This window comes from Kribbella sp. VKM Ac-2568 (genome assembly GCF_004345365.1).
GTDB lineage: Bacteria > Actinomycetota > Actinomycetes > Propionibacteriales > Kribbellaceae > Kribbella > Kribbella orskensis.
Genome location: NZ_SLVF01000008.1, coordinates 229,353 through 460,038, shown reverse-complemented (window position 1 = coordinate 460,038; position 230,686 = coordinate 229,353). Strand labels below are relative to the sequence as shown.

Annotated in this window: 203 protein-coding genes and 1 pseudogene (1 of these 204 running past the window's edge); 66 read left to right on the top strand and 138 right to left on the bottom strand. The window is 69.1% G+C overall.

Annotated features, from left to right (window positions below):
- Positions 1–875 carry the 5' portion of an aldolase gene (locus EV648_RS25365; RefSeq protein WP_132296614.1) on the bottom strand. Its footprint begins 382 nt before the window's first position, so only the first 875 of its 1,257 coding nucleotides appear in the window; it begins with the start codon at positions 873–875; its stop codon lies beyond the left edge, outside the window.
- 134 nt (positions 876–1,009) lie between these two features.
- Here EV648_RS25365 and EV648_RS25360 point away from each other — a divergent pair, with 134 nt between their 5' ends.
- Positions 1,010–1,774 (top strand): IclR family transcriptional regulator, encoded by a 765-nt coding sequence (locus tag EV648_RS25360; RefSeq protein WP_132296611.1) that lies wholly within the window; start codon positions 1,010–1,012, stop codon positions 1,772–1,774.
- Positions 1,775–1,825: 51 nt separating this feature from the next.
- Here EV648_RS25360 and EV648_RS25355 read toward each other — a convergent pair whose 3' ends face one another.
- A complete protein-coding gene (locus EV648_RS25355) occupies positions 1,826–2,971 on the bottom strand; it encodes an acyl-CoA desaturase (protein WP_132296609.1) in 1,146 nt (381 codons plus the stop codon).
- Between the two features lie 34 nt (positions 2,972–3,005).
- Entirely contained in the window at positions 3,006–4,103 is a 1,098-nt protein-coding gene (locus tag EV648_RS25350) for a ferredoxin reductase (protein ID WP_132296606.1), read from the bottom strand.
- Between the two features lie 85 nt (positions 4,104–4,188).
- On the opposite strand from EV648_RS25350, the gene EV648_RS25345 reads away from it, so the two are divergent.
- Positions 4,189–5,430 carry a CdaR family transcriptional regulator gene (locus EV648_RS25345; protein WP_199234802.1) on the top strand — a complete coding sequence of 414 codons (1,242 nt, stop codon included), beginning with the start codon at positions 4,189–4,191 and terminating at the stop codon, positions 5,428–5,430.
- Between the two features lie 49 nt (positions 5,431–5,479).
- Here the strand turns inward: EV648_RS25345 and EV648_RS25340 are convergent, their stop codons facing one another.
- The 5 genes from EV648_RS25340 to EV648_RS25320 form a co-directional block, all read right to left on the bottom strand.
- Entirely contained in the window at positions 5,480–10,969 is a 5,490-nt protein-coding gene (locus EV648_RS25340) for a carboxyl transferase domain-containing protein (protein WP_132296600.1), read from the bottom strand.
- Between the two features lie 120 nt (positions 10,970–11,089).
- Positions 11,090–13,321, bottom strand: a complete 2,232-nt coding sequence (locus EV648_RS25335) for a penicillin-binding protein (RefSeq protein WP_241995583.1) — start codon at positions 13,319–13,321, stop codon at positions 11,090–11,092.
- A 131-nt stretch (positions 13,322–13,452) separates the two neighbouring features.
- Positions 13,453–14,169: a class I SAM-dependent methyltransferase gene (locus EV648_RS25330; RefSeq protein ID WP_132296594.1), complete on the bottom strand. Its 717-nt coding sequence runs from the start codon at positions 14,167–14,169 to the stop codon at positions 13,453–13,455.
- Between the two features lie 165 nt (positions 14,170–14,334).
- Positions 14,335–16,527 (bottom strand): catalase/peroxidase HPI, encoded by a 2,193-nt coding sequence (katG, locus tag EV648_RS25325; RefSeq protein ID WP_199234816.1) that lies wholly within the window; start codon positions 16,525–16,527, stop codon positions 14,335–14,337.
- A gap of 62 nt (positions 16,528–16,589) precedes the next feature.
- Positions 16,590–16,994, bottom strand: coding sequence for a Fur family transcriptional regulator (locus EV648_RS25320; RefSeq protein WP_305000062.1), 405 nt, complete (start codon positions 16,992–16,994; stop codon positions 16,590–16,592).
- Positions 16,995–17,144: 150 nt separating this feature from the next.
- On the opposite strand from EV648_RS25320, the gene EV648_RS25315 reads away from it, so the two are divergent.
- The gene (locus tag EV648_RS25315) at positions 17,145–19,904 is read left to right on the top strand and encodes a LuxR family transcriptional regulator (RefSeq protein ID WP_132296588.1); all 2,760 of its coding nucleotides are present in this window, start codon (positions 17,145–17,147) and stop codon (positions 19,902–19,904) included.
- A 6-nt stretch (positions 19,905–19,910) separates the two neighbouring features.
- Here the strand turns inward: EV648_RS25315 and EV648_RS25310 are convergent, their stop codons facing one another.
- The gene (locus tag EV648_RS25310) at positions 19,911–20,828 is read right to left on the bottom strand and encodes an AraC family transcriptional regulator (RefSeq protein ID WP_241995581.1); all 918 of its coding nucleotides are present in this window, start codon (positions 20,826–20,828) and stop codon (positions 19,911–19,913) included.
- A gap of 154 nt (positions 20,829–20,982) precedes the next feature.
- Between EV648_RS25310 and EV648_RS25305 the strand changes: the two genes are divergently transcribed.
- Positions 20,983–22,065 carry an aldo/keto reductase gene (locus EV648_RS25305; RefSeq protein WP_132296585.1) on the top strand — a complete coding sequence of 361 codons (1,083 nt, stop codon included), beginning with the start codon at positions 20,983–20,985 and terminating at the stop codon, positions 22,063–22,065.
- 168 nt (positions 22,066–22,233) lie between these two features.
- Here the strand turns inward: EV648_RS25305 and EV648_RS25300 are convergent, their stop codons facing one another.
- Positions 22,234–22,644: a hypothetical protein gene (locus EV648_RS25300; protein WP_132296582.1), complete on the bottom strand. Its 411-nt coding sequence runs from the start codon at positions 22,642–22,644 to the stop codon at positions 22,234–22,236.
- Between the two features lie 154 nt (positions 22,645–22,798).
- A complete protein-coding gene (locus tag EV648_RS25295) occupies positions 22,799–23,533 on the bottom strand; it encodes a LysR family transcriptional regulator substrate-binding protein (protein ID WP_132296579.1) in 735 nt (244 codons plus the stop codon).
- A gap of 58 nt (positions 23,534–23,591) precedes the next feature.
- On the opposite strand from EV648_RS25295, the gene EV648_RS25290 reads away from it, so the two are divergent.
- The 5 genes from EV648_RS25290 (at position 23,592) to EV648_RS25270 (ending at position 29,735) form a co-directional block, all read left to right on the top strand.
- On the top strand, positions 23,592–23,963 hold the full coding sequence (locus tag EV648_RS25290) for a DUF5997 family protein (RefSeq protein WP_132296576.1): 372 nt from the start codon (positions 23,592–23,594) through the stop codon (positions 23,961–23,963).
- A gap of 70 nt (positions 23,964–24,033) precedes the next feature.
- Positions 24,034–24,861: a polyphosphate kinase 2 gene (ppk2, locus tag EV648_RS25285; RefSeq protein ID WP_132296573.1), complete on the top strand. Its 828-nt coding sequence runs from the start codon at positions 24,034–24,036 to the stop codon at positions 24,859–24,861.
- 114 nt (positions 24,862–24,975) lie between these two features.
- Complete coding sequence (ctaD, locus tag EV648_RS25280; protein WP_132296570.1) at positions 24,976–26,733, top strand: cytochrome c oxidase subunit I; 1,758 nt, start codon at positions 24,976–24,978, stop codon at positions 26,731–26,733.
- Positions 26,734–26,925: 192 nt separating this feature from the next.
- Complete coding sequence (locus EV648_RS25275) at positions 26,926–28,464, top strand: alkaline phosphatase (protein WP_132296567.1); 1,539 nt, start codon at positions 26,926–26,928, stop codon at positions 28,462–28,464.
- 11 nt (positions 28,465–28,475) lie between these two features.
- The gene (locus tag EV648_RS25270; protein ID WP_132296564.1) at positions 28,476–29,735 is read left to right on the top strand and encodes a hypothetical protein; all 1,260 of its coding nucleotides are present in this window, start codon (positions 28,476–28,478) and stop codon (positions 29,733–29,735) included.
- An 80-nt stretch (positions 29,736–29,815) separates the two neighbouring features.
- Here the strand turns inward: EV648_RS25270 and EV648_RS25265 are convergent, their stop codons facing one another.
- The gene (locus EV648_RS25265) at positions 29,816–31,870 is read right to left on the bottom strand and encodes a GMC oxidoreductase (RefSeq protein ID WP_132296561.1); all 2,055 of its coding nucleotides are present in this window, start codon (positions 31,868–31,870) and stop codon (positions 29,816–29,818) included.
- A gap of 121 nt (positions 31,871–31,991) precedes the next feature.
- Here EV648_RS25265 and EV648_RS25260 point away from each other — a divergent pair, with 121 nt between their 5' ends.
- From EV648_RS25260 to lexA, 5 genes are all read left to right on the top strand, one after another.
- Positions 31,992–32,510 (top strand): VOC family protein, encoded by a 519-nt coding sequence (locus EV648_RS25260; RefSeq protein ID WP_132296558.1) that lies wholly within the window; start codon positions 31,992–31,994, stop codon positions 32,508–32,510.
- Between the two features lie 254 nt (positions 32,511–32,764).
- On the top strand, positions 32,765–33,013 hold the full coding sequence (locus tag EV648_RS25255) for a hypothetical protein (protein WP_132296555.1): 249 nt from the start codon (positions 32,765–32,767) through the stop codon (positions 33,011–33,013).
- Positions 33,014–33,208: 195 nt separating this feature from the next.
- Complete coding sequence (locus tag EV648_RS25250) at positions 33,209–33,424, top strand: hypothetical protein (RefSeq protein ID WP_132296552.1); 216 nt, start codon at positions 33,209–33,211, stop codon at positions 33,422–33,424.
- 689 nt (positions 33,425–34,113) lie between these two features.
- Positions 34,114–35,832: an HNH endonuclease signature motif containing protein gene (locus EV648_RS25245; RefSeq protein WP_132296549.1), complete on the top strand. Its 1,719-nt coding sequence runs from the start codon at positions 34,114–34,116 to the stop codon at positions 35,830–35,832.
- Between the two features lie 133 nt (positions 35,833–35,965).
- Positions 35,966–36,625, top strand: coding sequence for a transcriptional repressor LexA (gene lexA / locus EV648_RS25240; protein ID WP_132296546.1), 660 nt, complete (start codon positions 35,966–35,968; stop codon positions 36,623–36,625).
- Between the two features lie 36 nt (positions 36,626–36,661).
- Here lexA and EV648_RS25235 read toward each other — a convergent pair whose 3' ends face one another.
- The 5 genes from EV648_RS25235 to EV648_RS25215 all read right to left on the bottom strand — a co-directional run bounded on the left by EV648_RS25235 (position 36,662) and on the right by EV648_RS25215 (position 42,695).
- Positions 36,662–37,363: a hypothetical protein gene (locus tag EV648_RS25235; RefSeq protein WP_132296543.1), complete on the bottom strand. Its 702-nt coding sequence runs from the start codon at positions 37,361–37,363 to the stop codon at positions 36,662–36,664.
- A 3-nt stretch (positions 37,364–37,366) separates the two neighbouring features.
- Positions 37,367–38,824 (bottom strand): PASTA domain-containing protein, encoded by a 1,458-nt coding sequence (locus tag EV648_RS25230; protein WP_206751951.1) that lies wholly within the window; start codon positions 38,822–38,824, stop codon positions 37,367–37,369.
- A 93-nt stretch (positions 38,825–38,917) separates the two neighbouring features.
- Positions 38,918–39,379 (bottom strand): hypothetical protein, encoded by a 462-nt coding sequence (locus EV648_RS25225; protein ID WP_132296538.1) that lies wholly within the window; start codon positions 39,377–39,379, stop codon positions 38,918–38,920.
- Positions 39,354–39,983 (bottom strand): RNA polymerase sigma factor, encoded by a 630-nt coding sequence (locus EV648_RS25220; RefSeq protein ID WP_132296535.1) that lies wholly within the window; start codon positions 39,981–39,983, stop codon positions 39,354–39,356. The genes EV648_RS25225 and EV648_RS25220 overlap by 26 nt, the downstream gene beginning before the upstream one ends.
- 87 nt (positions 39,984–40,070) lie before the next feature.
- Positions 40,071–42,695, bottom strand: coding sequence for a CHAT domain-containing protein (locus EV648_RS25215; protein WP_132296532.1), 2,625 nt, complete (start codon positions 42,693–42,695; stop codon positions 40,071–40,073).
- A gap of 58 nt (positions 42,696–42,753) precedes the next feature.
- Here EV648_RS25215 and EV648_RS25210 point away from each other — a divergent pair, with 58 nt between their 5' ends.
- Entirely contained in the window at positions 42,754–44,073 is a 1,320-nt protein-coding gene (locus EV648_RS25210) for a S8 family serine peptidase (RefSeq protein WP_132296529.1), read from the top strand.
- Between the two features lie 227 nt (positions 44,074–44,300).
- Positions 44,301–44,897 (top strand): hypothetical protein, encoded by a 597-nt coding sequence (locus tag EV648_RS25205; RefSeq protein WP_132296526.1) that lies wholly within the window; start codon positions 44,301–44,303, stop codon positions 44,895–44,897.
- Between the two features lie 114 nt (positions 44,898–45,011).
- Here EV648_RS25205 and EV648_RS25200 read toward each other — a convergent pair whose 3' ends face one another.
- The gene (locus EV648_RS25200; protein WP_132296523.1) at positions 45,012–46,742 is read right to left on the bottom strand and encodes an L-aspartate oxidase; all 1,731 of its coding nucleotides are present in this window, start codon (positions 46,740–46,742) and stop codon (positions 45,012–45,014) included.
- Between the two features lie 180 nt (positions 46,743–46,922).
- Here EV648_RS25200 and EV648_RS25195 point away from each other — a divergent pair, with 180 nt between their 5' ends.
- Positions 46,923–47,645 carry an alpha/beta fold hydrolase gene (locus tag EV648_RS25195; RefSeq protein WP_132296520.1) on the top strand — a complete coding sequence of 241 codons (723 nt, stop codon included), beginning with the start codon at positions 46,923–46,925 and terminating at the stop codon, positions 47,643–47,645.
- 101 nt (positions 47,646–47,746) lie between these two features.
- Here the strand turns inward: EV648_RS25195 and EV648_RS25190 are convergent, their stop codons facing one another.
- Positions 47,747–48,277, bottom strand: coding sequence for a GNAT family N-acetyltransferase (locus EV648_RS25190; protein ID WP_132296517.1), 531 nt, complete (start codon positions 48,275–48,277; stop codon positions 47,747–47,749).
- 256 nt (positions 48,278–48,533) lie between these two features.
- Here EV648_RS25190 and EV648_RS25185 point away from each other — a divergent pair, with 256 nt between their 5' ends.
- On the top strand, positions 48,534–49,181 hold the full coding sequence (locus tag EV648_RS25185) for a sigma-70 family RNA polymerase sigma factor (protein ID WP_241995578.1): 648 nt from the start codon (positions 48,534–48,536) through the stop codon (positions 49,179–49,181).
- Positions 49,182–49,211: 30 nt separating this feature from the next.
- Here EV648_RS25185 and EV648_RS25180 read toward each other — a convergent pair whose 3' ends face one another.
- A complete protein-coding gene (locus EV648_RS25180) occupies positions 49,212–51,971 on the bottom strand; it encodes a LuxR family transcriptional regulator (protein ID WP_132296514.1) in 2,760 nt (919 codons plus the stop codon).
- Positions 51,972–52,137: 166 nt separating this feature from the next.
- Here EV648_RS25180 and EV648_RS25175 point away from each other — a divergent pair, with 166 nt between their 5' ends.
- Complete coding sequence (locus EV648_RS25175; protein ID WP_132296511.1) at positions 52,138–53,535, top strand: NAD(P)/FAD-dependent oxidoreductase; 1,398 nt, start codon at positions 52,138–52,140, stop codon at positions 53,533–53,535.
- Between the two features lie 12 nt (positions 53,536–53,547).
- Here EV648_RS25175 and EV648_RS25170 read toward each other — a convergent pair whose 3' ends face one another.
- A complete protein-coding gene (locus EV648_RS25170) occupies positions 53,548–54,456 on the bottom strand; it encodes a helix-turn-helix transcriptional regulator (RefSeq protein WP_132296508.1) in 909 nt (302 codons plus the stop codon).
- Positions 54,457–54,558: 102 nt separating this feature from the next.
- Here EV648_RS25170 and EV648_RS25165 point away from each other — a divergent pair, with 102 nt between their 5' ends.
- The 4 genes from EV648_RS25165 to EV648_RS25150 are packed head-to-tail and all read left to right on the top strand — an operon-like array spanning position 54,559 to position 57,297.
- Positions 54,559–55,593 carry an alcohol dehydrogenase catalytic domain-containing protein gene (locus EV648_RS25165; RefSeq protein ID WP_132296505.1) on the top strand — a complete coding sequence of 345 codons (1,035 nt, stop codon included), beginning with the start codon at positions 54,559–54,561 and terminating at the stop codon, positions 55,591–55,593.
- Entirely contained in the window at positions 55,590–55,913 is a 324-nt protein-coding gene (locus EV648_RS25160; protein WP_132296503.1) for a carboxymuconolactone decarboxylase family protein, read from the top strand. Before EV648_RS25165 ends, EV648_RS25160 begins: the two co-directional genes overlap by 4 nt.
- Positions 55,910–56,290 (top strand): DUF2255 family protein, encoded by a 381-nt coding sequence (locus EV648_RS25155; RefSeq protein ID WP_132296500.1) that lies wholly within the window; start codon positions 55,910–55,912, stop codon positions 56,288–56,290. Before EV648_RS25160 ends, EV648_RS25155 begins: the two co-directional genes overlap by 4 nt.
- A 38-nt stretch (positions 56,291–56,328) precedes the next feature.
- Entirely contained in the window at positions 56,329–57,297 is a 969-nt protein-coding gene (locus EV648_RS25150) for an aldo/keto reductase (RefSeq protein ID WP_132296497.1), read from the top strand.
- Positions 57,298–57,386: 89 nt separating this feature from the next.
- On the opposite strand, the gene EV648_RS25145 is transcribed toward EV648_RS25150, so the two are convergent.
- Together EV648_RS25145 and EV648_RS25140 are read right to left on the bottom strand one after the other, a co-directional pair.
- Positions 57,387–58,178 (bottom strand): maleylpyruvate isomerase family mycothiol-dependent enzyme, encoded by a 792-nt coding sequence (locus EV648_RS25145; RefSeq protein ID WP_132296494.1) that lies wholly within the window; start codon positions 58,176–58,178, stop codon positions 57,387–57,389.
- Positions 58,179–58,322: 144 nt separating this feature from the next.
- A complete protein-coding gene (locus tag EV648_RS25140) occupies positions 58,323–59,681 on the bottom strand; it encodes an NAD-dependent succinate-semialdehyde dehydrogenase (RefSeq protein WP_132296491.1) in 1,359 nt (452 codons plus the stop codon).
- Between the two features lie 127 nt (positions 59,682–59,808).
- Between EV648_RS25140 and EV648_RS25135 the strand changes: the two genes are divergently transcribed.
- Entirely contained in the window at positions 59,809–60,840 is a 1,032-nt protein-coding gene (locus EV648_RS25135) for a hypothetical protein (protein WP_132296488.1), read from the top strand.
- 34 nt (positions 60,841–60,874) lie between these two features.
- Here the strand turns inward: EV648_RS25135 and EV648_RS25130 are convergent, their stop codons facing one another.
- Genes EV648_RS25130 through EV648_RS25120 form a run of 3 tightly spaced genes read right to left on the bottom strand, consistent with a single transcriptional unit; the run spans position 60,875 to position 62,760 of the window.
- Positions 60,875–61,711 carry a MauE/DoxX family redox-associated membrane protein gene (locus EV648_RS25130; RefSeq protein WP_199234800.1) on the bottom strand — a complete coding sequence of 279 codons (837 nt, stop codon included), beginning with the start codon at positions 61,709–61,711 and terminating at the stop codon, positions 60,875–60,877.
- A gap of 15 nt (positions 61,712–61,726) precedes the next feature.
- Positions 61,727–62,332 (bottom strand): cell wall protein, encoded by a 606-nt coding sequence (locus EV648_RS25125; RefSeq protein WP_132296485.1) that lies wholly within the window; start codon positions 62,330–62,332, stop codon positions 61,727–61,729.
- A gap of 14 nt (positions 62,333–62,346) precedes the next feature.
- Entirely contained in the window at positions 62,347–62,760 is a 414-nt protein-coding gene (locus EV648_RS25120; RefSeq protein ID WP_132296482.1) for a hypothetical protein, read from the bottom strand.
- A gap of 244 nt (positions 62,761–63,004) precedes the next feature.
- Here EV648_RS25120 and EV648_RS25115 point away from each other — a divergent pair, with 244 nt between their 5' ends.
- A complete protein-coding gene (locus tag EV648_RS25115; protein ID WP_132296479.1) occupies positions 63,005–65,137 on the top strand; it encodes a M6 family metalloprotease domain-containing protein in 2,133 nt (710 codons plus the stop codon).
- Between the two features lie 70 nt (positions 65,138–65,207).
- Entirely contained in the window at positions 65,208–65,849 is a 642-nt protein-coding gene (locus tag EV648_RS25110) for a cyclopropane-fatty-acyl-phospholipid synthase family protein (RefSeq protein ID WP_132296476.1), read from the top strand.
- On the opposite strand, the gene EV648_RS25105 is transcribed toward EV648_RS25110, so the two are convergent.
- The 5 genes from EV648_RS25105 to EV648_RS25085 all read right to left on the bottom strand — a co-directional run bounded on the left by EV648_RS25105 (position 65,821) and on the right by EV648_RS25085 (position 71,810).
- The gene (locus EV648_RS25105; RefSeq protein ID WP_199234799.1) at positions 65,821–66,360 is read right to left on the bottom strand and encodes a histone deacetylase; all 540 of its coding nucleotides are present in this window, start codon (positions 66,358–66,360) and stop codon (positions 65,821–65,823) included. The two genes, EV648_RS25110 and EV648_RS25105, sit on opposite strands and share 29 nt — an antisense overlap.
- A gap of 98 nt (positions 66,361–66,458) precedes the next feature.
- Positions 66,459–68,051, bottom strand: coding sequence for a peptide ligase PGM1-related protein (locus EV648_RS25100; protein WP_132296470.1), 1,593 nt, complete (start codon positions 68,049–68,051; stop codon positions 66,459–66,461).
- Positions 68,048–69,178: an adenylate/guanylate cyclase domain-containing protein gene (locus EV648_RS25095; RefSeq protein WP_132296467.1), complete on the bottom strand. Its 1,131-nt coding sequence runs from the start codon at positions 69,176–69,178 to the stop codon at positions 68,048–68,050. The genes EV648_RS25100 and EV648_RS25095 overlap by 4 nt, the downstream gene beginning before the upstream one ends.
- A complete protein-coding gene (locus EV648_RS25090; protein WP_132188652.1) occupies positions 69,175–69,558 on the bottom strand; it encodes a response regulator in 384 nt (127 codons plus the stop codon). The genes EV648_RS25095 and EV648_RS25090 overlap by 4 nt, the downstream gene beginning before the upstream one ends.
- On the bottom strand, positions 69,555–71,810 hold the full coding sequence (locus tag EV648_RS25085) for a GAF domain-containing protein (protein WP_158294061.1): 2,256 nt from the start codon (positions 71,808–71,810) through the stop codon (positions 69,555–69,557). Before EV648_RS25085 ends, EV648_RS25090 begins: the two co-directional genes overlap by 4 nt.
- Positions 71,811–72,058: 248 nt before the next feature.
- On the opposite strand from EV648_RS25085, the gene EV648_RS25080 reads away from it, so the two are divergent.
- On the top strand, positions 72,059–74,101 hold the full coding sequence (locus EV648_RS25080; RefSeq protein WP_132296461.1) for a phosphocholine-specific phospholipase C: 2,043 nt from the start codon (positions 72,059–72,061) through the stop codon (positions 74,099–74,101).
- 112 nt (positions 74,102–74,213) lie between these two features.
- Here EV648_RS25080 and EV648_RS25075 read toward each other — a convergent pair whose 3' ends face one another.
- Genes EV648_RS25075 through EV648_RS25055 form a run of 5 tightly spaced genes read right to left on the bottom strand, consistent with a single transcriptional unit; the run spans position 74,214 to position 79,719 of the window.
- Complete coding sequence (locus EV648_RS25075) at positions 74,214–75,098, bottom strand: ABC transporter ATP-binding protein (RefSeq protein ID WP_132296458.1); 885 nt, start codon at positions 75,096–75,098, stop codon at positions 74,214–74,216.
- Entirely contained in the window at positions 75,095–75,910 is an 816-nt protein-coding gene (locus tag EV648_RS25070) for an ABC transporter ATP-binding protein (protein WP_132296455.1), read from the bottom strand. Before EV648_RS25070 ends, EV648_RS25075 begins: the two co-directional genes overlap by 4 nt.
- Positions 75,903–76,778, bottom strand: a complete 876-nt coding sequence (locus EV648_RS25065; protein WP_132296452.1) for an ABC transporter permease — start codon at positions 76,776–76,778, stop codon at positions 75,903–75,905. The genes EV648_RS25070 and EV648_RS25065 overlap by 8 nt, the downstream gene beginning before the upstream one ends.
- Before the next feature lie 5 nt (positions 76,779–76,783).
- Positions 76,784–77,878 (bottom strand): ABC transporter permease, encoded by a 1,095-nt coding sequence (locus EV648_RS25060; RefSeq protein WP_132296449.1) that lies wholly within the window; start codon positions 77,876–77,878, stop codon positions 76,784–76,786.
- Entirely contained in the window at positions 77,875–79,719 is a 1,845-nt protein-coding gene (locus EV648_RS25055; protein ID WP_132296446.1) for an ABC transporter substrate-binding protein, read from the bottom strand. The genes EV648_RS25060 and EV648_RS25055 overlap by 4 nt, the downstream gene beginning before the upstream one ends.
- A gap of 397 nt (positions 79,720–80,116) precedes the next feature.
- Between EV648_RS25055 and EV648_RS25050 the strand changes: the two genes are divergently transcribed.
- Genes EV648_RS25050 through EV648_RS25035 form a run of 4 tightly spaced genes read left to right on the top strand, consistent with a single transcriptional unit; the run spans position 80,117 to position 84,160 of the window.
- Entirely contained in the window at positions 80,117–80,932 is an 816-nt protein-coding gene (locus EV648_RS25050) for a class I SAM-dependent methyltransferase (RefSeq protein ID WP_132296443.1), read from the top strand.
- A gap of 35 nt (positions 80,933–80,967) precedes the next feature.
- Positions 80,968–82,761 carry a BTAD domain-containing putative transcriptional regulator gene (locus EV648_RS25045; protein ID WP_132296440.1) on the top strand — a complete coding sequence of 598 codons (1,794 nt, stop codon included), beginning with the start codon at positions 80,968–80,970 and terminating at the stop codon, positions 82,759–82,761.
- A 14-nt stretch (positions 82,762–82,775) separates the two neighbouring features.
- Positions 82,776–83,579, top strand: coding sequence for a class I SAM-dependent methyltransferase (locus EV648_RS25040; RefSeq protein ID WP_132296437.1), 804 nt, complete (start codon positions 82,776–82,778; stop codon positions 83,577–83,579).
- Complete coding sequence (locus tag EV648_RS25035) at positions 83,579–84,160, top strand: carboxymuconolactone decarboxylase family protein (RefSeq protein ID WP_132296434.1); 582 nt, start codon at positions 83,579–83,581, stop codon at positions 84,158–84,160. The genes EV648_RS25040 and EV648_RS25035 overlap by 1 nt, the downstream gene beginning before the upstream one ends.
- Before the next feature lie 70 nt (positions 84,161–84,230).
- Here the strand turns inward: EV648_RS25035 and EV648_RS25030 are convergent, their stop codons facing one another.
- Positions 84,231–87,230: a sacsin N-terminal ATP-binding-like domain-containing protein gene (locus tag EV648_RS25030; RefSeq protein ID WP_132296431.1), complete on the bottom strand. Its 3,000-nt coding sequence runs from the start codon at positions 87,228–87,230 to the stop codon at positions 84,231–84,233.
- 107 nt (positions 87,231–87,337) lie between these two features.
- Positions 87,338–87,832 (bottom strand): DUF2231 domain-containing protein, encoded by a 495-nt coding sequence (locus tag EV648_RS25025; RefSeq protein ID WP_132296428.1) that lies wholly within the window; start codon positions 87,830–87,832, stop codon positions 87,338–87,340.
- Between the two features lie 174 nt (positions 87,833–88,006).
- Between EV648_RS25025 and EV648_RS25020 the strand changes: the two genes are divergently transcribed.
- Positions 88,007–88,792 (top strand): SGNH/GDSL hydrolase family protein, encoded by a 786-nt coding sequence (locus tag EV648_RS25020; RefSeq protein ID WP_199234798.1) that lies wholly within the window; start codon positions 88,007–88,009, stop codon positions 88,790–88,792.
- A gap of 154 nt (positions 88,793–88,946) precedes the next feature.
- On the opposite strand, the gene EV648_RS25015 is transcribed toward EV648_RS25020, so the two are convergent.
- From EV648_RS25015 to EV648_RS25000, 4 genes are all read right to left on the bottom strand, one after another.
- Positions 88,947–89,336 carry a YciI family protein gene (locus EV648_RS25015; protein WP_132296422.1) on the bottom strand — a complete coding sequence of 130 codons (390 nt, stop codon included), beginning with the start codon at positions 89,334–89,336 and terminating at the stop codon, positions 88,947–88,949.
- 113 nt (positions 89,337–89,449) lie between these two features.
- On the bottom strand, positions 89,450–90,403 hold the full coding sequence (locus tag EV648_RS25010) for a LuxR C-terminal-related transcriptional regulator (protein ID WP_132296419.1): 954 nt from the start codon (positions 90,401–90,403) through the stop codon (positions 89,450–89,452).
- Between the two features lie 12 nt (positions 90,404–90,415).
- A complete protein-coding gene (locus EV648_RS25005) occupies positions 90,416–91,219 on the bottom strand; it encodes a GNAT family N-acetyltransferase (protein ID WP_132296416.1) in 804 nt (267 codons plus the stop codon).
- A 309-nt stretch (positions 91,220–91,528) separates the two neighbouring features.
- Positions 91,529–92,026, bottom strand: a complete 498-nt coding sequence (locus EV648_RS25000; protein ID WP_132296413.1) for a MarR family winged helix-turn-helix transcriptional regulator — start codon at positions 92,024–92,026, stop codon at positions 91,529–91,531.
- A 112-nt stretch (positions 92,027–92,138) separates the two neighbouring features.
- Here EV648_RS25000 and EV648_RS24995 point away from each other — a divergent pair, with 112 nt between their 5' ends.
- Positions 92,139–92,921: a hypothetical protein gene (locus EV648_RS24995; protein WP_132296410.1), complete on the top strand. Its 783-nt coding sequence runs from the start codon at positions 92,139–92,141 to the stop codon at positions 92,919–92,921.
- Between the two features lie 18 nt (positions 92,922–92,939).
- Entirely contained in the window at positions 92,940–93,785 is an 846-nt protein-coding gene (locus EV648_RS24990; protein ID WP_132296407.1) for an alpha/beta fold hydrolase, read from the top strand.
- 1,669 nt (positions 93,786–95,454) lie between these two features.
- Here the strand turns inward: EV648_RS24990 and EV648_RS24975 are convergent.
- The 8 genes from EV648_RS24975 to EV648_RS24940 all read right to left on the bottom strand — a co-directional run bounded on the left by EV648_RS24975 (position 95,455) and on the right by EV648_RS24940 (position 109,693).
- Complete coding sequence (locus EV648_RS24975) at positions 95,455–96,456, bottom strand: sugar phosphate isomerase/epimerase (RefSeq protein WP_132296404.1); 1,002 nt, start codon at positions 96,454–96,456, stop codon at positions 95,455–95,457.
- Positions 96,457–96,763: 307 nt separating this feature from the next.
- Positions 96,764–102,154 carry a ThuA domain-containing protein gene (locus EV648_RS24970; protein ID WP_132296401.1) on the bottom strand — a complete coding sequence of 1,797 codons (5,391 nt, stop codon included), beginning with the start codon at positions 102,152–102,154 and terminating at the stop codon, positions 96,764–96,766.
- Positions 102,155–102,309: 155 nt separating this feature from the next.
- Positions 102,310–103,470, bottom strand: a complete 1,161-nt coding sequence (gene xylA, locus EV648_RS24965; RefSeq protein ID WP_132296398.1) for a xylose isomerase — start codon at positions 103,468–103,470, stop codon at positions 102,310–102,312.
- Complete coding sequence (locus tag EV648_RS24960) at positions 103,467–104,630, bottom strand: Gfo/Idh/MocA family protein (RefSeq protein ID WP_132296395.1); 1,164 nt, start codon at positions 104,628–104,630, stop codon at positions 103,467–103,469. Before EV648_RS24960 ends, xylA begins: the two co-directional genes overlap by 4 nt.
- 20 nt (positions 104,631–104,650) lie before the next feature.
- Positions 104,651–105,703 (bottom strand): substrate-binding domain-containing protein, encoded by a 1,053-nt coding sequence (locus EV648_RS24955; protein WP_132296392.1) that lies wholly within the window; start codon positions 105,701–105,703, stop codon positions 104,651–104,653.
- A 101-nt stretch (positions 105,704–105,804) separates the two neighbouring features.
- Positions 105,805–106,914 carry an ABC transporter permease gene (locus EV648_RS24950; RefSeq protein ID WP_132296389.1) on the bottom strand — a complete coding sequence of 370 codons (1,110 nt, stop codon included), beginning with the start codon at positions 106,912–106,914 and terminating at the stop codon, positions 105,805–105,807.
- The gene (locus tag EV648_RS24945) at positions 106,914–108,419 is read right to left on the bottom strand and encodes a sugar ABC transporter ATP-binding protein (protein WP_132296386.1); all 1,506 of its coding nucleotides are present in this window, start codon (positions 108,417–108,419) and stop codon (positions 106,914–106,916) included. Before EV648_RS24945 ends, EV648_RS24950 begins: the two co-directional genes overlap by 1 nt.
- Positions 108,416–109,693, bottom strand: coding sequence for an ROK family transcriptional regulator (locus EV648_RS24940; RefSeq protein ID WP_132296383.1), 1,278 nt, complete (start codon positions 109,691–109,693; stop codon positions 108,416–108,418). The genes EV648_RS24945 and EV648_RS24940 overlap by 4 nt, the downstream gene beginning before the upstream one ends.
- Positions 109,694–109,992: 299 nt before the next feature.
- On the opposite strand from EV648_RS24940, the gene EV648_RS44250 reads away from it, so the two are divergent.
- Positions 109,993–110,523 (top strand): hypothetical protein, encoded by a 531-nt coding sequence (locus tag EV648_RS44250; RefSeq protein ID WP_241995576.1) that lies wholly within the window; start codon positions 109,993–109,995, stop codon positions 110,521–110,523.
- Positions 110,524–110,651: 128 nt separating this feature from the next.
- Here the strand turns inward: EV648_RS44250 and EV648_RS24930 are convergent, their stop codons facing one another.
- The 3 genes from EV648_RS24930 to EV648_RS24920 all read right to left on the bottom strand — a co-directional run bounded on the left by EV648_RS24930 (position 110,652) and on the right by EV648_RS24920 (position 113,429).
- A complete protein-coding gene (locus tag EV648_RS24930; RefSeq protein ID WP_132296380.1) occupies positions 110,652–111,536 on the bottom strand; it encodes a hypothetical protein in 885 nt (294 codons plus the stop codon).
- Between the two features lie 578 nt (positions 111,537–112,114).
- Positions 112,115–112,954: a dienelactone hydrolase family protein gene (locus EV648_RS24925; protein WP_132296377.1), complete on the bottom strand. Its 840-nt coding sequence runs from the start codon at positions 112,952–112,954 to the stop codon at positions 112,115–112,117.
- A gap of 130 nt (positions 112,955–113,084) precedes the next feature.
- On the bottom strand, positions 113,085–113,429 hold the full coding sequence (locus EV648_RS24920) for a YciI family protein (protein ID WP_132296374.1): 345 nt from the start codon (positions 113,427–113,429) through the stop codon (positions 113,085–113,087).
- 166 nt (positions 113,430–113,595) lie between these two features.
- Here EV648_RS24920 and EV648_RS24915 point away from each other — a divergent pair, with 166 nt between their 5' ends.
- Entirely contained in the window at positions 113,596–116,457 is a 2,862-nt protein-coding gene (locus EV648_RS24915; RefSeq protein ID WP_132296371.1) for a S8 family serine peptidase, read from the top strand.
- 88 nt (positions 116,458–116,545) lie between these two features.
- Here EV648_RS24915 and EV648_RS24910 read toward each other — a convergent pair whose 3' ends face one another.
- The gene (locus EV648_RS24910) at positions 116,546–117,892 is read right to left on the bottom strand and encodes an amidohydrolase (protein WP_132296368.1); all 1,347 of its coding nucleotides are present in this window, start codon (positions 117,890–117,892) and stop codon (positions 116,546–116,548) included.
- Between the two features lie 128 nt (positions 117,893–118,020).
- On the opposite strand from EV648_RS24910, the gene EV648_RS24905 reads away from it, so the two are divergent.
- The 4 genes from EV648_RS24905 to EV648_RS24890 all read left to right on the top strand — a co-directional run bounded on the left by EV648_RS24905 (position 118,021) and on the right by EV648_RS24890 (position 122,604).
- Positions 118,021–118,665, top strand: coding sequence for an alpha-ketoglutarate-dependent dioxygenase AlkB (locus EV648_RS24905; RefSeq protein ID WP_132296365.1), 645 nt, complete (start codon positions 118,021–118,023; stop codon positions 118,663–118,665).
- 818 nt (positions 118,666–119,483) lie between these two features.
- A complete protein-coding gene (locus tag EV648_RS24900; RefSeq protein WP_132296362.1) occupies positions 119,484–120,752 on the top strand; it encodes an MFS transporter in 1,269 nt (422 codons plus the stop codon).
- Positions 120,752–121,390 carry a pyridoxamine 5'-phosphate oxidase family protein gene (locus EV648_RS24895; protein ID WP_132296359.1) on the top strand — a complete coding sequence of 213 codons (639 nt, stop codon included), beginning with the start codon at positions 120,752–120,754 and terminating at the stop codon, positions 121,388–121,390. The genes EV648_RS24900 and EV648_RS24895 overlap by 1 nt, the downstream gene beginning before the upstream one ends.
- Positions 121,391–121,467: 77 nt before the next feature.
- On the top strand, positions 121,468–122,604 hold the full coding sequence (locus EV648_RS24890) for a sensor histidine kinase (RefSeq protein ID WP_241995574.1): 1,137 nt from the start codon (positions 121,468–121,470) through the stop codon (positions 122,602–122,604).
- 31 nt (positions 122,605–122,635) lie between these two features.
- On the opposite strand, the gene EV648_RS24885 is transcribed toward EV648_RS24890, so the two are convergent.
- Genes EV648_RS24885 through EV648_RS45270 form a run of 3 tightly spaced genes read right to left on the bottom strand, consistent with a single transcriptional unit; the run spans position 122,636 to position 124,017 of the window.
- Entirely contained in the window at positions 122,636–123,220 is a 585-nt protein-coding gene (locus EV648_RS24885) for a dihydrofolate reductase family protein (protein ID WP_132296356.1), read from the bottom strand.
- Between the two features lie 3 nt (positions 123,221–123,223).
- Positions 123,224–123,820, bottom strand: a complete 597-nt coding sequence (locus tag EV648_RS24880; protein WP_132296353.1) for a dihydrofolate reductase family protein — start codon at positions 123,818–123,820, stop codon at positions 123,224–123,226.
- The gene (locus EV648_RS45270) at positions 123,817–124,017 is read right to left on the bottom strand and encodes a YceI family protein (protein ID WP_370452741.1); all 201 of its coding nucleotides are present in this window, start codon (positions 124,015–124,017) and stop codon (positions 123,817–123,819) included. The genes EV648_RS24880 and EV648_RS45270 overlap by 4 nt, the downstream gene beginning before the upstream one ends.
- Positions 124,018–124,130: 113 nt before the next feature.
- Between EV648_RS45270 and EV648_RS24870 the strand changes: the two genes are divergently transcribed.
- Positions 124,131–124,769, top strand: coding sequence for a DUF402 domain-containing protein (locus EV648_RS24870; protein ID WP_132296350.1), 639 nt, complete (start codon positions 124,131–124,133; stop codon positions 124,767–124,769).
- Between the two features lie 194 nt (positions 124,770–124,963).
- Here EV648_RS24870 and EV648_RS24860 read toward each other — a convergent pair.
- Positions 124,964–125,722: pseudogene (locus EV648_RS24860) on the bottom strand (IS5 family transposase); the annotation flags it as partial.
- A gap of 336 nt (positions 125,723–126,058) precedes the next feature.
- A complete protein-coding gene (locus EV648_RS24855; protein ID WP_132296347.1) occupies positions 126,059–127,276 on the bottom strand; it encodes an alpha-hydroxy acid oxidase in 1,218 nt (405 codons plus the stop codon).
- Between the two features lie 80 nt (positions 127,277–127,356).
- On the opposite strand from EV648_RS24855, the gene EV648_RS24850 reads away from it, so the two are divergent.
- On the top strand, positions 127,357–128,073 hold the full coding sequence (locus EV648_RS24850; RefSeq protein ID WP_132296344.1) for a FadR/GntR family transcriptional regulator: 717 nt from the start codon (positions 127,357–127,359) through the stop codon (positions 128,071–128,073).
- 4 nt (positions 128,074–128,077) lie between these two features.
- Here EV648_RS24850 and EV648_RS24845 read toward each other — a convergent pair whose 3' ends face one another.
- Both EV648_RS24845 and EV648_RS24840 read right to left on the bottom strand, forming a co-directional pair.
- Positions 128,078–128,686, bottom strand: coding sequence for a class I SAM-dependent methyltransferase (locus tag EV648_RS24845; RefSeq protein ID WP_158294060.1), 609 nt, complete (start codon positions 128,684–128,686; stop codon positions 128,078–128,080).
- An 18-nt stretch (positions 128,687–128,704) separates the two neighbouring features.
- Entirely contained in the window at positions 128,705–129,178 is a 474-nt protein-coding gene (locus tag EV648_RS24840) for a DUF6069 family protein (protein ID WP_132296338.1), read from the bottom strand.
- Positions 129,179–129,342: 164 nt separating this feature from the next.
- Between EV648_RS24840 and EV648_RS24835 the strand changes: the two genes are divergently transcribed.
- From EV648_RS24835 to EV648_RS24815, 5 genes are all read left to right on the top strand, one after another.
- Positions 129,343–130,494, top strand: a complete 1,152-nt coding sequence (locus tag EV648_RS24835) for a sensor histidine kinase (RefSeq protein ID WP_132296335.1) — start codon at positions 129,343–129,345, stop codon at positions 130,492–130,494.
- Complete coding sequence (locus EV648_RS24830) at positions 130,491–131,150, top strand: response regulator transcription factor (protein WP_132296332.1); 660 nt, start codon at positions 130,491–130,493, stop codon at positions 131,148–131,150. The genes EV648_RS24835 and EV648_RS24830 overlap by 4 nt, the downstream gene beginning before the upstream one ends.
- A 25-nt stretch (positions 131,151–131,175) precedes the next feature.
- The gene (locus EV648_RS24825; RefSeq protein WP_132296329.1) at positions 131,176–131,841 is read left to right on the top strand and encodes a response regulator transcription factor; all 666 of its coding nucleotides are present in this window, start codon (positions 131,176–131,178) and stop codon (positions 131,839–131,841) included.
- A gap of 96 nt (positions 131,842–131,937) precedes the next feature.
- Entirely contained in the window at positions 131,938–132,864 is a 927-nt protein-coding gene (locus EV648_RS24820; protein ID WP_132296326.1) for an ABC transporter ATP-binding protein, read from the top strand.
- Positions 132,854–133,699, top strand: coding sequence for an ABC transporter permease (locus tag EV648_RS24815; RefSeq protein ID WP_132296323.1), 846 nt, complete (start codon positions 132,854–132,856; stop codon positions 133,697–133,699). The genes EV648_RS24820 and EV648_RS24815 overlap by 11 nt, the downstream gene beginning before the upstream one ends.
- A gap of 30 nt (positions 133,700–133,729) precedes the next feature.
- Here EV648_RS24815 and EV648_RS24810 read toward each other — a convergent pair whose 3' ends face one another.
- The 4 genes from EV648_RS24810 to EV648_RS24795 form a co-directional block, all read right to left on the bottom strand.
- On the bottom strand, positions 133,730–135,007 hold the full coding sequence (locus EV648_RS24810; protein ID WP_132296320.1) for a glycoside hydrolase family 125 protein: 1,278 nt from the start codon (positions 135,005–135,007) through the stop codon (positions 133,730–133,732).
- A gap of 7 nt (positions 135,008–135,014) precedes the next feature.
- The gene (locus tag EV648_RS24805; protein WP_132296317.1) at positions 135,015–136,319 is read right to left on the bottom strand and encodes an ROK family transcriptional regulator; all 1,305 of its coding nucleotides are present in this window, start codon (positions 136,317–136,319) and stop codon (positions 135,015–135,017) included.
- A gap of 31 nt (positions 136,320–136,350) precedes the next feature.
- The gene (locus tag EV648_RS24800) at positions 136,351–137,928 is read right to left on the bottom strand and encodes a hypothetical protein (RefSeq protein WP_132296314.1); all 1,578 of its coding nucleotides are present in this window, start codon (positions 137,926–137,928) and stop codon (positions 136,351–136,353) included.
- Positions 137,929–138,094: 166 nt separating this feature from the next.
- Entirely contained in the window at positions 138,095–139,285 is a 1,191-nt protein-coding gene (locus tag EV648_RS24795; RefSeq protein ID WP_132296311.1) for a cysteine desulfurase-like protein, read from the bottom strand.
- 106 nt (positions 139,286–139,391) lie between these two features.
- On the opposite strand from EV648_RS24795, the gene EV648_RS24790 reads away from it, so the two are divergent.
- Positions 139,392–140,366 carry a DMT family transporter gene (locus tag EV648_RS24790; RefSeq protein WP_199234796.1) on the top strand — a complete coding sequence of 325 codons (975 nt, stop codon included), beginning with the start codon at positions 139,392–139,394 and terminating at the stop codon, positions 140,364–140,366.
- Positions 140,367–140,498: 132 nt separating this feature from the next.
- Positions 140,499–141,158, top strand: coding sequence for a hemerythrin domain-containing protein (locus EV648_RS24785; protein WP_132296305.1), 660 nt, complete (start codon positions 140,499–140,501; stop codon positions 141,156–141,158).
- A 10-nt stretch (positions 141,159–141,168) separates the two neighbouring features.
- Here EV648_RS24785 and EV648_RS24780 read toward each other — a convergent pair whose 3' ends face one another.
- From EV648_RS24780 to EV648_RS24755, 6 genes are all read right to left on the bottom strand, one after another.
- Positions 141,169–142,179, bottom strand: a complete 1,011-nt coding sequence (locus EV648_RS24780) for a DMT family transporter (RefSeq protein ID WP_132296302.1) — start codon at positions 142,177–142,179, stop codon at positions 141,169–141,171.
- Between the two features lie 56 nt (positions 142,180–142,235).
- Positions 142,236–143,621, bottom strand: a complete 1,386-nt coding sequence (locus EV648_RS24775) for an RsmB/NOP family class I SAM-dependent RNA methyltransferase (protein WP_132296299.1) — start codon at positions 143,619–143,621, stop codon at positions 142,236–142,238.
- On the bottom strand, positions 143,618–144,604 hold the full coding sequence (gene fmt, locus EV648_RS24770; protein ID WP_132296296.1) for a methionyl-tRNA formyltransferase: 987 nt from the start codon (positions 144,602–144,604) through the stop codon (positions 143,618–143,620). The genes EV648_RS24775 and fmt overlap by 4 nt, the downstream gene beginning before the upstream one ends.
- Positions 144,601–145,149: a peptide deformylase gene (gene def, locus EV648_RS24765; RefSeq protein WP_132296293.1), complete on the bottom strand. Its 549-nt coding sequence runs from the start codon at positions 145,147–145,149 to the stop codon at positions 144,601–144,603. The genes fmt and def overlap by 4 nt, the downstream gene beginning before the upstream one ends.
- A gap of 169 nt (positions 145,150–145,318) precedes the next feature.
- Positions 145,319–145,942, bottom strand: a complete 624-nt coding sequence (locus EV648_RS24760; protein WP_132296290.1) for an HAD family hydrolase — start codon at positions 145,940–145,942, stop codon at positions 145,319–145,321.
- A gap of 32 nt (positions 145,943–145,974) precedes the next feature.
- Entirely contained in the window at positions 145,975–147,189 is a 1,215-nt protein-coding gene (locus EV648_RS24755) for an MFS transporter (RefSeq protein WP_132296287.1), read from the bottom strand.
- Between the two features lie 93 nt (positions 147,190–147,282).
- On the opposite strand from EV648_RS24755, the gene EV648_RS24750 reads away from it, so the two are divergent.
- A complete protein-coding gene (locus EV648_RS24750; protein ID WP_132296284.1) occupies positions 147,283–148,287 on the top strand; it encodes a helix-turn-helix transcriptional regulator in 1,005 nt (334 codons plus the stop codon).
- A gap of 3 nt (positions 148,288–148,290) precedes the next feature.
- Here EV648_RS24750 and EV648_RS24745 read toward each other — a convergent pair whose 3' ends face one another.
- The 12 genes from EV648_RS24745 to EV648_RS24690 form a co-directional block, all read right to left on the bottom strand.
- Complete coding sequence (locus EV648_RS24745) at positions 148,291–150,330, bottom strand: primosomal protein N' (RefSeq protein WP_132296281.1); 2,040 nt, start codon at positions 150,328–150,330, stop codon at positions 148,291–148,293.
- Positions 150,331–150,447: 117 nt separating this feature from the next.
- The gene (metK, locus tag EV648_RS24740) at positions 150,448–151,641 is read right to left on the bottom strand and encodes a methionine adenosyltransferase (RefSeq protein WP_132296278.1); all 1,194 of its coding nucleotides are present in this window, start codon (positions 151,639–151,641) and stop codon (positions 150,448–150,450) included.
- Between the two features lie 223 nt (positions 151,642–151,864).
- On the bottom strand, positions 151,865–152,998 hold the full coding sequence (locus tag EV648_RS24735; protein WP_132296275.1) for a winged helix DNA-binding domain-containing protein: 1,134 nt from the start codon (positions 152,996–152,998) through the stop codon (positions 151,865–151,867).
- 63 nt (positions 152,999–153,061) lie between these two features.
- Positions 153,062–154,069 carry a 1-aminocyclopropane-1-carboxylate deaminase gene (locus tag EV648_RS24730; protein WP_132296272.1) on the bottom strand — a complete coding sequence of 336 codons (1,008 nt, stop codon included), beginning with the start codon at positions 154,067–154,069 and terminating at the stop codon, positions 153,062–153,064.
- A complete protein-coding gene (locus tag EV648_RS24725) occupies positions 154,070–154,738 on the bottom strand; it encodes a GntR family transcriptional regulator (protein WP_132296269.1) in 669 nt (222 codons plus the stop codon). It lies immediately after the preceding gene.
- A gap of 54 nt (positions 154,739–154,792) precedes the next feature.
- The gene (gene coaBC, locus EV648_RS24720) at positions 154,793–156,040 is read right to left on the bottom strand and encodes a bifunctional phosphopantothenoylcysteine decarboxylase/phosphopantothenate--cysteine ligase CoaBC (protein ID WP_132296266.1); all 1,248 of its coding nucleotides are present in this window, start codon (positions 156,038–156,040) and stop codon (positions 154,793–154,795) included.
- Between the two features lie 27 nt (positions 156,041–156,067).
- On the bottom strand, positions 156,068–156,376 hold the full coding sequence (gene rpoZ, locus EV648_RS24715) for a DNA-directed RNA polymerase subunit omega (protein ID WP_132296263.1): 309 nt from the start codon (positions 156,374–156,376) through the stop codon (positions 156,068–156,070).
- A gap of 2 nt (positions 156,377–156,378) precedes the next feature.
- Complete coding sequence (gene gmk / locus EV648_RS24710) at positions 156,379–156,990, bottom strand: guanylate kinase (RefSeq protein WP_132296757.1); 612 nt, start codon at positions 156,988–156,990, stop codon at positions 156,379–156,381.
- 50 nt (positions 156,991–157,040) lie between these two features.
- On the bottom strand, positions 157,041–157,355 hold the full coding sequence (gene mihF / locus EV648_RS24705) for an integration host factor, actinobacterial type (RefSeq protein ID WP_132188723.1): 315 nt from the start codon (positions 157,353–157,355) through the stop codon (positions 157,041–157,043).
- Positions 157,356–157,414: 59 nt separating this feature from the next.
- Complete coding sequence (locus tag EV648_RS24700) at positions 157,415–157,786, bottom strand: hypothetical protein (protein WP_132188724.1); 372 nt, start codon at positions 157,784–157,786, stop codon at positions 157,415–157,417.
- 214 nt (positions 157,787–158,000) lie between these two features.
- On the bottom strand, positions 158,001–158,369 hold the full coding sequence (locus EV648_RS24695) for a hypothetical protein (protein WP_132296260.1): 369 nt from the start codon (positions 158,367–158,369) through the stop codon (positions 158,001–158,003).
- Between the two features lie 139 nt (positions 158,370–158,508).
- On the bottom strand, positions 158,509–159,423 hold the full coding sequence (locus tag EV648_RS24690) for a DMT family transporter (RefSeq protein WP_199234795.1): 915 nt from the start codon (positions 159,421–159,423) through the stop codon (positions 158,509–158,511).
- Between the two features lie 68 nt (positions 159,424–159,491).
- Here EV648_RS24690 and EV648_RS24685 point away from each other — a divergent pair, with 68 nt between their 5' ends.
- The gene (locus EV648_RS24685; protein WP_132296257.1) at positions 159,492–160,346 is read left to right on the top strand and encodes a LysR family transcriptional regulator; all 855 of its coding nucleotides are present in this window, start codon (positions 159,492–159,494) and stop codon (positions 160,344–160,346) included.
- On the opposite strand, the gene pyrF is transcribed toward EV648_RS24685, so the two are convergent.
- The 8 genes from pyrF to pyrR all read right to left on the bottom strand — a co-directional run bounded on the left by pyrF (position 160,340) and on the right by pyrR (position 170,292).
- The gene (gene pyrF, locus EV648_RS24680; RefSeq protein WP_132296254.1) at positions 160,340–161,176 is read right to left on the bottom strand and encodes an orotidine-5'-phosphate decarboxylase; all 837 of its coding nucleotides are present in this window, start codon (positions 161,174–161,176) and stop codon (positions 160,340–160,342) included. The two genes, EV648_RS24685 and pyrF, sit on opposite strands and share 7 nt — an antisense overlap.
- Before the next feature lie 44 nt (positions 161,177–161,220).
- The gene (locus tag EV648_RS24675) at positions 161,221–162,279 is read right to left on the bottom strand and encodes a quinone-dependent dihydroorotate dehydrogenase (protein WP_132296251.1); all 1,059 of its coding nucleotides are present in this window, start codon (positions 162,277–162,279) and stop codon (positions 161,221–161,223) included.
- Positions 162,280–162,284: 5 nt separating this feature from the next.
- Positions 162,285–165,662, bottom strand: a complete 3,378-nt coding sequence (gene carB / locus EV648_RS24670) for a carbamoyl-phosphate synthase large subunit (protein WP_132296248.1) — start codon at positions 165,660–165,662, stop codon at positions 162,285–162,287.
- Entirely contained in the window at positions 165,662–166,807 is a 1,146-nt protein-coding gene (gene carA / locus EV648_RS24665; protein ID WP_132296245.1) for a glutamine-hydrolyzing carbamoyl-phosphate synthase small subunit, read from the bottom strand. Before carA ends, carB begins: the two co-directional genes overlap by 1 nt.
- Positions 166,808–167,296 (bottom strand): hypothetical protein, encoded by a 489-nt coding sequence (locus tag EV648_RS24660; protein WP_132296242.1) that lies wholly within the window; start codon positions 167,294–167,296, stop codon positions 166,808–166,810.
- Positions 167,293–168,588 carry a dihydroorotase gene (locus EV648_RS24655; RefSeq protein ID WP_132296239.1) on the bottom strand — a complete coding sequence of 432 codons (1,296 nt, stop codon included), beginning with the start codon at positions 168,586–168,588 and terminating at the stop codon, positions 167,293–167,295. The genes EV648_RS24660 and EV648_RS24655 overlap by 4 nt, the downstream gene beginning before the upstream one ends.
- Before the next feature lie 76 nt (positions 168,589–168,664).
- Positions 168,665–169,612, bottom strand: coding sequence for an aspartate carbamoyltransferase catalytic subunit (locus tag EV648_RS24650; protein ID WP_199234794.1), 948 nt, complete (start codon positions 169,610–169,612; stop codon positions 168,665–168,667).
- Entirely contained in the window at positions 169,612–170,292 is a 681-nt protein-coding gene (pyrR, locus tag EV648_RS24645; protein WP_241995570.1) for a bifunctional pyr operon transcriptional regulator/uracil phosphoribosyltransferase PyrR, read from the bottom strand. Before pyrR ends, EV648_RS24650 begins: the two co-directional genes overlap by 1 nt.
- 209 nt (positions 170,293–170,501) lie before the next feature.
- On the opposite strand from pyrR, the gene EV648_RS24640 reads away from it, so the two are divergent.
- A complete protein-coding gene (locus tag EV648_RS24640; RefSeq protein ID WP_132188734.1) occupies positions 170,502–171,011 on the top strand; it encodes a transcriptional regulator in 510 nt (169 codons plus the stop codon).
- A 252-nt stretch (positions 171,012–171,263) separates the two neighbouring features.
- On the opposite strand, the gene nusB is transcribed toward EV648_RS24640, so the two are convergent.
- Both nusB and efp read right to left on the bottom strand, forming a co-directional pair.
- Positions 171,264–171,674 carry a transcription antitermination factor NusB gene (nusB, locus tag EV648_RS24635; protein ID WP_132296233.1) on the bottom strand — a complete coding sequence of 137 codons (411 nt, stop codon included), beginning with the start codon at positions 171,672–171,674 and terminating at the stop codon, positions 171,264–171,266.
- A 23-nt stretch (positions 171,675–171,697) separates the two neighbouring features.
- A complete protein-coding gene (gene efp, locus EV648_RS24630; RefSeq protein WP_241995598.1) occupies positions 171,698–172,231 on the bottom strand; it encodes an elongation factor P in 534 nt (177 codons plus the stop codon).
- 210 nt (positions 172,232–172,441) lie between these two features.
- On the opposite strand from efp, the gene EV648_RS24625 reads away from it, so the two are divergent.
- Positions 172,442–173,338, top strand: a complete 897-nt coding sequence (locus EV648_RS24625; protein WP_132296230.1) for a hypothetical protein — start codon at positions 172,442–172,444, stop codon at positions 173,336–173,338.
- Positions 173,339–173,388: 50 nt separating this feature from the next.
- Here the strand turns inward: EV648_RS24625 and fxlM are convergent, their stop codons facing one another.
- Both fxlM and EV648_RS24615 read right to left on the bottom strand, forming a co-directional pair.
- On the bottom strand, positions 173,389–174,603 hold the full coding sequence (gene fxlM, locus EV648_RS24620; protein WP_132296227.1) for a methyltransferase, FxLD system: 1,215 nt from the start codon (positions 174,601–174,603) through the stop codon (positions 173,389–173,391).
- A 4-nt stretch (positions 174,604–174,607) separates the two neighbouring features.
- Complete coding sequence (locus tag EV648_RS24615) at positions 174,608–175,105, bottom strand: MarR family winged helix-turn-helix transcriptional regulator (protein WP_132296225.1); 498 nt, start codon at positions 175,103–175,105, stop codon at positions 174,608–174,610.
- Positions 175,106–175,181: 76 nt separating this feature from the next.
- Between EV648_RS24615 and EV648_RS24610 the strand changes: the two genes are divergently transcribed.
- Positions 175,182–176,078 (top strand): EamA family transporter, encoded by an 897-nt coding sequence (locus EV648_RS24610; RefSeq protein ID WP_132296222.1) that lies wholly within the window; start codon positions 175,182–175,184, stop codon positions 176,076–176,078.
- A 16-nt stretch (positions 176,079–176,094) separates the two neighbouring features.
- Here EV648_RS24610 and EV648_RS24605 read toward each other — a convergent pair whose 3' ends face one another.
- From EV648_RS24605 to EV648_RS24595, 3 genes are all read right to left on the bottom strand, one after another.
- A complete protein-coding gene (locus EV648_RS24605; protein WP_132296219.1) occupies positions 176,095–176,760 on the bottom strand; it encodes a response regulator transcription factor in 666 nt (221 codons plus the stop codon).
- 158 nt (positions 176,761–176,918) lie between these two features.
- Positions 176,919–177,359 (bottom strand): type II 3-dehydroquinate dehydratase, encoded by a 441-nt coding sequence (aroQ, locus tag EV648_RS24600; RefSeq protein ID WP_132296749.1) that lies wholly within the window; start codon positions 177,357–177,359, stop codon positions 176,919–176,921.
- 1 nt (position 177,360) lies between these two features.
- Positions 177,361–177,606, bottom strand: a complete 246-nt coding sequence (locus EV648_RS24595) for a hypothetical protein (protein WP_199234793.1) — start codon at positions 177,604–177,606, stop codon at positions 177,361–177,363.
- A 19-nt stretch (positions 177,607–177,625) separates the two neighbouring features.
- Here EV648_RS24595 and EV648_RS44785 point away from each other — a divergent pair, with 19 nt between their 5' ends.
- The 3 genes from EV648_RS44785 to EV648_RS24585 are packed head-to-tail and all read left to right on the top strand — an operon-like array spanning position 177,626 to position 179,403.
- A complete protein-coding gene (locus EV648_RS44785; RefSeq protein WP_255512867.1) occupies positions 177,626–177,760 on the top strand; it encodes a hypothetical protein in 135 nt (44 codons plus the stop codon).
- A gap of 48 nt (positions 177,761–177,808) precedes the next feature.
- Entirely contained in the window at positions 177,809–178,450 is a 642-nt protein-coding gene (locus EV648_RS24590) for an RNA polymerase sigma factor (RefSeq protein ID WP_241995568.1), read from the top strand.
- The gene (locus tag EV648_RS24585) at positions 178,447–179,403 is read left to right on the top strand and encodes a hypothetical protein (protein WP_132296216.1); all 957 of its coding nucleotides are present in this window, start codon (positions 178,447–178,449) and stop codon (positions 179,401–179,403) included. Before EV648_RS24590 ends, EV648_RS24585 begins: the two co-directional genes overlap by 4 nt.
- Before the next feature lie 3 nt (positions 179,404–179,406).
- On the opposite strand, the gene aroB is transcribed toward EV648_RS24585, so the two are convergent.
- The 4 genes from aroB to EV648_RS42690 all read right to left on the bottom strand — a co-directional run bounded on the left by aroB (position 179,407) and on the right by EV648_RS42690 (position 182,603).
- Positions 179,407–180,534 (bottom strand): 3-dehydroquinate synthase, encoded by a 1,128-nt coding sequence (aroB, locus tag EV648_RS24580; protein ID WP_199234792.1) that lies wholly within the window; start codon positions 180,532–180,534, stop codon positions 179,407–179,409.
- The gene (locus EV648_RS24575; protein ID WP_132296213.1) at positions 180,531–181,031 is read right to left on the bottom strand and encodes a shikimate kinase; all 501 of its coding nucleotides are present in this window, start codon (positions 181,029–181,031) and stop codon (positions 180,531–180,533) included. The genes aroB and EV648_RS24575 overlap by 4 nt, the downstream gene beginning before the upstream one ends.
- Positions 181,028–182,230 (bottom strand): chorismate synthase, encoded by a 1,203-nt coding sequence (gene aroC / locus EV648_RS24570; RefSeq protein ID WP_132296210.1) that lies wholly within the window; start codon positions 182,228–182,230, stop codon positions 181,028–181,030. Before aroC ends, EV648_RS24575 begins: the two co-directional genes overlap by 4 nt.
- A gap of 157 nt (positions 182,231–182,387) precedes the next feature.
- Positions 182,388–182,603: a hypothetical protein gene (locus EV648_RS42690; protein WP_158294058.1), complete on the bottom strand. Its 216-nt coding sequence runs from the start codon at positions 182,601–182,603 to the stop codon at positions 182,388–182,390.
- A 353-nt stretch (positions 182,604–182,956) separates the two neighbouring features.
- Between EV648_RS42690 and EV648_RS24560 the strand changes: the two genes are divergently transcribed.
- On the top strand, positions 182,957–184,075 hold the full coding sequence (locus EV648_RS24560; protein ID WP_132296204.1) for an ADP-ribosylglycohydrolase family protein: 1,119 nt from the start codon (positions 182,957–182,959) through the stop codon (positions 184,073–184,075).
- Positions 184,076–184,291: 216 nt separating this feature from the next.
- Here EV648_RS24560 and EV648_RS24555 read toward each other — a convergent pair whose 3' ends face one another.
- The 13 genes from EV648_RS24555 to EV648_RS24495 all read right to left on the bottom strand — a co-directional run bounded on the left by EV648_RS24555 (position 184,292) and on the right by EV648_RS24495 (position 199,450).
- Positions 184,292–184,999 carry an A24 family peptidase gene (locus EV648_RS24555; RefSeq protein WP_132296201.1) on the bottom strand — a complete coding sequence of 236 codons (708 nt, stop codon included), beginning with the start codon at positions 184,997–184,999 and terminating at the stop codon, positions 184,292–184,294.
- Between the two features lie 64 nt (positions 185,000–185,063).
- Positions 185,064–186,107 carry a DUF2330 domain-containing protein gene (locus EV648_RS24550; protein WP_132296198.1) on the bottom strand — a complete coding sequence of 348 codons (1,044 nt, stop codon included), beginning with the start codon at positions 186,105–186,107 and terminating at the stop codon, positions 185,064–185,066.
- 13 nt (positions 186,108–186,120) lie between these two features.
- A complete protein-coding gene (locus EV648_RS24545) occupies positions 186,121–187,596 on the bottom strand; it encodes an FAD-binding oxidoreductase (RefSeq protein WP_132296195.1) in 1,476 nt (491 codons plus the stop codon).
- A complete protein-coding gene (locus EV648_RS24540; protein WP_241995566.1) occupies positions 187,577–188,428 on the bottom strand; it encodes a shikimate dehydrogenase in 852 nt (283 codons plus the stop codon). The genes EV648_RS24545 and EV648_RS24540 overlap by 20 nt, the downstream gene beginning before the upstream one ends.
- Positions 188,401–189,573, bottom strand: a complete 1,173-nt coding sequence (gene mltG, locus EV648_RS24535; protein ID WP_241995565.1) for an endolytic transglycosylase MltG — start codon at positions 189,571–189,573, stop codon at positions 188,401–188,403. Before mltG ends, EV648_RS24540 begins: the two co-directional genes overlap by 28 nt.
- Before the next feature lie 11 nt (positions 189,574–189,584).
- Complete coding sequence (gene ruvX, locus EV648_RS24530) at positions 189,585–190,043, bottom strand: Holliday junction resolvase RuvX (RefSeq protein WP_132296189.1); 459 nt, start codon at positions 190,041–190,043, stop codon at positions 189,585–189,587.
- Between the two features lie 91 nt (positions 190,044–190,134).
- Entirely contained in the window at positions 190,135–192,804 is a 2,670-nt protein-coding gene (alaS, locus tag EV648_RS24525) for an alanine--tRNA ligase (protein ID WP_132296186.1), read from the bottom strand.
- A 4-nt stretch (positions 192,805–192,808) separates the two neighbouring features.
- On the bottom strand, positions 192,809–193,048 hold the full coding sequence (locus EV648_RS24520; protein WP_132188752.1) for a DUF6167 family protein: 240 nt from the start codon (positions 193,046–193,048) through the stop codon (positions 192,809–192,811).
- Complete coding sequence (locus EV648_RS24515; protein WP_132296183.1) at positions 193,045–193,467, bottom strand: DUF948 domain-containing protein; 423 nt, start codon at positions 193,465–193,467, stop codon at positions 193,045–193,047. The genes EV648_RS24520 and EV648_RS24515 overlap by 4 nt, the downstream gene beginning before the upstream one ends.
- 124 nt (positions 193,468–193,591) lie before the next feature.
- Positions 193,592–193,909, bottom strand: coding sequence for a nuclear transport factor 2 family protein (locus EV648_RS24510; protein ID WP_132296180.1), 318 nt, complete (start codon positions 193,907–193,909; stop codon positions 193,592–193,594).
- Positions 193,910–193,913: 4 nt separating this feature from the next.
- A complete protein-coding gene (locus tag EV648_RS24505) occupies positions 193,914–195,278 on the bottom strand; it encodes a replication-associated recombination protein A (RefSeq protein WP_132296177.1) in 1,365 nt (454 codons plus the stop codon).
- Positions 195,279–196,068: 790 nt separating this feature from the next.
- Entirely contained in the window at positions 196,069–198,588 is a 2,520-nt protein-coding gene (secA2, locus tag EV648_RS24500; protein WP_241995564.1) for an accessory Sec system translocase SecA2, read from the bottom strand.
- Positions 198,589–198,649: 61 nt separating this feature from the next.
- Positions 198,650–199,450, bottom strand: a complete 801-nt coding sequence (locus EV648_RS24495; protein WP_132296174.1) for a GNAT family N-acetyltransferase — start codon at positions 199,448–199,450, stop codon at positions 198,650–198,652.
- A gap of 90 nt (positions 199,451–199,540) precedes the next feature.
- Here EV648_RS24495 and EV648_RS24490 point away from each other — a divergent pair, with 90 nt between their 5' ends.
- The 3 genes from EV648_RS24490 (at position 199,541) to EV648_RS24480 (ending at position 202,189) form a co-directional block, all read left to right on the top strand.
- Positions 199,541–200,299: a DeoR/GlpR family DNA-binding transcription regulator gene (locus EV648_RS24490; protein ID WP_132296171.1), complete on the top strand. Its 759-nt coding sequence runs from the start codon at positions 199,541–199,543 to the stop codon at positions 200,297–200,299.
- Positions 200,299–201,465, top strand: a complete 1,167-nt coding sequence (locus EV648_RS24485; protein WP_241995563.1) for an MFS transporter — start codon at positions 200,299–200,301, stop codon at positions 201,463–201,465. Before EV648_RS24490 ends, EV648_RS24485 begins: the two co-directional genes overlap by 1 nt.
- 100 nt (positions 201,466–201,565) lie before the next feature.
- Positions 201,566–202,189 carry a hypothetical protein gene (locus tag EV648_RS24480; RefSeq protein ID WP_199234791.1) on the top strand — a complete coding sequence of 208 codons (624 nt, stop codon included), beginning with the start codon at positions 201,566–201,568 and terminating at the stop codon, positions 202,187–202,189.
- A 54-nt stretch (positions 202,190–202,243) separates the two neighbouring features.
- On the opposite strand, the gene EV648_RS24475 is transcribed toward EV648_RS24480, so the two are convergent.
- The 5 genes from EV648_RS24475 to EV648_RS24455 form a co-directional block, all read right to left on the bottom strand.
- Positions 202,244–204,259: a GxGYxYP domain-containing protein gene (locus EV648_RS24475; protein WP_132296168.1), complete on the bottom strand. Its 2,016-nt coding sequence runs from the start codon at positions 204,257–204,259 to the stop codon at positions 202,244–202,246.
- Between the two features lie 165 nt (positions 204,260–204,424).
- Entirely contained in the window at positions 204,425–204,778 is a 354-nt protein-coding gene (locus tag EV648_RS24470) for a GntR family transcriptional regulator (RefSeq protein WP_132296165.1), read from the bottom strand.
- A gap of 132 nt (positions 204,779–204,910) precedes the next feature.
- The gene (locus EV648_RS24465) at positions 204,911–205,336 is read right to left on the bottom strand and encodes a VOC family protein (RefSeq protein WP_132296162.1); all 426 of its coding nucleotides are present in this window, start codon (positions 205,334–205,336) and stop codon (positions 204,911–204,913) included.
- Positions 205,333–205,800 (bottom strand): helix-turn-helix transcriptional regulator, encoded by a 468-nt coding sequence (locus EV648_RS24460; RefSeq protein WP_241995562.1) that lies wholly within the window; start codon positions 205,798–205,800, stop codon positions 205,333–205,335. Before EV648_RS24460 ends, EV648_RS24465 begins: the two co-directional genes overlap by 4 nt.
- A gap of 97 nt (positions 205,801–205,897) precedes the next feature.
- Positions 205,898–206,569, bottom strand: coding sequence for a GntR family transcriptional regulator (locus tag EV648_RS24455; protein WP_132296159.1), 672 nt, complete (start codon positions 206,567–206,569; stop codon positions 205,898–205,900).
- A gap of 339 nt (positions 206,570–206,908) precedes the next feature.
- Here EV648_RS24455 and EV648_RS24450 point away from each other — a divergent pair, with 339 nt between their 5' ends.
- Genes EV648_RS24450 through EV648_RS24440 form a run of 3 tightly spaced genes read left to right on the top strand, consistent with a single transcriptional unit; the run spans position 206,909 to position 208,933 of the window.
- Positions 206,909–207,373, top strand: coding sequence for a methyltransferase domain-containing protein (locus tag EV648_RS24450; protein ID WP_132296156.1), 465 nt, complete (start codon positions 206,909–206,911; stop codon positions 207,371–207,373).
- Positions 207,374–207,398: 25 nt separating this feature from the next.
- Positions 207,399–208,031 carry an RNA polymerase sigma factor gene (locus EV648_RS24445; RefSeq protein ID WP_241995561.1) on the top strand — a complete coding sequence of 211 codons (633 nt, stop codon included), beginning with the start codon at positions 207,399–207,401 and terminating at the stop codon, positions 208,029–208,031.
- The gene (locus EV648_RS24440; protein WP_132296153.1) at positions 208,028–208,933 is read left to right on the top strand and encodes a hypothetical protein; all 906 of its coding nucleotides are present in this window, start codon (positions 208,028–208,030) and stop codon (positions 208,931–208,933) included. Before EV648_RS24445 ends, EV648_RS24440 begins: the two co-directional genes overlap by 4 nt.
- Positions 208,934–209,045: 112 nt before the next feature.
- On the opposite strand, the gene aspS is transcribed toward EV648_RS24440, so the two are convergent.
- Genes aspS through EV648_RS24425 form a run of 3 tightly spaced genes read right to left on the bottom strand, consistent with a single transcriptional unit; the run spans position 209,046 to position 212,890 of the window.
- A complete protein-coding gene (gene aspS / locus EV648_RS24435; protein ID WP_132296150.1) occupies positions 209,046–210,839 on the bottom strand; it encodes an aspartate--tRNA ligase in 1,794 nt (597 codons plus the stop codon).
- Positions 210,836–212,179, bottom strand: coding sequence for a histidine--tRNA ligase (hisS, locus tag EV648_RS24430; RefSeq protein ID WP_132296147.1), 1,344 nt, complete (start codon positions 212,177–212,179; stop codon positions 210,836–210,838). Before hisS ends, aspS begins: the two co-directional genes overlap by 4 nt.
- A gap of 21 nt (positions 212,180–212,200) precedes the next feature.
- Positions 212,201–212,890 (bottom strand): MBL fold metallo-hydrolase, encoded by a 690-nt coding sequence (locus EV648_RS24425; protein WP_132296144.1) that lies wholly within the window; start codon positions 212,888–212,890, stop codon positions 212,201–212,203.
- A gap of 255 nt (positions 212,891–213,145) precedes the next feature.
- On the opposite strand from EV648_RS24425, the gene EV648_RS24420 reads away from it, so the two are divergent.
- Positions 213,146–214,372 (top strand): DUF349 domain-containing protein, encoded by a 1,227-nt coding sequence (locus EV648_RS24420; protein WP_132296141.1) that lies wholly within the window; start codon positions 213,146–213,148, stop codon positions 214,370–214,372.
- A 204-nt stretch (positions 214,373–214,576) separates the two neighbouring features.
- Positions 214,577–215,086 (top strand): hypothetical protein, encoded by a 510-nt coding sequence (locus tag EV648_RS24415; RefSeq protein WP_132296138.1) that lies wholly within the window; start codon positions 214,577–214,579, stop codon positions 215,084–215,086.
- Between the two features lie 22 nt (positions 215,087–215,108).
- Here EV648_RS24415 and EV648_RS24410 read toward each other — a convergent pair whose 3' ends face one another.
- The 15 genes from EV648_RS24410 to EV648_RS24340 form a co-directional block, all read right to left on the bottom strand.
- The gene (locus EV648_RS24410; protein WP_370452737.1) at positions 215,109–217,499 is read right to left on the bottom strand and encodes a bifunctional (p)ppGpp synthetase/guanosine-3',5'-bis(diphosphate) 3'-pyrophosphohydrolase; all 2,391 of its coding nucleotides are present in this window, start codon (positions 217,497–217,499) and stop codon (positions 215,109–215,111) included.
- A 118-nt stretch (positions 217,500–217,617) separates the two neighbouring features.
- Positions 217,618–218,157 (bottom strand): adenine phosphoribosyltransferase, encoded by a 540-nt coding sequence (locus EV648_RS24405; protein WP_132188777.1) that lies wholly within the window; start codon positions 218,155–218,157, stop codon positions 217,618–217,620.
- Entirely contained in the window at positions 218,157–219,368 is a 1,212-nt protein-coding gene (gene secF, locus EV648_RS24400) for a protein translocase subunit SecF (protein ID WP_132296132.1), read from the bottom strand. Before secF ends, EV648_RS24405 begins: the two co-directional genes overlap by 1 nt.
- A complete protein-coding gene (secD, locus tag EV648_RS24395) occupies positions 219,368–221,104 on the bottom strand; it encodes a protein translocase subunit SecD (protein ID WP_199234790.1) in 1,737 nt (578 codons plus the stop codon). Before secD ends, secF begins: the two co-directional genes overlap by 1 nt.
- A gap of 83 nt (positions 221,105–221,187) precedes the next feature.
- The gene (yajC, locus tag EV648_RS24390; RefSeq protein ID WP_132296129.1) at positions 221,188–221,655 is read right to left on the bottom strand and encodes a preprotein translocase subunit YajC; all 468 of its coding nucleotides are present in this window, start codon (positions 221,653–221,655) and stop codon (positions 221,188–221,190) included.
- 355 nt (positions 221,656–222,010) lie between these two features.
- Positions 222,011–223,063, bottom strand: coding sequence for a Holliday junction branch migration DNA helicase RuvB (ruvB, locus tag EV648_RS24385; RefSeq protein WP_132296126.1), 1,053 nt, complete (start codon positions 223,061–223,063; stop codon positions 222,011–222,013).
- A gap of 3 nt (positions 223,064–223,066) precedes the next feature.
- Positions 223,067–223,669, bottom strand: a complete 603-nt coding sequence (gene ruvA, locus EV648_RS24380) for a Holliday junction branch migration protein RuvA (protein ID WP_132296123.1) — start codon at positions 223,667–223,669, stop codon at positions 223,067–223,069.
- Between the two features lie 67 nt (positions 223,670–223,736).
- Positions 223,737–224,330, bottom strand: coding sequence for a crossover junction endodeoxyribonuclease RuvC (ruvC, locus tag EV648_RS24375; RefSeq protein WP_132296120.1), 594 nt, complete (start codon positions 224,328–224,330; stop codon positions 223,737–223,739).
- Between the two features lie 151 nt (positions 224,331–224,481).
- Positions 224,482–225,651, bottom strand: coding sequence for an enhanced intracellular survival protein Eis (gene eis, locus EV648_RS24370; protein WP_132296117.1), 1,170 nt, complete (start codon positions 225,649–225,651; stop codon positions 224,482–224,484).
- Positions 225,652–225,712: 61 nt separating this feature from the next.
- Positions 225,713–226,174 (bottom strand): hotdog fold domain-containing protein, encoded by a 462-nt coding sequence (locus EV648_RS24365; RefSeq protein ID WP_132296114.1) that lies wholly within the window; start codon positions 226,172–226,174, stop codon positions 225,713–225,715.
- Between the two features lie 110 nt (positions 226,175–226,284).
- A complete protein-coding gene (locus EV648_RS24360; protein WP_132296111.1) occupies positions 226,285–227,046 on the bottom strand; it encodes a YebC/PmpR family DNA-binding transcriptional regulator in 762 nt (253 codons plus the stop codon).
- Between the two features lie 32 nt (positions 227,047–227,078).
- Positions 227,079–227,705 carry a pyridoxal 5'-phosphate synthase glutaminase subunit PdxT gene (pdxT, locus tag EV648_RS24355; protein WP_132296108.1) on the bottom strand — a complete coding sequence of 209 codons (627 nt, stop codon included), beginning with the start codon at positions 227,703–227,705 and terminating at the stop codon, positions 227,079–227,081.
- Positions 227,702–228,259 carry a hypothetical protein gene (locus tag EV648_RS24350; RefSeq protein WP_132296105.1) on the bottom strand — a complete coding sequence of 186 codons (558 nt, stop codon included), beginning with the start codon at positions 228,257–228,259 and terminating at the stop codon, positions 227,702–227,704. The genes pdxT and EV648_RS24350 overlap by 4 nt, the downstream gene beginning before the upstream one ends.
- Positions 228,256–229,158, bottom strand: coding sequence for a pyridoxal 5'-phosphate synthase lyase subunit PdxS (gene pdxS, locus EV648_RS24345; protein WP_132296102.1), 903 nt, complete (start codon positions 229,156–229,158; stop codon positions 228,256–228,258). Before pdxS ends, EV648_RS24350 begins: the two co-directional genes overlap by 4 nt.
- A 91-nt stretch (positions 229,159–229,249) precedes the next feature.
- A complete protein-coding gene (locus tag EV648_RS24340) occupies positions 229,250–230,605 on the bottom strand; it encodes a PLP-dependent aminotransferase family protein (RefSeq protein WP_132296099.1) in 1,356 nt (451 codons plus the stop codon).
- Positions 230,606–230,686: the final 81 nt, after the last annotated feature.

Here is a 230,686-nt window from a genome sequence, read left to right as displayed (position 1 = left end):
TCGGAGACGAACACTCCCGTGCCTGCGGCAGCCAGCTGCATCACGTCCTTGGCGTGATCGGCGACGGGGTGATCCATGCTCTGGTACGCCGCGGCGACGCCCAGCGAGGCCGAGTAGTCGTAGGTCCCGTAGTGCAGACCGGTGACGCGCCCCGCTCCGGCCCTGATCATCCGGGCCACGAGCGCGGTGCCATCGGCGCCGAGGATCGCCTGAGGCGTCTCGATCTGGATCTCGAACTTCAGCGACCCCGCGGGCAGCGCATGAGCCTGCTCGGTCGCGGACAGCACGAGCATCATCGCCTCGACCTGCTCGACCGAGGTCACCTTCGCGAGCGTGATCACGAATCCATCCGTGAGCGCCCCGGCGCCGGCCAATTCGCGGACGAAGAGGTCGAGCGTGCGGACGCCGCGACGGCGGGTCGGCGCCTCCAGGGACTTGATCCGAAGGCCGTGGTATGGCGGGGCCGCGCCGGCCTTGACGGTCTCCGCCAGCGAACGGGCGGCGTCGACCGCAGCCGCGTCCTCCTGCTCGTCAGGCCTGGTTCCGTAGCCGTCCTCGAAGTCGATGCGCAGGTCCTCGATCGGCTCGCGATCAAGCTTGGCGCGAACCCGCTCATACACCTCGACCGCCAGGCCGGCCGGCAACTCCAGCGCATCAGCCAGTTCCGCCGCCGACCCACCGTGCCGACCGAGCGCGGCCTTGGCCTCCTCGGCCCACCCGCGCACCGTCCCGGCGTCGTACTGGTCGGCTGGAACGTAGACAGTGTGGACGGGTTGCCGGACGCCGCGATCGCCCGGGTAGTACGCGGCCAGCGCCGCGTCGGCATCGGCCAACCGCCGATCCAACTCATCGACGAGAGCGTCGAGCTCACTCATGACCGAACCTACCTTCTTCAGATTTCGTATTGCGGATACTAATATCTACTCTGCGGAAGTGGCAACGGCGTCCTATTCCGGGATCTGGCGCTAAACTTCCGTCATCCGGAAGTACTGAGCAGAGTGAGGCCCCAGTGGCGGAAGAGAACAGCGGCAAGGGCCGCTCCGGCAGCGTCCAGTCCATCGGGCGGGCCTTCGGGCTGCTCGAGACGATGGCCGACGCGGGCGGCATGATGGGCCTGTCCCAGCTGGCCGCCGCCTCAGGTCTACCGCTGCCGACGATCCATCGACTCGTCCGCACGCTCGTCGACCTCGGCTACCTGCGCCAGGAACCGTCCCGGCAGTATGTCCTCGGCCCCAAGCTGATCCGGCTCGGCGAGAGCTCCTCCGACATGCTGAGCGTGTGGGCTCGCCCCCACCTGGCCCGGCTGGTCGACGAGCTCGGCGAATCGGCCAACATGGCGATGCTCGACGGCGACCAGATCGTGTACCTCGCGCAGGTCCCCTCCCGTCACTCGATGCGGATGTTCACCGAGGTCGGGCGTCGGGTGCTCCCCCACTGCACAGCCGTGGGCAAGGCGATCTTCTCCCAACTGCGGGAAGCCGAGGTGCGCGAACTGCTGCAGCGCACGGGCATGCCGAAGCACACCGAGAACACCATCACCGACCCGGACGCCTTCATGGCCCAGGTGCGCGCCACCCAGGAACAGGGTTACGCCACCGACGAGGGCGAGCAGGAGGTCGGCGTCCGCTGCGTCGCGGTGGCGGTGCCCGACGTACCGTCCCGGCTGGCGATGTCGATCTCGGGTCCCGCCGGCCGCATGACCGAGGAACTGGTGGAGCGCGCGGTCCCCTTGCTCACCCAGGCCGGCAAGGCACTGTCCGAAGATCTGCGATAACCGGCGTTCGTCCTTCACCGACCAGGACCTGCGGTGAGCGGTTCAAGCGGTTCAGGACGTGAGCGGCCGAGGCGATCCGCCACTCAACCTGGCCGTCAGCTTCTCGGCGAAGTCGTTGGGCAGCGACAGGCGGAAGACCTTCGCCCACGCGGACCCGACCTGCTTCGGGAGCGGGCCGGTGGTGTAGGTGAGGCCGTACTCCTCGAAGATCGCCTGTACCTGCGGCGCGATCTCCTGGTACCGGTTGCTCGGCAGATCGGGGAAGAGGTGGTGCTCGATCTGGTACGACAGGTTGCCGGTCATGAGGTGCATGGCCCGGCCGCCGCTGATGTTGGCGGAGCCCAGCATCTGGCGCAGGTACCACTCCCCGCGCGTCTCGCCCTCGATCGAGCGCCGCTCGAAGGTCTGCACGCCTTCGGGGAAGTGACCGCACATGATGACGGAGTGGGCCCACAGGTTGCGGACCACGTTGGCGGTCGCGTTCGCCGCGAGGGTGTGCAGGAATGACGGACCGGACAGCAGCGGGTGGACGACGTAGTCCTTTGTCATCTGGCCGCGGATCTTCTTCAGCACCTGCCGGGCGCGGGCCTTGAACTCGGGGTCCTTGCGCCGCTTCTTCGTCGCCAGGTTCTTGCCCAGCTCGAGGTCGTACGCCGCGATGCCGTACTCGAAGAAGCAGGCGTTGATGAAGTTCCACAGCGGCTGCGCGAGATAGAGCGGGTACCAGCGCTGGTCCTCGTCGACGCGCATGATGCCGTAGCCGAGGTCGTTGTCCTTGCCGACCACGTTGGTGTAGGTGTGGTGCAGCTCGTTGTGCGAGTGCTTCCACTGGTCCGACGGCGAGGCGTGGTCCCACTCCCAGGTGGTCGAGTGGATCTTGGGGTCACGCATCCAGTCCCACTGGCCGTGCATCACGTTGTGGCCGATCTCCATGTTCTCGAGGATCTTGGCCACCGAGAGACCCGCCGTACCGACCAGCCAGGCCGGCGGGAACAGCGACAAAAGCAGCACGGCACGGCTGGAGAGCTCCAGCTTCCGTTGCACGTTGATGACCTTGCGGATGTACGCCGCGTCCGTCGCTCCGCGCGAGGCGACGATGTCGGCGCGGATCGCGTCCAGCCGACGGCCGATCTCCTCGATGTCGTCGGGAGTCAGGTGACCGATGGGGTTGTCGGTCTTCTTCTGCAGCACAGTCACAGGGATCCTTGTCTTACCAGTCGATGTCGCAGGCTCACAGGTCGATGTCGCAGGCGCCGGCCGCGGCCGAGATGCAGGTCTGGATGAGTACGCCGTCACCGGGAGCGGCGGTGGTGACGTCACCGGAGCGCAGGTCGCGCACCGAGCCCGAACGCAGCGGCAGCACGCACGAGAAGCAGATACCCATCCGGCAACCGGAAGGCATCAGTACTCCGTTCTGCTCACCCGCGTCGAGGATCGGCGTAACGCCGTCGAGCTCGAGAGTGACTCCCGCACCGGTGAACCGAACGGTGCCACCCTCGCCAGGCTCGGCGAGTGCGGTTCGGAACCGCTCGGTGTGCAGCCGGTCGGGAAGGTCGAGGTCAGCCCATTGCTCCTCGAGAGCGTCAAGGAGACCGGCCGGTCCGCAGGCCCAGGTCTCCCGCTCAGCCAGGTCGGGCACGAGAGCCGCTAGCTCCGCAACGTCGAGCCGGCCGTGACTGTCGGTGTGCTGCTCGACCAGTCGGAGCCGGCCTTCGCGCGCGAACTCGCGCAGCTCGGCACCGAAGATCACGTCGTCGGCGGAGGCCTCGGAGTGCACGAGGACGACATCGCCGAGCCGGTCGAGGCCGGACCTCAGCATGCCCATCACGGGCGTGATGCCGCTGCCGCCGGTGACGAAGAGGACCTTGCGGGGTGCCTGGTCCGGAAGGACGAAGTCGCCGACCGCCTGATCGAGGTGCACCAACTGACCGGGGCACAACTCCTGCGCGAGGTGGGCGCTGACCAGGCCGTCCGGGACCGCCTTCGCCGTGATGGTGAGGAGCTCGCTCCCCGGAGCGGAGGTCAACGAGTAGGAGCGCCACAGTCGTACGCCGTCGACGTCGAGGCCGATCCGGACGTACTGGCCCGGCTGGTGGCCGCGCCAGGCGGCGCCGGGTCGCAGTACGACGGTGACCGCGTCGGAGGTCTCGGGGCGTACCTCGACAACCCGGGCCCGGAGGTCGGCACCGGCCCGCAGCGGGCGGAACATGTCGAGATAGTCGGCGGGATCGAGCGGATGGGTGGCGGCGGCCGCGACCCGCCAGACCCGGTCGCGCAGACGGCCGCGGAGAGTCGCCGGAGCGTCAGGGTCTGACGCGAAGGTGGTCATGCTGTCCAGCATCCTCGACGCGAGGTGTAGTTTCATGACCGACAGCGGTGAATCTGTCGCGCGTATTTGTTCGGAGGGAACAACCTTGTCCGACGCTGACCCCACCCGCCACGCCAGCCGGACGGCTCGAGGGGCCGCCGAGCTGGAGCTCGGCCAGGCCGCGATCGAGCTGTTGCGATCCCGCCTGCCGGACATCGCCGGAAAGACTGTCACCGCGATCATCGCCGAGGTCCCCGGCTACACCAACGCGCTGGCCGGGCCGATGGGGGCCAAGATCGAAGGGGCCGTCCAGCTCGCCCTCGGCGGATTCCTCCGCTTGACCGGCAGCGGCGACCCCGGAACTCCGCTCGCCCCCGCACTCGAGGGTGCTTATGTCCTGGGCCGCGGCGAAGCGCGCAGCGGCCGGAGTATGGACGCGCTGCTCGCTGCCTACCGGGTCGGCGCCCGGGTCGCGTGGCGCGAACTGTCCCGCACCGTCGTGGAGGCTGGTCTGCAGGCCGAGACATTGGCAAAGTTCGCCGAACTGGTCTTCGCCTACATCGACGAGCTGTCCGCGGCCAGCGTCTCCGGTCACACCGACGAGCTCGCGACCACGGGCCGGGTCCGGGAGCGCTACCTCCAGGAGCTGGGCCGGGGCCTCTTGCAGGGTGACCCCGCGGACCAGTTGGCAGGCCGGGCGGAACTCGCCGACTGGGAGCCGCCACGCTCGTTGACGGCGGTGATTCTGCCGAGCGCCCACGTGCGGGGGATTCTCGGCGCCCTGGATCCACGGACGCTACGGCCCGAGGACGACCTCACCGAACTCGGCGAAGTCGACGAGGACCCGGCCGAGGTGGCGGTGTTGCTGGTCCCCGACGCCGACGGCTCAGCGCGATCCGCTCTGCTGCGGAACCTGCGCGGGTACCAGGCTTGGGTGGGCCCGACCCAGCCGTGGACGACTGCGCGTACGTCGTACCTGCGGGCCCTCCGGGCGCGGCAGCTCCGGCTGACCGCCGAACCCGACGCGCCGGTCGACACCGAGCGCCACCTGACCACCTTCGTGGTGACGTCCGACTCCGCGGCACTCGACGATCTCCGCCGGCAGGTGCTCGCGCCGTTCGACGCACTCCGTCCTGCCACCGCCGAGCGGCTGGCCGAGACCCTGCGCGAATGGTTGCTCCACCTCGGCCGGCGCGACGAGGTCGCCGCGGCCCTGCACGTCCACCCACAGACCGTGCGCTACCGGATGGGCCAGCTCCGCGACCTCTACGGCGCCCGCCTCGACGACCCACAGACCGTTCTGGACCTCACGATCGCCCTGGCGGTCAAGCCGTCGCCACCCGGCTGAACGTGGCCAGCCCACGTCCAGGCCGGGCGGGCCGCGGCGCGGCTGCTCCTCACTTGGACAGCCCGGCCTCCAGGGCGGCGATGAGCTGCGGACGCAGTTCCTCGGGGCGGATGACGGCGTCCACCGAGCCGACCGTGACGGCTCGGTGGATGTTGTGCACCCGGTCGAACTCGGAGGCCACCTCGCCGAGCTTCTCGGCCCGGACCGCCGACCGTACCTCGGCCAGCTCGTTGGCCAGGGCGGCCCGCTCGGCGCCCTCGGCCTTGGCCAGCCGGGCCGACACCTCGGTCACCCGCGGATCGGCCGACGTCCGGTTGTTCACCTCGCCGGAGAACACCACCGCGGCCGCCGGTGCGCCACCGATCACCGAGGCGAACGAGCCCTCCACGGCGAGCACCGTCATGCCCGGGTTCAGCGCCTTGGAGAACACCACGAAGGCTCCGCCGTGGTACCGCGAGACGACGCAGAACACGATCGGGCCCTCGAAGTTCACCATCGCGCGGCCGATCTCGGCGCCGTACTCGAGCTGCAGGTTGCGCATCGACTCCGGCGACCCGTCGAAACCGGACAGGTTCGCCAGCACCACCAGCGGACGGTTGCCGCTGGCGCCGTTGATCGCGCGGGCCGCCTTCTTCGACGACCGCGGGAACAGCGTGCCGCCGTTGTAGGTGTCCGGCCCGTCGGTGGGCGGGAAGCCCCGCCGCGGTACCGGCTTGGACTCGATCCCGAGCAGGCAGACCGACAGGCCGCCGAGCCGGGTGTCCGCGACGACCGCGGTCTCCGCGTCGGCCATCCCGGCCCAGCGCTCCAGCATCGGGTGGTCCTGGTCGGCCACTGCCCGCATCAGGGTGCGGATGTCGAACGCCTTCTTGCGATCCGGGTTGGTCGCCGCGGAGAAGATCTCCCCGACCGTGCTGAACCCGCCGTCCACCGGATCGTGCGGGTACGACGTGACGTCCCGGTCGTGCGGGTCGGTGGACGGCGCCCGGCGCGGCCCGGACTCCCCCGGTACGACGTACGTGTGGTCGTAGTGCGCCATCAGGATGTCCCGCGCGCCGGCCAGGTCGGGTGCCCAGTACTGCGCCTGCCCGTTCGGCCCCATCACCCGGTCGTAGCCGCCGATGCCGAAGTTGTCCTCCGCGGAGACACCGCCGGCGAAGTCCAGCGTCTGCTTGCCGGTCAGCACCATCGCACTGTCCGGCGTCATCACCAGGATGCCCTTGGTGTGCATCAGCATCGTCGCCTCGGCGTTCCAGTACGGCTGGGCGCCGACGTTGATGCCCGCGACGACGATGTTGATCTCGCCGCCGGCCTGGGTGAACTCGACGATCCGCTTCAGCGCCTTCGCGACCCAGTCCATGTTCTCGGTGCCGGAGTCCATCGAGATCCGGGCACCGGCCGAGACCGCGAACCACTCGACCGGGACGCCCAGCTTGTCGGCCAGGTCGAGGGCGGCGATGATCCGCGCACACTCCGCCTCGGCCACCGCGCCGAGCGCCTTGGTCGGGTCGCCGCTCAGCGCCACCCGGGAGACGCCTTCGGGGTACCGGCGGGTCGGCGTACTGATCACGCCCGCGATCAGGCCGGCCTTGTTCAGCCCGCGCGGCCGCTCGACCGGGACCAGCGTGCCGGTGTCGTCCAGGTCGTACTCGACCCAGCTGCCGCCCGCGCCCGCGACCATCCCCGCCACCTCATAGGGATAGACGGTGTTGCGCCGACGGGCGCGAAGGACCTTCTGCGCATAGTCGTCGAGCGGCTTGAGCCGTTCGGTAGCGGGCCGCTCCACGGCAGCGATGACACCCGCGCCGGGCTGGTAGTAGAACCGGCCGACGGCCGGGAACGGGTTGCCGTTCGAGCCGGTCACCCGGCCGGTGACGACGACCTCCTCGATCCCCGCTCCGGCCGTCAGCGGCGCGATGTTGCGCTGCAGCGCGGTGAGCTCGGCGACCTGCGCGTCGACGACCGGCCAGATCGTCACCCAGACGTGGTTCATCTCCAGCCGGGCTCCGGCGGCGCCGCGCGCGGTCCGTGCCCGGCGGATGCCTTCCAGACAGTTCGCGATCGCCCGCTCGACGTGCGGCAGCGAGGTGACCTTGCCGTCGTCGTCGCGCACCACGGCGAACTGCCGGACCTGGGCCAGGGCGACCAGCCGCTCGTCGGCCTCGTTGTCACGGGCAACACAGTGGTAGAGCAGCACGTCCTCCGGCGCGTCGAGCCGGGTGATCCGGAAGTCGTGCAGCCGCCACAGGTTGAGCCGGCGCCCGACCATCGGGTGGACGCCGCGCACGTTGCCGTCCTCGACCACGCCTTCGGCCGACGGGCGGTAGGTGAAGTACCAGACTTCGCGGCCACCACCCGGGGCCACGGCGACCGCGACCCGGCGTACGTGCTGCATGAAGGGCAGTGCCGCGACGATCTCGCGCAGCCGGTCGGACGCTTCCTGCTGGGTCCCGGGTGTCTGCGGCCACGACAAGTACAGGTCGGTGACCGCCTCGTGCCCGGCCGGGCGGGCGTCGATCTCGGCCGACAGATCGCGGACCAGCGCGCTCTCGGGATCGGCCAGCTCGTCGACTGTGCCGATCGTGCTGACCAGGTGGGTCGGGCGGTTGTCCAGCGTGTAGTCGGCCGTGGTGAACGCGCGGCCGTTCACGGTCGCATTGCGCAGGTCGTGCAGCTCGTACTCGAGGTAGTGGCGGCGGACCAGCACTTCCAGCATCGGCTCGGTGCCGTTGACGCCACGCTCGAGCCGCTCCGCGAGGAAGCGCACGATCTGCTCAGGGATCGTCGCCAGCGCCTCCACCCGCGTGACGTGGTCAGTCGCGTCCGGATCCAGCGCGAGCGCGGCCAGCTCGTCGCCGACGCCGGACAGTACTTCGGCCCGCGCCTGGTCCACCAGCGGCTGGTCGAACCAGCGGAACCGCACACTGCGGGCCAGGTCGCCGATCACCGGGAAGCGCAGCTGGGTGGCGAGCACCAGGTGATCGAGCACGGCGTGCGCTTCGGCGTCCAGCGGCGGCTCGGGCATCGGCTCGACCAGCCACTGCTGCAGCAGCGACGTCATCAGCAGTACGTCAGGCGACGTGCGCTGCTGGGCGAGGAAGATCCGGAACACCGCGTCGGTCAGCTCGTCGCTGCGCTCCAGCTCGGTGACGCCGTAGTGGACGAGCACCCGCGCCAGCCGGTCGCGGAACTCCGCCGACAGCCCGGCGCGCTCGGCGTCCAGGGTCTGCAGGTAGGTGTGGAAGTGCTCCTTGGGGCTGTGCACCCGCAGCTCGGTGTTCAGGTCCTCGCCGGCCGGCCGGTTGCGGCTCAGCTCGGCGAAATCGGCGAACAGCCGCAGTACGTCGATCTCCTCCGCGACCGGGGGCTCGGCCAGCTCCGCGCGGGCGGCGAGGTAGCCGGTCAGCGTCCGGCCCTCGTCGCGCGGATCGATGTCGAACCCGAGCAGCATGCTGCGCAGGTCGTCGAGCCCACGGGCCGCGCGCTCCGCCGCGGTCGGCGGGGCCGCCGGCTCGGGCAGCTCCAGCTCGATGCCCTCGGTCGCCTCGACCTTGACGTCGGCATCGCCGACCGGCTCCAGCCGGACCAGCGGCGCGCCGGTCTCGACCTGGCTCCCGGTCGACACCGGCAGCTCGCGCACGATCGCCTTGAACGGCGCGTAGAGCACCGTCTCCATCTTCATGCTCTCGAGGACGAGCACCGGCGCCCCGGCCTCCACCTCGGCGCCGGCCGCGACCGGAGTCGCGACCACCAGCGCCGGGCTGGGCGCACGCAGTACGCCGCCCTCGTCGCGGCTGACCCGGTGCGTGACACCGTCCACCTCGACCATGTGCACCGGGCCGTGTGTCGCGGTGACCAGCCGGAACCGGCGGCCCGCGACCTCCAGCCGCGCGTCGTACGCGTCCAGCCGATCGAGCTCGGCGTCGAGGTATTGCAGCTCGTCGCCGACCCCCACACCCACCCGGTACCGCTGCCGCCCGATCCTCGCGACAGTCACCTTGTACGCCGCGCCGCGCAGCTTCAACGCGATGGCCCGGCCGACCTCGTGCTGGACCTGCGGGCGGCCGCCGCGGGCTGTCTCCAGCAACCGCTGGCGCTCGACCTGCTCGGCCTCCTCGTAGGCCTCGATCGCCGCCGCCACCAGGGCGATACCGGAGTGCCGGCGCGAGACCAGGCGCCCCTCACCGCGGACCCGGTCGATCCAGCCGGTGTCGGCGCTCCCGTCGATCACCTCCGGCTGGTCCAGCAGGTCGAGCACGAAGCTCTTGTTGGTCGCGCCGCCCTCCAGGACGACGGTCGTGTCGGCCACCGCGCGGCGCAACCGCCCGAGCGCCTCGTCGCGGGTCCGGCCGTACGCGATGATCTTGGCGATCATCGAGTCGAAGTCCGCCGGGATCGTGTCGCCCTCGCTGACCCCGGTGTCCACCCGTACGCCGGGGCCGGACGGCAACCGCAGCCGCGCGATCCGGCCGGGCGACGGCGCGAACTCGCGGTCCGGGTCCTCCGCGTTCAGCCGGGCCTCGACGGCGTGGCCGTGCTCGATCGGCTGCGGACCCTCGAGCCGGCCGCCGGCGGCCACGTGCAACTGCGCCTTGACCAGGTCGACCTCGGTGGTCAGCTCGGTGATCGGGTGCTCGACCTGGAGGCGGGTGTTCACCTCGAGGAAGGCGAACAGCTTGTCCCCGGGGTGGTACAGGAACTCGACCGTGCCCGCTCCGCGGTAGCCGACGGCCAGCGCCAGCCGCTCGGCGGACGCCTTCAGCTCGGCGGCCTGGTCCGGCGCGAGCACCGGCGAGGCAGACTCCTCGATCACCTTCTGGTTGCGCCGCTGCACCGAGCAGTCCCGCACGCCCAGCGCCCACGCCGTCCCCTGGCCGTCCGCGATCACCTGTACTTCGACATGCCGGGCGCCGGTGACGAGGCGCTCGAGGAAGACCACGCCACTGCCGAACGCGCGGGCCGCCTCGTCGCTGGTGCGCTGGTATACCTCGCGCAACTCGTCGTCGTCGCGGACCACCCGGATACCGCGGCCGCCGCCGCCCGCGGTTGCCTTGAGCATCACCGGGTAGCCGATCTGGCCGGCTGACGCGAGCGCCGCGTCGAGCGACTCGACCGCCCCGCGGCTCCACGGCGCGACCGGTACGCCGACCTCCTCGGCGATCAGCTTCGAGCCGATCTTGTCGCCGAGCTTGCGCATCGCCTCCGCGCTCGGCCCGATGAACGTTACGCCGATCCGCTCGCACAGCTCCGCGAACGCCGGGTCCTCGGCGACGAATCCCCAGCCGACCCAGGCGGCGTCCGCCTTCGTCTCGGTCAGGGCCTGCTCGAGCTTCCCGTGGTCGAGGTACGGGCGGTCGGCGGCCGGGCCGAGCGGGTAGGCCAGGTCGGCCTCGCGCACGAAGGTCGCCGTGCGCTCCGCCTCGGTGTACAAGGCGACCGTCTCGACCTGGCTCCCCGTCTCGGCGTTGAGCTCGCGGACCGCGTTGATCAGCCGCATCGCGGCCTCTCCCCGGTTGACGATGGCGATGCGGTTGAACACCGGGCGGCACTCCTGTCGTTGACGAGTCTGTTACCGCACACATTCCCAGGCAGCCGGGCCTACCGTCGAGTCGGGCCCCCGGATCGGGCCCAGCACGGTCCCCCGACCCTGCTGCGGGCGCTAGTTCTGGCCGTTGGAGACGTAGATCGTCACCAGGGAGCCCTCGGGGGCGCCGTCGCGGCTGCGCGGGTCGGTGTAGGCCACGGTGTCCTCGGCCTCCGGGGAGTCCACCCGCTCGTCGGAGATGACGACGTCGAAACCGGCCTGCCGGAGTATGTTGGCGGCCTCGTCCGGGCTCTTGCCACTGACCGGCGGGAGGTCGGCCGTGTCGCCACTGACCACGCGGCTGCTGGGAGCGACGAAGCGGCGCAGCGGCATACCGTCCAGCGCCTTCTCCATCGCGGTCTGCCACAGCGGACCCGCAGTACCGGAGCCGGTGGGGTCGGAGATGTCCTCGCCGTCCAGGGTGTGGCCGTACATCAGGTTGGTGTACGGCAGGTTCGCGTCGGCGACCACGGCGGCCGCTGCCAGGTTCGGCGCGTACCCGGCGAACCAGACGGCACGGTTGTCCTGGATGGTTCCGGTCTTGCCTGCCAGGTCCCAGTTGCCGAAATTGAGTCGTCCACCGGTGCCGCCGGGCTCCATCACCGCGCTGAGCACCCGGTTGACCCCGTCGGCCACCTCCGGTGCGATGGCCTGCCGGCAGTCGATGCTGGGCGTCCTGATGGGTTTGCGGGTCTTGTCCAGCAGCGTGGTGACGACGACGGGCGAGCAGTACTTGCCCCGCGCCGCGAACGTCGCATAGGCGTTCGACAGCATCAACGGCGTCACGTAGCCGACACCCAGGGTGAAGGACACCACCTGGTCGAGCGGCTGGAGGGTCTGCGCGTTGTACATGCCAAGGTCGGCGGCGATGGTGGCCGGCGCGCACAGCCCGGTCCGCTGGGAGAGCTGCAGGAAATAGGTGTTCGTCGAGTACCTGGCCGCCTCGACCATGGTCAGGTTGCCGCTGCGCGTCGAGTTCTGCGGACGATAGTCCGGGTCCCGCGTGAAGCCTGTGCAGGTCCGGAACTTCTTCCCGCTGAGGTTGATCTGCGCCGGCGAGTTGATCCGGTAGGTCAGCGGCAGGCCTTTCTGGATCGCGGCGGCGAGCACGAACGCCTTCATCGTCGACCCGTTCTGGAACCCGCCGTAGCCACCCGCGTAGGACTTCTCGACGTTGTAGTTGTACGCGGTCTCGTTCTTGCCGTTGCCGTGCGGCTTGCTCTGCACCATCGCCTTCACCAGACCGGTGCCGGGCTCGACCACGGTGATGGCCGCGATGGCGGTGTCGGTTTTCTTGCTGTGCTCCTTGATCGACGCCTGCGCGGCCGACTGGATCCTCGGGTCCAGCGACGTCTTCACGGTGAGGCCGCCGGTCTTCAGGAAGTGGTCCCGGTCCTTGGGCGTCCGGCCCAGGGCCCGGTTGTCCAGCAGCTTGGAGACGACGTAGTCGCAGTAGAAGGGGTAGCGGGAGCTGGCGCAGCCGTTGCGGACCTTCAGGATCTTCTTCTTGTCGATCACCGGCGCCTTGATCGCGTCGTTGGCCTGCTTCGCGGTGATCACGCCCAGCTCCCGCATCCTGCGGAGCACCACGTCGCGACGATCCTTGGCCCGCTTGAGGTCGTTCGTCGGGTCGTAGCCGGTCGGGTTCTTCACCAGCCCGGCCAGCAGCGCGGCCTGCGGGAGCGTGAGTTTCTTGGCGGTGGTCCTGAAGTAGTGCTGGGCAGCGGCCTGTACGCCGTACGAGCCGTCGCCGAAGTTCGCCAGGTTCAGGTACCGCTCGAGGATCTGATCCTTCGAGAACTCCTTCTCCATGGCGACCGCGTAGCGCAGCTCGGTCAGCTTGCGCTGGTAGGTCACCTCGGTGGCGGCCTGGCGCTGCTCGGCGGTCTGCGCCTTCTCGATCAGGCTCATCTTCACGTACTGCTGGGTGATACTCGAACCACCCTGCTGCACCGAGCCCCCGCTCTGGTTCCGGATCAGCGCCCGCAGCGTGCCCTTCGCGTCCAGAGCGCCATGGTCGTAGAAGCGCGAGTCCTCGATCGCCACGATCGCCTTACGCATGATCGGGCTGATCAGGCTGAGCGGCACCGGGACGCGGTTCTGCTCGTACAGGGTGGCGATCAGGGATCCGTCGGCCGCGAGGATCCTGCTCCGCACCGCCGGCGGCTCCGTCTCCAGCTCCTGTGGCAGGCTCTCGACCGACTCCGCGGCCTTCTTGGAGCCGAACCCGGCCAGCCCGGCGAAGGGAACCATCAGTCCCGCGGCCAGGGCGCCCGCCAGTACGCTCACGCCGAGGAACTTGTTCAACGACCGAACGCTGGCGCGAAAGCCCTGCCCGCCCCCACCCATACCTTCAGGCTACGCCGCCGAACCCGATCAGGCCGGGGCTCGACGGAATGGACTTGTGAGTCCATTTTCGTTCTCGGAGATCGGAGCGCTCAGGCTGGATCCCTGAGTTCGCAGCGGAAGTAGAGAATGCCGGCGGCCTCCTTCCAGACCGGGCGGTCGCCGACGGGCTCGGCCATCCGGGTGATGGGCAGGCCGGCCGCCACCAAAGTGTTCACGTACGTCGACAGCGTCCGGTGGTAGGAGACGCGTGGCAGGATCGCCCAGCGGGTCACGCTGTTGTACGGGCCCTCCTCGAAGTAGCGGCCGGTGATCCGCCTGGTGAAGCCATCGACGTGGTCGACCAGCTCCCCGTGAGCGGGCGGTTTGTAGCACGGGTGCACGATCGACGCCACGAACCACCCACCAGGCACCAGGATCCGAGCGATCGAGCGCAAAGCCGGCTCCAGCTCCGGGATGTCCATCAATGCCATGTGGCACACGACTCCGTCGAACGACGCGTCGGGAAGCCGGCGGAGATCGTGAGCATCCCCGTGGACGTATTCGATCCCGCGAGGAGTCTCCTGCTCGAGCCTGCGCGCGTGGGTGAGAAGCGACCCCGAGGCATCGATCCCCACCACCTCGGCCCCGAGATCCGCCAGGCGCCGCGCATCCCGCCCCTGCCCACACGCCACCGCGGCCACCCGCTGCCCCCGCACGTCCCCCACCAGCCCGTCGAACGTCGGATCCTCCAGCCCAGCTCCCTCGGGATCCACCGTGCCGTGGTACTCGTCCGCCAGCTGCTCATACTCGCTCGTGAGGTTGCTCATATTCCTACCAACGGCCCCGATCCCGCCGAAGTTTCCTGACGAAACCGGTTGCCAATGGCACGTATGCGCTCGGGAAGGCTCAGTACCAGCCAAATCGGCGACAGCCAGGTCCACTGGGAGTGGACCTGGCTGTCGTGTGCAGGCCGGCCGGCCTGGACGGGTGGGTCAGGCGATGTCGTAGCGGTCGAGCTCCATCACCTTGGTCCAGGCGGCGATGAAGTCCCGGACGAACTTCTCCCGGGCATCGTCGCTGGCGTAGACCTCGGCGAGGGCGCGCAGCTCGGAGTTGGAGCCGAAGACCAGGTCGACGCGGCTGCCGGTCCACTTGACCGCGCCGCTGGCGTCGCGGCCCTCGAAGGTCTCCGCGTCCTCGGACGTCGGCTTCCACGTCGTGCCCAGGTCGAGCAGGTTCGCGAAGAAGTCGTTCGTCAGCGACCCGGGCGTCGAGGTGAGGACGCCCAGCGACGACTGCTGGAAGTTCGCGCCCAGGACCCGCAGGCCGCCCACCAGCACGGTCAGCTCGGGCGCGCTCAGGGTCAGCAGGTTCGCGCGATCGATCAGCAGGTACTCAGCCGGCAGCCGGGTGCCCTTGCCGAGGTAGTTGCGGAACCCGTCGGCCACCGGCTCGAGCGCGGCGAAGGAGTCGGCGTCCGTCTGCTCCTGCGAGGCGTCCGTGCGACCCGGGGTGAAGGGCACCTGTACGTCGAAGCCGGCGGTCTTGGCGGCCTGCTCCACGGCAGCCCCACCAGCGAGCACGATGAGGTCGGCCAGCGAGATCTTCTTGCTCCCGGAGCTGTTGAAGGACTCCTGGATCCCCTCCAGCGTGCGCAGCACCTGCGCCAGGGCGTCAGGCTCGTTGACCTCCCAGCCCGACTGGGGCTCGAGGCGGAGGCGGGCACCGTTCGCCCCACCGCGCTTGTCACTGCCCCGGAACGTCGAGGCCGACGCCCAGGCGGTGGCGACGAGCTGCGAGACCGACAGCCCGGAGTCGAGGATCTGGCCCTTGAGCGCGGCGACGTCCTCGGCCCCGACCAGCTCGTGGTCGACCGCGGGCACCGGGTCCTGCCAGATCAGCGTCTCCTGCGGGACCAGCGGGCCGAGGTAGCGCTGGATCGGGCCCATGTCGCGGTGCGTCAGCTTGTACCAGGCCCGCGCGAACGCGTCCGCGAACTGGTCCGGGTTCTCGAGGAAGCGCCGCGAGATCTGCTCGTAGATCGGGTCGACCCGCAGCGCCAGGTCGGCCGTCAGCATCGACGGCGCCCGGTTCAGCGTGCCGTCCTCGGGGTCCGGGATGGTGTTCGCGCCGGCGTTGTCCTTCGGCTTCCACTGGTGCGCGCCGGCCGGGCTCTTGGTCAGCTCCCACTCGTGGCCGAAGAGGTTCTCGAAGAAGCTGTTGCTCCACCGCGTCGGCGTGGCAGTCCAGGTGACCTCGAGGCCGCTGGTGATCGCGTCCCGGCCCTTGCCGGTGCCGAAGCTGTTCTTCCAGCCGAGGCCCATCTCCTCGAGCGGCGCGCCCTCGGGCTCGGGTCCGACGTACTGCTCCGGGTCGGCCGCACCGTGGGTCTTGCCGAACGTGTGGCCACCGGCGATCAGCGCGACGGTCTCCTCGTCGTTCATCGCCATCCGGCCGAAGGTCTCGCGGATGTCGCGCGCCGAGGCCAGCGGGTCAGGGTTGCCGTTCGGGCCTTCCGGGTTCACGTAGATGAGACCCATCTGTACCGCGGCCAGCGGGTTCTCGAGCTCCCGGTCACCGGTGTAGCGCTCGTCGCCGAGCCAGGTGGTCTCCGGGCCCCAGTACACGTCCTCGTCGGGCTCCCAGACGTCCGGCCGGCCACCGGCGAAGCCGAACGTCTTGAAGCCCATCGTCTCCAGGGCGCGGTTGCCCGTGAAGATCATCAGGTCGGCCCACGAGATCGAGGCGCCGTACTTCTTCTTCACCGGCCACAGCAGCCGGCGCGCCTTGTCGAGGTTGCCGTTGTCCGGCCAGCTGTTCAGCGGGGCGAAGCGCTGCATGCCGGCGCCCGCGCCGCCGCGGCCGTCATGTATGCGGTAGGTACCCGCGCTGTGCCAGGCCATCCGGATCATGAACGGTCCGTAGTGGCCGAAGTCCGCGGGCCACCAGTCCTGCGACGTGGTCAGCACGTCGTCGACGTCGCGAGCCAGGGCGTCGAGGTCGACGGTGCCGAAGGCCGCCGCGTAGTCGAAGTCCTCGCCCATCGGGTTCGCCACCGCGGGGTGCTTGCGGAGGATCTTCAGGTTGAGCTGGTTCGGCCACCACTCACGATTGCTCCCACCCTCGGTCGGGTGCTTGAAATGCCCACCCGCGACCGGGCACTGGGCCTCGCTCTCCTCATTCATCTCTCCAACAACGGCGTCAGGCTTGTCAGACACGGGAAGACCTTCCGGAGACTAGGGGGTACTCAAGTACTGGATGCGGTGGAGCAGTCGGGGCAGCGGCCCCAGTAGACGACCTCGGCCTCGTCGATGGCGAAGCCGTGGTCGTCGGAGGCGGTCAGGCAGGGCGCGGAGCCGTGGGCACAGTCCACGTCGGCGATGGCACCGCAGGACCGGCACACGACGTGGTGGTGGTTGTCGCCGACCCGTGACTCGTACCGCGCCACGGACCCCGTCGGCTGGATGCGCCGCACCAGGCTCGCCGCGGTCAGCGCGCGGAGTACGTCGTAGACAGCCTGGTGGGAGACCTCGCCGAGATCCTCGCGCACGGCGCCGATGATCGAGTCCGTGTCGGCGTGCGGACGGTCGTGCACCGCGGCGAGCACGGCCACCCGGGGCCGCGTCACCCGCAGAGCGGCCCGCCGCAACATGCGCTCGTACTCCGACGGTGTTGGCACGCCCCGGAGTCTGTCGCATTTTCTGGAATCATTCAAGAACAAGCGTCGCGAGTCCTGTTGCCCGACGGGTGGAAGCACGTTGCCAGCGGCGGTTCGCAGTACTTAGCCTGCGACTGGAGCACGATGCCGAATCGCGATGCCGGAACGAGGTTGCTGGGTCGACGCAGCGAATGCGATTCGCTCGATCGGCTGCTCGTTGCCGCGCGCATCGGTCAGAGCCGGGTGCTGGTACTGCGCGGCGAGGCCGGCGTCGGTAAGACGGCCTTGCTGGAGTACTTGTCCGCTCGATCCCAGGGATTCCGGATCGTGCGCGTCGCGGGCGTCCAGTCCGAGATGGAGTTCGCCTTCGCCGGACTGCATCAGCTCTGCGCACCCCTCCTCGACCGGCTCGACCGCCTGCCCGCACCCCAGCAGGAGGCGCTCGCGGCCGCCTTCGGCCTGACCGCCGGCAAGCCGCCGGACCGGTCCCTCGTCGCGCTCGCGGTGCTCGGCCTGCTCGCCGAGGCGAGCGCCGATCAACCGCTGCTCTGTCTCGTCGATGATGCCCAGTGGATGGACGGGACCTCCTCGCAGGCCATCGGCTTCCTGGCGCGCCGTCTGGTGGCCGAGCCGATCGCCCTGGTGATCGTCGTTCGCGAGCCGAGCAGCGGTCCCGAGCTGGCGGAGCTGCCGGAGCTCAGGATGAGCGGCCTGGGCGACGCGGACGCGCGGACGTTGCTGGCGTCTGTGGTCAAGGGCCCCCTCGACGACCGCGTGCGCGACCGGATCGTCGCGGAGACCCGTGGCAACCCGCTCGCACTGGTCGAACTGCCCCGGGCATGGACCACCGCGGAGCTCGCGGACGGGTTCGGAGTACACGACAGGGCCGCGCTCTCCGGCCGGGTCGAGGAAGGGTTCCTCCGCCGGTTTCAACCTTTACCGTCCGACACCCGCCGGCTGCTGCTCACGGCAGCGGCCGAACCACTCGGCGACGCCACGCTGCTGTGGCGTGCGGCGGACCGGCTCGGGCTCGGGACCGACGCCGCCGCGTCGGCCGCGGCTGAGGCGTCAGGCTTGATCGAGCTCGGCCGGCGCGTCCGGTTCCGCCATCCACTCGTGCGCTCGGCCGTCTACGAGGCCGCGTCGCCGGAGGAGCGCCAGACCGTGCACCTGGCGCTCGCGGAGGTCACCGATCCGGACGCCGATCCCGACCGCCGCGCCTGGCATCTCGCGGCGGCCGCCCCGGGACCGGACGAGACGGTGGCCGCAGACCTCGAACGGTCGGCCGGTCGGGCGCAGGCGCGCGGCGGGTTCAGTGCCGCGGCCGCGTTCCTGCAGCGCGCGGTCACACTGACCCAGGAGCCCGTACTCCGCGCCGAGCGCGCCCTCGCCGCCGCGCAAGCGAGTCTTCAGGCCGGCGCGTTCCTCGAGGCTCTCCAGCTCCTGGAGGTGGCGGAGACAGGGGTCCTCGACGAGTTGGAGGGCGCCCGGGTCGACATGCTGCGCGGGGAGATCGCCTTCGCCTCCCGCGTCGGAGGCGACGCCACCCCGCTGCTGCTCAAAGCCGCCAAGCGACTGGAACCGCTCGACCTCGACCTGGCACGGGAGGTGTACCTGAACTCGTGGGGCGCCGCCGTGCTCGCGGGCTCTGCGAGCCAGCTGCGGGAAGTCTCCGCGGCCGCGCGGGCACTTCCACCGAGACCCGGGGATCAGCAGCCGACCGACCTGCTCCTGGACGGTCTTGCGAGTCTGACCATCGAAGGGCAGAGCGCCGCGGCACCGGTGCTGCTGCGGGCATCGAGCGCCTTCGCCGACGGAGAGGTGTCTCTCGAAGAAGGGCTGCGGTGGGGATGGCTGGCCGCACCGGCCGGTATGGCCATCTGGGACGTCCGCGCCTGGCAGGCGATCTACGAACGGCAGATCCAGGTCGCCAGAGACACCGGCGCACTCGAACAGTTGCCGATCTACCTGGCCTCGCTGGGCACGGCGACCGCCTGGAGCGGCGACTTCCGGGCAGCCGAGGACCTGATCGCCGAAGCCGACCAGTTCGCCGCAGCCACCGGCACGCCCGCCGCGCCCTTCGCCGCGCTCCTGCTGCTGGCCCTCCGAGGCTGGGAGCCCGACGCCTCCGCCCTGATCCAGGCCACCATCGACCAAGCCACGGACGGCGGGCCGGGAGTCGTGCTCACCCGCGCGAACTGGGTCGCTGCCGTCCTGTACAACGGCCTCGGCCGGTACGACGACGCGCTGGCGGCTGCCGAGCGAGCCGCGTCGGACGAGGTCGAGCTGTTCTCCTCGATGTGGGCGCTGCCCGAACTGGTCGAAGCGGCGGTGCACAGCCGCAGGTTCGGGGTCGCCCGGGCCGCGCTGGACCGGCTGACTTCGACGACGCGGCCGGCGGGCACCGACTTCGGCCTCGGGTTGGAGGCGCGGTCGCGGGCCTTGCTCAGCGACGGCGACACAGCCGAAGACCTGTACATCGAGGCGATCGACCGGCTGAGCCGCACCCACCCCCGCCCGGAGGTCGCCCGTGCGCACCTGCTCTACGGCGAGTGGCTCCGCCGCGAGGGCCGTCGCGTCGATGCCCGCGAGCGGCTGCGGATCGCGTACGACCTGCTCACCACGATCGGCATGGAGGCGTTCGCCGAGCGGGCGCGCCGCGAACTGCTGGCCACTGGCGAGACGGTCCGCAAACGGACCCGCGAGACGAAGAACCAGCTGACCGCGCAGGAGTCGCAGATCGCCCGGCTGGCCCGCGACGGTTTCTCGAACCCGGAGATCGCGACCCGGCTGTTCATCAGCCCCCGCACTGTCGAGTGGCACCTGCGCAAGGTCTTCACCAAACTCGGTATCCGCTCCCGCCGGGACCTGACCGACGCCACCTTGGACAACGGACCGGGATGACTGGCGCTACGGGAGGTGTGGGGTGGCGGACGGGGTGATGGTCGTGCGCAGGCGTACGGCGTCCTGGCCGGGCGGGGCGCCGAAGAGGCGGCGGTATTCGCGGTTGAACTGGGAGGGGCTGTCGTAGCCGACGAGATGCCCGACGCCGGCGATGTCTCCCGCGCGGGAGACCAGCAACGAGCGCGCCTCCTGGAGCCGGATGCGCTTCTGGAACTGCAGGGGGCTCATCGCGGTGACGGCGCGAAAGTGGCGGTGGAACGCGGAGGTGCTCATCCCGGTCAGCCGGGCGAGGTCCTCGACCCGCATCGGTTCGGCGTAGTTGTCGCGGATCCAACGGAACGCCCGGCTGAGGTAGGACAGGCTGCTGTCCGCCAGGCCGATCTGCCGGACTATCCCGCCGTGCGGGCCGGTGAGCAGCCTCCAGAGGATCTCCTGCTCCACCAGCGGAGCCAGGACGGCCGCGTCCGCCGGGTGATCGAGCAGCCGCAGCATGCGGGTCACCGCGTCGAGCAGGTCGGGGTCGGCGTCGCCGGTCGCCATCGCGGGCAGATCCGCCGTACTGCGGGACCAGCGGCCTGCCGGTGCCTCCAGCAACAACCTTGCGATGACGGCCGGACGCAGTACCAGGCCGATACCCAAAGCGGGGACCTGCGGGCTGGCGTCGAGGAAGTGACCCGTGACGGGCAGGTCGGCGGTGACCACGAGGCATTGGCCGGCTCGGTACTCGTACACCTGGTCGCCGAGCAGCAGGCGTTTGCCGCCCTGGGCCATGACGACCAGCAGCGGCTCGGTGAGCGAGTAGTCCGGCTCAACGGTCTCCACCTTGGACAGCAGCAGTCCGTCGATCGACGTCCCCAGATCCGATCGGGCGTGGGTCGCGATGATGCCCCTGAGCTCGGCCAGCAGGTCGATGGTGGTGTTCACATCCTCAGCGAAGCAGCCGCGGTCATCGCACGCAACTCGATCGACGCGAGGTCGGCAGGATTGTGCAAGAGGTGAGCTCGATCGGTCTACCTCGGATCCGGTGCCTCGCGATTCGATGGTGGTGACCGTTTCCAGCACTGATCGGAGCCATCTCATGTCACTCGACCACTACGTCACGCTCGGCCGGTCCGGCCTGCGGGTCAGCCCGTTCGCGCTCGGCGCGATGACCTTCGGCGAGGATCCCGGCGCCGCCGGGACCAGCGTCGAGGAGTCGGAGAAGATCCTGGCCACCTACCTGGATCTCGGCGGGAACTTCGTCGACACCGCGAACTTCTACACCAACGGGCACTCGGAGAAGATCCTCGGCGACTGGTTCGCCGCCCACCCCGGCCGGCGCGAGCACGTGGTCCTGGCATCGAAGTTCTTCGGCAATCTCTTCCCCGGCGATCCCAACGGCGGCGGTGCCGGCCGCTCCGCGATCATCGCCCAGCTCGACGAGAGCCTCCGCCGCCTGCAGACCGACTATCTCGACCTGTACTGGTTGCACAATTGGGACAGGCACACCCCGATCGAGGAGACTGTGCGCACCCTCGACGATCTGGTCCGGGCGGGCAAGATCCGCTACATCGGCTTCTCCAACACCCCAGCCTGGTTCACCGCCCAGGCTCAGACCACGGCGCTGTTGAAGAGCTGGACCCCGTTGAGCGCGCTGCAGGTCGAGTACTCGCTCCTCGCCCGCACAGTGGAGGGTGAACTCGCGCCGCTGGCACTGGACCAAGGCATGGCGCTGGTCCCGTGGAGTCCGCTCAAGAACGGCTTCCTATCCGGCAAGTACCGGCGGGACACCCAGGTCACCGACTCAGCCCGTACTGCGTTCGTCGGCGGGCCGAGCGACGACGAGTTCACCGTCATCGACGCCGTCGCCGCGGTGGCCGGGGAACTCGGGACCACCGCCGCGGCCGTGTCCCTGGCCTGGTTGCGCGCCCGCCGCGGCACCGTCGTACCGATCATCGGCGCGCGACGCCTCGAGCACCTGCAGACCAATGTCGCCGCGCTGGACGTGGAGCTCAGCACTGAACAGCTTCAGCGGCTGGACGAGGTCTCCGCCCCGACGTTGAACTACCCGGCACCGATGCACGGCGCGCAGAACTCGATGCTGCAGTTCGCGGGTGCCACGGTCGACGGCGAGCCTTCGGAGGTGTACCCGCCGTTGCTGCAAAGCGATGTCCGCTACTGAGACCGCTCTGCGGTGGTCTGCTTCGCGGCGGCTCGGCGGTACTCGTAGACCGGGCGGTAACGGTCGTAGAGCATCGTCAGGATGCTGAACAGGAAGACGAAGAACAAGGTGTCGACCAGCCGGAGGTCGCCACCTCCCGGTTACCTGAGCGTAGACCGGACGTGACCGCTACTGCTGGAGCACGTTCGGGCGAGTCAGCGCCCAGATGATCCACACGTCGAGCGCGATCACCAGCAACGACCAGAACGGCGCGTACGGGATGAAGAAGAAGTTGTCGATCGCGCTCAGCACCGTGACGATCAGCGCGACCACGCGTGCCCAGCTCGCCCTGACGAGCAGGCCGATGCCGGCGCCCACGACGACGAGGCCCAGGATCAGGTGGATCCAGCCCCAGGCGGTGATGTCGAGGTCGAACGCATAGCCTCGGACGACGACGAAGTACTCGTCGTTGATCAGCGCGGCGAGTCCGGCGATCACCTGGAACAGGCCGTTCATCAGCAGCATGGCGGCGGCGAACACGACGCCGCCCACCGCCCAGTCCGAGACGGGCTGCCGCCCGGTGGTTTGGTTCTGAGTCATTGTCCGGCCTCCCGGTCCAGCGCCTCGACTCGATGTCGAGCGCGCACCCGAACCTAGGACCCGCTCAGCGGACACACATCACCCTATTCGGACGACCCTCGGCGCTCAGGCGACCAGGCGTCCCTCCACCAGGACGATGCGCGGCCTCGTGGGTTCAGCGGGGGCGGCGGGGCTTACCCCGTTTGGCGGACTTGGGGGCGCCGGACAGTCTGCGCTTGCCGGGAGCGGGCTTTCGCCCCTCCGACTCGGGGCGCTTGCGCTTGGGCTGGGGTGGAGTCGGCTGGTCCCGCGAACTGTTGACGGTGCGGCCGCGAACGATCCCGATGAACTGCTCCATCAGGTCGGTGGTCTGGTCCTCCAGCCAGGTCAGCGCGACGCGCGACTGCGGCGCGTCCGTGATCGGCCGATAGGTGAGGTCCTTACGGTGATGCAGCCGGGCGAGTGACTGCGGGACGACGAGCACCCCGGCTCCCGCCGCCACCAGTTCGATGGCGGCCGCGGTCGTGGCGGGACGGTCGAACGCCGGTTGCCCGGGCAACTGGTCCCACTCCAGGGAGTCGTCGAGCGGGTGCAGCACGAACTCGTCCGCGAGGTCGTCCGCGGTGACCTCCTCGGCCGCGGTCACGAGGTGGTCCTTCGGCACCACGACCACCGTCGTCTCGGTGTAGAGCGGGATCGCGCTCAGCCCCGTCCGGTCGATCGGCAACCGCACCAGCCCGGCATCGGCGCCACCCGCCCGTACGACGTCGGCCGCCTCGGGCGCGGTCACCCCGATCAGGGTCAGCGGCACCTTGGGCAGCCGCTCGTTCCAGGTCCGCACCCACTTGGCCGGCGTGACGCCCGGGACGTACGCGAGCCGGAAGGAGGGCCGTTCGTCCGGGGCTGTCACCGGGCCAGGCTATCCGGCGTGGTCGGGAGCCCGGCTCTCAGTCGATACCCTGGGCGGTATGACGTCGCACAAGACCACCCAGACGATGAAGCCCGCGACCGCGGCGAAGAAGCTGGGTGTGTACCTCGAGGCCACCCCAGCGGAGTTCCAGGAGGGTGTCGTCTCGCGCGACGAGCTGAACGCCCTGCAGGCCGACCCGCCCGAGTGGCTGCGGGAGCTCCGCCGTACCGGCCCGCACCCTCGCCCGGTGGTCGCCGCAAGGCTGGGAATCTCCATCTCCGGCCTGGCCCGCGGCGGTATCACCGAGCCCCTCACCACGGAGCAGATCCAGGCTTTGCGGGCGGAAGACCCCGAGTGGCTGCAGCGCGAGCGGGCCACCCAGGCCGAGGTCCAGAAGGAAGCCGAGCGCCTGAAGTCCACCGACCGCTGACCGCGACCCTCGACACCACCCGCCGGCCTCTCGGCCGTCGTACCGACCGGTTGACGATTACCGTCGGAGGATGAATCGCGACAAGGAGAAGAGCCGGCAGCCCGTCAAGCGGGTGCCGAAGAAGCTGTACGAGCGGGAGCTGATCCGCCTGCAGGCAGAGCTGGTCAAGCTGCAGGAGTGGGTCCGGGTCGAGGGCGCGCGGGTCGTGGTGGTCTTCGAAGGTCGCGACGCGGCCGGTAAGGGCAGCACGATCAAGCGGGTCACGGAGTTCCTCAACCCCCGCGTCGCCCGGATCGTGGCCCTGCCGGCGCCCACCGAGCGGCAGCGCACCCAGTGGTACTTCCAGCGCTACATCGAGCACCTTCCGGCGGCCGGCGAGATCGTGCTGTTCGACCGCAGCTGGTACAACCGCGCCGGGGTCGAACGGGTGATGAACTTCTGCACGAACCAGGAGTACAGCCGGTTCCTGCACCAGTCCCCGATCTTCGAGCGGCTACTGGTCGAGGACGGCGTGCTGCTGCGCAAGTACTGGTTCTCCGTCAGCGACAACGAGCAGGAGAACCGCTTCCGCAAACGCCTCGAGGACCCGATGCGCCGCTGGAAACTCTCGCCGATGGACCTGGAGTCGATCGCCCGCTGGGAGGACTACTCCCGCGCCAAGGACGAGATGTTCGTGCACACCGACATCCCCGAGGCCCCGTGGTACGTCGTCGAGAGCGAGGACAAGCGCGCCGCGCGGATCAACATGATCGCCCACCTGCTCGCGACCGTCCCGTACTTCGAGGTCCAGCGCCCGCCGCTCGCGCTCCCGCCCCGGCCCCCGTCGAAAGGCTACGAACGCACCCCGCGTGACATGCAGACCCAGGTCCCCGACCACGCCGCCCAGCTGTCCGGCTGACCCTTCACAACTGGGCGGTAAGCGCGCAGTCTGGGGAGGGGGCAAGGACCCTGGCAGCCGCCGTCCTCCCCTGCCGGACCGTTGCCCGGCCACCGATTTGACGGGAGGGCCACAGTGACCAGCCTCGACGAACGCCGCTCGGCGACGATCGGTCCGTCCCTGACGGTCCCCCGGCGTCGCCTCGGTGTGGTGGCCGTGCGGCTGCTCACCACGACCGATCACAAGGTGATCGGTCAGCTGTACCTGATCACCTCGTTCGCGTTCTTCCTGGCCGCCGGCGTGATGGCGCTGCTGATCCGCGCCGAGCTCGCCAAGCCGGGTCTGCAGATCGTGAACGAAGAGGTCTACAACCAGCTCTTCACCATGCACGGCACGATCATGCTGCTGCTGTTCGCGACGCCGCTGTTCGTCGGGTTCGCCAACGTGATCATGCCGGTGCAGATCGGCGCCCCCGATGTGGCGTTCCCGCGGCTCAACATGTTCAGCTTCTGGCTGTTCCTGTTCGGTGGACTCATGGCGCTGGCCGGCTTCCTGACGCCCGGTGGCGCCGCCGACTTCGGCTGGACGGCGTACTCGCCTCTGTCGAACGGGGTTCGCTCGCCGGGCGTCGGCGGTGACCTTTGGATCATGGGTCTGTGGATGGCCGGTCTGGGCACCATCCTGGGTGCGGTCAACTTCGTCACCACGATCATCACCATGCGGGCTCCCGGCATGACGATGTTCCGGCTGCCCATCTTCGTGTGGAACACCCTGATCACGTCGCTGCTCGTACTGATCGCGTTCCCGATCTTGGCCGGCGCCCTGCTGATGCTGGAGGCCGATCGCGCCCTGGGCGCGCACGTGTACGACGCGGCCAACGGCGGCGCACTGCTGTGGCAACACCTGTTCTGGTTCTTCGGCCATCCCGAGGTCTACATCATCGCGCTGCCATTCTTCGGCATCATCACCGAGGTCCTGCCGGTCTTCAGCCGCAAACCGATCTTCGGCTACATCGGCCTGGTCGCCGCGACGCTGGCCATCGGCGCGCTCTCCATCGCCGTGTGGGCGCACCACATGTTCGCCACCGGCGGAGTGAACCTGCCGTTCTTCTCCTTCATGTCATTCCTGATCGCGGTGCCGACCGGGGTGAAGTTCTTCAACTGGATCGGCACGATGTGGGGCGGTTCCCTCTCCTTCGAAACGCCCATGTTGTGGGCCGTGGGGTTCCTCACGACGTTCCTGTTCGGCGGACTCACCGGCGTGATCCTCGCGTCACCCCCGCTGGACTACCAGGTCACCGACACGTACTTCGTGGTCGCGCACTTCCACTACGTCGTCTTCGGGACCGTGGTGTTCGCAATGTTCGCGGGCTTCTACTTCTGGTGGCCGAAGATGACCGGCCGGATGCTCGACGAGCGACTCGGCAAACTCCACTTCTGGTTGCTGTTCATCGGCTTCCACACCACCTTCCTCGTCCAGCACTGGCTCGGTGTGGAAGGCATGCCGCGCCGCTACGCGACGTACGGGGCCAACGAGGGCTTCACCACGCTCAACCAGGTGTCCAGCGTCGGGGCGTTCATCCTCGGGCTGTCGATGTTGCCGTTCTTCTACAACGTCTACAAGTCCCGTAGATCGCCGCTGGTCGGGGTCGACGACCCGTGGGGTTGGGGCCGGTCGCTGGAGTGGGCCACTTCGTCCCCGCCGCCGCGGCACAACTTCGTCACCCTGCCGCGGATCCGGTCCGAGAGCCCGGCGTTCGACCTGCACCACCCGGAGATCGCGCTGTCGGAGTACCCCGACAGCGGTGCGTCGAAGGACAACCTGCTCGACGCCGGCGAGGACCAGGGCCGGGTCGACAACCTGCGCCAGAACGAGGACCCGGACAACACCTGACCGCGTCACACCCTGACCGGCCCGGCGTTTCGGCGCCGGAGAGGTACTGCCCGGTCACGCGCCGTAGAAAAGTTACGCAATTGCGGTGACTATGGGAACGAACTACCACCGCCCTGGAGGTTCCCGGATGTTTCCGCCCGTTTCATCTGTCCGAGGGGCCTGCCGCCATGCGCATTTCTGAAGGTGAGGCCCATGAGACCGATCAGTCGTCGAACCCTTGTCCTCGGTGGACTAGCGGCGGCCGGTGCCACCGCACTGCCCGCCCACTCCAGCATCATCACCGCTACCGCAGCAGTTCCGTACCCGTTCCAGCTCGGCGTCGCCTCGGGTGAACCCGATGCGAGCAGTGTCGTGCTGTGGACCCGGCTGGCCCCTTCGCCACTCAACGCCGACGGCCAAGGTGGCATGGCCAACACCAACGTCACCGTCGACTGGCAGGTGTCGACGAACGACCGCTTCACCACGCTTGTCACGCAGGGACAGGTGACGGCGACCTATGGGGCCGCCCACTCCGTGCACGTGGTCGCGAACGGCCTCAACCCCGACTCGGACTACTACTACCGCTTCCGCGCCCAGGGTCACCTCTCCTCCGTCGGCCGGACCCGCACCGCTCCGGCCAACGGCACCAACGGCCGAGATCTCGTAATGGCCTTCACCTCGTGCGCGCACTACGAGGAGGGCTACTACACCGCGTACCGCCGGATGGCCGAGGACAACCCTGGCCTGATCCTCTTCCTGGGCGACTACATCTACGAGTACCCGGCCACGGCGGGCCGCACGCGACTCCACCTGGGTGCCACGGAGATCGTGTCGCTCGCGGACTACCGCCGCCGCTACGCGCAGTACAAGTCGGACCCGGATCTGCAGGCCGCGCACGCGGTCGCGCCGTGGATCGTCGTACCGGACGACCACGAGGTGGAGAACAACTACGCCAACATGGTGCGGGCGGACAGCACCCCGTCGCTGACCACGGCCCAGTGGACCGCCCGGCGGACCGCCGCCTACCAGGCGTACTACGAGAACATGCCGCTGCGGCCGGCGCAGGCCAACAACGGCAACAGCATCCCGCTGTACCGCAGGCTCGGGTGGGGAAACCTCGCCACCTTCCACATGCTCGACACCCGGCAGTACCGCAACGACCAGGCGTGTGGCGACGGCTGGAAGATCTGCTCGGACGCGGATCTGGCGTCCCGCAGCCTGCCCGGCAACGCCCAGGAGACCTGGCTGCTCGACGGACTCGCCCAGCACTCCGGCACCTGGGACATCATCGGCCAGCAGGTGTTCTTCGCGCGGCGGTTCAACTCGACCGGCGCGAGCATGGACTCGTGGGACGGCTACCGCGCCTCTCGGGCCCGGATCCAGCAGGGCTGGGTCGACCGCGCCACTCGGAACCCCGTGGTCCTCACCGGTGATGTCCACCGCGCCTGGGCGAGCAACCTGGTTGCCGACTACAACAATCCTGCCTCGGCCGTCATCGGCAGCGAGCTGGTGACCAGCTCGGTCACCTCCAGCGGTGACGGCGACGGTGCCACCGCGATCCCCGACGTCGGCACCAACCCTTGGCTGAAGTTCTACAACAACCGGCGCGGCTACGTCCGGACGACGATCAGCCCGACGCAGCTGCGGGCCGACTTCCGGGCCGTGGCGAAGGTCTCGGAGCACGACGCCGCGGCGTCCACGGTGAAGTCGTTCGTGATCGAAGAGGGCCGACCCGGCCTTCAGGCCGTGTGAGGGGACCGAACATGAAGAAGCTCTTCGCCATTGGCGCTGCCGCGTCGTCCTTGTTGTTCAGCGCAACCATCGCCACCCCGGCCCAGGCCGCCGTGGCGACGCCGACCTGGCTGACCGCGAACAGTGTGGCCACCGGGGACCAGGACGTTCCCTCGATCGCGACCAACCGCAACGGCTATGTCGCCGTGGTGTGGGAGGACGACCGGGACACCACCGCCGCGACCGACAACGCCCACAGCGACATCTTCCTCCGGTTGTTCCGCAACGGCACGGCGGTCTACGAGAAGAAGCTGTCCACCGGCGGCAGCAGCGGCGTCACCAACTGGCGCCACCTCCACCCGGACGTCGGTCTCGACGACAGGGGCAACGCCGTCGTGGTCTGGGCCGACGACCCGGACGGCAACGGCTACCACAACGTCCCGTACCGGGTGGTGAACACCGCGGGCACCGTCACCGCCTCGGGCAACGCGAACAACAGCTCGACCGGTCAGCAGATCAACCCGCGGGTGGCCGTCGATCCGGACGGCGCGCCGGCCGGTGGAGCGGTCGCCTTCTCCGTGGTGTGGGAGGACATCCAGACCGGAGCCCAGCCGCTGATCAAGGCGGCCGGGTTCACGGGCCCGACGACCCGGGCATGGCAGGTGACCGCTTCGCAAACCACCGGTCAGCACCACAACCCGGATGTCGCGGTGTCCGCCTCCGGCGACGCGATCGTCGTCTGGGACGAGGACGGCGACGCCAACGCGTCGTACAACATCGGTCTGGTCGGCTTGGCCCGGACCAACGGCGCGGTCACCCTGGCCCGCCGTACGGCGAACTCCAACGGTGGCGGGCAGCAGACGCACGCCTCCGTGGCGGCGAACTTCAACGGCGACTTCGCCGTCGCCTGGGAGTCCGACCACACTGGTACTGCGGGGGCATGGACCCGCACCTTCGACGGGGCGGGCAATCCGCGCTTCGCGGACGTGCAGGTCGCTGCCGGGGGCAAGGACCCGGATGTCGGTATCGATGACCAGAGCAACAGCGTCGTGGGGTGGACGGTCCAGGCCACCGACCTCGACGTCTGGGTCCGCGGGTTCGGCACCGACGGGACGGACACCGGCCGGTTGTCGGCGCAGCAACTCAGCCAGGTCGCCGTCGGCCGGCAGGAGCAGCTGGCGGTCGCGGTGTCTCCGTGGTCCGAGGTGGCCGTCGCCTACACCGACGACAACGACGGCAACACGTTCGACCAGGTGATCCTCGGCCTGGACATCTCCAACAACAGCTGGTGACGCGGGCGCCCGGGGTCGGACCAGCCGATCCCGGGCTCCTTCACGTCAGCGCCGCTCTTCCAAGCCAGCGGCCACTCGGGTCAGCGCGTGACACCCGCGAGGTGCTCGGCGATGCGCAGGGAGCCGGCCAGGATGGTCAGCACCGGGTTCACCCCGCCGTTCGTCACGTGCACCGAGCCGTCGACGATCCGGACGTTCTCGTGCCCCCAGACCCGGCCGTACGGATCCGTGACCGAGCGCGCCGGATCGGCCCCCATCCGGCACGTTCCGGCTTGATGCTGGCCGACATTGGCCCGCCGCAGGGTACCGGCGCCGCCGACCGCAGTACGGGCTGCCCCGGCCTCGACCAGCCACTGCCTGGCCTTCTCGCTCATGAAAGCCTGCGTGCGGACGTCCTCGGGGTGGATCGAGCCGCTGATTCTCACCACCGGGTTGCCGAACCGGTCGATGACATCCGGATCGACCCGCACCCTGGACTCCGCCGACGTGACCTCCTGGATCGGACCGACCACCCGCAACGTCCGGAGCGCTTCACGCCGCATCGCCTGCTTCCCGGCCGCTCCGGCTGGTGGGATCAGGCCTGCCCCGGTCAGATAGTCGTACGTCGATGCCGGGGTGGCGACGAACTCGTTGGCCAGCATCCCGCCACCCACGATCCCGTCGTTGCCGTGCCGGAAGTCGCAGGTCGCGATCGACACCCCCGGGCCGAGCAGGTCGACCACCTCATCGTCGAACACTCCGGCCGCACCGGCGTACACGTGCGCTTGGAGGTACCTGCCGACCTGGTCGCGATTGTTGCCGAGTCCCCGTGGTTCGTGGTCGTGCGCGCTGTTGAGCAACAGTCGCGGGGTCTCGGTGGCACCGGCAGCGACGACGACCTCAGCGCAGTCGACCGTACGACGCCAGATCCGGCCGTCGGCGTCGGCGGCGACCAGGGCCACGCCAGTGACTCGACCCCGGGCATCGGTGACGAGTCGTTCGGCTGTTGTCTCGGTGACCAGCGTGCAGCGACCGGTCGCCAGTGCCGCCGGCAACGCCGTGTTGTGGGTGCCGGCCTTGGCGTCCACCGGGCAGGCGAAACCAACGCACTGTCCGCAACGCACGCACCCGGACCGCCCCTGGTAGTCGACCGAGTTGATGAGCAGCGGTACGTCGAGGGTGCCCCAACCCAGTCGATCGGCCGCATCCGCCAGCCGCTGCGCGGGACCGGATCTCGGCAATGGCGGCATCGGCAGCGGGATCGAGCGCGACTCGTGCCACGGGTCAACCCCACCACCGCTCACCCCGAACCGCTGCTCGGCCAGGCTGTAGTACGGCTCCAGGTCGGCGTACGTGATCGGCCAGTCCGCGAGCGCGCTGCCCTCGGGGACGCCGTAGGTGCTCGCCATGGTGAAGTCCCGCGGCGCGAACCGCCAGGCCTGCGCGCCGTACACCCGGGTGCCGCCGCCGACAGTGAACGCGTTGTTGCCCCAGCCGCCATCGGGTGGCAGGACAACCTGCGCCTCGCCGTCGACGACGGAGACCCTCGGGCGTCCCTGCGGATCCGGGTCGGTGAAGGCCGGCAGGCCAACCGTGGACCGAGGGTTGCGCAGGTGATCACGGGTCAGCGATTCCGTGGATGGGTAGCGGCCGGTCTCCACCACCAGCACCGACCGGCCCGATTCGGCGATCACCTGGGCTGCCGCTCCCCCGCCGGCGCCCGATCCGATGATCACGCAGTCGTAGCGGCCCTCCAGCGCATACCGTGGGGTGACGGTCAGTTCGGTCTGGGTCGTCTCCCAGGTCCCGGCCGCGTCCGGCCGCCAGCCCACCATCGCCCACGCCGGCGGCTGCTCGCCGTACGGGCTGTGGCCGTCGCCGGAGTAGAAGCCCTGCGCCACCAGGCGGACGAGCCAGGCCCCGTCGGAGTCGGCGAGCACGGCGTCGAGGTCGGGTTCGGCACCGGCCACCTCCAACGCCCGAAGAACCCGGGGCCGCCAGTCAGGCCGGTCCTCGGCGACAACCCGCTCGACGAACGCCACCGCACCGACGTCGGCCGCCGACGGGAACTCGTCACGTGGCACCGCCAAGTCCGCCAGCCGTCCAAGGATCAACCGTTCCTGTGCACTGAGCGAGTAGGCGCCCTGCTCTTCCATGCATCCGTCCCTTCGCCGGGCCTCGCGGCCCTCGCCGACAACCGCGGGCAAGCCTGCCACTACCCCTCGGTTGAGTCCTCAACTAGTGTTGAAACTGAAACGACGAGGGAAAGTTGAGGACATGGCGATCTTCCGGTTGAACCATGCGGTGCTGTACGTACGCGACCTGGCCGAGAGCGTCGCCTTCTACCGCGACGTGCTCGGGTTCGGGTACACCGACGGCGGGGACTCCTTCCAGGGAGCCGCGTTCCTGCGCGCGCCGGGATCAACCAACGACCACGACCTCGGGCTGTTCGAGCTCGGCGCCCAGGCCGGGCCGTCCGGGGCCGGCCGGACCACCGTCGGGCTCTACCACCTGGCCTGGGAGGTGGACACCCTCGGCGACCTCGAGGACCTGGCGAAGACGCTGAGCGACGCGGGCGCCCTGGTCGGGGCGTCGGACCACGGCACCACCAAGTCCCTCTACGGCAAGGATCCGAGCGGCCTGGAGTTCGAGATCGTCTGGATCATCCCTGCCGACCTGCTCACCGACGAGGATCGCCAGAAGGCGGGCGTCGCGCCGTTGGACCTCGCCGCCGAGCTCGCGAAGTACGGCCGCGACGCCCGCAGCGGCGTCGGCATCTCCCGCATCCTGAGCTGACCGACCGACGCCTCCTGCCCCACCCCGCCGCCTCGCCTGACCTCACGTGACCTGCCACCTGCAACCGTCTCGGCCTCTCCGTGCCTACAGTCCCGGTCCCCAGCATTCTCGTTGGGTCCACAGGGTGGCGTCGGCTGTGGACAACTTGGCCGTATCCAGAGGTCGCGTCTAGTTTCGGTCAATGTTCGGAGTCCCTTGTAAATAAGGGCCTTCCGGACCGGAAACTGTCGGAGGGGGCATCTAGGGTCTCGGGTATGGAGATTCTGGGCGAGCGGCTGGTGTGGTCGATGAGCGACAGCGAACAGCTGTCCACTCTCGACGCGGTCCACGCCGATTGGCTGGCTGCGCAGATGGGCCGTATCCATTCGCTCGACTGGCACGGCTCGGCTCACGAGGCTACCGACGTCGTGCCCTTCTACCACCGGGTCGACGTCGGCTGGCCGGCGCTGGTGGACGTGGCCGAGCGTGGCGAAGTCAGCTGGGCGTCGACTCTGCGCGGCTAGTGCCGAGGCTGTGCGAGCTGACGGAGTTGGTGAACGGCGCCGATCGGCGAGCAGGTCTGCTGTCACCGGGATCTGAAGACCACGAACGTACTGCGGGCGCTCGACGGCAAGGTTGACGCCTCCGGCCGTTCAGCGCACTGGCTCGTCGACTGGGACAACGTCGGTCGGCTGACACCGTGGCGGGAGCTCGGATCTGTGCTGCTGCCGCATGCCAACGAGAACAACGTGCGCCAGATCGTCGACGCCTACCGCTCGACCGGCGGCACCGCCCGGATCGACGGCCCGGAGAGCTTCGGTACCGGCCTGGCGATCGCCCTCAACTTCCTCCACGGCCAGGCGAACTCGTCCATGAACGAGGACCGGACGACTCCCACCGCCGGTTCGCAGCAGCCCAGGTGCCCCCACTGCTGAAGTCTCTTCCCGACCTGGCGTCCCTCGAGCAAGCATTCAGCCAACACGCTGGTAGTGGGCCAGGGGTGTCTGGAGCCGTGCAGTCACGGCGCCCCCAGCGCGCGCTGCCCGGAGTGCTCAGCAGCCCGCCAGCTCCGTCACAGCGGCGGCAGGCAGTTGCGTCCTGCGCCTGGCTGCGCAGGTGGTTGCCGCTAGCATCGAACCCGCCGGGAACGCGACCGCCGGACGCGCCCCGCCTGGGCAGTTGCGGCCAGCACACCTTCCCAGCTCAGCCGGCTGGCCCGCACCGCCGGGCCGACCGCAGATGTCGAGCCCGCCGCCTCCCCTGCCTCGCCCCCATCTCGCCCCGACCCGTCTCGCCCGATCCCGCCCCGCCCCGCCTCGCCCCCGTCTCGCCCGATCCCGCCTCGCCCCCATCGGCTCCATCTCGCCTCGGCTGATCCCGCTCCACACTGCCAGCCCACCTCACCTCACGGCCTGACTCGCCGTGACCTGCCACCGCCTCGCGTTCTCCGGGCCTAGGGTCCCGTTCCGCCCAGCCTTCGCGCGGGTTCACAGTTGGCGTCGGGTTGTGGACAACTCGTCTGTATCCGGAGTGTCGGCACAATTTCGGTCAATCTTCGGAATCCCTTACAAATAAGGGCCTTCCGGACCAGAAACTGTCGGCGGCGGCATCTAGAGTCTCTGGTATGGAGATTCTGGGCGAGCGGCCGGTGTGGTCGATGAGTGACAGCGAACAGCTGTCGACTCTCGACGCGGTCCACGCCGAGATCTCCCGGCTGCAGACCTACCGCCTGCAGGTCCTGGCCGCCTACGACGCGACCGGCCACGCCGCCACCCTCGGCGCCGGCGACACCGCCCGCCTCCTCGCGTTCCGGCACCGTCTCGACCCCGGCGTGATCAAGCGCGACCTGGCCCTGGCCAAGGCGCTGCGCAAGTACCCCGCCATCACCAACGCCCTCCCACCCACCGGCGTCGGGGATCCGGCAGACGCCAACGACGACGAGCCGGCCAGCGACCCAGGTGGTGAGCCGGGCGTGGAGGCCGGAGCCGATGCGGTGGTGTTGTCTCCGGCGCAGGCCGCGGCGATCGTGGCCGAACTGGAGAACGTGCCCAAGACCGTCGCGGTCGAGGACCTGGCCGTGGCCGAACAACAACTCGTCGCCCTGGGCCGCCACTTCAACCCGTCGGAACTGCGCAAAGCGGCCCGCCGGGTCCGCGACCTCCTCGACGCCGACGGGCCGGCACCCGAAGAGGACAAGGCCTACGCCCGCGAAGAGTTGCGGCTGCGGCCCGCCGACCGGGGCGTCAAGTTCAGCGGCTACCTGGCCAACGAGAACGCCGAACTGTTCCAAGCCCTGATCCTGTCCGGTTCGAAGCCGCGTAAGACCGTCACCGGTGAACTGGACCCGCGCTCACCGGACAAACGCCGCGCCGACGCCCTCACCGACGTCCTCAACGTCGCCTCCAACGCCATCACCGTGGCCACCCCAACCGACCAGACCGGCAACGCAGCCAGTGGTGCCGCCGCGACTGGTGCCGCGGTGGCCGGGCACGGCCCGAAAGCACACATCACGATCACCATCGACCTCAAAGACCTCACCGACGCCGGCGCCCACGCGGTCGGCACCCTGGTCCACGGCGAAGGACTGTCCGCGGGCGCGATCCGGCGGCTGGCGTGCGAGGCGCAGATCATCCCGATCGTGCTCGGCGCCAACTCCGAACCCCTCGACGTCGCCATGGCCCAACGCTTCGTCAACCGCGCCATCCGCCGCGCCCTCAACGCCCGCGACAAAGGCTGCGTCGTGTGCAAGGCCCCACCGATCTTCTGCGACGCCCACCACCTGATCTCCTGGATCGACAACGGCCCCACCGCCCTGACCAACCTGGTCCTGCTCTGCCGCCGCCACCACATCGACACCCACCACGGCCACTGGACCATCACCCTCCACCACGGCACCGTCACCGTCGCCCGCCCCGCCTGGGCCGAACCAAACCCCACCCGAACCCGCTACCGCACCCCCACCAGCAGTCACCGCGACCGCGGACTGGCGGACAGCCCTGCCCGGAGCCGCACCCACGACCCGGCATGCACCACGACCGGGAACACCGCGGTGGCACAGTTCGACCCCTGGGCAGACACCGACCCACCCGACCCAGCCTCCGGCGACCACACCCGTCCACCCGGCGATCCGACCCGAGGTCAGACGGCGCTGCACCATGCGAACAACCCGGCACCGGCCACCACGGACGTGGACCGGCGCCACACCGACAACCCGCCACGAATCACCGCAGCTGGCCAGGATCGGGATCGTACCGATTGCCCGACACGAGCGGTCGCCGCCGACGCTGACGCCCAGTTCGATCCGTGGGCCGACCACCGAATCCCGATCGGCAAGCCTGGATAGACCGCCGCTGAGAACGTCGAGCCGCGGTTCAACCCGTGCCCCTGGCGCGATAGTCCGCGGTCACACTACGGTCCGTAATCCTGCCAGGCTCCCCGGTCGCGGGAATGGGGGTGGTGGGCTCTAGCATTCGCGGGTGACCTATGACGATCTCGATCCCTTCGAACACCTCAACGCCTCAGGTCTGCCGGAGCGGCAGCAGCGGATTCTGGTGGCGATCAGGGACTGGGTGGTCAAGCACGGCTATTCGCCGAGCACGCGGCAGATCGGCGACGCGGTCGGGCTGCGGTCGGCGTCCTCGGTGTCGAAGCACCTGGCGAGCCTGGAGGAGAAGGGATTCCTCCGGCGCGGTACCTCGATGTCGCGGCCGATCGACGTGCGGTTGTTCCTGCAGGACGCGCCGGGCCGGTCGGTGTCCGACGATTCGGTCTCCGTCCCTGTGGTCGGTGACATCGCCGCCGGTACGCCGATCTCGGCCGTGGAGCACGTCGACGACGTGCTCTCGCTCCCCCGCGGCCTGACCGGCCGGGGCAACGTCTTCGGCCTGCGGGTGCGGGGCGAGTCGATGATCGACGCCGCGATCTGCGACGGCGACATCGTCGTGGTCCGACAGCAGACCGAGGCCCACAGCGGCCAGATCGTCGCCGCGATGCTCGACGACGAGGCGACCGTCAAGGTCTACCGCCGCCGCAACGGCCACGTGTACCTCGAGCCCCGCAACCCGGAGTACGACGTGATCGACGGCGACAACGCCGTCATTCTGGGCATCGTGGTGTCGGTACTGCGCAGCGTCTGACGCAGGGGCTAGGGCAAGGTCCGAGACCGCGGCTCGTCAGCCGCGGCCTCTGCTGCGGAGAGGCACCGCCTCGGGCCAGCGGCTCGGCCGGGCGTCGATCGGCGTGGCGGCGGAGTCGGCGGTCGGCGTACGGACCGGGTCGGACTCGGAGATCAGCGGACGCGGCGGATCCAGCCGCACCATCAGGTCGAGGTTGACCAGGTGGCGCTTCTTCGCCAGCCGGGCGCCGTCGAGCGTCAGCGTCGCCGTGACCACGCACTCGCCGGCGCGCACCATCGCCAGGGCGCCGTCGCGGACGACCGCCTCGAGTCCGATCACGTCGAAGACGAGCTCCAGCTCGAACTCGAAGGAGTGGACCAGCGTGCGCTCGACCGCCAGGTCGACATGCGGGGCGTAGGTCGAGCTGACCCGGTGCGTGACGAGCTCGACGATCTCCTCACTGCCGGGAGCGGCCAGCGTCCGCTCCGCCGACTCGATCAGCTTCGAGTACTTCTGCCAGCTCGACACCAGGATCTCGCCGAGATCCAGATCGAGCAGCCGGCCGGTGACCGAGCCGATCTCGCGGTCGACGGTCTCCACCGATGAGGCCGACAGCCGACGGACGGACCGCAACGCGGAGCGGGCGGCGCCCTGCTGGCTGATCGCCTGCGCGACCGCGTCCGCGGTGTGGGCACCCGGGCTGTCACCGAACAGGAAAGCCCCGGCTGTCAGCGGTGCGTAGAGAGTGGAACTGCTCATCTGTCAGACCTCCTCGAAAATGCTGCTACCGGCGTCGGCGTGCGGTTCGATCCGCACCACCGGCATCGGCGTCGTCGTCCGTGACTCCGTGATCGTCGGGGTGGCTGCGGGAGTCTGCCGCGCCGTCACCCGGACCTTGCCGCGGACCCATCGATGCTCCAGCCGCTTCCGCAGGATGCGGAAGCCGACTGCCCCAATCCCCAGCAGGAGAACCAAAGCGGCCGCAGCTGCCCGCCAGGGAAGCGGTTGTACGACGGTCAGAGTGACCGTTGTTCCCGCCGGTACCAGAGTTCCGGCGACCGGCTGCTGACTGGCGATATCCCGGTCACCGTCTTGGCTACCGCCCGGCACCAGGCCGACTGCGGTCAACGCCGAGCGGGCCGCGGCCAGCCTCCCGCCGACCAGGTCCGGGACCTGAACCAGCCGAGGTGGATCGACCCCGACTGCCGTACTGATGGTGACAGCACTTCCGATCCGGACCCTCGATCCGGCCTTCGGGCTCTGCTGACGGACCACGTCGCCATCGCCGGACACCTGGCCGAGCACCAGCCAGCGGCCGCGCAGGATGGTGGGCACCTCAGCGGCACTCGCGCCGACCAGGTCGGGCACGGTGACTGTCTGCGGCGGTAGCGAGACGACCGAGATGTCGACGGCGGTACCGCGTCTCACCTCGCGGCCGGCGACCGGATTCTGCACTCGTACGACGTCTCCGCGGCCCTCGACACTCCCGAGCTTCAGACCCACCGATTCCAAGGCTGCCTCGGCACTCTCCTGCGAGCCGTCGACCAGGTTCGGCACGGCCACCAGCGGCGGCAGTTTGCCCAGGTCCACATCGACCTTGCTGCCGGACGCCACTTCCTTGCCGGCGGCCGGGTTCTGGCTCTGGATCTTGTCCCCGTCACCCGACGTCCTGCCGAGCAGCAATCCCTTGTCCGCCAGGGCTTTCCGGGCCTGATCGGCGTTCAGGCCGACGACTCCGGGAACGACGACCGACGGCTTGTCGGTGCCCGTCACCCTGAACGGAACGGTCTGTGTCATCGACTCGACACCATCACAGCGCGACTCGACCCAGTACCGCCGCGCGGTCGCGGACTCGGGCACAGTGAAGGTGATCGTCGCCGATCCACCCGTGGAGACCGGGACTCGCTTCAGCTCAACGCTGGTGTCCCAGACGAACACCACAACTCCCGCCGCACCCTGATCGGCCGGAGTGTCGGCAAGAGCCGGCTCCCCGTCCGGAGACGCTTCTGCTGAAGGCTTTTCAACAGCAGGCTCCTGGGCGGGGCGACACTCCTGGTACCCGCGGGCGACCGCGGTCACCTTGCTACCGGGCGCACCGCTGCTCGGCTCGATCGACAACGTCGGCGCTGTCATCGCTGCTTGCCCGGTACTCGTTGCGTGGGCGGCACCAGCCGTCGCGAGCCCGAGCAGCACCAGCGCGCCCAGCAGGACACCAGCCATAACTCGAGCCGGCGTTCCCGCGTCCTGCTGTCCGACGAGCCGGTGGATCCCGGCCGGCCGGCGTGAACTTCCCCCCATGATGATCAACTTTCGTCAGGGCGACACCCAGCCGGTGAGCACGGTGGCACCCGAGTCCGTCTGGCACAGCACCCGGAACGGCCGGCCCGGAACCGGCCGGACGATGAAGAAGCCGAGGTCGTCGATGGCAGCCCGCCCGAGCTCCTCGGTGTCCGTTCGCAGGCTCACCGTTCCCCCCTCGGGCGGGCTGATCTGGCCGAGCACCTCGTCCGAGGTGAGCTCGAGTTCGATGGTCAGCGCGTCCGAGCCGAAGGTGAGCGTCCGCAGCATCGCGCTGTCCGCCCGGGTGAGGGCGAGCTCCCCGCCGTCCCAGACCGAGTCGTAGGTGAGTGCGGCGAGCTCCGCATCGATCGTCCGCCACACGTAGGCGGCCTTGCCGACGTCGATGAAGTCAGGAGACATCTCCCGCGTGATCGTCAACGCGTCCTGCAGCACTTCGAGCAGCTGGTCGTCATCTGTCCACCACTGGCCTGCCATGCTGCTCACCTCCTCCGGTTCGATGGGCGGTCTCGTTCCCGGTGTCGATCAGCGCAACAAGTGCCGGGGCCTGCCGGAGCCGGTCCAGACAGCGGGCCCGGTTGGGTCCGATGCTGCCGACGGGCATGTGCAGTTTCCGGCTGATCTCGCTGTAGGGCACGGGCGGGTCTTGCGTGAGCATGGACAACAGCAACTGGCAACGCGGCGCCAACTGACCGAAGGCGTCCCGGAGCGCATCGCGGCGTTCGTGCAGAAGCAGTTCCTCGTCGACCGCGACCGCGGCGTCGGGCACGTCCGGGTCGGCATCCGCCGGATCGATCGGCTCGACCCGCCGACCGACCCGCAGTACCCGCAGGCACTCTCGCTGGGTGGTCGTCGCGATCCAGCCTGGCAACGCCGCCGGTTCCCGCAGCCCGGGCAGATGCTCGATCAGCAGCAGCCACACGCTCTGGCCGACGTCGTCGATGTCCTCGGCCGACAGCCGGTAGCGCCGGCTGACCGCCCAGACCAGTGGCGCATACCGCTCCACCAGTTCGTCCCAGGCACTCTTGTCCCCGTCCCTGGCGCCTGTGACCAGCCGGATCACCGCTGGATCGTCGCGCATGCCCCGCCTCCCTCACCGCCAAGGACGTCTCTCACTGGTACGGAGAGCGTCGCGTGCTCTTTGATACCTCCGGATTCAGGGCCAGATTCAGGCCCCGAGTGCGACGAACGAGCAACCTGTCGCATGCGCGACCGGATCGTCACCGCCTGTGGTCCGGGCGTCCGAGAACGCCTCCGCGAGCGACCGGCCGGCATGCAGGTTGCCGTGCAGCGCTGTCATCAGCGGTACTGCGGCCGGATCGTTCACCGGTACCACGCTGGCCAGGATCCCGGCCGCGCCGAGTGGCACCAGGCTGCTGGTGAGACCGAGCAACTCGTCCGCGCCGACCGGGTTCGCCAGCCCGGACTCGCAACTCGACAGCACCAGCCGGTACGGCGCGTGCCGCAGCCGCTCGAAGTCGTACACAGTCAGGGGTCCGTCGTCGAGCCGGAGTGACGAGAACAACGGGTTGTCCGAACGGAAGGTGCCGTGCGCCGCGATGTGCCCGAGCCAGGCGCCATCCAGCGCACGCAGTACCTGCTCGGCAGTCGCCGCGCCCTCGGCGAGCACCGTCGCGGCCGGGTAGCGCTCGGCCAGTTGCGAGATCTCCGCGCGGCCGGCGGTCAGGCCGGGGCCGAGCACCAACACCACGCGACGGCCGTTGGGCGGGCGTAACCGTCGAGCCCACAACCAGGTCGCGCTCGACGGTGCAACGCTCACCGCGCGGCCCGCCAGCGCAGGAACCAAGGCCCAGGGCAGCGCCTGCAACCGGCTCGGCGGAACGACCACAAGAGGTCCGTCGCCCAGGTCGGCCGCGGCAGCTCCGAGCAGCGCCGTGGAAAGCCGCGCCCCGATGACCTCCAGCGACGGCCCGGTCGGCGGCCGACCGCGAGCCAACCATCGCAGGCGGAACCGGGCTCGCTCCACTTCGTGCGCCGCGGCGGACAAGGGGCCAACGGTATGGAGCCGGACCTGGCGATCCCGGACGACCACCGCGTACAGGACATCGTCGACCTCGATCAGCTCGACCAGCACCGTTTCGCCCAGTTCGTCGATCAACTCCTCGACGTCGAAGGGCGGAGCACTCGCGGCTGCATCGTGGCCGCGAGCCTTCAAGGTCTGCGAGCGCACGGCGTCCTCGAGCCGCCGCTGCTCCCGCCCCAACGCCGCGCCGGCCGGAGTGCTGAGGTCTTCGCCGGATGTCTCCAGCCGCCGGGCCACATCGCGAAGCGCGGCGAGGTCCGCGATCAGTTGCCCATCCCCCGGTGGCCGCACAGCTGGCACAGCCAGCGCGGTCGCACGCCAGCGTTCGCTTCGGAGCAGCAACTGGCGAGCGTCCTTGCGCTGCAGGGCCTCCCGCAGCGCCAGCCGGGCCAGCTCGGCGCCATGTGCGGTTGCCCTGGCTCGAAGTTCGGTCGCGCCCATCGTCAGTCGATGCTCGTCCAGGGCATCCAACCCGCGGTCGCAGGCAGCCAGCATCCCGCGGACGTCTGCGCCGGCCTCCGACCGCAAAGCCTTGCCGAGCAAGGAAGCTGCGCGCGCCAGCGGTGGTGCGCCTCGCCGCAACTTCGCAGCATGTTCGAGATGCCGGTCGGCGGCCACTCGCCGCCCTTCGACCAGAGCCAGCCGTCCCGCGAGCAGGTGCGCGGCGGGTGCCTCAGCTGCGCCCAGCCGATCCAATCGCGTCGCCGTCTCAGTCACCCGGCGCAGCAGCTGCGGCCCTCGCTCGCCTCCTTGATGGCGAGCCTCGAGCTGGATCAACGTCGCCCGCGCCGACCACCAGGCGCGGCCCTGCGCGGAGAAGAGCCGACGCGCCTGCTCGGCACGTTCGCGGGCGGTCGCCGGATCCGTCGCACCGAGCGCTGCGGTCGCGGCCGTGAACAACAACTCGGCCTTCTTCGTTGCCTGACCGCCTTCGGTTTCCATCCGTACGACGGCCCGATCCGCCTCGTCCAGCGCCTCGGTGGTCAGACCGGCCGCGAGCAGCACCCGGCACCGGTCGATGGCGAGGTCGGGCCAGACGACACCGACCGCCTCGAACCGCTGCCCGGCCTCGCCGAGGTACCCGAGGGCCAGGGGAAGATCTCCGCGCGCGAATGCCACCAGGCCGCGGTTCTGTCTGGCTTCGGCGTACTCGAACTCCTGCCCGCTCGCGGCGTACAGGCGCTCCGCGACGGCGAAGTCCGCGTCGGCCTGCCTGGTGCTGCCGAGCGCGAGATGGGCGAAGCCGCGATAGTTGCGCGATCGCGCCTCCCACACCTGATCTCCCGCTCGACGGAGTCGGGTCACGGCACCCCGCAGGTCGTCGAGCGCCTCCTGATGTCGCCCGAGTACCAGAAGGACGTCGGCGCGCCGGATGAGTACCCGCCCGGCCAGCGCACCACGGCTTCCAGCCACCGCACGGTCGAGACAAGCCAACCCTTGTTTGCCATGACCGGCCCGCCCCAGTGTCGCGCCGAGCGTCGCCAGGACGTCGGCCTCGCGCCGGCGTTGACCCGACTTCGTCGCGAGCCGCAGCGCGATCCGCATCTCCCGGATCGCGGCGTCGACGTCTCCCAACTGACGCAGGCTGATCCCGCTCGCCTGATGGGCGATGGACGCGGCGAGCGGCGCCGGACCGGATTCGAGCAACGCCTTCGCGCCCGCGATCGCGTCGTGCGGACGCGACAGAGCCAGCGGCAGCAGATCTTCCGGGGCCGCTATCACCTCGACACCACCCCCGGTTGTCGGCACAGTGAAAGGCTAGCTGGCCGAGCACTCGTGCCGGCGATTCTCAGGGGAGGAATAATTAATGGCGGAGAAGCCGAAACCAGACGGGGATTCCAACCAGCCGAAAGGCGATCCGAAAGGCGATCCGAAGAGAAAAGACATCTCCCAGATCGAGCTGATTCTCAGTGAGTTCGAGGACGGTGTCGTGGAGGTCTGGCCGGAGGACTGGCGCAGGGAGGGCGCGGGTTACTTGTGCCACGCCGGCAGCGTGCTGGTCCGGGATGCCGACCTGGACCGCGTGATGACGGCCTTCGGCCGCGGCCGTCCGCAAGAAGGCGGAACCCCGCACGAGGGGGGCATCGGCGGCGTCACCCGCCTCGACCTGCCGTCCGTAGTACCCGATGAGGCGCCACAGGCGTTCAGCCTCACCCAACGCTTCCTGGAGTACGGGGACCAGCTGTTCGGCCGTGGCGTCGTCACACCCCGGCACCTCTTCTATGTGTGCAGCGTGAGCCCTTGTCCGGCGACCGAACCGGAGGAAGTACCGCCAGGGATTCCGCCGGACCCGCTGCTGCCGACCGGGGCGACCGACGGGCGGGGGGTCAAGGTGGTAGTCCTGGATGTCGGCTGGACCGACGCGCCGGCAGCCTACTGGCTGGACGGCGTGACCGGCGACCCCGAGCCGGGGTACAACCCGGTGACCAAGGTGATCGGCCCGTACGCCGGTCACGGGACCTTCATCGCCGGCGTCGTGCGCTCGATCGCGCGCAACACCGAGGTTGTGGTCAAGAGCTACTTCGACAAGGCGGGCGCGGCGTTCGAGGACGACCTGGCCGTGCGGCTGGACGAAGTACTGGCCGAGTCGCCCGACATCATCAGTCTGTCCGCCGGGACCTCGACCCGGAACAACCTTCCGTCGCTGAGCCTCGACGTTTTCATCGAGACGCGTTTGAACCGCGTCAACGGCCTGGTCCTGGTTGCTGCCGCAGGCAACGAGAACAGCCGCCAGTACTTCTGGCCCGCAGCGTTTCCCGAGGTGGTCTCGGTCGGCGCGCTGGCGGAGAACGGGCGGGACAAGGCCTCTTTCAGCAACTTCGGCACCTGGGTCGACGTCTACTCGCCGGGCGAGAATCTCGTCAACGCGTTCCTGACCGGGACCTACACCTGCACGGAGCCGCCGAACACGGGAACCACGCGCACCTTCGCCGAGATGGCGCGCTGGAGCGGTACGTCGTTCTCGACGCCGCTGGTGGCGGGCCTGATCGCCGGGCGGATGTCGGCCACCGGCGAGAGTGCCAGGCAGGCCGCGGACGCACTGCTGGCCTACGCGCTGACGCAACCCGCGCCGGGCGTCGGACCGGTCCTGCTGCCGGGTGACGCGGGGGCATCGATCGGGCCGTAACAGCTGGTCGATGACGAACGTCGTCGCTGCCGGCTGGCTGACGCGGTGCCGAGTTGCCTCCCCCTGACAAGGTTCTCGCGCACCGCGTCAGCCTCTCCCCCCGGCTGTGCCCCACATAGAGCGGAGTCGGTGGCGGCGGCCGTGATACAAGGATTTTCTCGTGTATTCGCGAGCGTCCCGGGATCTCCGCCCAAGAGAAAGGTGGATACACCCGGGGGAGGCTCGAGATGACCAGGATTGTGAGTCCAGCGAAGCCACGACGCCGAAGGGATACCGCGCTGCGGCGGTCGACCAAACGATTGATCGTCGCGCTCAACGTCACCGAGGCTGTAGTCGGCCTGGTCTGTCTGCTGGCCGCCTACGGTCTGGCCGAACGCCTGGTGGCCGACCAGGAAGCAGCCGGCGAGGGCAAGGTGGCGACCCGGGTAGTGCAATGGTGGGGACCGGACTTCTCGGCCACGTTGAACATGAGCCTGCTGATCGTCGGCGCCGCGGCGGGTGCGGTCGGCAGCATCATTCACCAGAGCATGGCCTTCGCCCGCAGTACGGGGACCGAGGAGCGCCGGTACGCCTGGTGGTATCTGATGCGTCCGCTGTGGTCGGCACTGCTGGGCGCAGTGGCCGTCATCGCCGTCAACACCGGCCTGATCAGCATCGGTGACGAGACCACCTCGAGTGCGGGGGTGGCCGTCCTGGTCCTGACCGGCTGCCTGGCCGGCCTCTTCACCGACCAGGTACTGCGTCGCCTGCGCCGCATGCTGGGCGCGGAGTCCGCACCAACCGCTCGACGCCGCCCACGCTCTACAAAGGCACCCCGGCCATGATCGTCAGGGCCAGGCCGCGCTGCTCCTGCGAGGCGGCACCGCCTATCCGAACGACACGCGCATCAACCCGTCGGCGGTGCACATCGTGGCCGAGTCTCCACACCGCGAGGCCTGTTACTCGACGAGCTTGCCAATGGTGGAAACGTGGCGCATCAGGCGGCTGAGCTCTTCGGGGATCGGTGGAATCTCCTCCCGTTCGAGCTCGCCGGGACCTGACCACACCAGGTTGACCTGGAGCGACTTGTCGAGGTCCGGGTAGTCGGAGCGGTTGTGGCAGCCGCGGGTCTCCCGCCGTTCGAGTGCAGCCTCCACTGTTGCCCGGGCCGACAGCAGCGAGGACTTCAGGTCGAACGCGTGGGCCAGGTCCTGGAAGCCGGCCAGATCGGGGTGGACGCCGACCTGCTGGGCCCGGGCCTCGATGGACTCGAGCTCCGACAGGCCGGCGAGCAACCCCGCCTCGTCGCGGACAACGCCGGCGTGGTTGGTCATGGTGTCGCGTACCGCCCGTTGCAGCGCGCGGACATTCTCAGGTCCGTCGGCGTCGAGCAGACCGTCGACCTCGGCCCGGGCCTCACCCAGCGCTTCGGCGGACCGTCGCTGGACCTGCCGGCCGGTCGAGTACTTCGCCGCCTCCTCCCCCACGATCCGGCCGAACACCAGGAGCTCGATCAGGGAGTTCCCACCGAGGCGGTTGGCGCCGTGCAGGCCACTCGCCGCCTCGCCGATCGCGTACAACCCCTCGACGCCGGTGCCGTGGTCCTCGGGCCGCACCCAGACTCCGCCCATCGAGTAATGCGCTGTCGGCGCGATCTCGATCGGCTGCTGGGTGATGTCGAGCATCTGCAGCTCGAGCAGTGTCTGGTAGACCCGCGGCAGCCGGCGCATGATCGTCTCGCGCGGCAGCTGGGACACGTCCAGCCAGACGCCCCCGTTCGTCGTACCGCGTCCCTCCTTGATCTCCGTGTACGCCGCGAGCGCGACCCGGTCCCGGGTGGACAGCTCCATCCGCTCCGGGTCGTACCGGGCCATGAACCGTTCGCCGAGGGCGTTGCGCAACTGGCCGCCTTCGCCGCGGGCCGCCTCGGAGACGAGCGTGCCGGCCGCGTTCTCCGGCTCGATCAGGCCGGACGGGTGGAACTGGACCAGCTCTGGGTCGCGGATCTTCCCGCCGGCGAGCAGGGCCAGCCGGAAGGAGTCGCCGGTGTTCTCGTCGCGTCGCGAGGAGGTGCGCCGCCAGATCCTGGTGTGCCCGCCGGCGGCGAGGATCACGGCGTCCGCGTGGATGACGTAGCGGTGACCGGTCTCCACGTCGAAGCCGAAGGCGCCGAAGACGGTGTTGTCGTGCACCAGGATCCGCGTCACGTACACGGTGTCGAGGATCGGCACCTTCAGCTGGACTGCCCGGTTGATCAACGTCCGCTGGATCTCCAGGCCGGTGTAGTCGCCCGCGAACGCCGTCCGCCGGTAGGTGTGAGCGCCGAAGAAGCGCTGCGAGATCCGGCCGTCGGCCTCGCGCGCGAACGGCATCCCGTAGCGCTCCAGGTCGTCGATGCCACGGGCCGCGTTCTCGGTCACGATCCGCACCGTGACCGGGTTGGCGAGCAGATAGCTCTCGGCCAGCGTGTCGGCGGCGTGCTGCTGCCAGGTGTCCTCGGGATCCATCGTCGCCAGCGCCGCGTTGATGCCGCCGGCGGCCAGCGACGTGTGCGCGTCGGACCGCGGGCGCTTGCCCAGGGCAAGTACGTCGACACCTCGCTCGGCCAGCTCGATCGCGGCCCGCAGGCCGGCGCCGCCCGTACCGATCACCAGCACCGAGGTCGAGATCTGTTGGTCCGCTGTGTTCATCGCTTCGCTCTCTCGTTTCTGTGCCGGCCGGGGACTGGTTGTACAGCTCTGGTTGTACAGCTAAGGACAAGACCGCGCCCGGCGGTGTGACATGTTCCGGGGCCATCGAGACCAGCGTCACAACGGGCATCGCTGTCCGGTCCTTGTGGGTGAAGCAGCAGTCCACGAGAAGGAGAAGCCATGAGTGAGCAGAACCCGACCGTCGTCCTGGTCCACGGCGCGTTCGCCGAGTCGGCCAGCTGGAACGGCGTGGTCGAGCAGTTGCAGGCGAGGTCGATCGACGTCGTCGCGGCCGCCAACCCGTTGCGCAGCGTCGCGGGTGATGCCGCTTACGTGCGCGACGTGATCGCGGGGATCGGCGGAACCGTAGTACTGGTCGGCCACTCGTACGGCGGCATGGTGATCACGGAGGCGGCGGCGGGCAACGAGTCCGTGACCGGACTGGTCTACGTCTGCGCCTTCGCGCCGGACCATGGCGAGAGCGCGCTGGAACTGTCGGGCAAGTTCCCGGGCAGCACGCTCGGCGAGGCGCTCGCCGCGTATCCGGTGTCCAGCGGCGGCAACGAGTTCGCCATCCGGCCGGACGCGTTCCACCACCAGTTCGCCGCCGATGTGCCTGCTGACCAGGCGGCCGTGATGGCAGCGACCCAGCGACCGGTCACCGAGGCCGCTCTCACCGAAGGACTGCCGACCGCGGCGCCGGCCTGGACGACCTTGCCGTCCTGGTTCGTGTTCAGCGACCAGGACCTCAACATCCCGGTCACCCTGCACCGCTTCATGGCCAATCGCGCCGACGCGAAGGGCACCCGCGAGGTGGCCGGCGCCTCCCACGCCCTCAGCGTCTCGAACCCGGACGTCGTGACGGCCTCGATCCTCGACGCGCTGGGGATCTCCACCCGGTAGAGCACCCACTGGACGGTCTCCGGTCACCCCCACCGGAGACCTTCAGCATGCCCTCCCCGTTCCCGCTCGTGCCCGTTTCCGGGCCTGCGGTAGGACTGGTCCTAGCGGTAGGACAGGTCGTAGTGGCGGATGCGGTAGAGGTGAAGGTTCATGTCGTGGTACTTGTCGGTCTCGCCGATCCACTCCATCCCGATCCGCTGAGCCGTCGCCGCACCGCGGGTGTTGTCCGGGCGGACGACCGCGAAAACCTCATCGACGCCACCTTGATGCATCGCCCACCGCACGAGTGCCGAGCCGGCCTCCGCGGCGTAGCCGTGTCCCCAAGCGGAGGGCGCCAACTGCCAGGCGAGCTCCAGATCCCCCTGCCAGGGCGGCAGATGAAGCAGCCCGACTCCACCGATGAGCTGACTGGTGTCGCGACGAACCACCGCCCAGTGGCCCGCCGGCGCCGGATCGCCGTTCTCCTGCCACTTCTGCAGCAACGAGCGCATCGCGGTCACGTCGGGGACCCGGCTCATCACCGGACTGAGCCAGTGGGTCACCTTCTCGTCCCCGTAGATCGCCAGTGCGTCCGCCGCGTCCGCGTCCTCCCAGGGCCTGATCACCAGGCGCTCGCTGTCGATGGTCGTCATGTCGCTCCTCGGCTCCGGATCACCGGCTGGTTCGGGCCGGTACTGGCTATGACCAGGCAGACCGGGTGGCTGTGACAAAGCGGCGCGGGAGCAGACCACGTAGTACCGGTTGAACCACTCGTCTGGTCCGTGGTGTGCGCGGACCACGGGGTCCACTACGGACTTCCAGGGCGCGGACCACGGACCCCGCGGGAGACGGTGATGGCAGTCGCCCTTCGCGGACCCCCTGGCGACCGACGAGCGGAGGAGCCGGAAAGTGACTACCACAACGTTGGAGAAGCCGGTCGCGGCCGTCACGGCCGACGATCTCGAGTACGCCACGGCGGTCTTCGTGGCGGCGCGGCCCCGGTTGTTCAAGGTGGCCTACCGGGTGCTCGGCAGCGTCTGCGAGGCCGAGGACGTCATGCAGGAAGTCTGGCTCCGGTGGCAAGGCACCGACCGGACGGTGGTGGTCAATCCCCCGGCCTTCCTGGCGACCATGACCGCCCGGCTGGCGATCAACGTCGCGAAATCGGCCCGCCGGCGGCACGAGACCTGTGTCGGCCCGTGGCTTCCCGACCGGGCGGGCGCCTGCGTCGATCCACAGACCGAGGCCGAACGAGGCGAGGCGGTCGAGCAGGCCGTGCACCTGCTGCTGGAGCGGTTGTCGCCGTCGGAGCGGGCCGCCTACGTTCTGCGCGAGGGGTTCGAGTACCCGTACCGGCAGATCGCGGAGACCCTGCAGCTCGGCGCGGCCAACGCGAGACAGCTGGTGAGCCGAGCCCGTCAGCGCCTCGCCGCCGACCGGCGTCAGCCGGTGACCAGGACCACCCACCGGCGTCTTCTGCAGGCACTCGTCGCCGCGGCCGGCGGTGGCGACCTGGGCGAGCTCGAGGAACTCCTCGCCGCCGACATCCCGCGCTGACCCGCCCGGCAGCGACCCACTGCCTGCTGATCAGGTCGTCTGCACCCGGAGCTGCCGGCGGGAGGTGATGCCGAGCTTGGCGAAGACCTTGCGCAGGTGCCACTCGACCGTGTGCGGGCTGATGAAGAGCTGCGCCGCGATCTCGGGATTGGTCAGACCGTCCCCGGCCAGCGCCGCGATGTGAGCCTCCTGGGCGGTGAGGAGATCACGGGGCTTCGCGGTGCGTTCGTGGACGGAAGCACCGGTGGCTTCGAGCTCGCGGCGGGCTCGTTCGGCGAAGCCGTTCGCGCCGATCCCGGCGAGCAGCTCGTAGGCGATGCGGAGTTGCTCGCGGGCGTCCTGGCGGCGGTTCACCCGTCGCAGCCATTCGCCGTACAGCAGGTGCGCGCGGGCGAGGTGGACCACGATGCGGCTTCGCTCGAGGCGTTCGATCGCCTCCTGGTAAAGGGATTCGGCCTCGCCGCCGTCAGCCAGGAGTGCGCGGGATCGGGCCAGCATGCCCAGCGCCCAGTCGGTACCGCTCGCCCGCGTCGTCGCCGCCAGCCGGTCGAGCGCGTCGGCGGCCGCATCCCTGGCATCGCTGCGAGCCGCCGCTTCGACGAGCTCGACGAGCGACCAGCCGAAGAACCCCAGATCCTCGTCCTCGCAGGCCCACCGAGCGCCGGCCAGCGCCGCGTCGTACCGGCTGAATCCGTTGTGCAGCACGGCCGTCACGTAGCCGGCCAGGCCGATCGCCCGTCCCTCGCCGCGGGCCCTCGCGTCCTGGACACCGGTCTCGACCAGGTGCAGCGTTTGCTTCTCGTCGCCGCGCCAGGCGGCGAGCATCATCGAGGTGTACCTCATCGGGGCGTTGCCGGTCGCCTCCGTGATCGCGTCGGCTTCCTCGATCAGCGCCGCGGCCTCGACGAACTCACCGGCGTGGACGTGCACGCCGGCGCGATAGCTGAGCGCGACCGGAAGGACCGCGAGCGCACCGCCGTCCCTAGCCAACCGGACCGCACGGGTGGCCAGCTGGTGCCAGGACTCGTCGTCCCAGAGTTCCGGGGCGATGGGTTCGGGCGCGACCGGGCAGGCGATCCAGAGCCAGCGCATCACGTCCCCGTCGTCGCGGTCCGCCTCGAGCCGGAACTCGTGCAGCGCCCGCCGCAGCGGCGCCTGGCTCGCGGCGTTCCCGTCCGTGAAGCGCTTCGCGACGCCGTCCAGCAGCAGGTCGGTCGTTCGCGGCGGTTCGCCTCCGGGCGGCGCGTCCCTGGCCGCCTCGGCCACCTCCAGCACACCACGGCCCTTGCCGAGGCGGCCGACGAAGATCGCCGCCCCGAGCGCCTCGAGGTACGACTCCCGGGCGAGGCCGCCGTCGATGGCCCTGAGCCGTCTCGCCGCGCTGAGCAGCAGAGGCGGTGCGTCGCTGCCGCGTCGCCGGGCGAACACGATCTGCGCCCGCAAGCGCTCCAGCTGGGCCCGCCGCAACTCGTCCAGCGGACTCATCTCCGCCACCGCCAGCAGCTCGTACGCCGTGTCCGGCGCGGCCGCCTCGAACTTCGCCTGCGCGGCGGCGAGTGCTCGCAAGCCGCGCCGGGTGCCGTCGGGGGTGAGCTCGGTGGCTCGCTGGAGGAATTCGGCGGCCGCGGCCACACCGCCCCGGGCCTCGGCCCGATCGGCGGACCGGACGAGTTCGGCGGCAACGGCCTCATCAGGTCCGGCCGCGGCCTGCGCGCGATGCCAAGCCCGCCTGTCCGGGTCCAGGACGGGATCCGTCGCCTCGGCCAGCACCCCGTGGATCTCACGGCGATCACCCGCGCCGGCCGTCCGGTACGCCGCCGATCGCACCAGCGGATGCCTGAACCGCACCCGGGATCCGAACTCGATCAGGCCTTCTGCTTCCGCCGGTCCAGCCGCCTCCAGGCCGATCCCCAGACGACCCACCGCGCGCAACAGCAACTGCAACTCACCGAGCGGCTCAGCCGCTGCCGTCAGCAACAATCGCTGAGTGTCTTCGGGAAGAGACTGCACCCGCCGTACGAAGCTCTGCTCGATCTGACTCGCCAGCGGCCGCGCGTCGGGGCGCCCGAACCCACCGGCCAGCTCTGCCGCCGTCAGCCCGCGGGGCAACTCGAGCAACGCCAGCGGATTCCCGCGCGTCTCGGCGACGATGCGATCGCGGACCCGCTCGTCCAGGCGTCCGGGGACAGCCGAGTCCAGCAGGGTCCGAGCGTCCGCTTCGGCCAAGCCCTCGACCACCAGGTCCGGCAGCCCCTGCCACTGCGAGTCCACCGGATCGCGGACCCCGAACACCAGTGCGATCCGCTCGGCCAGCAATCGCCTGGCCACGAACCTCAAGGTCTGAGCAGACGCCCGGTCCAGCCACTGTGCGTCGTCGATCACGCACACCAGCGGCTCGCTCTCGGACGCCTCGGCCAGCAGGCTGAGCACGGCCAGGCCGATCAGGAACTGGTCCGGCCGACTGCCTCCGGTCAGACCGAACGCGACATCCAGCGCATTCCGCTGCGGGGGCGGTAACCGATCACGGCGATCCAGCATCGGCGTACACAGCTGATGCAGTCCCGCGAACGCGAGCTCCATCTCGGACTCGACGCCCGCGGCCCGGGCCACGCGACACCCGTCGGAGCGGGAGACCAGCCGATCCAGCAACGCCGACTTGCCGACACCGGCCTCACCGCGAACGACCAGCACCTGCCCCTGCCCCGCCCGGACAGTCGCGAGCATCCGGTCCAGCACGGCACACTCCGCGCGTCGGCCGTGCAACCACGACCCCACCTCACCGCCGGACATAGCGACCCATGGTGTCGAGGCTAGATCGCCCGGCGTTCCCCGCGAAAGGCTCATCTCAGTGGCGGACCCGAGGTGTCGCGAGGTGTCCCCGAGGTGCCCCCGAGATGTCACAGAATCGGGGTCTGTCTTGTCTTAGCTGGTGAACGGCAAGAGATGGAGGACGCGAGTGCGCAAGATCTTGGTGGTGGGTGGCGGTTACGCCGGCTTCTACACGGCCTGGCGGCTGGAGAAGAAACTCCGCCGCGGCGAGGCCGAGGTGACGGTGGTCGATCCCCGCCCCTACATGACCTACCAGCCGTTCCTGCCCGAGGTACTGGCGGGATCGATCGAGGCGCGGCACGCAGCCGTGTCCCTGCGGCGGCACCTGCGCAGGACGAAGCTGCTCGCCGGGACGGTCACCTCGATCGACCACGCGCACCGGACTGTCACGGTCCACCCCGCGCAGGGACCCGACTTCGCCGTCGGCTACGACATCATCGTCGTCACCGCCGGAGCGATGACCCGCAAGTTCGCCATCCCCGGGGTCGCCGAGCAGGCGATCGGCATGAAGCACGTCGAGGAGGCGGTCGCGATCCGGGACCGCCTGCTCACCGCCTTCGACCAGGCGGCCGTGCTCGAACCCGGACCGCAGCGGCAACGCCTGCTGACGGTCACCTTCGTGGGCGGCGGATTCTCCGGCGTCGAGGGCTTCGGCGAACTGCTGTCGCTCGCGACCGGCCTGCTCAAGTCGTACCCCGAACTGTCCCCGGCGGACCTCGCCTTCCACCTGGTGGAGGCGAAGGACAGGATCCTGCCCGAGGTCACCGACGGCCCGGGCAAGTGGGTCGTGCGCTCGCTGGAGAAGCGCGGCGCGCAGGTGCACCTGAACTCCCAGGTCGTGTCGGCGAAGGACGGCCATGTGGTGCTGTCGGACGGTACGGAGTTCGACTCCGAGCTGATCGTCTGGACGGCCGGCAACGCCGCGACCCCGCTGGTCCACAAGCACACCGACCTGCCCGTCGACCACCGCGGCCTGCTCCAGGTCCGGGCCGATCTCCGGGTCGGCACCGAGACCGAGCCCGTGCCGGATGCCTGGGGCGCGGGCGACGACGCGGCGGTACCGGACCTGGCCTCGCCGACGCACGACGTGCTGACGGTGCCCAACGCCCAGCACGCCGTACGGCAGGGCAAGCATCTGGCCCGCAACCTGCTGGCGACGCTGCGCGGCCGCCCGACGAAGAACTACGTCCACCACAGCCTCGGCTCCGTGGCGACCCTAGGCCTCGGGCGCGGCATCTTCCAGTACCGGCGGATCGTGATCAAGGGGTTCCCGGCCTGGCTGATGCACCGTGGGTACCACGTCCTGGCCGTGCCGACCTGGGAGCGGAAGATCCGCGTGCTGGCCATCTGGCTGACCGCCCTCTTCTACGGCCGCGACATCGTCTCCCTGGCCTCCGTGCAACACCCCCGGGAAGCCTTCGTGAACGATGGCGAAACCCGGGCGATCGCAGCGGAGGCGGAGCCGTCGAAGGTCGAGGCGGAGCCGCCTAAGGTCGAGTCGCAGAAGGTGGCTACGACAGCCTGATCCAGGTGTGCGTCAGCCTTGGTCTGATGCCGTCCGGGAGGCCGCCTCACCGTCGCTGAGTTGGTCGGCGTGGTCCTGTGTGGCGGCCCAGCTGGCCAGGAGCTTCAGGGCGTCGGCGGTGGGAGTATCGGGGGCTGCGGTGTAGACGAGCAGGACCAGGCCCGGGTCGGACGGGAACTCCATCGCCTCGAAGTCGAGGTCGAGGGTGCCGACCACCGGGTGGTGCAGCTTCTTCTTGCCGGTCCGGTGGAAGCGGACGTTGTGAGCGGCCCAGCGGGTGCGGAAGATCTCGCTCCGGGTGGAGAGCTCGCCGATGAGCTCGGTCAGCGCCTTGTCGTGCGGGTTGCGGCCGGCCTCGGAGCGGAGGATCGCCGCGATGTCGGATGCGGCCCGCTCCCAGTCGACGAAGAACTCCTGCGACGCCGGGTCGAGGTACACGAAGCGCGCCGTGTTCGCCGGACGACGCGGGTCGGCGAGCATCGGCGCGTACAGGGCTCGGGCCAGCCGGTTCGCGGCGAGCAGGTCGTGCCGCCCGTTGCGAACCCAGGCGGGAGCGTCCGTGATCGAGTCGAGGATCTGCTGGATGACCGGGCGCACCTGCTTGGCCGGGGAGCTCCGCCGCCCGGAGGCCGGAGCAGGAGTGGCCTCGCGGGCGAGCGCGAACAGGTGCGAGCGCTCGGCCTCATCCAGTTGCAGCGCCCGGGCCAGCGAGTCGAGCACGGTCTCGGAGGCGCCGGACAGGTTCCCGCGCTCCAGCCGCACGTAGTAGTCCACCGAGACGCCCGCCAGCATCGCGACCTCTTCGCGCCGCAGCCCGGTCACCCGGCGATTACCCCCGTACGCCGGGAGCCCGGCCTGCTCCGGGGTGATGCGGGCACGCCGGGAGCTGAGGAACTCGCGGATCTCGCCTCGTTGGTCCATGCCTACCACCGTACGGCGGGTCCCGGTGGCGAAGGAGGCACTGGCATTACCTGGAACAACAGGCACTCCCACACCCGCTCGCGACGCAGTTCACTGGACATCATGCGAGCCACTTACATGTACGGCGCCGGCGACGTACGGGTGATCGACGTACCCGATCCGGTGATCCAGCAACCGACCGATGCCCTGGTCCGGGTGGTCAGCTCCTGCGTCTGCGGCAGCGACCTGCACCCGTACCACAACCTGCCGGTGCTGCCCGAGGGCAAGCCGATGGGCCACGAGTTCCTCGGCGTCGTCGAGGAACTCGGTGCCGAGGTCTCGACGCTGAAGAAGGGCGACTTCGTCATCTCGCCGTTCGCCTGGTCCGACGGGACCTGCGACCTGTGCCTCGAAGGGCTGCAGACTTCCTGCCGTCACGGTGGGTTCTGGGCGGGCAACGGCATCGGGGGCGGTCAGGCCGAGGCGATCCGCGTGCCGTTGGCGGACGGCACTCTCGTCAAGGCACCCGTGGGCGAGGACTCCGAACTGCTGCCGTCGCTGCTGACCCTGTCGGACGTCTACGGCACCGGCTACCACGCCGCACTCAAGGGTGGAGTCACCGCGCGGACGACGGTCACCGTGATCGGCGACGGCGCGGTCGGACTCCTGGCAGTCCTGTCTGCGAGCCAACTCGGGGCCGAGCAGATCATCCTGATGGGCCGGCACAAGGACCGCACCGACCTGGGCATCGAGTTCGGCGCGACCCACGTCGTGGCCGAGCGTGGTGAGGAAGGGATCACCAAGGTCCGCGAACTCACCCGCGGCGACGGGACCCACGTAGTACTCGAGGCTGTCGGGCACATGCCTGCTTACGAACAGGCTCTCGGCGTGATCCGCCCGGGCGGCGTGATCAGCCGCGTCGGCGTACCGCAGTACGAAGAGGCGCCGGTCGGCTTCGGCAGCCTGTTCGGCCAGAACATCACGCTCACCGGTGGTCCGGCTCCAGCCCGTGCCTACATCGAGCGCCTGCTGCCCGACGTCCTCGACGGCAAGGTCAACCCCGGCAAGGTCTTCGACCGAACCGTCTCCCTCGAGGACTCCCCGGCCGCGTACGAGGCCATGGACACCCGCCAAGCCCTGAAGGTGATGATCAAATGACCCCGGCCCAGAAGCTCATCGGCGACTTCGCTCCGAAGCTCGTCTCCCTCACCGACGAGACGCTCTTCGGCGACGTCTGGGCCCGGTCCGAGCTGTCTCCGCGGGACCGGAGCCTCATCACTGTCGCCAGCCTCATCACCGGCGGCAACACCGAGCAACTCCGCGGCCATCTCACCCGGGCCAAGGACAACGGCCTCACCGAGACGGAACTCAAAGAGGTCATCATCCACCTGGCCTTCTACGCCGGCTGGCCGAAGGCCATGTCCGCGATCGTCCTCGCCAAGGAACTCTTCGCACCCGAAGAAGATCCCGACCGATGACCAGAGCTTGGAGCAGTGAGGAGCTTCAACGCATCGGCGGTACGACGGAGGTACAGGTCAGCTCCGAGCGAGGGGACGGCACGGTTCGCCCCTACGTCACCATCTGGATCGTCCGGGTCGGCGACGAGCTTTACGTGCGATCCGCCTACGGGACCGACAATCCCTGGTACCGCCGGGCCAAGGCGAGCGGAGCGGGCCGGATCCGCGCGGGTCGCTTCGAACGCGGGGTGACGTTCGCCGAGGCTGGGAGCCAGGTTCATCCAGCGATCGATGCGGCTTACCACGCGAAGTACGACCGTTACGGTCCTCAGATCGTCGGTACCGTCGTGGGAGACGGGGCTGCCGCCGGCACGCTGCGGCTCGTGCCCCGCGACTGAAATGTTGTTCTTTCGACCACGCGACACAGGAGCGACTGATGGAGTACGTACGTCTTGGCAACTCGGGGCTGAAGGTCAGCCGGATCGCGCTGGGTTGTATGAGTTTCGGGGACACGTCGCGGGGGTTCAGTGAATGGGCGCTCGACGACGCGGGGGCCGAACCGATCTTCCGGCAGGCGGTCGAGCTCGGGATCAACTTCTGGGACACGGCCAACGTGTACGGGTTCGGGAGTTCCGAGGAGATCGTCGGGCGGGCGATCGGCAAGTACACGAAGCGCGACGACGTCGTGCTGGCGACCAAGGTGCACTTCAAGATGCACGACGGGCCGGGCGGTTCGGGACTGTCGCGCAAGGCCATCATGGAGAACATCGACGCCTCGCTCTCGCGGCTCGGCACCGACTACGTCGACCTCTACCAGATCCACCGCTTCGACCGCGAGACACCGGTCGAGGAGACGATGGAGGCCCTGCACGACGTCGTCAAGGCCGGCAAGGCCCGATACCTCGGCGCCTCGTCGATGTGGGCCTGGCAGTTCTCCAAGCTCCAGTACACCGCCGATCTGCACGGCTGGACCCGCTTCGTCTCGATGCAGAACCAGTACAGCCTGATGCAGCGCGAGGAGGAGCGCGAGATGTTCGGGCTGCTCGCCGACCAGGGCGTCGGCAGCATCCCGTGGAGCCCGCTCGCCAAGGGCCGGCTCGCCCGCCCGTGGGGCACCCAGACCCACCGCGCCGACACCGACCCCGTCGGTCAGCGTTTCTTCGCCGCCAACGACCAGCCGATCGCCAACGCCGTGCAGCGCATCGCCGAGACCCGCGGCGTCCCGATGGCGCATGTGGCCCTCGCCTGGGTGCTGAAGAACCCCGTCGTGACCGCGCCGATCGTCGGCCCGACCAAGTCCCAGCACCTCCCGGACGCGGTCGCCGCACTCGACCTCGAGCTCACCCCCGAGGAGGTCACCGCCCTCGAGGACTCCTACAGCCCGCGCCCACCCACCGGCTACTGACAGTCCCGAGTACTGCGCGCCGGCATCATCGGCATCACCTGGGAATGGGCTGACCCGGTACGCCGTAGCGGCGTACCGGGTCGTCGGCGTCAGAAGCCGGGGAAGACCTTGCGCAGGTCGTCCAGCGTCAGTCGCTCGCTGGTGAACTCCACCGCGGCCGGCGTGTACTGCGCGGCGTGCCGGCCAGTGACCAGGCGGACGAAGTACTCGGCCGGTGCCGTGAGTACGGCGTCAGCGGGCTGCGGTACCTCGGCCAGGCGGACGGTGTCCTCGATGAGCAGTCCGAAAGCCCGGTCCGGTTCGACGGTGTTCACGGCGATCCGGGCGGCGCCGTCGAGCTGGTCAGCCTTGCCGACCCAGGCGAGCGTCTGACCGATGCCGTCGAGCAGTGCTTCCGTCGCCTCCGGGGCGAGCACCGCGGCCGGATCGAAAGCGACCCGTACGTCCCAACTGTGCAAGGTGAACTCGCTGAGCCGCATCCGGGCGGCGGTGTCGACGTCGACCGGCTCGGGCAGGAAGCCGAAATCGATCCGAAGGTCCTCGTGCTGACGCTCGTCCAGGCCCTCGTAGAACTGCAGCAGCTTCTCGTTGGCGGCGAGGAAGCCGGCCGCCTGCTCCCCCGGCGACATCGCGTCCCAGCGAGCCCACGTCGCCTTGTTGAAGTCGCCGCCCGGTGCGCCGGTGCCGGCGACCGCGCCCTCGAGGGTGGCGAGGTTGATCTCGGCGCCGCTGCCCAGGTGACTAAGGACCTGCGCCACCGTCCACTCCGACGCGGCAGACCCGCGAGTGAGGTCCTCCGCCCGGAACTTCGCCACCAGTCTGTCGAGGTCGTCGTGCCCGGCACGCAGGACCTGGATGGTCTGGTCGGCTTGCTTGCTCATCAGGAGACTCCCGCAGGTCGTTGAATGGTCCACCAACCATCAGCAACGCTACCGCCGGATTCCTTCCCGCCGGTACGGAGCCTGCTGTGTGGAGCCCCGCCGTACGGAGCCCGGCGCGCGGCGGGGCTCCGTGCAGGGGGCTGGTCAGAGCCGGATGGACTTCTTGTTCATGAACTCCTCGATGCCGGCCGGACCGAGCTCGCGGCCCATGCCGGAGCGCTTGATGCCGCCGAAGGGGAGGTCGGCCTGGGACCCGCCGGCGCTGTTGAGGTAGACCATGCCGGCCTCGATCTGGCGGGCGACCCGGCTGGAGCGTTCCCGGTCGGTGCCGAAGACGCTGGCGCCGAGGCCGAAGGGGCTGTCGTTCGCGATGGCGATCGCCTGCTCCTCGGTCTCCGCCCGGAAGACGATCACGACCGGGCCGAAGATCTCCTCGTAGTACGCGTCCATCTCCGGCGTCACGTCCGTCAGCACGGTGGCTTCGAAGAAGGCGCCGGGACCGATCCGGCGGCCGCCGGTGCGCAGGGTGGCGCCTTGTTCGAGGGCCTTCTCGACCTGCGCGGCCACCTCGTCGGCCGCCGCGATCGAGGCGAGCGGCGGCAGTTTCGTCTCGGGGTCCGCCGGGTCGCCGGGCAGGTAGAAGTCGGCCACGCGTTTGGTCAGCCGATCGACGAACTCGTCGTAGAGGTCGGCCAGCACGATCATCCGCTTCGGCGCGTTGCAGGACTGGCCGCAGTTGCGCATCCGCGCGGTCGCCGTCGCCTTGACGGTCTCGTCCAGGTCGTCGGTGTCGAGCACGATCAGCGGGTCGGACCCGCCGAGCTCGAGCACGGTCTTCTTGAGGTTCCGGCCGGCCTCGGCGGCGACTGAGATCCCCGCCTGCTCGCTGCCGGTCAGGGAGACACCCTGGATCCGCGGGTCGGCCAGGATCGCCGGGATCTGCGACGAGGACGCGAACGTGTTCACGTACACGTCCTCCGGTACGCCGGCGTCGCGGAGTACGGACTCGATCGCGACGGCCGAGCGGGGGCAGATCGAGGCGTGCTTCAGCAGGATCGTGTTGCCCAGCACCAGGTTCGGCGCGACGAAGCGGGCCACCTGGTAGATCGGGAAGTTCCAGGGCATGACGCCGAGCAGCGGGCCGATCGGGCCCTTGGTGATGACCGCCTCGCCGCCTTTGATCGTCATCGGCTCGTCGGTCAGCAGGTCCGGCCCGTTGTCCGCGTAGTAGTTGAAGATGTCGACCACGATGGCGATCTCGCCGCGGCCCTCGTTGATCCGTTTGCCCATCTCCAGGGTCATGATCGCGGCCAGTTCGTCGGCCCGTTCGGCGAACAGCTCGGCCGCCCGGGAGACGATCTTCGCGCGGTCGGCGACCGTACGGCGCCGCCACGAGTCATAACCGCGGTGCACGCGATCGATCGCAGCGCGGACCTCCTCGTCGGTCGCGTTCTCGATCTGCTCGATGAGTTCACCCGTCGCCGGGTTGGTGACTGCGTACATGGGGGACGAGTCCTCCGTTCTCTACGACAGTGCGCAAGCGGACAGGCTAACTGCTCTAGTACATACTGTATACACTCATCTCACTCCCCAGCCACCTCACGACCCCGGAGATCGCTACAGTGCCCCGATGATCTTCCGGCGCAGCACGTTCACCAGCACGATCGCGGACCTCGAGACGGGCGTACGCGCCCGCGACACCGAGGCCGCCGACCGGGCCTTCGACCAGCTGCAGAAGAGCTTTGCGAAGGCCGGCCCGGACGAGATCGCGGCCGGCGCCCCCAGGCTGGCGGCGCTGCTGCCCGAAGTACCGCTCGGTCCGCGGTCGATGCTCGCGGTGATCATCGGCGCCTGCGTCGAGCGCGGGGCCGATCCGGCCGGCTGCGCTCCCGCCGTACTCCGGGAGGTGGGCGCGGTGCTGACCGAGGTGCGGGCGTTCGTCGACCAGTGGGCGTCCACGGGCGGCGGCGAACTGCCGGTGGTCGACCAGCAAGGGCCGAGCGACGAGGTGGTGGCCCGGGTCGGGGCGTCGGCTGCGTTGGCCTGGTGGACCCTGCAGCAGTGGGAGATGGCGGCGCTCGCGATGCTCAACGACCAGAACGTCCGGACGGCATTGTCCGACCGCGACGAACTGTTGACTGCCGCGCTGTCGCTCTACGAGGCAACCCAAGGTGACCTGAAGTGTCTGACCTACGCACTCCTCGTGCTGGACGACGAGCCACTGGTCGCGCTGCACCGCGAGACGCGGACCGGCTATCTGTTGCGGATGTCCGGGCTCGGCGACAACTTCCAGTTGCACACTCTGCTGGCCGGTGAACTGGTGAGCGGAGGTCACGTGCCCGGCGATGCGCCCAGCGCGCAGGCGGTTGCCGCCTGCCGGGACGCGCCCGGCTTCATCCAGACCACCGGCGCCTTCAACCTGGTCACCGCCGACGGCACCTGGATCTGGAACGAGGGCACGCCGAGCGACATCACTCCCGTCCGAGGCACCCGGCTCGTAGTACTGGACAAGCCTCCATACAGCCGCGGCTGGGATGCGGGGCGGTTCTTCCCTGGCATGCGCGGGTCCCTGACGCTCGAGCGGGTGCTGTCCCCGGAGGAGACCGAGTCCTGGTTCGCCGACGTCTCCCCTGCCAAGGACTTCCACGGAACCACCGCCTAGGGCCGACCGCCGCGAGGACGGCCGACCCCCGGCGTCAGTCGACCAGAGCGAGCGGAGTCGCCGGGCGGTAGAGGGTCTCCCCCGACGACTCGTCGACGATCGCCACCCGCACCTCGTCGGGTTCGTACCGCAGCCTCGGTACTGCGAAGACCGCGGTGGCCGGGCGTTCGCCGTACGCCGCGGTGTAGCTGACGAAGCGCCAGTCGCCTTCGTCCCAGTGATCGCGGATGTCCGATCGCAGGAACGGGTTGACGGACTGGTAGGCGGTACTCCGCAGCAACTGCTGCTGCGTCGCCGCCAGCGGTACCTCGTACGACGCTGTACCGGCCAGCGGATGCGTGAGCCGGACGCGAAGGCGTCGCAGCGGCATCAACCAGTACCGGTCCAGCTCGGCCGACAAGCCGACGAACACCATCGCCTCCACAACCACCAGCGCGATCGACATCGGCTGCACGGACCACCAGCCGATGTCGGCAGTCAACGCCGCCAGAGCCGCGGCAAGGAGCACCCCGGCTCGGGCGATCCCGCGCCACCTCACCGGCGTCGCGGCCGAGCCCATGCAACCGCACGACGACTCGGGCACGACCACCCGCGCATAGATGACATACCCGACGAAGCCCGCCGCGAGTGCCACCGCAGCCAGCGCTTCCACCAGCCACAGGGGCGGTAGCAGCAAGGCGATGGCGATTGCCAGTTCGATCCCGCCGACCGCGCGATACGCCGGAGCGGCGTACCGGTCACCGACCAGGTCCGACAGAGCCGTACGCCGTGCCTTGGCGGCCACGTGCGGCCCATGGAGTTTCCCGTACGACGACCACGCCAGCAGCAGGCCGATCACCAGCGGCTGCACGGCCGCGAGTTGTCCCAGCATCTGCGACCTCCCCGGTCAGGCGGCCGCGTAGATGGTGGCGAGATCGACCTCGTTGGTGTCCGGGCGCCAGGCACCGATCACCTGGGCGTGCTTGCCGACCTTCAGCATCGACAGGTCCGAGATCGCCGCGGTCCCGTTGTAGACCGCCGCGCTGGTCCCGGGCACCACGTGGCCGACCACCTTCTGGCCGTTGTGGTCCAGGTACAGCACGTTCTTGCCGATCGCGGTGATGTGCACCTTGAGGTTGACGATGTTCACCCAGACCGACTCGGCGGCGAGCAGACCGCCGGGCATCAGCACCCCGCGGGCGTACAGGCCGTCGCCGACGAGCACCTGGTCGACCGTGGTGGGCCGCAACTTCCAGACGCTGGTCCCGCCGGTGAGCTGGATCCGGTGCAGGCGGCCGTCCGAGCCGGACGCCATCACCACGCTTCCGTCGCGGCTGACGACGCGACCTTCGGCGAAGTTCGGATCCGGCTGGCCGGGCTCGGGCAGTTGCGCCCTTGCGGCGAAGGCCGTTTCGGGTGCGAGCGAGCCCATCGCGGTCGCGCCGACGAGCGTTGCGCTGGTGCCGAGCACCGCGCTGGTGAGCAGGGTGCGACGTCCGATCGTTCCAGTCATCTCAGTCACTCCCCTCAACCCACGTTGACCGAGCACGGGATCAGACCGGCGTTCAGGCTCGCGATCGCACTGAAGGCCGCGGGCGTCAGATCGATGATCCGGTTCGACGCGCAGGTGCCGCCGCAGCAGGCCCGCTCGCCGCAGAACAGATCCGTCTGCGGACCGCAGTCCGCGATCGAGGTGACCACCCGGGCGCCGTTGCACAGGTTGGTGGTCGAGTGCCGGAACCCGCAGGTCCGCCGCGACATCGCGGTGACCCCACAGCGGTCCGGCCGGGTGATCGAGTAGCACGCGTCCGACGTGTTCGGCCACGCGTGCTGGAACTTGCCTGAATGACAGGTGCCACAGGCACCGGTTCCCGCGCTGCCGCACGGGCCCCACGAATTACCGCAACAGAACCACGAAACCTCGCCGTTCACTCCAGCCATGACAATTCCTCCTAGGTCTCAGGGCGGATCGACCCATGTCTTTTCAGTTGTACTCTCGCTCCGTGATATATGCACCACCCTGCGTCATCTTCAGGAAATTTCTTACTGCCCCAACCGGCGCCGGGTGGCGGCAGTTTGCCGGTAGCGGCCAGAAGTGGACAGGGGAAAACCGTCGCTTCGCGGCTGACCGGAGGGGCATGCTTGGGGGCACGAAAGTCCGCCCATCGTCGATCGGATACCGCCCGTGCCCGTTCAACGGAAGTCCCGCCTTGCCCTGAGGCTGGCCGCAGTACTGGGGTCAGCCGCCGTCGCGGGAGTCGCACTCGCCGCTCCCGCCCCCATCACGGCCGCCGCCGATCCGGCGCCGGCCTCCGCCCAGCCGGACCCGGCCAACCCGTGGCAGTACGACCACTGGCCGCAGACCCAGCCGTGGCAGCAGTCGTCCCCCCTGATCGCGAACCGGCTCGCCCAGCCCGGCTTCGGCGCGCCCATCGACCCGCAGAACTGGGTCAACCCGGACCACATGACGTGGGCCGACTACAAGTTGCCGCCCGGCACCAACTGGGCCGATCCCTCGAAGAAGGGCTCGGTCCGGACCTTCAAGGGCGCGCTCGTGCTGGTCGACTACCCGAACCAGCCGTTCGTGATCACCCAGCCGAAGGGCTCCACGCCGTTCGGCAACCCGAGCGCCGAGGCCAACGGAGTACCGCGGGCCGAGGTCGCCGACTTCTACCGCGACTTCCTGAACAAGCCCGGCGCGCTGAACCGCGGCCACACCATCCACGAGTACTGGATGGAGGACTCCGGCGGCCGGTACGGCGTCGACCTCACCTCGTTCGGCGCTTACCAGATGCCCGGCAAGTCGTACGAGTACGCGATGGAGTTCCAGGGCGGCACCGGCTGCCCGGCCGGTGACTCCTGCAACAAGAACCTGCGCACCGACGCGCGAGCCGCCTGGGTCGCCGACGTCGGAGCAGAGGTGCCTGCCGGGTTCGACTTCGTCTTCTACCTGAGCGCCGGGCAGGACGAGTCGTCCACCTGGCAGGAGTTCGGGCCGATGAAGTTCCCGACCAAGGAGGACGTCTCCGACACCTTCGGCCCGCCGGACCCGGCCCTGCCGAACTGGACCCGCACCCGGTACGTCGAGTGGACCTCCTGGGCCTCGGGTTCGACCCTCTGGCCGAACGCCGGCGGTGGATCCACCACGCAGGCCGAGAGTTCCGGCATGTCGGTCTTCGCGCACGAACTGAGCCACGTGCTCGGCATCGGCGACAATTACAACAACCCGTACGGCGTACCACCCCGGCGTGCGTACAGCGGGATCTGGGAGATGCTCAGCCGCGGTACGTTCAACGGCCCGGGTGGTCCACACAGCCGCTGGATGATCCCGGCCACGGGTGGCGCCTCGATGGGCGCGCAACACATGCTGCGCAACAAGATCAAGCTGCAGATGGTCGACGAGCAGAACGTACTCCGGCTGTCGCGCGAGGGGCTCGCCGAGTCCGGCGTGGTGATCGCCGACGTGACCGCCCGGGTGAACCAGCCCGGGCCGAAGGGCTTGTCGGGTATCAACCTCGTGCTCGGCACCGGCGATCTCTCCCCGGCGTGCAACGTCACCACCGATCCGCTGTGCGACGGCGGCGGCTACAACAACTACACGCTCGAGGTCGTCGATCGGGTCGGCACGGACTCGTTCACGCCCGACTCCGGCGTCCTGCTGGCCAAGACCAAGAACCAGGACCAGGCGCCCTTCGAGTGGGTCGTCGACGCGAACCCGCAGGACATCGGGATGACCGACTACGTGCTGCCCGACGGCACCGAGGTCCCGATCACGATCGGCGACTACCGCCAACTGTCGGACGCGCTGTTCCACGCCGGCACCAACTCCGGCAGCGAGTTCGAGTACGTCGACGCGGCGAACAAGCTGCACTTCTACGTGACGAACGTGCGCCGCGACAAGGTCGGCGTCCTCTCGTACACGGTGGCGGTCAAGTCCCTCGACGGAGCAGGCCCGCAGAAGCGCGGCGTCCGGTTGCTGCCGACCGTCGGGCTCCCCGGCCGTGACGGCGTCTCCACCTGCGCCTTCCCGCTAACCAACACCGGCAAGACCGCTCCGGCCGGCGGCCACCCGGAGGACGTCACGCAGTACCTGAACGGTGACGTCTACCGCGTCGCGGCCAAGATCGACGGCCGCGGCTGGTCGGTCGCCCTCCCGAACGCCCTGGCCACCGCCAAGGCCGGCTCCACCATCAAGATCCCGGTCCAGGCCAAAGCCACCCCCGAGGCCGCCAAGGTAGCCCGAGTAACCCTCACCGCCACCTCCGAAAGCGACCCCACCAAGAAGTCCACCACCACCTGCGTCGCCATCGCGGAGTAGTCGAAATTCGTTTGCCGCTGATGGGGTCGAGTTCGAAGAATGAGCTGCATGCCTGCTCTTGAAGAACTGCATGCCGGCTCTTGAGGTACTGCGCCGACCGGCTTATCCCCGGTCGGCGCAGTACGACTTCCAGTGGCAGGTGGACCTCTGCATGGGTCCGAATCCCCTGTGGCTGTTGGAGGATCTGCTGCGCGACGTCGAGCTGCGGCCTGGGATGCGTGTGCTCGATCTCGGCTGTGGACTGGGGATGACCTCGGTCTTTCTCGCCCGCGAGTACGACGTCCAGGTGGTTGCCGCGGACCACTGGATCCCGGCTGCCGCCAACCAGCGACGGTTCGACGAGGCCGGGCTCGGTGGTCGCGTGCAGGCGGTCGATGCCGAGGCGCGTGCGCTGCCGTTCCAGCAGGGCGAGTTCGACGCGATCGTCTCCATCGGCACTTATCACTACTTCGGCACGGACGATCTCTACCTCGGGTATGTCACCCGTTTCCTCAAGCCACACGGCATCCTGGCGATCGCCTCCCTTGCAAGCACCGTCGAGGCGCGCGAACTTGGCGGCCTCCCGGAGCACGTCAGAGCGATCGCCGGACCGGAGGCTCTCTCCTTCCACACCGCCGAATGGTGGCGCTTCCACTGGGAAGAATCGCGCCACGTCGCCGTCACAGCTGTTCGGTCGCAGCCCGTCAGTCCCCACCGGTCGCCAGGATCGTGAGTTCGTCTCTTGTCCAGGTCTTGCTCACTCCTGGCGCTGCCAGCAGGTAGTCGGCGATCTGGTCCGCCGACCATCCGTGCGCCTCACGCAGCCCTGCCGCAATCCAGCCCACGTACGTCGCGCTCGGGGCGGCCGGCTCCAACTCGGACACGTCGCCGTGGGTCACGGTGAACATCGGTACGCCGTCCCGACTCCCCAGCCGCGCAACCGTCTCGTACCGGCCCGGGCCCATCGTGTGCACGACCTCGACGTCTCCGAGCAGCCCGGCGAGATCCCGCGCGAACTCCCCACCCGGCTCGCGCCGCATCTCCTGCGCGGCAACGTCTCCCAGTTGCTCGGCCGTCAGCAGATACGCCCTGCACGCGACCAGTACGGCGCCCTTCACGTCGTAGAAGGCCATTCCACCGCCCCACGCCCGCGACTCGCCTGCGAACATCAACCCACCCGGTACGTTGAGACTCACCACCTGCTCGGGGTCCCGCCTGTCCCGGCAGCCGGGATACTCCCGCATCCCACCCGCGGGACGGCCTCCCGACAGGTAACAACGAAACCGCTCGAATGCGAGGTTCGACCCATAAGCGACGTACCAGACTCGCTGCATCGAGCCTCTCAGACCGGTAGGGGACGTTCGTCGAAGGCCAGGCGCGCCTCCTCCAGAAGAATGCGTGAGGCATCACGGTAGCGACGGTCCGCGTCGGCCGGCGTGTCGCCCACGGCCGTCAGCCCGACCCGGCCGAGTTCGGTCAGGCAGCTGATCATGTGGAAGACGATGCCCACCTGGCGCGACTGGTCGAAATGCAGTCGATGCCGCGCGACGATGTCGAACAGATCGGCCGGCGCGAGTCCCCGCAACAGGTCGGACTCGAGATGGTCGGTTGCCACCAGGTGCTTCTCGTGTCCCGCTGGTGTCATGAAGAGCGCGGTGACGGGGTCGTAGCGGCCATCGGTCAGGAACTGAAGGGTGAGGAACGGATGCGTTGTGCCGCCCTTGCGCAGATTGAGCTCGATCGCATAGGGCGTCCACTCCCCGCTGGAGCCACGTACCACGACGAAGTCCACTGCGAACCGCCCGAGCGCGCCTTCGCGAGCGACGCGTTGTCCGATCGCTTCGGCGTGCTCGGTGATCAGGCGCGCGTACTCGGCGGCCGCAGGAAACACACAGCCCAGGTAGCTCTGACCGCTCGCGCCCCCGAGCAATTGGTCATGGGTGGAGAGGAGCTCGACCTCGCCGGACGGGAGCACGCGCAGCTGAACGCTCGGGCTGCGAAGCTCCTCCCCGACGATCCGTTCCTCCACGATTCCGCCATTCTCGGCGTACTTGGCGATGTAGGCCTCGAAGGCGGTGGTCTGCGACTCCAGCTCCATCGCCTGCAACCGCTTCATCACCTCGGCCCGCTCATCCGTCGAGCTCGGCGCCGGCAGGCCGGTCAGCCGGACCACGGCGTTTCCTTCTCCCGAGACGCCTTCGTTGAGCTTCACGATCGCGCTGTCCATCGATGGTCGCTCGGCTCGCATCCGCACCAAGGCGTCCGCTATGTCATCGACCGTGCGCAGATTCTCCGCGCCCAGCGGATGAGGCACTCCGACCTCGGCGAACAACCGGCGACACCCGGATTTGGATCCGAGATCCGCCAGCCGTGGATCTGCGCCGTACATGGGAATGCCGAGGCTCAGCGCGACGTCACGCTCAAGCTCGGTGGTGTTGTACGGCACCAGATGGGAACGCGCGGGATTCGGGATGAGCGCTCTGATGCGCTGCATCAGCTGTGGCCGGTCCAGCAGCTTCTCGCTCAGCGGGACCGGCGAGGCGTCGTTGACCGCGATCAGCGACAGCCGCGCTCGCGCGTGGCTGGGGATCACTCCGGGCAGCAGGCTGAGGTAGTACTCGACGATCTCCGGCGCGACGGGCATCGAGGTCACGTAGACCAGCCGCAGCCGCGGTTCGCGCAGCAGCATCAAGAGGAAGAGGAACCTCTCCTCATAGGCCTCCATGATCGTCCCGGTCCCGACCGTCTCCGCCTTGTCCAGTGAGATCGACGGGATGATGACGACCGACTCGTCCTCGTAGTTGAGCTTCATCACGTCCCACACCGCGGCCATTCGCGCCTGCAGGCGGTCGAAGTACCGGTAACGATCCTGCTCGCTGAGTGCGGAAAGTCTGACCGCGGTGGCCCGCTCGGCGGTCCACAAGTCGCCGGTCATGACACGGTCCTGGCGTTGTCGATGCCCCTGACGCTGAAGGCATGAACGGACCGGCTGAAGCCACGCACCTCGCGGTTGCCGCTGTCCTCACCGACGACCAGGTCGCCCGCCGCCGAGTAGACCCGCTCGGTCACCAGGATCTGCCACGGGTCCGCATCTGCGCACAGCCGGGCCGCGAGGTTCGTCACGCTCCCGATCGCGGCGTAGTCGAGCCGGCTGTCGAAGCCGATCTTGCCGAGGGTGGCGTAGCCCTGGGCGATCCCGATCCCCAGCCCCAGGTCATGCCCGCGCCGGCGCCAGGCTTCCGCCAGCCCGCGTACCCGCGTTCGCATCGCCACGCTCATCCGGATTGCACGAAGCGGTCCGTCCTCGCAGCGCACCGGGTCGTTGAAGAACACCATCAGGCCATCGCCGGCGAACCGCTCCAGCGTGCCCTCGAACCGGAAGATCAGGTCGCCGAGCGCGTGGTGGTACTCCTCCAGCACGCCCATCACCTCTTCCGGCTCACTCGCCTCGGCGAACGTGGTGAAGCCACGCAGGTCGCAGAAGACGACCACGATCTCGCGCCGGTGGCTCTCGAGGAGGGACTCGTCGCCGGAGTCCACGATCAGCTCGGCCAATTGCGGTGAGAGGAACCGCCGCAGCCGGCTCATCCGCTGCAGCTGTGTCACCTGGGTCTCGACCCGCGATTCCAGCTCCTGGTTCCACGCCGCCAACTCCGCAGCCTGCCGCTTGATGGTGTCCTGGTACCGCTTGATCCGCCCCAGCGAGGCGACCCGTGCCAGCAACTCGCTCTGGTTGACCGGCTTTGTCAGGAAGTCGTCCGCTCCCGCTTCGAGTGCCTTCAACTTCTGCTCATCCCCGCTGGCGGTCACCATCACGACCGGCAGGTAGGCGGTGTCGACCTGTCCCCGGATCCGCCGGCAGACCTCGTATCCGTCCATCCCCGGCATCACGATGTCGAGCAGGACCAGGTCGATATCGTCCGCGGCGATCGTCCGCAGTGCCTCGTCCCCCGACGACGCCGTCCGTACGTCGTACCCGCGTGGCGCGAGGATCGCCTCGAGCAGCCGTACGTTGGCCGGTTGGTCGTCGACAACGAGCACGGTGGAGCTGGAAATGGTCATGTCACGCCTCCGAGCCTGAGAAAATCGCGGATCTGCTGAGGAAGGCGACGCACACTGATCGGCTTCTCGACGTAGCCGGAGAAGCCGGAGTCGAAGGCACGCTCGCGGTCGTGGTCCATCGCGAACGCCGTCACCGCGACCACTGGCACGCCGCGGGTCCGATCGCTCGCCCTGATCTGCCGGAGAGCCTCGACGCCGTCGATCCCAGGGAGTTGCAGATCCATCAGGATCAGGTCAGGCGACTCCTCCACGGCCAGTCGGACCCCGTCTTCGCCTGAGGTCGCCTCGAGCACCTCGTACCCGGAGTACTGCAGCACGTCTCTGACCAGCTTGAGGTTCTTCGGGTTGTCCTCGACCACCAGAATGCGGCCCGGACTCATGACGGCGGCCCCTCGATCCCTGGTTCGGCCGAGCCCAGGACGCCCGTCGCTACGAGGGCGTTCAGCAACGCATCGCGGCTGACCGGTTTGACCAGATAGGCGGCCGCTCCCAGCGCGGCACCGCGAGCTTGCTCGTCGACGATCGACACTACGATCACCGGGATTCTCCTTGTCTCGGGCTCTGTCTTCAGTGCCTGCAGCACCGCCCAGCCGTCAATGCCCGGTAGCCGAATGTCCAGCAGTACGGCCGCCGGCCGCACCCGGCGGACCGCGTCGAGACCGGTCTGACCATCGCCGGCCGTAGTGACTTGAAGGTCGGCACCGGCCAAGTAGGCCGTCATCAGGTCCAGCGACGGCCGGTCGTCCTCGATCACGACGACAGCACCGACCGGCCGACGCGTCGGGCCCGGCCGGTCCACGACCTCACGGCTTCGCAGCGAGAACCCGAAGGTGCTTCCGACGCCGACCTCGCTCTCCAGCCACATCTTGCCGCCGAGCAGCTCGACAATGCGGCGGGACAGAGTCAGGCCGAGCCCCGTGCCCTCCTCCTGCGACGGTCCCCTACCGCCCTGCTGGAACGACTCGAAGATCCGCTCGCGGTCCCCGAGTGGTACGCCGATCCCCGTGTCGGTGACGGTGATCTCGATCTCCGAACCGGTCCGGGACGCACGGACCACCACCGAGCCGCCGTCCCTGGTGAACTTCACCGCGTTCGTCATCAGGTTCAGCACCACCTGCTTCAGCCGAAGCTCGTCCGCGTACACGGTCCCGACGTCGGGACCGACCTCGACGCTGACGTCGATCCCGTGCAGGGCCGCTCGCTCGCGCAGCATCGAGGCCGTGTTGTCCAGCAGCGCATGCAGTTCGAAGGTCGAGTACGCCAGTTCCATCCGGCCTGCCTCGACCTTGGACAGGTCGAGGATCTCGTTGAGCAGTTCCAGCAGGTGCTTGCCCGAGCCGTGAATGTCGCGCAGGTACTCCTCCTGGCGTTCGTTGACCTCGCCGAACATCTGCTCCAGCAGCACCTCGGAGAAGCCAAGTACCGCGTTCAGCGGCGTCCGCAGCTCGTGGGACATGCTCGCCAGGAACTCCGACTTGTGGCGACTGGCCACCTCGAGCTCCGCGCTGCGCTCCTCCAGCTCGCGGTACAGCTGAGCGTTGAGCAGGGCAAGTGCCGACTGATCGGCGAACATCTCCAGCAGAGCAAGCGACTCCTCGGAGAACTCTCCGGGCTGCTTACGGCGTACCACCAGGGCGCCGACGATCTGCCCCTCTCGCAGCATCGGTACCGCGGCGACCGACCGCCAGCCTGCGTCGTAGAGAACCTGGAGATGCGGATCGAGGTCGGCCGCGCCGAGGTCCGCGAGCACCAGTGGTCGACCGAGCTTCGCGGCGCGGCCGACCAGCGTCTCGTCGAGGTGGATCCGCGTGGCCCTCAGACGCTCGACGACACTCGGCTCGGTCCGGTAGACCCCACGCACCAGGAAGCAACACTCGTCATCGGCGTACTCCATGATCGAACCGCCGTCGGTCGAAGACAGCCTGACCGCGTGCTTGGCGATGGTCGAGAGCACGTTGGCGACATCGAGGCTGGAGTTGACCGCCTCGCCGACCTCGCGGAGCGCTTCCAGTTGCCCGACCTTCCGCGCCAGCTCGGCACCACGGGCCTCGAGTTGACGAACCAACTTCACGCCGTTGACTGCCATCGCTGCCTGGCCGGCGAAGGCGGTGACAATGGCCTGCTCGCGGTCGTCGAACGGGCTGACCACGTTGCGCCAGACAGTCAGCGCCCCGACAACCTCGTCGTCGACGAGCATCGGTGCGCCCATCGTGGTGCGGAAGCCGGTGACCCGTTGGAGGTCCTGGCGGCCGAAGTCGGGGTCGGCGAGGACGTCGGCGATCTGCTGCGTGGTGTGGTCCAGGCCGACGCGGCCGATCAGAGTCTGGCGATCGATCGGCATCGGATGCTCGGTGATGAAGCGGATCGACTCCTCGGACAACCCGACCGCCTTGATCAACCGGTAGAAGCCGTTCTCGAGGAGGTAGAGGTGGGCGGCCTGCGATCGGCACAGTCGGCGGGCGCTCTCGACGATGGTGGTCAGCACTCTGTCAGGGTCACCGGCCGACCGGCCGATCGCGGACAGCACCTCGTTGGCGGCGGCGAACTGGTCGGTCAGGGCCGTGAAATCCCGTCGGAGCCGCTCGTGCTCCACTGCAGTGACGGCGCCCCCAGCGGGCGCCCGATCGGCCATCGCGTCCTCCCCATCGCCGGACCACCGGCGACCCCCTTTCGAGTGTGCCGAAGATGCCGGACGCCGACAACACACGGTCGCCTCCGGCTGAGGACGATTGGGACAACCTCGCGCAATACAGCTTGGAAGCTGGGGGTAGTGAACATGAAACTTCATATTCCGTCCATCGGGTGTTCCGGTTAGGGTGCCTGCGATGCAGCGCTGGTGTTGAACGCTCCACCCGTCCGCCCCGATGAGGAGACCCAGTCATGCCAGAGCTCAATCGCCGGAGGTTTCTCCAGCTGGCCGGTGGTACCGCGGCCTTCGCAGCGATGTCGAACAGCATCGAGCAGGCCGCCGCGATCCCGGCCCATCGCCGGCACGGCACCATCAAGGACGTCGAGCACATCGTCGTGCTGATGCAGGAGAACCGGTCCTTCGACCACTACTTCGGCTCGCTCAAGGGCGTCCGTGGGTTCGGTGACCCGCGGCCGGTGACGCTGCCGAGCGGCAAGTCGGTCTTCCACCAGACCGGCGGCGGCAAGGAGGTTCTGCCCTTCCACCCCGAGGCCGACGATCTCGGCATGCAGTTCCTGCAGGGCCTCGCGCACAGCTGGCCGGACGGCCACCAAGCGATCAACAACGGCAAGTACGACCAGTGGGTGCCGGCCAAGACGGCGCCGACGATGGCGTACCTGACCCGGGACGACATCCCCTTCCACTACGCGCTGGCCGACAAGTTCACCATCTGCGACTCGTACCACTGCTCCTTCATCGGCGCCACCGATCCGAACCGGTACTACATGTGGACCGGGTACACCGGCAACGACGGCACGGGCGGCGGCCCGGTACTCGGCAACGACGAACTCGGCTATGGCTGGACCACCTACCCGGAGCGGCTCGAGCAGGCCGGGGTGTCGTGGAAGATCTACCAGGACATCGGCGACGGCCTGAACGCCGACGGGAGCTGGGGCTGGATCGAGGACGCATACCGGGGCAACTACGGCGACAACTCCTTGCTGTACTTCAACCAGTACCGCAACGCCTCCCCCGGCAATCCCCTGTACGACAAGTCCCGCACCGGCACGAACGCGAAGGCCGGTGACGGCCTCTTCGACCACCTCCGCGCGGACGTCAAGAGCGGCAACCTCCCGCAGATCTCCTGGATCGCGGCGCCCGAGGCGTTCACCGAGCACTCGAACTTCCCGTCGAACTACGGCGCCTGGTACATCTCGCAGGTGCTCGACGCGCTGACGGCCGACCCGGACGTCTGGAGCAAGACCGCCTTCTTCATCACCTACGACGAGAACGACGGCTTCTTCGACCACGTCGTACCGCCGTACCCGCCGTCGTCGGCGGCGCAGGGACTGTCCACCACCGACGTCGCCCCCGACCTCTACCCGGGTGGCCCGCGGTACGCCGCCGGGCCGTACGGCCTCGGTCCGCGCGTGCCGATGCTCGTGGTCTCGCCGTGGAGCACGGGTGGTTACACCTGCTCCGAGGTCTTCGACCACACCTCGATCATCCGGTTCATGGAGCGCCGGTTCGGCGTGCACGAGCCGAACATCTCGCCCTGGCGCCGGGCGGTCTGCGGCGACCTGACGTCGGCCTTCGACTTCAGCCACGAGGACAACCGGCCCGACCGCTTGCCCGACACGTCTGCCTACGAGCCGCCGGACAACGAGCGGCACCCGGACTACCGGCCGACGCCGCCTGCGGTCGGGAGCGTGCCGGGCCAGGAGCGCGGCGCGCGGCGTACCAGGCCGTTGCCCTACGCACCGACCGTGGACGGCGCGGTGGTTGCCGGCGGCAAGTTCAGCCTGACGTTCCGGTCCGGTACGGCGGCCGGCGGGCAGTTCCTGGTCACCTCCGGGAACCGCTCCGACGGCCCCTGGACCTACACGACCGAGGCCGGCAAGTCGATCGCCGACACCTGGAACACCGCGCACTCCGGCGGCCTGTACGAACTGACCGTGCACGGCCCGAACGGATTCCTCCGGACCTTCCACGGCAAGCCCGTCGCCGGTCTCGAGGTGGCCGCCAAGCACAACGCCCGCAGCGGTGACCTCGACCTGACGATCACCAACAACGGCGACGCCATCGCCACGGTCACCATCACGAACACCTACGGCGGCAAGCCCAAGACCCTCAAGCTCCGGGCCGGCAGCCACGCGAAGTACACGGTCGACCTCGCCCACAGCCGCCGCTGGTACGACGTGGTCGTCACCGCCGACGCCCTCCTCAGAAGGCTCGCCGGCCACGTCGAGACCGGCGACCCCGGCCTCAGCGACCCCGCCATCATCACGGACTGACCGGGGGGGCCGGACCTCCGGCCCATCAATTGACGCCCCGCACCGCCGCGCAGGCGCTCGGCCAGCCGGCCATGGGGCCGGCTGTCGTGCGATTGATGGCCTGGGCGTCCGCCTAGAGCAGCGGCCGTGGTTCCGGCGCCTCGGCCGCGGTCGTGTCGGCGTCGGGTGACTCGTCGACCTTGATGCGGGTGGTCCAGCGGTTGGCGGGGTCGGGTTGGGGGATGGAGTCGAGCAACAGCCGGGTGTAGGGGTGACTGGGTTCGTGCATCACCGACGAGACCGGGCCGCGTTCGACGATCACGCCCTTGGTGATCACCATCACCTGGCCGCCCAGGTAGTACACGGTCGACAGGTCGTGGGTGATGAACAGGGTCGTCATCCGGTGCTCCCGCTGGAAGTCCAGCAGGATGTCGAGGAACATCTTGCGGATCTGGGCGTCCAGCATCGAGACCGGTTCGTCGGCGATCACGAACGCCGGGCGCAGCATGTGGATCCGGGCGAGCATGATCCGCTGCCGCTGCCCGCCGGACAACTGGTGCGGATACCTGCCGAGCACGCGACCCGGATCCAGGCTGACCGCCTTGAGCGATTCCTCGATCAACGCCTCCCCCGCCTCCCGGGTGGACGCGAGGGAGAACTTCTTCACCGCCTTCCAGAGCACCCGGTCGACCCGGTAGAACGGGTTGAAGATCGAGTACGGGTCCTGGAAGACGGGCTGCACGTTCTTGCGGTACTCGTCGTACTCGGCGCGGGACAGGTTGAAGATGTCCTTGCCGCCATACGTCACCGTGCCGGCCGTCGGCTTCTGCAGGCCCAGGACGTTGCGGGCGATAGTGCTCTTCCCGCTGCCGCTCTGACCGACGAGGCTGACCACCTGCGGCGGATCGGCCGCCAGCGTGAAGCTGGCGTCCTGGACCGCGGTCAGGTAGCCGTCCGGGGTACCGCGAGCGTGGAACCGTTGCTGGACGCCCCGGAGTTCGATCACCTTGTCGGTCATGACGCTCTCCTTCCGACCCGCGGGATCGACTCGATCAACTGCCGGGTGTACTCGTGCCGCGGGTCCTTGAAGACCTGGTGCACGTCGCCCACCTCGACCAGCCGGCCCTCGTACATCACCGCGACCCGGTCGGCCAGTTGCGCGTGCACCCCCATGTCGTGCGAGATGACCATCAACGTGACGCCGAAGTCGTCCCGTAGGTCCGCGAGGCTCTGCAGGATCACCCGCTGGATCGTCACGTCCAGCGCGGTGGTCGGCTCGTCTGCGATCACCAGGTCGGGTTCGAGCGCGACGCAGATCGCCATCAGCACGCGCTGCTTCATCCCGCCCGACAACTCGTGCGGGTGCATCCGGGTCACCCGAGGCTCCAGCCCGACCTGCGCGAGCAACCGGTGGATCAGCTCGGAGAGCGCTTCCTTGCGTTGCGGCGCATGCTCCAGGATGACGTCCCTGAACTGGTCCTCGACCCGCATCACCGGGTTGAGCGAGCTCTGCGATCCCTGCGGCAGATAGGAGAGAGCGCTCCACCGCAGTACCCGGAGCTCCTCGCCCTCCACCTTCAGCAGGTCGACCGGCGATCTGCCCTTCGGGTGGAAGATCGCAGAGCCGGCGGTCACCTTGCCCGGTGGCTTGAGCAACCTGAGCAGCGCGACGGCGAGCGTGCTCTTGCCGCTCCCCGACTCCCCCGCGACTCCGAGGATCTCGCCCCGGCGTACGGACAGGTCGAGACCTTGCACCGCGCGCACGTCGCCCCGGTTGGTCGAATACGTCACCTCGAGGCCGGACACCTCCAGAACGGCCTGCTCACTCACCGGCCACTCCTCTCAGCCGTGGGTTGTAGACCTCTTCCAACCCGATGTTGATCATGTTGAGCGCGGCGAACAGCAGCGTCAGCAACGCGATCGGGACGACGAACATCGGCCAGGCACCGAGCGTCAGGGCGCCGGTGTTGATCGCGTTGAAGATGATCTGCCCGAGGTCGATCACGCCGCCGGGGCCGAGACCGATCACCTCCAGCCCGACCAGCCCGAAGATCGCGCCGAGCGCCGACGAGGCGAACCCGACGCCGATGAACGGCAGCAGGTTCGGCAGCAACTCGGTACCGATGATCTCCAGGTCCCGGGCCTTGCTCACCCGGGCCAGGTCGACGTACGGCCGCGAGCGCAGGCTGAGCACCTGCGAGCGGATCGTCTTGGCCGCGAACGGCCAGGAGAAGATCGAGATCATCACGCCGACCTGGAACAGACTGACATTCTTCGCGTACGCCGACAGCGCGATCAGCAACGGGAACGTCGGGATCACCAGCAGGATCCCGGTGAACGTCGACAGCAGCCCGTCGATCCAGCCGCCCTTGTACCCGGCCACGAACGCCACGATCACACCGACGACGGTTGAGATGAGACCCGCGATCGCCCCGATCTGCAGCGACACCGCGAGTGCGCTGATCACCATCGCGAACACGTCCCGGCCGAACTGGTCGGTGCCGAGCAGATGGCCCGGCCCCGGCACCAGCCAGCGTTCGTACGCCGCCAGCTCGAGCGGATCGGTGCTGCCACCGATCGCCTTCACGATCAACGGACTGAGCAAGGCCAGCAGCACCATCAGCCCGAGGATCACCAGTCCGGTCGCCAGCCGCCGGCTGTGCCGGACCGTTCGCAGAACCGCTTCCAGAAATCTCATCGCGATCACTTCCAGTACTTGACGCGAGGGTCAAGCAACGGGAGCAGGAGGTCGAGGATCAGGACCGCGGTCAGCACCGAGAAGATCGCGATATTCGTCACCCCGAGGATCGTGTTGAAGTCGAGCTGCTGGATCGCCGTGACGAGCGTCGTCCCGAGACCCGGATAGTTGAACAGCTGCTCGACCAGCACGTTGCCGTTGAAGATGAAGCCGAGCGAGATGCCGAACGCGGTGATCTGCGGCAGGTAGCAGTTCCGCAGCGCGTAGCGGGTCAGGATCCGCCATCCCTTCAGGCCCTTGGCCTCGGCGTACACCAGGTAGTCCTCGCCGAGCACCGGCACCATCAGCATCCGGGTGGACAGGATCCAGCTGAACGTCCCGATGATCACGATCGACAACCCCGGCAACAGGCCGTACTTCAGCACGCTGCCGATGAAGTCCGGGCTGAGTCCCGGCTCGATCCGGGAGTCGTACGCCGATCGGGCCGGGAGCATCCCGAGTGAGTACGCGAAGACATAGACCAGGATCAGCGCGATGAAGAAGTACGGCACGTGCGAGAGCGCGATGGACAGGTTGGTCGCGACCGACGATCCGAGCTTGCCGCGCCGCCAGCCCGCGACCGCGCCGATGATGATGCCGAACACCCAGGCCAGGACGGCGGAGATCCCGAGCAGGCCGATGGTCCAGGGCAATGCCCGCAGGATCACATCCTGGGCCGGCGTCGGGTAGTTGATCAGCGACGGCCCCAGGTCGCCGTGCAGGACCAGCTTCTCCATGTACTTGAGGTACTGGGAGAAGAAGTTGCCGTCGAGGCCGAACTCGTGCTGGTACCGGGCGATGATCTCCGCACTGGCCTGCTGGTTGTAGATGTAGTTCTGCTGCAGGGTCTGGATCAGGGTCTGGATCGGATCACCCGGCATCAGCCGGAAGAAGAAGAACGCGATGGTGAGCGCGCCCCACAGCTCGACCAGGTAGAGCCCGAACCGGCGGATCGCGTACGCCGCGAGCGGATGCCGCGACAGCCAGGCCCGCACCCCCGTCGTGGGTGCGGAGTCCTGCGGCCTGTCGACAGCAACGACCGGCGGCGCTTCCGTCGTCACGCCGGTCCTTTCTGCCCGGTGGCCTTGATCCTGCCGAGCACGAAGATGAAATGCGGCCACCAGTTCAGCGGCACTTCGTAGAGATCGTCGTCGGTCGGCCAGCCGGTCCAGAACGCCGTGTTGAAGTACGACGGGTAGCCGGTCTGGATCACCGGCAGCAACGGCAGCTGCTGGTAGTAGATCTCCAGTGCCTTGTCGAGCAGCGGCTTGGCCTCCGGCGACTCCGGGTCGAGCTGAGCCAGCTTCGACGACACCGCGTCGAACTCGGCGTTCCGGAACCGCATCTTGTTCTTCTGGGCGGCGTTCTTGCCGATCGGCTGCGCCTTGCTGCTCTCCCAGTCGGAGTACAGTTGCTCGGGGTCGATCGCGAAGCCGGCCCAGTTCGAGTCGATGTCGTACTCACCGCGCTGGAACTTCTCGTCGTGCACGCTGCCGGCCAGGCTGCGCAGGGTGGCCGGTACGCCGACCTTTGCGAGGTCCGACTTCAGCACGTTCGCCATCGCGTACTCGGGTCCGTCGACCGGCGAGACCGTGATGATCTCGAGGTTGACCTCCTTGCCCTTGTACGCGCGCTTGCCGGCGGCGTTCTTCGGCGCGATCTCGTCGAGCAGCTCGGTCGCCTTGTCCAGGTTGAACTCGAACTTGTACTTGTTCGCCAGCTCGTCGTTCTTCCACTTGTCGTTGGTCGGGTAGTCCGCCCACGGGTACTGGGCCGGCGGCACCTGGATCGGCCAGATCGACTTGCCGATCTTCTCCCGGTCCAGGCAGTAGTTGATCGCCGAGCGCATCTTCGGCTCCGAGACCACGCCCCGGGCCGGGTCGCAGTTCAGCCACATCACCCGCGGGTTTGGGTCGTGGAACTGGGTCGTGACCAGATTCGGGTACCCGGTGTTGCGCAACTGCTTGGCGTGCTGCTCGTCGACCGAGCCGACGTCGAACTCGGCCCGCTCGAACGCCAGCGACGCCTGGTCGAGCTGCTTCGACGTGCTCTGGAAGACCACGTACTGCGGCTTGACGTCGAGCTTGTCCTTGTTCCAGTAGTTCGGGTCCTTCTCCCAGATGAACATCTTCTGGTTCCGGATCGCCTGCTTCAGCTTGTACGGTCCGGACCGGACCGGCGGGTTGTCCTTGTACTTGGTCGGGTCCTGCGACTTCCACACGTGCTCGGGCATGAGGTTGATCGGCGCGCCGGCGATCGCGGCGATGAAGTTGTAGTGCAGCCGCGGCGTCGGCTTGAGCAGCTTGACCACCGCGGTGTTGTCGTCCGTCACCTCGACGTCCTTCACGAACTCCTTCAAGTCACCGCCGCCGCCGAACAGGTCGGGACGATCCTTCAGCAGCATGATGGTGAACCTGAAGTCGTTCGCGCCCAGCGGCCGGCCGTCGTTCCAGTGCGCCTTCGGGTCGAACTTCATGGTCAGCTCGGTGTGGCTGTCGTTGTACTTGTACTCCGTCGCCAGCCACGGCGTCAGCTTGCCCGTGGCGAAGCTGAGGAAGAACATCGGCTCGGTGCTCAGCTCCACCCCGGCGCCGCCTGGCGTGCCGTTCGGGATCATCCCGTTGAAACTGTCGAAGACCGTGTACTCGACCTGGCCGACGATGACCGACTGGTCCCGTGGGACCGGGATGTTGGCCTTGCCGATCTGGATCGACTTGGTCGCGGCGGGTTTGTCGGCGGGCTTGTCGGAGTACGACCCTCCGTTACCGGAACAGGCGGCCAGGAAGGCGGCCAGGCCGGCTGTTCCGCCACCGACCACCAGGCGCCTGCTCAACGGGCGGCTCAGCTGGTGGCGGACGACGTCTGCTACGTCTTCGAACTGTGGGCGCGGCGCATCGGTCACGATGTGGATCCCTTCGGTTCCGAGTCCCCCGCGGGACTCTCCTCACTCGGCGCTCTCGCGCCCTCACCCGGCGCTTCCTCGCGCGCCGACCTGTGTGATGGAAGCCACCTCCATTTCCCTTGCTCCTGGGCGCTGACTACAGCCCGGAATGTTCCTCGGACTATAAGTAGCGATGACAACGTTGGCAAGACTTTGGCTCCAACGTTGCAATGCGGGTGCCTAACCCGCTGGTCAGTCGATATATCAACCCCTGACAACGCTGCCTTGCTCTCTGTGACCAAGGATTCGCCGCTCCCGTCACACGGCCGATCACACGCCCGGCTGGTTTGATCGAGCCAACGCCGCAAGGGGCGGTGGCGTTGCTGGGGAACGCACCAACATCGGTAGGGGGAAACGCATGACGAGCACGGCTGTCGATTTCAAGGCCATCAAGGACAAGCAACGCGCCGGATGGGAGACCGGGGACTATCCCCGGGTCGGCAACACGCTGCAGATCATCGCCGAGCTGCTGGTCGAGGCCGCCGACGTCCGCGCGGACCAGAAGGTCCTGGACGTCGCCTGCGGTCAGGGCAACGCCGCGATGGCCGCCGCGCGTCGCTTCGCCGACGCGACGGGTGTCGACTATGCGGCCAACCTGCTCGCTCAGGGCCGTGAGCGGGCGGCTGCCGAGCAGCTGCCGGTCACGTTCCTCGAGGGCGACGCCGAGCAGCTGCCGGTGCCCGACAAGGAGTTCGACCTGGTGCTCAGCACGGTCGGAGTGATGTTCGCGCCGAACCACCAGCAGGCCGCGGACGAGCTGGTCCGGGTCACCGCGCCGGGCGGCAAGATCGCGCTGGCCAGCTGGACGCCGGCCGGGATGGTCGGCCAGCTGTTCAAGACGGTGTCCAAGTGGGCGCCGCCGCCGGCGGGCGTCCAGCCCGCCACGCTGTGGGGAACCGAGGAGCACCTGGCCGCGCTGTTCGGCGACCGGGTCGAGTGGGTCGGCCTGACCAAGCGCGAGTACGTCTTCAGGTACCGCTCTCTCGACCACTTCTCCGAATGGTTCCGGCAGTTCTACGGCCCGATCACCAAGCTCGCGGGCACCTTGTCCGGCGACGACCTCGCGAAGTTCGCGGCCGATCTCGCCGAGGTGCCGCGCGCGTTCAACAAGGCCGATGACGGCACGGTCGCCGCCCGCGCGGAGTACCTCGAAGCTGTCGGCATCAGGCACTGACAGGTCACACTGAGATCTCCAGGGGGAGGGTGACAATGGGGACGATCCGGCTGCTGGGACCGCCGACGATCGAGCATGCCGGCAGTCCGGTTCGTCCGCCCCGCGGCCGCAAGGCCTGGGCCCTGCTCGCCTACCTACTGCTGACGGATCGCCCGCCGAGCCGCAAGAAGCTGGCCGAGTTGCTGTTCGCGGACGCGGACGATCCGTTGGGGGCGTTGCGCTGGACGCTGGCCGAGCTTCGGCGCGCGATGGACGCGCATGACGTCCTGACCGGGGATCCTGTCGTCACGACACTCGACGGGCGGACGAGCGTGGACGTCTTGCTGGTCACCGCGGAGTCTGCCGATCCGGAGCCGCTGCTGAAATTCGGCGGGGAACTTCTCGAAGGGGTAGAAGTTGCCTCGTGCCCCGAATTCGCCTCGTGGTTGCTGGTGGAGCGGCAGCGGCTCTCTGCCGCGATCGAGGCACGGCTGCGGGAGACGGCGGTCTCTCTGGTGGCCTCCGGGCACGCGAAGGACGCGATTCCCTATGCGTCGAAGGCGGTGGCGATCAATCCGCTCGAGCAGGGCAACCACGAACTGCTCGTCCGGAGCCTCGCGATCTCAGGCAATCGGCAGGGCGCGCTGCGGCAGATCGCGGTCTGCGAGGACCTGTTCCGACGAGAGCTCGGGGTCTCTGCTTCTGCCACTCTCAAAGAGGCTTCGGCAGTCGGACCGGGCTCGCTATCGGGTCCGCCGCTGAGTGGCCGAGCCGCTGCGGCAAGCCAGTTGGAGGCAGGCCGGGCGGCGATCGTGGCGGGTGCGGTCGACGCCGGAGTCCAGTGTCTGCGGAGAGCGGTCGCCGAGGCTGATCACTGCCGCGACACCGTGCTCCGAGGTCGCGCTCTCGCCGCTCTCGGCGGTGCTCTCGTGCACGCGATCCGCGGTCATGACGAAGAGGGCGCAATCGTCCTGCACGAAGCGATCCTGGTCGCCGACCAGGCAGGTGACCGGGTCACCTCGGTGACCGCTCATCGCGAACTGGGCTTCGTGGAGGTCCAGGCCGGACGACGCGGTACTGCGGCCACGTGGCTGGCGAAGGCCCAGGCGCTGGCCGAGACGGATGAGGAGCAGGCGGCGATCCTCGGAGTACAAGGGATGAACTCTTCGGACGTCGGGGATTATCCGGCCGCACTCGAGGAGCTCGCCGAGTCAGCCGAGCTCGCCGGTGGATGCGGGGATCGCCGCCAGCAAGCGTGGTCCCTGTCGTTGCTTGGGCGGGCATACCTGCTCCGGGCCGAGCACAGCCAGGCGAACCTGATCGTCCGGGAGTCGCTCGATCTCGTCCGGCAAGAACGCTGGATCGCCTTCCTGCCATGGCCGCAAGCACTCAAGGCCGAGCTCGACCTCGTGGGGGGTGATGTCGACGCCGCGGTCGACGGATTCGAGCAGGCGTGGGTGCTGGGCTGCCAGCTCAATGACCCTTGCTGGGAAGGTATGGCGGGCCGCGGGCTCGGCATGCTCAGCGCCGGCCGCGGCGATCACGCGGGCGCCACCGAGTGGCTCGACCAGGCAGCCAGCCGGTCCAGCCGCGAACCCGACCGCTACCAGTGGATCCACGCGCACGTGCTCGATGCGGCGATCACGACCGCGCTGGATCGCGACGACGACGTACGGGCCAAGCCGCTGGTGACTCAGCTGGCTGCCCTGGCTGCACGTTGCGACATGCGGGAGCTCGTGGTCCGGGCCAAGTTGCACCAGGCCCGACTCGGCGACGAGCAGGCCGCCGGGTCCGCCCGGCTCCTTGCCGCCGGCATCGACAATCCCGCCCTCACCGCACTACTTCATTGATCTTGGGAGACACCATGACCACCAGTACCGCTGCGGCGGCGTGGACGCTGGTCGACGAGGGCTGGGGCCGTCGGGCAGTCGACTTCGCGACTTTGAGCGAGCCCGCGAACTGCCGCGAGTACGTCGCTCTGCACCACCGGCTCGGCGTCACCGACGGTGACAGACTGCTCGATATCGCTTGTGGGGCAGGGCTTTCGATCGAACTCGCTCGGGCTCGGGGTGCTCGCTGCGCGGGCATCGACGCGGCTCCACGACTTGTTGCCATTGCCAAGGACCGGAACCCTGTCTCCGACGTGCGGGTGGGCGACATGCACGCGCTGCCCTGGGACGACGGCAGCTTCGACGTCGTCACCAGCTTCCGCGGAGTCTGGGGTACGACGCCCGCCGCGCTGGCCGAAATCCACCGCGTGCTGGCACCGGGTGGCCGCGTCGGACTGAGTGTCTGGGGACATCTCAAGAAGGCCCCTGGGGTGTGGGCACTGCAGCCGTTCCGGCTCGCGTCGACGGCGAAGGTGCAGAACCAGGCGAACATGGTGTCCCTCGGGCGGCCTGGTGTCGGGGAGGAGTTGCTCCCGCGGTTCGGATTCGTGGAGGTGGAGCGGGTCAGCCTGCCGTTCGCCTGGGAGTTCGCCGATCCCGTGCACTATGCACGCGCGCTGGCGTCCACCGGGCCGGCGTACGAGGCGATCCAGAACGTGGGAGAGGCCGAGTTCCTGCAGAGAGCGGTTGCTCAGGCCCAGGAGCGGGTGCGCGACGGGCTGCCGCTGCGGGCCGAGCTCGCGGTGACGGCGTATCTGGCACGGAAGGCGGCTGGGTGATGAGTCTGATCGACTGGCCGGAGCCGACCGCCAGGTCCGAGGCGATCTTCGCGCATGACCGCGAGGAGGTGGGTTTCGTGATGAACGCGTCGAGGTTGTGGGCCTATCAGCCGGCAGTGTATGAGGGGATTTTCGAGCTTCTGGGCCAGTTGGTCCACGAGCATGGTTTGAGCTATCGCCAGCGCGGGATTCTTGTCGCCGCGTGCGCTTCGGCGCTGGGCGACTCGTACTGCTCCGTTGCCTGGGGCACCAAGCTCGCGCGGGTGGCCGATGAGGACCTGGCGGCCGGTGTCCTCCGCGGGGACGACTCCGGTCTGTCCCCCGCCGAACACGCGCTCGCCGAGTGGGCCAGGAAGGTAGCTCGTGATCCCAACACCACCTCGGCGCCGGACGTTCGTGCGCTCGGTGAAACCGGATGGACGGATCGGCAGATCTTCGCGATCACCGCCTTCGTGGCGCTGCGGATCGCGTTGTCCACTGTGAACGACGCCCTCGGCGCGCGACCGGACGCGGAGTACAGGACTGTCGCTCCGCCCGCGGTCCTCAAGGCGATCACCTACGGCCGGCCGCTCGCCGACTGACCCTTCCGCCTGGCTCGGGGGCCGGTCAGGCGGTTCAGTGAGGCGGTTCAGGCGGTTCAGGCAGGCGGGTTCAGTCAGGCGGCGTGGCCGGGTGGTCGAAGGTGGCGTCGATGCGGAGTTCGGAGGCGCGGCCAGGATCGTTGAGGATGGCAAGGATCGCGTGGCGCTGGTCCCAGCGGCCGGCAGACCAGGCCAGCGCCTTCGCCAGTCCGTTGAAGGTCGCGGCGTGCGGTTCGCCTTCCTCATCGACCCACCAGGAGACCTCGGCGCCGTCGACGGTCAGCTCCTCATGCTCCCACCAGACGTCCGGGACCTCAGGCACCAGTTCACGCACGATGTCCGGTATGTCGGCCGCGGTCCCCTCGCCATCGATCTTGCCTGCGGCAACTTCCTGCGCCATCGGCACGTCGAGCAGGTCGCTCAGCCCGTCGGCGACCACCCCGGAAGCGACCACGAATCCGCCCAGATCCTCACGCTGCAACCACATCGGCGCATCCGCGACCACCGCACCACTTGCTGCCACCACGCGGGTCGCACCCCCGGCGCCGAGCACGCGGACTCGCTCCGGAGTCTGCGCGGGGTAGGCCGTCAGCGAGCCGAGTTGACCCCAGAGACGCAAGAGCGCGCTCTCCTCGACCACCCGCTCCGGATCCGCGAGCCGGTCGAGCAGCAGCCCGACCCCTGCGGACTCGAGGTCGCCGACCACCTTGACGAGACCCACCGCCGTGCGCACGGCGGGGTCCAGCCGTGCGCTCCACTCCGGCGCCCGGTCGAGGAAGTTCGCGAGCACAGGGTCGGCCTCGGGATCCGCCCGGCCGGCCAGCGGTTCACCGTCCGGCAGCAGAACGCGCTCTCTGATCCACCAGGCCGTGTATGACGGAGCGCCGTGCGGTCGGTCGTCCGGGCCGACCACGCGCACCGGTTCGACCAGAGCGCGACGCAGTTCCGGGGACGAGCCGAGGATCTCGAGCACTCGCGGCCAGGCGTCGTCCACGATCCAGTCGAGGTCGCGAACCGCCGCCACCTCCCCCACGGTCGCGCCGAACCGTGACCCGTCCGGCGCCACGTCGTACGCCCAGTCCTGGATCCCGTCCAGATCCGCCATTGCCTCCGGCAACTCGTCGAGCGCGACGTCGGACGCCGACACCGTTCCCAGCGAGCGCAGTACTCCGACAGCCTCGACCGCGGGGATCCCGAACCGCTCGACGATCGCGCGATCGATCGGCGCAACCTCCTCGTCGTCGAGCACGGCCTCAGCGTCCGACCCGGGAATCACCAGCGCGTTCGCCGGGACCAGCTCGCCGTCGGCGTCCCGCAGTACGAGGTCGTTGAGCCACCACAAGCCGTCTACCTGGGAAGGATCGGCGGCGACCACGGCCAGGACGGCCTCGGCGATCGCGTCGGGGTCGTCGGCCTCGCCGGAATGCTCGACCGCGGTGCGTACCGCGCTGTCCTCGAGCAACGCCCGCGGAGACACGGAGAGCGCTCCAAGCCTCTCCAGCGACGGGTGCACCGCATCGGGATGCACGACGCGTACGCCGTACTGGCCGAACGTCGCCAGTACTCCGGCGGGCAGTTCGTGGCCCGGCAGGAGCAGGCCACGGACTCCGCGGACGAGCCGGCCGTCGGCCAACGGGACGGGCAGGGTGCCGAGAGACTCACGAAGCAGGGGGTCCGTGACCATGGCGGAGATCGCGGCATAGACCTCGCGCCACCACTCCGGCGATTCCGCTTCTGCCGCCGCGCCGAGCTGATCTACCAGGTCTGCGAGGTCGAGACGGCGAACAGCCAATGCGTCCAGGGCGGTCCGATCTTGGCGGGCCGACCTGATCAGGCCGCCGACGATCGGGGCGAGAACGGTGTTGAACGCATCGTCGGAGCCCTCGACCACCACCGCATCGCGAGGCCTGAGCAGCGTGCCGTCTTCGACCGCGGGCAGCAGCGGAGTACCGGGGAGCTCGGTCAGGATCAGCTCGCGGAGAGCCCGGTCGAGTGCACCCGCGGCGAGGCCGGTGGGGACCAGCGGGAGGACGTCGGCGCCATCTTCCGCGCGGGTGCGCAGGAGCTCGGCATAGGCGGACGCCGCCTCCTGCACGAGCCGGTCGGTCAACGGTCCCTGGGCGACGTGCCGGCGCGAGGGGTCGAGCGGGAAAGTTGCCAACAGCAACGCCGGCAGGGACAACGGTTCATCGGTCGGCGTCGGCGCGTGGACAGTCCGCGGCGGTTGAGTGTCGGCGTCCCGCGGCAGCGCCCAGAGCACCGACCAGAAGGGCCGGGAGCGTTCCTCGGTCGGGCGGTCCGCGAGCAAGCGCTCTCTGTCGTTCTCGTCGAGGATGCCGGCGGCCCGCTGCACGTACCACCGCGACTCCGCGTCCGTGAGAACGCGCACCGAGCCGTCCACCTCGATCTCGATCCTGTCGAGATCGGGCAGTGCCAGCAACAGCGCGTCATCCGCCTCGTCGAGCAACCGCCGGACCAGCTCCGCGGCCGCCTCATCGCGCAGCGGCAGGATCACCGCGGTGTCGTAGCCCTCCGGCGGTTCACCTTCCGCCGTGAACGGGAGGCGCAGTACGGGTACTTGGCCGTCTCGACGGCGGAGTTCCGTCTCGAGGCCAGGTGACTGCCGACCGGCTTCGGCGACAGCGGCTGCGGTGTCGGCCCGTGAGAACCGGACACCACCGGAGCGGGACAGGATCACCGGCTCGTCGGTCACCGCCAGCACGGCCGAGAACCCGACCCCGAACCGCCCGACAGCGCTCTCCGCATCGTCCCGCTTGGCCGACGCCCGCAACGTGGCCAGCGACTCGACCCCCTCGGCCGACAACGGCGTACCGGTGTTCGCGACGACGAGCGTCCCGTCCCGGAACGAGAACCTCACCCGCCCGGGCACCCCGGCCCTCGCGGCCGCATCCGCCGCGTTCTGGGCGAGCTCGACCACCACCCGGTCCAGATACCCACCGAGCGCCAGATCCTCCTCGGCGTTGGCATCCTCCCGGAACCGAACAGGCGCCGCCACCCACCCGGCCAGCACCCGCTCCCGAATCCCACCACTCCCGAACACGTCAGTCACCCCGCGAGTATGCCGCCCCAGCCCGGTGAGCTGACGAGGGGCCACCGGGGCCGGTCCGCCGGTCCGCGATGCGCCTCAGCGACGAGGCCGGTCAGCCGCGGGCACGGTCACTTGGGGGCGCTCGCCGGCCAGCCGCTCAGGGAGCTGGGTGCGTTGGGGTGGGCACCCTCGTGCACGCCGATCGCCAGCCGCTCGACCATCTCACCGCCCAGCCAGCCGGCGATGCCGCTGAGCAGCACCCCGACCAAGCCGAGCACGACGGCCAGCCACCCCGGTTCCCAGTCGTCGTGGCCGTTGCGAACGAACCAGCTGACGGTGAAGAGCAAGAGCATCACGACGTTCGTCAGGCCGTGCAGCGCCCCGACCCGGCGGGCTCGCGTCCCTTTCGGCACTGCCAGCCAGTCGACCAGTCCGAACACGCCGGCCACCACGCCGCCGATCAGCCCCGCGGCCATCGTGTACGCCGCCGCGACGGCGAAGCCGGGCCGGTCTGTGATCAGCCCCAAGATGTCGAACACCACCGCCGTGGTCAACAGCCCCAGCGGATAGACGATCAGGACCGGGTGGATGCTGTGCCCGGCCGCCCTCGCTCTGCTCTCCATGGCTCCTCCTGCGGTGAGTTGTCGCGCAGCCTCCCGGTACCCACCCTGAAGCGTGCTCGGCGCCGAGAGCCAGTCCGACCGCGAACGCCACGTATGGAGGTGCCGTTCCTGTCAGGGTCGTTCGGCTGTGAGGGGCGTTCGCTCATCGTGGCGGGGCGGGATAGGTTCTGTTCGGTGATCTCTCCTGGCAGCCTCTATGTCGCGATGGGCAGTTCGTTCGCGGCGGGTCCCGGCATCAAGCCGCTGGTCGACAAGGCCGCCGGGCGTTCGGAGCGGAACTACGCGCATCTGGTGGCCGAGGCGCTCGACCTGAGGTTGGTGGACGTCACGTACTCCGGCGCGACGACGGCGAACCTGCTGTCCGAGCCGCAGGACAGGGCCGCTCCGCAGATCGAGGCGGTCGGGCCCGAGACCCGGCTGGTCACGATCACTGCCGGGGGCAACGACCTCGAGTACATCGGCACGTTCCTGCGCGGCAGCATGATGAACACCCTCGCCAAGCCGGCCACCCTGCTCGGCCGCCGCGTCGCCAACCGGATCCGGGCGCGAGTCAGCTACCTGAAGGCGCAGTCGGAGTACGACGCGGCTGCCGCCTCGCTGGCGGAGGTCGTGACGAGGATCCAGGAACGCGCTCCCCAGAGCCGGATCCTGCTGGTCGACTATCTGACGCTGGTCGGGCCCGCCACCCGGCCGCGGCTCGACGTACCGCTGAACGAGGAGCAACTCCCGAGCATCGGCTTCATCGCGGACGGGCTTGCTGGTGCCTTCGCGACTGCTGCCGAGAAGACCGGCGCAGACCTGATCGCCGCTTCGGCTGCGAGCAGGGATCACGCGATCGGTTCGGCCGAGCCTTGGACCACCGGATTCGCCCTGCGCCCAGGCGCGGCGCCGTACCATCCGAACGCGGCCGGAATGGCTGCCGTCGCCGACCTGATCCTCCAGAAGCTCCGCTCCGAGTAGGCGCCATGGGGTGCTCCGAGGGTCCTCGGTCTGGAGACGCCAGAGCGCTCTCCGAGGGCTTCGGGGTGGGGTCGGCGGCTGCTCCCGACGGCGCCGCCCGCCTCACCGGCGTACGGGTGGCAGGGCGAGGTGGGGGCGCCGGGATGGCGAGTGGTTAGGCGGGGGCGACGCCTTCGGGGTGGATTTCCACGGCCTGGTTGACCGGGAGGCCGCCGGGGCCGGGGGTGCGGGAGATGTGCTCGGCGAGCTCCAGCACGCGCGCCTCGGAGGCGACGTCGACGACCCAGTAGCCGGCCAGCACCTCCTTGGTCTCACTGAAGGGACCGTCGGTGATGATCGGCTCGCCATCCTCCTGGGCCTGCAGGGTCTTCATCTGGTCAGGCCCAGCGAGGCCGCGCGTCTCGACCAGCTCGCCGGAGTCCCTCAGGTCCTGGTCCAGCTCGTGCATGTACTTGACCATCACCTCGAGGTCCTGCTGCGACCAGGTCTTCGGCATGTCGTCCCAGCCCTGCTTGTTCGCGTGCATGAGCAGCATGTACTTCATCGATCCCGCTCCTTCTGATCCGTCGTTTACGACTCCATACCGGGGTCGCCTATCAGCAACGTCGGAGCCGACTTCCCGATCTCGACACGGCCCACCCAACCACCAGATCCGAGCTACAGCCACTGCTGACGAGACGCCTGTACTCCGAGCTGGAAGCGGGTCTGGGCGCCCAGGGTCTCCTGCAGACGGCTGATCCGGCGGGCGATGGTCCGCTCGCTGACTCCGAACTCGCGGGCGATCGACTCATCGGTCAGCCCCGCGCTCAGGTAGGTCAGCAACCGCTTCGTCTCGAGCGAGGGCGCGCCCGTCACGTCACTCGGCTCGGTCCCGCTGGTGATCGGGACCGCCATCCGCCAGAACGCGTCGAACACCCCGACCAGACCGGTCAGGAACGGCGAATGGTGCACCACCATCGCGGCGGTGCTGGTGATCCCGCCGACTGTCGTGCGCGCGGAGACCAGGGCCCAGCGGTCGTCGACGAGGGTCAGGTTGAGCGGCACCTGCGGGAAGACCCGCGCCTGCTCCCCCGCGTCGACGCACAGCTGCACCTTCCGCAGCGCCTCCGAATCCTGGAGCACCTGGGTCCCGTAGATCACCTCGTACGTCACGCCGCGGGCGAGGGCGTCGAACAGGCCGTCCACGATCCGGTGCTGCGGCGACGCCTGGTTGCCCACGGTCATCGCCCGCACCCGCTCACGGGCATCGACCTGGACGTTACCGAGCACCGACCACGCCGCCTCTGCCGACGGCAGCAACTCGACGTACGTCTGCTGCCCGATGCCGGCGGTCCACAGCTCGGAGAGCAAGGCAGCGCTCTCCCGGGCGAGATCGGCCTCTTTCGTATGCCGCTGGGCGAGCGCTTCCATCGCGAGATGCGGAGGCTGCGGCAACACCTTGCCGTCGGACCGCTCGATCAGGGCGACCGCGGCCAACTCGTCCAACGGCCCGTCCACCGACCCCGGCGCACCCTCAGCGACCTCGTCGATACTCAGCGCTCCGCGCGCCATCAGGTCGAGGTAGATCGCCTCGGCCTCGGCGGAAATCCCCAGCGCGCGGAGTTGGTGCATGGCACCTGTGTATCAGCTAACAGGCGTGTGAACGTACGGCGTAGTCGTGGTGACCGCGACGAATCCCAGGCGCTGGAGGATCGGCGAACTGTCGTCGGACGCGTCTACCTGCAGGTACTTGTAGCCGAGTTCCACGGCCCGGGCGGCGCGGACCGCGACGAGCGCCTTGTAGATGCCCTTGCCTCGCCACTCGGCGAGGGTGGACCCGCCCCACAGCCCGGTGAAGTCGGTGTTCTTCTTGTAGACGGCCCAGGCGGCCGAGACCACCTCGTCGTCCGCCTCCGCCACGAAGACGTCGGTCAGCGCGGTGGCCTGGCGGCGTACGAGGTCGTCGGCGAGCCAGGACCAGTTCTGGCTCCAGACGGTCGACTCCATCGCGGCGATGCGCTCGAAGTCGGCCCGCTCGGTGGTCCGGCGAATGGTGACGCCGTCCACGGAGTCGCGGCCGCTCAGGCGCTCCACGACGTGAGCGCTCTCCGCGATCACGACCGTTTCCCGCTCCTCCGGCACGAAGCCGGCCGCGACCAGCCGTTCGGTCAGGTCAGCCGGCTGGTCGTGCCCCCGCGTCTTCCACTCGACGGGCTCGCCCTTGGCCGCGAAGTAGTCCCGCTGGCGGGCGATCAGCGCGTCCAGCTCAGCGCCGTCGATCCCCTCGAGGGAGCGATAGCTGACGAACCCGCGCCCCGGGTACTCGACCCGGATCAGCGGTCCATCGGTACTCGTCGGCACGTCCGCGGCTTCACTCCCGCCGCGGAGCTGCTCGTCGTACGCCGCGAGCAGGACAGCTACTTGGTCATCACTCGTTCGTTCAGTCACCAGAGGACTGTGCCACGAGCCGGGGGCTACCCGCTCCCTGCCTCGCCGGTACTGCGCGTCGGCGGAGCTTCCGCCGGAGAGCGCGCAAAGGGTGACGCCTCGGCCGGTCGAACGGCAGGTCCCCAGCCACGGACCGACGGGTGTCGTCGGCGACGATCTTGCTGTTCACGATCACACTCAGCGCTTCCATGACTCCGCACTCCTACCTGTGGGCGCCTCCCTCTCGGGCGCTTCCACCGGTATGTCGGAGCCGGCCCGCCCGCCTATACATTTTCTGGTCTGCGAATTTCGGCGAGGCTGCTGCGGTTCTCAGCGAGGCGTCGATTCGGTCGCCAACATCAGGCCGCGGAGGAGAGCGATAAGGCTGTCCTGGTCGGAGGTCGTGAGGTGGCCGACCAGGTCGACTTCCACCTGGGTGATGTCGCCGAGCGCTTGCTGCCAGAGCTCGAGTCCCGACCGGGTGAGCGTGGCGACGACCTTGCGGCGGTCGTCGCGATCGTGGTGGCGCTCCACGTAGCCGTGGCGTTCGAGAGCGTCGATGCGGTTCGTCATCGCAGCAGGTGACAGACCGAGCTGGGTTGCCAGTTGCCCCGGCGTCGCCTGGTACGGCGCTCCGCCGCGCCGCAGCATGTGCAGCGTCTTGAACTCCCACCACTGCAGCCCATGCTCAGCCAGTACTGCGTCCCGCCTGCGATCGAGGTACTTCGCCAGCGCCTGCAGGCGGGTCGCGATCCCCTCCACCCGGAGATCCATTCCGGGGAGCTCCTGGGCCCAGAGCTCGACGTGCGCGTCGATCGAGTCCTTCACGCACTGGATTATTCCGCGACTGAAGGTTTGTTGTCAAAAGTTTCGATGTCGAAATACTCTGCAGCTCTCCAAGCCGCGAGTGATTCTCCGAGTCGAAAGTGAGGCCAGATCGATGGCAGAGATCGCGCTCTCTCCCTTGCTCGAATCCAGCGCCGCTCTGATGCGAGCAGGCAGGTGGGGCACGGCAACCACCCTGCTGCAGGCCGTCACCCCGGCCACGCCCGCCGAACGGCTGGCGATAGCCGCCGCCCTGGCCGAAGTCGCCGTCGACCAGGACTTCGCCCAACAGACCATCAACGCCGACCACGCCCTCGCGGTACTGGCTGATGCTCTTTCTGAAACAGCTGATCCGGTTACTGCCTGGGATGCCGACTTCCTCCACCTCCGCAAGGACTACGGCATCGCCCTCGTCGCCGGCGACCGCGAACCAGCCGAGACTCTGGCGAAGCGCGTCGAACGACTTCGCGACCTCGCACCCGACGACGCGCGCGCCGGGCACGCCGCCTTCTACGCGGGCGTGATCGCCGACAACCTCCGTATGCTCCCCGCCGACGCCTTCGCCGCCTACACCTCCGCGCTCGAACTCGGCGAGCGATCCGGCGACGACCTCCTCGTCTCCCTGGCGCTCCGCCACCTGGGCGACCACGCGCACACCGCCGGCGACCTCCCCCTCGCCCGCACCCAGTGGGAACGCTCCACCGAACTCCGCCAGAAGGTCGGCCACCTCCTAGGCACCCTCGCCCAGCAAACCCTCCTCGCAGTACTGGCCAAGGACGAGGGGAACCCCATCGCCTCCACAGCCCTCGCCACCGAGGTCAATCGCTGGTCCCGCCAGGCCGCTCTCGCCTGGCTGGAAGCTCAAACCGCCGGAATGATGAACGAAACTGTCGGCTGACGATGCCAGACTCACCGGGTGCTGAGTGAGGATCACATCCGGGTGTCCGCTGAGGTCGAGTTGTTCGTCGCCCAATCCCCCGGTCCACGCGACCGCACCCTGCTGGTGATCCACGGCGGCCCTTGCTGGGACCACACCTACCTCCGCGAACCGCTGATCCGCCTGGCGCCACGTCACCACCTCGTCTTCCCGGACCTCCGCGGCTGCGGCCGCTCCACCGGTGGCCTGAGCCCCGACCGCTACACCCCGGACCTCGTCATCGACGACCTCGTCGGCCTGCTCGACCACCTGGAACTCGAGCAGGCCGACGTCCTCGGCTTCTCGTACGGCGGGATGATCGCGCAACGCCTCGCCCTGAAGACCGGCCAGGTGCGGCGACTGATCGTTGCCTCCAGCAGCGTCCTGCCCGTCCCACCCGACGCCTTCTCAGGCTGGGAGGAACGCGACACCCGCAACGCGGAGGCTGCCGCTCTGCTCCCCGCCGATCTCCAAGGCGCAGACCGTAACCGTGCCGAGGCGGTCGCGGGTGCTCGCACCGGCGTATGGAGGGACGACGTGCTGGACGACTACCTCGAGCGGCTCGACCAGGTCCACTTCACCGACGACTGGGACGCTCCTTACCTGGCCGGCATCCTCCCCTCGCCGCGATACGCCGATGCCCCTGAGCGCTTCGCCACCCTCGGCCTGGCGATGCTCCTCCTCCCCGGCCGCCAGGACATGACCTTCCCAGCCCACCTCACCGACCAAGCCGCAGCACTCATCCCCACGGCAATCCCCGTGATCCTCGAAGAGGCCGGCCACATGGCCCACATCGATCAACCAGAACTTTGGTTGCAGGCAGTCGAGAGCTTCCTCGAGCCCTGACCAACTACGGCGCTCAACGCCCGCCCCACTGCGGCCTCCTGCTCTCAGGCGGATTCTCGAGGGACCAGATGGGGGGTCGGCGGGTGCCGGCCGCGGTACCCGGAACCTGAGCCACTGCATCAACGGCGGTCGCCAGTGCAACTCGAAGGGCTTCGACTTCTACAAGCCCGACCGCGGCCAGATCCTCGGCGACAACTACCGCCTCCCCGGCAGACCGACGATCTAACAAACCCCTGAGGTGCCGGGACCCGGGCAGAGCCCCGGCACCTCAGGTCGCCACATCCGATATCAGCTGACGGGCCAGAGAATCAGTCCCACAGGCCCATGCGGGTGGTTGCCTCCGGCATCGACTGGGGTGTTGCGTCCCGCATCAGTGCGGGTGGTTGCCTCCCGCATCAGTGCGGGAGGTTCCACCCGCATAGGCGGAGGTGGTTGTGTCCCCGGGCTGCGTGATGGTGCTAGTCGGGCTGGTGTGCGTCAAGAGCGCTTCGCGTCCCTTCGGGATCGGAACAAGTTCCGACTCTGGACCCACCCCACCCCGACCAGGGAAGGAACGCAGCTATCCCGGAGCCGCTCAGAGGTGTGGCGACAGGGGCCGGGGAGCTCCTTCGCTCAAACGCTCGGGGAGTTGGCTTGCCCAGACGTTCGGGGAGTTGCCTCGCCGGGAAGTTCGGGGTGTTCCTTTGCCCGGAGGGGAGGCGGGACTCCCCGAAACCGGCACCTTGTGCACCAGCTGAGCAGATCCCGGCGACCCGGACGCTCAACCGGTGCACAAGGTGGGCCCTCGGACACCAAGTCTGGACCTCGGACACGACATGACCTGTCCCTGGGCCCCACACGGTGTCCCCGGTCCCGACAACCGCACCGCCGTCCGGCGTCACACCCCCCAGAAGGTGTCCGCGGTCCCCACCACCGCACGCCGTTCGTGCCCAGCCCGGCGATCGGCCTCCCGATGACGGGCTGCTCGGCCACTGGCGCCTAACAAGCCGCCAGCCTGCGAACAACCCGCCAGCGGACCCGCAAATAGCCACAGGTGGCCAAACAACCGGCCAGCCAGCTAACAACCTGCCAGTGGACGAACAACCCGCCAGCAGTCGAACAACCCTGTCAGCACCAGCCCCCGAATCGCCGCAACCACCACCCACCGCAGCGGAAACCCCCCCGGGCCCGCCGGCGTACCGACGGACAGGAAGTAGTCGCTACACACACCACCCCGACGCGCCACCCACGCCTGGAACCTCCGCGACCACCCCAGCACTACCTGTCGGTCCGTACACCCACCCCCGGAAACACCACCCCGACCCGGCTCAGACCTCTGCGCGGGATCCGCGTAGCTGCGTCCTTCCCTGGTCGGGATGGGGTGGGTCAAGAGTCGAAACTTGTTTCGATCCCGAAGGGACGCCAAAGGCGCTCTTGACGCACACCAGCACGACTAGAACACTCACGCAGCGGAGACCGCGAACCACCCGCACCCATGCCCGGCGGACCACCCGACCGCATGTCCGGCGGAATCACCCGCGATCGTGCCGGACGGTCCGCCCGCGCGGGTGTCGCGGAACGACCCGTCCGGCGTACCGCGTACCGGCGTCCGGCCAACCGGCGTACCCACATGTGGCCGACCGGCGTGTTCACCTGGCGCGGGCCAACCGGTTGGGGGCCGAAGCGGTGGTTAGGAGGAGAAGGCGGCGTCGAAGGAAGCTGTCGGGGGGTCGAAGGCTAGGGAGCGGACGAAGTTGACGGCTTCGGCGGCGCCGACCAGGCGGTCCATGCCGGCGTCTTCCCATTCGACTGAGATCGGGCCGGTGTAGCCGATCGTGTTGAGCATTCGGAAGCAGGCCTCCCACGGGACGTCGCCGTGCCCGGTGGAGACGAAGTCCCAGCCGCGGCGTGGGTCGCCCCAGGCCAGGTGGGAGCCCATCCGGCCGTTGCGGCCGTTGCCGACCTGGCGCTTCGCGTCCTTGCAGTCGACGTGGTAGATCCGGTCCTTGAAGTCCCAGAGGAAGCCGACTGGGTCGAGGTCCTGCCAGACGAAGTGGCTCGGGTCCCAGTTCAGCCCGAACGCCTCCCGGTGACCGATCGCCTCCAGCGTCGCGGTGGTCGACCAATAGTCGTACGCGATCTCCGACGGGTGCACCTCGTGCGCGAACTTCACCCCGACCTCGTCGAACACATCGAGGATCGGGTTCCACCGGTCCGCGAAGTCGCGGTACCCGGCTTCGATCATGGCCGGCGGCACCGGCGGGAACATCGCCACCGTCTTCCAGATCGACGACCCGGTGAAGCCGACCACGACGTCGACGCCGAGCCGGCGGGCCGCCCGGGCGGTGGTCGCCATCTCCTCGGCCGCGCGCTGCCGCACGCCCTCGGCGTCGCCGTCGCCCCAGATGTGCGCGGGCAGGATCGCCTGGTGCCGCTGGTCGATCGGGTCGTCGCAGACCGCCTGGCCGAGCAGGTGGTTCGAGATCGTCCAGACCTTCAGGTTGTACTTCTCCAGGACGTCCAGCCGGTTCTGCACGTAGGCGTCGTCCTCGGCGGCCTTCCGGACATCGAGATGATCACCCCAGCAGGCGATCTCCAGCCCCTCGTACCCCCATTCGGAGGCAAGCCGGGCCACCTCCTCGAACGGCAGGTCGGCCCACTGGCCGGTGAACAGGGTGATCGGTCGAGCCATAACGGTCTACTCCTTCTCGAGGCGTGCTACTGAACATACGTGCTACTGAACAAGCGTTCTGCTGAACCAGCGTCCTGCTGAACGAGAGTGCTGCCGTACTGCGTGGTGGTGCCCCCGGCGCCGCGACCGGAGCGCAGGTCGCGACGCCGGGGACGAGGACCGGCGGACCGGTCCCCCGCCGACCGCGCGAGATCGCTCTCCCGGATCCCGGGGCGGGGCCGAACCGCCCCGGGGCACGGAAGCTCCCGCACGCCTCTCCGCGTCGGACAGGATGCGATCTCGCACGGTGACGTCTCCATCGGTCGGATCAGAGCGCCCTCTTCAGGTCCTGACCGACGGCGGTCAACAGCGTCCGGGCCGGTACGTCGGACACCGTGCGCGCCTTGGCGATGAACAGATCCAGGGCGACGGCGGCGGCGACGTCACGTCCTCTGCGTTGCTGTTGTTCGGCGAGGCCGAGCTGGATCTTCATCACCGTGGCGGTGGCCAACGGCACCGTCCCGGCGACCCGATACCGCTCGACCAGCTTGGTCGCCTCCGCGTAGGAGGCGAAGACCGTGAACGGAACCTTCGTCACGGACGTGTTGCCGGCCTTGTCCTTGGCCGTCGCGACCAGCTCGTGTGCTCCCAGCCCGAGCAGTGCGCCATCCAGCTTGCCGGTGGCAACCACCGGCTTCCCGTCGACGGCCAGCGTCACCGAGTCGACCCCGGAGAGCGCGTCCGTGGCGGTCGCCGCGACGTTCACAGCACTCGCGACTCCGAGCTTCCCGCCACTGGCCAGGCCGGTGACCGCCGCCTTCGGACCGGTGCGGTCGATCTTGACCGTCACGGATTCTGGCGCGGACACGTTGCCCGCGGTGTCACTCGCCCGGACCTGGACCGTATGCGTCCCGTCCGCGGAGAACGTGATCGGAGTCGTGTATTCGGCCCAGTCCCCGTCGCCGATCTTCTGCTCCAGGTAGAGCTGCCCGGGCTGGTTGTCGGTCGCCATCGCCGTCGCGACGACCGCATCGTTCCACCAGCCGTTCTGACCCGACGGCGCCGACGGATTCACCGACAGGTTCACCTGTGGCGCAACCGTGTCCCTAACCAGCTTGAAGTAGTCGAACTTCGCCGTCTTCGACGCGACCTGGTCGACCCCGAAGGCGTAGATCCCGAAGCTCGCCGAGCTCAGCGCGGTGTTGGTGACGGCAGGGAGCGCTGTCCAGGCCAGACCATCCGCACTGTACGACCCGGTGAAGGTCGTCCCGCTCTTGGCCAGCCGGAGGTACCAGACACCCTGGGTGGGTGCAGGTGAGGCGTTCGGTGCCGGCTGCACGATGGCGTTGTCGACCTCGCTGCGCAGCTCGATCTCCCGCGTCACGGAGCCACCCGAGGCGTTCGTGGTGAGGAAGTCCAGCTTCACGTAGTTCGCGTCGTCGCCGTAGACCATCAGGCCGCCCTGCTGGTAGGCCTCGTTGAAGGCGGACCCGTCCACCTTCGTCTCGATGGTCCAGTCACCGTCCGGTGCCGGCTGGAGCAACAGGTTCCGGGGGTTGGTGGCCGTGCCCTGGTAGATGTCGCCCTTGCTGGTGTCGATCTCGACGGCTCCACCCGTCAGTCGGTACGCCGTGGCGTCGGGCCGCACGCTCGCGGACCACCGGCAGGCGTCAAGCGCAGTACCGTCGAACTCGTCGTCCGGAGCCGGCACCTCGGCGGTGTCGTCCGGGGTGATGGTGAAGTAGTCGAACTGCGCGGCCAACGGCAACGCCTCGGTCCGGTTGGCCAGACCGAAGAGCCCGATCTTCGGGTTCGAGATGCCGGCCAACTGCTTCGTCTCCGGCATGTCGGTGAACGTCGCCCCGTCAGCGCTGTACGCCGCGCGCAGGTTCGCTCCGTCGCTGCTGAACCTCACCCACACCGTGTCCGGGTACGCCGCACCGAGATTGGCGGTGTTCGACGCGGCCACCTCGTTCGGCGTACCGGCTTCCTCGCGGATGAACTGGAAGATCCGGTCGGCCGCTGACGGTGCGCCGGTCGAGCGTCCCTGCAGCACCATCTTCGCGTAGTTGTCGTCGTCGCCGTAGACGATCAACCCGGCCTGCTGATAGGCGAGCCGGGCCGGCAGGGTCAGCTTGGCCGTGGCCTGCCAGGCGCCCGCGGGCAACGGCTGGAGCACGATGTTCGGCGTGCCCGTGTTGCCGGTGCCGTAGATGTCGGTCGCGGTCAGCGGCAGCACGAGGTCACCGTTGCTGACGGCAAGCTCCTGATTGCCTCGGACAATGGAATCCCAGCGGCCGGTGTCGACCGCAGTACCCTCGAAGCCGTCCGATCGGCCGGTCAGGCAGGTCGGCGGCGCGGTGACGTCCACCTTCACCTGGACGGTCGACGTACCAGAGGCTCCGCGGGCGTCCGTCACCGTGGCGGTCGCGACGTGAGTCCCGGACGTGGTGTAGGTGTGGCTGACGGAAGCACCAGTCGCGGTGGCGCCGTCACCGAAGCTCCACGTGTAGGACAGCGGCAGGTCGCCTTCGGGATCGGTCGCCGCGGCGGTGAAGTCGACCTTCAACGGCGCCTTGCCCTGCACGGGTGTCGCCGTAATGGTCACCGCCGGACGCTGATTCTCCGTCACGCCCTTGCCGATGAACTTCACCCAGTTGACGTTCAGCTGCCCGGTCGTCTTGACGAAGTACAACGGACCGCTGGCCAAGGTCGCCCCGCTGACCGGCGCGGTGAAGTTGGCGTACGTCTGCCACGCACCAGTCGGTGTCACCTGGATCGTCGCGACGATCGGGCCGTCGGTCGGCGAACCGGTCCGCACTTGCACCGTCGCACCGGCGTCAGGCGAAGCGGCACGCAACTGGATCTGGTCGATCGCGGTCAGGTTGGTCGGGTTCCAGCCCCACCAGTCGCCGTCCTCGATGAAGCCGATGTTCTTCCCGCCACCGGCGACGTCACCGGTGTCCTCGACCTGTACTCCGGGTGTCGACCCCGGGCCGCCCGTCTCGTCGAAGTACTCCGCTTCCCGGGTCTTGGGCTGCAGTTGGACCACCTTCTGGGTGGTGATCCGGCCGGAGCCCGGCGCGCCCTTGTCGGTGTAGGTGACGGTGACGATGCCGAAGATGTTCGCCCCGACATGGCCCTCGTCGCCCGGCAACGGGAACGTCCCCTCGCAGCCGTGGTACTGCTCGTACCCGTGCGCGTGCTCGTCATGGCCGAGCGCCGGCTGGGTGATCACGTCGTTGCAGTCGACCGTGCCGTCCTCGGGATCGGTGACTGTCACCTTGTACTTGATGGTGTCGCCGAAGTCGAAGAACCCGCCGTCGAGCGGCGCCTCCACCGTGATCGTCGGCGCGGTGTTCCCGGCCGTGATCGTGCGGTTCGACACGGCCGTCCGGCCATCGGTGTCCGTCACCGTCAATCGTGCCGTGAAAACGCCGGCCACAGTGTAGGTGTGCGACGGCTTGGCCTCGGTGCTGTCCGTCGTCCCGTTGCCGTCGAAGTCCCAGGCCAAGGTGATCGGCTGGCCGTCCGGATCACGCGATCCGGTCGAGTCGAAGGCCACCGTCAGCGGCACCGGCCCCGACGTCTTGTCCGTGCTGAACTGCGCGATCGGCGCGCGGTTGCCTTGCACATAGTCGATCCGGTAGATCCCGGAGTCCGCGTTGTTGCCGCCGAACCCGCTGCCCCACTCGATCACGTAAAGCGCGCCGTCCGGTCCGAACTGCAGCGCGTGCGGCCGGATGAAGTTCATCTCCTGCAGCATCCGGGAGACGTCCGCGACCTTCGTCCGGTCGTCGCTCAACTGCACCGAGAACAGCCGGCTGTCGTTCCAGTCGGCCCAGACCGCCTTGCCGTCGAAGTACCTCGGCCACTTCCGGTCGGAGTCGCTGTCCGGGTCGAACTTGTACGCGCCACTCGTCATCGGCGCGCCACTGCCGCCGACCTCCGGCACACCCGTGGTCGACTTACCCATCCACAGGTTCGCGGGGATCGCCGCCGGCAACTGGGTGAGACCGGTGTTGTTCGGCGAGTTGTTGACCGGCGCGGCACAGTTGAACGTCGCGCCGGACGTACCGGTCTCGAAGTTGTAGTCGTTGTACGGCGTGTTGTTGCCGACGCAGTACGGCCAGCCGTAGAAGCCCGGCTTGTCCAGGATGTTCCACTCGACCCGGCCGTCGGGTCCCCGCGTCGGGCTGACCTGGCCGGCATCCGGCCCGTAGTCCGCGACGAACAGGTGGTCGGTGGTCGGGTCGATGCCGATCCGGAACGGGTTCCGGAAGCCCATCGCGTAGATCTCCGGCCGCGTCTTCTCCGTGCCCGACGGGAACAGGTTCCCGGCCGGAACGGTGTAGCTGCCGTCGGCCTCCGGGTGGATCCGGAGCACCTTGCCGTTCAGGTTGTTGCTGTTGGCGGCGCTGCGCTGGGAGTCCCAGGCCGCGCGACCGGCCCGCTCGTCGAGGGGCGAGTAGCCGTCGGAGTCGAACGGGTTGCTGTTGTCACCGGTGGCGATGAAGAGGTTGCCCTGGCCATCGAACTCGAGCGCGCCACCCGCGTGGCAACACTGGTCCCGCTGGGTGTCGACCCGCAGTACCTGCTTCTCGCTGGTCAGGTCGAGGGTGTCGCCGTTCACCTTGAACCGGGAGACCCGGTCGAAGGGCTCGTTGCCGGCCGGCGAATAGTACAGGTAGACGAAGCCGTTCTGCGCGAACGCCGGGTCGAGCGCGATGCCGAGCAGGCCGAACTCCTGGCCGGTGTAGACGTTCAGGGTGCCGGCGGTCAGGACGGTGCCGTCGGCCTTGACGATCTTCACCGCGCCGTTGCGGTCGATGTAGAACACCCGGCCGTCGGCGGCGATGGCCAGTTCCATCGGGTTGGACGTGTCGTCGTCCAGGGTGACCTTCTGGTAGCTGTCGCTCAGCGAGGCGCCGCAGTCGGCCGGCTCCACCCCGGCCGCGGTCTTGATGCCGCCGAGCAGGTGGTTGCGGAACACCGGGTCGGCGTACGACTCGATGGTGTGGCCCATGCCGGTGTACCAGGCGCGGCCGCCCTCGTAGTCCTGGCACCATGCGATCGGGTGCTCCGGGCCCATGTTGCCGCCCGTGTACGTCGTCTCGTCGAGCGAGGCGAGCACGTGCACGGCGCCGCGCGGGTTGGTCCGGTAGTTGTACCACTCGTCCGTCCGCGGCCAGCTGGTCGGCGCCCCCGCGGTCGACGGGTGCGCGTGGTCCTCCACCTTCACGGTTGCGTTCGGCGTACCGGCCGGGTGGCTGTCGAAGTAGCTCCCGACGAGCTTGCCGTACCACGGCCAGTCGTACTCCGTGTCCGAGGCGGCGTGCACCCCGGCGTACCCACCACCGGCGCGGATGTAGCGCTCGAACGCCGCCTGCTGGTCGGCGTTGAGCACGTCACCGGTGGTGGACAGCCAGATCACCACCTCGTACTTCGCGAGCTCGGTGTCGTTGAACATCGCCGCGTCCTCGGTCGCGGTGACGGTGAAGCCGTTCGCGGTGGCCAGGTCCTTGATCGTCTGGATCCCGGCCGGGATCGAGTCGTGCCGGAACCCGGCGGTCTTGCTGAAGACGAGCGCGTTGAAGGTCTCGTCCCCGTGCCCCGGGTGGGCTCGGGCGGTGGTCGCGGTCAGCGGGATCGCCAGCGCGGCGATCAGGGCGAGCACGAGGGCACGGATCAGAGTTCCGTGCCTGCGTAGCTGGATCATCGGGAGCTCCTCATGGGTCGGATAAGGTGCGCGCTCCATCTGGCTCGTGCAGGTGCACGAGTTCCCGGGGCGGGTCCCCGGACGTCGGCCCTGGTGGTGCTGTTCAGCTACCGCTTTCCCGTGCTCTGCCCTGCCCGGGACTCCTCACACAGTGGTCAGCGGACTCCGAGAAGGTGGTCCATGGCGAGCTGGTCCAGACGCTCGAACCCGAGACCGCGAGCGGCCAGGGCCTCGGCGTCGTACGTTGCCTTGCGCAACTCGTCGAGCGTCTCGCCGGCGCCCAGGGTGGGGTGCGAGAGCTCACCGACGCGTGCCGCGGCGAGCGCCTCGGCGACCTCCGGATCGGCCCGGAACGACTGCACCTTCTCGCGCAGGATCAAGTAGTTGCGCATACAGCCGCGTGCGGTCTCCCAGACCCCCTCGAGGTCCTCGGTGCGCGGCGGCTTGTAGTCGAAGTGCACGTAGCCGTCGTAGCCCGGTCCACCCGCGGTGCCCTGCAGCACGTCGACCGTCCAGAACGCCTCACGCAGGTTGCCGGCGCCGAAGCGCAGGTCCTGGTCGAACCGGGGGCCGTGCTGACCGTTCAGGTCGATGTGGAACAGCTTGCCGTGCCACAGCGCCTGGGCGATCCCGTGCGCGTAGTTGAGCCCGGCCATCTGCTCGTGGCCGACCTCGGGGTTGATGCCGACCAGGTCGGGATCGTCGAGCCCGTTGATGAACGAGATCGCGTGCCCGATGGTCGGCAGCAGGATGTCGCCGCGCGGCTCGTTCGGCTTCGGCTCGATCGCGAAACGCAGGTCGTAGCCCCGCTCCCGGACGTAGGCGCAGAGCAGGTCCATCGACTCCTTGTACCGGTCGAGGGCCGCGTGCACGTCCTTCGAACCACCCGACTCCGCGCCTTCGCGGCCGCCCCACAGCACGTACGTCTTGGCCCCGAGCTCGGCGGCCAGGTCGACGTTGCGCAGCACCTTCGACAGCGCGTACCGGCGTACGTCGCGGTCGTTGGCGGTCAGGCCACCGTCCTTGAAGACCGGGTGGCTGAACAGGTTGGTGGTCGCCATCTCGACCACGAGCCCGGTGTCCCCGAGCGCCTTGGTGAACCGCTCGAGCACCTGCTGGCGGCGGCTGTCGTCCGGGACCAGGTCGTCGTCGTGGAAGGACACCGCGGCGGCGCCCAGCTCGGCGAGCTTCTCCACCGCCAGGACCGGGTCGAGCGGCGCGCGGACCGCCGTACCGAAGACGTCCACGCCCTCCCAGCCGACGGTCCACAGGCCGAAGGAGAACTTGTCGTCTTTCGAGGGGGTGTAGGGACTCATTCAGGAATCTCCTGCCATTGTCGGGAGGTCGAGCTGTCCTCGACCGCGGCCAGCACCCGCTGGACCTGCAGTCCGTCCGCGAACGAGGGCGCCGGATCCTTGCCCTCGGCAATCGCGCCGACCAGGTCGACCACTTGGTGGGTGAAACCGTGCTCGTACCCGAGCAGGTGGCCGGGCGGCCACCAGGCGGCGACGTACGGGTGGACCGCCTCGGTCGCGAGGATCCGCCGGAACCCTGCCGTCAGTGGATCCTCGGTAGCGTCGTAGAAGTGCAGTTCGTTCATGTCCTCGAAGTCGAACGCGAGGCTGCCCAGGCTGCCGTTGATCTCGATCCGGATCGCGTTCTTGCGCCCGGTCGCGAACCGGGTCGCCTCGAACACGCCCAGCGCGCCGGAGCCGAAGCGGGCCAGAAAGATCGCCGCGTCGTCGACCGTGACCGGACCGCGTTCGGTGCCGGCCTCGCCGGACAGCCCGCTGTGCGCGGCGGCGACCGGGCGCTCCTTGACGAACGTCTCCAGCAGGCCGCTCACCTCGGCGATCCGGTCGCCGGTGATGTACTGCGTGAGGTCGACGATGTGCGCGCCGATGTCACCGAGCGCACCGGACCCGGCCTTCTCCTTGTCCAGTCGCCACGACAGCGGCGCCTCCGGGTCCGCGATCCAGTCCTGCAGGTACTGCGCCCGCACGTGCCGGACGGTGCCGATCTTGCCGTCGGCAACGAGCTGCCGGGCCAGACCGATCGCCGGCACCCGCCGGTAGGTGAAGCCGACCATCGACCTGATGCCCTTGGCCGCCGCGTCCGCCGCGGCGGCGGCCATCGCCTCCGCTTCGGCGACCGTGTTGGCCAAGGGCTTCTCGCAGAGCACGTGCTTGCCCGCCTGGAGCGCGGCGATCGCGATCTCGGCGTGGCTGTCCCCCGGCGTGCAGACGTCGATCAGCTGCACGTCGTCGCGGGTGAGCAGCTTGCGCCAGTCGGTCTCGGTGTCGCTCCAGCCGAGCTTCTTCGCGGCGGCCTGGACCGCCTCCGCGTTCCGCCCGCACAACACGTTCATCGTGGGGTCCAGCGGCAGGTCGAAGAACCGCGGCGCGCTCCGCCACGCCTGCGAGTGGGCCGCGCCCATGAAGGCGTACCCGATCAGGCCGATGCCCAGGTTCGTCATACAGATTTCTCCTCAGTGGCTCAGGACTCGAAGGCGGTCGGCAGGTACTGGTCGACGTTGTCCTTGGTGACGACCGGCGCGTACAGCTGCACGGTGCGCGGCACCTCGACCTCCACCAGGTCGCTGAGGGACTTCTTCTGCACCAGCAGACGAGCCAGCTTGAGGCCGTCGGCGCCCTGCGTGGACGGGTAGATCACGGTCGCGCGGATCAGCGTGTTGCCGGCCTTGATGTCACGCATCACGTTGGCCGAGCCGGCCCCGCCGACCACGAAGAACTCCTTCCGGCCGGAGTTCTTGATGGCGGCCATCACGCCGACACCCTGGTCGTCGTCGTGGTTCCAGATCGCGTCGATCTTCGGCGCGGCCTGCAACAGGTTGGCCGCCGCCTTCTCACCGGACTCGACGGTGAACTCCGCCGCCACCCGGTTGTTGACCTTCAGCCCGCAGTCGGCGAGCGCTTCCTTGAACCCGGCGCTGCGGGCCTGGGTCAGCGGCAGCGAGTCGATACCGGCGATCTCGGCGATCACCGCGTCCTTCTTGCCCTTCATCTCTTTGCAGATGTAGGTTCCGGCGGACACGCCCATGCCCTTGTTGTCGCCGAGCACGGTGGTCCGGGCCGCGAAGGTGCTGTCGAACTCGCGGTCCACGTTCACCACCGTGATGCCGGCCTCCATCGCCTTGGTCGCCACCGGGGTGAGCGCGGCGCCGTCGAACGGCAGCAGCACGATCGCGTCGACCTTGTCGTTGATGAAGGTCTCGACCTGGCTGATCTGCAGGTTCACGTCGTTGGTGCCCTCGGCCACGACCAGTTCGACGTCGGAGTACTTCTTGGCCTCCTCCTGGGTCGCCTTCGTGATCGCGCCCATCCAGCCGTGGTCGGCGGCCGGCGCGGAGAAGCCGATCTTCACCTTCTTGCCCGGCTCGTCGTTGCCACCGGCGGCGACCGCCTGGGTCGCGTTGTCGTCGGTGGTCTTCTCGGCTTCCGGGGTGTTGCTGGTGCAGGCGATCAACGCCATCGAACTGAGCCCGACGAGGCCTGCGGTGAGCAGCACTCGGGCGGAACGTACGGACATCTGGTCCTCCAAAAGATGGTGTTTCTACAGGGTGTTGCCAGTGCGGTTGGTGCGGACAGCCAGGGCGCGGTGTCATTGCTTACCGCACCCCACCGCCCCAGTCAGGGAGCGCGGGCGGCCAGGCGTTGCTGGAGGAGGACCGCGATCACGATGATCAGGCCCTTCGCCACCGACTGGGCGGAGATGGACAGGTTGTTCAGGGTGAAGACGTTGTTCAGGGTGGTGAAGATGAGCACGCCGAACACGGTGCCGACGATGGTGCCGCGACCGCCGGACAGCAGCGTGCCGCCGATCACCACGGCCGCGATCGCGTCCAGCTCGTAAAGCTGGCCGTGGGTGGCACTACCGGTCGTCGTTCGCGCCATCAGCATCACCGCGGCGATGCCGCAGCAAAGCCCGCACAGCACGTAGAGAGCGACCGTGTGCCGCTGGACCTTGATACCGGCCAGCCGCGCCGCCTCGGCGTTGCCACCGACGGCGAAGGTACGGCGGCCGAAGGTGGTCCGGTTGAGCAGCACCCAGCCGGCCGCTGCGACGAGGACGAACATCCAGACCAGCACCGGGATGCCGATCAGCGAACCGCCGAAGAAGTCCACGAACGAGTTCACGCTGATGATCTGGGTCTTGCGGTCGGCCAGGATCTCGGCCAGACCCCGGGCGCCGGCCAGCATCGCCAGCGTCGCTATGAACGGCACTATCTTGCCGTAGGCAATCAGTAGCCCGTTCACCAGGCCGCAGGCGGCGCCCACCAGCAGCGCGGTACTGACCATGAAGATCCAGTGGTAGTCGGTGGCCAACTGCTGGGTGGCCAGCGTGGTCGCCCAGACCGAGGCGAGCGCGACCATCGCGCCGACCGACAGGTCGATGCCGCCACCGGTGATCACGAACGTCATCCCGATGCTGACCACGCCGATCACCGCGGCGAGCCGGAGGATCGTCAGCACGTTGGCGGTGCTGGCGAACCGGTCACCGGCCGTGGCGACGCCGACGATGCAGAGCAGGACCAGCGCGATCACCAGACCCACGTTGCGGCCGGCACCGCTCTTGAGCAGGTTGACCACCACGTTCCCGCCGCCGCCGTCGCCGCCCGACCGGCCGTTGCGTGGCGCGGTCTCGGTCGGGTCGACCTCGATCATCGCCTGGCCCGACGGGGTCGGCACGTCTTGCGGTTGGTCCTGCGTTGCCTGGGGTCGTGCGACTTCCTCACTCATCACACGGCACTTCCTTCCATCACCAGGTCGAGGACCCGGTGCTCGTCGATGTCTTGCGCGGGACCGGTGTGCACGGCCCGCCCCTCCCGCATCACCACGACCCGGTCGGCCAGACCGAGCACTTCCTCGACCTCGCTGGAGACCAGCACGATCGCGACGCCGTTGTCGGCCAGTTTGCGCACCAGCCCGTAGATCTCGGAGCGCGCTCCCACGTCGACTCCCCGGGTGGGCTCGTCCAGCAGCAGCACCCGGCAGTCCCGGAGCAGCCAGCGAGCCAGCACGACCTTCTGCTGGTTGCCGCCGGACAGGTTGCGCACGGGATGTTCCACCCCGGCCGGTCGGACGTCCAGCGCCTTGGTGAGCTCCTCGGCCGCTTCCTTCTCGGCCCGCGCGTTGAGGAAGCCGCCGCTGGCGAACCGCCCCATGCTCGACACGGTGATGTTCTTGTAGACCGCTTCGTCGAGCAGCAGCGCCTGGCTCTTGCGCTCCTCCGGAGCAAGCCCGACCCCCGCCTTCACGGACTCCTGGACGCGTCCCGCCCGCAGCAACTTCCCGTCCACCCGTACGACGCCGGTCGCGGCCCGGCGAGCGCCGTACACGGTCTCGAGAATTTCGGAACGGCCGGAGCCGACGAGTCCCGCGAGGCCGACGATCTCGCCCGCCCGGACGGCGAAGCTGATGTCGGCGAACTCCCTCGGCCGGGACAGGTTCTCCACCTCGAGCACAACCGGCGCGTCGGCCGGCAGCTCCTGCCGCGGCGGGAAGACGTACTCGATCGAGCGGCCGGTCATCAGCCGGATCAGTTCGGAGGTCGGGGTCTGGCGGGCGTCCAGGCCGGTGGCGACGGTGGCGCCGTCCTTCAGCACGGTGACCCGATCGCCGATCTGGCGGATCTCCTCGAGCCGGTGCGAGATGTAGACGACGGCCACGCCCCGCGAGGTGAGGTCGCGGATCACCCGGAACAGGTTGTCGACCTCTTCGGAGTCGAGGACCGCGGACGGCTCGTCCATCACGATCAGCTGCGCCTCCCGGGAGAGCGCTCTGGCCATGCTCACCACCTGCTGGCCTGCCGCGGAGAGCAGTCCGACCGTGCGGCCGGGCGGGATCTCGCCGTGGCCGAGTCCCCTGAGGAGCTCGCGAGCCTTGGTGTTCGCCTCGTGCCGGCGGGTCAGCCCGAACCGGGCCGGCTCGTGGCCGAGGAACACGTTCTCGGCGACGGTGAGGTCGGGAACGAGGTCGAGCTCCTGGTAGATCGCGGCGATGCCGAGGCGCATCGAGTCGGTCGGGCTGTTCAGCGAGACCAACTGGTCATTGACGTGGATGGTGCCGGCATCGGGCTGGTGGGCGCCGGTGAGCACCCGGATCAGCGTCGACTTGCCGGCGCCGTTCTGACCGAGCAGACAGTGCACCTCACCCCGGCGGACGTCGAGATCCACACCGTCGAGCGCCCGGACACCGGGGAACTCCTTGACGATCCCGGTCATCCGCAGCAGTTCGTCACTCATTGGGCTACTCCTGCCGCGTCGCGACCCACGAGTGTGGGGTCGAGGAAGACCTGGTCCAGCGAGATCTGCGCGCCACCGCGCACCGCCGCGGCGAAGCCGAGCTCCGACTGCACCACCCGGCAACCGCCACCGTCCGGAGCGATCACGCGCTCGCGGATCGCGCTCTCCAGCGGTTCTTTCAGCCACGGCCCGAGGACGGCGAAGTAGCCACCCAGCACGAGCACGTCAGGGTTCAGGATGTTCACCAGGATCGCTCCCCCAATTCCCAGCCAGGTACCTACATCTGCCAACGCCCGCAGCGTCCGGGCTCCCCCGGCCTCGGCCCGCCGGGTGATCTCCGCCAGTCGCTGCTCCACGTCGAGCGACGGGTCGCGGACCGGGTCGTCCGCATCGGTCGCCTTGTTCAGCAGGGCCGTCAGGCCGACGACGGTCTCCCAGCAGCCGGTGCGGCCGCAGCCGCAGGTGCCGCCGACCGGGGCGACCGGCATGTGCCCGACCTCGCCGCTGAACCCGTGGCCGCCCCGCAGCAGGTGCCCGCCGGTGACCATGCCGCCGCCGACACCGACCGCGCCGGTCAGCAGCACCAGGTCCTCGACTTTGCCGTCGTCACCCTTCATCTCCGAGTACGCCGCCAGCGCGGCCAGGTTCGCCTCGTTGTCCACCCGCACCTTGTACGCCGGGTCACCGAGGCGGGCGCGCATCTCCTCGACCACCGGGACCTCTTTCCAGCCGAGGTTCGGGGCGAGCTTGAGGGAGCCGGTGGTGCTCTGGACCAACCCGGGCACGGCCAGGGTGACCCCGGCCGTCTGGCCACCTCGGGCGCCCACCGCCGCCACCGCCTCGCGGATCAGCTCAGCCAGGTGGTCGAGCGTCGTACCGGGGTCCAGGTGGGCGACGTCGAGGGGGACGCGGCGCTCCGTCACCGTCTCGCCGCTGAGGTCGAGCGCGGTGACAGCGAGGTAGTCGACGTTGATCTCGGCGCCGACGCCGCAGACGCTGCGGCCGTCGAGCTCGACCAGTTGACCCGGCCGGCCGAGAGCGCCGCGCTCGGACTCGGCCTGACCTTCGCGGAGCAGGCCGCGCTCGACGAGTTCGGCGACGAGGCTGCTGACGGTGGCCTTGTTGAGGCCGGTGTCCGCGGCGATCCGGGCGCGGGAGCGCGATCCGTTCTCCCGGACGTGCCGCAGGACGACGGAGAGGTTGTTGCGGCGGAGCGACACGTGATCGGCCGCGACAACCCCGCGGCCCGGACGACTGCCCTCGGTCAGCGTCATCAGCCCCACCCCCTTCTCCCCCGACAGAAGAACGGCATCCCCGCACGCCGCCTCATGAGGCCCCTCGGCGTGGTTGTGATGCCAGTCACAGACTTTGTCTGTTGAGCCAACAAACTAAGTATCCGAGCACACTGCGTCAAGACGTTGCGAGCAGGTTTCTTCAGATCACCGCGAGATTGCAGCCGAGCGTGAGGCTCTGCCGTTTCTGACTCGGGGAACGCTCTCCGTGAGCTGTCGATCGCAATTTGCAGACTCAAGCCCAAATCTTGCGATGCCGTCTTGTCTCCTGCCGCCACGGTTTGTACGCTCGGTGCCACTCTCCGCAGTCCTGCCCGGCCCCTTCGGGCCAGTCCCCGGCGCCGACCAACAACGCGCTCGGCAGTTGGCCCGACGTCCGCGACTACACCGCCACCTACCAGACGGCGTACTCGAACCTCGGGAACGGCCAGCCCGCCAAGCTGTTCTCGTCGTACGACCAGCAGACGGTCAACACGCACTTCCAGTGGATGCAGCAGAACGGCTGCGACACCGCCGCGCTGCAGCGGTTCAACCCGACCGGCGGCGAAGGCCCGACCCGGGACGCGATGGCCGCAAAGGTCCGCCAGGCCGCCGAGCAGCACGGCCGGAAGTTCTACATCATGTACGACGCCACCGGCTGGACGAACATGCAGTCGGAGATGAAGGCGGACGTTCCGGCGGGCTGGTCGGTCACGATCTACGCGGAGGACAACTTCACCGGGCAGTCCTGGACCCGTACCGCGGACACCCCGAACTTCGTCGCCCTCTCCCCCAACGCCAACGACCACCTCACGTCCTGCCGCATCCAGTAGAACGCGAAGGCCCCGGCTTTAGAACGCGAAGGCCACCCGGCTTCATGCCCTGGCGGAGGTGGAGTCGGGGGCTCACGCCGAAGCCCCCGACCAGAGGCCGGGGGCGGGCGCGCGTGCGGATCCTGGAGCTAGAGGAGCTCGAGGCTGTCCGAGGCGAGCGTGATGACGGCGCCATCGAGGTGCAGGCGGCAGGCGATGGCGTGGCCGGAGCAGGTCATCAGAGCCGGGCCCACGGCGTCGACGACCCGATAGGCGACGGGCTGCGTGCACTGCTCGACGACGTCCTCGTTCTCGCGGTAGCAGCCGAGGACGCGGCAGGTGACGGTCTCACCGACGCTCATCAGGCTGAGGCCGTGCTCGGGGCAGATGCCCCAGGTCACGCCACAGGCCTGACCCTCGCTCGCGGCGAGACGGATCAGGTTGCCGGCTGTCGTCTCCAGTTCGCTCGCGACGTTGCGGAACGTGTCCGCCGCCTCGTCGAGGTCGCGCCGGAACTGCCGGGACTCCACCGACTCGGGCAGGCCCCGGGTGGCTGCATGAAGCCCCTCGGACAAGGCCATGGCCGCGACGGCGATCTCGTCCACCCGGACCGGCGTACCGAATCCGGCCGAGCGAGCCTGCGGGTCGCGGGCCTGCCCGTTCCCACCGTTCGTCCTGTTCTGCGGCATTCCGGGCAGGTTCTGCGCCGGCCCGTTCTGCCCGGGTCCGTTCTGCGCCGGCCGGGCCTGCTGCGCTGGACCGGTCTGGGCTGGTCCGTTCTGGCCGGTCTGGTCCTGGCCGGTCTGGTTCTGGCCGGTTCCGTTCTGGGCCGGTCCGTGCGGTCCGTGGCCGTTCTGGCCCGGGCCGCCTGGCGGGCCGGCCTGGCCCGGCGCGCCGTCGCGCGGGGCCGGCGCGAGCTGGCCTCGGCCGTTCTGGCCGCCTGCCGCGCCGCCCGGACCCTTGGGACCGGACGTGCCATTGGATCCGGGGCGGCCGTTCTGCCCCGGCGTCGATACTCCATTGCCAGCGAACACGTCTTCTGAGTGACCATTCCTGCCGGTAGCGTGATCAGCCGGGCCGTCCTCGGGGTCCCGGTCTGCCTGGTCCGCGCCTGCCTCGTCGACCGCACCGTTCGCCGTCCAGGAACTACGTTCTGTTCCGGTCCTGTGGTTCGCCCGCTTGGTCTTCGCCATTCGCAGCCCCCTGATACTTAGCTCCCCGGTGGCCGATGGTGCCATGTCCGCGGGGGGTGCGGCCAGAGCAAATCACCGAGCGTCACACAGGGCTGAACAAGCCTTGCACAGAGCAACGATTCGGACGGTTCTGCCGCCGGAATCCCGCCCCAGAGCAACAACAACCAGTCCTAACCTAAACCAGTTCCCAACCCTTCCCCGGCCGAATCACACAGACCGAATTCCATACGCCGACTTAACACTCCGCAGCCGTACGTGAGGATGCGTGACAGTGCGTCCTCACACGACTACACCTGGATCTCACTTGAACTGCCCAGTAACAAAGGAGCCCCGGATCCCTTCAGTACAAGGACTTCGGCCAACACTACGACGGACCGGCCGGACACGGGACCCGATGTCCAGAGCTGGTGCCGGGTGGGTCAGATGATGTGACTGGGGTCCAGGGGTGGGGTGGGGCCGGTGAGGTGGGTGCGGAGGAAGGCGACCACGCGGGCGCGGGCGTCGAGCGCCGGGTTGGGCGGATCCTCGCGGACCTCGCCGGTGAGAACGGAGTGAGCGCTCTTCCGGAAGCCGCCCGGGTTGCCCGGGCCGGAGTCGAGCTCGATCACCTCGAAGGCTTCGCCGAGGTGCTCGCGCAGGGTGGCGAACCGCTCGTCCGGGACCGCCCGGTCCGCGCTGAAACGCAGGCCGAGAACGCAGAGCCCGTCCGTGCGAGAGCGCTCCACCACCCGCTCGAGCTCGCCCCGCGAGACCCCCGGATCGCGGCGCCGCTTCGCACTCACCGGGAACGGTGTGGCCGGCTGGCTCAGCACCGGCGCGAGGACGGCCTCGTCCACCGCCGTCGCGAGCGCGAATCCCCCGGTGAAACACATCCCGATCACGCCGACGCCGCGTCCCGGCGTACGGGTGGCCAGGTCGGCAGCGACGGCTCGCAGGTACGCCGTGATCGGGCGCTGAGCGTCGACCGCGAACGCGCGGAACTCGGCCGAGACGCAGAGCCGCGGCATGACCCGGGCCACCGCGCCCAGAGACTCCGGCCGCCCGGGCTCACCGAACGGGGACGGGATCACCACCGTGAAGCCCTCGCCGACCAGGTGATCGCCGAGCCCGAGCACGTACGGGGTGATGCCGGGGATCTCCGGGATCAGCACGACGCCCGGTCCCGAGCCCTTCTCGTAGCAGTCGTAGGTCAGGCCTGCACCGCTGAAGGGCGCCCGCCGCCAGCCGGTCAGGTCGGAACTCGGTGCGGTACCGGCCATCTCGAGATCTCCTCGCCTCGGGGATCAACCAGCGTAGGACCCGAAGAGGCCGCCGACCGGGTGTTGGGCGCGCCCCGCCGTGCAGCGCGAGGGCGCGCCCCGCCGTACGGCCCGGAGTGCGGGATCGGGACTACGCGTCGAAGTCCTCCTCCAGGGCGCGGATCTCGACCATGCCGATCGCCGCCACGGGGTGCTTGGCGGCGATCTCGATCGCCTCGTCGAGGTCGCGGCAGTCGATCAGGTCGAAGCCGCCCATCTGCTCCTTGGACTCGGCGAACGGCCCGTCGGTGGCGACCACCTTGCCGGCCCGCCGGCGGACCCCGGTCGCCTCGGCCGGCGGGCGCAACGCCGCGCCCTGCTGCCGCACGCCCCGCTCGGTCATCTCCGCCACCCAGGCCCGCGTCGCCGCGACCATCTCCGCCGGCACCTCGCCGTCGAAGTCCACCTCCGGCCGGATCAGCAGCATGTACTTCATAAGTTCTCCTCGTCGTCGCGCGGAAACCCCACCCAGCAAGGGCGGTCCACGAAAGTGACGTCGAGGCAAGATTGCAGCTTTTGACATCAGAACCGAGTTGCGGATCGGCCGCCCGCATCTGACATACTCCGGCCCTCTGTCTCATCAAGACCCTTGGGGGGGTCCCTTGTTGTTCCGCCCTGCCCACGTACTGCGCCTCGGCATCCCCGCCGCCCTGGTAGCAGCCACCCTCATCACCGTGACCGGCTCCTCCGGCCAGGCCGCCCAGCCTGAGCCGAAGCAGCGCAAGTTCTCCACGGGGATCCAAGCCACTCCGGCGTACGAGCCGAACTCGGTCGTCGTCAAGTTCCGCGACAAGGCCACCACCACAGCCCGCAAGCAGGCACTCAGCAAGCACGCGGGCAAGGCCGCCACCTCGGTTACGTCCGATGTGGTCGAGGTGACCGGATCCGTGCCCGCGCCTGACCTGCTGAAGAAGCTGAAGGCCGAGCCCAGCGTCGAACTGGCGTCGCTCAACTACACCCGCAAGGCCAGCGCGGTACCGAACGACGACGCGTACGCGCAGGGCGTCCAGCGGTACCTGTCGACCGTTCGGATGCCCCAGGCCTGGGACCTGTCGAAGACCGCCGGCAGCCAGACGGTCGCAGTACTGGACACCGGTGTCGACGCCGGCCACCCGGATCTGGTCGGCCGCACCGTGCCCGGCTACAACACGATCAACCCGGGCACGACGCCGAACGACGACAACTTCCACGGCACGTTCGTGTCCGGCATCATCGCCGCGAACACGAGCAACACCGAAGGCATCGCCGGAGTCGCTTGGAACGCCAAGGTGATGCCGGTCAAGGTGCTCGACCGGGACGGCAGCGGCAGCGACGCCGACATCGTCACGGGCATCAACTGGGCGGTCACCCACGGCGCCCGCGTGATCAACCTGTCCCTGGGCGGTCCTGGCGATGACCCGGTGCTGCGCGACGCGGTGGCCAACGCCGTCTCCCAGGGCGTTGTGGTGGTGGTGTCCGCCGGCAACAGCGGCGACGACGTGCCGCAGTACCCAGCCGCCTATCCGGAGGCGCTCACCGTCGGCGCGACCAACGACAACGCCGTGACCACGAGCTTCAGCTCGCACGCCGACTGGGTCGACATCTCGGCCCCCGGCTACAACATCGTCAGCACCGGGCCGAGGTTCCTCGACCCGAGCTTCCCGTACTGGCAGGGCAGCGGCACGTCGTTCTCGGCCCCGATCGTGTCCGGCGTCGCCGCGCTGGTGCGGAACAAGTACCCGACCCTCACGGCGGCCCAGGTGGTGGCGCGGCTCAAGGCCACCGCCCGTGACGCCGGCCCGCGCGGCATCGACCCGTACTACGGTGCCGGCATCCTCGACGCGTACGCCGCTCTGGGTGGCTCGTGGGCGGCGGACTTCGCGCAGGCGGCCGCCGACGGGAACGACTTCCCGGCCCGGGCGACTCCGCTGACGGGTAGCTCCATCTCCGCGGCGATCGGCGCCGAGGGCGACGTCGACTGGTACAAGGTCGACTCCGCCGCCGCCCGCAACGTCACGGTGAAGGTCTCCGGCCCGCTGTACGACTCGGTGGAATTCGCGCAGAACTTCGGCCCGGTCGTGTCCGTCTACGACCAGAACTTCCAGCAGATCGGTTCCGCTGAGAAGCCGCGGCCGGACGAGGACGCGGACGGCTATGAGATCCCGGGGATCCAGTCGGCCTCGACCAACGTCAGCCTCCCCGCCGGAGCGGCCTACATCTCGGTCCGCAACTACAACGGGTCGCGGGACAGCCGTCAGTACACGCTGACCGTCAACCCGTCCGGTGTGGGTGGCCCCGGTGCGTCCGAGCCCCGTCTCCTGGTCAAGGACGCCTCGGTTCCGGACTTCAGCGTGAACGTGGCACAGAACGTCGCGCCGTCGATCACTTTCACGCAGGACCTGGCGCCGGCCACTGTCACCACCGACACGGTTCGCCTCTACAACGGGAAGACCGGGGCGGCCGTCCCCGTCACCCCCTCCTACGATGCCGCGACCAACAAGGTCACCCTCACCCCGACGAGCCCGCTGGTCGAGGCGACGGCGTACCGGATCCGGCTCAGTGGCGTGCAGAACCCGGCCGGCGCCACCATCGCGCCGTTCACGACCACCTTCCGCACCGTCGACCTGGTGCCGCCGGTGGCCGGGACGTTCGATGCGACGGGCGCCTACCTGGCGGCCACCCTGAGCTGGAAGATCCCGGCCATTCCCGACTTCGACCAGGTGATCGTGCGGCGCAACGTCGGCAGCAAGCCACCGACGTCGACCACCGGGACGCTGGTCTACGCGGGGACCGGCACGACGGTGAAGAACACCGGGCTGTTGCAGGGGACGACGTACACGTTCGCTGCCTGGGTCAAGGACCGGAGTGGCAAGGTCAGCCCCGTTGCGACGACTCAACTGCTCGGGATGAAGTCGGCGATCAGCACGAACGGATCGCTGATCAACTACGGTGGTGCGATCACGCTGAAGGGCAGCGTGATACGGATCGACAACTTGGCGTACGCCGGGTTGCCGGTGGCGGTCTACGTGCGGCCTAAGAATGTCTCCACGTTCAAGCTGCTCACCACCCTGAAGACGGGGACGACCGGCAGCGTGAGCTACGCGTACAAGCCGGCGGTGTCGTCGGTGTTCGCGATGGCGTTCCTCGGCAACGGGGACCTGATGGGCACCCGGACCGCCAACATCACCGTCGAGGTGAAGCCGATCGTGTCGGCGACGCTGGCACCGGCGGCGATCAAGCTCGGGGCGACCACCAGGCTGTCCGGCACGGTCAACCCGGCGCACTCGGCCCGGCTGGTCTACCTGCAGCAGTACGGGAACAAGGTCTGGACGACGATCGCGTCGGTCAAGCAGACCTCGACGGGGTACTACGCGTTCGGCATCAAGCCCAAGGCTCGTGGGCTGGTCGCGTACCGGGTCGTGTTCACGGCGGATGCCGACCACGCCCAGTCCATCAGCGCGAACAAGACGCTCAGCGTGAGCTGATCGCCAGCTTGTAAGCCACGTGCCCCCGGCCAGTACGGTCGGGGGCACGTTGGCGTTCAGGGCCCAGTCGTTCAGCGGGCCCAGTCGTTCAGGGGGCGTAGTGCTGGACCGTTCCGCCCTTGGAGAGATCGACGAGGGTGTGGGCGAGGTCCCTTGCGTCGTTGAGGATCTCGTCCAGGTCGAAGGTGGTGAGCCGGCGATCGCGGACTACGACCTTGCCGTCGACCAGCACCGTGACGACGTCTGAGGCACGGACCGAGTAGACGAGTGCTGCCCTCGGGTCGTGGAGCGGCTGGCAGTGTGGGCCGGACAGGTCCATCAGGGCGATGTCTGCTCTGCGCCCGACCTCCAGCGCGCCAATGCTGTCCGCGCGGCCGGCCGCGGCGGCTCCGCCTCGGGTTGCCAGCCGAAGGGTGTCCGAGACCGTCATCCATTCGGCATCCTGCTCGCGCTGCTTCTGGGTCAACGCCACCAGGCGCAGGGATTCCCAGACATCGAGCGTGTTGTGGACGGCGGCTCCGTCCGTGCCTACTCCGACGGGGATGCCCAACGACTGCAGGAATCTGATCGGCGTGGTCGAGCCCATCGCCAGCTTGAGGTAGACCTTCGGGCACGCGGCGACCGCAGTACGGTCCGCGAACTTCCTCAGCAGGGCGTGGTCGGTGTCGACGATCCCGCAGCCGTGGGCGATCAGCGTGCCGGCCTCCAGTACTCCGGTCCGCGCGAGCACCTGGATCGGGGTCAGCCCGCGCTTCTCCCGCGAGGCACCTGTCTGGTCATCGCTCTCCGCCGCGTGCAGGTGGATGCGGAACCCCTCGGCGCGCGCGACCTCCGCAGTGCGGGCGAGGTCTTCGTCGGACACCGTGTACGTCGCGTGGGGTCCGAGGCTGGCGGTGATCCGACCCTGGGCGGCCGTCGCCCCGGCCTCCCGGATCTCCCGCGCGGCGTCGTACGCGGCTTCGCGTCCTTCGGTGCCGGTGGAGGAGAAGAAGGTCGGCGCGAGGTCGGCACGGATCCCGGTCTCGAAGGCCGCCTCGGCGATCTGGTCGGCGTGGAAGTAGTGGTCGACGAAGGTCGTCACCCCGGCGAGCAACATCTCCGCGCACGCGAGCCGAGCGCCGACCCGGACCCGCTCGGGCGTCAGGTTCACCTCCATCGGCCAGATCTTCTTGTTGAACCAGTCGTCGATCGACACGTCCTCGGCCGCACCGCGCATCATCACCATCGGGCTGTGCGTGTGGGAGTTGATCAACCCCGGTACGGCGATGATGCCGCTCGCGTCGACCACCTCGCCTTCGGCCGGCAGTTCACCGGTCGGCGTGATCGCGGTGATGGCGCCGTCCTCGACATGGATGTCCCGCGCCTCCTCGACGCGACACTCCCCCGCCTCCGGCACCACCAGCACCGAACAGCCCCTGACCACCAGACCCGCCATCAATCCTCCAACTCAGCGCTTTGCCTCAGTCTCTCCATCTCGAGGGTTCACCTTTCTCCACGCCGGCGCTGAGGGTGGTCTGTGGATCGATGGGAACAGATGTTCGAGTGCAGTGTATGGTGGGGTTCATGGGTGCTGACCTTCAGGCCTCGTTGCTGGATGCGTTCGAGGATCCCGCGCTGGGTTCGCTGGGCGGGATGCAGCGGACCGAGTTGAGCCGGGGCGCGTGGATCGATGTGTTGCCGGGGTGGTTGACCGGGGCGGACCAGGTGTACGAGCGGCTGGCCGCGGATGTGCCGTGGCAGGAGGAGCGCCGGCAGATGTACGACCGGATGGTCGACGTACCGCGGCTGCTCTGTTTCTACGGCGAGAACGAAGACCTGCCGCTGCCGATTCTCGACGAGGCGCGGGATCGGCTCAGTGCGTATTACGCGGAGGAGTTGGGCGAGCAGTTCCGGACTGCCGGGCTCTGCTTCTACCGCGACGGGCGGGACAGCGTCGCCTGGCACGGCGACCGGATCGGTCGGGGTAATCGCGAGGACACCATGGTCGCGATCCTCTCCGTCGGCGAACCCCGCGTCCTCGCCCTCCGCCCACGCCCAGGCAACACCAGCGGACCGGTGAGCAGCACGATCCGCCATCCCCTCGGCCACGGCGACCTGATCGTGATGGGCGGCTCCTGCCAACGCACCTGGGAACACGCCATCCCCAAAGCCTCTGGCCGAATCGGCCCTCGCATCAGCATCCAGTTCCGCCCAGCCGGCGTCCGCTGAGCCCGAGAATTGGCCCTCGGCAGGTCGCGTCAGCGGGGGTTGCCGGCGGGGTTGCTGTGCAGGTGCCTTCGGCTGTGGTGGTGGGTGCTGGTCGGGATCCCGCGCAGAGGTTGAGCCGGTTCGGGTGGTGTTTCCAGGGTGGACGTGTACCGGGCGACAGGCAGTACAGGTGGAGTCCCGGAGACCCAGGCGCGTGCCGCACCCCGCAGTGGCCCGCGCGGCAACCCACTACCTATCCTTCGGTACGCCCCGGCTGGCACCGCTCCCCTTCGCCCGCGTCCCCGATCCCCGGCGGCTCGCGAGGTACCGGCGTGCTCTCCGGGCGGTCAACGCCGAGGATGCGGGCTACCCCCTCGGAATCCGGGCAGCCACCCGACGTACCGGCGCGCCTCTGAGGGGTCAACCCCGGAGGGTGCGGGTTGCCCCCTCGGATTCTGAGCGGGCATCCCTGCGGTTGAGGGGTTGACCCCTTAGAGGGCGATCACTGCATAGCGGGACCACGGGTCGCGGTTCGCGGGTCGCGGTTCGCGGCGGGGGGTTGCCTGCCGTTGTTGTGGGTTCCCCTCTCGAAGGTTCGGGGGGTAACCCGCAAGAGGAGTGGGTAACCCCTCGACTTTGCCGGGCGGGTGCGGCTGGGTGGTGGTGCGGTGCGGCGGGTGGCCACCGGTTCTGTCGTCGCTGGTGGGCGCGGGTTGGAGTGGTGGGTGGTCAAGGTGGTGGATGGGAATTGGCCCATGAAATGGGGGGGCAAGTGGATCTGACTGGTGGGCCGGTGGGCTTCTAGGCTCTTGATATCGAGAGAGCCCAGGGAGACTGAGATGACTGACACCGATCGTCGTACCAGCCGGTTGTTGCCGCCCGCGGGGGCGCCTCGGAACCTGGCGTTCGCGCAGTTGGCCAACTCGGTGGGTGATGGGGCGTTCATCGTCACGTCGGCGTTGTTCTTCACCCGGGTGGTCGGACTCTCCACGGCGCAGGTCGGGCTCGGGCTGACCATCGCGTGGCTGGTCGGCTTCCTCACCGGGGTACCGCTCGGGAACCTCGCCGACCGCAAGGGACCCCGCGGTGTCGCCATCCTGCTGGCGCTGTCCACCTCGGCCTCGGTGGCGTCGTTCCTGTTCGTCCGGAGCTTCCCACTCTTCGTGATCGCCGCAGTGGCGTACGCGAGCAGCCAAACCGGCCTCACTGCCGCCCGTCAGGCCCTCCTCGCCGGCCTGGTCGAGCCGGCGGAGCGTACCCGCATCCGCGCCTTCTTGCAGTCGACGACGAACGCTGGTCTGGCCGTAGGTGCCGCGATGGGTGGAGTCGCCCTGCGGTTCGACACCGCCCCGGCGTACCTGACCGTGTTCGCGATCGACGCCGCCAGCTTCCTGGTCGCCGCCGCGCTGGTCCACCGGGTCCCCGCGGTCGCCGCCGTCACTGTTCGGGTAGTAGGAGAGCCTCGGCTCGCAGTACTGCGCGACCGCCCCTACGCAGTACTGGCTCTGCTGAATGCGGTGATGCTGATGTTCATGCCGCTGCTGAGCCTCGTGGCGCCGCTGTGGATCGTGGAGCGCACCAACGCGCCGGGCTGGGTAGTCGCGTCCCTGCTGATCATCAACACGATCGGAGTCACCCTGTTCCAGGTACGCATCGCGAGGAGCGTTACGGACCTCCGTACGGCGACGCGCTCGGTCCGCTTCGCCGGAGTCGCAATGCTGGCCGCTTGCGGGGTGTTCGCCCTCTCTGCGCTCGGATTGGGCCCGGCCGGAGCCGCCGCAGTACTGGCTGTCGCTGCGGCGCTTCTGACTCTCGGCGAGATGAAGCTGGCCTCTGGTGCTTGGGAGATCAGCTTCGGTCTGGCCCCCGTCGACAAGCAGGGCCAGTACCAGGGCTTCTTCGGAACCGGCCCCGCAGTGGCCCGGATGCTCGGCCCGGCGCTGCTCACCACGCTGGTACTCGGCTGGGGTCCCGTCGGCTGGATCGTGGTCGGCGCACTGTTCCTAGGGACCAGTTGCGCGACTGGTCCCGCCGTACGATGGGCGGCACGGACGCGGTCCGCCGGCCCGGTGGTCCAGCCGTCGTTGGTAGAGGAGTGCGCCGCCTGATGGACATCCCCGGACTGGTCGAGATCACCTCGTACGACGAACTGCGCGAGGTGGTTCCCGAGCCCCTGCAGCACGCAGTAGACAAGACCCGCAAGGAGCTCCACGAGCTCGACCGCCAGTGGCTCGCCGAGTCGCCGTTCTGCCTGATCGCCACCTCCGCGGCCGACGGCAGCTGCGACGTCTCCCCCAAGGGCGACCCGGCCGGCTTCACCATGGTGCTCGACGACTCCACCATCGCGATCCCTGAGCGGGCCGGGAACCGCCGGATCGACGGCTTCGCCAACATCCTCACCAACCCGCACGTCGGGCTGATCTACCTGCTGCCGGGTCGCGGTGAGACGTTGCGGATCAACGGCCGGGCCCGGATCGTCCGCGAGGCGCCGTTCTTCGACGACATGGTGGTGAAGGGCAACCGCCCGCAGCTGGCGCTGGTGGTCGAGATCGAGGAGATCTTTCACCACTGCTCGAAGGCGTTCCTCCGCTCGAAGCTGTGGAAGCCCGAGACCTGGAACCCGGACGCGATGCCGAGCCGGGCGAAGATCGCCAAGGCCCTGGACCGCCCGGACGACGATCTGACCACGCTCGAGACGTACTACGGGCCGCAGTACGAAGAGGGCATCTATAAAGTCAAGTACTGAACTACTCCGTATGGAGCAGCTCCAAGTACGCCGTGGCGACGATGACACCGGGTGATCCCGACCTCTACGGTTCCAGGGTGAGCACTTCTGAGCCGACTCTCGGGGACCGCGTCAAGCGGTTGGCGCTGCCTGCCGTGCTGTCGTTCGTCGCCGTCTTCGGGTCGTTCGGGGCATCCCGCGGCCAGGAGGACAGGCGCGCGGCGGACTGGTTCATGGTGGTGCTGCTCCTGATCGGCACTGTGTCCCTCTACTGGCTCCGGACCCACCCGGTGCCGGTGCTGTGGGCAACGGTCGGGTCGACGCTCGTCTACATGCTGATGGAGTACCCCTGGGGCCCGGTGATCTTCAGCTTCGTGATCGCCGTCTTCACGGTGATCCGGACCGGCCATCGCCTGGCCGGCTGGGCGGGCCTCGTCGCCCTGTACGCCGGGCATGTGCTCGGGCGGCTCATCCTCGGCATCAACGAGCAGGGGGTCTACCAGGTCCTCCTGGTCGGCACGTGCTTCGTAGTACTGGGTTTCGTGGCCGAGCTGTTCCGCGGCCACCGGGAACGGGTGATGGCGGCCAACAAGACCCGGCGCGAGGCAGAGCTCCGCCGGGCCGGCGAGGAACGCCTGCGGATCGCCCAGGAGCTCCACGACGTGGTGGCGCACCACATCTCGCTCATCAACGTGCAGGCCTCCACCGCGTTGCACCTGGTCGACCGGCAGCCCGAGCAGGCCGGTCCCGCCCTCGCGGCGATCAAGGAGGCAAGCAAGGAAGCACTTGTCGAGCTGCGATCGATCGTCGGAGTACTGCGCCAGTCGGACGAGTCGGCACCGCGCCAACCAGTCACCGGGGTGGACCGGCTGGAGCACCTGGTCAGCCGGACCGCCATGGCCGGGCTGGAGGTGCACACGGTCGTACATGGCGAGGCACGGCCGCTACCGACCGGGCTGGACCGCGCGGCGTTCCGGATCATCCAGGAGTCGCTCACCAACATCGTCCGGCACGCCAAGGCGACCGAGGCCACCGTGCGCATCCAGTACGGCGAGGAGTCGCTCCTGCTGCAGGTGGACGACGACGGGAAGTCTCTGGCGGGTCCACCCAAGGAGGGCAACGGCATCGTCGGCATGCGCGAGCGAGCCACCGCCCTGGGCGGCACCCTCACCACCACCCGCACCCCCACCGGCAGCCTCCGCATCACCGCCCAACTTCCCCTCCCCCTCCCCTGACTCCACGGTTCAGGAAAGGCGGCGCGAGGGGTCAGGGACGGAGGACGCGGTAGCGGAGGTGGGTGACACGCTGTGGGAGCTCCTCGTCCGGGGTGGTCACGCGGCGGACCAGGTCGAGCTCGATGTGCTCCGGCGGCAGGTTGTCGAACAGCCGTCTCCCCTGCCCGAGCAGGACCGGCACGACGTGCAACTCCAACTCGTCGAGCTCCCTTGCCAGCAGCAACGACTGCGCCGCCCCGGCCCCGTGCACCATGACGTCGCCGTCCCCGGCGGCTGTACGAGCCTGCGAGGCACACTCACGCACATCGGTGACGAAGCGGACGCTCCCCGGCGGCGGACCGTCAGGGACGTCGTGGGTGAGCACGAAGATCGGGACGCCATCGTGGTGATCGCCCTGCCAATGGTTGGCATGTTCGTAGGTCCGGCGGCCTGAGATCAGGGCGCGGGTGGCGAGCGACTCGGCGTACACCTCGCTGCTCGGTCCCGGGTCGTTGCGCCGGTCGAGCCAGTCGAAGAGGCGGAACCCGTCGATGCCCATCGGGTTGTCCGTACTGTCTTGCGGTCCGACGACGTACCCGTCGAGGGACATGGTCATGTAGAGCCGGATCTGCGCCATCGGTCAGCCCTCCGACCGCACGCGATACCGCAGGTGCTGGACACCCGGCGCATCCAGGTCGCGAATCAATTCAAGCTCGACATGGTCCGGCGGCAGGTTGTCGAACAGCCGACGGCCCTGGCCGAGCAGCACCGGCATCAACTGCAGCTCCAGCTCGTCCAGCAGCCCGGCCCGAAGGCACTCCTGTGCGGTCGCGGCGCCGTGCAGCAGGATGTCGCGCCCACCTGCCGCGGCCTTCGCCTGCGCAACGCAGGACTCGATGCCGTCGGTGACATAGCGGGCGGATCCCGGCGGGGGCTCGTCGGGCGCGGAATGGGTCAGGACGAAGATCGGTACGCCGTCGTGGTGATCGCCGGCCCAGCCACCCGCGAACTCGAAGGTCCGCCGGCCGGTGATCACCGCCCCCGTGTCCATCAACTCGTCGAACACAGTGGCGCTGGCTTCGTCGACCGGCCGGTACGACGCCGGGTCCACGCCGCCCGCGCCCAGCCAGTCGTGCAGCCGCTCACCGTTGACGCCGAGCCCCTGCTCCTTGCTGTCATCCGGGCCGGTGATGAATCCGTCCACGGACATCGACATGTAGAGCACGACCTTGCTCATCGCGGCTCCGATCCGTCAGAGGTGAACTCGATCTCGATGGCGATCTCGATGGTGTCGGCGACCACGACGTTACCGGCGCCGAAGCCCAACTGGATATCGACGCCGAACGCGGCGCGGCTGATCCTGGTCGTCGCCGAGAAGCCGGTGCGCTCCACGCCGGACGGGTCGTCGACGACGCCGAGGAACTCGCTGTCCAGCTGGACGGTCCGGGTGACGCCGTGAAGCGTCAGCTCGCCGATCAGGCTGAGTGCCTGTTCCTGAACCTCATGGCCGGGCTGCGGCGTGGCCCAGACGGCCGTACCATGGCCCGATGATCTTCGCTCCTGGTCGATCGATCGCCCGCCGCGACGTCCACCGCAACGGGATGATCGCCGCGGTGGAGACCGCGCGGGTCGTGCGCGACGACGCGGAGGCGCTGCTCACCTGGACTGCGTCCGGATCGGACTGCATGCTGCGCGGCACTCGGGACGGCGCGTCGATCCGGAAGATGTCGCTGGCGGAGCGGGACCGTACGCCGTCCATGCTCTGGCCGCGGCGCTGGGAAGGCCGGCACGTGCTGATCCGCACCGAACCCGAGGCCGACCATTCGGTGTGGTGGTTCTTCGACCTGGAGATGCGGTTCGAAGGCTGGTACGTGAACCTGGAGTCCCCGGTGCGCCGCTGGTCGGCCGGGACCGACATCCTCGATCACGCGCTCGACATCGTGGTCGCGCGCGATCGCAGCTGGTCCTGGAAGGACGAGGACGAGGTGGTCGAGCGTGTCGATCATCCGGCGTACTGGACGGCGGTCGAGGCGGACCGCATCCGCGCCGCTGGCGAGCGCATCATCGGCGACATCGAGGCCGGCCGGTTCCCGTTCGACGGCCGGTACACGGATTTCCGTCCCGATCCGTCGTGGGAACCGGCCGACCTGCCCCCGTACTGGGACGCCGAGGTGGCGTCCCGCTGATCGTCAGTGCCAGTCGCTGATCCGGACGTCGTCCTGCGCCGGCGCGCCGTGCCGGTCTCGACCAGATCCTCGAGGCTCATCAGGACGATGGCCCACTTAGTGCTGCAGTGATACATGAACTCGACCGGCTCGGCCCAGCCGCGAGGCGCGAAACAGCAGGACGGTGTAGTCGTCGCGCTGAGTGCCTGTTCCTGTTAGTGGTGGGCGAGTCGCTGGCTGGTGATGCGGATCATGGCCCAGCAGACCATGGCTTCGTGGTGTGCGGGCAGTCCTTCGTAGTCGCGGGCGCATCGGCGATGTCGGGTGATCCATGCCAGGGTTCGTTCGACCACCCAACGGCGGGGTAGCACGACGAAGCGATGTCGCTCGGTGCGTTTGACGATTTGTACGGCGACGTTGACGGTGTCGCGGGCCCAGTCGCTCAGGGCGCCGGCGTAGCCGGAGTCTGCCCACACGAGCCGGATGCGGTGGCTGACCGTGGCGAGTCGGGTCAGCAGCGGCCGGGCGCCGTCGCGGTCCTGAATGTTGGCCGCGGTGACGAGGACACAGATCAGCAGGCCCATGGTGTCGACAGCGAGATGGCGTTTACGTCCGTTGACCTTCTTCGCCGCGTCCCCGCCGCGGCTGGAACGCCAGACCGTCTCGGCAGCGCGTACGGACTGGGAGTCGATGACTGCTGCGGTCGGGGTGGCCGTGCGCCCCTCGGCGATACGGACTCGTTCCCGCAGCGCGTCGAGCAGGTCGATGGTCACGCCGGCGGCCGCCCAGGTGGCGAAGAAGTTGTAGACCGTGGACCACGGCGGAAAGTCGACCGGCATCGCCCGCCACTTGATGCCGTTGTCGACCAGGTAGAAGATCGCGTCCACGATCTGACGGCGGCAGTGCCGCTCCGGCCGGCCGCCGTGGACGCCAAGCCACGCCGGATCGGGCAGCAAAGAATCGATGAGCTGCCACTGCGCATCGGTGGTGTCCTACGGATACCGACGCGGGCGAGCCACGCCGTAGTGATGAACCGACGCGAGACGACAACATGACACCTGCGGGACAGACTCCTGCCCGGGGATACGGCACGATAGCAACGGAACTCCTGGCGGACCGGCGATTCGACACCGATCGACCTACCAGGAGTTTCCGCCATACCCACCCACGACCCGCCGATCATGAATCCAGTTCAGGAACAGGCACTGAAGGTCTCGCCGTCGAAGTCGCGGACCTCGGTCGAGGTGAACCCGATCGTCGGGTGGCCCCGGCCCACACCTGACCGCCCAGCGGAAGCGGCGTACGCAGTACTAGTTGGTTGGCAGGCGGACGTGCGACGAGTTGAGCTCGGCGACGCTGGGGACGCCCAGGAGCGCCATGGTCCGACGTACCTCGGTGGTCAGGATTTCGGCCGCGCGCGCGACACCGCGCTCGCCGCCGGCCATGAGTCCGTAGAGGTAGGCCCGGCCGACCAGGCATGCGTCCGCTCCGAGCGCGAGTCCCGCGACGATGTCGGCGCCGCTCATGATGCCCGTGTCGAGGTACACCTCGGCGTCGGTACCCACGGCCTTCCTCACCTCCGGCAGGATCCGCAGCGGTGTGGGAGCGCGGTCGAGCTGGCGACCGCCGTGGTTCGACAGCACGATCGCGTCGGCACCGGCGTCGACCACGCGGCGCGCGTCCTCGACCGTCTGGATGCCCTTCACGATCAGCGGCCCGTCCCAGATCGACCGCAACCAGTTGAGGTCTTCGATGGTCATGGTCGGATCGAACAGCTGGTTCAGCAGCTCCGCGACGGTCCCGCCCCAGCTCGACAGCGAGGCGAACGTCAGCGGCCGGGTCGTCAGCAGATTGGCCCACCACGCCGGGTGGAGTGAAGCGTCGAGCACCGTCTTGACCGTCAGCGACGGCGGGATGGTGAACCCGTTCCGTACGTCGCGCAGCCGCGCCCCGGCGACGGGTACGTCCACAGTCAGCATCAATGCCTCGTACCCGGCGGCGGCCGACCGCTTCACCAGGTCCTCGCCGGCGTGGCGGTCGTTCCACACGTACAGCTGGAACCACTTCCGCGCATTCGGCGCGGCCGCCGCGACGTCCTCGATCGAGGTAGTGCCCATGGTGGACAGCGAGTACGGGATGCCGATCCTCTGCGCGACCTTCACGACCGCGCTCTCGCCCTCGTGGTTCATCATCCGGGTGAACCCGGTCGGCGCGAACGCGAACGGCAGTTCCGAGCGCTTGCCGAGGATGGTGGTGCTCAGGTCGATCTCGGCGACGTTGCGCAGGATCGACGGCTGCAGCTCCATCTCGGCGAACAACCGGCGGGCGCGGGCCAGGCTGATCTCCGACTCCGCCGCGCCGTCGGTGTAGTCGAACACCGATCTCGGCGTACGGCGCTTGGCGATGGCACGCAGATCCGCGATGGTGAGCGCCTTCTCCAGGCGGCGGTCGGTCGCGTTCAGGGTGACCGGCTTGGGCCGCAGCAACGGCTTGAGCTCGGACCAGCGAGGCATCTGGCGATCAGTCATGGGACTTCTCTCAGGCAGTCGGCGGTGTGGTCGGACCACAGCATAGTCTGTGGTCCGACCACAGGGCTACACTCGCCGATGTGAAGAACTACGAGCTGGTGCTGAGCCGGGTCGAGGCCGATCTGGCGGCGGGCAGACTCCGGCTCGGCGAGCGGCTGCCCGGCGAGCGCACGCTGGCGGAGCAGCTCGGGATCAGCCGGCCCTCGGTCCGCGAGGCGGTCCGGGTGCTCGAGGCGATGGGCGTCGTCCGCACCTCCACCGGCTCCGGCCCCGAAGCAGGCGCCGTGATCGTCGCCGAACCCGCCTCTCCCCTGACAGCGCTTCTCCGCCTACACCTGGCCACGAACCACTTGCCGATGGGCGACATCGTCCAGACCCGCATCTTGCTCGAGTCCTGGACCGCCCGCCAAGCAGCCCAGAACCGCGCCGGCGAGGCTGCGGACCAGGCCGACGACGGGCTGACGGTCGCCGAGGAACTGCTGGATCGGATGGATGCGGCTGGGTTGACGCCGGAGGAGTTCCATCTGCTGGATGCGGAGTTCCATGTCGCTTTGTCGGCGCTGGCCGGCAACGTGCTGATCGCGGCGGTGATGTCGTCACTGCGGACCGCCATCCACAGCTACGTCCTCGCCGCCGTCCCCAACCTCGCCGACTGGGACGCCACCGCCCACGGGCTCCGCGAGGAACACCGAGCCATCGTCGCCGCCATCCGCGCCGGCCAGCCCACCAAGGCCGCCAACCTGATCACCGACCACATAGAAGGCTTCTACCTGGCCGCCCGCCTCTCCACCTCCTGAGCAACTAGAGGTGTGCGGTGCCGGCGATGTACGGGATGGGGACGAGGCCGGGCAGGGTGTAGCGGTCGAGGGTGACGGTGGTGAAGCCGGTCGCGTGGATGGCGTCGTCCGTCTGGCGGGTGGGATCGCAGCCCTTGTCGAAAGTGCGGGTGATCGGCCTGATGAGGCCCTGCAGGCGACGAACCCAGCTCCCACGAGCCGCGCCGACGTGCTCGAAGAAGACGAAGCGCCCACCCGGACGAAGCACCCGCCGTACTTCGGTCAGTACTCCGCCGAGGTCGTGCACCGAGCAGAGGACGACCGTCGACAGCACCGCGTCAACGCTTGCTGAGGGCAACGGAATCTGCTCGGCCTCGGTGTCGAGGACCCGGTAACTCCCACCGGTCCGAGCAGCCCAGGCGGCTGCCGTGGTTCCCAGCGTGCGGCGGCTCGCGGCGTGCGGCTCGAGACCGATCCAGTCGACACCCTTGCCCAGCATCCCGAAGTTGGCGCCCTTGCCCGCACCCAACTCGAGCACCGTCCCGCTCAGCCCGCCGACCAGCTCCCGCTTCTTCGCGTCGTACGCCGCCCAGCCACTCATCCGCCCCGCCTCCTCCCAAGACCTCGCATCCATCCGTACCATCTCCCTATCTCACTCACAGTCCACGGCGTTGCATCGGGCTGAGACGGAGAGGGCTGTGCGGCGGAGGCCGAAAATGGTGCCAGCGCCTACGACGAGGTGCAGGGAGGCCAGGCCGAGCTTGGCACCGACGCCGATGCCGCCGAAGATCGGGCTCCCCAGCGAGGTGACGCAGGCGATCACCGCGACCACTGTCCACGCCTTGCGAGCGTTGACGGTGTTGTGTTCGAGGATCGCGAGCAACCCCCAGCCGGCGAAGGCCATCGCTGCCGAGGCGAAGAGAACCGACACGGCGCCGATCTGCATCGTCGAGCCCTGCCTGGCCTGAAGATCGATTCCCGCCAGTGGTGACAGCACCGCCCAGACTGCGAGTGCTGCCGCCACCGTGACCCCGACTACAGCCAGCCTACTGCGACCTGCGACCCGAGTGGGTCCCTGGAGAGCGCCCTCGGAAGTACTCGGGAAAGTGTTGTTCGTGGTGCTCATGGTGGGTCCTTCCACTGTGGCCGTTGTTTGGATGAGCCCCAGGATTCAAGAGAGCGCGTCCTCGGGGCATCGGCCGCGAGGCTGCGGCGACCCGGCCGGAAGTCTGCGGGGTATCGACTTTGGTCGGTGGCGATCGAGCCCGGCCGCGGCCTAGCCTCTGCGCCATGGAAGAGATCTGCAGCCCGCCGCCGCACCAGCGCACGGCGAACGTGCTCGCCGTCGGCGCGATCGGAACGCTCTCGGCGCTGACGATCGTCGGGCGGCACACGAGCACGCCCGGCGTCGGCTGGCTGGTGCTGGACATCGTGGTGGGGGTGGTCGCCTGTGGGCTCATTCCGCTGCTCGGACGTCGCCCGGTCCCGATCGCGCTGGTCCTGGCCGCGCTCGCCATGCTCTCCCCCGCCGCCACGCCGCCGTCCACGGTCGGCACTTTGACCGTCGCCCAGCGGCGTCCATTGCGGGTGGCCGCGCTGGTCGCGCTCGCGGGTGTCGCCGGCCACCTGGTCCAGGAGATCGTCCGGCCGATCAACGGCCTCAGCCTGCTCTGGTTCGCGGTCCTCGACCTCGCGGTCCACGCAGCGCTGCTCGGCTGGGGCCAGTGGATCCAGGCCCGGCGTGCACTGGTCAACTCGCTCCGAGATCGCGCTCTTCGCGCCGAGGCCGAGCAAGGCCGACGGGTCGCGGAGGCACGCACGCTCGAGCGGACGAAGATGGCGCGCGAGATGCACGACGTACTCGCGCACCGGTTGTCCCTGCTCGCGACGTACGCCGGTGCGCTGGAGTACCGGCCCGACTCCTCCCCCGAGAAGCTCGCCAAGGCCGCCGGCGTGATCCGCACCGGGGTCCACCAGGCGCTCGACGAACTGCGCGAGGTGATCAGCGTCCTGCGCGACACCGAGATCGACGAACTGCCCGGGGGCCGCCCGCAACCCACCTTCGGCGACCTGCGGGAACTCGTCGCGGAGTCCAGAGACGCCGGCGCCGAGATCCGGTACGACGAGACCGTCGCGGATCCGAGTTCGTTGCCACCAGCAACTGGGCGTACGGCGTACCGGGTGGTCCAGGAGGGGCTGACGAACGCCAGGAAGCATGCGGCGGGGTATCCGGTCACGCTGGTGGTGCAGGGGCGGCCGGGTGAATCCCTGCAGATCGAGCTCACCAACCCGGGCGGCAACGGCGTACCGCTCACTCCGGGAAGCGGCACCGGGCTAGTCGGGCTGACCGAGCGGGTGCATCTCGCGGGCGGCACGCTGGACCACGGAAGGGCGGCCGGTGGCGGGTTCCGGCTGCACGCCTCGCTACCGTGGCCCGCATGAGCGACAGCGAGACCATCCGGGTCCTGGTGGTGGACGACGACGCACTGGTCCGGGCGAGTCTGGAGATGATGCTCGACGGCGCGAACGGGATCTCGGTGGTCGCCCAGGCGGCCGACGGCGACGAGGTACCCGCGGCGATCGACGCCCACTTCCCCGATCTGGTGCTGATGGATCTCCGGATGCCGCGGGTGGACGGGATCGTCGCGACCCGGCGGCTCCGGGCGCGGAAGAACCCGCCGGAGGTGGTGGTGCTGACCACGTTCGACACCGACGAGAACGTTCTCCACGCGCTCCGGGCCGGCGCGAGCGGGTTCCTGCTGAAGGACACTCCCCCGGCCCAGATCGTCGAAGCCGTACGCCGGGTCGCTGCGGGTGACCCGATCCTGTCTCCCGCGATCACCCGGCGGCTGATGGATCGCGCGGCCACCCAGGCGGACTCCCACACCGAGGCCCAGGAAGCGCTCTCTCGCCTCAGCCCCCGCGAGTACGACGTCATGCTGGCCGTTGCCCAGGGCAAAGCGAACGCGCAGATCGCCACCGAGCTCTACATGAGCGTGGCGACCGTCAAGGCCCACATCTCCCACATCCTCACCAAACTGGAACTGGGCAACCGCACCCAAATAGCCCTCCTCGCCCACGACGCCGGGCTCGCCTGACCGGGGGATGCTCTAGCGTGGGCGCATGATTCGGGTGTTGTTGGCTGACGATCAGGCGTTGGTGCGGGCTGGGTTCCGCTCGTTGCTGAACGCGGAGGACGACATCACCGTGATCGGCGAGGTGTCCGACGGGGCGGCCGCGGTGGAGGTGGCTCGCGCGGAGAAGCCGGACGTGGTGCTGATGGACATCAGGATGCCGGGCACCGACGGGCTCGAGGCGACTCGGCAGATCGGTGCCGAGGAAGCGCTCTCTGAGGTTCACGTGGTGATCCTGACGACGTTCGACCTGGACGAGTACGTGTTCGAGGCGTTGCGGGTCGGCGCGAGCGGGTTCCTGGTCAAGGACACCGAGCCGGTCGAGCTGCTCCAGGCGGTCCGGGTGGTCGCCCGTGGTGACGCGCTGCTCTCGCCGGGGGTGACGCGCCGGCTGGTCGCCGAGTTCGCAACGCGGAGCCGGCAGCCGCATGCCAGCAAGGAACTCGACGTCCTGACCGAGCGTGAACGGGAGATCGTCGCGCTCGTCGGCGAAGGTCTGTCCAACGACGAGATCGCCGAACGCCTGGTGCTCAGCCCGGCCACGGCCAAGACCCACGTCAGCCGCGCGATGGTGAAGCTCGGCGTCCGCGACCGCGCCCAACTCGTCGTCGTCGCCTACCAGACCGGCCTGGTTCGTCCCGGCTGGCTCGGCTAGTACTACGAGGGCTGCCCCGGATACTCCCCTGGCGGTAGCCCGGGTCACTCCCCCGAGGCGACGCGGCAGACGGGTGGTGGCGGGCAAGGTCGGGGTATGAGTGAAACAGCAGCCCCGCTGGTCGAGGTCACCGGCCTGACCAAACGCTACGGCGACACCCTCGCTGTCAACGGTGTCGATCTGACGGTCCGGCCCGGTGAGGTCTACGGGTTCCTCGGGCCGAACGGCGCCGGCAAGACCACCACGCTGCGGATCCTGACCGGCCTGATCGCCCCGACCAGCGGTACCGTCCGCGTGCTCGGCGGCGCCCCCGGCCAGGCTCAGGTGCTCGCCCGCACCGGGTCGATGATCGAGTCGCCCGCGTTCTACCCTTACCTGTCCGGGCTCGACAACCTCCGCCTGCTCGCCGAGTACGCCGAGGTGCCCCGCGCCCGGATCCACGAGGTCCTGGCACTGGTGGATCTCACCGACCGCGCGCGCGACCGCTTCTCGACGTACTCGCTCGGCATGAAGCAACGGCTCGGGGTGGCGGCGGCGCTGCTCAAGGATCCCGAACTGGTGATCCTCGACGAGCCGACGAACGGACTCGATCCGGCCGGGATGCGGGACATGCGCCGGCTGATCCGCGAGCTCGGCGCCGACGGCCGGACCGTGCTGCTGTCCAGCCACCTGCTCGGCGAGGTGCAGCAGATCTGCGACCGCGTCGGCATCATCAGCGAAGGCAAGATGGTTGCCGAGCACAACGTCGAGGAACTGCGCGGCCAGCAGGAACTGGTGATCAGGGCAGCGCCGCGAGAGAGCGCTCGCTCCGTTCTCACCGAGGCGCTCGGCGCCGACACCGTCCACCTGTACGACGACACGCTGCGGGTCAAGGTGGCTCCGGACCGCGCGGCCGAGGTCAACCGGGTCCTGGTCGAGGCGGGGATCGCGGTGTCCGAGCTCCGCAGTACCGAACGGGCTCTCGAGGACGTGTTCTTCGAGCTCACTACGACCCAGCCGGAGGAGAAGGCCGATGTTGGGTAGTTATCGCGCCGAGCTGCTCAAGCTCCGCAAACGATCAGCCGTCTGGGTGCTCTTCGGAGCCGGGCTCGTGCTGAGCCTCGTCTTCGGATATCTGCTGCCGTATCTGGGCTACGCGACCGGCGACGACAACCAGCAGACCAGCGGAGTACCTCGTGCGCAGGTGTTGCGCGGGCTGCTGCCGGAACGCGTGCTGGACAACACGATCGGCGGCTTCCCGGTGTTCGCGGGAGCGCTCGCTCTGGTGCTCGGGGCGATCGTGGTCGGCGGCGAGTACACCTGGGGAACGCTCAAGACCATCCTCACCCAGAAGCCCGGACGTGGCGCGATGCTGGCCGGGCAACTGCTCGGGCTGCTGACCATGCTGGCGGTCTGGGTGCTCGGGACCTTCGTTGCCTGTGCCCTGTGCAGCGTCGGGATCGCCGCCGCCGAGAACGCGCCGATGAGTTGGCCGGGTGCGGTCGACATCCTGCAGGCACTGGCGGGCGGCTGGCTGGTTCTGACGATGTGGTGTCTTGCCGGCGTCGTGCTGGCGGTTGCCTTCCGCAACGTCGCGCTGCCGATCGGGTTGGGCGTCGTCTGGATCCTCGGCGTCGAGGCGCTCCTGGCCGGGGTGGTCAGCAGTTTGCTGCCTGCTCTGGAGTTCCTGTCCGACGCGATGCCCGGGGCGAACGCGGGCGCGTTGGTCTTCAGCGTCACCGGCATGATCGCTGCCGACGCACCTCCCGGAGTCCGAGACGCCGTGAGCGGAGAACGCGCTCTCCTGACGCTCCTCGGCTACACCCTGGTCTTCGCCTTGCTGGCCGCCGTCACCACGCGCCGCCGAGACGTCGTCTGACCAGGCAGGATGGGCTGAAGGGGCGGCGTGTCAGAGGGTGTGGCCGGCGTGGGCCAGGGCTAGTTCGCAGAACATGGCGTTGGCCCAGGAAAACCACTCGCGGGTGAAGACGGTCGGGTCGTCGCAGTGGAAGGACTCGTGCATCTGGCCGGTGCCGCCGGTCGTGTCGCGGAGGAGTTCGAGCAGTTGCTGACGCTCCTCGGCCGAGGTGCTGGTGAGGCCTTGGACCGCGAGCGCGATCGGCCAGACGTGCGACGGCGGCGTGTGCGGGCTGCCGATCCCGGACGCATGGGTTCCGCTGTAGTAGTAGGGATTCTCGGAGCTGAGCAGCAGCGACCGAGTCGCCAGGTACGTTGGGTCGTCGGCGGCCGCGAACCCCGTCATCGGCAGGGAAAGCAGACTCGGCATGTTCGCGTCGTCCATCAGCAACCGCTCCCCCGCGCCGTCCACCTCATACGCGTAGACGCGACCGAACGTCGGGTGCTCGACGACGCCGTACAGCGCGATCCCCTCGTCGATGCCGGCCTTCAACTCCTTCGCCCGCGCCGCCAGCGACTCGTCCCGGAGCACCTCGGACGCGATCGCCTGCAGGTACCCGAGCACCACCGACGCGAACATGTTCCCGGGTACGTTGAACCCGTGCTCGGTGGCGTCGTCGCTCGGCCGGAAAGCGCTCCACGACATCCCGGTCGGCGTGGTCAGCCGCCCACGTCCCTCCCGGACGAGGGTGTCCGTCGGCTCCTCGTCGTGCCGCTGGAACCGGTACGCCGATCGCGCCTCGTGGTCCAGCTCGACCGTCCAGAGCTCGAGGATCGCGTCCGCGGCGGCGCGGAACCGGTCGTCGATCACGTCCTCCCGGCCGGTGATCCGCCACAGCCGGTAGGCCAGCTCGAGCGGATAACAGAGCGAGTCGATCTCGTACTTGCGCTCCCACACCCACGGCGACATCTCGGTCTCGTCGGTGGTGTGACCCTCCCCGTTGGCCTCACGGTTGAACGCGTTCGCGTACGGGTCGATCGCGAGGTACTCCAACTGCCGGTGCAGTACGCCGATCAGCACGTCCTGCAGCCCCGGGTCGTCGCCGCAGAGCACCAGGTACGGCCGGAGCTGGGCGGCGGAGTCGCGCAGCCACATCGCCGGGATGTCGCCGGTCAGCACGAAGGTGGTCCCGTCCGGCAGCCGCTCCGCGACCGCGGGCAGGTTCTCCGCCATCGACCGCTGGAACATGTCCGCGATCACCTGGTCGCCGGTCGCCCGGCGGACCTCGTCGGCGGCGCGCGCCAGCACATCGGCATCGATACCGGTCATCACAACATCACCTTTCAGCAGAACCGACCTGAGCGACTGCGGGAGCGCTCTCCGTCGGCCCGAGCAGGAGCACGGACGGATTGGGCGAGAACGTGTGGTCCAGCACCAGACTGGCCGCTCCGACCGCGCCGACATCCTCGCCGAGCGCGGTCCCGGCGACCACGAAGGGGTGCACGGAACGGACCAGGAAGCGCTCTTCCAGCGCGGACCGGACGGACTCGTCGAAGAACGGCGCGAGCTGGTCCCAGTGCGGACCACCGAAGACAACTCGCTCCAGGTCCAGCAGGTTCGCGATGTCCTCGACCACCTTGGCAATCCTCTCGGCCAGCGCGGCGATGATCTCGCGCGCCACCCCGGGCCCGGCGGCAGCGTCGGCGCAGAGCTGCGCGAACGCCAGGTCGACCGCGTGCCGATCGTCGAGATCGATGCCTGCAGCAACGACTCCTGCCTGCGCGGCCTGCTGGACCAGGTAGCGCGGCTGGCTCGTCTCGCCGACGCAGCCACGGCGCCCGCAGTAGCAGAGCGGACCGTCGGGATCGACGATGATGTGGCCGATCTCGCCGACGTTGCTGGTCGCCCCCCGGACGACCTCGTCGCCGATCACCAGCCCGGCGCCGACACCGGTACCGAGGTAGAAGAAGACGAAGCTGCCGCGTCCGTTCGGGCCACCGGCCCACTTCTCCGCCGACGCGGCCGCGGTGACGTCCTTGTCGAGCAGCACGGGCAGGCCGGTCCGCTCGCGCAGGGCATCGCGCAGCGGGACCAGGTGCCAGGCGGTGAGGTTCGGCGGATCGACTACGACACCGCGGTCGACGTCGATCGGGCCCGGCGCCGCGATCCCGACGCCGACCACCCGCTCGCGCGGTGCGCCGGCTTCCGCGATGACGTCCTCGACCGTCGCCGCGATCCCGGCGATCAGCACGTCCGGATCGTCGGAGGCCGGGGTCTCCGCCCGCCGCCGCGCGACCACGTGGCCGGTCAGGTCGAGCATGACGACCGTGACGACCGCCGGGTCGAGGTGCACGCCCACGGCGTACTGGCCGGTGGGCTCGAGTTCGAGCAGCGTGCGGGGTTTGCCGAGGCCGGTGCTCTTCTGCCGGCCGGCCTCGCGGACCAGCCCGGCGTCGAGGAGGCGGCGGGTGATGTTGGAGATCGCCTGGCCGGACAGTCCGGTCGCCGCCGCGATCTCGACCCGGCTGAGGCGTTGCTCGGCCCGGCGGATCGCGTCCAGCACGACCGTGTCGTTGAATCCGCCGACCCGGTCGAGATTCGTACCCCGGCGCACCACGGCCGGCGGCTGTTCGGTGCTCACCACTCCCCCTGTCCTCGCTGCACGGGCACCCCTAGCCCGAAGCCGGGTCAGCACCCCACGGCTGCCCCCAGTCGTAGCGCACCGTGCCGGCGCCCGTGCGCCAGACGTTCGGCGTCGTGTTCACCAGCCAGTCCACCGGCTCGATCCCACCTGCGTCGCCACCACTGAGCGCCAACCGTATACCGTCGCCAAGATCGCGATCGGTCTGCTCGGTGCGCGCGGCCGGATCGATGGAGACGAAGAGAGCGCTTCCTGACCGAGCCACCAGATCGAGGAACCGGCGGTTCAGCTCCCACGGCGTCTGCGGCGTGCACGGAACGCAGTCGGCGTCGAGGGCGAAGAAGCGGTCGTGCTGCGGCAGCCGGAACGCGAGCGAGTTGACGCCCATCTTCCGGGTCCGCTCCCAGTCCCGCCCGGACGTGTCGTCACCTGTGCGCTGCACGTCGACCAGGCCGGCGGCCAGGTGGCCGACCGTGTTGCAGCCGATCAGTACGACGTCGTCGGCCGCCGCGCGGATCTCGCGGTAGAGCGCGAGCACGATCTCGGCTGTGGTCCGGCCCGGATCGTGGAACTGCCAGCCGGAATCCGTCAGCCGCGAGCCCATCGCCGGGCCGAAGCGGCCGAACACGTCATACGTGCTGAAGTCGTGCTTGACCAGCTCGAACCCCCAGTCCTTGAACCGGCGCAGGTCCGCCCGAACCAGGTCGAGCACCTCCGGGTACGACGGGTCGAGGGCACGGCCTGGTCCGTCGGCCTTGCCGGCACGACCCCAGGGACCGCTCTCCCGGGACAGCAACGGGCGGAACCACAGACCCGGGCGCGCGCCGATCGCCTTCACCGCGGCGGCGGTCCCGGCCATGTCGTCGAAGAGGCCCGGGATTCCGCTCTCCCAGGGGCCACCCGAACCATTGCCGCCTGGGTTCCAGCCGTCGTCGACGACGCTGAACGGCTTCACCGGGTGGCCGTCGGCCAGCTCGACCACCGTGGCCGCGTCCTGGAGGACCGCCTTCTCGTCGAATCCCTCGCCATACGCGTAGTACCAGTTGTTCGCCCCGACCACCGGCGCGGGCGCGGGGCGCTCGGGCAGGTGGGAGCTCATGGCTGCCACCGCGGCGTTCAGGGTGAGCCAGGGGGGGCCGGCGTCCTCGAAGCGCCGTACCGTCGCCGCGGTGAGCGCGCGGCCGGCGAGCTGGGTGGGGCCGCCGCCATTGCGGAGGTCAAGCCAAAGGGTGCTGCCGGTCTGGTCAACGGTCCAAGAGCAGAACGCGCCCGGGTGAACGTCCACGCCCATTCCGGTCGTGGTGCCGGTCTGGCGGTCGTGGGCCAGCCAGTACCAGGGCAGGAGCCGCTCGGGTTGCAGGTGCCGCCACTGGAGGTCGCCGTACGACCGCTCCCACGCGTCACCGAGCACGAGCGCCTCGGCCGGTATTGCCTCGTCCCACCGGAGCGCCACGCGACAGACTCCACCCACCGCGCTGACAACCACCTCACCCACCGGGGTCCACTGGACCTCGATACCTGCCGCGGACCAGCCGTTGCCGGTGCCCGGGGCGGCGGTCAGGGCGTCCGACGGACCGGCCTGGACGAAGACCTTGTTCGGTTCTCTCACTCCGCGTGCTCCTTCGCAGCCTGATCAGAAACGCGTCCGAGCACGACGAATCCCCCACCTCCGCGTGCCGCCCACCCGTGGTGCGGAGATGGTTGACCGACTTACTCCACAGACTTTAGTTAGTCGATTCGACGGCCGTCAAGCAGCGTTGACGACCTTGCCGGGGTCAGGAACCTAGGCGCTCGACCGCCTCGACCAGACGGTCGACGTCTGTACGATCCGTGTACGGCGCGAGGCCCGCGCGCACGGCGCCGATGTCTCCGAGACCAGCGTGGCGGGCTGTCTCCAGCGCGTAGAAAGTGCCGGCCGGCGCGTTGACCCCGGCCTCCGCGAGCTCCGCGGCGACCGCGCGTGGCTCCCACCCGTCGACGGAGAAGAGCAGAGTCGGCGTACGGCGCTGGGCCTTGCCGTGCAAGGTGACTCCGTCGATCGCGGCGAGCCTGGGCTCCAGGTCCGCGCGGAGTTCGTCCTCGTAGTTCTCCAGCAACGCGAGAGATCCGAGCAAGCGCTCTCGCCGGGTCGCCCCCGTTCCCCCGAGACCGGCGATGAAGTCGACCGCGGCGGTGGTCCCGGCGAGCAACTCGTACGGCAGGGTGCCGAACTCGAACCGCTCGGGCACCACATCGCTTGCCGGGAGCAACTTGTCCGGCCGGAGTCCCTCGAGCAACACGGGCGAAGCCGACAGCACCCCACAGTGCGGCCCGAAGAACTTGTACGGCGAGCACGCGTAGAAATCAGCGAACGAGGCGTCAACCGGCGCGTGCGCGGTCAGGTGCACGCCGTCGACGTACAGGAGAGCGCCGGTCGCATGGACCTTGGCCGCGATGCTCTCGAGGTCCGGGCGGGTGCCGAGCAGGTTCGATGCGCCGGTCACCGCGACCAGGCGGGTCTGTCCGGAGAGCAGCGGCTGGATGTCGTCGAGTTCGGAGGTGGCGGGGTCGAAGGAAAGCCAGCGCACGGTGGCGCCGACGGCCGCGGCGGCCTGGACCCACGGGCGGACGTTCGCGTCGTGGTCCAGGCGAGTCACGATCACCTCGTCGCCAGGCCCCCAGTTCTTCGCGAGAGTCCGGGAGAAGTCGTAGGTCAACTGCGTCATGCTCCGGCCGTAGACGATGCCACCGGGATCCGTCCCCAGCAGGTCCGCCATCGCCTGCCGCGCGCCGACCACGATGTCGTCCGCGCGCCGCTCGGCCGCGGTCAACCGGCCACGGTTCGCCAGCGCCGACACCATCGTCCGCGCAACCGCGTCGGCCACCGCCTGCGGAGTCTGCGACCCACCCGGCCCGTCGAAGTGCGCCGCCCCCTCCGCCAACGCCGGGAACTGCTTCCGGACAGCATCAACCTCAAAGTCACCCATGACGCCATCCTCCCCCGCCGCACCCCTGCCCTGCCACCGGTCGTCCATCTGCCCGGTTCCAGACAAAAATCTGAAAATGTCGGAGGTTTACTGCAGGATGTCAGGAGTGAGCACCCTGACGACTCCTGACAAGCCGCCGGTCAAGACCTGGGCCCCCACGATGCTGGTCCTCGCCGCGATCTGGGGCTGCAGCTTCCTCTTCATCTCGATCGGGGTCCGCGAACTGCATCCGGCCTACCTCGCGCTCGGACGGGTGCTCGCGGGCACGCTCGTGCTGCTCGCGATCCTGCTGGTCAAGCGCGAGGCACTGCCCCGCTCGCCACGGATCTGGGCGCACACCTTCGTCGTCGGCGCCATCGGCTCCGCCCTCCCCTGGACCCTCTTCGGGTACGGCGAGCAGCGCATCCCGTCCCTGCTGGCCGGCATCTGGAACGGGATCACCCCGCTGGCCGTGCTCCCCATCGCGGTCCTGGTGTTCCGGACCGAGAAGTTCACCCTGCAGCGAGTGCTCGGCCTGCTCGTCGGCTTCCTCGGCATGATGGTCGTGCTCGGCGCCTGGCAGCTGCACGGCGGCGCGGATCTGATCGGCCAGTTGTTCTGCATGGGCGCCGCGCTCTCGTACGGCGTCGCCATCCCGTACCAGAAGCGGTTCATCGCCGGCAGCAACCTCTCCGGTACCGCGTTGTCGGCCGCACTGTTGCTCTGCGCCACCATCCAGCTGGCCGTGATCGCCCCGTTGATCGCCGGTCACGCGCCGCCGACGCCGTGGTCGCTGTCCGTGGAGGTGATCGCCAGCGTCGTTGCCCTGGGCGCCTTGGGCAGCGGGATCGCCTTCGTGCTCAACCTGCGGATGATCCGGCTGATCGGCGCCAGCATGACCTCGATGGTCACCTACGTGATGCCGATCTTCGCGATCGTCGTCGGCGTGATCGTGCTGGACGAGCACCTCACCTGGTACCAGCCGGTCGGCGCGCTCGTGGTGCTCACCGGCGTCGCCGTCTCCCAGGGCATCATCCGGCTGCCCCGCTCCGCCGGCCACCAGAAAACCCCGACGAAGGTGACGCCGGCTCCGGTACCGTGAAACGGCGGCATCGCGTCGGTTGGGGGGAACCATCCGGCAGCGTGGCAGCAGACACCTGTACTCCGGTACCGCCGGCGCCAGGTGATTCTCGACTCCACGGGCGACCGAGCCGCGTTCTCCGGGGAGGAACAGATGAGCACCACCGCAGAGCCCGACACCCACGAGATGGTCGTCATCCACCGCGTGTTCCGGCGTGAGTTCCGCCTGCTGCCCGACGTGATCAGCCGCGTCGGCCCGGGCGACACCGGCCGCGCGGCGATCGTGGGCGAGCATCTGAGCGACATCGTGGCGGCGTTGCACCATCACCACGAGAACGAGGACGACCTGCTGTGGCCACCGCTGCTGGAGACGGCGACGCTGCACACCGACCTGGTGCACCGGATGGAGTTCCAGCACGCGGCACTGTCGACGGCGCTCGACCAGATCGACAAGCTGACGCCGGCCTGGCGGGCCACGGCGAACCCGGCCGATCGCGACGCCCTGGCCCAGGCCGTCCGCGACGCATCGGCGATCGTCGACGAGCACATGGCCGAGGAGGAGCAGGAGATCCTGCCGCTGGTCCGCAAGTACCTGACGGTCGAGCAGTGGAGCAAGCTCGGTGAACGCGGCGCCGAGTCGATCGACGACAAGCACAAGCGGCTGCTCTTCCTGGGCGCGATCCTCGAGGAGACCTCGCCGGAGGAGGAGCGGAACTTCCTGTCACACCTGCCCGCGCCGGTCAGGCTGATCTGGAAGGTCGCCGGCCGCCGCCAGTACGGCAACTACATCCGCCGCGTCCGCGGAACCGCCTGACGGCGCAGCGTCAGCTGCGGCGGAGGTTGGGGATCGAGGCGATCACGACCGCGGCCAGGGCGAGCAGAGTGCCGGCGACCACCGGCAGCGTGACGGCCTGGTCGGAGGCGGGCAGGAAGAGGTCGATGAAGAGGCTGGCGAGCAGCTGGCCGGCGATCGTGCCGAGCCCCAGGACGAACACGCCCACCACCCGGACCACCGCGGCCGCGGCGCTGATGAAGATCACGCCGCACACGCCCCCGACGTACAGCCAGGGTTCGGTCGGCAGGCTGTGCGGGGCGCCGCGCACGATCAGGTCCACCAGGAACACGAGGAGCAGCGCGGTCGTGCCGACCAGGAAGTTGATCAGCCCGGCAGCGACAGCCCCGTACGCGTCCGGGGATGCGGTGTGCGCGACGCGCCCGTTGATGGCCTGCTGCACCGCAGTACCGACTCCGGCCAGCGCTGGCAGTACTGCGAGGAGCAGGCCCGACGGGTGGTTCAAGCGATCGGAGACGGCCAGCACGACCGCGACGAGAGCCAGCAACGCGCCGAAGACTCGTAGCGGCGTGTACGGCTGCGGACCGGCCGGGCCGAAGCCGAGGCGGTCCACCACGAGGCTGCTGACGGCCTGACCCGCGACCACCGCGACGGTGAACACGGCGACGCCGATCACCGCGACGGTGATGGATTGCGTCGCGACCAGGTAGGCGCCGGCGAGGCCGCCGATGCACTGCCACCAGCGGAGCGAGCCCTGCCCGTCGGACGGCCTACGGACGGTCTGCCAGACCCGTCCCACCGACCGGCGGATCCGCGGCACCATCGCACAGACGGCCAGCAGGATCACCAGCCCGGAGACGAAGGAGATCAGCGCGGCCGCAACACCGTCGCCGAGCCGGGCCCCGAGTTCACCGTTGACGCGGGACTGGACCGCGACGAGCGTCCCGATACCGAAGGCCGCGGTCAGTCCGATCACCTGGTGCCGCTGGGTGGAGCGGACCGGGCGGTCGGAGCGGACGGGGCGGGATGCTGTCGTTGTCACCCCTCCATCATGACCGTCGAGGCCAACGCCCCTGTCACCGGTCCACGGATGGTGTGTCAGGTACGCCGGATCAGCGCGAGGTACATAGCGTCCGTTCCGTGCAGATGCGGCCAGAGCTGGATGTCGGGCCCCTTCCCCAGCCCCGGCACGCCAGGCAGCAGCGAGCGCGCGTCCTCGAGCATGGCATCGGACCGCCGGGCGAGCACCGCGTCGACGACGGATCCGGCTTCCCGCGGGTGCGGCGTGCAGGTCACGTAGGCCACCACTCCGCCCGGACGCACCGATGTGATCGCCGAATCCAGCAGCTGTTCCTGCAATGGCCGCAGCTCCTCGACGTCTTCCGGCGTACGGCGCCAGCGCGCTTCCGGACGCCGGCGCAAAGCCCCGAGGCCGCTGCACGGCACGTCGGCGAGCACCCGGTCGAACGAACCCTCCGGCCAGGTCGGCTTCGTCCCGTCCCCGACCAGCACTTGGTGGTCGCCCGGCACCGCGCGCAGGTTCGACCGCACCAGCTCGGCCCGGTGCGGCTGCGGCTCGACCGCGGTCAGCACCCCGTCCCGCTGGCTCACGATCGCCGCTAGCAGCGCCGACTTCCCGCCCGGCCCGGCGCAGAGGTCAAGCCACTTGGCGTCGGATCCTTCGAGCGGCGCCGACGCGAGTGCGACAGCGACCAGTTGCGATCCCTCGTCCTGTACTCCGGCGCGGCCGGACGAGATCGCGGAGATCCGTCCCGGATCACCGCCACCCTGAAGCACCGCCGCGTACGGCGACCAGCGGCCGCGGGTGGCTCCGGCCTCGACCAGCTCGTCCAGGTCCGCGAGGCCGGGCCTGGCCACCAGCGTCACGCGGGGAGGATCGTTGTCGGCGTCGAGCAGCTCGTCCAGTTCGTCGCCGTCCGTGCCGAGGGCGTCCGCGAAGGTCTCGACGATCCAGCGGGGGTGCGCCTTCGCGATCGCGAGGTGACCGAACAGATCGTCGTCGAGCGCGGGAGCGACCGCGGCGATCCACTGGTCGAGAGAGCGCTGGCTCACCTTGCGGAGCACCGCGTTCACCAGGCCGCTGCGGCTCTGGCCGATCTCCGCGCGGGCCAGCGTGACCATCTCGTTCACCGCGGCGTACGAGTCGACCCGCATGTTGAGGAGCTGGTGCGCGCCGAGGCGGAGCAGGTCAAGAAGTTCCGGGTCCAGCTCGGCCAGCGGGCGGGACACGCTGCGCGCCAGGATCGCGTCGTACGTGCCCTGCCAGCGCAGCGTGCCATGCACGAGTTCCGTGGCGAAGGCGGCGTCACGGCCGCCGAGCCGCTGGTCGCGGAGAGCCTTGTTCAGCACGAGGTTGGCGTAGCCGTCCTCGGAGGTGACCTGGCGGATCACCTTGTAGGCGAGCTGGCGGACCTTGTCGGGGCGACGCTGCGGCGCACGATTGCGAGGACTACGGTCGCTCACTCGGCGCCTGATTCCGGGCCCGACTCCGGGCCTGACTCTGCGTCTGCTTCTGCGCCTGGCTCGGCACCGAGGCGGTCCTCGTCGATGATGCGGACGCCTCGGGCCCAGTCGGCGGCCGCCATCGGCTTCTTGCCCTGCGGCTGGACCGTCACGAGCCGGAGCGCCTTGCTGCCGGTGCCGACCGTCACGCTCGACTTGGTCGCCACCAGCTCACCCGGCTTCAGCTCTTCGTCGGTCAGGTCGACGTCGAGCACCTTCAGGCGCTCCCCGCGGAACGTGGTCCACGCCCCCGGCGCGGGGTTGCAGCCACGAACCAGCCGATCGACCCTCTGGGCGGGCGCGGTGAGGTCCAGCTCGGCGTCCTCGACGTTGATCTTCGGCGCGAGGGTGACTCCGTCGCCGGGCTGCTCCCGAGCCTCCAGGACACCCGCCTCGATGCCGTCGAGGGTGTCGACCAGCAGCTTGGCGCCCGACTCCGCGAGCCTGGTGAGCAGATCGCCCGCGGTGTCCTTCGGGCCGATGCGCTCAGTCAGTACGCCGTACACGGGTCCCGCGTCGAGCGCCTTCACGATGCGGAAGGTGCTCGCGCCGGTCACGTCGTCGCCGGAGATGATCGAGTGCTGCACCGGGGCGGCGCCCCGCCAGGCCGGGAGCACCGAGAAGTGCAGGTTGATCCAGCCGTGCCGCGGGATGTCGAGCGCGGCTTGCGGCAGCAACCCGCCGTACGCGACGACCGGGCAGGCGTCCGGGGCGATCTCGCGGAGCCGCTTGAGGAAGTCGGGGTCGCTCGGCTTGACCGGCTTCAGGATCTCCACGCCGAGTTCCTCGGCGTACTCGGCAACCGGAGAGGCGACGAGTTTGCGGCCGCGGCCGGCGGGCGCGTCCGGGCGGGTGACCACGGCGACCAGTTCGTGGCCGCTGGCGGCGATGGCCTTCAGCGCGGTGACGGCGACCTCGGGGGTGCCGGCGAAGACGATTCTCACAGACCGAATCCGTTCGTCGGGTGGGGCGAGACCTTGATCTGCGGCGGGCCGGCCAGGCCGGACCACTCCGCCTCGCGGATCGCCTTCATCGCGGCCTTGCGGGTGACGGTGTCCAGCCGGTCCACGAACAGCACGCCGTCGAGGTGGTCGGTCTCGTGCTGCATGCAGCGGGCCAGCAGGTCCGAGCCCTCGATCACCACCGGCTCGCCGTACATGTTGAAGCCCTTGGCGATCACGTGCTGGGCGCGGCGGCAGTCGAAGGTGAGGCCGGGGATCGACAGGCACCCCTCCGGGCCGAACTGCTCGTCGGCCGACAGGCTCAGCTCCGGGTTGACCAGGTGGCCGAGCTCGCCCTCGACGAAGTACGTGAAGACGCGCAGGCCGACGCCGATCTGCGGGGCGGCCAGGCCCGAGCCGGGCGCGGCCTGCATGGTGTCGGTGAGGTCCGAGACCAGCCGGCGGAGCTCGGCGTCGAAGTCGACGACCGGGTCGGCCTTGGTGATCAGGACAGGGTCGCCGAACAGGCGGATGGGCTGGACCGACACGCAAACTCCACTACACTCACCGAACGGGGACCAGCCAAGTCTAGTGGTGCGCCACAGCACCCTCCTCCTCCCGCCCGCCGTCCGGCTCCGAGACCGGCTTGGTGGCTGAGAGCAACGGAGCCCCTCCACATTGTTGCCACAAGCGCTCCAGGCCACCACCGCCTGACGGTCAGGGACGGAGGTTGATCCCCCGGTCCCTGAGCTGGTTGCGCAGGGTCTGACCGTCGACGAACAGCTCGGCCTCGAAGCCGACAGCCCGGGCAGCGTCCACGTTGTACTGCTTGTCGTCCATGTAGAAACTGCGCGCCGGATCGAGGTCGTAGCGGTCGAGCAGGATGCGGTAGATCGTCTCGCCGGGCTTGACCGTGCGCTCGGCACCGGACACCACCTCGCCGTCGAATCCGGCCAGGATCGGGAACGTCTCCTGCGCCACGGCCCACTTCTCATCCGAGAAGTTGGTGAGCGCGTACGTCGGGACGCCCAGCTCGCGGAGTTCGGTGAGCACGGCCGCGGTGTCCTCGAACAGGCCCTTCGCCATCCTGAGCCAGCCCGTGTCGTAAGCCTCGATCCACTCCGCGTGCTCGGGGTGCAGGGAGGTGAGCTCGGCGACCGCCTCGGCCCAGGGCCGGCCCGCGTCCTGCTGCTGGTTCCAGACCGGGGTGGCGATCTTCGTCAGGAAGTGCTCGCGCTGCTCCTGGTCGGGGATCAGCTCCTCGTAGAGGTAGTCCGGACTCCAGTCCAGCAGCACCCCACCGATATCGAACACGACCTGGTCGACCTTCTGCTCCGTCATGGCCACAACCCTACGGAATGGTCCCTGGCCGCTCAGGAAGGACTCGGCGCCGGAATCGCCGCGGCAGCGAGGGCCCGGGCGTGAAGAGCGGGAGCCAGAGCCAGTTGGGCAGCGAAGAGGACGACCCCCAACACGGCGCAACCGAGCCACACCGTTGTACGACCGGCGTGTTCGAGGGTGTTGGTGCCGAGCAGCGGGCCGATGACACTGCCGAGGCCGAACGACATGCTGCCGGCCAGACCCATGTAGCCGCCGCGGAGGTCGACCGGAGCGAGGTCGGCGAAGACCGCGCCGATCACAGCGGCGAAGCCGATCTCGCCGATCGTCCAGACCACCACCGACACGCCGTACCCCCACCAGCTGTGCACGACCGCGCCGAGGCCGAAACCGGCTCCCACGATCAGCATCGACGTGGCCAGCAACTTCGGCCGGTCGAGCAGCGAGAGCCGGCGGTTGACGAACGGCTGGACCAGCACGATCACCACCCCGTTCAGCGCGATCACCAGCCCGTACGTCGACGAGGGCAGTCCGTCGTCCGCCATCGCCAGCGGCAGGGTCGAGTAGCCCTGGAAGTAGATCGTCGCGTAGCCGATCTGGAGCAGGATCATCAGCAGGAAGGTGGTGTCGCGCAGGGCCACCGGCAGCAACGGCCGGCGAGGTCCCTCGTCCAGGACCGGCCGGGTCTCCGGCACCATCCGCAGGATCACCAGCGCCGCGACGACCGAAGTACCGGCGTTGATCCAGAACAGCAGGTTGTAGCCGATGCTCGCGAGGACGCCGGCGCTGACCGTGGAGACGGAGAAGCCGAGGTTGATCGCCCAGAACAGCAGCCCGTAGGCGCGAACGCGCTCTCTCGGCTGGAGCATGTCGGCGACGGTCGCCTGGACCGCAGGCCGGAACAGGTCGCCCATCAGGCCGACGACGAAGGCCGCCACCCAGATCGTCACCATCGAGCGCGCCGAGCCGAGCAGGATCAGCGCGGCCGCCGTACCGAAGAAGCCGATCAGCATCGTCCGGCGGCGCCCGGCCCGGTCCGACAGCCAGCCGCCGACCAACTGGGAGACGACCGAACCCGCACCGACAGCAGCGGCCACGGCACCCGCAGTACCGGCGGACAGGTGGCGGTCCTGGGTCAGGTACAGCACCAGGAAGGGCTGCACGAAGCTCCCGAGCCGGTTCACCAACTGGCAGACCCAGAGTGCCCAGAAGGCTCTTGGCAGGGCCGGGGCATCAGCACGCGCGTTCATGGCTCCACTGTCGAGCCCGCGAGAGAGGCTGTCGAACATTAGGCGGAGGACTAATCGTCGATCGCCGAGTTGCCGCGGAGTTACAGTGCTCAGGTGATCACCATCAGGCTCAGCACCGACGACGTGAGCCGGATCAGGTTCGCGTTCTCGCCGGTCTGGGAGACGGTGACGAGTGTCCGGGCGCTCAGCAACAGCACGGCCGGCAGCGTGCACGGACCGTGGCTGCGCAAGGTCCGCCCGCTCTGCGCGGACCCGGACGACGACCTGCTGTTGCTCAAGGCCCTGATCCCGCCGGTGAGCTACATCCCGGACTTCATCACCCCCGCGCCGCCGCGACGGTCGACCAGCTTCGAGTCGGGCCTGGCCGCGGTGGCGGCGACACCGCACCACCTAGTTGTCGACGAACTCACCAAGCTGCACACGGAGACCCCGCACCCATTGCTGCCCGGGCTGATCGCGAATCCGCGCAAGGCCCTCGAGCGGATCACCTCAGCCCTCGACAACTACTGGCATCAGGCGATCGAGCCCGACTGGCGGCGGATGCGCTCGCTGCTCCAGGAGGATCTGGCGTTCCGGCTGGAGGAACTCGCGAGCGGCGGCGTGGAGCGGCTGTTCCGGAACCTGCATCCGTCGGTGCGCTTCACCGGCGACCGGATCGAGATCGAAAGGCCGTACAGCTGCAACGGCGAACCCTTGCCGGGCCAGGGATTGCTGCTCGTGCCCTGCGTCTTCACCTGGCCTGCCGCGCTCCCCGTGACAGCCGCGCCGCACGTGCCGACCATCACGTATCCGCCGCGCGGCCTAGGGCGGCTCTGGGAGAGCCAGGAGGACGTGAGCGAGTCCCCGCTCGCTGAACTGGTGGGCAGAACCCGCGCCGCGATCGTGAGCCACCTCGATCTGCCGATGTCGACCACGCACCTGGCGCATCAGCTGGGGGTCTCGGCGCCGACGCTGAGCGTCCACCTGAGCATCCTGCGCGCGGCGGGCGTGGTCGACTCGCGCCGGGACGGACGGGCCGTGCTCTACTCCCGCACGTCGCTGGGCAACCACCTGCTGGCGGCGTCCCGCCCGGCCGGCCTCGCCGCAGCCACCGCTTGACGATCAGCCGAAGGACGCGGGGTCGACCTGGACCCGCACGGATCCGACCAACTTCTTGGTACTGCGCGCGGCCTGCCCTTCCTTCAGGGCCCGGGCAAGACTCGTACCGGCTGATCGCGGGGTCCGCACGACCGCTCGCGAGGTCTCGTCGTCGATCGCCACCGGGCCGAGAACCTCCAACCCTGCTTGAGGATCGACCAACTGCCGCACTCGGGCCAGCAGATCGGACACCGCCTCGGTCGGCCCGGTGAGCTCCGCGAGCTTGGCCGCCGGAGCCAGCCGCGCGGTACGGCGCTCCTCCAGCTCGCGGGCCGCGAATCCCTCGGGGCTCCACCGCACCACCGCCTGCAACGGCGTGGAGGACGGCTCGCCCACCATGATCACGGCACCACCGTCGCGAGCCGGACGAACCAGGGCCGCCGCGTTGAACCAGCGCCGTACCGCCTCTTCCGGGGCGCGCAGATCCGGCCGGGCGAGCAGCAACCATGTGTCCAGCAGGAGGGCAGCGCTGTAACCGCCTTCAGCCACTGGTTCCGCGCCGGGCGTGGTGACGATGAGGGCCGCCTGGTCGGACACCTTGTCGAGCATGTTGTCGCCGCCCGAACTACGGACCAGGACCCCGGGAAAGGCCCGGCCCAACTCCTCCGCAGTACGGCGGGCTCCGACGACGGCGGCGCGCATCCGAGTGTCGCCGCACTCCGGGCATCGGTGGTCCGCCGCCGGCCGGCCGCACACGCTGCAACTCGGCGGCCCGGAACCACCGGTGCGGCGCAACGTCCCGCCGCAGGTAGAACATCGGGACGGCGCACGGCAGGTCTGGCAGACCAGGCTCGGGAGATACCCGGCTCGCGGCACCTGGACGAGCACCGGGCCCGAGCGAAGACCCTCGCGCGCGATCTCGAACGCCCGGTGAGGGAGTCGCGCGGCCCTGGCAGCGGGATCGCGGGCGAGATCGGTGTCCGACTCCCCGGCGATGTGCACGGCTGGAGCGGCCGCCCGGACCACCGCGCGATCCGCGATCAGCGCGGCGGCCCAGCCGGATTCCAGCAACGCGGCCGTCTCGGCGGATCGGGCGAACCCACCCAGCAGAGCGGCGCACTTCTGCCGATGCGCCCGCAGCAGCAGCACCTCGCGCGCGTGCGGGTACGGCGCGCGCGGCTCGGCGTACGAGTCGTCGCCGTCGTCCCAGAGCGCGACCAGCCCGAGATCCGCGACCGGCGCGAACGCGGCCGCGCGCGTGCCGATCACCACCCGGGTGCAACCTCTCAACGCCGCGAGGAACGCCCGGTACCGCGCGGTCGGGCCGAGGTCAGCCGACAGCGAGACGAATCCGTCCGGCCCGAGCACCGCGGTACAGGCGTCGGCCAGACGTTCCAGGTCACGCGCATCGGGCGCGAGCAGCAGCGCACCACGGCCCGAGGACGCACAAACCGCCGCTGCCTGCGCGAACGCGAGCGCCCAGTCGGCCCCCGGTACTGCGGTCCAGATGGCTCGGGGGGCTTCCGAACGAGTCAGGGCGTCGAGGAACCCACCGGCCACCGGGTACGGCGACCACTCCGACCGCGAGGCGGACACGACCGGGCGGACGGGCTGTGAGCACTTCAGCGGCTCGGCCTCGACCTTGGCGTGCCGGGGTGGGACCGCCAGTCGGGTCACGTCCGCGAAGACCCCGGCATACCGATCGGCGACGGCCCGGCAGAGATCGGCGACCTCGGGAGTCAGCACCTGCTCGGGTGACACCACTTTGCGGATCCGCGCGAGCTTGCCGTCGTGGTCCGAGGCCTCCAGCCGGCGCAGCACGAACCCGTCGAGATCCTTACCTGCGAAGCGCACCTTGACCCGCGCGCCGGGCTGCGCCGCGTCCGCCAGATCGTCGGGCACCAGATAGTCGAACGGGCGGTCGAGATGCGGCAGAGGCATGTCCACCGCGACCTGGGCGATCGGCAGCGTCGAGGTGATGCCGGCCGGTTCCTTGGTGCGGGAACGGCGAACGGTCTCGCGGAGCAGCGTCAACTGCTCAGGTGAGTCCCCGTTCTGTGCCACCGGTGAACTCTAGTCGGGCCGGCCGACAACCGCCGGGAGGCCTGGGGACAACCGCGGCACAGGTCCGGACATGCGAACCGCCCGCGACCTCGTCGGGTCGCGGGCGGTCGCGGGGAACTACTGGGCGATCGCGGCCTTCAGCGCCTCGACGCGGTCGAGCCGCTCCCAGGTGAAGTCCTCGCCGGTGCGGCCGAAGTGGCCGTTGCGAGCGGTCTGGGCGTAGATCGGCCGGAGCAGGTCGAGGTCGCGGATGATCGCGGCCGGACGCAGGTCGAACACCTCGAGCACCGCGTCGCTGATCTTGTCGACCGGCACGGTCTCGGTGCCGAAGGTGTCGACGTAGAAGCCGACCGGCGCCGCCTTGCCGATCGCGTAGGCGACCTGGCACTCGGCCCGCGAGGCGAGCCCGGCGGCGACGATGTGCTTCGCCACCCAGCGCATCGCGTACGCCGCCGAGCGGTCCACCTTCGACGGGTCCTTGCCGGAGAACGCGCCGCCGCCGTGGCGGGACATGCCGCCGTAGGTGTCGATGATGATCTTGCGGCCGGTCACGCCGGCGTCGCCCATCGGGCCGCCGATCTCGAACCGGCCGGTCGGGTTGACCAGCAGCTTGTAGTCGGTCGAGTCGATGTCGAACTGCTCGAGCACCGGGTCGACGACGTGCTTCTTCACGTCCGGGCTCAGCATCGAGTCGAGGCTGATGTCGGCCGCGTGCTGGCTCGACACCACGACGGTGTGGATCCGAACCGCCTTGTCGCCCTCGTACTCGACAGTGACCTGGGTCTTGCCGTCGGGACGCAGGTAGGCCATCGTGCCGTCCTTGCGGACCTCGGACAGCCGCGCGGACAGCCGGTGCGCGATGGTGATCGGCAGCGGCATCAGCTCGGGCGTCTCGTTCGACGCGTAGCCGAACATCAGGCCCTGGTCGCCCGCACCCTGCAGGTCGAGCGCGTCGGACGACGCGTCCGAACGGGTCTCGTACGCCGTGTCGACGCCCTGCGCGATGTCGGGCGACTGGCTGCCGATGGCAACCGTGACTCCACAGGAAGCGCCGTCGAAGCCCTTCAGCGAAGAGTCATAGCCGATCTCGAGGATCCGCTCCCGGACGATGCCGGGGATGTCGACGTACGCGGTGGTGGTGACCTCGCCGGCGACGACGACCAGGCCGGTCGTCACCAGGGTCTCCACCGCGACGCGGCTCTTGGGGTCCTCGGCCAGCAGGGCATCAAGGATGGAGTCGCTGATCTGGTCAGCGATCTTGTCCGGATGACCCTCAGTCACCGACTCGGACGTGAACAGGCGCCGTGCCACGGATTCTCCTCGGGTTTCCTCGTTCGCCACATGACAGGGCAGCCTCTCCCCCGTCACAGCACCGCCCCACGCGATGTATCTGGGAAGTATGCCAGCAGATCCGGCCAAGGTCCCGAACGACGGCCCGATCCGTTCGCTTCGTGAGATTGCGCGCCATATAGTGGACAAATCGGTGTGAGCGGATGGTGATGCCGATCCTACCCGGAGCGAGTTTCACGCTCGGTCAGGCGTGCGGACCGGTCTCCACCGGGCCGATCGTGAGCACCGGGCTCGCGTCGAAAATGTGACCAAGGCGATCGACCTCCGCGTCGAGCGCGCGCAGACGGGTGGGGCTGAGGGTGCTCAGCGGCTCGACAGTGACGTGGAGCTTGCGGCCCGACTTCCGCTGATGCCACACCCCGGCGACGATTCCGTCCACCAGTAGCAGCGGGTAGTTGCCCGCCTGTCCGCCCGCCAGCGCCCGGCTCGATGCCCGGCCCGGGAAGAGCAGATCACGCGGATGACTGCCCACGCCGTACGCGTCGAAGTACGGCAGCAGCCGGACGCCGGTGGCCGGCTTGTCCGTCATCGAGGTGTCGCCCTCGGCGAGCCACGCGCGACTGCCTTCGAGGTCGACCTCCGGCAGGCCGTCGAACAGGTTCCGCACGAAGGCCGTCGAGGTGCTGAGCCATTTCGCGAACTGCTCGGGAGTCGCCGGGCCGTAGCTGCGGAGATACCGGTCCAAGAGCGCAGCGAGCGCTTCCTGCCCGTTCATCGGCTGGAACGGTGTGAACCGGTGCGGGTTCGAGTAGGTGACCTTGCGACCGCGATTGGGGCCGTAGGCAAGCATGCCCGCGTTGGCCGCGTCCGGGATGACCTGACGCCAGCGCGGCCAGAACACCTGGAACGCCGGCATCACCAGATCGCCCGCCCACGAACCGGTCCGCGCGACGACCTGCTCGGAGAGTTCGTCGACAGTCAGGTCATCGTCGGCCAGCGCGGCGCCGATCGCAGCGATCACCTCATCGCGCTGGTCGTCGGTCAGTCGCATGTACGCCGGCGCCGCCGGACCCTTCGGCAAAGCGGACAGAGCGCCAGTCCACAACGGCAGATCGTCGGCCGGCAGCAGATGCACGGTCCCGCGCGGCCCGAAGGTCTTCACCAGGCTGTGGTCCTCCCACAACGCCTTCTGAACGTCCGTCCGCGTCGCCCCGTCGAGCCTGAGCGCAACCGAAACCTCCCCGGCCGACAACACCTGCGCATGCGCCCCACATATCGCCCGTACTACGTCCGCCGGGCTGCTCGCCGCCGGAACCGCCAGGTGATGCCGGGCCATCCGACGGGCGACCACAGCCTTCCACTTCAGTTGCTCGCTCATGTCTCTGAGGCTAGAACGAGAAGCGGTCAGGTCCTGACCGCTTCGAATCCTGACGAGAGCGCGTTACTGGAAGAGCCCGCTGTAGGCGTTGAGGGCGGGCTGGCCGCCGAGGTGGACGTAGAGCACGTTCGAGTCCTTCGGGATCTCGCCGTCGCGCACGAGGTCGATCAGCGCGGCCATCGACTTCCCCTCGTAGACAGGGTCGATGATCATCGCCTCGAGGCTGCCACTGAGCCGGATCGCGTCCAGCGTCGACTGCACCGGGATGCCGTAGAGATCGCCGGCCCAGCCTTCGAGCACGGTGATCTCGTCCTCCCGGAGATCCCGGCCGAGGCCGATGAGTTCCGCGGTGTTGCGGGCGATCTTCGCCACCTGCGCGCGGGTCTCGTCGATCTTGGCCGAGGCATCGATACCCAGCAGCCGGCGCGGACGATCCTGGCCCGCGAAACCGGCGATCATGCCCGCCTGCGTGCTGCCGGTGACGCTGCACACGACCACCGTGTCGAAGAACACGCCGAGCTCCTGCTCCTGCTGCCTGACCTCCTCGGCCCAGTTGGCGAAGCCGAGCCCACCGAGCGGATGGTCGGACGCCCCGGCCGGGATCGCGTACGGCGTACCGCCGCCGGCCTGGACGTCCTCCAGCGCTTGCTGCCAGCTCTCCTTGAAGCCGATTCCGAAGCCGGCCCGGACCAGGCGGACATCGGCGCCCATGATCCGCGACAGCAGGATGTTGCCGACCTTGTCGTTGACCGGGTCGGGCCAGTCGACCCAACTCTCCTGCACCAGCACGGCTTTCAGCCCGGCCTTCGCCGCGGCCGCGGCCACCTGGCGGGTGTGGTTGGACTGCACGCCGCCGATGCTCACCAACGTGTCGGCGCCGTGGGCCAGCGCATCAGCGACCAGATACTCGAGCTTCCGGGTCTTGTTGCCGCCGAAGGCCAGACCACTGTTGCAGTCCTCGCGCTTGGCCCAGACCCGCGCACCGCCAAGGTGCTTGGTCAGCCGATCCAGCGGATGGACGGGGCTCGGGCCGAACAGGAGTGGGTAGCGCTCGAAAGCGTCGATGGGCATCTAGATCTCCTGGAGTGAGCTGTCGAGCAGGGGCACGAGGGTCTGCCAGTTCGCGCGGGTCGCGGCGGTGGCGCCTTCGACGTCACCCGCCTCGCAGAGGGCGATGATCCTGTCGTGCTGGGCGACCGAGCCGCGGCCGCCGAGCGACGAGAACCTCAGCCGCTCGACGCGTCGCAGTACGGGGGTGAACTGTTCGAGGACGGACTCGATCGCGCGGTTAGCGCAGGCGGCGACCGGTACGCCGTGGAAGTCGTCGTCGGCGGCGATCGCGGCGTCGACGTCGTTGCGGCGCAGGGCATCGGCAAGGCGCTTGTTCGCCTCACGCATGGCGTCGAGCTCGGCTGCAGACAGGTTCGGGATCGCCTCGCGTACGGCGAGCTCGTGCATCGCGGCGGTGACCAGCTGGGCGGAGCGGATCTCGCGGACGTCGAGCGGGCTGACGGTGGTCGAGCGCCCGGGCTTGGTCTGCACCAGACCGGCCCGTTCGAGCCGCGTGAGCGCCTCGCGGACCGGCGTACGACTGACTCCCAGCCACTCGACCAGGTCTACGTCGTTGAGGCGCTCCCCCGGCGCGAGAGTGCCATCCACGATCGCGTCCCGGATGGCGCGGTAGGCGTTCTCTCGCAGGAGCGTCCTGGAGACGAGCCCTCGACTCTGCGGCACTGGCATGCAATATATTGCACACGGGACAGGGCGATCTGTCCAGTGACCGCCTTGAACGGATCAGTGCCAGTGGGTGGCGACGAGGTTCCAGATGACCCCGGCCAGGGCGTCCTTGCTGCCGGAGGGCACCGGGAGGGCGCCGCCGTCGCGATCGAGGATGACGGCCTCGTTGTTGTCGCTGCCGAAGACCTTGCCGCCGGACACGTCGTTCACCACCAGCAGGTCGCAGCCCTTGCGCTCTAGCTTGGCGCGACCGAGCTCAAGCACGCTGCGCTGAGCGTCGCCCGTCTCGGCGGCGAACCCGACGATCACCTGGTCCGACCGCTGCCGGTCGTGCGAGATCGTGGCGAGGATGTCGGGGTTCTCCACCAGATTGACCGCCGGCACCGTACCGTCGCCGGTCTTCTTGATCTTGTGCTCCGCGACATCGGCCGGACGGAAGTCGGCGGGAGCAGCCGCCATCACGATCGCGTCAGAGTCCACTGCGCGGCTGGTGATCTCCTCGTACAGATCGCGGGTGCTGGTGACCTGAACGACCTGGACTCCCGCGGGGTCCGCAAGCTCGGAGTTCGCGGCGACCAGGGTGACCTTGGCGCCACGGGCGGCGGCGATCCGCGCCAGCGCGTAGCCCTGCTTGCCGGACGAGGAGTTGCCCAGGTAGCGAACCGGGTCGAGGTGCTCGCGGGTGCCGCCGGCGCTGACCAGGACGTGCTTGCCGGTCAGATCCGCCACGGACTGCCCGGCGGCGCGGGCGGTCTCGTCGGCGAGCATCAACTGGCTGATCGCGAAGATCTCGGCCGGTTCGGGCAACCGCCCGCGGCCGGTGTCGGTCCCCGTCAGCCGGCCGACCGCCGGGTCGAGCACGGTGATGCCGCGGGACCGCAGGGTCGCCACGTTGGCCTGGGTGGCCGGGTGTTCCCACATCTCGGTGTGCATCGCGGCCGCGAACAGGATCGGGCAGCGCGCGGTCAGCAGGGTGTTCGTCAGCAGGTCGTCGGCCAGGCCGTGCGCGGCCTTCGCGATCAGGTTCGCGGTGGCGGGCGCGACCACGACGAGGTCGGCACCCTTGCCGATCCGGACGTGCGGGACCTCCTGCACGTCGTCGAACGGGTCGGCGGTGACCGGTTGACCCGACAGCGCGGCCCAGGTCGCGGCGCCGACGAACTCCAGGGCGGCCGCGGTCGGCACCACCCGGACGCTGTGCCCGGACTCGGTCAGCCAGCGGAGCAGATCACAGACCTTGTAGGCCGCGATCCCGCCGCCGACACCCAGAACCACGGACGGCCGCTGCTGTGCGGTCACAGACATGAACCCGGCGTCGTCATCGACGGATGATTACTCGGACTTCTCCGCAGCGGCGGCGGCAGCTTCCGCCTCGGCCTCGGGGTCGATGTCCGTGCAGGTCAGCACACCCTCGTTGATCTCGCGCATGGCGATCGACAGAGGCTTCTCCTGGACGTGCGTCTCGACCAGCGGTCCGACGTACTCCAGCAGGCCCTCGCCGAGCTGGGAGTAGTAGGCGTTGATCTGCCGAGCCCGCTTGGCCGAGTAGAGCACCAGCTTGTACTTCGAGTCGGTGTGGGTGAGCAGGTCGTCGATCGGCGGGGAGGTGATGCCGATGGCGACGGGCTGGTTGGCAGACAAGTTCAGCTCTTTCCAGAGATGGAGGGTGATCGAATCAACTTTACCAACTGATCGGCCGCTTCCCGAACAGAGGCGTTCACGATCGTGACGTCGAACTCCTTCTCGGCCGCCAGTTCCAGCGTAGCCGTCTGCAGTCTGCGCTCCCGCTCCTCGGCCGTCTCGGTGCCCCGGCCGACCAGCCGGCGGACGAGTTCGTCCCAGCTCGGCGGGGCCAGGAAGACGAACTGCGCCTCCGGCATCGTCTCGCGCACCTGCCGCGCGCCCTGGAGGTCGATCTCCAGCAACGCCGGCCGGCCCTCGGCGAGCTTGTCCAGCACCTGCCGCCGCGGCGTCCCGTAGCGGGCCGCCTTGTGCACGACCGCCCACTCGAGCAGTTCGTCGTCGGCGATCATCCGGTTGAACTCCTCGTCGGACACGAACAGGTAGTGCACCCCGTGCACCTCGTTCGGCCGGGCCTTGCGAGTGGTCGCCGAGACCGAGATCCAGATGTCGGGGAAGCGCTCCCTTATGTCGGCGGCGACGGTGCCCTTGCCGACGGCCGTCGGGCCCGCCAGCACGGTCAGCCGGGCCCCGCCGGTACCGCGTTCCGCATCGTTCCCCGTGTCCGAATCCATCTTCCGGCCCGTTTCCTGCTGCGTCGTGATCAGATCCGTCGACATCAGCGTCACTCGGCGAACTCGCGCTCGAGCGCGGCGATCTGGTTCGTCCCGAGGCCGCGCACCCGGCGGGAATCGGAGATCCCGGCCCGCTCCATGATCTGCTGGGCCCGGACCTTGCCGACCCCGGGGATGCACTGCAGCAGCGCGCTCACCCGCATCTTGCCGATCACGTCGTTCGTCTGCCCCTCGTGCAGCACCTCCGTAGGAGACGCCCCCGAGTGCCGGATCCGGTTCTTGATCTCCGCACGCTCACGCCGTGCGGCCGCGGCCTTGTCCAGAGCAGCCGCACGCTGCTCTGGGGTCAAAGAAGGAAGTGGCACCGTTTCACCTGTCCCGTTTTGTGGCTTCGCCGCTGAACCTAACACGCGACAGGACGGCCTCAGTTCAGCTCAGGGACATCTACCTTGCACGAGTCCTTCGCATGGGTCGCGATCGACTTGTAGGCAGCCATTGCGGGCCCGGTCTCCTTGCTCAGCCGAGCCAGTTCGACACGATCCGTACCGGCCTTCTGGGCCTTCTCAGCGATCGTCACGATCTTGGCCCAGTCGTCCTTGACCTCGGCCGGCGCGCTGTTCTCGAGCTTCTTCGCGTCCTCGAGGATCTTCGCGTAGTCGGCGGGGTTCTGCGGGTCCACGTTCACCGCGGAGGCCGCGTAGCCGGCCAGGTCGACACAGTACGCCTGCTCCTCGGTGCAGGCGGTCAGCCCGGCGGCCGCGGCGATCATCGTCGCGGTGATCACAACTGTGCGCATCTGTTCCTCATCCTCGGGGGTCTCGAGTGGTCCTCGGGGGTGTTGCCGCAGACGCTACCGGCCGTCACCAAACCAACCGAAAACCCACCTTTTCGCCACGCTCGGTGAAAGCCCGCACCTCTCATCCCACCTGTCCCCGAGAGTCGACACCTGTACTCCGAACGTGGCCCGGCCCGCGCCCGGGGTACGGGGGCGCGGGCCGGAGCGGGCGGGGTCAGTTCTCGATGCTGACCTTGCAGGTGTCCTTCGCCTGCTTGGCGATCGCCTCGGAGGCGGTCCCCATCTTCTGGCCCTCGTTCTTGGCCAGCTCGGCCAGCTTGGCCTGGTCGCCGTTCGCGTCCTTCGCCTTGTCGAGGAAGTCCGTCACGACCTTCCAGTCGTCCTTCAGGTCGTCAGGCGCCGACTTGGACAGCTTGCCGGACTCGGCGCGGATCTTGTCGACGGTCTCGGAGTCCTTGATGTCGGCGTTCTTGACCGCCTCGGCATAGTTCTGCAGTTCGCTGCAGTAGTCGCCACCCGAGCACGCCGTCAAAGTGCCGACGCTCAATGTCACTACCGCCGCGAGGGCCGCAACCTTACGCATTCCAGTCCCATCTGTTGCCGCGGGAAGCCGTTCGCCTCCCGTCACGGCAACCCTTCCGAACACCGGGGTCAGCACCGCGCACCCCACACCGTGAACAACGTCGCACGACCTGGTTGGAACCAGCCCGTAACCTCTCGCGTCAGCCGCCGTTCGCCACGGCAGCACGCACCGATCTGGCGCGTCGGCCGGCCGTCCCCGCGGCGACGGCGTTCGCCGCGACGATCACGGTGATGGCGAACCAGTCGAGGTGATCGAGCCGCTGACCGAGCACCAGCAGTCCGACCAGGGCAGCCAGTACCGGGTTCACACTCATGAAGACCCCGAACAACTGCGCCGGAACCGTGCGCAGCGCCAGGAGGTCCACCAGGAACGGAACAGCCGACGACAGCAGTCCGGCTGCGAGCGCGTATCCGATCGCCGCGACCGTCGGCGGACGGTGCCACAGCACGAAGACTCCGACCGGGAGGTAGGCAAGCGCCGACACAGCGGCCGCCGCGGCCGACCCTTGGGCTCCCGGGACCCGCTGTCCCAACGTGCGGTTGAGCAGGATGTAGCAGCCCCAACAGACCGCCGCCACCAGCGCCAGCCCGACACCCAGATAGTCAGTGCTCGCCTGCGGACGGGTGAGCACCACCACCGCCGGCCCGGCGGCGAGCGCACAGACCAGGTCGATCATCCGCCTCGAGCCCACCAGCGCCACCGTCAGCGGCCCGACGAACTCCAATGTCACCGCCAGGCCGAGCCCGATCCGGTCGATGGCCGTGTACAGCGACAGGTTCATCGTCGCGAACACCATCGCCAGCCCGAGCACCGGCCACCACTGGCGCGCCGTGAACTCCCGCAACCGGGGCCGCCCGACAGCCACCAGCAACAGCCCGGCCACCAACTGCCGCACCGCCACCACACCCACCGGCCCGATCACCGGGAACGCGAGGGCTCCCATGGCCGCCCCGACCTGATTGGAAAGCCCGCTCCCCAACATCATCAGCACGCCCAGCGCGGGCTGAGGGTCGGCTGTTGCCGGCGTTTCGTGGGTATGACTGGCGGTTGTCATGGTTCGAGGCTGCGCTGGTGCCAACTATCCGCAAAATGCATCGACGAGGGGATCTATACGCTGAAGTCATGGATCTCGAGCTGCGGCAGTTGCGGTGCCTGGTGGCGATCGTGGACTCGGGCACCTTCACCGACGCCGCGATCGAGCTGGGGATCTCGCAGGCGGCGGTGTCGCGGACGTTGCTCGGTCTCGAGCAGGTTCTCGGGGTGCGTGTGCTGCATCGGACCAGCCGGACCATCAGCCCGACCACAGCCGGCGTACAGGTGCTGGCGCGGGCCAGGCATCTGCTGGCCGAGGCAGACGATCTGGTGCGGGAGGCGACGACCGGACATACGCGGTTGCGGATCGGGCATGCGTGGTCGGCGATGGGGCAGCACACGGGTGAGTTCCAGCGACGGTGGGCCGCGCTCTACCCGGACGTCGAGTTGCATCTGGTCCGCACCAACACGACCACCGGCGGGCTGGCGGAAGGGCTGTGCGATCTGGCTGTCGTCCGGACGCCGATCGACAGCCAGCGGTTCGCGCACGCCAAGATCGCGGACGAACGCCGGTACTGCGCGATGGCCGCGGACGACCCCTGGAAGCGGCGTCGCTCGATCACCATGGACGAGCTACGGAAACGCACCCTGCTGGTGGATCGCCGGACCGGGACGACCACGACCGACCTCTGGCCGGAAGGCTCGCGGCCGCAACTGGAGTACACCCAGGACATCGACGACTGGCTGGCCGCGATCGCCACCGGCCGGTACGTCGGCCTGACCCCGCAAGCCACCGTCACGCAGTACCGGCGGGACGGCATCGTCTACCGCCCCGTCCGCGACGCTCCCCTGGTCGAGGTCCACCTGGCGTGGCGCCGCCACGACCCACACCCCGCCACCCAGGCAGCCGTAGCTCTGCTCACAGAGCTCTACAACGATCAGTAGCCGAGGACCGTCCGGAAGGCGTCGTTGGAGCGGGCAGCGGCGTCTCGGAGGGCCACCGGGTCGGGGCCGGCGCCGAGGATCTCGCGGGAGCTTGACGGTACGACGTTGCGGACCGCGGTGCCGAAGACCTTCGACAGGCTTGCGGGCGTGGCTCCCTGGGCACCGAGGCCGGGGGCGAGCAGCGGGCCACGGATGTCGAGGTTCTCATCGGTCGGCTGGATCGTGGCGCCCACCACGGCACCGAAGGAGCCCAGGTCGTCCGCCTCGGCGTTCAGCTCGCGCAGCCCGTCGAGAACCGCCCCGGCCACGGTCGGCCCGGCCGCAGTACGGGCGGACTGGAACTGCGGGCCTTCCGGGTTCGAGGTCAGCGCCAGCACGAACAGACCGGCGCCGGCCTCGCGGGCCTCGTCGATCGCGGGCTGGAGCGAGCCGAACCCGAGGTACGGGCTGACCGTCAGCGCGTCGCACGCGAGCGGCGCCTTCTCGGACAGGTAGGCCGATGCGTAACCGGACATGGTCGAGCCGATGTCACCCCGTTTGGCGTCGATGATCACCAACGCACCGGCCTCGCGCAGGCGGATCGTCGCCTGCTCCAGTACTGCGATGCCGGCCGACCCGAAGCGCTCGAAGAACGCTGACTGCGGCTTGAACACGGCGACCTGTTCGGCGAGTGCGTCGACCACGCCGTACGTGAACGAGGCGAGGCCGTCGGGGTCGTCCGGCAGGCCCCACGCCTCCAGCAGGTGCGCGTGCGGGTCGATCCCGACGCAGAGGGGGCCGCGCTCGGTCATCGCGGCCCGGAGCCGGGTTCCGAAGGGCTGGCTGCTCATGGGGCGTTCTCGCTCTCTCATCGAAGTCCTCAAGCTCAAAGAAGTCATCGGCTCTGGCCGGCCAGGTGGCGGTTGGTCCGGCGGATCAGGCCCGGTCCGCGGTAGATCAGGCCGGTGTAGATCTGGACGAGGCTGGCGCCGGCGTCGAGCAGGCGGGCCGCGTCGGACGGATCGAGGATGCCGCCGACGCCGATGATCGGCAGCGCTCCCCCGGTCTCGGCGTTGATGTGGGCCACGGTCTTGGCGGAGATCTCGGTCAGCGGACGACCGGACAGACCGCCGGCCTCCCCCGCCAGCCGCTCGTCGGCCGGCGCGAGCCCGCCCCGGCCGATGGTGGTGTTGGTCGCGATGATCCCGGCCACGCCGACGTCCGTGCAGACACCGAGCAGTTCGTCGATCGCCTGCTCGGTCAGGTCGGGCGCGATCTTCACCAGGATCGGCTTCGGCCCGCGACCACCGGAACTCAGCGACTCAGCCTCGTCGTGCAGGGCCGTGATCAGTTCCCGGAGGTGCCCGGAGTCCTGCAGAGAGCGCAATCCCGGCGTGTTCGGCGAGCTCACGTTGACCGCGAAGTAGTCGCCGAAGCGGTACAGCCGCCGCAGCGACGTGACGTAGTCCTCCACCGCGTCCTCGAGCGGCGTCACCTTCGACTTCCCGATGCTGACCCCGAGCGGGTACCCGAGATCGCCGTACTGCGCCAGCCGGTCGGCCAGCGCCGCCGAGCCGAGGTTGTTGAAGCCCATCCGGTTGATCACGGCCTCGCTCTCGACCAACCGGAACAACCGCGGCTTCTCGTTGCCCGGCTGAGCGTGAGCCGTCACCGTGCCGACCTCGACGAACCCGAACCCGAGGGCCCGCCAGGCCGGCAGGGCGACACCGTTCTTGTCCATGCCGGCGGCCAGCCCGACCGGGCTCGGGAAACGGACACCGAAGACCGTCCGCTCGAGCCCGGCAGGCAGAGAACCGTAGGAACGCGAGAGAGCGCTCACCACGCCCGGAACGCGGCTCAGCCGGCGCAGCCCGTGCAAGGTCTGCTCGTGCGCGACCTCGGCATCTCCCTTGCCAAGGCGGTACAGGACCGGCCTGATCACCTTCCGGTACACGCCGCTCAGCTCTCCACACCCCCACTGGCCGAACGGGCGCCGACGTTAGCGCCGGCACCCGGCGCCGAGTCGGCCGTGCCGCGGATCCGGGAGGTCCAGTCCTGCAGGGAGCGCACTCCGATGTCCCCGGCCTGCTGCGCCTCGATCCCCTGCACCGCCGCGGCCAGGCCCTGCACCGTGGTGATGCACGGGATGTTGCGGGCCACCGCCGCGCTGCGGATCTCGTAGCCGTCGATGCGCGGCGAACCGCCCTGGGTGATCCCGATCGGGGTGTTGACGATCAGGTTCAGCTCACCGTCCTGGACCATCTGGACGATCGTCGGCTCGCCGTTCGGCCCCGGGCCCTGGCTGCTCTTGCGCACGGTGACCGCCTCGACCCCGTTGCGCCGCAGTACGTCGGCCGTTCCCTCGGTCGCGTAGATCAGGAAGCCGAGATCCGCCAGCCGCTTGACCGGGAAGATCATGTGCCGCTTGTCCCGGTTCGCGACCGACACGAACACCTTGCCGGATCCCGGCAGCGGCTGGGACGCCCCTGCCTGGGACTTGGCGAACGCGGTACCGAAGGTGTCGTCGATGCCCATCACCTCGCCGGTGGACCGCATCTCCGGCCCGAGCAGGGTGTCGACGGACGTACCGTCGATCGTCCGGAACCGGTTGAACGGCATCACGGCCTCCTTGACCGCGATCGGCGTCGAAGCCGGCAGCGTGCCACCGTCGCCCTGAGCCGGGAGCATCCCCTCGGCCCGCAGGTCGGCGATCGTTGCCCCGAGCATCACCCGGGCCGCGGCCTTAGCCAGCGGGGTCGCCGTCGCCTTGGAGACGAACGGCACCGTCCGCGACGCGCGCGGGTTCGCCTCGAGCACGTAGAGCACGTCGCCGGCGAGCGCGTACTGCACGTTCAGCAGACCCCGTACTCCGACGCCGCGCGCGATCGCCTCGGTGGACTCGCGGATCTTCTGGATGTCCGCGTTCCCGAGGGTGATCGGCGGCAGCGCGCAGGACGAGTCGCCCGAGTGCACGCCGGCCTCCTCGATGTGCTCCATCACGCCGCCGAGGAACAACTCGTCGCCGTCGTACAGCCCGTCCACGTCGATCTCGACCGCGTCGTCCAGGAACCGATCGATCAGCACCGGGTGCTCCCAGTTCGCCGCGATCGCGTCACCGCTGAGCCGCTGCAGCGCGGCGGTCAGCTCGGCCTCGCTGTAGACGATCTCCATGCCGCGCCCACCCAGCACGTACGACGGCCGCACGAGCACGGGGAAACCGATCTCGGCGGCGATCGTCTGGGCCTGGTCGAAGGACATCGCGGTGCCGTGCTTCGGCGCGGGCAGCGAGGCGTCGGCGAGCACCTTGCCGAAGGCGCCGCGCTCCTCCGCCAGGTGGATCGCCTCGGGTGACGTGCCGACGATCGGCACCCCCGCGTCCGCGAGCCGCTGGGCCAGTCCGAGCGGAGTCTGCCCGCCCAGTTGCACGATGACCCCGGCGACCGGGCCCGCCTGCAGCTCGGCGTACACGATCTCCAGCACGTCCTCGCAGGTGAGCGGCTCGAAGTACAGCCGGTCCGAGGTGTCGTAGTCGGTGGAGACGGTCTCCGGGTTGCAGTTCACCATCACGGTGCAGTAGCCGGCGTCGCGCAGCGCCATCGACGCGTGCACGCAGGAGTAGTCGAACTCGATGCCCTGCCCGATCCGGTTCGGACCCGAGCCGAGGATCAGTACGGCGGGCTCCGTGCGCGGAGCCACCTCGCTCTCCTCGTCGTACGACGAGTAGTGGTACGGCGTGGCGGCGGCGAACTCGGCCGCGCAGGTGTCCACCGTCTTGAAGACCGGCCGGATCCCCAGCGCCTGCCGGACACCCCGTACGACGTCCTCCGTGAGCCCGCGGATCTCCGCCAGCTGGAGGTCGGAGAATCCGTGGCGCTTGGCGAGCCGGAGGATCTCCGGGGTCAGCCGGGGTGCGGCCGCGACCTGGAGAGCGGTCTCGTGGATCAGGTACAGCTGGTCCACGAACCACGGGTCGATCTTGGTCGCGTCGAAGATCTGCTCGGGACTCGCCCCCGCGCGGATCGCGTCCATGATCGTGCGCAGCCGGCCGTCGTGCGGCGTCCTGATTGCCTCCAGCAACGGCTCGAGCTCACTCGCGGGCGCATCGGCCCACGTGAACCGCGCCTCCGGCTTCTCCAGCGAGCGAAGCGCCTTCTGCAGCGCCTCGGTGTAGTTGCGGCCGATCGCCATCGCCTCGCCCACGCTCTTCATGTGCGTGGTCAGCGTGGCGTCCGCGGCCGGGAACTTCTCGAACGCGAACCGCGGCACCTTCACGACGACGTAGTCCAGCGTCGGCTCGAAGCTCGCCGGGGTCTGCTTGGTGATGTCGTTCGGGATCTCGTCCAGCGTGTAGCCGATCGCGACCTTCGCCGCGATCTTGGCGATCGGGAAGCCGGTCGCCTTCGACGCCAGCGCGGACGACCGGGACACCCGCGGGTTCATCTCGATCACGATCAGCCGGCCGTCGGCGGGGTCCACCGCGAACTGGATGTTGCAGCCGCCGGTGTCGACGCCGACCTCGCGGATGATGCCGATGGCCAGGTCGCGCATCACCTGGTACTCACGGTCCGTCAGCGTCATCGCCGGCGCCACCGTGACCGAGTCGCCGGTGTGCACGCCCATCGGGTCGACGTTCTCGATCGAGCAGATGATCACCACGTTGTCGGCCTTGTCGCGCATCACCTCCAGCTCGTACTCCTTCCAGCCGACGATGGACTCCTCGATCAGGACCTCCGTCGTCGGGCTGGCGGACAGCCCGGCCCCGGCGATCCGCCGCAGGTCCGGTTCGTCGTACGCCATCCCGGAGCCGACGCCGCCCATCGTGAAGGACGGCCGGACCACCAGCGGGTAGCCCAGCTCGACCGCGGCGGCGAGCACGTCGTCGAGGGTGTGGCAGACCACCGAGCGCGCGACCTCGGCGCCCAGCTTCTCCACGATCGCCTTGAACGACTCGCGGTTCTCACCGCGCTGGATCGCGTCCACCGAGGCGCCGATCAGCTCGACGCCGTACTTCTCCAGCACGCCGTTCTCGTGCAGAGCGATTGCCGCGTTCAGCGCGGTCTGGCCGCCCAGGGTGGCGAGCAGGACGTTCGGGCGCTCCTTCTCGATCACCTTCTCGACGAACTCCGGCGTGATCGGCTCGACGTAGGTGGCGTCGGCGAACTCCGGGTCCGTCATGATCGTGGCCGGGTTCGAGTTCACCAGGATGACCCGGAAACCCTCCTCCTTGAGCACCCGGCAGGCCTGGGTGCCGGAGTAGTCGAACTCGCAGGCCTGGCCGATCACGATGGGCCCGGAGCCGATCACCAGCACCGACTCGATGTCTGTACGGCGGGGCATCAGCTGGCCCTCTCAGAAGTCGAAGCCATCAGTTCTACGAAGCGGTCGAAGAGGTAGGCCGAGTCGTGCGGACCGGCCGCGGCCTCCGGGTGGTACTGGACCGAGAAGGCCAGCACCCGTCCGTCGCGCCCGGTCAGCTTCAGACCCTCGACCACGTTGTCGTTGAGCGAGACGTGGCTGACCTCGGCGGTCCCGTACGGCGTCTCGACCTTCTCGTCGATCGGCGCGTCCACAGCGAACCCGTGGTTCTGCGCGGTGATCTCGACCTTGCCGGTGGCCCGGTCGAGCACCGGCTGGTTGATGCCGCGGTGGCCGTACTTCAGCTTGAAGGTGCCGAGCCCGAGAGCCCGGCCGAAGACCTGGTTGCCGAAGCAGATGCCGAAGTACGGCTTGTTCTGCTCCAGGAGTTGTTTGAGCAGGGTGGTCGGGTGCTCGGTGGTCTCCGGGTCGCCCGGGCCGTTGCTCATGAAGATGCCGTCCGGGTTCACCGCCAGCACCTCCTCCAGCGTCGCGGTGGCCGGCAGCACGTGGACCTCGATCCCCCTCTCGGCCATCCGCTTCGGCGTCATCGACTTGATCCCGAGGTCGAGCGCGACGACCGTGAAGCGCTTCTCCCCCTCGGCCGGCACGACGTACGCCTCGGCGGCGGTGACTTCGGAGGCCAGGTCGGCGCCGACCATCGGCGGCTGCTCGAGCACCTTGGCCAGCAGCGCCGCGGGGTCCAGGATCTCGGTGGAGATGCCGGCCCGCATCGCGCCGCGCTCGCGCAGGTGGCGGGTCAGGGCGCGGGTGTCGATGCCGGAGATCCCGACGATGCCCTGCGCCTTCAGCTGGTCGTCGAGGGTTCGCTTGGCGCGCCAGTTCGACGGCACCCGGGCGGGGTCGCGGACGACGTACCCGGCGACCCAGATCCGGTGGGACTCGTCATCCTCGTCGTTCACCCCGGTGTTGCCGATGTGCGGCGCGGTCTGGGTGACGATCTGGCGGTGGTACGACGGGTCGGTCAGCGTCTCCTGGTAGCCGGTCATGCCGGTGGTGAACACCGCCTCGCCGAAGGTCTCGCCGGTCGCCCCGTACGACGTACCGGCGAAGGCGCGGCCGTCCTCGAGGACCAGCAGGGCGGCTGTGGAAGCTGCCTGGCTCATTTACTCGGCTCCGATCAGGATCGAGATGGAATCGGTCAAGGGGGCGGTGTCGGCCTTGCGGCGGGGCCGGAAGCCGGTGTCGAGCTCGTGGCCGTCGTGGGTCCAGGTGACCACCACGAGACCGGACGCCTCGGCGGTCACCTTCCCGGCGATGCCGCGGTCGGTCCGGACCCCGGTCAGGTGGCCGGCCGGGATGAAGACATCCGCCGCGCCCTGCCGGTGGAAGATCAGGCCGGCCTCACTGACGGCCAGGTCCGCCGTACTGCGGACTCCGAGCTCGTGCACGGCGATCCGGTCCATCCAGTCGCCTGCCGTCGTCGTCGCGACGTACACGCCCTCTGTCTTGGTGCCTTTGACGTCGGCCGGGACGGCCGGGAGCGGGGCCAGATCGGCCTGCCGCTGCTGGCGGTTGCGCCAGCCGCGGTACATGCCGAACCAGCCCGCGCCGATCACCAGCAAGGTGCCGACGATGCCCAGAACCGTCTTCACCGGGTCAGCTTCCCGTCCAACACGGTCGGCTTCCCGCGGAGGAAGGTCGCGACGACGCGACCGGGCAACGTCATCCCGTCGAAAGGCGTGTTCCGCGACAACGAAGCCGTTTCACTCGGTACCACGGTGCGCTCACCGGCCGGGTCGACCAGGACCAGGTTGGCGGGCGCGCCCGCTGCCAGCGGCTGTCCGTGCTCGCCGCTGACCTGGCCGATCGCGGCCGGGCGGTAGCTCATCCGGTCGGCGAGGTCCGCCCACGTCATCAGCTTGGTGTCGATCATCGCGTGCTGGACCACCGAGAGTGCGGTCTCCAGCCCGGTCATCCCGAACGCCGCCGCGCTCCACTCGCAGTCCTTGTCCTCGACCGGGTGCGGCGCGTGGTCGGTGGCCACGATGTCGATCGTCCCGTCGGCCAGCCCCTCGCGGACCGCCTCGACGTCCTCCTTGGTTCGCAGCGGCGGGTTCACCTTGTAGACCGGGTTGTACGACTCGACCTTGTCCTCGGTCAGCAGCAGGTGGTGCGGCGTCACCTCGGCGGTGACCTCGAGCCCCCGGCGCTTCGCGGCCCGGACGATCTCGACCGAGCCCTTGGTGGACAGGTGGCAGATGTGCAGCTTGGACCCGACGTGCGCGTTCAGCAGGATGTCGCGCGCGATGATCGACTCCTCGGCCACACTCGGCCAGCCGGTCAGGCCGAGAACACCGGAGAGCGCTCCCTCGTTCATCTGGGCGCCCTGGGTGAGCCGGGGCTCCTGCGCGTGCTGGGCGATCGTGCCTCCGAAGGCCTTCACGTACTCGAGCGCGCGCCGCATCAGGGCGGCATCCCAGACGCAGTCGCCGTCGTCGGAGAACACTCGCACCCGGGCCGCCGATTCCGCCATCGCGCCCAGTTCCGCGAGCTGCGTCCCCTGCCGGCCGACCGTGACCGCGCCGATCGGGTAGACGTCGGCGTACCCGGCTTCGCGACCGAGGCGCCAGACCTGCTCGACGACGCCGGCGGTGTCGGCGACCGGTTCGGTGTTGGCCATCGCGAACACGGCGGTGAACCCGCCCAGCGCCGCGGCCCGGGTGCCGGTGAGTACGGTCTCGGCGTCCTCGCGACCGGGCTCACGCAGGTGGGTGTGCAGGTCGACCAGACCGGGGAGCGCGATCTTGCCGGTGCCGTCGATCGTGGTGGCATCGGCCGGCGCGTCCAGATCGTTGCCGATGGCGACGATCTCGCCGTTGTCGATCAGCAGGTCCGCCACCTCACCGCCGACGATGCTCGCTCCGGTGATCAGGTACGAGCTCATCGACGTCCTCGCTTCGCTCCGGGCGCCGATGAGGCGCAAGACGGACTGTGTTGGATGGTGACCTCGCTACGCTCGCTCACGCGGTGGTCTCCTCGGTGTTCGGTGTTTCGGACGTTCCTGAGAGCAGCAGGTAGAGCACGGCCATCCGGATCGCGACGCCATTGGTGACCTGCTCGACGATCACCGAGCGGGTCGAGTCGGCGACCTCGGCGCTGATCTCCATGCCACGGTTCATCGGGCCGGGGTGCAGCACGATCGCCTCGTCCGGCAGTTGCGCCATCCGGTGCACGTCCAGGCCGTAGCGGCGGGTGTACTCGCGGGCGCTGGGGAAGAACGCGTCGTTCATCCGCTCGCGCTGGACTCGCAGCATCATCACCGCGTCGCTCTTGGCCAGCGCCGCGTCCAGGTCGTACGACGTCTCGCAGGGCCAGGTGGTCATGTCGACCGGGAGCAGCGTCGGGGGCGCCACCACGGTGACGTCGGCACCGAGGGTCGAGAGCAGCAGCACGTTCGACCGGGCCACCCGGCTGTGCAGGACGTCGCCGACGATGGTGATCCGGCGGCCCTCGAGCGAGCCGAGGTGGCGTCGCATGGTGAAGGCGTCGAGCAGCGCCTGGGTCGGGTGCTCGTGAGTGCCGTCACCGGCGTTCACGACCGCGCCCGTCAGCCAGCCGGAGTTGGCCAGCAGGTGCGGCGCGCCCGAGGAGCCGTGACGGCAGACGACACCGTCCGCGCCCATCGCCTGCAGGGTCAGCGCCGTGTCCTTCAGGCTCTCGCCCTTGCTCACGCTCGAGCCCTTGGCGGAGAAGTTGATCACGTCGGCGGACAACCGCTTGGCGGCCGCCTCGAACGAGATCCGGGTCCGGGTGGAGTCCTCGAAGAAGAGGTTCACCACCGTGCGGCCGCGCAGTGCCGGCAGCTTCTTGATCGGCCGGTCCGCCAGCGAGCGCATCTCCTCGGCGGTGTCCAGGATCAGGTGCGCGTCGTCGCGGCTCAGATCGCCCGCGCTCAGCAGATGCCGCATCACGCGGAGGCTCCCGTCTTGTCGGTGCTGCCGGACTTCTTCTCAGCCGATGTCCTGTCGGGGCGGGTCTTGTCCGGGTGGGCCTGGTCGGCGATCAGGACGGCGTCGGAGCCGTCGTACTCGGTCAGGTGGACCGTGACGCGCTCCACCAGCGAGGTGGGCAGGTTCTTGCCGACGTAGTCGGCGCGGATGGGCAGTTCGCGGTGCCCGCGATCGACCAGCACGGCCAGTTGGACCGCCCTCGGGCGGCCGATGTCGCCGATCGCGTCCAGCGCGGCGCGGATGGTGCGGCCGGAGAACAGCACGTCGTCGACCAGCACGACGACCTTGCCGTCGATGCCACCCGGCGGGATGTCGGTGTGTTCCAGCGCGCGGGCCGGCTTCAGGCCGATGTCGTCGCGGTACATCGTCACGTCGAGTGATCCTGTCGGCACGCTCCGCCCCTCGACCGCCGCGATGCGGTCGGAGATGCGGCTGGCCAGCCCCACCCCTCGGGTGGGAATACCCAGCAGGACCACGGGGTCGGCACCGCGGTTGCGCTCGAGGATCTCGTGCGCGATCCGGGTCAGTGCCCGGGAAATGTCGGAAGCATCCAGCACTGTGCGGGGTACGGCCTTGGCGACCGGGGCAGTCTCGGGGACTGACTCGGGCGCGGGCTCTGGTACCAAGGCAGGGCTCATCGCTACCGTTCCTCCTTTCCCGCCTCTCTGGACGGGTCTTTAAAGGACGTTCGGACCGCTTGACATGCTAGCGGATGTGACACGCCGTCTTGACGCTGGCCTCGCGGCCGGAATATTGTTACTCTGTGTAATCGTGGGGGGTTTCACCAAAACGGCCCACCCATCCGGGCCACTCGGTAATCGATCAAAAGTCGGAGGGAAGAACCAGCGTGCCTAGCGAATACGCGAAGACACTGGGCGGCAAGTTGCGCGCCATCCGCCAGCAGCAGGGACTATCGCTGCACGGCGTGGAAGAGAAGTCCAAGGGTCGCTGGAAGGCGGTCGTCGTCGGCTCGTACGAGCGTGGCGATCGGGCCGTCACCGTCCAGAAGCTCGCGGAGCTCGCCGATTTCTACGGCGTGCCGATCCGTGAGCTGCTTCCTGGATCCGCCAGTGCGGCTGCTGCGGCTGCAGCTCCGCCCCGGTTGATCCTCGATCTGGAGGCTCTGCAGCACCTCGACGCGAGCGAGGCCGGTCCGCTGACGCGGTACGCGGCCACGATCCAGGCTCAGCGCGGGGACTACAACGGCAAGGTGTTGTCGATCCGTCAGGACGACATGCGCACTCTTGCGGTGATCTACGACGAGTCGCCGACGACTCTGACCGAGCGTTTCATCTCCTGGGGCGTACTCAACCCGGAGGCGAAGGGCGACGTCGAGGAGTCCGAAGCAGCCGGCTGAGCCGGGCGCGACAAGACGGTCGGGGCTCGTAGCAGCTTGCCCACGGCCGCCTGCCCGCCCTCCTTCACGAGGACGGGCCACAGCAGGACCTGAAGCACGTAGTACCAGGCATTTTCAGTAACCAGGCCGGGGCCGTTCCCCCCGCGCCGAGGAACGGGGGCGCTGAGAAGGCCCGGCACCGTACCGTGGCGGTACCGGGCCTGTTGTCCTCACCGGGGTCTGTTCAGACTCCGGCAGCACGAACGCCGAAGCTCAGACTCCGAGGGTCGGCTTGAGCTGCAACAGCCGGGCCAGCAGGCCGTTCACGAAGGCCGGCGACTCATCGGTGGACAGGTCGCGCGCCATCGAGACCGCCTCGCTGACCGCCACCACGTCCGGCACCTGCTCGTCGAACAGCAGCTCGTAGACGCCGATCCGCAGGATGTTGCGGTCGACCGCCGGCATCCGGTCCAGCGTCCAGCCCACCGAGTGGGTGCTGAGCAGCTCGTCGATCGCGTCGATGTGGTCCGAGACACCCTCGACCAGCGCCACGGTGAACTCGTTCACCGGCGGGTCGTTGTCAGCCACCCGGTCGCCGAGGGTGCCGCCGACGGGCAGCCCGCGGACCTCCGACTCGTAGAGCACGTCGAGGGCGCGCTTGCGGGCCTTGCTACGGGCAGACATGTTCTGTTGTCAGCTTTCGGGGCTCAGGACGTGACGCGGCCGAGGTAGTCCCCGGTCCGGGTGTCCACCTTGACCTTCTCGCCGGTGGTCAGGAACAGCGGGACGTTGATCGTGTAGCCGGTCTCGAGCTTGGCCGGCTTGGTGCCACCGGTCGAGCGGTCGCCCTGCAGGCCCGGCTCGGTGTACTCGACGGTCAGCTCGACCGACGGCGGGAGCTCGACGTACAGCGGCAGCTCCTCGTGCACGGCGACGATGGCGTCCTGGTTCTCCAGCAGGAAGTGCGAGGCGTCGCCGACCACCTCGGGGGTGACATGGACCTGCTCGTAGGTGGAGCTGTCCATGAAGACGTAGGAACCGCCGTCGTTGTACAGGTACGTCATGTCCCGCTTGTCGACATTGGCCACCTCGACCTTGACGTCGGCGTTGAAGGTCTTGTCGACCACCTTGCCCGACAGCACGTTCTTCAGTTTCGTCCGCATCACGGCACCGCCCTTGCCGGGCTTGTGGTGCTGGAACCAGACGACGGACCACAGCTGCCCATCCAGGTTGAGCACCATGCCGTTCTTGAGGTCGTTCGTCGTTGCCACGCGGGAAACCCTTCGAAAGTGATCAGCGGTACGCCAGATTGTAGCGGGCACCACGTACTGCGGCCGACTCCCCGCCCACTCGCTGCCGGACTCACCGCCCGGCCGGTGGCCCGCGGGAGGACCGGGGTGCCCCTACGCTGAGTACCAGGTAGTTCAGTGAGCGGCGCCGGGAGGCATTTGATGGTGGAGTTCATCGTCTTCATCGGGGTTCTGATCGTCGGCGCGCTGATCAAGAACGCGGGCAACCGCAAGGCGGACAAGAGCAACCCCAGCCCACGGGTGCAGCGCCTGATCGAGCGGATGCAAGCACAGCAGTCCAGCGCGCAGCCCACCCAGTTGCAGGGCCAGTACACACAACCCGCCGGCCAGGGCCAGGGCAACAGGTCGCCCGCTCCTCAGAGCCAGGGGTCCGGCCGGGCGCAGAGCAGCGCGCAACTGGCCGGCATGCTCCACCAACTCCTCCAGGCAGGAAAGCAAGCCGCCGGTCCCGGTCAGTACCCAGCACCCGGCCAGTACTCCGGTCCCGCGCCGACCATGTCCGGGCAGGTCTCCGGGCCGGGTCCGCGGCAGAACTACACGCCGCCAGGCCAGTACCAGCCCGCCCAGTTCCAGTCGGGTCAGTACCCGCCGCCTCCGCCCGTCGTCTGGCAGCAGTCTCACCGGCCGCCGCAGAACAACCTGCCGACCCCGAAGGGCGAGTTCGAGCAGCGCATCCGTGAACTGATGGCCTCCGGCAACGAGGTCGCCGCGGTCCGGCTGCTCTGCGAGGAGCGGGACATGGGCATCATCGAGGCCCAGAAGTATGCCCGCAGCCTGGTCGCTCCCCCGGGCCGCCCGAAGGCCGATCAGAACATCCAGGAGAGCCCCGAGAGCGCTCCCCGCCCCGAGCCGGCCGAGGAAGAGACCCGGTACGTCGGCTCCGCCGCGTTCGCCGAATCCGTCTTCGACACCGACCCCGACGAGAACGTCTGGGCCAGCGGCTGGGTCGACAAGCCCGAGCCCGACGACCGCACCGACATGGACGAGCTCTGGCAAACAGTCCGCAACGCCGGCCGCCCACCCCAGCAGAACAACTGACCCACAGCCGATCCCCGGAACCCACGCCTAGCTGACCGAGCGCCGCATCGTCAGGGCCAGGTGATGGTTGTTCGGGTGTGGCGGGTGGTGATGTGATGGCCGGTGGGAAGCTCGGCAGTGGGGGTTGTCGCGGGGTGGACGGTGAGAACGGGCTCGGGGCCGTGGCGGTGGTGGTGATGCCAGAACTGGATCTGGGCGGCCAGCCGCTCGACCAGGTCGGCCGCGTCCGGTCCGTGTCCGATCGCCCCGAGTTCCACGAAGTCCGGGTCGGCGGTCGCTCTCGAGGTCACGTAGGCAAGGGTGCCGCCGGCAACGATCGCGGACGCTCCCCAGCGCGGCGTCGGTGACACCAGCCCCTTCTTCCGCGCGGACCGCCCGGCAGTCAGCACGCAGTACCCGGGCAGCGTCGACGCCAGCCACAGATCGAGATCGGACACCGGCTCCTCGCGGTTCATCAGCACCGCCGACCAGGCCCGCGCCCGCGGCTGCTGCAGTACTCCGTCGAGCGCGGCCGCGTCGATCGACTGGTCCTCGTCGATGCTCAACCCGACCTTGTCCCCATGGATCGGGACCACCCGCTCGAAGTTCGCCCCGGCCCCCTGCATGTTCACGAACCCGCACAGCGTCATCGACCGGCTCCGCAGGAACCCGTCCTCCAGGTCGAAGGCGATCGACCGCGTCTGCCCCCGCACCCGCAGCGGTACGACGATCCGCCCGTCCGCGCCGAGCTGGTCGATCCAGGCCGGGGCGATGTCCCAGGCCGTCACCGTGACCACGATCCGGTCGTAGGGAGCGCTCTCCGGCAACCCGAACTCGCCATCGGTCCAGACCACGCTGACCTCCGGGTATCCCGCTTCGGCGAGACTCGCCCGCGCTCGGTCCACGACGTCCGGATCGATGTCGATAGTGGTCACCGAGCCGTCCGGACCGACCAGTTCCTTCAGCAGCGCGGCGTTGTAGCCGCCCGAGCCGATCTCCAGTACCCGGTGCCCCGGCCGGATGTCCGCCTGCTCGAGCATCATCGCAACCACGGTCGGCTGGGAGACCGAGCTGATCGCGACCCCGGCCTCGTCGCGCTTCATCAGCACCACGTCGTCGGTGTACGCGATCTCCAGCGGCACCAACGGCACGAAGACGTGCCGCGGCACTGCCCGGAAGGCCGCCTCGACCCGCTCGTCGCGGATCACGCCCTGCGTCACCAGGAGATCGGTGAGCGCCGAGCGCAACCTCTCGGCGTACCGGGGGTCGTTGCCGGCCGCGGTCATACCGTCAGTCCGTCTTGTCGCCGAGGGATTCGAGCAAGGTCCGCAGCGTGTCCGCGAGGGCTTCGCGTTCCGGTCCGGACAGCGCTTCCAGCAGCCGGTTCTCGGTGGCCACGTGGGTCGGCAGGGTGGCGTCGATCAACTCGAGGCCGGCCGGGGTGAGCGTCACCTCGACGCCGCGGCCGTCGGTCTCACTGCGGCTCCGGGTGACCAGACCGCGAGACTCGAGCCGGTCCAGCCGCTGGGTGATCGCGCCGGAGGTGACCATCGACGATCGCATCAGACCGGCCGGGGTCAGGCTGTGCTCCGCGTTGCTCCGGCGCAGCGTCGCCAGCACGTCGAAGGAGGCCGAGTCGAGGTCGTGGGCGGCGAAGTTGCGCCGGAGTTCGCCGTCGACCAGGAGCGCCAGCCGCTTCAGCCGGCCCAGCACCGCCATCGGCGACGCGTCCAGGTCGGGGCGCTGCTCGCCCCACTGTTCGAGCACCAGGTCGACATGATCCGCCATCCGTTCAGCGTAGTGGATCTCTTAGCGGTGAGCTAAAATCTTGAAAGATTGCTTAGCGCTGAGATATATTGTCTTAGTGCTAAGCAATCGACTCACCCTGATCCTGGTCACGGCCATCGCGCCGTCGCTGTGGGGAACCACGTATCTGGTCACAACGGAACTGCTCCCGCCGGGCCGTCCGCTCCTCGCCGCGGTGATCCGCGCCCTCCCGGCCGGGCTGCTGCTCGTCGCGATCACCCGGCGGCTGCCGCAAGGGATCTGGTGGTGGCGCGCCTTCGTCCTCGGCGCGCTCAACATCGGCGTGTTCTTCGCCCTGCTGTTCATCGCGGCGTACCGGCTGCCGGGCGGGGTCGCGGCGACCGTCGGCGCACTGCAGCCCCTGCTGGTCGCCGTACTGTCGACCGGCCTGCTCGCCGAGCGCCTGTCCACGCGGAAGCTGCTGGCCGCGATCGCAGGCGTGGCCGGCGTCAGCCTCCTCGTACTGCGGGCCGACGCGCGGCTCGACGCGTGGGGCGTGGTCGCCGCGCTCGGAGGTGCCGTCGTGATGGCGACCGGGGTCGTGCTCAGCAAGCGCTGGGCATCACCGGCTCCCCTGCTGGCGACCACAGGCTGGCAACTCGTCGCAGGAGGAATCCTTCTCCTACCGATTGCCTGGATCGTCGAGGGAGCGCTGCCCGCGTCTCTGACCTTCGCCAACCTGGCCGGCTACACCTACCTGACGATCATCGGATCCGCTGTGGCCTACGCCCTGTGGTTCCGCGGGCTCCGAGGCCTCTCCCCCACCGACGTCACCTTCCTCGGACTCCTCAGCCCGGTGGTCGCGACCGTCCTCGGCTGGCTCGCTCTCGACCAGCGGTTGAGCCCCGCCCAGCTCATCGGCGGCCTCGTCGTGCTGACCGCCTTGGTAGTTGCCCAGACGAAGAAGAAGGCACCCGCGCCACCGGTGCTCGTCCCCGTTCTCGAAAGGACCTGAGCGCTTGGTGTGCGCGTCAGATGAGGCCTTCGCGGAGGGCGTAGGCGACGGCGTGAGAGCGGTTCCTGAGTTGGAGGCGGGTGGTGATGTCGTGGAGGACGTTCTTGACGGTGCGCTCGGAGTACGACATCTCGCGAGCGATCTCCTGGGTGTCCTTGCCGTCGGCAACGAGGCGCAGGACCTGGGTCTCGCGGTCGGACAGGCCGGTGCGGGACAGGCCGCGCGGCGCGAGGACCTGGCGCTGCATCCGGGACACCTGGCCGAGCAGACGGCCGAGCAGATCCGGTGGCAGGTTGCCGTTGCCGGCGGCGGCCGACTGCAGAAGGTGCACGATCCGGTCGGCCGTGGCGTCCGCGCGTCGCAGTACTCCTGAGACGCCGAACTCGACCGCGGTCATCAGCGCGTCGTCGTCGATCGTGCTGCTGATCAGCACGATCCTGCGACACCCGCGCTGCGCGGCCGATCGCAGTACCTGGACCGCCGTCGTGTCCAGCGAGTCGACGACGATGAGCGCAACCAGCGGCGGGGCGGTGCGCTGGTCTGCCTGCGCCTGCTGGAACTCCGCCAGGTCGGCGTCGCTGATCAGCAGGATCTCCCGGCGCTGCCTCAACGCGTGCATCAACCCGAACCGCGACAACGGATCAAGCGCCTGCACCCACACCGGCACGCGTTGCTGCGTCATGAGCCCCACTCCCCCAGAGCGCTGAACCTCTGTACTCACACCGGACCCCCATTCGACGCACCCATCCTCCCCACCCACCCTTCAGCCAGCCTTAAGACGAAACAACCGAGCTAGCACGGAAGACGTACTGGACAGCGCAGCGGGCCGGGGTGCGGGGGTTACGGGAGGGTGGTGAGGGCTTGGAGAGCCAGGCGGTAGGAGTTCAGGCCGAAGCCGGCGATGGTGCCGGTGGCTACGGCGGCCACGACGCTGGTGTGGCGGAACTCCTCGCGGGCCGCCGGGTTGCTGATGTGGATCTCGATCAGCGGGGCGGTGCGTTGGGCGCAGGCGTCGCGCAGGGCGTACGAGTAGTGGGTGAAGGCCGCCGGGTTCAGCACCACCGGGGTCTTCGTGTCGGCGGCCTCGTGCAGCCAGCCGACCAGTTCTGCCTCGTCGTCGGTCTGCCGGACCTCCACCTCGAGGCCGAGTTCGGCGCCGGTCTTCTCGCACTCCGCGACGAGATCCGCGAACGTCGTCGCGCCGTACACGTCGGGCTCGCGCGATCCGAGCCGGCCGAGATTCGGTCCGTTCAGCACCAGTACACGACGCCCACCAGCCACATCAGTCACAGCTCCACCCTAGTGGTGAGCCGCCCGTACGCGCGGGTCGCCTCGTCGACGGCCTCAGCCGGTAATAGGCGAGCACCTCGGGACGGTCGTTCAGCCCGGTGACCGGGTCGCGCCGTTCCAGACCGGCCAGGAAGTGATCGCGCAGTGCCTCGACCGGCGAGGCGGCCGACGCCCGCACGACCCGGGCGGCTTCATGGGCGTGGTCGGAGATCTGGTGCAGAGCGAGATCGGCGCTCAAGGAAGAAGGGTCCATCGGCGTGATCGCCGTCGAGCCGGCCGCGATCATCGAGGCCGAAACCCGCGGCCTGAACCGTCCCTATGTTGTGCTGACCAGAGCGGTTTCCCGGCTCGACGTCCTGCACCACCGCCCGCTGCCGGACGAACTGGGCTGACTTCGAGCCCGATGGAACCCGCGCCGCGACTGCCGGACTCTCCCCGGTATGAGCACAAGAACAGCAACGATGGGAGTGCGGCGGATGGAGGCGAGCCCCAGGTCCACGGTCAGCGACGACCGGGAGCTGTGGGAACGACTCCGGGTCGCCGACGAGCAGGCCCTGGCCGATCTGTTCCATCGCCACAGCGACGCGGTCTACAACTTCGCCTTCCGGCGGACGTCGTCGTGGGCGAGCGCCGAGGATGTCGTCCAGGCGACCTTCGTCGCGCTCTGGCGACGGGCTCGCGCCGGCCGGATCGACCGGCTGACACTCGCCACCGCCCGGCCGCTGCTGCTGGTGATGGCTGGATATGAGTGCGGCAACGTCCTGCGGTCCTCACGGCGACAGACAGCGTTGACGGACCGGGTCGAGCTGATCGATCACAGCGGCACCGTCCCCGACCATTCGGGAGCGGCGGCGGACCGGGTCGACGACGAACGCGCGATGAGCGAGATCCGCCGGCTGCTCGACCGGATCCCGGCCAAGCAGCGCGAGGCCGTCGAGCTCGTCATCTGGTCGGAGTGCTCGATCGCCGAGGCGGCCAGAGCCCTCGGCGTACCGGAAGGCACCGTCAAATCCCGGCTGTCCAGAGCGCGGACGCGCCTGGCCGGCCTCCTCGATCTCGGCACCACGGAGGGGCTCGGATGACCAAGCAGATCCCGGCGGAGCGACCGCTCCCCAACAAGACCACGATCCTTGACCACCTACTGGCCGAGACCGACGAGAAGCGTGGCCGGAGGAGCTGGCTGCTGCCGGTTACGGCCGCCGCGTCGATCGCGGTGGTTGCCGCCGGCGCTCTCACCGTGCCGTCGCTGCTGAAGCATGACGACCCGGGCGCGGCCGGGCAGTCGGTCGGTGCGAGCAAGGCGGCGACGAACAAGCCGACCGAGCAGACCGTTTCGATCGACCGGGGCAAGCTCACCGACGCCCAGGCGAAGGCGTTCGGGACCGAGTGCGCCAAGTGGATCGGTTCCAAGGACATTCCCGGGCAGACCTCCGGAACGGCGCCACTGAACTGGCCCGGAGCCGGAGCGAAGGTCGACAAGATTCTGCACGCGACCCAGATCGCCGGACAGGTCGCCGGACCGCCCCCCGGCAGCACGCGCTGGACCGTCGCGGTCAAGTCAGGCGACCGCATCTACGCCTGCGTCGGCCGGATGCCGACGAAAGACGCGCACGGCCACGTGCAACGCGACTACGAGTTCGGGACTTTCAGCACCAAGTACCCGGACGGCCTCGGCGGTACCGGTGATGGCGTCGGGCTGATCATTGACCTGAGTGGGCGCAAACCGACGAAGCTGTCGACGAGCCGGTGGGTCGTTGCCCCCCCGGCGGCCGCCACCGTCCAGCGCCGGATCGTCGTGAAGGGCAAGCCGACGCCGTGGTTCACGAGCGAGGTGACCGACGGCCTCGGCTACGTTCAGGCCCAGGCCGAGGCGAAGCTCGTAGCCGGCGACAAGGTCCAGCTGGAGACCCGGCTGCTGGACCAGGCCGGCAAGCCTGTCAGCGCCTCGCTAACCGAGCGTTATGTCGTCGCCCTGACCAACGAGGGTAAGCATTCCGTCATCTCACTGCAGGCCGACAGCACCAAGCCGCGCTGAACCTCAGCTGATCTCGGCGTAGGCGGCGACGAGAAGACTCGGGTCGGGCGCTTCGAGGATGGTCGGCTTGGCCAACCCATCCAGTACCACGAAGCGCAACCGGTCGGCCCGGGTCTTCTTGTCCAGCTTCATCGCGTCCTGCAGGTGCGACCAGGCGTCGGCCCGGTAGGACGTCGGCAGGCCGAGGGACTCCAGTACTGCGCGGTGCCGGTCGGCCGTGGCGTCGTCGAGCTTGCCCGCGGCCCGGGCGAGTTCGGCGACGAACACCATGCCGATGCTGATCGCGGCACCGTGGCGCCACTTGTACCGCTCGACCCGCTCGATCGCGTGGCCGAGAGTGTGCCCGTAGTTCAGGGCCTCCCGCCCGACCTGACCGCCGACGGTCGTCGTTCGCTCGTGCAGATCGGCGGCGACCGTGTCGGCCTTCACCTGGATCGCCCGGGCGATGAGTTCCTCGGTGTGCTCGTACGCCGGTACGGACGCGCCGGCCGGGTCCTTCTCCACCAGGTCGAGGATCACCGGGTCCGCGATGAACCCGCACTTCACCACTTCGGCCAGGCCGCTCACGTAGTCGTTGCGGGGAAGGGTTTCCAGCGCGGCGAGGTCGCACAGCACCCCGGCCGGTTCCCAGAAGGCGCCGACCAGGTTCTTGCCCTCGGCAGTGTTGATGCCGGTCTTGCCACCCACGGCCGCGTCCACCATGGCGAGCAACGTGGTCGGGATGTGGACGACCCGGACACCGCGCAGCCAGGTCGCGGCGACGAATCCCGCGAGGTCGGTCGTCGTACCACCGCCGATCGAGACGATCGCGTCGGACCGGGTGAAGCCGGCCTGGCCGAGCACCGACCAGCAGTAAGCCAGCACTTCGGCAGACTTGGCCTCCTCGGCGTCCGGGATCTCGATCGCGTGCGCGGTGAACCCGCCCGCGGTGAGGTCGTCGCGGATGGCGTCGCCGCTGGTGCGAAGGGCCCGCGGGTGGATCACCGCGACCCGGCGTACGTCATCACCGACCAGGGCAGGCAGCTCAGCCAGCAGATTGTTGCCGATGACAACGTCGTATGGCGACGCCGCCTCGACCCTGATCCTGCGGGTCTTGTCCACCACGCCGTTGGTACCGGATTCGGTGCTCATCCGAGGTGCTCCACGATCTCGTCGGCGATCTCCTCCGGCGTCCGGCCGTCGGTGGTCACCGTCAGCTTGGCGACCTCGACGTACAAGGGCCGGCGGGCGTCCATCAGGTTCTTCAGCTGGGTGCGGACGTTGCCGAGCAGCAACGGCCGGGCGACTCCGAGGCCGACCCGCTTGGCCGCCTCGCCGATGGAAACGTCCAGGTAGACGACGTTGTGCCCGGCCAGATCGGCACGGGTCTCGGCGTCCAGCACGGCGCCACCACCGAGCGACAGCACCGCACCGTCATCCTTCAGAGCGGCCACGATCGCGGCCCGCTCGAGTGCGCGGAAGGCGGCTTCGCCGGCGTCGACGAAGATGTCCGAGATCGGCTTGCCCGCCTCGTTCTCGACGTCCGTGTCGGTGTCGCGGTGCGTCCTGCCGAGCCGCGTCGCCAGCAGCGCGGCGATGGTCGACTTGCCCGAACCGGGCGGACCGACCAGGACGACGACCGGGCTCACTGGGCCCACTCGCGCGCGGCGATCGTCGACGGCAGGTTCGCCAGGTACGACTTGTGGTTGCGCGAGGTCTCCCCGACCGAGTCCCCGCCGAACTTCTCGATCGACACGTCCGCCAGGACCAGGGCCACCATCGCCTCGGCGACGATGCCCGCGGCCGGTACGGCGCAGACGTCGGAGCGCTGGTGGTGCGCCGAAGCCGCCTCGCCGGTGACCGTGTCGATCGTGCGCAGCGCCCTCGGCACCGTCGCGATCGGCTTCATCGCGGCACGCACGCGCAGGGTCTCCCCCGTGCTCATGCCGCCCTCGGTACCACCCGAGCGCCCGCTGGTACGGCGTACCTCTCCGTTCTCGGCGACGATCTCGTCGTGCGCCTGGGATCCAGGCGTACGGGCCAACTCGAAGCCGTCGCCGAGTTCGACGCCCTTGATCGCCTGGATGCCCATCAGCGCGCCGGCGAGCTTGGAGTCCAGCCGACGGTCCCAATGCACGTAGCTGCCGAGGCCCGGCGGGAGGCCGTCGACGACAACCTCGACGACACCACCGAGGGTGTCACCGGCCTTCTGTGCCTGATCGATCTCGGCGACCATCTGCTTGCTCGCGTCCGGATCCAGGCAGCGCACCGGGTCCGCGTCGAGCCTGGCGACATCGGTGGCCGAGGGAATCACGCCGTACGGTGCCTTCACGGTGCCGAGCTCGACCACGTGGCTGACGATGGTGATCCCGTACGCCTGCTTCAGGAACCGCGCGGCGACCTCACCGAGCGCGACCCGGGCCGCGGTCTCCCGGGCGCTCGCGCGCTCCAGCACCGGACGGGCCTCGTCGAAGCCGTACTTCTGCATCCCGGCGAGGTCGGCGTGACCAGGGCGCGGGCGAGTCAGCGGGGCATTGCGGGCGAGATCGGCCAGCACCTCCGGATCGACCGGATCGCCAGCCATCACCTGCTCCCACTTCGGCCACTCGGTGTTCCCCACCTGGATCGCGACCGGGCTGCCGAGCGACACCCCGTGCCGGAACCCGCCGATGAAAGTCACCTCGTCCCGCTCGAACTTCATCCGCGCACCCCGGCCATAACCGAGACGACGACGAGCCAGGGCGTCGGCCACATCATCCGTGGTGACCAGGACGCCTGCGGGAAGACCTTCGAGTACGGCGACGAGCGCTTGTCCGTGCGACTCGCCGGCGGTAAGCCAGCGCAGCATGCCGCAATCCTCCCACGCGCTCCCACGGCGCCCGCTCCCGCCCACCCCGTGGACAACCTGCCCACGCAGCCCCTCTGTCGCTTGGTCCCGCCCGCCCCCGGGTCGCGGCTCCTTCGTCGCAGCGGAGCGAATGATTACCGGACGGGGCCCGGGGTGGTCACTGGACCGCGGCGAGGTGGTCAGGCGGCCAGCTCGCCGTACAGAGGTAGTCAGGCAGCCGGCCCGCCGTACCAGAGGTCGTCATCAGGCCGGCCTGCCGTACCAGAGGTGGTCGGGCGGCCGGCTCGCATGACAAGAAGTCCACCCTGACCTGCTGCTCCGGCACGGCTGTACCGAACGACAGGATGAGGTCGCTCGCGACATCAACCTCCACGCTCAGCGATGCGGTCGAGACGCCCGGAGAACGCAGTACTACCTGTCGTTGCGTACGCCGTTCGCTCGTCCTCAGCGATTACCGGCCCGCCCACCCTCGGGTCGCGGCCCTCCGTCGCCGCTCAGCAGAAACGAGGTGGTCCACCAGCCCGGCCACGACGTACGAAGAAGTCGACCGGTTCGCCCAGGTGCTGCCCGGGCTGGTCCGGCGGATCCGTGCTGAGGTGGGGATGTGAACCCGACCCACGTGTCGCCTGGCTCTTGCTGAGCGGGCGACGAAGGAGCCGCGACCCGGGGTGGCGCCGACGGAGGAGGTGGCGTGGGAGTGGCTCCTTCTCGTCGTACGCTCGGCGGGTGACGCGTGCGGATGATGAGGCTTATCGGTCCAGGGTTCGGGGTTGTTTGTTGGGTGGGGCGATCGGGGATGCGCTTGGGGGGCCGGTTGAGTTCTCGCAGGGGCAAGAGATTGTTGCTGCTCATCCGGAGGGGTTGCGGGGGTTTGTTGCCGGGGGCACGGGGTGGCCTGCCGGGACGGTGACCGATGACACGCAGATGACCTTGTTCACCGTCGAGGGGTTGATCCGCGCGGGGGTGCGGACCGATCGGGGGCTTGGGTTCACGGTGGCGGTGGTGCATCACGCGTACGACCGGTGGCTCGACACGCAGTTGTTGCCGGGGCCGAGTGGGCAGCTCGACGGGTGGTTGCAGGGTGAGCAGTGGTTGTACGCGCGCCGCGCTCCCGGCAACACCTGCCTGTCGGCGTTGACCGAGGCTCGCAAGGGTGGCGACAGGATCCAGCAGTTCGGCGGGCAGGCGGTCAACGACTCCAAGGGGTGCGGCGGAGTCATGCGGGCGGCGCCGTTTGGGCTGTTGCCGGCGAGGTGGTTCAGTGCCGAGTGGGCGTTCGACTCGGCGGCGCAAGCAGCGGGATACACGCATGGACACCTGACCGGCAAGCTCGCCTCAGGCGCGCTCGCCGCGATCGTCCACGCCATCTGCCAAGGCGCCGACCTCAACTCCGCGCTCGACTCCGCGCAAGCACTACTCGCGCAGAAACCCGGCCACGAAGAGACCAGTACTGCGCTCGCCGCCGCGCGCGAGTTGGCGGCCAACAGCCAGCCAGGACAGGCAACCGTGGAACGACTCGGTGGCGGCTGGATCGCCGAGGAAGCGCTCGGCATCGGCGTGTACTGCGCTCTGGTGTATCCCGAGCCCGAGCAGTTCCTCGACGCTCTGGCCCTCGCGGTCACGCATTCGGGCGACAGCGACTCGACCGGCGCGATCTGCGGCAACATCCTCGGCGCGCTGCATGGGGAGACCGCGTTGCCGCCGGAACTCGTGTTCGCTGTCGAAGGCCGCGGCGTGATCCTCGAGTTGGCCGACGACCTGGTGTTCGAGTTCACCCAGCAGTCAAGGCTGCACGGCGATTACGGCCCCGAGACCGGCTGGCGCCAGCGCTACCCCGGCTGGTGAGACCCAGCACTCCGGGAAGCCACCCAGAAACTCCGCGACGCCATCGGCCTGGAAGAACGTCACTGACAGGCGGGCCGGGGCGTCCGGCCCGTCCCCCGAGGATCAGGCCCGGCGCCCCGGCCGGTTCAGGTCAGCCGTCAGGCCGGTTCGATCGAAAGCTTGTGCCCGACAGATTACGCGGGTCCCAGGTCGCCTTGACCCGCTGGTGTATCGGCCCTAGCCCAGGTAGAGGCGTTCGAGCGGACCACCGACCAGTACGCCGATCAGCGCACCGACCAGCATGAACGGGCCGAACGGGAACAGCTGTTTGCGCTTGAACACCTTCGCCAGCGTCAGCACGATCCCGATCACCGCGCCGAGGAAGAATCCGCCGTACAGACCAGTGACGAGCTCACCCCAGCCGAGCCAGCCGAGCGCCATGCTGAGCAACCCGGACAGCCGCACGTCGCCGAACCCCACCCCGCGCGGGAACACGTACCAGAGCACGTAGAACACCCCGAACCCGATCACCCCCGCGATCGCCGCCCGCCGCAGCGATCCCCACTCCCCCGACACCGCCGAGCCGACCACCAGCGCCAGTCCGACCACCAGGTACGACGGCCAGATGATCGCCGACGGCAGGTACCTCGTCCGGGTGTCGATGTAACCGAGCACAGCACCAACCACAGCAAGGATGAGCCACGCGACAAGCGCCGGCGAGTTCCCCAGCGACCAGCCGAGCAGCCCGCCCGCGACCGCGGCGGTAACGCCGCACCAGTACGCCGCCCGCGGTCCGGCCAGCTCGGCGTACAGGGGTTTGGTCTCCCCCTCGTCCAGGACCGGCTCGGGGATCCGGCGCAGCAGCCACGGGCCGAGCAGGTACGCCGCTGGGCCGCAGAGCACCACACCGGCGCTCGCGGCGAGCAACGCGTGATCAGCCGGCACGATCCAGGAGCCTAGACGATCCGGCGGCCGCCCGCCGCTCCGCCAACCGCGCCCTGTGGATAGCTCAGGAGGCGGACCGGCGCACTAGGATCCGGGCGATCACCGCGGCGCCGGCACCGACCAGCAGCAGGATCCCGAAGATCACCCCGATCGTGCTCAGCAACCCGTCGTTGCGGGTGACGTACGTGACCCGCTGGTACTCCGCGTCCGTGGTCGCCTTGGCGAAGACGAAGTCGTCGGTGATCCGGCCGGGCTCGGTGTAGGACACCGTGTACGCCGTCAGGAACGACGTCGGCGCGGCCAGTTGCGCATACGACTCCCCCTCCGTTCGCCCGGCGTACAGGAGTTCCGGCTTGACCGCCGGGTCCGGCAGCTTGGTCGTGTCCACCCGGTACGGCGCGGCGACATACACGGTCACCGTCTGGTCGGTGGTCGCGCCCTTGCTCAACCGCATCGGGTAGACGATGCGCGTCGACGGGAAGGTCAACCGCAACGGCGGGGTCGACCCGCTCATCGAACCACCCTCGCGCTCGGGTGCCAGCTTGACCGCGACGATCTCCCACTTCTCGGTGATGTACGGCGTGAGGTTGGTCGCCAACCCGGCCGGTACGACGTACCCGTTCTTGCTGAGCCAGTCCGTCACGGCGGTCGCGCTGGTCCCACCGAGCCGCGCGACCTGGAACGGGCCGAGCACCATCTGCTGGTGCACGTTGACGGCCGAACCTGGCGCTGCGCCGGCGGTGTCACCCCGGCCGCTGCCCATGATCCCCAGATCCCGGAACGGCCAGTAGGTCTTGCGGATGACCACCTTGGGACGCGTGATCGACTCCAGCCGGTAGAACAGGTCGCGGTCGCCGAGCTCCACCTTCGCGGCGGCCGGTACCGGCATGATCCAGGCCGCCTTCTTCGACTGCCCCTGGATCGACATCGACAGCACGATCTCTTCCTGCGTGCCGTCGAACCGCACCAGTGCGTTCTCCCCGTAGGCCCGCGCCCGCGACCCGGCATCCGACAGATACCCGCCGCACGCGCACGCCCAGGCAGGCGAGACTCCCGCGCCCACGGCAACGAACGCCAGCACCCCCGCGATCGACCGCCACAACTTCATGGCGGAAGGCTAGTCACGCAAGGGTGTACGCGGTCCTGAAAAAGTTGGTGGGGTCGTACTTCTTCTTGACCGTCTGCAGCCGGCTGTAGTTGGCGCCGTAGTAGGTGCTGACCGAGCGGCCGGTCTCGACGTAGTTCACGTACCCGCCGGCCGTGGCGGGTCGGACCGCGCGATGGCCGTTGGTGATGAAGGTCTGTGCTGCCTTGACCTGGGCCGCGGTCGGATGCGCCGGCAGCCCGGAGTACCACTGGACCACGCCGAGCGCGGACCGCCAGCCCCACGAGGAACCGCCTGTCGGCACCTTCGCGGCCTGCCCGCCCAGCGGGTCGAGGATCGCCGCCGCGGGTAGCTTCGCCCGGGCCGCGGTCTTCACCGCACCGAGCAACGCCGTGATGGCTGCCGCGTTCATCGGATGCAGTACGTCGGAGCCGGCGAGGAATCCCGTCCGCGGGCTGGTGGTCCCGCCGCCGAGGAACTTCACCGCCTCCATTTGGGTCTTCACGGTGATCGAGCGAACGGACGCCTTCGACCCGACGTACTGCTCGAGCAGCGCCGCGGCCGCCGTGGCCGAACCGGTGGTGGAGACGCCGAGCACGTGGACCGACAGCGTTCCGTTGCTCTTGGCATCGATATGCAGGTTGCCCCAGGCGGTCGCCGGTGCGGACCGGGCGAACTTCTGCCAGCCACGGACCACCGCCGCGGCCTTCGACTCCGGCCAGGTCAGCCGGAAGAACCCGAGCTTCGTCGCCGGGATGGTCGCGAACCGGAACGACGTGACGACGCCGAGGTTGCTGCCGCCACTGCCCCGGAGCGCCCAGAACAGATCCGGATCCGCTGAAGGGCTGACGACCCGCGCGGTGCCGTCGGCGGTGATCACGCCCATCGAGAGGATCCGGTCGCAGGTCAGCCCGTAGGTGCGCGTGTGGATGCCCATCCCGCCACCGAGCGCAAGGCCCGCCACTCCGACGGTCGGGCAGGTACCCGTCGGCAGGGAACGCCCGTACTTGTCGAGGAACGCGTGCACGTCGTACAACCTGGCGCCGGGGTACACCGTGAGGACGTTGTTGGCGTAGCTCATCCCGCGCATCGCGCCGAGGTCGAGCATCAGGCCCTTGCTGACCGTGGACGCGCCGACGTAGGAGTGCCCGCCGCTCTTGGGGACGAAGGCGAGCTTGTTCTTCCGGGCGAAGAGGATCGCCGCGCGCACGTCGTTCGCTCCGGCCGCACGGACCACCGCGGCCGGCTGGACCGAGTCCCAGCGCGGGTTGAAGAGTTGGTGGGCCGCCGCATACCCGGTGTTGCCCGGCAGGGTCAGGGTGCCTCTGAGGCTTCGCTTGAGCCCGTTCCAGTCCGGGCCCGCGACCGCCGTCTGAGCGCTGGGAGAACCAGCGCTCGCCGGCTTCGTGTCGGAGCAGCTGGTGAGAGCAATGGCAGCGACAGCGCCGCCTGCTCTCAGGAAGGTACGGCGATCAACCTGGCTCACGCTCATCGAGCTCCTCACGCGCTGCGGCCCTCATGGCCGCCAGGGGCGCGGGCGACCTACCTGTCATCATCTCCACCTGGAGAGTCGCCTGATGCACGAGTAGATCAAGGCCGTTCAACAGCTCTGTACCGATCCGGTGCGCCACGATCGCGAGCTGGGTCGGCCACGGGTGGTACGCGACGTCGAAGACGACCGGCGCGACCTGCGCGAAGTGCTCCGCCCACGGATCGACGGCGCCACCCGGCAACGTCGAGACGCACAGGTCGAACCCGCCGATCTGCTCGACCTGGCCGAAATCCGTGACCGACGTCTTCAGTCCGAGCTCGGCCGCGAGGTCCCGGAGCCGCTCGACCTTGCCGAGGTCCCGGACGACGAGGGTGACCTCGCTGACCTTCAACCCCCGCAGGGCGGCCAGGGTCGACGCCGCCGTCGCCCCACCACCCAGTACCACGGCCGTGTCCGCGCCGGTGATCCCGCGCTCCGCGAACGCGGCCACCAACCCCGGCACGTCGGTGTTGTGGGCCGACCGGGATCCGTCGGGCTCGAACAACATCGTGTTCGCCGCTCCGATCAGCTCCGCGACCGGGTCGACCGTGTCCACCAGGTCCAGCGCGACCCGCTTCAGCGGCATCGTCAGCGACAACCCGCGTACGTCGCCGCCGAGCGTGCTCAGGAATCCCCGGAGCTCGTCCTCGCCGACCTCGTACGCGTCGTACCGCCAGTCCAGCCCGAGCTCGGCGTACGCGGCCCGGTGCATCGCCGGGGACAGCGAGTGCGCGATCGGCTGCCCGAGCACGGCACAACGGGTCATCAGCACCGGCCGGCGTGGGACGCGCACCAGGCCTGCAGCTTCTTCACGTTCGCCTGGTGCTCGTCCCCCGTGCTGGCGAACATGGTCTCGCCGGTGTCGAGGTTGACCAGGGTGAAGTACAGCCAGCTCCCCTTCGCCGGGTTCAGCGCCGCCTGCAAGGTCTCCTTGCTGGGAGAGTTGATCGGCGTCGGCGGCAGCCCGGAGTACATGTAGGTGTTGTAAGCCGAGTCCTTCTGGCGCTGCTCGTCGGTGGTGAAGACCTTGCCGTCCCGGCCGGTCACGTAGTGCACGGTCGAGTCCATCTGCAGCTTCTTGCCGATCTGCAGGCGGTTGTAGATCACCCGGGCGACCTTCGCGTAGTCCTGCGGGCGGTTCGTCTCGGCGCCGATGATGCTGGCGACGATCACCGCCTGGTACGGATCGAGCTTCTTGCGCTGCGCGGTCTGCGGCAACTGCAGCTCGGCCGAGGTCTTCGCGTACTGCGCCGTCAGCAGTCGCAGGATGGTGGTCGCGTTGGCGTTCTTCGGGATGTCGTAGGTGCCCGGGTAGAGGAAGCCCTCCGGGTTGTTGTTCGCGTACGACGGCAGCTTGAGGTTCTGGCCCTTGGCCATCGCGACCAGGGCGGCGCCGGCCGGCAGCTTCGCGGACTTGGACTTCTGCAGCAGCGCGACCACCTCGGCCTTGGTCCGGCCTGGCGGAATGCTGATCCGGGTGACCAGCACGGACTTGGCCGGGTTCAGCAGCAGGTCCAGCGCGGCCTGCGCCGACATCTCCTTCTTCAGCGTGTACGTCGCGGCCTGGATCTGGCGGGACCGGGGATCGTCGCGGGCGACCCGCTCGAACGCCTTGGCGCTCTTGACCACGCCCTTCTTCTCCAGCGTGTCGGCGATCGCCTGGGCGCTCTGGCCCTGGGTGATCTCGACCGTCACCGCGGTGGTGCCGGTGCCCTCGTAGTCCGGTGCGGCGAACATCCGCTCCAGGGCGTCCCGGCCCTTGCCGTAGCCGACCACCAGACCGCCGATCAGCGCGCCGACGACGAGCAGCGAGACCAGCCCCGCGAAGCACCCGAAACCACGCCGCGCCCGAGCCTTGCGCCGGTTCGCCCGGCGCTCGGTGCGGCTCTCGGGCCGCAGGCCGAGATGGTCGTCCAGGTCCTCACGGTCTTCGTTCACCGATGTTCCGTTCACAGGGGCCTCCCGGGCGGGTTGCCGGTCTCACGCTCGAAGTCGAGCGCGTGTTGCAGGATCACGACCGCCGCGGCCTGGTCGACCACGGCCCGCCGCTTGGAACCCTTCTTTCCCCGGTCCCGGAGCATCCGCTCGGCCGTGACCGTGGTGAACCGCTCGTCCACCATCCGCACTGTCGCCTCCGGGTTTACCTTGTGCACCAGCAACCGCACCTGCTCAGCCGTCTCGCGGATCCGGACCGCGGCCGGTCCCTCACCGCCGGACAACGATCGGGGCAGGCCGATCACGAGCTCGAACGCGTCTAGCTCGGCTACGAGACTAACGATCCGGTCAAGATCCCCGGGTCCACGGCGCACCGTCTCGACCGGTGTCGCGAGAATCCCGTGCGGGTCACTGGTCGCGACGCCGATCCTGGCGTCGCCGATATCGAGCGCGATCCGCACACCCCGGCGCATTAGAGTGCCCCCGCGGGGGGTCGCGCAGCGGCGCCGGGCGGGCACACACGGTGTGCCCTTCCCCGGCGCCAGGTCGACTGCGGTCCCACGGTCAGCCGGTGACCGACTGGCCGACGGAGTGCTCGACCGCGGCCAGCGCCTTGTCCACGCCGGTCGCGTCCGTGCCGCCACCCTGCGCGACGTCGTCCTTGCCACCGCCACGACCTCCCAGCTGCTCGGCGGCGATCCGGACCAGGTCGCCGGCCTTCAGGCCCCACTCGCGCGCGGTGTCGTTCAGGGCGACCACCACGGCGGGCTTGCCGTCGTTCACGCTGAGCACGGACACCACCGCCGGCCGGTCGGCCGGCATCCGGCCACGGATGTCGAGGGCCAGCTTGCGCAGGTCCCCGCCGTTCACGCCGTCGGGAGCCCGGTGGCCGACGTACGCGACCCCGAAGACATCCTTCGGGTTCTGCGCCAGTTCGGCGGCCGCGGCCAGCACCTGGCCGGCCCGGACCTTCTCCAGCTCCTTCTCGGCGATCCGCAGCCGCTCGGACAGGTCGGCCACCTTCGCGGGCAGCTCCTCCGGCCGGGTCTTCAGCGACTCCGAGAGCAGCCGGACCAGCGCCCGCTCCTTGCCCAGGTAATGCAGCGCGTCCATGCCGACGAACGCCTCCAAGCGGCGGACGCCCGCACCGACGGACGACTCGCTCGTCACGGTCAGCGCGCCGACCTGCGAGGAGTGCTTGACGTGCGTCCCACCGCAGAGCTCCCGCGACCAGGGGCCACCGATCTCCACGACGCGCACCTCTTCGTCGTACGTCTCGCCGAACAGCGCCAGCGCGCCCCACTCCCGGGCTTCGGGCAGCGACATGTACTGCGCGGAGACCGGCAGGTCCTGGCGGACGGCGAGGTTCGCGACCTCCTCGATCTCGCTGCGAGTGGCCGAGTCCAGTGCCGACGACCAGGCGAAGTCGAGCCGGAGGTAGCCGGGCTTGTTGTACGAGCCGCTCTGCAGCGCGTTCGGGCCGAGCACCTGGCGCAGGGCCGCGTGCACGACGTGCGTGCCGGAGTGCGCCTGGCAGGCCGAGACCCGCCACTCGTGATCGACCTGCGCGTGCACGTCGAGCCCGGGCTGGACGACACCCTCGAGCACCTTCACCCGGTGCACGATCAGGCCCTTGACCGGACGCTGCACGTCGAGCACCTGGAGCTTGACGCCGTCGGCCACGATCAGGCCCTCATCGGCGATCTGGCCACCCGACTCCGCGTAGAACGGAGTCTTCTCCAGCACGACCTCGACGGTGTCACCCGGCTCGGCGGCCTGCGTCACCACGCCGTCCCGCAGTACGCCGCGGACCTGGGAGTCGGTGGTGAGCTCCTGGTACCCGGTGAACTCGGTGGCGCCGCTCTCCCGCAGCTCGCGGTAGCCCGAGGTGTCCGCGTGGCCGGCCTTCTTCGCCCGCGCGTCCGCCTTGGCCCGCTCGCGCTGCTCGGTCATCAGCGTCTTGAAGCCCTCGGTGTCCACCTGCAGGCCCTGCTCGGCGGCCATCTCGACGGTCAGGTCGATCGGGAAGCCGTAAGTGTCGTGCAGCTGGAACGCCTGCGCCCCGGCGAGGGCCGCGCCGCTCTCGGACTTCACCGTCTTCACGGCCAGGTCGAAGACACTCGTACCGGCCGTGAGAGTACGGCGGAACGCCTCCTCCTCGGCGTACGCGACCTGGCTGATCCGGCCGAAGTCGGCCTCCAGCTCGGGGTAGGACTTCTTCATCTGCTCCAGGCTGGTCGGCAGCAGTTCCACCAGGCTGGGGTCCTCGTAGCCGAGCAGGCGCATGGAGCGGACCGCCCGGCGCAGCAGGCGGCGCAGTACGTAACCGCCGCGCTCGTTGCCCGGGGTGACGCCGTCGCCGATCAGCATCAGCGCGCTGCGGACGTGGTCCGCGATCACCCGGAAGCGGATGTCGTCGACGTGGTCGGCGCCGTACTTGCGGCCGCTCAGCTCCGACGCCTTCTCGATCACCGGGTAGATCTCGTCGATCTCGTACATGTTGTCGACGCCCTGCAGCAGGTACGCGACGCGCTCGAGGCCGAGGCCGGTGTCGATGTTCTTCTTCGGCAGCTCGCCGAGGATCGGGTAGCCCTCCTTGCCGCCACCCTCACCGCGGATGTTCTGCATGAAGACCAGGTTCCAGAACTCCAGGTAGCGGTCGCCCGCCTCCCAGTCCCGGTCGGCGCCGAACTCCGGGCCGCGGTCGATCAGGATCTCCGAGCACGGGCCGCACGGACCCGGGATGCCCATCGACCAGAAGTTGTCCTTCATCCCGAGCCGGACGATCCGGTCGTCGGGCAGCCCGGCGACCCGCTTCCAGATGTCGATCGCCTCGTCGTCCTCGTAGTAGACCGAGGCGTACAGGACCGACTCGTCGAAGCCGTAGCCGCCCTCGCTCTGCGGCTTCGTGACCAGCTCCCAGGCGTACTGGACGGCCTGCTCCTTGAAGTAGTCGCCGAAGGAGAAGTTGCCGTTCATCTGGAAGAACGTGCCGTGCCGGGTGGTCTTGCCGACCTCCTCGATGTCGAGGGTCCGGACGCACTTCTGCACGCTGGTGGCGCGCGGGTACGGCGGGGTCTGCTGGCCGACGAAGTACGGCACGAACTGCGCCATCCCGGCGACGTTGAACAACAGGTTCGGGTCCGGCGAGGGCAGCGGCGCGCTCGGCACGACCGTGTGGCCCCGGTCCTCGAAGTAGCTCAGGAACCGCCGGCGAATCTCACTGGTTTCCATGGTGTTACCGGTAGTCCTCACGTTCAGTTGGTGCTGTGTCGATGCCGAGCGCGTCGCGCAGCTCGGTCTCCCGTTCGGCCATGCCCGCCCGCACCTCGTCGCCGAAGTGCCGGATCGCGCTGGCCACCTTCTCCGCCGACTGCTGCAGGCTCTCGGGCGCGAGCACCTGGGCCCGCTTCTTCAGCCGGGTCACCGCGTAGACGCCGACGGCCGTGCCGATGATGAACCACAGGATCCGCTTCACCGGACGTCACCGCGCTTCTTCGCCTTGCGCTCGGCCTTCATCTCTTCCTTCACCCGGCGCGAGACGTCGCGGCGCTGGCTCTCGCCCAGCGCGCGGCGGACGCCGTACGAGAACGCGGCGGCCTTGACCAGCGGGCCGCCGGCGGTGGCCGCGAACAGCGACGTGAGCGCCGCCGCGTTGGTGGTCACGGTGCTGGCGTTGTCGGTGATGGTGTCCACCTTCAGCAACTGGGCGTTCGTGGTCGCCACGGTGGTCGTCACCTCTCCGAGCAGCGGCACGGTCTCGTCCGAGACCCCCTTGACCAGGATCCGAGTCTCGTCGAACACCTTGCCGAGCTTCAGGATCGGATAGGCCAGCAGGCCCACCAGGATCAGCAGCGCGCAGGCCGCGATCAGCCCCGCGACTTCACCGACGCTCATGGAAACGATCCACCTTCCGTTGGTACACCTCGTGGACCGCCCGACTTTATCGCGCGGCAGGCCCCGGCTCGTCCCAGGGACACCATCCCCCACATAACAGTCCCTCACCAACTCCCGCCGGGAGCTAGTCGAAGGTGACGGTGAGTTCCTGTACTTCGCCGGTCGGGGCCCAGGCGAACCGCATCGTTCCGGTGGCGCCGGAGGACCAGCTGAAGTGGACGGTGTCGCTGGTGGGGTTGGTGGTTTCGAAGGTGGCGATGGTGTCCGTGGGTGGGTTGGTCTCGTAGGCCTCGGCGATCGCCGGGCGGCCGACGTACGGGCCGGCGGGGACGCCGACGAACGACATCCGGGCGCCGGCGGCGAAGCGCTTGCTGAAGGTCTGCCAGTCGCCGGTGCCGACTGCGTGGTTGAACGCCTCGATGTGCTGCGCGACTCGGTCCATGGGCTCAGCGGTCCTTGAGGATCTTGCGGATGTTGGCGAGGCGCTCGGCGTACGCCGCCTCGCCGCCGCGGCGGGTGGGTTTGTAGTACTCCGCATCGTCCACCACGTCGGGCGCGTACTGCTGCGGGACCACGCCGCGCGGGTCGTTGTGGGAGTACTGGTACGACGAGCCGTGGCCGATCTTCTTCGCGCCGGCGTAGTGGGCGTCGCGCAGGTGGGGTGGGACCGGGCCGACCTTGCCCGCCTTCACATCGGCGATGGCGGCGTCGATCGCCATGATCACCGCGTTCGACTTCGGCGCCAGGGCGAGCGCGACGACCGCCTGCGCGAGGTTGATCCGGGCCTCGGGCATGCCGATCAGCTGGACCGCGTCGGCCGCCGCCACCGCGACGCCGAGTGCGGTCGGGTCGCCCATGCCGATGTCCTCGCTCGCCGAGATCACCAGGCGTCGGGCGATGAACCGGGGGTCCTCGCCGGCCTCGATCATCCGGGCCAGGTAGTGCATTGCGGCGTCGACGTCGGAGCCGCGGATCGACTTGATCAGAGCGGAGGCGACGTCGTAGTGCTGGTCACCCGCCCGGTCGTAGCGCACCGCCGCCCGATCGACCGCCGTCTCCAGGGTCTTCAGGTCGATCGTGGCCGCCTGCTTGGCGCGGGCTCCACCGGCGGCCGCCTCGAGGTACGTGAGTGCACGACGCGCGTCTCCCCCGGCCATCCGGAGCAGGTGCGCGCGGGCGTCCTCGTCGAGCTCGAACTCTTCGTTCAGGCCGCGCTCGTCGGTCAGCGCCCGATCGAGCAGTACTGCGATGTCGTCGTCGGTGAGTGATTCGAGCGTCAGGAGCAGGGAGCGCGAGAGGAGCGGGGAGATGACGGAGAAGAACGGGTTCTCGGTGGTCGCGGCGACGAGGGTGACCCAGCGGTTCTCCACACCCGGGAGCAGAGCATCCTGCTGGGCCTTAGTGAAGCGGTGCACCTCGTCGATGAACAACACGGTCTCGACGGTGTTGCCTGGCCGGGCCAGGTCGCGCCGAGCGCCGTCGATCACCTGGCGGACGTCCTTCACTCCCGCGGTGACGGCGGACAGCTCGACGAACCTCCGGTTCGTCTGGTGCGAGACGACCGCCGCGATGGTGGTCTTCCCCGTCCCGGGAGGGCCCCAAAGAAGCAGCGACATCGGCTGGTCGCCTTCGACCAGCCGTCGCAACGGTGACCCGGGGGCCAGCAGGTGCTGCTGCCCTACCAGCTCATCCAGACTCCGCGGTCGCATCCGGACCGCCAGCGGGGCGGAAGTGTGGTCGACATCAGCCAGGCTGCCGCCCCCACGAGCAGGCGCGGGCGCACCGGGAAGATCGAACAGACCGTCACTCACCCGACGAGCCTACCTACGCCCACCGACACTCCCCCCAACCAGGCGGAGCCCAGCCCAGCAAGGCCACCGAGCGGGCGAGGTTCGCCGAGTGTTGTCGAGGGGCCGAGGTCGCCCAGCGGGCGAGGTCTGCCGACTGCTGCCGAGGTCGCCGAGTGGGCGAGGTTGCCCGACGGCCGAGGTCTGCCGACTGCTGCCGAGGGGGCCGAGGTCGCCCAGCGGGCGAGGTCTGCCGACTGTTGCCGAGGTCGCCGAGTGGGCGAGGTTGCCCGAGGGGCGAGGTTTGCCGAGGGGCGAGGTTGCCCATGGCAGCTTCCTTGGCGACTGTCGCCTCGTAGGGCGCCACCGGTCGAACAACCCTCCACCGGCCCGGCGAGGAACCCACATCGCACACCCTGGCGCGGGCGAGTTCTCGGGACCTCGGACAGGTCAGCGAGACCTCGAACAAGAAATGACGTGTCCCACAGCCCACCACGTCCTGTCCCAAGTCCCCAGTTGGGCCCCAGGTCAGATCCTCCACCAGGCTCTCGCTACGAGTCCGTGGCGATTTCCCAAGTCCCGGGCAGGCCCCAGATCCCCACGTCCTGTCCCAAGCCCCCAGTTCGGGACCCAGGACCCCGGGCCATGTCCCAAGTCCCGGGCGGGCCCCAGATCCCCACGTCCTGTCCCAAGCCCCCAGTTCGAGCCCCAGACCCCACGCCCTGTGCCAAGTTCCCCAAGATGGGGGCCAGGTGCCGGCTTTCTGACCGAGGTCTCCGAAGTTTCAGTTCGGGTTGGGCGATCCGGCTCGGGGCTACTTCTTCTCGTCCTGGTCGTCTGCCTCGCGCAGTTCCTCGGGCAGTTCGTCGTCATCCACCTCGCGCAGGTCGTCCGGGAGGTCGTCGTCGGCGTCGCGGAGTTCCTCGGGGAGATCGTCGTCGTCCGTTTCGCGGAGTTCTTCCGGGAGGTCGTCATCGTCGAAGTGCTCGGCGGGGATCTCCTCCGACTGGGTCACCGACTCGGGCTTGATGGCGTTGCGGAGGCGGCCGAGGATGCGGTCGGCCTCGGTGCCGAAGGGGTTGTCGTTGACCAGGTAGGTCCAGGTCGCCGTCGGCCGCGGTACGCCGGAGGCTGCCTCGTCCAGGCCGTCCTCGGTGATCTCGGCCTCGGTGAACGTCTCCGCCGCTTCCTTCCAGGCGTCCGCGATCAGGTTGTCGAAGGAGGCGATCGCCGACTTGTTGAACTCGTCGATCGGCTTCAGGTGCACGATGCCGCCGGCCAGGGACCGCAGATGGATGCCCTCGCGCAGATCGGCGAGGTACGCCAGGTGATCGGTCCACTTCCGGTCCAGGTGGTGCAGCGCGATCTTGCGGGCCGCGTCCTTGACCTTGTCCTCGCCGATCTCCTCGACCAGTTCGTCGTACCGCTCCTTGGCCCGCTCGGCGAGCTCATCGGCGGCGAGATCCTCGGTCAGCACCTTCTCGCGGGTGTCGAGCAGGATCGCCCGCTGCTGTCCGGTCAGCCGGTGGTACGACCACGTTGTGCGGTGCAGCTCGGCGTTCGCGCCGTCCGCGACGCGCTGGGAGTGCTCGAGCGTCCCGATCGCCTTGCGGTCGGTGAGTCGCCCGTTCTCGTCCGGCGACGGCCGCAGCCCCGACGTCACGGAGTACCGGGTGACGAGCTCGTCGGCGAGGCTGGCGAAGAACAGCGAGCCGCCCGGGTCGCCCTGGCGGCCGGCGCGACCGCGCAGTTGGTCGTCCAGCCGGCGTGAGGCGTGCAGACCGGTGCCGATCACGTACAGGCCGCCCAGCTCGACCGCCCGGTCCTTGTCGTGCGACTCGTCCCGTCCGCCGAGCCGGATGTCGGTACCACGGCCGGCCATCTGCGTCGACACGGTCACCGTCTCCGGCACACCCGCCTCGGCGACGATCGCGGCCTCTTCGGCGTCGTTCTTGGCGTTCAGTACGACGTGCGGCACCTCGGCCGCCTCGAGCAGATCGCTCAGCTGCTCGGACTCCTCGACGCTGTGCGTGCCGATCAGGATCGGGCGGCCGGTCTCGTGCACCTCGGCGATGTGCTCGACCAGCGCCTTGTTCTTCTGCTCGACGGTCAGGTAGAGCCGGTCCTGCTCGTCGACGCGGACGTTCGGCTTGTTCGGCGGGACGACCGCGACCTCGACCTTGTAGAACTCCTGCAACTGCTCGCCGACCACAACCGCAGTACCGGTCATTCCGCACAGGGTCGGGTAGCTGCTGACCAGCGCCTGCACGGTGATGCTGTCGAGGACCTCGCCGGAGTCGCTGACCGGCACGGCCTCCTTCGCCTCGACCGCGGCCTGCAGGCCGTCGGGCCAGCGCTGCAGCTTGGCGATCCGGCCGCGGCTGTTGTTGATCAGGTTGACCTTGCCGTCGCGGACCAGGTAGTCGACGTCCTTGCGCAGCAGCACCTCCGCGTGCAGCGCGACGTTGATCTGGGTCAGCTGCTCGAGGTTCTCGTCCTCGTAGAGGTTGATGCCGCCGAGGTGCTCCTCGACCTTGTCCGTGCCCTTGTCGGTCAGCGCGACCGTACGGCCGTCGCCGTCGATCTCGTAGTCGATCCCGGCTCGCAACGTGCGGACCAGGGCGACGACGTCGTCGTCCAGCTCCTCGGTCCGGGTCGCGCCCGCGAGCACCAGCGGCACCCGGGCCTCGTCGATCAGCACCGAGTCGGCCTCGTCGACCAGCGCCACGTCCGGCTTGACCGTCACCCGGTCCGCGACGTCGTCGACCAGCCGGTCCCGCAGTACGTCGAACCCGAGCTCGCTGACCGGGGCGTAGCAGACGTCCGCCTGGTAGGCCTCGCGGCGCTCCTCCGGGGTGGACGCCTGGCCGATGTAGCTGACGGAGATGCCGAGCAGCTTGTAGACCGGGCCCATCCACTCGGCGTCGCGGCGGGCCAGGTAGTCGTTCACAGCCATCACCTGGACGCGGTGGCCGCCCATCGCGTACCCGGCGGCGGCGAACGCGCCGGCCAGGGTCTTGCCCTCACCGGTGGCCATCTCGACGATCCGCCCGCGCAGCAGCGCCAGCGCGCCGACGATCTGACCGTCGAAGGCTCGCTCGCCGATCGCCCGCTTGCCCGCCTCGCGAGCCAGCGCGAGGAACTCGATCAGGTCGTCCTCGTCGAGCGCCTTGGGCTTGCGCATCTCGGTGACGACCTCGGTGAGCTCGTCGTCGGTCAGCTCCTGGAGCGACTCCTCGGCCGCAGCGACCAGAGCCGTCAGCTTCTCGTACGGGCCTAGGTCGATCGAGCCGGGGCGCTGCAGAAGCCGGCGGAAGCGCGAGGTCAGTTTCATGGCCATGATCTCCGCAACGTACAACCTCGGCCGCTCGTTCCGCGCACCGGCCCGGGGCGAGTCAGACGGAGAACTGGTATGGCGTGGTGGTGGTGGTGACCGCGTGCAGGCCGAGCTTCTGCAGGATCGGGCGGGAGTCCTCGGACGCGTCCACCCGGAGGAAGTCGTACCCGCGGTCCTTCGCGATCCGCGCCCGGTGCGCCAGGATCGCGCTGTACAACCCCTGCCGCCGCCACTCCGGCAGCGTCCCGCCGCCCCACAGGCTCGCGAACCCCGTCCCCGGGTGGAACCGGATCCACGCGGCCGTCAGCGCGGGTCCGTCCGGCCCGGCGAGCGTGTCCTCGATCAAGGTGACGACCAGCCGGTCGGGGAACATCCTCGACTCGTTCGCCAGCCGGTCCTCGATCCGCTCCAGCCCGTTGTTCCAGAGCGTGTCCATCAGTACGGCGATCCGGTGGAAGTCGGCCTGGTCCTGCACGTCGCGCAGCCGCACCTTCGACGGCAACGCGCTGGGCCGCTCCAGGATCCGGTCCACCTCGCCGAGGATGAGCGTCTCCGGCTCCTCCGCCACGAACCCGGCCCGGACCAGCCGCTCCCCCAGATCCGCCGGCTCGTCGTACGCGTAGGTCTTCCACTCGAACGACAACCCACGCTCGCGGAAGAACTCGATCTGGCCGGCGATCACCGCGTCCGGATCGTCGCCGAGCCCGCGCGGCGTCTCGACGAATCCGCCGCCACCCGGCCCCTCGGCGTACGAGCGATGCACGAGGCCGTCCAGTTCCTGCTTCCAGCCGGGAATGGTGTCGGCGTCCGGCAGGCGGATGCGTCGGTGGAACACGTCGAGAAGCTCATCAGGTGTCATCAGGGGCCATCTTGTCCGCTGCGACCACTGGTGAGAACGCGACCCGCGAACTGGGTTGCGAACGAACACCAGGCCTGTTCGAATGGACAGGTGAACAGTGAGGAACGCCTGAGGTTCGTCGTCGAGGAGCTGGCCCGCACCGGCCGGGTCGGGGTCGCCGAACTCGCCCACGACACCGGCACGTCGGAGATGACGATCCGCCGCGACCTGGACCTGCTGCAGAGCCAAGGACTGGTACGCCGGGTCCGGGGCGGCGCGGTCGGTGTCGCGCTGCGGGGCGAAGTGATCCCGTTCACGCTGCGCGACAAGCAAGGCAAGGAGGTCAAGCGCCGACTGGCCGCCGCCGTCGCCGAGCTGATCAGCGACGGTGAGGCGATCGCCCTGGACAACGGAACCACCTGCCTCGCGGTGGCGCGCGAACTCTCCGGCCGCGCGATCACGGTGATGCCGTTGTCGCTCCACTCGGCCGTGGTGCTCGGTGACTCCGCCCGGACGAAGCTGATCATGCCCGGCGGCGAAGTCAGCTCGCCCGAGCTCGCGTCGTACGGCGCGACCGCCGAGGCCGGAGTACGAGGGATTCATTTCGACACGGCGGTGGTCAGCAGTTGTGCGGCGCTGCCGGCGCACGGGCTGACCACGAACACGCTCGCGGACGCGGCGATGAAGCGTGCGCTGATCGAGTCGTCGGCGCGGGTGGTGCTCGCGATCGAGTCCGCGAAGCTCGAGCGGACCGCGATGGTGACCGTGGCCGGACCTGACGCCGTCGACGTGCTCGTGACCGACGCAGACGCCGACGCCGAGGCGCTCGAGGTCTATCGATCCGCTGACGTCGAGATTCGGCTCGCCTGATGACGGCCACGGACACTCCGCCGGTGATGTCGACCCGGACCGCAGCTGTCGCGGTCGGGCTGCTGTTCATCACCAATGGCGCTCTGATCGGTGGGGTCGGCGGCTCGCTGCCGGCTCTGCGCGAGCGGCTCGACGTCAGCGCTTCGGGCCTGTCCCTGCTGCTGTTCTGCCTGGCCGCCTCGGCTGTCATCTCCATGCAGATCGGTGGACGGCTTGCGGACAAGATCGGCGCCCGGCCGGTCGCGCTCTGCACACTCACCCTGCTGGCCGCCGGAGTCGGCCTGCTCGCCCTCACCTCATCGTTGCCCTGGGCAATCGTCGCGATGGTGCTGGCCGGGCTCGGCAACGGCGCGATGGACGTGGCGATGAACTCGCTCGGCGTCGAAGTGGAACAAGCCCGGCCGAAGCCGATCATGAGCCGGTTCCATGCGTTCTGGAGCCTGGGCAACCTGACCGCGGCCGGCACGATCGTGCTGATCGCGCGCATCTTCGACCGGACCGGCGGCGGGAACGTCGGGCCGGCGCTCGGCACCCTCTGCATAGCCGGGCTGATCTCGACCGCGGTCTGCTTCCGGATCGTACCGGTCGGCCGGAAGATCGAGCACAAGTTGGACGGCGTCCGGACCGCGATCCCCCGGCTGGCCTGGGCGCTCGGGCTGATGGCGTTCTGCTTCGGCCTCGCCGAGGGCACAGCCGTCGACTGGTCGTCCGTCCATGTCACCGACGTGGCCAAGATCGACCCGTCGACCGGAGCACTCGGTCTGGTCGCGGTCAGTGGCTTCATGGTGATCATCCGCTTGCTTGGCGACCAGGCTGTCGCACGCGTCGGGCGTCGCGCTGTGGTCCGCGTCGGTGCGATCACGGCGATCGCCGGCTACCTGGTGACGGTCTTCACCCAGCCGCTGCCCTTGCTGCTGGTCGGCTGGGCGCTTGTCGGCCTCGGGGTCGGACTGGTCGCCCCACAGGTCTACGCGGTCGCGGGCCACGTCGGCGGTGGTCGCATGCTCGCGATCGTGGTGACCTTCGGATACGCCGCTTTCCTCGTCGGGCCGGCCATCATCGGCCAACTGGTCGAGCACTTCGGCGTCCAGCACGCGATGGTTCTGCCGCTGGTCCTGTCCGGCTGCCTGGTCGCGGTTTCGGGCGTTCTGCCCCGGGATGACTGATCGCCGTGGGTGCTCACTCGGGCACCTGAAATTACCGATGGATTATGTCAACTCAGGTCCCCCGAAACGCATCTAACAGTTGTCTCTAAGGGGGGACATCATGAAGCACTTCCACACCATCCGTAATCCGCTCCACCGACCGATCCGCACCGCCTTCGCCGTCCTGGCGATCGCCGCAGTTCCGGCGGCCGCGATCGCTGTGCCGGCACTCGCCGGCCAGACGACGACGTCCAGGACGACGGCCACCATGGCCGCCGCCACCACCAAGTGCCCGACCGGCTGGGGCTCGTTGCTCGAGGCAAACAACAAGATGAGCGCCGCCAAGCTGACGAACGTCCGGACCGGACGGCACGCCTGTTTCGACCGGATCGTCTTCGACCTCGCGGGCAAGCCGACGGGGTACCACGTGTCGTACGTGAAGAACGTCTACACCGACGGTCAGGGTGCTCTCGTCCCGCTCCGCGGTGGCGCCAAGCTCCAGTTGGTCGTCCGCGGCGCGGACTACAACGACGCGGGCGTCTCGACCTACAACCCGGCGAACCGACGTGAACTGACGAACGTCACCGGCTACCAGACCTTCCGCCAGGTCGCCTACGCCGGAAGCTTCGAAGGCCAGACCACGATCGGGCTGGGAGTCCGCGCCCGCCTCCCGTTCCGCGTCATCACCCTCACCGGCCCCGGCAACACCAGCCGCGTGGTCGTCGATGTCGCCCATCGCTGGTAGTCACCCCCACCCCCACCTGGGCCTGCCGTCCCCCCACGGCAGGTCCAGCCGCGGTCAGAGGGTGCGGTTGAGGAGGTCGAAGAAGGTGTTGCCGAGGAGTAGTTCGTAGGGGGCTTTGAGGAGTTTGGCGAGTTCGGCGACATCGGTGGGGGTCCAGGACCAGGCGTTGATGGCGCCGGCGATGAACAAGGGTGACTTGCCGTCCCAGTCGGCGATGTGGGCGTCCAAGGCGGCCTTGTACTCCGCGGCCTTGCCGGGCGGGGAGAAGTTGCCGATCACGGGGATACCGCCACGGCGTACGAGCAGGTCGCCCGCTTCCCAGGACTGGATGATGCCGCGGAGCGGGGTGTGCTCGGCGTACGAGCGGCCGATCTCCTCGGAGAACGGCACCCACCTCTCGTTCTCGCGGTGGTTGTAGGCGTAGACGAGATCCATACCGGTACTGCGCATGAACCGCCCCGACAGCTTCATGTACTCGTCGACCTCATCCGCCGGCCAGGCCCCTGGGTAGGTGTAGCCGGCTCCGGACGGCCCGCAGATCAGCAGGTCGTTCTTGGTCGCGGTGCGCTGGTAGTGGCTGAACAGCGCCGGACCGACCTCCGCGAGCAACGGGCTGACGGTCCAGTTGACCGGCGCCTCACCGCGGTGCGGGTCGTCCCACAGGTCACGCATGTGCCGCTGGCAGTACTGCACGTTGTCGCCCTCGCCGAAGGTCAGCGTCAGGAATACCTTGTTCCCGGGCTTGGCCGGAGTCAGCTTGCGGACCTTGTCGGAGATCGGCGCGGACACCCCGGAGTGCACGGTGCCGTTCATGTAGAAGTCCGCCGGCAACACCTCCACACCGCCTTGCGCGGCGAGATCGACACCACTCCACTCCCCCGCGACGTCGTTGGAGAACCAACCGGCGTACGGCGTGGTGGGCGCCACCTTGTCGAAGTGCTCCTTGAGCAGGTCGCCGGTCGGGCCGTTCGGCGGCAGCCAGCTGACGAGGGCCTTCGTCGCGACCACGTAGTCCCGGAAGTACGGGAAGGCCTCGACGCGGGTGGGCGCGGTGTCGGTGGCCGTGACCAGGTACTGGTTCCACATCTCGACCGTGACGGTCAGGGAGGTGGTCCCGGCCGGCGGCGTGAACTTGTAGATGAAGTAGCCGCCGCCGTCGCTGAAGCGGTTGCCCTCGCCGCCGATCGAGGAGTTCAGTCCGTCGAAGAGGAACGGCGCCTCGGCGTCCGTGCCGGGTAGGAAGTTCGCGATCTCGACGCCGTTCGCCTTGGCCGAAACCGAGGCCACCGAGGCACCCCAGCCGTCGTCGCCGAAGGAGTCCCCGAAGCGGACGTACACGGCCTCCTTGCCGAGCGCGGGCGACACGTCGAGCGTGTAGCTGCCGCGGTTCGACGAGTCACGGATCTGCCGGGTCTCACGGGCGATCTCGTGCCAGGTGAGGTTCTCGGCCTGGACCACCATCGTCGGCGGCAGCCCGGTGAGGAGCTGGTGAGTGCACCGCGGGAAGAGGTTCTCCAGCTGCCAGCGATACGTCTTCACCCGGTCGCCGTCGAACTTCCCGCGCAGGTCCTGGACGATCCGCAGTCCGTACGCCTTCGCCTGCGCGGCATCCGCGACCACCGCGTTCTCCAGGCCGGCCAGGGTGGTCGCCACGTTGAGCGAGTCGGGCACGTCCGGGTCGTGGACGATCGCGCCACTCACGCGATGCCGGTACTTCGCGACCAGCCCGAGCGGATCGGCGTACCGGGTCGTCGGGATCCCGGTGTCCCTGAGCCAGCGGGCGTCCACGCCGTCCGGACCGCCCGGTGAGAAGAGGAAGTACAGCTCCGGGCTGCTGCGGTTGACGACACCCTGCAAGGTGGTGAGCAGGGTCTGGTCGCCGCCGCTGAGCTTGCTGACATCGCCGTAGTGCAGGTGTTTCGGCCTGCCGAAGGCCGGCAGCAACCGGCCGGCGGCGGCATCACCAGTGCCACCGGCTCCGGCCGCCACGGCGGACTGGCCCGGGATCAACCCGAACCCGCCGGCCGTCAGGGCGCCGGTACCCGCCAGGAACGTTCGTCTCGACACCATCGTGACCACTCCCCTGTGGTTGACATCGCTGTCAAATGACGGGGAGATTAGCCACCTTCACTCCTCGTGTCGAGAACTCGGACAACGTTGTCGGCAAATTACCGCCAACTTGCTTGGAATCGTTTCCGTCCGGAACCGGTCAACCGACTTCGCGCAGCTCCGGGATCACCAGGCTTCGTTGAGAACCCGGGTGGCCTCGGCGATGCTGAGACCCGCCCGTCGCGCGGCCCGGGCGAACACGGTCGCCGCCGCGCGCGTCTCCTCGTCGTCGACCTGGCTGCGCGACGCCAGCACGAACGTCCCGTTCCGCCCGCGCGTCTCCACCAGCCGGTCCGCTTCCAGCTCCTTGTACGCCCGCGCGACCGTGTTGACCGCGAGCCCCAGATCGCCGGCCAGCTGCCGGACCGTCGGCAACCGCGTCCCCTGCGCCATTTCTCCCCGCCGGATCAGCTGCTCGATCTGCTGCTTCACCTGCTCGTACGGCGGCCGGGAGGCGGCCGGATCCACCGAAATGATCATCCGACCACCCGCTGCGAACGCCGCAGCCCCCACTTCGTACCCGACATCAGCTTCGCCACTCCCATGACTCCCCGGGTTGTTTGTGTCAACTGTATTGATACAAACAACCCGGAGTCAAGCACTGCCGGAAGGTCAGGCGAAGTCGTCCGGGCTGTAGGGCTTCTCCTCGATCAGGACGAGCCAGTTGCCGGAGTTGTCGCGCAGCACGGCCTCCACGCCGTACGGGCGGTCTGAGGGTTCCTGGATGTACTCGACGCCTTTGGCGACCAGTTCGTCGAAGGTCTTGCGGCAGTTGTCGACGCGGATGCCGAAGCCGTGCATCGACCCCTTCGCCATGATCCGGCGGATCGACTCGGCCGACTCCTCGTCCATCGGCGGGCCGGGCTTCATCAGCGCCAGCCGGAGCTCCGGGTGGTCGGCCTGATAGACGGTGCACCAGTGGAAGTCCGGCAGCTTGATGTCCTCCTTCAGCACGAACCCCAGCTTCTCGGTGTAGAAGACCTTGGACTCGTCGATGTCGTTCACATAGACGGTCACCAGGCTGACGTTGGTGATCACGGTTCCTCCTCGTCGTCGCGGTCGGTACGACGGTAGGGCTGCGGTGACCCCGCGCGCTTCTCCGGAATTGCTGAGTTCAGTCCGAGCATGAACACGAAGCAGCCGGGGATCCTCGGCCCCGCCTGGGTCCGCTGGTACTGCGACGGGCTGACCCCGACCAACTCGGCGAACCGCCGGGAGAACGAGCCGAGGCTGCTGTACCCGACCAGTCCGCAGACCTCCGTCACAGTCAGGTTGGTGGCCCGGAGCAGGTCCGCGGCACGCTCGATCCGGCGGCGGGTGACGTACTGCATCGGGGTCTCGCCGTACTCCGCGGCGAAACAGCGCAGGAAGTGGTACTTCGAGACGCCCGCCGCCGCGGCCAGTCCGGCCAGGTCGAGCGGCTCCGCATAGTTGCGATCAGCAACATCCCGGGCACGGCGCAGGTGCGGCAGCAGTTCGATCGGAACCTGAGCGATCGTCACCCCCCGACTCTGCCACGCCGGCCGCCCGCTACCCCAGGGTTCGGTAAGGTCAGATCTTGTATACGATCAACCGTTTCGCGCCGGCGTCCGGTCCAGGTCAGGCCGGCTCGAGCCGTGGGCGCAGGGAGCTTCGGACGCTGAGCACGTGGTGGCGGGCGGCAGCCTCGGCGAGGTCGGGGTCGCCGGCCTCGATCGCCGCGATCAGGCCGTGGTGCTCGGACCAGGCCGACGGCGTCTGCAGTTGGGCGTTCTGGCGCAGTAGCCACTGGCCGCGCTTCACCATCGGGATCGCGATCGCGATCAGGTAGTCGTTCCGGGTCATCTCGAAGATCAGCGAGTGCAGTTCGGTGTGCAGAGTCGCCAGCGTGTCGCGGTCCTGGTCCGGGCCGGACTCGTTCACCAGGTCGAGAATCGCCCAGGCTCTCGTGAGTAGGCCGGTTTCAGGCTCCTCGGCGGAGGCAGCGAGCCGAGCACCGAGGGGCTCCAGGGCCAATCGGACATGGAAGAGGTCGTCGGCCTGGCGCGCGGTCAGCTTGGCCACGAAGGCCCCCCGGCGGGACACCACGTCGAGGAATCCCTCCGCCTCCAGCACCCGCATCGCCTCGCGGATCGGGTTGCGCGACACGCCCAACTGCTGAGCCAGCCGATCCTCCACCAGCCGATCCCCCGGCTTCAGCGAACCTTCCAGGATCAACCGGCGCAGCTCTGCCGCCACCACGTCACGCAGCGGCAGATGGCTGTCCCCCACGAGCACCGAGTTCGAAGTCACCCGGTCTATCGTATACGAAGCACCCCTTCGGCCAGAGCTGGAACAACTTTCGCTTCCTGGCGAATGTCTGGACAGCGGGGAAGGCGTCCACGAGGGTCGTCGGCATGGTGATACCGAACAGAGTGGGCCAGGGCGGCAGCGGACCCGGGCCGATCAGTCCCGACGGGAGCCCGATCGAGATGTACGAGCGCGCGGAGGCTCGGGGCGAGGACCAACTCATCAACGCTGTGATCTCCCCGGGGAGCAGCATCCTCGAGCTCGGCTGCGGCACCGGCCGGATCACCCGGCCGCTCCTCGCCCTGGGCCACCAGGTGCTCGCCGTCGACGAATCACCCGAACATGGTCGCCCGGATCACCGAGACGGAGACCCTGTGCTCGACGGTCGAGGACCTGCGCCTGGACCGCCGGTTCGACCTGGTGCTGATGATGTCGTTCCTGATCAACGTCCCTGACGACGATGCCCGCCGTGGCCTCCTGGACACCTGCGCGCGGCATGTGAAGCCCGACGGCACGGTGTTGCTCCAGCAGCACGACCGGCGCTCCTTCGCGCAGAACGCAGTACTGGAGCGGGAGAACCACCGGCTTGTGATCTCCGACGTCCAGCAGCTACCCGGTGACCGGCAGTCGGCCACGATGACCCACACCGTCGGCGAGGAGACCTGGTCCCAGCACATCCTGGTCCAGAACCTCAGCGAGCAGCAGCTCACCGATCAGTTGTGCGCTTCCGGGCTGGACCTGGTCGACTATCTGACGCCTGATCAGACCTGGATCCGGGCGAGGCCTCAGCAAACCGCGGCAACCTGATCCAGACCCGCGGACCCTGTTGGGTATGACCATGACCTCGAGCAGGCAGGACAAACCTCCGCCTGCCGCGCCGCCCGCGGGTCCACCCGGACCGACCGACCACGAGTTGTGGGAAGCACTGCGCCGCCACGAGCCGGAGGCCCTCGGCGATCTGTTCAGCCGGTATGCCGGAGTCGTGCACGCATACGCGGTTCGTCATACCGGCAGTTACGGATTCGCCGACGACGCGGTACAGGCGACCTTCATCACCGTGTGGCGGCAGTTCACCCGGTCGGATCCGGGCCCGCTCGTGCACGGCACGGCCAGGGCTTGGTTGCTCACGATCGCCCGCAACGAACTGCGCAACACGACCCGGGCCAGGCGCCGGCTCGCGCAGTTCATCAGCCGCCAGCATCCCCTTCACCATCCGGACCACGCCGAGGCTGTCGCCGCCCGGGTGGACTCCGAGAAGCGGATCCAGACGGTCCGCCAGGCACTGTCGAAGTTGCCCGCTCACGAGCGCGAGACAGTCGAGCTCGTGTACTGGGCGGACCTGCCTGTCGCCGAAGCGGCCGTAGTACTGGGGGTCGCCGAAGGGACCGTGAAGTCGCGGCTGTCCCGGGCCCGGCGCCGCCTGCCCGCACTGCTGGACCAGACCGGACCGGAGGAGACCCGATGAACCTCACCACCCCACCCCCGGTCGAAGAACTCGACCCTGACTACGCGGACCGAGTCCGCGGCCGGCTCGTGGAGGACGCATGGGGCAGCCGGCGCCACCGGTCCGTCTGGGTCCCCGCGCTGGCCGCTGCCTGCGGAATCGCGGTGATCACGATCGGCGTCGTGGTCCTGACCCGGACTGGCGGTGATGGGTCGGGCGGCGACGGATCCGGTGTCGCCTCCGCGCCCGCGACGATCACGCCAAGCCCCGCACAGGTACAGAAGGTCCCAGCCGGCAAGTCGCGGCAGGTGTCGCTCGATCTCGGGCCGGCCTCGGGCGCAGAGGCGAAGGCAGCTGCGCGGCAGTGCCTGCAAAAGTCAGCCGCAGCGACAGGGGCGCCGAACCCGGCCACCCCGGCCGATGCCGAGACGGCCACGGTCCACCAGGCTCGCTGGCTGAAGGTTCTCCCGGGTCAGGATGGCGAGCTCCGTCCGGCCAGGGACCGGATGCTGCTGCAGACCTTCACCACCCGGAAGAACGTCTGGGTCGAGTGCCTCGACTCGCAACTGGCAGACATCTTCGACCCGGCCCTGGCCGGCACCTCTCGCGAACGGGCACTGCCGCTGAACGCGGCCGAGCCGATCAACGGAAGCTGGACGATCAGGGACCTGCCGGACGGCCGGTCCACGCTGCTCTTCACCGACTTCACCTTCGTCACCATGCCGGACGTGGCCCGGGTCGAGATCAGGATCCGCTGGACCGGCGGCGCTTCACCTTGGTACGGCGTGGCGGTGGTGGACGGCAGCGGGTACGTCACGGCCTCGCAGCCGGGCGCGATCCACGAGAAGCGCGCGATGGAGATCGACTACCGGACGCTCGACAAGGCCGGCCGCGTCACCTCCAGCGACATCGAGTACGGCTGACTGGTCCTCGGGGATCGCGACGTACGCGACGGTGACGTAGCCACCCAGCTCACAGGGCCATGGCAGCTAACTGCCATGGCCCTGCTACTGCCCGGGAGTGTGGATCAGCCGGCTACTGCTTGGCTTCTGCCTTCTCGCCCTTGGGTTCCGGCTTGGCGTCGACGCCGGCCTCCTTGCGCTGCTCCGGGGTGATCGGCGCCGGCGCCGCGGTCAGCGGGTCGAACCCGCCACCCGACTTCGGGAACGCGATCACGTCGCGGATCGACTCGGTGCCCGCCAGCAGCGCCGTGATCCTGTCCCACCCGAACGCGATCCCGCCGTGCGGCGGCGCGCCGAACTTGAACGCGTCGAGCAGGAACCCGAACTTCTCGGTCGCCTCCTCGTCGGTCAGCCCCATCACCTTGAACACGCGCTTCTGCACGTCCTCGCGGTGGATGCGGATCGACCCGCCACCGATCTCGTTGCCGTTGCAGACGATGTCGTACGCGTAGGCCAGCGCGTTGCCCGGATCCGTGTCGAAGGTCTCCAGCGAGTCCGGCTTCGGCGAGGTGAACGCGTGGTGCACCGCGGTCCATGCCCCCGAACCCACCGCCACGTCACCGGCGGCCGTCGCGTCGTCGGCCGGCTCGAACAGCGGCGCGTCCACGACCCACACGAACGACCAGGCCGACTCGTCGATCAGACCGCCACGACGCCCGATCTCCAGCCGCGCCGCGCCCAGTAGCGCCCGCGAGGTCTTGACCGGGCCGGCCGCGAAGAAGACGCAGTCCCCCGGCTTCGCCCCGACGTGGTCGGCGAGACCCGCGCGCTCCTGCTCCGACAGATTCTTGGCGACCGGTCCGCCGAGCTCCCCGTCCTGGCCGACCAGCACGTACGCCAGACCGCGAGCGCCCCGCTGCTTTGCCCAGTCCTGCCACGCGTCGAGCTGCTTGCGCGGCTGGTCGGCGCCACCCGGCATCACCACGGCGCCGACGTACGGCGCCTGGAAGACGCGGAACGGGGTGTCCTTGAAGTAGTCGGTGCACTCGACCAGCTCGAGGCCCATCCGCAGGTCCGGCTTGTCGCTGCCGAACCGCGCCATCGCCTCGGCGTACGTCATCCGCTGGATCGGCGTCTGCAGCTCGTACCCGGCCAGCTTCCAGACCTCGGCCAGCACCTCCTCGGACAGCGCGATGATGTCGTCCTGGTCGACGAAGCTCATCTCGATGTCGAGCTGGGTGAACTCGGGCTGCCGGTCGGCGCGGAAGTCCTCGTCGCGGTAGCAGCGCGCGATCTGGAAGTATCGCTCCATCCCGGCCACCATCAGCAGCTGCTTGAACAGCTGCGGCGACTGCGGCAGCGCGTACCACGAACCCGGCTGCAGGCGGGCCGGGACCAGGAAGTCCCGCGCGCCCTCGGGGGTGGACTTGGTCAGCGTCGGCGTCTCGATCTCGACGAAGTCGTGCCGGTCGAGCACGTCCCGCGCGGCCTTGTTCACCTTGCTGCGCAGCCGCAGCGCCGACCCCGGGCCCTGACGGCGCAGGTCGAGGTACCGGTACTTGAGCCGGACCTCCTCGTTCACCGGTGTCGCGTGGTGCTCCTCGACCGGGAACGGCAGCGGCGCGGCCTCGTTGAGGATCTCGACCTCCTCGGTGATGATCTCGATCTCACCGGTCGGCAGGTTCGGGTTCGCGTTGCCCTCGGGCCGCGGGGAGACGACGCCGACGACCTTCAGGCAGTACTCCGCCCGCAGGCCGTGCGCGGCGTCCTCGTCCCGGATGACGACCTGGACCGTGCCGCTGGAGTCGCGCAGGTCGATGAACGCCACGCCGCCGTGATCGCGCCGCCGCGCCACCCAGCCCGCCAGCGTGACGGTCTCGCCGGTGTGCTCGGCTCGCAAGGAGCCTGCGGAATGGGTACGGATCACGAGTTCTCCTGAGGGGTTTCGATGCCTGGTCGTACGTCCTGCGCCGGCGGCGTCCAGGTGGCCGGGTCGGCCGGCACCTGCTCGCCGCTGCGGATGTCCTTGACCTCGGGGCCCGTCTCGGTGGAGAACCACACGAACGGGATCCCGCGGCGATCCGCGAACTTGATCTGCTTGCCGAACTTCGCCGCCGCCGGGGCCACCTCGACCGGGATCCCCCGCTGCCGCAGGGCTGCCGCCGTACGCAGCGCGTCACCGCGCTCGTCTTCGTTGTTCAAGGCAACCAGTACTGCGGTCGGCGTGCTGCGGGTGCTCTTCACCAGCCCCTGGCTGAACAACCGGGCGAGCAGGCGGGAGACACCGATGGAGATGCCCACGCCCGGATAGATCGTCTTGCCGTCGCTGGCGAGCGAGTCGTACCGGCCGCCGGAGCAGATCGAACCGTACGACTCGTGGCCGATCAGCTGGGTCTCGTAGACCGTGCCCGTGTAGTAGTCGAGCCCGCGGGCGATCTTCAGGTCGGCGACCAGCAGACCGGGCGCGTGATCGTTGGCCGCGGTCATGATGGCGGCGAGCCGCTCGAGGCCCTCGTTCAGGATCTCGTGCTGCACGCCGAGCGCCCGGACCTGCTCGACGAACGACGCGTCCGTCGCCGAGATCTCCGCCAGCCGGAGCACCTGCTTGGCGGTCTCCGCCGGCAGTCCCGGACCGTCCGTTGCGGTGAGCAACTGGGTCACCTTGTCCGGGCCGATCTTGTCCAGCTTGTCGACGATCCGCAGTACGGCGGCGACGTCCTCGATCCCCAGGCCGCGGTAGAAGCCCTCGGGGATCTGCCGGTTGTTGACCTGGATCCGGAACGGCGGGATGGGCAGCTTGCTGAACGCGTCCGCGATCACCAGCGGCAGTTCCACCTCGTAGTGGAACGGCAGCATGCCATCCCCGACGATGTCGATGTCCGCCTGGGTGAACTCCCGGAACCGGCCCTCCTGCGGGCGCTCGCCACGCCACACCCGCTGGATCTGGTAGCGCCGGAACGGGAACGCGAGCTTGCCGGAGTTCTCCAGCACGTACCGCGCGAAGGGCACCGTCAGGTCGAAGTGCAACCCGAGGCCGGGGCCCTCGTCGTCCGCCGACGCGCCGAGCCGCCGTACGCCGTAGATCTCCTTGTCCGCGTCCTCGCCCTGGTTGGACAGGCGTTCCACCGGCTCGACCGCGCGGGTCTCGATCGACGCGAAGCCGTGCAGCTCGAACGTCTCCCGGATCACGTCGAGGAAGTGCTGCTCGACGATCCGGTCCGCGGGAAGAAACTCGGGGAACCCACTGATGGGGCTGATCTTGCTCACAATTTGGCCTTGCTCATTGCTCTATGTCTCCAGGTCCTGCAAGTAAGGATTGGTCGCCTTCTCCCGGCCGATCGTGGTTTGGCCGCCATGACCCGGCAGGACGACGATCTCGTCGCGCATCGGCAGGATCTTGGTGGCCAACGTATGCAGCATGGTCGGATGGTCGCCGCCTGGCAGATCCGTCCGGCCGATCGACCCGGCGAACAACACGTCACCGGAGAACAAGACGGCGGGCACGGCGCCGTTGTTCTCCGGCCCGTCGTACGGCGTCGTAAAGGTGACCGAGCCCCAGGTGTGCCCAGGGGTGTGGTCCACCGTGAACCGCAGACCCGCGAGTTCGAGGCTCTGGCCGTCCTTGAGCTCGGCGACATCGTCCGGCTCGGCGAACGAGTAGTCACCGCCGAGCAGCATCCGGGCACTCTCCGCACTGATCCCGGCCATCGGGTCGCTCAGCAGATGCCGGTCGTCGGGGTGGATCCAGGCGGTGCTGTCGTAGGCGCCGCAGACCGGGAGGACCGAGAACATGTGGTCGATGTGCCCGTGGGTGAGCAGCACGGCGACCGGCTTCAGCTTGTTCTCCCGGACCACCTCGTCGACCCCCTGGGCGGCGTCCTGCCCGGGGTCGATGACGATGCACTCCGCGCCCTGGCCGGTGGCGACGACGTAGCAGTTCGTGCCCCACGAACCCGCGGGGAACCCGGCGATGAGCACGACAGACCTTCCTGGAACGTTTCGGGACCACCCAAGGCTACCGGTCACGCAGTACCGAGATCGAACCGGATAGCGGCTCGTTCGACGGATTGTGACCGCAACCCCGTTGCGTAGCGCCTGGGAGTTTGTGATTGTTCAGTGATACGCGTGGGGAGAGCTCCCGACGCGCCCGGATTGGCTCTGTCTGCCCGGATTGAACCGGGGACTGACCAGAATGGGCACGAGCGCAGTACATACCGCCGGAAGGGGCGAGTTGTGGCCGAGGAAAGCTGGGGCCGGGTAGCAGAGGACGGAACGGTCTTCGTACGGACCAAGGACGGCGAACGAGCGGTAGGCCAGTGGCCGGACGCCAACCCGGAGGAGGCCCTGGCCTTCTACACCCGCCGATACGACGCTCTCGCCTTCGAGGTGGACCTGCTGGAGAAGCGCGTGCAGGCGGGCACCGTGTCCCCCGACGACGCCCGCGCCGCGGTGAAGAAGGTGACCAGCGCGATCGACGAGGCCCAGGCCGTCGGCGACCTGGACGGCCTGCGGACCCGGCTGGAAGCCCTCACCCCGCTGGTCGCGCAGCAGCGCGAGAAGCGCAAGGCCGAACGCGCCGCCAAGGTCGAGGAAGCCCGCGACGCCAAGACCAAGATCGCCACCGAGGCCGAGACGATCGCCGCCGGCACCGACTGGCGGCACGGGGTCACCCGCCTGCGTGAGCTGCTGGATGAATGGAAGGCGCTCCCCCGGCTCGACAAGTCGAGCGACGACGAACTGTGGCACCGGTTCTCCTCCGCGCGGACGATGTACACCCGGCACCGCAAGCAGCACTTCGCCGAGCTGTCCTCCAAGCGCGACGAGGCCGCCGTGGTGAAGGAACGCCTGGCCGCCGAGGCCGAAGGGCTGTCCTCGTCCACCGATTGGGGTCCGACCTCGGGCCGCTTCCGCGACCTGATGCGCCAGTGGAAGGCCGCCGGTCCGGCGCCTCGCGAGGTGGACGACAAGCTCTGGGCCCGGTTCCGCAGCGCCCAGGACGCCTTCTTCGGCGCCCGCGACGCGGTCCAGGCCGAGGAGAACCAGGAGCAGGTCGCCAACCTCGCCGCCAAGGAAGCCCTGCTGGTGGAGATCGAGGCCATCCTCCCGGTCAAGGACGCCAAGGCCGCCCGCGAGCAGCTCCGCGACCTCCTCGACCGCTGGGACGCCATCGGCAAGGTCCCCCGCGACTCGATGCGCGCCATCGACGGCCGCCTCCGCGCGGTCGAGCAGGCCGTCAAGTCCGCCGAGGACGAGGTCTGGAACCGCAGCAACCCCGAAGCCCGGGCCCGCGCCGAGGCGACGGTCAAGCAACTCCAGTCCCTCATCGCCGACCTGGAGAAGCAGGCCGCCAAATACGAGTCCCAAGGCAACACCCGCAAGGCCACCGAAGCCCGCGAAGCCATCGAAGCCCGCCGAGAATGGCTGACCCAAGCCCAAAACGCCCTCAACGACTTCAGCTGACCAGCGCCTGACCTGTACTCGGGTGGCACATCATCTCCGTCCGCCGCACTGATCTGTGGGGTGCCTACCCAGCGTTCGAGTTGGCCGTCGGAGGCCTTCTCTGCACCGAACCAGGGCTTCCTCGCCGCTGGTGAGTATCGGGGGTTCTCGCACTACGCTCTTCGGGAGGTCCCGTGTTTCGGAAGTCCCGGGTGAGTGGGGTTGATGATGCTGCGGCTTGCGAGTGGGTCGGAGAACTTTCCGTTTGGGTTGGCGACGGTGTGTTATATCGAGGTGGGGGCTGACGGGGGTGTGACGTCTCCGCCGGAAGAGCGCGTGCAGGATCGGGTGCGCCGGGGTGAGAGTCGGCTGTATGCGGTCTGGCCGGGGCATTATCGGAGCGATCTGTTCTTCATCGACGACATCGACGAATACGAGAAGGCGCTCGGGTTGCAGCATGATCCGGTGCGGACGGGGCTGCAGGAGCACAAGCATCAGGTGCGGTGGAGCATCAGCCCGTCGGAGGACCGCCCGACTGGCGCGTATGTGTCGGTGGAGGCGCGTCTGGACTGTGGGTGTGAGGTGAGGGACCTGAGGACCTTCGCCCGCCACATGCGCGACCAACGCGGCTGGGACATCGCCACCACCGCAGCCTGGGACACGTCCAGCCCACCCAAGGACGCGAACACGCGTCCGAAGTACACCTTCCGCATCCGCCGCCGAAGCCTCGCCTGATTTACAAGCTTTTCATTGCGGGTTACTGGGTTACTCGGTAGACGTCGAAGACGCCTTCGACCGAGCGGACTGCCTTCAGGACGTGGCCCAGGTGGGTGGGGTCGCCCATTTCGAAGGTGAAGCGGGATTTGGCTATGCGGTCCCGGGTGGTGGTTAGGGCGGCCGAGAGGATGTTGACGTGGTAGTCGGAGAGGACCCGGGTGATGTCGGAGAGGAGGCGGGCTCGGTCCAGGGCTTCTACCTGGATGGCTACCAGGAAGACGGACTGGGCGGTGGGGGCCCACTCGACCTCGACGATGCGTTCGGGTTGGGTCTGGAGGTTCTCGACGTTGGCGCAGTCGGCGCGGTGGACCGAGACGCCCGCGCCGCGGGTGACCCAGCCGATGATCTCGTCGCCCGGCACCGGAGTACAGCAGCGGGCGAGCTTCGACAGGATGTCTGTGGCGCCCTTGACGATGACGCCGGCGTCGCCGCGGGCGGTGCGCTTGCGGCGCTCGCGCGTCGCCGGGAGCCGAACGCCCTCTGCCAGCTCCTCAGCCGCGCCTTCCTCGCCGCCGTACGTCTCGATCAGGCGCCGTACTACGGCCTGGGCGCTGACGTGGCTCTCGCCGACGGCGGCATACAGGCCGGTGACGTCCGGGTAGCGCAGGGAGTTTGCGACCGCGGTCAGGGTCTCGTGCGACAGCAGACGCTGCAGCGGCAGGCCCTCCTTGCGGAGTTGCTTGGCGATCGCGTCCTTGCCGTGCTCGATCGCCTCGTCGCGGCGCTCCTTGCTGAACCAGTGCTTGATCTTGTTCCGCGCCCGGGGGCTCTTGACGAAGGTGAGCCAGTCGCGCGACGGACCCGCGCCCTGCGCCTTCGAGGTGAAGACCTCGACCACGTCGCCGTTCTCGAGGGTGCTCTCCAGCGGGACAAGCCGGCCGTTCACCCGAGCGCCGATGCAGCGGTGCCCGACCTCGGTGTGGATCGCGTAGGCGAAGTCGACCGGTGACGACCCGGTCGGCAACGACATCACGTCACCGCGCGGGGTGAAGACGTACACCTCGGAGTTGTTGATCTCGAACCGCAGCGAGTCGAGGAACTCCGACGGGTCGGAGGTCTCCCGCTGCCAGTCGACCAGTTGCCGGACCCATGGCATGTCGTTCGGGGCGCCGATCTCGGTGGTCGGCGGGGTGCCCACCTCGGGCGCCGGGGAGTTCGGGTCTTCCTTGTACTTCCAGTGCGCGGCGATGCCGTACTCCGCGCGGCGGTGCATCGAGAAGGACCTGATCTGCAGCTCCACCGGCTTGCCCTGCGGCCCGATCACGGTGGTGTGCAACGACTGGTACATGTTGAACTTCGGCATCGCGATGTAGTCCTTGAACCGGCCGGGCACCGGGTTCCACCGCGCATGCAGCACACCCAGCGCGGCGTAACAGTCCCGGACCGACTCGACCAGCACGCGGATGCCGACCAGGTCGTAGATGTCGCCGAACTCGCGGCCGCGGACGATCATCTTCTGGTAGATCGAGTAGTAGTGCTTCGGCCGCCCGGTGACGGTGGCCTTCACCTTCGCGGCGCGCAGGTCCTCGTGCACCTGGTCGATCACGGACGCCAGATACTCGTCGCGGGACGGGGCGCGCTCGGCGACCAGCCGGACGATCTCGTCGTACACCTTCGGGTGCAGGGTCGAGAACGACAGGTCCTCGAGCTCCCACTTGATCGTGTTCATACCCAGCCGGTGTGCCAGCGGGGCGTAGATCTCCAGCGTCTCGCGGGCGATCCGCTCCTGCTTCTCCTGCCGGAGGAAGCCCAGGGTGCGCATGTTGTGCAGCCGGTCGGCGAGCTTGATCACCAGCACCCTGATGTCCTTGGCCATCGCGACGACCATCTTGCGGATCGTCTCGGCCTGCGCGGACTCGCCGTACTTGACCTTGTCCAGCTTCGTCACGCCGTCGACCAGCATCGCGATCTCTTCGCTGAAGTCCTTGGTCAGCTGGTCGATCGTGTAGTCGGTGTCCTCGACGGTGTCGTGCAGCAGCGCGGCGCACAGCGTCGGCGCGGTCATACCCAGCTCGGCCAGGATCGTGGCCACCGCGAGCGGGTGGGTGATGTAGGCGTCACCGCTCTTGCGGAGCTGGCCGGTGTGGTACTTCTCGGCCGTCCGGTAAGCGCGCTCGATGATCGCCAGGTCGGCCTTGGGGTGGGTCGCACGGACGACCCGGAACAGCGGCTCCAGCATCGGCGCCCGGTTCGGGTGCCGGGTGCCGCCGAGCCGCGCCAGGCGCGCGCGAACCCGGGCCGGCGCTATCCGGGGCGGCTGCGCCGCAGGGGGCGCGGCAGCGGCTGGGGACGGCGAAGGACTGGCCGCCGGGCGGCTCGCGGGCGCGCGCGGAGGCTCATGCGGTACCACGTCCGGCACCGCTGAAGTCATCGCCGGGTCTTCGCCCACGTTGTTTCCCTCCGCCGACAGATCACCAGTCTAGGGGGAAGCCACCAACGCGGCTGACACGGCCTGTGGACAACACGCCGACGGGGTGGGCCGACTGACTTCAGACAGTGACGAGAGCGGTCAACTGCTCCTCCGCGAGCCGCTCCCGGCCCGGCAGGAAGGACAGCTCCAGCAGCACCGTCGTGCCGACCACCTCGGCGCCACAGCGGCGTACCAGCCGGAGGCAGGCCTCGACCGTGCCGCCGGTCGCCAGGACGTCGTCGATCACCAGCACCCGCTCACCCGGAGCGAATGCGTCCTGGTGCACCTCGATGGTGGCCTCGCCGTACTCCAGCGCGTACGACTCCTCGTACGTCGCGGCCGGCAGCTTGCCCTTCTTCCGGACCGGGACGAATCCCGCGCCCAGGGCGAGCGCGACCGGGGCGGCCAGGATGAAGCCACGGGCCTCGATCCCGACCACCTTGTCGACCACGACGTTGCCGTCCTCGTCCTTGCCCGACTCGGCCAGCGCCTGGACCACGTGGGCGAAGCCGTCGTGGTCCGCCAGCAGCGGGGTGATGTCCTTGAACACCACCCCCGCCTGCGGGTAGTCCGGGATGTCCCGGATGCCGGCCTTCAGCACCTCTTCCAGCGAACGCATCACTTACCGCGCTTGGACCGCGGCTTGCGCGTCGGCTGCGGGCGACCCGCGCCGCTGGTCGACTTCACCGGGCGGCTCGAGGCCACCGGCGAACTCGCCTTCGGCCGGTCCTTCTTGGCCGATGCACCCGCCTTGGCTCCGGCAGCGGTCGGCGTATCCGTCGCCACGGTCGCGCCGCCGGTCCCAGCGGCGGCTACCGCCACTGGCTTGCCGACGGCGGTAGTGCCAGTGGCAGCGCGCTTGGCGAGCACCCGGCGGCGCAGCGCCTGCATGCCCGGCTCACGCTCCTTGAAGGTGGCCAGCAGCGCCGGCGCGATGAAGATCGACGAGTACGCACCGACGGCGATACCGATGAACAGCGCCAGCGACAGGTCCTTCAGCGGCCCGGTGCCGAGTACGACGGTGCCGACCACGAGGATCGACCCGACCGGCATCAGCGCGATCAGGGTGGTGTTGATCGACCGGACGATCGTCTGGTTCACGGCCAGGTTGGTCGCGTCGCTGTAGGTGTAGCGGTTCGACCCGGTGATTCCGCGGGTGTTCTCCCGGATCTTGTCGAACACCACGACCGTGTCGTACAGCGAGTAGCCGAGGATGGTCAGTACGCCGATCACGGTGGCGGGGGTGACGTCGAAGCCGATCAGCGCGTAGACGCCGACGGTGATCAGCACGTCGTGCAGCAGCGCGATGATCGCCGCCATCGACGCCTTCGGTTCTCGGAAGTAGATCCAGATCACCGCGAAGACGAGGACCAGGAAGACGATCAGCGCCAGGATCGCCTTGTTCGCGATCTGGGAACCCCAGGAGGCGCCGATCTGGGAGTTGCTCACCTGGTCGGGCGAGACCCCGGCCTCCTTGGCGATGGCGGCCCGGACCTTGGTGATGTCGTCCTGGGCCAGCGGCTTCGTCTGGACCCGGACCTTGTCCTCGCCGATCGTGGTGACGACCGGGTCGCCGAGGTCCTTCGCGTTGGTCGCCTTCACCGCGGACGTGAAGTCGTCGACGGTGCTGCTGGTGACCTTGACGTTCGCCTGGTACTCGACGCCGCCCTTGAACTCGATGCCGAGCGCCAGGCCGCGGGCGAACAGCCCGATCAGCGAGATCGCGATCAGCACCAGCGAGACGGTGAACCACAGTTTCTTATGGCCGATGAAGTCGTAGGAGACCTCACCGCGGTGCAACCTGGCACCGATGGTTCCGAGCTTCGACATCAGACCTCGCCTCCCACGGGCTTGCGCGTCGTCGGCTTGGCCGGACGGGCCGTCGGTTTCATCTGGCCGGGCAGCCGTTCGACGCCCAGATGCTCGGGGTCGAGACCGGACAGCTTGTGCCCGTGACCGAAGAAGTCGGTGCGGGCCAGCAGCGTCACGAGCGGCTTGGTGAAGATGAACACCACGAGCAGGTCGATCAGGGTGGTCAGGCCGAGCGTGAACGCGAAGCCCTTCACGCTGCCGACCGCCAGCACGTACAGCACCACCGCGGCGAGCAACGAGATCGAGTCGGCCGCGATGATGGTGTGCTTCGCGCGCGCCCAACCGGTCTCCACCGAGGAGCGCAGGCTGCGGCCCTCCCGGACCTCGTCACGCAAACGTTCGAAGTAGATGACGAACGAGTCGGCGGTGATACCGATCGCCACGATCAGACCCGCGATTCCGGCCAGTGTCAGGGTGAAGCCGATCGCCTTGCCGAGCAGCACCACGGACGCGTAGGTGAGCAGTCCAGCCACCGTCAGCGACAGCACGACGACGAGCCCGAGGCCGCGGTAGTAGAGGAACGAGAAGAGGACCACCAGGCCGAGGCCGATGAGGCCGGCCATGATGCCCGCGGCCAGCTGGTCGCCGCCGAGTTGCGCAGAGATCGTCTCGACCGAGGAGACGTCGAACGAGACCGGCAGCGCGCCGTACTTCAGCACGTTCGCCAGGTCGCGGGCCTCGGCCTCGGTGAAGCTGCCGCTGATCTCGGCCTGACCGCCGGGGATCGGGTTGTCGACGCTGGGTGTCGAGATGACCTCGTTGTCCAGCACGATCGCGAACAGGTTCTGGCCCTGCGGCAGCTTCGAGATCGCCGTGGTGGCCTTGAGGAACTTGTCACCGCCGTCGCCGGTGAACTTCAGGTTGACCTGCCACTGGAAGCCGCCCTGCGGGATACCTGCGTTGGCGTCCTCGAGGTCGGTGCCCTGCATGATCGCCGGGCCGAGCAGGTACTTCGTCGTCCCCTCGCGGTCACAAGTGATCTGCGGCTGCTTCGGGTCCTCCGACGACGGCTTGTCCCCGCAGGTGAAGGCGGCGAACGCGGCCTGGGTCGCGGCGTCCGGCTGCCACTGCAGCGGGTCACCGGTCACCGGCGGGAGCGACGGCGTGGCGGCCGGAGTACTCGGCTTGGCCGACGGGGTCGGGGTCGGCGTCGGGTCGGCGTCCGCGAGCGCGCTGCTCCAGGCCCGGCCCTTCGGCGTGGCCGAGGTGGACGGCTTGACCGTCGTACCGGCCTTCGGCGTGGTGCTCGGCTTCGGCGTGGTCGACGGCTTCCCGGTCGGAGTCGGCGACGGCGGCGTGGTCGGCGCCGGCGCGCTGGGCTGGCTGCCGTAGACGATCCGGAAGTACAGCAGCGCGGTCTGGCCGACCTGCTTCACCAGGGCGTCCTGGTTGGACCCGGGCACCGCCACGGTGATGTGGTTGGCGCCGGCGGTGGTGATCTCGGCCTCGCCGACACCGGCACCGTTCACGCGCTGCGAGATGATGTTCTTCGCCTCGGACAACTGCTCGGCGGTCACCTGGCCGCCACCGGCCAGCGACTCGGCCGTCAGCGTGATGGTGGTGCCACCACGCAGGTCCAGCCCAAGCTTGGGACTCCAACTCTTGGTGAGGCCCATGATCCCGAACAACAGGACCAGGATGACTCCCAGGACGATCAGGAGTCTCCCGGGGCGGGATGTCGTCGTCGTTGCCACGTCAAATTCTTCCTTGCGCTACAGGGCACGCGCGAGCATCACAGGGACCGCTCGCGCGCCGCACGCCGATTAGGAGGGGTGGTTCAGTTCTCGGTGTGCGTGGGGGGCAGCTTGGACTTGTCCTGCACCTTCTCGCCGCCGGCGTCCGGCACCTCGACGGAATCCTTGGCCACGGCCGGCTCCTCGGCCGCCTCCGAGACGGTCTCGTCCGCGGTCCCGTCGGCGTGGTCGTCGGTGTGGTCGTTGGTGTTGTCGTCCTCTTCGGGGAGAACCCGGCCCACCGCCGCCTTGACGAACTGCACCAGCACGCCCTCGGAGATCTCGAGCGTGACGTACTCGTCGTCGACCTCCTCGACGATGCCGACCACGCCACTGGTGGTGACCACCTTGGTGCCCGGCTCCAGCGCGGCGACCGTGTCGGCCTGACGCTGGCGCTGCTTGCGCTGGGTGCGGCTCATGAACCAGATCATCCCGACGATCAGGATCAGCGGGAGCAGGAGCGTGATGCCCGATCCCCCGGAGGAGGCCATCGGTGCGGCGATCAGTTCCATCGGGACTCAGAATCCTTCGTAGCTAGCGGGGCCCGCGCACTTGCGAAATGGCATGCAGGTACGGCGAGACGGCCTGGAGCCAGGCCAACGGCGAGTCTAACGCCGGGGGCAACCACTGCCACCTTGACCCACGGTCACATTTGCGTCACTGACGACCTGCCTTGACCGCCAGTCTACGTCGCTTCCCGATCTGATCACCGTGAGCTACAGCCCGACTACGCAATGACATCAGTGGTATCCGACTGGGGAGGAATCACATGAGTCTCGTTGGGTCGCAGGACTGGCCGTCGCCGCGCTGTCTGCACGCAGGCTTGGGGCTTCGACGCCACCCATACGAAAGGCAAGCCCTGCCGCTCTACTCGTCTTCGGTGTCGAAAAGGGTGTCGGCGAAGGTTGCGCCCTTCGGGACTGAGAGGCCGAGGTGGCGCCAGGCAGCTGGGGTGGCTACGCGGCCGCGTGGAGTGCGGGCCAAGTAGCCGGAGCGGACGAGGAAGGGCTCGGCGACCTCCTCCACCGTTTCGCGTTCCTCGCCTACGGCAACTGCCAACGTCGACAGGCCGACGGGTCCGCCGCCGAAGCGGCGGCAGAGAGCGTCCAGGACCGAGCGGTCCAGCCGGTCCAGGCCCATCTTGTCGACCTCGTAGAGCTCGAGTGCCGCCTTGGCCAGCGCGAGGGTGACGATGCCGTCGGCCCGCACCTCCGCGAAGTCGCGCACGCGGCGAAGCAACCGGTTAGCGATTCGGGGTGTCCCCCGCGACCGGGAGGCGATCTCTGCACCGCCCTCCGCGGTGATGTCGACCTCGAGCAGGTCTGCCGAGCGGTTCACGATCTTCTCCAGCTCGGAGGCGTCGTAGAACTCCAGGTGACCGGTGAACCCGAACCGGTCCCGCAGCGGCCCCGGCAGCAGGCCCGCCCGGGTGGTCGCCCCGACCAGCGTGAACGGCGGGATCTCCAGCGGGATCGCGGTGGCTCCCGGTCCCTTGCCGACGATCACGTCGACCCGGAAGTCCTCCATCGCCATGTAGAGCAGTTCCTCGGCCGGCCGCGACATCCGGTGGATCTCGTCGAGGAACAACACCTCGCCCTCGTTGAGCCCCGAGAGGATCGCGGCCAGGTCGCCGGCGTGCTGGATCGCCGGGCCGCTCGTCACCCGCAGCGGCGCGGACAACTCGCTCGCGATGATCATGGCCAGCGTCGTCTTGCCCAGGCCGGGCGGCCCGGACAGCAGCACGTGGTCCGGCGCCCGATTGCGTCCGCGGGCCGCGTGCAGCACCAGCTCGAGCTGCTCGCTGACCCGGCGCTGCCCGCCGAACTCGGCAAGCGTGCGGGGACGCAGCGCGGACTCGATCTTGCGCTCTTCGAGATCCGCCGCGTCCGCGGACACCAGCGGCCTGACGTTGTCTTCCATCCGCTACGCCTTCGACAGTGCGCGGAGGGCGGCACGGAGCAGGTCGGGCACTGACGGTTCGGCGGAGTCCGCGGCGAGCGGCGACACCGCGATGACCGCGTCGTCGGCATCGCGGGCCGACCAGCCGAGCCCGACCAGACCGGCGTGCACCTGCTCGCGCCAGGCCTCGGTCGGCTGCAGCGGGCGTCCGGCAACAGTCTGCGACGGCAGGCCGATCTTGTCCTTGAGCTCCAGCACCAGTCGCTGCGCCACCTTCTTGCCGACACCCGGGATCTTCACCAGCATCACCAGATCCTCCTGCGCCACCGCCTGCCGGAGCTGATCAGGGCTCAGTACTGCCAGTGCCGCCTGGGCCAGCTTGGGGCCGACTCCCGAGGCGGTCTGCAGCAGCTCGAACAGTTCCTTCTCGTCGGCGTCCGCGAAGCCGTACAAGGTCAGCGAGTCTTCGCGCACCACCATCGACGTGGCCAGCTTGAACTCCTGACCCGGTCTGAGAGTCGCCAGCGTCCCCGGGTGACAGAAGAGCTGCAGCCCCACTCCCCCGACCTCGATCACGCAGCTGTCCAGCCCGATCGCGGCCACCGGCCCGCGCACGAACGCGATCATCCCCAACCTCCCAGCGTTCCGACCCGCTCTACCTCGACAACAGCCATCGCTTGATCAACAACACTCATCACTTACCGCCCTGGGCTGCCACCGCGGCGCGCAGACGCGCGACCTGCAGGCGGGATTGGGCCTGGGCTTGCGCCTCGAGGTTGGCCCGGGTCTCGGAGGCTTCCTGCAGCCGGTTCGTCACTCCGCCTCGCCAGACATGGCAGATCGCCAGGGCCAACGCGTCCGCAGCATCGGCGGGGGTCGGCCGCTCGGCCAGCTTGAGGATCCGGGTCACCATCGTGGTCACCTGTTCCTTGGCGGCGCGGCCCGACCCCGTCACCGCCGCCTTCACCTCACTCGGCGTGTGCAGCGCCACCGGCAGTCCGCGCCGCGCGGCGACCACCATCGCCACTCCGGACGCCTGGGCGGTGCCCATCACGGTCCGCACGTTCTGCTGGGCGAACACCCGCTCCACCGCGACCGCGTCCGGCCGGTGCTCGGCGATCCACTCGTCGATCCCCGTCTCGATCAGGACCAGCCGCTTCGCGACGTCCAGGTCGGCGGGTGTCCGGATCACCCCGACGGCGATCAGCGTCGGAGGTCGTCCGGGCGTGCCCTCGACGATGCCGAGGCCGCACCGGGTCAGTCCCGGGTCGACGCCGAGCACTCGCATGAACACCACCTCCGAACGTTTGTTCGACAACCCTAGACGCCCGGTGACAGGCCGCGAAATCGACGCGCCGGGGCCTGTGGACAACGGATTCCCGCCACCGCGAGGGCGATCGGAAGACCCGCCGTCTCGATCAGAGAACCCGCCGGAGTGATCAGAAGAAGTCGAGCATGTACGACGTGGCGCCGCCGAAGGCCGTGTCGATCGGCCCGTCCGCGGTGGTGGAACCACCCGAAGCCAGGCCGGATCGGCGAAGCGCAGCGAGCGGGGTACCGGCGTACAGGGCGGCGAGGCCGCGGGAGCCGAGGCGCAGGGTGTCGCCGGCGCCGGGGGACAGCGTCAGCGAGCCCGAGCCGTCGGCGACGGAGAGGTGCCAACGTCCGGTGTTTCCGCTGACCTCCATGTCCTCGAGCTCCAGGTCGACCTCCACCGAGGCGCCGAGCGCAAACCCGCGGGCGGCGATGGCCGCGGGAGCGTCGAGCACCCGGAGCATCCACCGCTGGAGTTGGGCGTGCTTGTCGGCCTCGTGGTTGACCAGGAGGTGCACGGGGTCGTTCGGAGCGATGTAGGCCTGGACGTTGGTCGCGATCGACGAGCCGGAGCCGACGGTGGCCCACAGAGCGCGGGCGGTCGCTTCGGAACCCGCCACGATCTCGTCGATGCGCAGGTCCGAGTCATGCCAGTTGTAGACGACGAAACCGTCGTCGGCGAGATAGCCGAAGTTGTCCTCGTCCTCGAGCCACTCGGCCACCTTGGACTCGGCCCACACCAGCGGCCCGTTGACCCGGCCGGCCGCATGCGACTCGGCCACCAACTCCAGGAACCGCCCGGCGTCGGCGGGACCGGCCCGCCGGATGCTCACGTCCTTGCCACCGAGCGACCGCAGATCCGCCGCGGGGAAGGAGAACCGGTAGCGACCGCCACCGAACTCGTAACCCAGGTGTCGGTAGATCACGGTAGTCGCCGGGTAGAGCGCGGTGAGCGGGAAGCCCTGCTCGACGCTCCGGGCGAGCACCCCGCGCATCAGCATGCTGCCGACACCACGACCCCGGTACTCCGGGGAGACCACCACGCTGGCGATGCCGGCCATCGGGACCTGACGACCGCCCCACCACTGCCGGAAGTCCCAGATCCGGCCCGCCGCAACCACTTCGTCTCCGTCGGCGACTCCGACGTACCGGTTGCCGTCGATGAACTCCTGCGCGTCCTTGATCCACTCTTCCCGGTTCGACACCCCCAGCGGCCCGAACGACCTGGACCGGACGCGGATCACGTCGTCGAGGTGTTCCGCAGTGATGTCGACCAGTCGCAAAGCATCAGTCACGCCCTGACCCTACGACGAAGGCCTCGGGCCCGGCGACACAGATACCCCCTGCGGACAACGGCTACTTCTTATCGGTCACCCAGAGGTTGATGGTGCCCTCGACAACCACCGTGCCGTCGTCGCGGGTCGCCTTGACACGGACCGGTACGTCGGGGCCGGCGGCCCACGCGTCCGGGTCGGTCTCGGCCGAGCAGGTCAGGTCGGACGTGGACTTCGCCAGGTAGGCGACCTCCATGCCTTTGGGGAGCCAGCGCTTCCCATTCGGCACGGTCGCCTCGGCCAGGGCGCCCATGGCAGCCTCCAGGCCGTTGCAGACGGCGATCGCGTGCACGGTGCCGATGTGGTTCTGCACCGCGCGCCGCTTCGGCAGCACCAGGGACGCGTAGTTCGGGCTCACCTGGACGAACCGCGGCCGGATCGACCGGAAGTACGGCGCTTTCCAGGTGAACGCGAGCGAGAACGCCCGCTGACCGCCGGGCACGCCCCGGAATTTCTCCCACATCGCCAGCACCTGAGTCGCCATATGGAAGATGTTACCCACAGGTAACAGCAGTTGTCGCCTACCAACCTGGGCCCGGAAAAGACCGACGCCCGAAGAACCGGCCGGTTCCTCGGGCGTCGAAGGCGGACAGGTCAGCCGACCTGTTCCATGACCTCGTCGGAGACGTCGTAGTTGGCGTAGACGTTCTGCACGTCGTCGCTGTCCTCGAGCGCGTCGATCAGCCGGAAGATCTTGCCCGCGCCCTCGGCATCCAGCTCGACCGTCATCGACGGTACGAACGACGCGTCGGCCGACTCGTAGTCGATCCCGGCGTCCTGCAGGGCGGTGCGGACCTTGACCAGGTCGCTCGCCTCGCTGATCACCTCGAAGGAGTCACCCAGGTCGTTCACCTCGTCGGCGCCGGCCTCGAGCACGGCCTCCATCACGTCGTCCTCGGTGTAGGTCTTGCCGTCCTGCTCCTTGGCGAGCACGATGACGCCCTTGCGGTTGAACAGGTAGGCGACGCTGTTCGGGTCCGCCAGGGAACCGCCGTTGCGGCTCATCGCGGTCCGGACGTCGGCCGCGGCTCGGTTCCGGTTGTCGGTCAGGCACTCGACCAGCATGGCGACGCCGTTCGGGCCGTAGCCCTCGTACGTGATCGACTGCCAGTCCGCGCCACCCGCCTCGGCGCCGGAACCGCGCTTGACCGCGCGGTCGATGTTGTCGTTCGGGACCGAGGACTTCTTCGCCTTCTGGACCGCGTCGTACAGGGTCGGGTTGCCCGCGAGATCGCCGCCGCCGGTGCGGGCGGCCACCTCGATGTTCTTGATCAGCTTCGCGAAGAGCTTGGCGCGCCTCGAGTCGATGACCGCTTTCTTGTGCTTGGTGGTGGCCCATTTGGAGTGGCCTGACATCGCGAACCCAACCCTTCTACCGCCGAACTGACTTAGTGGTCGCGCACCAGATCGGCGAAGTATCCGTGCAGCCTGGCGTCCCCGGTCAGCTCCGGATGGAACGACGTGGCGAGCAGCCGATCGTGGCGAACCGCGACGATCCTACTGCGTTCTGCCTCCGGCCCCACCCTGTCCCACCCTGCGTCGGGGCCAGAGCTCACGGTCGACAGCACCTCGACCTCCCGGCCGACCCGCTCGACCCACGGTGCCCGGATGAACACCGCGTGGTACGGCGCGTCGAACGCGGCGAAGGTCAGGTTCGCCTCGAACGAGTCCACCTGGCGGCCGAAGGCGTTCCGGCGGACCGTCACGTCGAGCCCGCCGAGTGTCTCCTGACCCTCGATCCCGCCGGTGATCTCGTTCGCCAGCATGATCATCCCGGCACAGGTGCCGAAGACCGGCATCCCGTCCGCGATCCGCTTCTGCAGCGGCTCGAACAGCTCGAACGACCGGGCCAGCTTGTCCATCGTGGTGGACTCGCCGCCCGGCAGCACCAGGCCGTCGACCTCCGCCAGCTCCGACGGGCGGCGTACCGGCCGGCCCTCGACGCCGACCTTGGCCAGCATCGCCAGGTGCTCGCGGACGTTGCCCTGCAGGGCGAAAACGCCGATGACGGTCAAAGCTGAACCCTCCGTTGCCAGTTCACGGTGACTTCGATCCGGCCCTCGTCGAAGACGGCCGGCAGACCACGCTCGCGCAGCAGGGTGAGCACGTCCGCCAGCAACGGCTCCCCCGGCGCCACGTTGGCCGTGTCGGGATGCCACACCTTCAGCTCGAGCATGCCGAAGTCGACGGCGTGCCAGACATCGGTGTCGGTGAAGAAGACCAAACCCCTCGGCTCGGCCGCGGCCTCGAGGCCCTTGCGAGCCTCGTGATGGTCGGCGCAGTAGCGCACCACCACGAGCCCGAGGGCCTCCAGCTCGGCCAGTACTGCGTCCAGCCGGTCCGGGTCGGTCTCGGCCGGCCAGGTGGCCGCGTCCTCGGCCAGCTCCGCCTCGGCGCCGGAGATGAGCTCCGGCACCAGTACTGCGGGGTCGGCCGAGGGGGCGTCCTCCTGGACGGCCTCGGTCAGTGCGGCGCTGACCGCGGCGCGGTCGGCGTACCCGGAACGGACCAGGACGCGGGCGAGTCCCCGCAGCTCCCTGGCCGTCCGGTCACTGACGGGAGTCGTCACCAGCCGCGCTCGGCGAGCCGGTGCGGCTGCGGGATCTCGTCGACGTTGATGCCGACCATGGCCTCGCCGAGACCGCGGGACACCTTGGCCAGCACGTCCGGGTCGTCGAAGAAGGTGGTCGCCTTGACGATCGCCTCGGCTCGCTGGGCCGGGTTGCCCGACTTGAAGATGCCGGAGCCGACGAAGACGCCCTCGGCGCCGAGCTGCATCATCATCGCGGCGTCGGCCGGGGTCGCGATGCCGCCGGCGGTGAACAGCACCACCGGGAGCTTGCCGGCCGCGGCGACCTCCTTGACCAGCTCGTACGGCGCCTGCAGCTCCTTGGCCGCGACGTACAGCTCGTCCTCGGGCAGGTTCTGCAGCTTGCGGAGCTCCTGGCGGATCTGGCGCATGTGGGTGGTCGCGTTGGACACGTCACCGGTGCCGGCCTCGCCCTTGGAGCGGATCATCGCCGCGCCCTCGGTGATCCGGCGCAGCGCCTCGCCCAGGTTGGTCGCGCCACAGACGAAGGGAACGGTGAAGTTCCACTTGTCGATGTGGTTCGCGTAGTCGGCCGGGGTGAGCACCTCGGACTCGTCGATGTAGTCGACGCCGAGGCTCTGCAGCACCTGCGCCTCGACGAAGTGGCCGATCCGGGCCTTGGCCATCACCGGGATCGAGACGGCGCTGATGATGCTGTCGATCATGTCCGGGTCGCTCATCCGGGAGACGCCCCCCTGGGCGCGGATGTCGGCGGGGACCCGCTCCAGCGCCATCACCGCGACGGCTCCGGCGTCCTCGGCGATCTTGGCCTGCTCGGCGGTGACGACGTCCATGATCACGCCGCCCTTGAGCATCTCGGCCATGCCCCGCTTGACCTTCGCGGTACCGGTCTGCGGGCTGTTCTGAGTCTCGGTCACTACATCCTCCTGGTCGCGGCTTGACACGCCTCCAGCGTAGGACGCTGTCCAGCGCAACCCTCAGTCCACCTCGAATCCACTGGACTGATGATCAGCCGGCCCGCTCCAGGGCTACCTCGAGGCGGGCGACGACCAGCCGCAACGTCGCCGGTGGCGCGGTGAACGGGATCCTGATGTGCCGCCTGTCCGTGCCGTCCGGCGTGAACAGGTCGCCGGCCCCCAGCAGCAGCCCCTGCTCCCGGGCCGCCTCCAGCACCCGCCGAGACCGTACTGCGGTCAGCTCCAGCCACAACGTCATGCCCCCGGTCGGAGTGGGCCATGCCACGCCGTCCAAGGTCCTCAGCCCGGTCTCCAGTGCGGCCAGGTTCGCCCGCAGCCGGGTCTTCCGCCGGGAGATCACCCGATCGAGCCGACCCACGATCGCTTGGGCCAGCAAGTCGTCCAGTGCGCTCGGCGAGGTGACACTGAGCTGCGCCGCGGTGTTGATCCGTCTGCGGAGCTGCCGTCCGGTCCGGACCCACCCGACGCGCAGTCCACCCCACACGGTCTTGCTCAGAGATCCCACGCTCACCGTCCGCGGGTAGCGACTCAGCGGGTCCGCCTGCTCCCCGCCGGCGAGCCACAGCGGCCGCATCGTCTCGTCACTGATCAGTGCGGCGTCATACCGCCGTGCGATCTCCACCACAGCCGTACGCCGGTCCGCTGGCAGGCTCAACCCGGTCGGGTTGTGGTTGTCCGCCTGCAGGTAGATCACCTTCGGCTTGTGGCGTCGGCAAAGGTGCGCGAGCTGGTCCGTGTCCCACACGCCCGCGGGCCAGCCCACTACGTCCAGCCGGTGCTTCCGCAGCAGGTCGAAGGCCGCGGGGTACGTCGGGGACTCAGTGATCGCCACACCCGGTCCTAGGTCCAGTCCAGCCAGCGCCGCGTTGAGCCCGGCGGCAGCACCCACTGTGAGAGTCAGCTGGCCCGGCTCCGTCGGGACGCCCTCGAGCGTGAGGCGCTCCGCGAGCGCAGTACGGAGTTCTAGTGAGCCGCCGGAGGGCGGGCCGTCGCCGCCCATCGCGTGGGGCAGGCCCTCGGCCACGATCTGCGCGGCGACCTCGGCCACATCGTGCGGAGCCGCAGTAGTGGCGAACCGCAGGTCCAGGACGGGCTGATCCCCCGCAGTGACGGTCGAAGCAGGCGCCACTGGGTCCAGCAGCCGGTCGAGCGGCCGCACATGAGTCCCCGAGCCCCGCTTGGTCTCGAGCACCCCGTCCGCCCGCAGCTGATCCAGTGCCCGTACTACGGTCACGCGACTGAGGCCGAGTCGCTCGGAAAGGACCCGTTCGGACGGCAGTCTCGAACCGATCGAGAGGTCCCCGCGCTCGATCCGGCGCAGCACCAGCGCCTCGACCTGCTCGGTCTTCGTGCCGTCCGCCGGATCCAGGTCGCTCCCCCGCCACATAAGTCCAGTCTCCCACCATTGGCCTCACGTCCTGCGCCGACCTGCCGACAGGCGAACACGGCCGGCCGGAATGTCGGCGGC

Excerpts from the sequence above, each read along its gene's own strand:
- EV648_RS25350 (WP_132296606.1), bottom strand. The coding sequence starts at position 4,103 with ATGACCACCTTCGCGTCAGACCCTGACGCTCCGGCGACTCTCCGCGGC.
- EV648_RS25330 (WP_132296594.1), bottom strand. The coding sequence starts at position 14,169 with ATGAGCAACCTCACGAGCGAGTATGAGCAGCTGGCGGACGAGTACCAC.
- katG (WP_199234816.1), bottom strand. The coding sequence starts at position 16,527 with ATGAATGAGGAGAGCGAGGCCCAGTGCCCGGTCGCGGGTGGGCATTTC.
- EV648_RS25320 (WP_305000062.1), bottom strand. The coding sequence starts at position 16,994 with ATGTTGCGGCGGGCCGCTCTGCGGGTGACGCGGCCCCGGGTGGCCGTG.
- EV648_RS25315 (WP_132296588.1), top strand. The coding sequence starts at position 17,145 with ATGCCGAATCGCGATGCCGGAACGAGGTTGCTGGGTCGACGCAGCGAA.
- EV648_RS25305 (WP_132296585.1), top strand. The coding sequence starts at position 20,983 with ATGTCACTCGACCACTACGTCACGCTCGGCCGGTCCGGCCTGCGGGTC.
- EV648_RS25300 (WP_132296582.1), bottom strand. The coding sequence starts at position 22,644 with ATGACTCAGAACCAAACCACCGGGCGGCAGCCCGTCTCGGACTGGGCG.
- EV648_RS25290 (WP_132296576.1), top strand. The coding sequence starts at position 23,592 with ATGACGTCGCACAAGACCACCCAGACGATGAAGCCCGCGACCGCGGCG.
- ppk2 (WP_132296573.1), top strand. The coding sequence starts at position 24,034 with ATGAATCGCGACAAGGAGAAGAGCCGGCAGCCCGTCAAGCGGGTGCCG.
- EV648_RS25275 (WP_132296567.1), top strand. The coding sequence starts at position 26,926 with ATGAGACCGATCAGTCGTCGAACCCTTGTCCTCGGTGGACTAGCGGCG.
- EV648_RS25270 (WP_132296564.1), top strand. The coding sequence starts at position 28,476 with ATGAAGAAGCTCTTCGCCATTGGCGCTGCCGCGTCGTCCTTGTTGTTC.
- EV648_RS25265 (WP_132296561.1), bottom strand. The coding sequence starts at position 31,870 with ATGGAAGAGCAGGGCGCCTACTCGCTCAGTGCACAGGAACGGTTGATC.
- EV648_RS25260 (WP_132296558.1), top strand. The coding sequence starts at position 31,992 with ATGGCGATCTTCCGGTTGAACCATGCGGTGCTGTACGTACGCGACCTG.
- EV648_RS25255 (WP_132296555.1), top strand. The coding sequence starts at position 32,765 with ATGGAGATTCTGGGCGAGCGGCTGGTGTGGTCGATGAGCGACAGCGAA.
- EV648_RS25245 (WP_132296549.1), top strand. The coding sequence starts at position 34,114 with ATGGAGATTCTGGGCGAGCGGCCGGTGTGGTCGATGAGTGACAGCGAA.
- EV648_RS25235 (WP_132296543.1), bottom strand. The coding sequence starts at position 37,363 with ATGAGCAGTTCCACTCTCTACGCACCGCTGACAGCCGGGGCTTTCCTG.
- EV648_RS25230 (WP_206751951.1), bottom strand. The coding sequence starts at position 38,824 with ATGGCTGGTGTCCTGCTGGGCGCGCTGGTGCTGCTCGGGCTCGCGACG.
- EV648_RS25225 (WP_132296538.1), bottom strand. The coding sequence starts at position 39,379 with ATGGCAGGCCAGTGGTGGACAGATGACGACCAGCTGCTCGAAGTGCTG.
- EV648_RS25220 (WP_132296535.1), bottom strand. The coding sequence starts at position 39,983 with ATGCGCGACGATCCAGCGGTGATCCGGCTGGTCACAGGCGCCAGGGAC.
- EV648_RS25210 (WP_132296529.1), top strand. The coding sequence starts at position 42,754 with ATGGCGGAGAAGCCGAAACCAGACGGGGATTCCAACCAGCCGAAAGGC.
- EV648_RS25205 (WP_132296526.1), top strand. The coding sequence starts at position 44,301 with ATGACCAGGATTGTGAGTCCAGCGAAGCCACGACGCCGAAGGGATACC.
- EV648_RS25200 (WP_132296523.1), bottom strand. The coding sequence starts at position 46,742 with ATGAACACAGCGGACCAACAGATCTCGACCTCGGTGCTGGTGATCGGT.
- EV648_RS25195 (WP_132296520.1), top strand. The coding sequence starts at position 46,923 with ATGAGTGAGCAGAACCCGACCGTCGTCCTGGTCCACGGCGCGTTCGCC.
- EV648_RS25190 (WP_132296517.1), bottom strand. The coding sequence starts at position 48,277 with ATGACGACCATCGACAGCGAGCGCCTGGTGATCAGGCCCTGGGAGGAC.
- EV648_RS25180 (WP_132296514.1), bottom strand. The coding sequence starts at position 51,971 with ATGTCCGGCGGTGAGGTGGGGTCGTGGTTGCACGGCCGACGCGCGGAG.
- EV648_RS25170 (WP_132296508.1), bottom strand. The coding sequence starts at position 54,456 with ATGGACCAACGAGGCGAGATCCGCGAGTTCCTCAGCTCCCGGCGTGCC.
- EV648_RS25165 (WP_132296505.1), top strand. The coding sequence starts at position 54,559 with ATGCGAGCCACTTACATGTACGGCGCCGGCGACGTACGGGTGATCGAC.
- EV648_RS25160 (WP_132296503.1), top strand. The coding sequence starts at position 55,590 with ATGACCCCGGCCCAGAAGCTCATCGGCGACTTCGCTCCGAAGCTCGTC.
- EV648_RS25155 (WP_132296500.1), top strand. The coding sequence starts at position 55,910 with ATGACCAGAGCTTGGAGCAGTGAGGAGCTTCAACGCATCGGCGGTACG.
- EV648_RS25150 (WP_132296497.1), top strand. The coding sequence starts at position 56,329 with ATGGAGTACGTACGTCTTGGCAACTCGGGGCTGAAGGTCAGCCGGATC.
- EV648_RS25145 (WP_132296494.1), bottom strand. The coding sequence starts at position 58,178 with ATGAGCAAGCAAGCCGACCAGACCATCCAGGTCCTGCGTGCCGGGCAC.
- EV648_RS25140 (WP_132296491.1), bottom strand. The coding sequence starts at position 59,681 with ATGTACGCAGTCACCAACCCGGCGACGGGTGAACTCATCGAGCAGATC.
- EV648_RS25135 (WP_132296488.1), top strand. The coding sequence starts at position 59,809 with ATGATCTTCCGGCGCAGCACGTTCACCAGCACGATCGCGGACCTCGAG.
- EV648_RS25130 (WP_199234800.1), bottom strand. The coding sequence starts at position 61,711 with ATGCTGGGACAACTCGCGGCCGTGCAGCCGCTGGTGATCGGCCTGCTG.
- EV648_RS25125 (WP_132296485.1), bottom strand. The coding sequence starts at position 62,332 with ATGACTGGAACGATCGGACGTCGCACCCTGCTCACCAGCGCGGTGCTC.
- EV648_RS25120 (WP_132296482.1), bottom strand. The coding sequence starts at position 62,760 with ATGGCTGGAGTGAACGGCGAGGTTTCGTGGTTCTGTTGCGGTAATTCG.
- EV648_RS25110 (WP_132296476.1), top strand. The coding sequence starts at position 65,208 with ATGCCGGCTCTTGAGGTACTGCGCCGACCGGCTTATCCCCGGTCGGCG.
- EV648_RS25105 (WP_199234799.1), bottom strand. The coding sequence starts at position 66,360 with ATGCGGGAGTATCCCGGCTGCCGGGACAGGCGGGACCCCGAGCAGGTG.
- EV648_RS25100 (WP_132296470.1), bottom strand. The coding sequence starts at position 68,051 with ATGACCGGCGACTTGTGGACCGCCGAGCGGGCCACCGCGGTCAGACTT.
- EV648_RS25095 (WP_132296467.1), bottom strand. The coding sequence starts at position 69,178 with ATGACCATTTCCAGCTCCACCGTGCTCGTTGTCGACGACCAACCGGCC.
- EV648_RS25090 (WP_132188652.1), bottom strand. The coding sequence starts at position 69,558 with ATGAGTCCGGGCCGCATTCTGGTGGTCGAGGACAACCCGAAGAACCTC.
- EV648_RS25085 (WP_158294061.1), bottom strand. The coding sequence starts at position 71,810 with ATGGCCGATCGGGCGCCCGCTGGGGGCGCCGTCACTGCAGTGGAGCAC.
- EV648_RS25080 (WP_132296461.1), top strand. The coding sequence starts at position 72,059 with ATGCCAGAGCTCAATCGCCGGAGGTTTCTCCAGCTGGCCGGTGGTACC.
- EV648_RS25075 (WP_132296458.1), bottom strand. The coding sequence starts at position 75,098 with ATGACCGACAAGGTGATCGAACTCCGGGGCGTCCAGCAACGGTTCCAC.
- EV648_RS25065 (WP_132296452.1), bottom strand. The coding sequence starts at position 76,778 with ATGAGATTTCTGGAAGCGGTTCTGCGAACGGTCCGGCACAGCCGGCGG.
- EV648_RS25050 (WP_132296443.1), top strand. The coding sequence starts at position 80,117 with ATGACGAGCACGGCTGTCGATTTCAAGGCCATCAAGGACAAGCAACGC.
- EV648_RS25045 (WP_132296440.1), top strand. The coding sequence starts at position 80,968 with ATGGGGACGATCCGGCTGCTGGGACCGCCGACGATCGAGCATGCCGGC.
- EV648_RS25040 (WP_132296437.1), top strand. The coding sequence starts at position 82,776 with ATGACCACCAGTACCGCTGCGGCGGCGTGGACGCTGGTCGACGAGGGC.
- EV648_RS25035 (WP_132296434.1), top strand. The coding sequence starts at position 83,579 with ATGAGTCTGATCGACTGGCCGGAGCCGACCGCCAGGTCCGAGGCGATC.
- EV648_RS25025 (WP_132296428.1), bottom strand. The coding sequence starts at position 87,832 with ATGGAGAGCAGAGCGAGGGCGGCCGGGCACAGCATCCACCCGGTCCTG.
- EV648_RS25015 (WP_132296422.1), bottom strand. The coding sequence starts at position 89,336 with ATGAAGTACATGCTGCTCATGCACGCGAACAAGCAGGGCTGGGACGAC.
- EV648_RS25010 (WP_132296419.1), bottom strand. The coding sequence starts at position 90,403 with ATGCACCAACTCCGCGCGCTGGGGATTTCCGCCGAGGCCGAGGCGATC.
- EV648_RS24995 (WP_132296410.1), top strand. The coding sequence starts at position 92,139 with ATGGCAGAGATCGCGCTCTCTCCCTTGCTCGAATCCAGCGCCGCTCTG.
- EV648_RS24975 (WP_132296404.1), bottom strand. The coding sequence starts at position 96,456 with ATGGCTCGACCGATCACCCTGTTCACCGGCCAGTGGGCCGACCTGCCG.
- EV648_RS24970 (WP_132296401.1), bottom strand. The coding sequence starts at position 102,154 with ATGATCCAGCTACGCAGGCACGGAACTCTGATCCGTGCCCTCGTGCTC.
- xylA (WP_132296398.1), bottom strand. The coding sequence starts at position 103,470 with ATGAGTCCCTACACCCCCTCGAAAGACGACAAGTTCTCCTTCGGCCTG.
- EV648_RS24960 (WP_132296395.1), bottom strand. The coding sequence starts at position 104,630 with ATGACGAACCTGGGCATCGGCCTGATCGGGTACGCCTTCATGGGCGCG.
- EV648_RS24955 (WP_132296392.1), bottom strand. The coding sequence starts at position 105,703 with ATGTCCGTACGTTCCGCCCGAGTGCTGCTCACCGCAGGCCTCGTCGGG.
- EV648_RS24950 (WP_132296389.1), bottom strand. The coding sequence starts at position 106,914 with ATGAGTGAGGAAGTCGCACGACCCCAGGCAACGCAGGACCAACCGCAA.
- EV648_RS24945 (WP_132296386.1), bottom strand. The coding sequence starts at position 108,419 with ATGAGTGACGAACTGCTGCGGATGACCGGGATCGTCAAGGAGTTCCCC.
- EV648_RS24940 (WP_132296383.1), bottom strand. The coding sequence starts at position 109,693 with ATGACGCTGACCGAGGGCAGTCGTCCGGGCCGCGGGGTTGTCGCGGCC.
- EV648_RS24925 (WP_132296377.1), bottom strand. The coding sequence starts at position 112,954 with ATGGCCGGTACCGCACCGAGTTCCGACCTGACCGGCTGGCGGCGGGCG.
- EV648_RS24920 (WP_132296374.1), bottom strand. The coding sequence starts at position 113,429 with ATGAAGTACATGCTGCTGATCCGGCCGGAGGTGGACTTCGACGGCGAG.
- EV648_RS24910 (WP_132296368.1), bottom strand. The coding sequence starts at position 117,892 with ATGGCGGGTCTGGTGGTCAGGGGCTGTTCGGTGCTGGTGGTGCCGGAG.
- EV648_RS24905 (WP_132296365.1), top strand. The coding sequence starts at position 118,021 with ATGGGTGCTGACCTTCAGGCCTCGTTGCTGGATGCGTTCGAGGATCCC.
- EV648_RS24900 (WP_132296362.1), top strand. The coding sequence starts at position 119,484 with ATGACTGACACCGATCGTCGTACCAGCCGGTTGTTGCCGCCCGCGGGG.
- EV648_RS24895 (WP_132296359.1), top strand. The coding sequence starts at position 120,752 with ATGGACATCCCCGGACTGGTCGAGATCACCTCGTACGACGAACTGCGC.
- EV648_RS24885 (WP_132296356.1), bottom strand. The coding sequence starts at position 123,220 with ATGGCGCAGATCCGGCTCTACATGACCATGTCCCTCGACGGGTACGTC.
- EV648_RS24880 (WP_132296353.1), bottom strand. The coding sequence starts at position 123,820 with ATGAGCAAGGTCGTGCTCTACATGTCGATGTCCGTGGACGGATTCATC.
- EV648_RS24870 (WP_132296350.1), top strand. The coding sequence starts at position 124,131 with ATGATCTTCGCTCCTGGTCGATCGATCGCCCGCCGCGACGTCCACCGC.
- EV648_RS24855 (WP_132296347.1), bottom strand. The coding sequence starts at position 127,276 with ATGACTGATCGCCAGATGCCTCGCTGGTCCGAGCTCAAGCCGTTGCTG.
- EV648_RS24845 (WP_158294060.1), bottom strand. The coding sequence starts at position 128,686 with ATGGATGCGAGGTCTTGGGAGGAGGCGGGGCGGATGAGTGGCTGGGCG.
- EV648_RS24840 (WP_132296338.1), bottom strand. The coding sequence starts at position 129,178 with ATGAGCACCACGAACAACACTTTCCCGAGTACTTCCGAGGGCGCTCTC.
- EV648_RS24835 (WP_132296335.1), top strand. The coding sequence starts at position 129,343 with ATGGAAGAGATCTGCAGCCCGCCGCCGCACCAGCGCACGGCGAACGTG.
- EV648_RS24830 (WP_132296332.1), top strand. The coding sequence starts at position 130,491 with ATGAGCGACAGCGAGACCATCCGGGTCCTGGTGGTGGACGACGACGCA.
- EV648_RS24825 (WP_132296329.1), top strand. The coding sequence starts at position 131,176 with ATGATTCGGGTGTTGTTGGCTGACGATCAGGCGTTGGTGCGGGCTGGG.
- EV648_RS24820 (WP_132296326.1), top strand. The coding sequence starts at position 131,938 with ATGAGTGAAACAGCAGCCCCGCTGGTCGAGGTCACCGGCCTGACCAAA.
- EV648_RS24815 (WP_132296323.1), top strand. The coding sequence starts at position 132,854 with ATGTTGGGTAGTTATCGCGCCGAGCTGCTCAAGCTCCGCAAACGATCA.
- EV648_RS24810 (WP_132296320.1), bottom strand. The coding sequence starts at position 135,007 with ATGACCGGTATCGATGCCGATGTGCTGGCGCGCGCCGCCGACGAGGTC.
- EV648_RS24795 (WP_132296311.1), bottom strand. The coding sequence starts at position 139,285 with ATGGGTGACTTTGAGGTTGATGCTGTCCGGAAGCAGTTCCCGGCGTTG.
- EV648_RS24785 (WP_132296305.1), top strand. The coding sequence starts at position 140,499 with ATGAGCACCACCGCAGAGCCCGACACCCACGAGATGGTCGTCATCCAC.
- EV648_RS24760 (WP_132296290.1), bottom strand. The coding sequence starts at position 145,942 with ATGACGGAGCAGAAGGTCGACCAGGTCGTGTTCGATATCGGTGGGGTG.
- EV648_RS24755 (WP_132296287.1), bottom strand. The coding sequence starts at position 147,189 with ATGAACGCGCGTGCTGATGCCCCGGCCCTGCCAAGAGCCTTCTGGGCA.
- EV648_RS24735 (WP_132296275.1), bottom strand. The coding sequence starts at position 152,998 with ATGAGCGAGCAACTGAAGTGGAAGGCTGTGGTCGCCCGTCGGATGGCC.
- EV648_RS24730 (WP_132296272.1), bottom strand. The coding sequence starts at position 154,069 with ATGCCCATCGACGCTTTCGAGCGCTACCCACTCCTGTTCGGCCCGAGC.
- EV648_RS24725 (WP_132296269.1), bottom strand. The coding sequence starts at position 154,738 with ATGCCAGTGCCGCAGAGTCGAGGGCTCGTCTCCAGGACGCTCCTGCGA.
- coaBC (WP_132296266.1), bottom strand. The coding sequence starts at position 156,040 with ATGTCTGTGACCGCACAGCAGCGGCCGTCCGTGGTTCTGGGTGTCGGC.
- gmk (WP_132296757.1), bottom strand. The coding sequence starts at position 156,990 with ATGGATTCGGACACGGGGAACGATGCGGAACGCGGTACCGGCGGGGCC.
- EV648_RS24700 (WP_132188724.1), bottom strand. The coding sequence starts at position 157,786 with ATGCGCACAGTTGTGATCACCGCGACGATGATCGCCGCGGCCGCCGGG.
- EV648_RS24695 (WP_132296260.1), bottom strand. The coding sequence starts at position 158,369 with ATGCGTAAGGTTGCGGCCCTCGCGGCGGTAGTGACATTGAGCGTCGGC.
- EV648_RS24690 (WP_199234795.1), bottom strand. The coding sequence starts at position 159,423 with ATGACAACCGCCAGTCATACCCACGAAACGCCGGCAACAGCCGACCCT.
- EV648_RS24685 (WP_132296257.1), top strand. The coding sequence starts at position 159,492 with ATGGATCTCGAGCTGCGGCAGTTGCGGTGCCTGGTGGCGATCGTGGAC.
- pyrF (WP_132296254.1), bottom strand. The coding sequence starts at position 161,176 with ATGAGCAGCCAGCCCTTCGGAACCCGGCTCCGGGCCGCGATGACCGAG.
- carB (WP_132296248.1), bottom strand. The coding sequence starts at position 165,662 with ATGCCCCGCCGTACAGACATCGAGTCGGTGCTGGTGATCGGCTCCGGG.
- carA (WP_132296245.1), bottom strand. The coding sequence starts at position 166,807 with ATGAGCCAGGCAGCTTCCACAGCCGCCCTGCTGGTCCTCGAGGACGGC.
- EV648_RS24655 (WP_132296239.1), bottom strand. The coding sequence starts at position 168,588 with ATGAGCTCGTACCTGATCACCGGAGCGAGCATCGTCGGCGGTGAGGTG.
- EV648_RS24650 (WP_199234794.1), bottom strand. The coding sequence starts at position 169,612 with ATGCGGCATCTGCTGAGCGCGGGCGATCTGAGCCGCGACGACGCGCAC.
- pyrR (WP_241995570.1), bottom strand. The coding sequence starts at position 170,292 with ATGAGCCCTGCCTTGGTACCAGAGCCCGCGCCCGAGTCAGTCCCCGAG.
- nusB (WP_132296233.1), bottom strand. The coding sequence starts at position 171,674 with ATGTCTGCCCGTAGCAAGGCCCGCAAGCGCGCCCTCGACGTGCTCTAC.
- efp (WP_241995598.1), bottom strand. The coding sequence starts at position 172,231 with ATGGTGCTCAACCTGGATGGGCAGCTGTGGTCCGTCGTCTGGTTCCAG.
- EV648_RS24625 (WP_132296230.1), top strand. The coding sequence starts at position 172,442 with ATGGTGGAGTTCATCGTCTTCATCGGGGTTCTGATCGTCGGCGCGCTG.
- fxlM (WP_132296227.1), bottom strand. The coding sequence starts at position 174,603 with ATGACCGCGGCCGGCAACGACCCCCGGTACGCCGAGAGGTTGCGCTCG.
- EV648_RS24615 (WP_132296225.1), bottom strand. The coding sequence starts at position 175,105 with ATGGCGGATCATGTCGACCTGGTGCTCGAACAGTGGGGCGAGCAGCGC.
- EV648_RS24605 (WP_132296219.1), bottom strand. The coding sequence starts at position 176,760 with ATGACGCAGCAACGCGTGCCGGTGTGGGTGCAGGCGCTTGATCCGTTG.
- EV648_RS24590 (WP_241995568.1), top strand. The coding sequence starts at position 177,809 with ATGAGCACAAGAACAGCAACGATGGGAGTGCGGCGGATGGAGGCGAGC.
- EV648_RS24585 (WP_132296216.1), top strand. The coding sequence starts at position 178,447 with ATGACCAAGCAGATCCCGGCGGAGCGACCGCTCCCCAACAAGACCACG.
- aroB (WP_199234792.1), bottom strand. The coding sequence starts at position 180,534 with ATGAGCACCGAATCCGGTACCAACGGCGTGGTGGACAAGACCCGCAGG.
- aroC (WP_132296210.1), bottom strand. The coding sequence starts at position 182,230 with ATGCTGCGCTGGCTTACCGCCGGCGAGTCGCACGGACAAGCGCTCGTC.
- EV648_RS24550 (WP_132296198.1), bottom strand. The coding sequence starts at position 186,107 with ATGAAGTTGTGGCGGTCGATCGCGGGGGTGCTGGCGTTCGTTGCCGTG.
- EV648_RS24545 (WP_132296195.1), bottom strand. The coding sequence starts at position 187,596 with ATGAGCGTGAGCCAGGTTGATCGCCGTACCTTCCTGAGAGCAGGCGGC.
- ruvX (WP_132296189.1), bottom strand. The coding sequence starts at position 190,043 with ATGCGCCGGGGTGTGCGGATCGCGCTCGATATCGGCGACGCCAGGATC.
- alaS (WP_132296186.1), bottom strand. The coding sequence starts at position 192,804 with ATGGAAACCAGTGAGATTCGCCGGCGGTTCCTGAGCTACTTCGAGGAC.
- EV648_RS24515 (WP_132296183.1), bottom strand. The coding sequence starts at position 193,467 with ATGAGCGTCGGTGAAGTCGCGGGGCTGATCGCGGCCTGCGCGCTGCTG.
- EV648_RS24510 (WP_132296180.1), bottom strand. The coding sequence starts at position 193,909 with ATGGACCGAGTCGCGCAGCACATCGAGGCGTTCAACCACGCAGTCGGC.
- secA2 (WP_241995564.1), bottom strand. The coding sequence starts at position 198,588 with ATGAAACTGACCTCGCGCTTCCGCCGGCTTCTGCAGCGCCCCGGCTCG.
- EV648_RS24495 (WP_132296174.1), bottom strand. The coding sequence starts at position 199,450 with ATGACACCTGATGAGCTTCTCGACGTGTTCCACCGACGCATCCGCCTG.
- EV648_RS24485 (WP_241995563.1), top strand. The coding sequence starts at position 200,299 with ATGACGGCCACGGACACTCCGCCGGTGATGTCGACCCGGACCGCAGCT.
- EV648_RS24480 (WP_199234791.1), top strand. The coding sequence starts at position 201,566 with ATGAAGCACTTCCACACCATCCGTAATCCGCTCCACCGACCGATCCGC.
- EV648_RS24475 (WP_132296168.1), bottom strand. The coding sequence starts at position 204,259 with ATGGTGTCGAGACGAACGTTCCTGGCGGGTACCGGCGCCCTGACGGCC.
- EV648_RS24470 (WP_132296165.1), bottom strand. The coding sequence starts at position 204,778 with ATGATCATTTCGGTGGATCCGGCCGCCTCCCGGCCGCCGTACGAGCAG.
- EV648_RS24450 (WP_132296156.1), top strand. The coding sequence starts at position 206,909 with ATGGTCGCCCGGATCACCGAGACGGAGACCCTGTGCTCGACGGTCGAG.
- EV648_RS24445 (WP_241995561.1), top strand. The coding sequence starts at position 207,399 with ATGACCATGACCTCGAGCAGGCAGGACAAACCTCCGCCTGCCGCGCCG.
- EV648_RS24440 (WP_132296153.1), top strand. The coding sequence starts at position 208,028 with ATGAACCTCACCACCCCACCCCCGGTCGAAGAACTCGACCCTGACTAC.
- EV648_RS24415 (WP_132296138.1), top strand. The coding sequence starts at position 214,577 with ATGATGCTGCGGCTTGCGAGTGGGTCGGAGAACTTTCCGTTTGGGTTG.
- EV648_RS24410 (WP_370452737.1), bottom strand. The coding sequence starts at position 217,499 with ATGACTTCAGCGGTGCCGGACGTGGTACCGCATGAGCCTCCGCGCGCG.
- EV648_RS24405 (WP_132188777.1), bottom strand. The coding sequence starts at position 218,157 with ATGCGTTCGCTGGAAGAGGTGCTGAAGGCCGGCATCCGGGACATCCCG.
- secF (WP_132296132.1), bottom strand. The coding sequence starts at position 219,368 with ATGTCGAAGCTCGGAACCATCGGTGCCAGGTTGCACCGCGGTGAGGTC.
- yajC (WP_132296129.1), bottom strand. The coding sequence starts at position 221,655 with ATGGAACTGATCGCCGCACCGATGGCCTCCTCCGGGGGATCGGGCATC.
- ruvB (WP_132296126.1), bottom strand. The coding sequence starts at position 223,063 with ATGGAAGACAACGTCAGGCCGCTGGTGTCCGCGGACGCGGCGGATCTC.
- ruvA (WP_132296123.1), bottom strand. The coding sequence starts at position 223,669 with ATGATCGCGTTCGTGCGCGGGCCGGTGGCCGCGATCGGGCTGGACAGC.
- ruvC (WP_132296120.1), bottom strand. The coding sequence starts at position 224,330 with ATGCGAGTGCTCGGCGTCGACCCGGGACTGACCCGGTGCGGCCTCGGC.
- EV648_RS24365 (WP_132296114.1), bottom strand. The coding sequence starts at position 226,174 with ATGGCGACTCAGGTGCTGGCGATGTGGGAGAAATTCCGGGGCGTGCCC.
- EV648_RS24360 (WP_132296111.1), bottom strand. The coding sequence starts at position 227,046 with ATGTCAGGCCACTCCAAATGGGCCACCACCAAGCACAAGAAAGCGGTC.
- EV648_RS24340 (WP_132296099.1), bottom strand. The coding sequence starts at position 230,605 with ATGTGGCGGGGGAGCGACCTGGATCCGGCGGACGGCACGAAGACCGAG.